Below are 227,454 nucleotides of genomic sequence, written 5' to 3' on the forward strand. Positions count from 1 at the left end.
GACAGGGTTGTCCGGAGTATCAGGAACGTCCGGACGATCCGGGGTATCAGCAACAATCGCCGCAGCGGGCGCGTTGCCGCCATTGTCCGGATCGCCGGCCAGACGCTCCAGGGGAATTTCGGGGATACCGTTGAAGCCTGCGGTGGGAAAACCGATGGTCGGATCGACCCGCCCGGCCACTTCCTCCAGCAGCACAAAATTATGACCGCCACCCAATGCGCCGCCGGGCGCACCCGGTGTGCCCGGACCTGCCGCAGTCGCTTCAGCGGTTTGGGTCGGGTCATCGCCGGCAGCGATGGCTTTTTGCAGTTGCTCAACATCGGTCAATTGCGCCTGACTCGGCGTGGTCGCCTCAGTGGTGTCCACATGCGGCGCGTGATCCGCGAGCAACTGAGGATTCATTTGCAGACTGCTGCCACGCCCGAGCGTCAGTTCCTGGCCATTTTGCAGATGCACCGCCACCGCGCCTTCGGCACCGGTGATCAGTTGATCGCCGGTATACAGGCGATCCCCCTCGATCAGTACACGCCGGGTGCCGTCGCTCCCCTGGGCGAATACCTGACCAATGACCTTACTGACGATACCGATGAGCGTAGCCATGTGCACTTCCTCCGCTGCCAACCGCTGTCGGCATCCTGTTGTTTGCGAAGAACGTGCTCATGGGTCAAGCGGATAGCCAGCGAACATCTACCGGGCAGCGGCGGGTCAACACCAAGCCGCTGTCCTGGCGACTCTCTCGCCAAGCGTGTCGCTCACGGGCGCGGTGTCCGGTTCGGGAAAAAAAACCCTCTGCAATCAAAGGCATCGGGCTCCTGTTCGGCAACACCTCGTCCAGTGAGTGATGCGTAACGGTTCTGAATCAATCAAGTGACAAAAAACCGTCACTAAAAAAACCGTTTCGCGTCCCTCCCCTCCAGCACTTCTACGCCCTATATCGATAAGTGGGTAGAACATTCCATTGACCCTTTTGAGCGCCCTAACGCTCACAAATCAAGGGCTTTCGACTTGAACAATGTGCTGGATTTTGCAGAGCGCATAAGTTTTTTTTGGCATAACCCTTATGAGAAATCCTTCTTAGGTTTCTCCCAGAATGTTCTTAGCTCTGTTGTTACAGGCATGAAACGGTTTTACCTATAAATGTCGTCAATAAATTGGCGACCAATAAGCACCATTAGGACTCAGGGAGATGTACCCATGCGCCGATTGAACCCTATCTGCAGCGCGATTTTATTGGCCATGGCCTGTAGTTCTCAGGCTCAGGCCATGTCACTGACCGAGGCGATCCAGAGCACTATTGCAACCCACCCGGAACTGGCGTCGCGGGTGGACAGCCGTCTGTCGGCGGATGAAGACGTGAAAGTCGCCAAGGGTGGCTTTTATCCATCCGTGGATCTGAATGCCTCGTACGGGCGCGGGTACAGCGATAACACCAACACCCGGGCCTTGGGCAATCACCACACGGAAATCCTCAACTACACCCAATCGGAACTGCGCCTGCGGCAGATGCTCTTCGACGGTTTCAACACGGCCAACGAAGTCGAGCGCACCAAAGGCGTGGTCAACTCCCGGGCCTATTACGCTCAGGGCACCGCTCAGGACCTGGCCCTGCGCACCATCGAGGTCTACCTCGACGTGCTCAAGCGCCGCGAATTGGTGACCCTGGCCAAGAACAACCTGCAAGCCCACCTGCGGGTCAACGACCAGATCGGCCTGCGTACCCAGCGCGGCATCGGCAGCAACGCCGACGCCGATCAATCCGTGGCACGTCGGGCACTTGCGGAGAACAACCTCGACACCGCCGAAGTCGATCTGGCCGATGCCGAAGCAAATTTCTACGCCGTCACCGGGCGCTTGCCCGATGAACTGGAAACCCTGCCGTCGATTCGCGGCGAACTGCCGGCCACGATCCAGGATGCCCAACAGAGCATGGTCGACAACAACCCGTACCTGAAATCGGCCCAGGCTGACGTGCAATCGGCCGAGAGCCAGTACGAAGTTGCCAAGTCACCGTTCTACCCGCGCTTCGACGCTGAAGCGGCGGTGGGCGCAAACAACAACATCGCCGGTGAAGAAGGCCACGACAACGAATGGCGCGTCGGCGTCGTGATGAACTACAACCTGTTCCGTGGCGGCAGCGACAAGGCACGGCTGGCGTCTGACGCGCACAAGATCAACCAGGCCATGGACATCCGCAACAACGCCCTGCGCCAGCTCAACGAGAACATTCACCTGGCCTGGAACGCCATGGTCAACGCGAAAAAACAAACCCCGACCGCCCGCGAATACGCTGAAACCACCACCCGCGTTCGGGCGGCATATCAGGACCAGTTCGGCCTTGGCCAACGGACCCTGCTCGACGTGCTCGACAGTGAAAATGAACTCTACAACGCCAACCGCCGCTACACCGAAGTGCGCTACACCGAGGAATACTCGATGTACCGCGTGCTGGCGAACATGGGCCAGTTACTGAGCAAACAACGGGTGGTGCTGCCCGCCGATGCAATCGCCCGGACCGAAGTGAAAAACGAAGCCCGTCTGCCTGAATTGAAGTAGTGCACTGGAGCGATCAATGTGACCAGCATGGAACCCGGCAACAATGGTGTCGATCCGCGGCTGAGCTTCGATGACCCGCTTCTGGACGGGCTGCTGATTCTCTGCAAACTTCATGGCGCGACGGTCAGTCGCGCCAGCCTGAGTGCCGGGCTGCCAATGGCACACCAACGCCTGAGCCTGGACCTGCTGCCGCGCGCAGCGGCCCGGGCCAGTTTGCAGGCGCGTTTGCTTCGCCGCGAACTGGACGACATTTCCGCGCTCAACCTGCCCGTGATGCTGATCCTCAACAACGGCCGCACCGCCATCCTGCGTCGCTTCGGCGATGACGGCCGCTTGCTGATTCTGCCGAGCGAAGCCGACGGCGGCGAGCAATGGGTCAGCCGTGAAGAGTTGGCCGAAAACTACAGCGGCCAAGCCTTGTTCGCCCGGCCACGGCATGAACTCGAAGACCTGCGCTCGCCGCTGGTGCCGCGTGTGGAGGCGTGGTTTCGCGACACTTTGAAGCTGTCGAAATGGCTGTACAGCGATGCGATCCTGGCGAGTTTCCTGATCAACCTGCTGGGGCTGATGGTGCCGCTGTTCGTCATGCAAACCTACGACCGGGTGGTGCCGAACCAGGCCACGTCGACCCTGTGGGTGTTGTCCATCGGTTTGCTGATCGGCACCGGTTTCGAGCTGGCATTGCGGGTAGTCCGCGCGCATTTGCTGGACACCGCCGGGAAGAAAACCGACGTGATCCTGTCCGCCACGCTGTTCGAACGCATCACCGGCATGTCGATGAAAGCGCGCCCGGCGACCATCGGTGGTTTCGCCCAAAGCATTCATGACTTCCAGGGCCTGCGCGAATTCCTCACCGCCGTAACCCTGACCAGCCTGATCGACCTGCCCTTCGCCGTGCTGATGCTGGTGGTGATCGGCCTGCTCGGTGGCTGGCTGGTGATCATTCCGTTGCTGGCGTTTCCGATCACCATCCTGTTCGCGATGGTGATTCAGGTGCGGCTGCGCGACACCGTGCAAAAAAGCCTGACCCTCGGTGCCGAACGCCAGGCCCTGCTGATCGAAACCCTCGGCGGCCTGGAAACCCTCAAGGCTTGCAGCGCCGAAAGTGAACGCCAGCACAAATGGGAAAGCACCCACGGCGCCCTCACCCGCCTCGACAGCCATGCGCGCAACCTGTCGGCGCTGGCCACCAACGGCACTTTATTCATCCAGCAGTTCTCCGGCATGGCGACCATCGTCGCCGGGGTCTACAGCATCATCGCCGGCAACCTCAGCGTCGGCGCACTGGTGGCGACCTACATGCTCGGCAGCCGCGTGCTCGCGCCGTTGGGGCAGATCGCCGGGCTGATCACGCGCTATCAGCAAGCGCAACTGACGATGAAAAGCACCGATGCGCTGATGGGCCTGCCGCAAGAGCGCGACGCCAAACAGCGACCGCTGGAACGCACGCAACTGCAAGGCGCCCTCGACGTCAGCGGCGTGACCTTTCACTACAACGGCCAGAATGCGCCCGCACTGGCCAACATCAGTTTCAGCCTGAAACCCGGTGAACGGGTCGGCATCATCGGGCGCAGCGGTTCGGGCAAAAGCACCCTGGGGCGACTGCTGATGGGTTTCTACGAACCGGAAGAAGGCCAGTTGTTGCTCGATGGCCTGGACCTGCGGCAACTGGACGTTGCCGACCTGCGCCAACAGATCGGTTACGTTGCCCATGACCTGCCGCTGCTGGCCGGCAGCCTGCGCGACAACCTGACCCTCGGCGCGCGTTACATCAGCGATTCGCGGATGCTGGAAGTGGCGGAACTGACCGGTGTGACCGAACTCGCACGTCAACATCCGCAAGGGTTTGACCGGCCGGTCGGCGAACGCGGGCAATTGCTGTCGGGCGGTCAACGTCAGGCGGTGTTGCTGGCCCGCGCCTTGTTGCTCGACCCGCCGATCATGCTGCTCGACGAACCCACCAGCGCCATGGACAACAGCAGCGAAGATGTCCTGCGGCAAAAACTCCACGGTTGGGTCCAGGGCAAAACCTTGCTGCTGGTGACTCACCGCACCTCGATGCTGAGCCTGGTGGATCGGCTGGTGGTGCTGGACAACGGGAGGATCGTCGCCGACGGTCCGAAAGAAGCGGTCATCGATGCACTGCGCAAGGGCCGCGTCGGCTCTGCGGCCGTCTAGGAGTCCGCCATGCCTAATTCCCTGCCTGTAACGTCGAAGACACGCGGGTACTTCGACAGCTTCACTAAAAGTGCCGAAAGCGAGTTCATGCCGGAAACGGCCGGCGCCTCATTGCAGGATTCCCCGCGCTGGTCTCGGATCACCGTGTGGCTCGCCGCTGCGTTGATCATCAGTGCGGTGGTCTGGGCCAAGTTCGCCGTGTTGCAGGAAGTCACCATGGGCGAAGGCAAGGCGATTCCGTCGAGCAAGGTGCAGGTGATCCAGAACCTCGAGGGCGGCATCGTCACCGAGATTTTCGTGCGCGAAGGGCAAATGGTGAACAAGGGCGACACCCTGCTGCGCCTGGATGACACGCGCTTTCTGTCGAACAAGGGAGAAAGCGAGGCCGATCGTTATGCGTTGACCGCGCAGGTCGAACGCCTGTCCGCCGAGGCCGAGGGACGGCCGTTCAAGTTGTCGCCGGAGGTGATCGCCAAGGCCCCGCAAGTCGCCGAAGACGAGCGCTCGCTGTACGAACAACGGCAACGTCGCCTGGCCAGCGAGCAACGCACGCTGACCGAACAACTGCGGCAGAAAACCCAGGAACTGGCGGAGTTCCGCTCGAAACAGGGGCAATACAGTTCCAGCCTGGCACTGCTGCAACAGGAGATGAACATGTCTGCGCCGCTGGTGGGCACCGGCGCGGTGTCGCCGGTGGAAATCCTGCGGCTCAAACGCAGCGCGGTGGAGATTCGCGGTTCGCTGAATGCCACGACGCTGGCGATTCCTCGCGCCGAATCGGCGATCAACGAGATCAAAAGCAAGATCGACGAATCGGAACAATCCTTCCGCTCGGACGCGGCGAAAGAGCTGAATGAAAAACGCACCGACCTGTCGAAAATCACCGCGTCGAGCATCGCCATCGACGACCGCGTGAGCCGCACGACGGTGGTCTCGCCGGTGCACGGGATTATCAAAGTGCTGAAGGTCAACACCATCGGCGGCGTGGTCCAGCCGGGCAGCGACATGGTGGAAATCGTGCCCATCGAAGACAACCTGCTGATCGAAGCCAAGGTGCGGCCGCAGGACGTGGCGTTCCTGCATCCGGGGCAGAAAGCGATGGTCAAGTTCAGTGCGTATGACTACACGATTTATGGTGGGTTGAGTGCCAAGCTTGAGCTGATCGGGGCAGACACGATTACCGATGACAAGGGCAACAGTTTTTATCTGATTCAGGTGCGGACCGATAAGAACCACTTGGGTGGGGATGTGAAACCGCTGCTGATCATTCCGGGGATGGTGGCCACGGTGGACATCATCACGGGTGAGAAAAGTGTGCTGGATTACTTGCTGAAGCCGGTGCTTAAAGCGCGGACGGAGGCGATGCGGGAAAGGTAGTCAACATTCGAAGTTGTCGGTGATTGTTCGGCCGTCTTCGCGGGCAAGCACGCTCCCACAGGTTTTTGGGGTGTTCACATAATTTGTGTACGACGAAAATCCCTGTGGGAGCGGGCTTGCCCGCGAAGGGGCCAGCACGAACAACAATTATTTTGGCCCATGATTACGCTGGAAAACCTCCTCCCCCATCGCCGCAATCTGCGCTTCGATCAACGCCTCGAACGGTTTCAACAACGGCTCGAAACTGACAGGTGCTTCCAACGCCTGTAACGCCTGCACAATCGCCTCCACCGTCGACAACGCACCCGGCCCCGGCGCCTTGCGCAAGCGATACCGCGACACACCGCCCTCCACCAAGGTCACGCGGGGCAACGCCGCCAGCAACGGATTGAGGTGCAGCATTTTGCGCGCCTTGCGCCAGGTGCCGTCCGGAACCACCAACAGCAGCGGTTGATCATTCGCGGTATAAGCCTGCAACGGCTGCGCCTCCTCCGCCGGAAACAACAACCGAGCTTGATAGCCTGGCTGATTCAACAGCGCCGGCAAATCCTCGAACACCTCACCCACAATCAACTCGGCATTGTTCAAGCCCAACGCCGCCAGCCGCGCCGTGTTCAGCGCGTGGTTCACTTCGCTCGGATGCTGCAACAGCAACACCCGAGTGCGGCTGTCGAGGCTCGGGATCAGTGGGCACAGGCAGTGGGTTTGCGGACGCAGGCAGCGCGGGCATTGGATTCTGGACATGTTCTCAAGCCTGATTGAGTTGTGCTTTGAGCAGATCGCGGAAGGTCTGGATCAACGGTTCGCGGCTGCGGCCCCGGCGCATGATCATCGAGAACGGCGCCTGGTAACCGAAGGTCGCCGGCAGCAACACGCGCAAATCACCCTTGTCGGCCCAGGCCTGGGCGTAATGCTCCGGCAGGTAACCGATGTAGGCGCCGGACAGCACCAGAATCAGTTGCGCCTCCATACTTTCCACGGTCGCGGCACTGTGCTTGAAGCCGTGGCGCGCCAGTTCGGCCTGGCTCCAATAGCCACGGCCGACCATGCGCTGCTGGGTGATGACTTGCTCGGGGATGCGCCGCTCGGTGAACAACGGATGGCGGCTGCTGCAATACAGCCAGTGCTGTTCGCGGTACAACGGCATGTAGACCAGCCCGCTCATGCGCGTGGAAAACGCGCCGATGGCGAGGTCGAGGCGATTGTCCTGTACGCCGAGTTGCAGCTCGTACGGGCTCATCACCGACAAGTGCAAATGCACGGCCGGGTGTTCCTGGCTGTAGGCGCCGATGGCTTCGGCGAACGGCAAGGCTTTGTCGCTGACGGTGGAGTCGATGACGCCAAGGTTCAGCGTACCGCGCAACTCGCCCTTCAGCGCCGCCGCGTATTGCTCGAAGCCTTCGAGTTCGCCGAGCAGGCGCAGGGTTTCCTGATGGAACAGCTCGCCTTTGCTGGTCAGGCTGAACCCGCCACGCCCGCGATGGCAGAGCACCAGGCCAAGGGCTGCCTCGAGCTGGCTCATGTAGGTGCTGATCGCCGAGGTTGAGAGGTTGAGCTCTTGCTGTGCGTTGGCGAACCCCTGATGGCGGACTACGCTGACGAAGATGCGCAACAGTTTCAGGTCGGGTAAAGCGTTGGCCATGGGGAGTTCCTGTCGCAAGGTTACGCGCGCTGTCTCGGTAAAAACATTGACCCTGTGGGAGCGGGCTTGCCCGCGAAGGCGGCGTGTCATTCGAATCAATGGTGCCTGATCCACCGCATTCGCGGGCAAGCCCGCTCCCACAGGGTCTGTGGTGATCTTGAAGTCTATCGCCAGCCAAGGCATTAGTTTAGAAAAATCTGAACTAAGTATTTGCCCGTAGCGATTCTTCCCGACCACTACATTTCGCAGAATCAACCCCTAACGGTGCCCGAACCTCCCCGGTGCGGTGCAACCGACATAAATAAAACAACGACGATGAGGCCCTACCCGTGGACAAGATTCTTCACCAACCACTGGGCGGCAACGAAATGCCGCGCTTCGGCGGCATCGCCACCATGCTACGACTGCCGCATGTACCCACCGCTGCCGGCCTGGACGCTGCCTTTATCGGCATCCCGCTGGACATCGGCACTTCCCTGCGCCCCGGCACCCGTTTCGGGCCACGTGAAATCCGCGCTGAATCGGTAATGATTCGCCCGTACAACATGGCCACCGGCGCTGCACCGTTTGACTCGCTGTCGGTTGCCGACATCGGCGACATCGCGATCAACACCTTCAACCTGCTCGACGCCGTGCGGATCATCGAAGAGTCTTACGACAATATCCTTGAACACGATGTGATCCCCCTGACCCTCGGCGGCGACCACACCATCACCCTGCCGATCCTGCGTGCCATCCACAAAAAACACGGCAAGGTCGGCCTGGTGCACATCGACGCGCACGCCGATGTGAATGATCACATGTTCGGCGAGAAAATCGCCCACGGCACCACCTTCCGTCGCGCCGTCGAAGAGGGTCTTCTGGATTGCGACCGCGTGGTGCAAATTGGCCTGCGCGCCCAGGGCTACACCGCCGACGACTTCAACTGGAGCCGCAACCAGGGCTTCCGTGTGGTTCAGGCCGAAGAATGCTGGCACAAATCCCTGGCTCCTTTGATGGCCGAAGTTCGCGAGAAAGTCGGCGGCGGTCCGGTGTACCTGAGCTTCGATATCGACGGTATCGACCCGGCCTGGGCACCTGGCACCGGCACCCCGGAAATCGGCGGCCTGACCACCATTCAGGCGATCGAGATCGTTCGTGGCTGCCAGGGTCTCGACCTGGTCGGTTGCGACCTGGTAGAAGTCTCGCCCGCGTACGACACCTCCGGCAATACCTCGCTGCTGGGCGCCAACCTGCTGTACGAAATGCTCTGCGTACTGCCTGGCGTGGTCCATCGCTGAGGATTGGTCATGAACGAACGTGATCAGGTTTTGCAGGCGGCCGCCGATCTGGTGGCAGCCTTTGCCCGCAATGATCGCGAAGCTTACTTCGGCGCCTTCAGCGCCGATGCCAGCTTCGTCTTCTACACCCTCGAACAGCCTCTGCTGTCGCGCGATGCCTATCAGGCGTTGTGGGACACCTGGCGTGCCGAGGATAGTTTCGAGGTGCTGTCGTGCACCTCGAGCAACGCTTTCGTCAGCCTGCAAGGTGACGTCGCGATTTTCATCCATGACGTCGCCACCGAGCTGCGCATGCAAGGGGAGCAACACTTCAGCCAGGAGCGCGAGACGATTGTTTTCAAGAAACAAGCGTCTGGCCAAAAACAACAAGGCCTATGGCTGGCCTGCCACGAACATTTGTCCGCAATGCCGGAAGGGCTGCCATCCCCTTAGCCAAACAGGTGACGCTCACACACGATGAGCGCGCCTTTATGATCGGAGCAGATCATGAATAACAACAACAACGACCAAAGCCTTACGCACATTGAAACCTACGGGGTCGAACAGATCCCGGACAACGAACGCACCGCAGGCCCGACGGACTTGTTCCGGATGATCTTCGGCGGTTCCAACACCTTTGCCACCGCCGTGCTCGGCAGTTTCCCGGTACTGTTCGGCTTGTCCTTTCAGGCGGGCGTCTGCGCGATTGTGCTGGGCGTGTTGCTGGGTTCGCTGATCCTCGCGCCCATGGGCCTGTTCGGCCCGATCAATGGCACCAACAACGCCGTGTCTTCCGGTGCGCACTTCGGCGTGCACGGGCGGATCGTCGGTTCGTTTCTGTCACTGTTGACCGCCATCGCTTTCTTCTCGCTCTCGGTGTGGAGTTCGGGTGATGCGCTGATCGGTGGGGCGAAACGCCTGATCGGCCTGCCGGAAACCGACCTGACCCTGGGCCTGGCCTACGGTCTGTTCGCGATCCTGGTGCTGACCGTGTGCATCTACGGTTTCCGTTTCCTGCTGTGGGTCAACAAGATCGCGGTGTGGAGCGCCAGCCTCCTGTTCCTGCTGGGCATCTTCGCCTTCGCCGGTCCTTTCGATGTGAACTACGCCGGCACCGTGAGCATGGGTCAACCCGGCTTCTGGGCAGCCTTTATCGGCGCCGCGCTGGTGGCGATGAGCAACCCGATTTCCTTCGGCGCGTTCCTCGGTGACTGGTCGCGTTACATCCCGCGTGAAACCTCCAAGCGCCGGATCATGGCCGCGGTGGTGATCTCGCAGATCGCAACGTTCATCCCGTTCCTGTTCGGCCTCGCCACCGCGACCATCGTCGCGATCAAGGCGCCGGACTACATCGCTGCGAACAACTACGTCGGCGGCCTGCTGGCCGTTTCGCCGAGCTGGTTCTTCCTGCCGGTGTGCCTGATTGCGGTGATCGGCGGCATGTCCACCGGCACCACCTCGCTTTATGGCACCGGGCTGGACATGTCCAGCGTGTTCCCGCGAGTGCTGTCGCGGGTCAAGGCCACCCTGTTGATCGGAGTGATGTCGATTGCCTTTATCTTCATCGGGCGCTTTGCGGCAAACCTGGTGCAGAGCGTGTCGACCTTCGCTGTGCTGATCATCACCTGCACCACCCCGTGGATGGTGATCATGATCATCGGCCTGCTGGTGCGCCGCGGTTTCTACTGCCCGGATGACCTGCAAGTGTTCACCCGCGGCGAGAAAGGCGGTCGTTACTGGTTCACCCACGGCTGGAACTGGCGTGGGCTGGGTGCCTGGATCCCGAGTGCATTGGTCGGTTTGTGCTTTGTGAACCTGCCAGGGCAATTCGTCGGCGTCCTGGGCAATTTGGCCGGTGGCATCGACATCAGCCTGCCGGTGACCCTCGGCCTGGCGTCGCTGGTGTACCTGGCGCTGCTGAGCCTGTTCCCGGAATCGGCAACTGTGTTCGGACCGAATGATCCACGCAGCAAGGGCACGGATTCGCTCGGTAAACCGGCGTTGCGACAAGCCGCCTGATTCAACGCACTCCCCCTGTGGGAGCGGGCTTGCTCGCGAAAGCGATCCGTCAGTCACATCATTATTGAATGTGCCGCCGTCTTCGCGAGCAAGCCCGCTCCCACAAGGGATTGATTTTCGCCTCACCATAAAAAAGACAATCGGAGACACGCCAGAATGGCTTTGGATTTATTCGTCGTACTCATCTACGCCGCCGCGATGCTGATACTCGGCTACTACGGCATGCGCAAGGCCAAGACAAACGAAGACTTTTTGGTCGCCGGTCGTAACCTCGGCCCGAGCCTGTACATGGGCACCATGGCCGCTACCGTTCTGGGCGGCGCATCTACCGTCGGCACCGTACGGCTGGGCTACGTCCATGGCATTTCCGGTTTCTGGCTCTGCGCGGCCCTCGGTTGCGGGATTGTTGCGCTGAACCTGTTCCTCGCCAAACCGCTGCTGAAACTGAAAATCTACACCGTTACCCAGGTGCTGGAAAAACGCTACAACCCGATGGCCCGCACCGCGAGCGCGGTGATCATGCTGGCGTATGCACTGATGATCGGCGTCGTTTCGATCCTGGCCATCGGCACCGTGCTGCAAGTGTTGTTCGACCTGCCGTTCTGGCTATCGATATTGGTCGGCGGTGGCGTGGTGGTGATTTATTCGGCGATCGGCGGCATGTGGTCCCTGACCCTGACTGACATCGTCCAGTTCGTCATCAAGACCGTAGGCCTGATGTTCATCCTGTTGCCAATTTGCCTGTACCGCGTCGGTGGTTGGGATGAGTTGGTGTTGAAACTGCCGGCATCCGCCTTCAGCTTCACCACGATTGGCTGGGACACCATCATCACCTACTTCATGATCTACTTCTTCGGGATCCTGATCGGCCAAGACATCTGGCAGCGTGTGTTCACCGTCAAGAGCGCCAAAGTGGCTCAGGTCGCCGGTACATTCGCAGGTTTCTACTGCATCCTTTATGGACTGGCCTGCGCCCTGATCGGCATGGCTGCTCATGTGCTGATCCCGGACCTGGACAACGTCAACAACGCCTTCGCCGCCATCGTCAAACTGTCCCTGCCGGACGGTATCCGTGGCCTGGTGATCGCTGCCGCACTGGCCGCCATGATGTCCACCGCCAGCGCCGGCCTGCTCGCCGCTGCCACCACCTTGACCGAAGACCTGTTGCCGAAACTGCGCGGCGGCAAACAGTCGAGCCTGGGCATCAACCGCCTGTTCACCTTGCTGACCGGTTTCGTGGTGCTGGGTATCGCACTGGTGGTCAACGACGTGATCAGCGCGCTGACCCTGGCTTACAACCTGTTGGTGGGCGGCATGCTGATCCCGCTGATCGGTGCAATTTTCTGGAAACGCGCAACCACCGCCGGCGCTATCGCCAGCATGGGCATGGGCTTCGCCACTGCGCTGTTGTTCATGATCAAGGACGGTATGGACGCCAACACCCCGATCTACTACAGCCTCGGCGTGGGCCTGGTGAGCTTTGTGCTGGTCAGCTTGCTGTCCCCTCGCCCGGCAGTGGTGGCCAGCGCCGCCTAAGCTGAACATAACGACTTGATGCTTTCTTCGACGGGTGTGACGTCGGTTGCCACACCCGTTTTTTTTCGTCTGGAGAAAACCTTTGATGAAGATTGTTTCTCGCGATCAGTGGTTCGAGGTCAAACAGCTCAGCGACGGCATCCGCCTGATTCACGAGCCGTACATCCGCCCCTTCTACCGCTGCAACCTCTGGCACATTCAGGGCCGTGACAAGGACCTGCTGCTGGACAGCGGCTCCGGGCTGGTGAGCCTGCGCGAGCAACTGCCGTGGATCACCGAGCGGCCGCTGGTGGCCGTGGCCAGTCATTGCCATTTCGACCACATTGCCGGTCATCACGAATTTGCCGAACGCCTGGTGCATCCCGCCGAGGCCGACATCCTTGCGGCACCTGACGGCGAAAACGACTTGAGCCGGGCGTTCGTCGGCGACGACATGTTCGAGGCTCACCCCGATTGCCCGCTGTGTTACGCCGAGTACCGTGTCAAAGCCGCACCGGCCACGGGGATGATTGAGGAAGGTGACGTGCTGGATCTGGGCAATCGCGTGTTGCAGGTGCTGCACACGCCGGGGCATTCACCGGGAGGCATCAGCCTGTACGAAGCCGCGACCGAAACCCTGTTCAGCGGCGACATCATCTATGACGGGCCGCTGATCGAAGACGCCTACCATTCCAACCTCGACGATTACGCGCGCAGTCTGCAACGCTTGCGCGCGTTGCCAATCCGCACGGTGCATGGCGGGCATTTCGGGAGTTTTTCCGGGGAGCATCTGCGCACGATGATTGATGAATGGCAGCGCATGCATGGCTGAGGCCTGCTGTACTCAACCTCAGGGACAACAACAATAACGCCCTCGAAGAACGACCATGAAAAGAGCCGCCGTGCGTGCTGCCGTTCATCAGTACATCAGCCGCTTGCTGGAACGTCAGGATGACTTCGACGATAACGCCAGCCTGGCGGAACTGGGCCTGGATAAAGCGGACATCGAAGACCTGATGTTCCATCTGGAAGATGAACTGGGGTTGACGGCGTTTACCGCTGAGGAAGACCGGATGCTCAGGAGCGCCAGGACGGCGAATGATCTGAGTCGGTTTTTGATGGAGATCGGGCGGCAGTGATTTCCGCCCGGTTTTTGAATTTACGCCTGCTACGCAGCCGAACGCAGCCTTTGGCAGCGGCTACAACACGGCTGCGGTCATCCAGACCTTGACGTTACCGCCGACGCTGCTGGCGTCGGCGCTGTTCGTCGTCAGTGCGAATAGGCACAGGTTGCAGAGGCGGTTCGATCAAACCGAGTGCGACACCCAGGTCATGCAGCCAGTTTTGAATTTTCTCTTTCATGGTGCCCCCTTCAGGGTAGTGCCGAGCGGCTGAAATTCTGTAGCCCCTTCGCACTGATAATAGTCCGAAGTCCTAAGCAATGCTCAGCAAAATCCGCAATGATCTGTTACTGAATTGATCCAAATACCTGACCATTAGTTCAAGCAATCGTCTTGGCCTGAATCGACATCATGGCTAAACCGCCTGCTGCGCCGTTCGACGCCTTGTTGCTCGGTCCGTTCACTGCTGGCCAAGGGCTTTGCGCAAACGGCGGCGCACCCACAGCTCAGCGCTGACAAACGTGATGCCAAGCAGCACCAACACGGCACCGATGACAAAGTTGAGACTCAGCGCCTCACCCAGCAACACCACGCCGAACGTGACGCCGAACAACGGCGTCATGAACGAAAACACCGCGAGATTCGCCGCCAGATACCGGCGCAACAGCCAGAACCACGTCAGGTAGCTGAAAAACGAGACCGCCAGGCCCTGGAACAGCACGCTGGCCACGGCCACGGTAGTCAGGCTGACATGGGTGATCTGGCCGCTGAGCAGCGCGATCAGCAGCAGGCCGACGAAACCGACAATCAATTGGTAGAACAACGTGAGCGTCACCGGTGCCTCCGACAGGCGCGAGGCCCGCACCACCACCGTGGTCGCCCCCCAAGAGGCGCCGGCCAGCACGCCCAGCGCATCACCCATCAACATGCGGTGATCGAGGTTGTCCCAGGACACCCCACCGGCAAACGCGATGGCAATCCCGACAAACGCCAGGAAAATCCCCAACCATTGCACCGGTCTCAAACGCTCGCTCGGCAACAGCCAGTGCACACCCAACGCGGTGAAGATCGGCGCGGTGTAGAGGAACACCGACATGTGTGCGGCCGTGGTCAGCTGCAAGCCTTCGGAAATGAAGAAAAACTCCAGCCCAAACAGCGCGCCGGCCAGTAGTCCACCACGCCACGTATGGCTGACCTGATCCCAGCCACCCTTCCAGCAGATCAGTAATCCTACAAGCAAAGAAGAAATGCCCGACCGAGCGGCCGCCTGCATGACCGGCGCGATATCCGGCGCCGCCCACTTGATCATCACTTGCTGCACGCCCCAGATCAGGCACAACCCGATCATCACTTGCAGGGCAAACCCATCGGCGCTACGCCGGGTGGCGCTCACCGGAACACCTCGACAACACAATCCATGACAGTGACTCACAGTAAAAAGCAAAGCCCCGACTCAGGGCCGGGGCAAAAAACAGTCTGTCGATTATTAACCAGGTGGCCTGAAAAAGTAGCCTGCGCAAGACCTTCAAATCCCCACGGACGTCATCTTGCGCGACGCCCAATAGCCGACCGTGCAAGCGACAGCGGTCGCCAGGGTGCCCCACGCCATGTCCATCAATGCCAACTGCGCCGACCACCCGTGCAGCGTCGCCCAGTTGCTGAGGTCATACGTGCCGTAAGCCACCAGCCCCAACAATGCACCCAGGCGTGCGGCACGCGGCCAGGTACTCGCCGGCAACACCACAAACACCACACAACCGACGGTATAGAGCAGATAGAACACCGCTGCCGGGGCCAGCAGCGGTTGGTCAAGCATCAACGTCCCAAGCAGCCCCCGATAGGTCGGGGCCATCAGCACGCCGAGCCAGAGCCCGTCGAGCACAAGAAACGCCAGCAAGGTGCCAACGTAGGCGAACAGCGCATTTTTCATAGCAGGCCAACCCCATGTCATCGACCTACATGGGGCCGGTGCGAAATCAGCTTAGTTCAATGCGATCGGCATGAATGACGATTTGGCCGTTCTTGTACAACGCACCGATGGCCTTCTTGAAGTTGCCCTTGCTGACACCGAACATGCTGGTAATCACCGTCGGGTCGCTCTTGTCGCTCACCGGCAGCGTGCCGTTGTTGTCGCGCAACTTGGCGAGGATCTTCGAGTTCAGGCTGGTGGCGGCTTCTTCGCCCACCGGTTGCAGGCTCAGGCTGATCTTGCCGTCGGCACGGACTTCTTTGATAAAGCCCTTCTCTTCCTTACCGGCACGCATGAACTTGAAGATTTCATTCTTGTGGATCAAGCCCCAGTGCTTGTTGTTGATGATTGCCTTGAAGCCCATATCGGTCGCTTCGGCAACCAGCAGATCAACTTCCTGGCCCGGGGTGTAGTTGGCCGCAGTCTTGTCCAGATAGCGGTCCAGACGCGCCGTCGCGGTGATGCGACGGGTGTGCTTGTCGAGGTAGACGTGCACCACGACGTACTCGCCAGCGGTCATCTGACGTTTTTCTTCGGAATACGGCAGCAACAGATCTTTCGGCAGGCCCCAATCCAGGAAGACACCGATGCTGTTGACTTCAACGACTTTCAAACTGGCGAATTCACCGACCTGAACTTTCGGCTTTTCGGTAGTTGCGATGAGTTTGTCATCGCTGTCCAGATAAATAAAAACGTTGAGCCAGTCTTCATCTTCGCTGGGAATATCTTTGGGAATGTAACGATTAGGCAGAAGGATTTCGCCGTCCGCGCCACCGTCCAGATATAAACCGAAGTTAGTGTGTTTAACCACTTGCAAACTGTTGTAACGCCCGACTAAAGCCATGTCCAATACCCTCATTGCGTGGGCGGCATTCTACCCGTTTTTGCCGGCCGCGTTCGGCGGCCGGCCCGGTGGCGCGAGAAAATCCTCTGAAGGCCTTAATTTTTCTGGGTTTTGTCGCGCACGGCTGGCCACTCGTCAGAACAGCCCAAGCACTTTCGCCCCCTCCAGCCAGGCAAAAGCCCATGTCCACCCACCCATGTTCTTAGTTAAAACAGCAGCTTAGGGGAATATTTCGAATAATAACTTGCGATTATTCCAGTTTCCGTGATGTGTATTTCAGGGGGATATTTGCCAAGCAATTGTCAAGTATTTCCTGTACGATGCGTGGCCAAGTTAATTTCTACAGGTTAATGGCCGCCATGCGTGTAAAAGCATCCAACAGCAAAGCAAAGCCAGCTCCAGCCGTTGAAACCAGCGAATCAATCAACAACCAGATTGCTGCGTTCCTCAAGTCTGGCGGCGAGATCCAGCAAATTGCCAAAGGCGTCAGCGGCCAGACGTTCGGCCCGTCCAAGCAGATCACGCTCGGCAAGAAGTAATATTCCACCGCGTTAACTGGTCCCTAAGCGCTTTGAGCTTCGAAGCGCTTGGACTGGAACCCTCCCGCAACACCCCGCCAAACACACCAATATTTCAAAAATCGACGAACGGCCCTCGATGCCGAGCATTCGCCGGTATGCTTGCACACGTCTAGATCAAGCGTTTCAGCAGTTTTTGTTTCTGCTCCTCGCGGTCATGGAGTGACGCATGCTCAAACTCTCTCTTTTCTTGCTGGGCAACCTGCTTTTCTGCTCGGTCGCCAACGCGCAAGTTTTCCAGCGTGAGCTGGGCGACTTCGACCTCAAGCTCGGCACCACCCCCAGCCGCAGCATGGCCCAGGGGCTGGTCAAACCTTCGACCACCGGCTCTTTCCACGGCGGGCTCGACCTGAGCCACGCCAGCGGCTTTTACTTCGGGCAGTGGTCTCCGAGCATGGGGTTGAGTCCGGGGAACAACCTTGAAGTGGATTCCTACATGGGTTTTAAACAGCCCTTCGATCAAACCCTCGGTTACGAAGTCGGCATGATCCATTACAGCTACCCGAAAGTGGACACGCTCAACACCCAGGAACTCTTCGGTGGCCTGACTCTGCTGGGCAGTCGTTTCGGCGCAGCGTTCAGCAACGATCCGGACAAACAGAACAGCACCGTGTTCGCCGACCTCCGTGGTAATCAGCCGTTCGGCATCGGGATCAGCATGAAATACACCACTCACCAGCTCAACACCCCGGTGTCGGTGGACGGCGGGTACGTAGGCAATTTCACCGACTGGTCGCTGACACTGTCCCGACCATTCATGGGTATCGACCTTGACCTGATCTACAGCGACTCGAGCCTCAGCGGCGGTGACTGCTCCGCCTATTCCGGACACAACAGCCAATGTGACGGCCTGGTCACCCTCAAGGCCGAACGCGCGTTCTATTGATCGGCTGAACTGGCAGGCTCATCCTGCGTTCACATGAGAACCTACGCTTTCGCAAGGACTCGCCCATGTCGCGCTGGTTGAAATGTCTTGCCGTCGTCATCACCCTCAGTCTCGCCCTCGGCGCCTGCAGCCGCGTGGGCCTGGCCTATCGCAACCTCGACGTGATCATTCCGTGGACGCTCAGCGATTACCTGGACATGAATGGCGAACAGAAAGGCTGGTTCCACGAACGCCTGAAGGAACACCTGAGCTGGCACTGCACCACGCAACTGCCGGGCTATCTTGACTGGCTGGACCGTTTGCAGGTGATGGTCGAAACCAACCAGGTTAGCGACGCCGCCCTGCAAACCCGCACCCAGGAAGCCAAACAAGCCATCGCCCAGACCGCCCGGGAAATCACCCCGTCGGCCATCGAATTGTTGCAGGGGCTGGACGACAAGCAAGTCGCTGAAATGAACGAAGCCTTTACCAAGGACCAGCGCAAACGCCAACAGGACTACGTAAAACCGTCGCTCGATCAGCAGATCAAGGAGCGTGGCGAGCGCATGGAAAAACGTCTGGATGACTGGATAGGACCGCTTAGCCCGACCCAAAGACAACGGGTCGTTGCCTGGTCAAATGCATTGGGCGACCAGAACACGCAATGGATTGCCAACCGAGCTCACTGGCAGAAACAGTTCAGCGCGGCAGTTGCGCAGCGCCAGAGTCCAGAATTCCCACAGCGTATAGAGACGCTTCTGGTGAATCGAGAGAGCCTATGGACGCCCGATTACCGCAAGGCTTACGCCAACACCGAAGTTCAGGCGCGCGGGTTATTTGTCGATTTGATGGCCGAGAGCACGCCGACCCAGCGTGAGCGGCTGTTAAAGAAAATCGAAGGAGTGCGCAAAGACTTCAATGATTTGAAGTGCCTGAAAGCAGCGAAGCAGGGATAGTCATCCCCCCTGCAGGAGCTGGCTTGCCAGCGATAAGGCCATAACATCCAACATCCATGTTGACTGAAAGACCGCAATCGCTGGCAAGCCAGCGCCTACAAGGGGTCGTGTGTACGTCAGGCTATCTGCGCTTTGGACGCCACTTCATCAAACGTCACCTCATCCAACGCATCGACCTGCTCATCCAGCACCTGCCGCGGATGGTCATTGCCCGGAATGCTGCTGTCGATCAGGCTCAACAGCCGCGAACCACGCATGGTCAGCATGTAGTTCGAGCCGGTGCCGCCTTGCTCTTCAGGTCGAGGCTCGATATAGCCCCGCGCCAACAGTAACTTTTCATACTCACCGGCCACCGCTTTCAGGTGATCCAGGTTTTCAGTCTGCTCGCCTTCCGCACCTTTTTCTGCCGCGTACTCTTCTGCATAGGGTCGCGGTGTGAAGCTGGGTGCTGCGTTTTGCACTTCGTGCAGCAGGCGTTCAATCAAATCCCAGTTATAAGTCGTCATCCTATCCAACCTCCAAAGCCCGTGAGTGTGATGGCCTTCATAGGTTGTGACCGGCTGCGTCGTCAGCCGTTCAGCCAGGCTGTTTGCCCGTACCGACCGGCGGTATGTCGATTGGAGCGTAGGCCGAACGACTAGGCTGTGTAAGGCCGCTCCCAGCCCCCCGCAGGAGAAAAACCGATGAACATTCAGAACCATCCGCTCGTGTCCCGAGAAGAATGGCTCAGCGCCCGCCGCCAACACCTGGTCCACGAAAAAGCCTTCACCCGGGAACGGGACAAACTCAGCGCCGAGCGGCGTGCACTACCCTGGGTGAAAATCGACAAGGACTATCACTTCCAGGGCCTCAACGGCGAACTGAAACTGGCCGACCTGTTCGGCACTCGTAGCCAACTGGTTGTCTACCACTTCATGTTCGCCCACGGTTGGGACGAAGGCTGCCCCGGTTGCTCTTTCCTGTCCGACCACATCGACGGCGCCAACCAGCACCTGGCGCACCATGACGTCGCCGTCGTGGCGGTTTCCCACGCACCGTTCGCCGAATTCCTGGGGTTCAAGCGACGCATGGGCTGGAAGTTCGACTGGGTCTCGTCAGAAGGCTGCGATTTCAACTACGACTTTGGCGTCACCGCCCGATCAGAGGATGTCGCTGCCGGCAAGGCGACCTACAACTACGAAAAATCTGACAGCGCCGAAGAAGAACTCCCCGGCCTGAGTGTGTTTTATCGCAATGACGCCGGCGAAATCTTTCACACCTATTCCACCTACGCCCGAGGCCTGGACATGCTGGTCGGCGCCTACAACTACCTCGACCTCACGCCCAAGGGGCGCAATGAAGAGGAGATCATGGAATGGGTGAAGCATCACGATAGGTATGAAGACAAGGAGTCTTCGAGCTGCTGCCATTGGGGGTAAATCGCAGCCTTCGCGAGCAAGCTTGCTCCTACAGCGGTCTGGACTGGATGCAGTTCCCGTGAACACCGCAAATCCTGTAGGAGCACCGCGCAGATTTCGCGAGTCGACCTTGGCCAGGTACAGCACCGGCACCAGCACGGTTTCGCCGTCGATGACCCGCTCTTCCATCCAGACGATGTCGTGGGTCAAGGCCGCCACTTGCTGCGAGGTCAGCGTGACGCCGACGCTCAGGTTCAGGGCGTTCTTGCTGCTGATGGCGTTGTCCATCAGGTACTGGAATTGCTCGTAGTCGCTGCTCAGGCCATCGGCGAGGAAGCGCTGGCCGGTCTGGGCGCGCACGGCGTCGGCAATCAGTCGGGTTTCGTAGCGGCCATCGCCCAATCGGCGTGCGGCCTGGTCGGGGTCGTAGCCGAGCTTGCCGATCAAGTAGTCCGAGCTCATGAACGTCGAGAGGTCGACGAGCGAGGGGTTGGTTTCGATCAGGTATTTGTTGGCCGGGTTTCGGCTCTGGGTGAACAGGCCGTAATCGCCTTGAGGCAGGCGGAAACTCGGGAGCGAGGTCGGGTCGATGCCGACGAAGGCTGCGCCGGTAAAATCGACCGGGACAAAGCTGACTTTTACGCTGCCGTCGACAGCGACGGTTTCAATGCGTTTGACGTCCTTCAACGGGCCCGGGCTGCCCACCGGGCTGGCGAGGATTATTTGCTGTCCACCGGCGCCAAAGGCCTGGCTGTCGAGGGTGGCGCCGATGAGTTGGGCGTTCCCCTGGTTGGTGAGGCTGCCGTTGACCAGCTCACCGCTGACGTTCAGTTTCAGCGTGCCACCGGCCTGCACGGTGCCGACATGGGTCGTGTTGTTGCCGGGCATGATGGTGTTGGTGATGTTCTCGATCGGGTATTTCGTCACCTCGATCGGAATCGGCGCCTGATTGGCGAGTGGCTGCCCGGCGTAGTTAGCGTTCCAGGCGTTGGTCGCGGCCTCGGTGACCCGGTAGGTACTCTTGCTGACGCCGCCGAGGAAGGGATAAAAAGAGATAGACCTCAACTTTATTAATAAAGATGTGGACTACTACCGATACATCCGCCTCAAAGAATGTGGTCTGTCCCCGTTATTGAAATTCTTTAATACCCGTACCACTGCCTTCAACTTTAAATATTTGAGCATTGCCTGATGAACTGGCTTTTGCAGGTACAGATGTAACCGTAGCGCCATCCATAATGAACGACTGCTTAATATCGTCTATCGATCCCCCAAAATACTAGAGGGCTGACCCACAAGATTACGCGGTATTCCCGCCTGTGTGGCTAAGTCTTCTCGCAGCCCATCTCGGGCGATAGCTGAAGTCGCAGGTATCTCATCAGCAACTCCTGCTACCCCTTTTGCACCTATTTATTTTTATGGGCTTATGAAAACGTGGTCTGCCCACTATTTTTATCGAAGGGACCAGTCATGTATTGATATAAACTTGATAACTTGTTCTGGCGCATCTTCCAAGGAAGCTCTGTAGTCTGTAACAAAACTAATCCCTGTCAATATGCTTCCACTTTTTCTTAGAAGAAAGTCATCATCCGCATCATTAAACAAAACATCAAACTCCCTTTCTAAGCTCCGGAGATCATCCCCCACGCTGACACTATTAAATCTTCCACGATACCCTTCACCTACGGCAATCCTATAAAGCCTTCCGCTATTTTCGAAGTACAGCGAGACCACCTCATTCATAAATCGATATGAAAATAAAAGCTCATTGCCAAAACCGATTTTTCTCTTAATTCCGACCCAAGAGTTATTCTGAAGGAGAATGTCACGAACAGGTACTTCCGGACCGTACCACTCAACCGCCCCAACTTTTTCGCTAACATTGGAAAACGATTCACCTAAAGAGAATCCTGCTGCTGACATACCTGGAACAAGGTCAGAGTACAAATCAGGGAATAAATTTCTCATAGATCACTTCCACCCCTTCCACTCACCGCCCTCATATTTCAGACGATTTCCTTGGGTATCAAAGTATTGTTGATAACGCGTAATAGTGCCCGGACTAAAATCAGGCAACGGATCAATTACCCGTATTTCTATATTTTTATTGCCAATCTTCTCAGTACTAACAAGCTTATAGTACGGACTATCACCGTGGGTTCCACCGCCCGGATGGAACTCTACCTCTTTTATTGTCGGGTGTCCTTCAATGTTAAAGACCTGTGCTTTACCTGAAGTGCCAGCCAATGGTGCTTTCGGCGTAACGCTCGCACCATCAAGCGTTAGCGACTGCTTGATATCATCAATCGATTTACCCCACATGCTCGACGGCGATTCAGCAATATTTCGAGGAATCCCTGCTTGGGCGGCCAGATCGTCTCTCAACCCAACACGCGCAATTGCAGAAGTAGCCGGCACTTCAGCTGCACCAGTTACTTTTGCACCAACCGTAGCAAGCCGCTTAGCCAGTAAAGCCCTTAATACAGCAGGAGCCCCTGTAAGCGCAAGTGCAACATCAAGATCCCAGGTTACGTCACTGATACCGCCACCCAGTACGGTTGAAACCCTTTGCACCAGATCATCGATTTCGCTTTGGCTGCTAGAAACTCCAGCGATTTCTCTCAGGTAAATGGCAGCATTTTTCTCACCAAACTGCTTCTTCCAGGACTCTGGAACGATGTCTTTATCGTCAGCCCAGTTGCTACCGCCACTCTGAGACCACTGCGAAGATGTATTGAACAATGCTGAATCAACAAACTGCGCCGTTGTCGACTGGAAGGCATGAACCTCCGCGCCATTGGCGACGATCGTGCGCCCGTCGCCCCAAGTAAGTGCGATATTCTGAGACGCCAGGCGATGGATGCTCGTTATTGCTTCTTGCAGGTCATTTGCGAAATGCTGTCCCTCCGGGCTACCCGGAGGAAAGCTCGCCAGAAGCGCCTGCAGTCGTGCGTTTTCTGTCGCATCCACTTGGGCATTAGCAGCAAGCAGCAGAACATCGCCCCAGGACATGTCGGACGTAGGCTTACCCAAACGTTTCTCAAGGGCATCTGCTTCTTCGGTTAGGGCTTTCTTCTCTGCAGAATGCAACAGCCGGTTATAGGACGTTGCACTCCCGGCGACCCAAGATCCTGTCTGCAGGGCACTCCCATCACCACCTTGCGCGGCGGCTGCCAGTACGCCGATCACTTGGGAGTTCATAACCAGAAGCTTGTTTCTCTGCTCCTTAGGCATCCCGCTGTACTGCGTGGCCAGAATATCAACCAGAAGCTCATTCACGCCGCCAGCCAGTGCACCGGTCTTGAAGTCCCCACCGGCAGCTTCCGCGGCCAAGCCGCCCATCACGGCATGCAGACCCGCCTTGGCCAATCCTCCCTCGGATAGCTTGTGACGATCACTGAAATCTCCAACCCAGTTGAAGCCTACTGCCGCAAAGGTATTTGCCAGGCTGCTGCGCAGAGCATCATCGAACTGACTATCCCCTCCCAATGCACGATCCAGGAGTGTCGAAGTACCGTTTTGCAGGAGTTGGTTAGCAGCAAAACGCCCTGCACCCTCCAGAGTGGACAGTCCACTGCTTGTAATAACCTTGCCGCCGTTTTGCAACACGCCGCCGGCGCCTGTTTGGGTGCTGGTCCATTGGTCATAAACACCGGCTGTCAGACCGGCCGTGACACCCGAAACCACATAACCACGCAGAGCGCCTGCGGAGGTGACATCCTTCAGAACCGCCCCTAGATCACCTCCGTTATTGATGAAGCTAACAGTCGCGTTGCTCGCCGCACCTGCTGCGATAGCGCTAAGCGCCAGATTGGCCCAGCCAGCCGCTACTGTTGAACCGACCGCAGCGCCGCCAGCTACGGCTGATGCTGTTGCTGTACCTGCTGCCGCCATGGCCGTGCCAGAACCAGCCATTGCCCCCCCGATAAAGCCACTGGCAGCACCTGCCGTGAAGTACGTCACGATGATCGCAATGATCAACTGCACAGCTCCGCCCATACTGGAATGGCTGTACTTATAGGCGTCGTGTATCTCCTTGACCTGACGCCAATCCACATCCCCACGCTTCTCAGCCTCTTTAAGCCACGCAAGTTGCGGATCGGCCTTGACCATCGCATCGATGGTCTGACTTACCAATTGTTGATCGACCTGTTTTATGTCGATTTTCAGGCCTTCGACCGCTTTGATCACTAGTTTGCCTTGGGCAACCATCTGGGTCTGACGCAAGGTTTCGTCGGTATTGCCTTTGCCCGACATCGAGTTCCAAATCAGGCTGCTTTTGCTCTTGTCGTGGCTTTCCTGATGCGAATCCTTCACCGCCTCAAACGTGATGCTCCCACCACTGTCGAGCGTCAGGTCCTTACCACTATTGAGCTTGGCCACCTGATACAACTGATCCCCGCCGCTCTCCAGCGCCAGGTTCCCTCCGCTGGTAATCTGACTGCCGATGTTTTTCACATCCGTCACTTCATCGCGGCGAGTTGCCTTGCTGCCCCAACTCCCCTTTTTCTTCATGTCATACAGCGTGTAATCCCTGTTTTCCGCGGCGAGCACGTTGAGGTTGTTGCCGGCGTAAACGTAGGCCTCGTTGCCTGCTGTCAGGTTACTCGCCAGCAGCGTTACATCCCCTGCGGCCTTGACGGACAGATTCCCACCCGCACTAAACTCGCTGGCCACCTGACGAGTCTGGTCATCGATCTCATGAACCTTTTTGTTGCCCTTCTTGTAGCGGCTCTCAAGGTTGTGTTCGTCCTCGGCCGAGATCAGGTTGATGTCGCCGTCGGCGCTGGCGTTCAGGTCCTTTCCGGCACTGGCCTTGCTGGCGACGGAGTTGAGGTCGCGGCCCGCGTGCAGGGTCAGGTTGCCCGCGGCGGTTACGCTGGAGCCCAACTGGGTGAGGGTTTCTTCGGTGCGCAGGCCGCGACGCAGGGCGTCGCGGGTGACGGTGCGGTCTTCAACCGCGAGCAGGTTGATGTCGTTGCCGGCGGTCAACGTGGCATCGCCGCCACTGCTGATCTGGCCTTTGCTGGTCAGGTTGTTCGCCGCGTTGATCGTCAGTTTTGAACCGGCGCTGATGCTGCTGCCGGCATCGACCTGGGTGTTGCTGCCGGCGCCGATGTTGAAGGTCGTGGCGGTGCGGTCGTTGGTGATGTCGCCCTTGAGGCTGGTGAGGTTGACCTTGTCGGCGCGGATTTCCCCGGCCATGGCGTTGCGGATGCTGTCTTGTGCCAGCAGGGTCAGGTTGGCGTTGGCCTGCGCCAGGCCGCCCTGCAAGATACTGCCGCCGCTCAATGCGCTCAGATTTTCACTGGCGCGCAATGTCCCGACGTTTTTCAGATCACCGCCGGTGATCATCTCCACGTTGCGCCCCTGAACCAGACTGCCGCCGCGCAGATTTCGCGAGTCGACTTTGGCCAGGTACAGCACCGGCACCAGCACGGTTTCGCCGTCGATGACCCGCTCTTCCATCCAGACGATGTCGTGGGTCAAGGCCGCCACTTGCTGCGAGGTCAGCGTGACGCCGACGCTCAGGTTCAGGGCGTTCTTGCTGCTGATGGCGTTGTCCATCAGGTACTGGAATTGCTCGTAGTCGCTGCTCAGGCCATCGGCGAGGAAGCGCTGGCCGGTCTGGGCGCGCACGGCGTCGGCAATCAGTCGGGTTTCGTAGCGGCCATCGCCCAATCGGCGTGCGGCCTGGTCGGGGTCGTAGCCGAGCTTGCCGATCAAGTAGTCCGAGCTCATGAACTTCGAGAGGTCGACGAGCGAGGGGTTGGTTTCGATCAGGTATTTGTTGGCCGGGTTTCGGCTCTGGGTGAACAGGCCGTAATCGCCTTGAGGCAGGCGGAAACTCGGGAGCAAGGTCGGGTCGATGCCGACGAACGCTGCGCCGGTAAAATCGACCGGGACAAAGCTGACTTTTACGCTGCCGTCGACAGCGACGGTTTCAATGCGTGTGACGTCCTTCAGCGGGCCCGGGCTGCCCACCGGACTGGCGAGGATTATTTGCTGGCCACCGGCGCCAAAGGCCTGGCTGTCGAGGGTGGCGCCGATGAGCTGGGCGTTCCCCTGATTAGTGAGGCTGCCGTTGACCAGCTCTCCGCTGACGTTCAGTTTCAGCGTGCCACCGGCCTGCACGGTGCCGACATGGGTCGTGTTGTTGCCGGGCATGATGGTGTTGGTGATGTTCTCGATCGGGTATTGCGTCACCTCGATCGGAATCGGCGCCTGATTGGCGAGAGGCTGCCCGGCGTAGTTGGCGTTCCAGGCGTTGGTCGCAGCTTCGGTGACCCGGTAGGCACTCTTGCTGACGCCGCTGAGGAAGTAGTTGATGTTCTCTTCGCGATTGTCGAGGGTGAACCCGCGGTTATAAAAGTTGCTGGCCGTGATGGTCGCGTGGCGGTTGGCGGCCAGCAGGCTTTGGCTGTTGATGACGATGACCGCGTCGAGCAACAGGTCCTGGTTAGCCAGCAGGCGCGACGCTGGGGAGTCCTTGAGAATGCGGCCTTCGTAAAGGGTGCGAACAATGTAATAGCCGGAGTGAGTGCCGCCGCTGCAATCGGTGCAGTTGATCACGATGCTGCGGCTGGCGATGGCTTGGGTGGCTTCGAAATCAGCCTTTTCGTTGGTCAGCTCGCGCACCTTGATGTCGATGTCACTGGCGCTTTCGATGCTGCCGGAGCGGTTGATCAACTGGCTGGCCTTGCCACCATCCAGGGCCGCGAAGCTGAGTTTTCCCTTGCTGTAGAAGTCGGCGTAGCGGTTGAGCAGACTGTCGGCGCGCAAGGTCATGTCGGCGCCGCTGAAGATCAGGCTGTCCGCCCGGTTATTGATGTCTCGGGCAGCGCTGAGGCTGAGTAGCTGCTGCGCGCCAAGCGTGCCACCGTTGTCGATGCGGTCGGCGACGACGCTCAGATTGGCGCTGGACGTCAGCCGGCCGAAGTTGTCGAGGGTGCCGCTGAGGGCCAGTGCGCCGTTGCCGGCACTGGCGATTCGGCCGCCGTTCTGGGTCACGTTGACGGCGTTGATTTTCAACGCCTGCTGGGTCGAAATCAGCCCTTGGTTGGTCAGATTCAGGAAACGCTAACCGATGAGCGTTATCGCCTGAAGCAGACGAATCCGGGAAGACGGCAGGAAACCTCTTCAACGCATGCCGGAAGAAACCAAGGGCAGCAGGACGATTCCCAAGCGCTGTTTCCACCGTGCGCAGCCAGCGGAACTTTAAGGCCTCGAGTGGCCTCAACCGTTTAACCGCCCGATATGGAACCGAGGCCCAACCGATGAAAACCCTACTGAAACTTACCCTCGCCGCCACCCTCGCCTGCGCCCTGCCCGTTTGGGCCTGTACGCCCGAGGAAGCCACCCTCAAACGCGAACAACTGGCCAAGGAAGTCGCCAAGCTCACCGAGCAGAATCCGAAGAAGGCCAAGGAGATCAACGATGAGTTGCAGAAAATGGATTTGGGTACGGCCAGCGCGGATCTACCGGACAAGTGCCAGTTGATCGATCAGCGCATGAAAGAGTTGGAGACGGCGGATAAAAAAGCCGAAAGCTGATCATTGGGAAAGCAGCCCGCCGCTCCTGCAAGTGATTGCTTTACGGGCATAAAAAAACCGGACATTAGTCCGGTTTTTTTGGCTTGCTACGGCGCTTTATTCAGCAGCCGGGGCTTCCGGCTTGCGGCGCTTGAGCGGCGCCATGCCGTCCTTGCTGACCAGCGACAGGGCGTCGGTCTTCGGGCGGTTGGCGATTTTGCGCTTGGTCGGTGCCTTGGCGCCGGTTTTCTTCTTCTCGCCCTTGGCGTCGACCTTTTTCTTCTTCACGCCAACCGCTTTACCCGAGGCCTTGACCTTTTTCGGTCCGCCGTAGGTGCCTTTGACTTCCTTGATGGTGCGGCGCTCGAAGCTCTGCTTGAGGTAGCGCTCGACGCTCGACATCAGGTTCCAGTCGCCGTGGCAGATCAGCGAGATGGCCAGGCCATCGTTGCCGGCGCGACCGGTACGACCGATGCGGTGAACGTACTCATCGCCGCTGCGTGGCATGTCGAAGTTGATCACCAGGTCCAGACCGTCGACGTCGAGGCCGCGCGCGGCGACGTCGGTGGCGACGAGGATTTTCACGCCGCCCTGCTTCAGACGGTCGATCGCCAGTTTGCGGTCTTTCTGGTCCTTGTCGCCGTGCAGCACGAACGCTTTGTAATCTTGGGCGACCAAGCGGCCGTAGATACGGTCGGCCATCGCCCTGGTGTTGGTGAACACGATGGCCTTCTGATAGGTCTCGTTGGCCAGCAGCCAGTTCACGATCTGCTCTTTGTGCTGGTTGTGGTCAGCGGTGATGATCTGCTGACGGGTGGTCGCGTTCAGGTCGCTGACGTTGTTCAGCTGCAGGTGTTCCGGATTGTTCAGAACCTTGGCCACCATCTCGCGCAGGCCCGAACCGCCAGTGGTGGCGGAGAACAGCATGGTCTGCTGGCGATTGGTGCACTCTTCCACCAGACGCTGCACGTCTTCGGCGAAGCCCATGTCGAGCATGCGGTCGGCTTCGTCGAGTACCAGCACTTCGACTTCTTTCAAATCAAGGTTGCCGGCGTTCAGTTGTTCGATCATCCGGCCCGGCGTACCGATCAGGATGTCCGGCACCTTGCGCAGCATGGCGGCCTGGACCTTGAAGTCTTCACCGCCGGTGATCAGGCCGGACTTGATGAAGGTGAACTGCGCGAAGCGCTCGACTTCCTTGATGGTCTGCTGGGCCAGCTCGCGGGTTGGCAGCAGGATCAGGGTCTTGATGCTGACGCGGATTTTCGCCGGGCCGATCAGACGGTTGAGGATCGGCAAAACGAAAGCAGCGGTTTTGCCGCTACCGGTTTGCGCTGTCACCCGCAGGTCACGCCCTTGGAGCGCCAGCGGAATAGCCGCTGCTTGCACAGGCGTTGGCTCGACAAATTTAAGCTCGGCCACGGCTTTGAGCAGGCGTTCGTGCAGGGCGAATTGGGAAAACACGGGTGCTACCTCGAAGAAATACAAAAAAACAGCTGCATAGGGTAACGGTTTCGAGCGCGAAGGCCGAGTTTCTTTATGCAATCGAGCGTAAACAGTGGCTTTTTTGTTGCGTTTTTTGTCCTCAAACGTCATGCAAAGCCTCTTAAATGCTCTAATCGCGCCGACGCGTCCTATAGAAGAAACGGTTTTACCCATGGATATCAAACAGCTCTGGCTCAACATCCAAGACCTCTGGGGTGCGCTCGATCAGCATCCGCTCCTGCATTCCGGCCTCGGGCTGCTTGTGTTGCTGGTGGTGGCGCTAGGCCTCGGACGAGTGGCGCGTTACCTGGTCCTCCACGCGACCAAAATGCTCGGCCGCCAACCGGCGCTGCACTGGGTCAACGACCTTCGGCATAACAAGGTGTTTCACCGATTGGCGCAGATGACGCCGTCGCTGGTGATCCAGTTCGGCCTGCACCTGGTGCCGGAACTGAGCAAAACCAGCCTGACTTTCCTCGGCAACGTCGCACTGGCCTTCACCATTCTGTTCCTGGTGCTGGCCATCAGCGCCCTGCTCAATACGTTGCTGGACATCTACGCCCGCACCGAACACGCCCGCACCCGCTCGATCAAAGGCTACGTGCAACTGGCGAAAATGGTGTTGTATGTGTTTGGCGCCATCATCATCGTCGCGACCTTGATCGACCGTTCGCCGCTGTTGCTGCTGTCGGGGCTTGGCGCCATGTCGGCGGTGATCCTGTTGGTCTACAAGGACACCCTGCTGTCGTTCGTCGCCAGCGTACAACTGACCAGCAACGACATGCTGCGGGTCGGCGACTGGATCGAGATGCCGCAAGTCGGCGCCGATGGCGATGTGGTGGACATCACGCTACACACGGTCAAAGTGCAGAACTTCGATAAAACCATCGTTTCGATTCCGACCTGGCGCCTGATGTCCGAGTCGTTCAAGAACTGGCGCGGCATGCAGCAGTCCGGTGGGCGACGGATCAAGCGCAGTCTGTTCATCGATGCCAGCGGCGTGCGGTTCGTGCGCGATGACGAAGAAGCAAAACTGGCGCAGGTGCATTTGCTGACGGACTACATCAGCCGCAAACAAGCCGAACTGAAAGCCTGGAACGAGGCGCAGGGCAACGTCGCGGCCATGTCGGCCAACCGTCGGCGGATGACCAACATCGGGACCTTCCGCGCCTATGCGCTGGCGTATTTGAAGAGCCACCCGGAGGTCCAACCCAACATGACCTGCATGGTGCGGCAGATGCAAACCACGGCGCAGGGGATTCCACTGGAAATCTACTGCTTCACCCGCACCACGGCGTGGGCGGATTACGAGCGGATTCAGGGGGATATTTTCGATTACTTGCTGGCGGTGCTGCCGGAGTTCGGGTTGAGCCTTTACCAGCAGCCGAGTGGCGGGGATCTGCGGGCCGGATTACTCCCGGCCATGCTGGGCGCTAGCCACATCCCCGAACCCGAAAAACACATCATGTAACCCCACAAAAACTTGTGGGAGCGGGCTTGCCCGCGATGGGGGCGTGTCAGTCAATGGATTCGTAGACTGACACTCCGCCATCGCGAGCAGGCCCGCTCCCACATGGACCGCATCGTTCAGATGATCACTGCTTACTTGACCTGACGCTGCGGTGCCTTGTGCACCATGGTGTAAGCGTAATCCACGCCCATGCCATACGCGCCGCTGTGTTCCAGCACCAGTTCCATCACGGCCTCGTAAGTATCTTTGTGTGCCCAGTCACGCTGGTATTCCAGCAACACTTGTTGCCAGGTGACCGGCACCGCGCCGGCTTGAATCATCCGCTGCACCGACATGTCGTGAGCTTCTTTGGTGGTGCCGCCAGACGCGTCGGTCACGATGTAGACCTCGTAGCCTTCAGCCAGGGCTTCCAGCGCCGGGAAGGTCAGGCAGACTTCGGTCCAGAGCGCGGCAATGATCAGCTTCTTGCGACCGGTGGCTTTCACCGCGTCAACCAGTGCCTTGTCTTCCCAGGAGTTCATCGAGGTGCGCTCGATCGGCTTTTGATCCGGGTGCACGGCCAGCAGCTCCGGCCAGATGAAACCGCTGAAGCTTTCGGTTTCCACCGAGGTGTAGATCGTCGGCACGTTGAAGATCTTGGCGGCCTTGGCCAGGCCAACCGTGTTGTTCTTCAGGGTCTGACGGTCAATCGATTGCACGCCGAATGCCATTTGCGGCTGGTGGTCGATCAGGATCAGAGCGGAGTTGGTTGGGTTGAGCAATTCACGAATAGACATGGCGCGTTCCTTTTGATGTCGATAATTCAAATCAGTAATGGGTTAGTCGACGCGGCTTTCAGAGGCTTTGTCGTCGGCTTGGATGTCACTTTAGGGGCTAGCAAGGAAAGGGACAATTACCTAAAATCGAGAATCATTGATTCTAAAATAGGGACAATCATGGATCGCATCGAATGCATGCGCGCGTTCGTCGTCACGGTCGGCGAGAACGGCTTCGCGGCCGCGGCACGGGCAATGGATGTGCCGCGATCAAAAGTCAGCAAACAGATTCAGGCGCTGGAGGAAGCCATCGGCGTGCAATTGCTGCAGCGCACCACGCGCAGCCTGCACCTGACCGAAGCTGGCGCGGAGTATTTCGACGCGGCGCGGGAAGTGCTGGCCTCGCTGGACGAGGCCGAACAGCGTGCTCGTAATGGCATCGGTGAGTTACGCGGGGTGCTGCGAGTCAATGCGCCGATGTCTTTCGGGTTGCGCCGACTGGGGCCGCTGATTCCGCTGTTTCATGAACAACACCCGAACATAGAGCTGCAACTGGTGCTCAGCGATCAGCAGGTTGACCCGGTGCGCGGTGGTTTCGACGTGACTATCCGCATCGCCAGCATGCCGGACTCGACGATGATTGCCCGGCAACTGGCGCCAGCCCCGCGCATCATGGTCGCCTCACCTGCGTACCTCGAACGCGCTGGCACGCCGCAGACGCCGCAGGATCTGCGGGCCCATCAATGTTTGAACTACGGATATTTGCAAAGCGGCGTGAGTTTGCAGCTGTGCAACGGCAAGGAAACCCAACGGGTCAACGTCACGGGTCCGTTGCACGCCAACAATGGCGACTTGCTCGCCCAGGCCGCCGAGGCCGGAATGGGCATCGCGCTGTTGCCCAACTTCATTGTCGAGGATGCGTTGGCGGCTGGCCGGTTGGTGCCGGTGATGTGTGAATGGCAGGCGCCGGCGATCACGATCAACGCGGTCTATCCCTCGGCACGCCGGGTGCCGCAAAAGACCCGGACCTTCATCGAGTTTCTGGTGGCGCAGCTGGCAGAGAAATAACGCAAAGCCTTGTAGGAGCCGGCTTGCTGCGGGCGGCGTTCCGACGAAGGCGGAGTGTCAGGCAGTATTGATAGCGCCTGACACGCCCTCATCGCGAGCAAGCTTGCTCCTACGCAGAGCGAATGGCGGTGCGCCTGATGCCCAGTCGACTGATCCAAACCGCCATCAAAATCACTGATCCGCCAAAGAACAACCGCCCCAGTTCTTCATGCTGATTCCAGATCAGCAGATTGATCAGCAATCCGACCGGCACATGCAGATTGTTCATCACTGCCAGCGTCCCGCCATTCACCAGGCATGCGCCCTTGTTCCACCAGTACAACCCCAACGCGGTCGAGACCAGACCGAGGAACACCAGCACGCCCCATTGCAGCGGTGCTTCGGGCAGGAAGTTCGGTTTGCCGAACAGCAGAAACGCCGGCAACGCCACCGCCAATGCCCCCAGGTAGAAGTAACCGAAGCGCCGGTAATGTGGCAGATCGCTCGGATGACGCGCCACCAGATGCTTATAAAGCACCTGCCCGGCGGCGTAGGTGAAGTTGGCCAGTTGCAGCAGCAGGAACCCCATGAAGAAATCCGGGTTGATCCGGTCGTAGCGAATCACCGCCGCGCCGAGCACCGCCACCAGCGCTGCGACCAGGGCCCACGGATTGAAGCGTCGGTTCAGCGCGTCTTCGATCAGCGTCACGTGCAGCGGCGTGAGAATGGTGAACAGCAACACTTCCGGCACCGTCAGCACCCGGAAGCTCAGGTACAGGCAGACGTAAGTCACACCGAACTGCAACGCACCGATCAGCAGCATGCCGCGCATGAACGCCGGCTCCACCGAGCGCCAGCGCGTCAACGGAATAAAGACCAATCCCGCCAGCAGCACCCGCACCAGCACCGCGAAGTAACTGTCGACATGACCGGCCAGGTATTCGCCGATCAGACTGAAGGAAAACGCCTGGATCAGCGTGACAAAAAGTAGATAGCCCATGCTCGCCTCGTTTTGAATGGCGGCGACGATAGCGGGTTTTGTCGGCGATCGCGAGAACACACAGATCCCTGTAGGAGCGGGCTTGCCCGCGATGACGGTATATCAGCCGACATACATGGTGAATATGGCGCCGCCATCGCGGGCAAGCCCGCTCCCACAGGTTTATGTGTACGCCAACCAAATCACAGGCAAAAAAAAGCCCGATCTCGCTAAAGCGTTCAATCGGGCTACAGCACTCAGGAGCAACAAGTGCAAAGGGAGGTCGATGCGCGTACAGGCTTGAAGGGTTGCGCCAGGTCACTAGACCATCCAGTGATTATCTGGCGATTAACGGGTCAGGCAACCTGGGAAAGCTTGGCGTTGGCCTGGTTAAGACCCTTCTCCTGGAAGTCGCCACCCAGGTTCATGCCTTCGGCGTGGATGAACGTCACGTCGTGAATGCCGATGAAGCCCATGACCTGGCGCAGGTACGGTTCCTGATGATCCGCGGTGCTACCGGCGTAGATCCCGCCGCGCGCCGTCAACACGTAAGCGCGTTTGCCGCTGAGCATGCCTTGCGGGCCGGTGTCGGTGTATTTGAAGGTCACGCCGGCACGCAGCACGTGGTCGAGCCAGGCTTTGAGCGTGCTCGGGATCGCGAAGTTGTACATCGGTGCAGCCATCACCAGTACGTCGGCGGCCAGCAACTCATCGGTCAACTGGTTGGAGCGTTCCAGAGAAGCCTGTTCGATGTCGTTGCGCTGCTCGGCGGGTTTCATCCAGCCGCCCAGCAGGTTGATGTCGAGGTGCGGCACCGGATTGACCGCCAAGTCACGCACGGTGATCTGGTCGTTGGGGTGGGCGCTTTTCCACTGGCTGATGAAGGTCTGGGTCAGTTGACGCGAAACCGAGTCTTGCTGACGGGCGCTGCTTTCGATGATCAGAACGCGGGACATGGGATGTAGCCTCCATCTGAGAATGCTGTAAGTCGATGGAGTGAAGGTTAAACAGAGCCATATCGATGAAAAAGCGCAAATAACTGCTATAACCCATCAATAAATTCGTTTATAAGCTGAGCATGCCTCGTGGGAGGGACCTTGTTCGCTCCCACAGGATGTTGATGTTATTTCGGGGTGCAGCTCAGGTTGATCCGCATCTTGATGATGGTTCGGCTGAACTTGGCGGTGGCATTTGTATGTTTACCGGCAGCCACTTCGATATTGCGGGTGCGCGGCGCTTCCGGACCGTTATTGAAAACCACCTTACAGACTGCATCGGTGCTGCCGTAGTTGTTGACCTGAATGGAGGCGATGTCGGTATCCGTGTCATAGGCGTTGTAGTCGATGCTCAAGCCATTCAGCTGTTTTTGCACGTCGATCGGATAGGCAAACGCAGTCAACGGCAGCATCGCCAGCAGCACATAACAGAATTTTTTCATTCGGCAGTCTCCAATAAGGACCGCCAGCTTAGGACAAGAGGAGCTCAAGATGAAAGCGCCCCGCGTGACCCTTGATCAATGGCGAACGTTACAGGCCGTGGTCGACCACGGCGGTTTCGCCCAGGCCGCCGAAGCGCTGCACCGCTCGCAATCGTCAGTCAGCTACACCGTGGCACGCATGCAGGATCAGCTCGGCGTGCCATTGCTGCGCATTGACGGGCGCAAAGCCGTATTGACCGAAGCCGGCGGCGTACTGCTGCGCCGTTCTCGGCAACTGGTGAAACAGGCCAGCCAACTGGAAGACCTTGCGCATCACATGGAGCAAGGCTGGGAAGCGGAAGTACGGCTGGTGGTCGACGCCGCGTACCCGAGCGCCCGCCTCGTCCGCGCCTTGACCGCGTTCATGCCGCAAAGCCGTGGCTGCCGTGTGCGGCTGCGCGAAGAAGTATTGTCGGGGGTTGAAGAAGTCTTGCTCGAAGGCGTGGCCGACCTGGCGATCACCGGTTTCAGTATTCCCGGCTATCTGGGCGCGGAATTGAGCGACGTCGAATTCGTCGCCGTCGCCCACCCCGAGCACGCCCTGCACCGTTTGAACCGCGAATTGAATTTCCAGGACCTGGAAAGCCAGATGCAAGTGGTGATTCGCGACTCCGGCCGTCAGCAACCACGGGATGTTGGCTGGCTCGGCGCCGAACAGCGCTGGACCGTCGGCAGCCTGGCCACCGCCGCGACGTTTGTCGGCAGCGGCCTGGGATTTGCCTGGTTGCCACGCCACATGATCGAACGCGAACTGAAGGAAGGCACGCTCAAGCTGCTACCGTTGGATCAGGGCGGCAGCCGCAACCCGAGCTTCTACCTGTATTCGAACAAGGACAAACCGCTGGGCCCGGCGACGCAAATCCTCATCGAACTGCTGCGCACCTTCGACACCGCGCCGCTGGATGCGCCCTTCGCCGCCCCTGAACAAGCCTGACACGGAGTGATCGCATGGCCTATTTCGAACACGAAGGTTGCAACCTGCACTATGAGGAATATGGCCACGGTACGCCGTTGCTGCTGGTTCACGGGCTCGGTTCCAGTACCCTGGACTGGGAAAAACAGATCCCGGCCTTGTCGGCCCGCTACCGGGTGATCGTCCCGGATGTGCGCGGCCACGGCCGCTCCGACAAACCCCGCGAGCGCTACAGCATCGCCGGATTCAGCGCCGACCTGGTCGCCCTGATCGAACATCTGAACCTCGGCCCGGTACATTATGTGGGCCTGTCGATGGGCGGCATGATCGGCTTCCAGCTGGCGGTGGATCAGCCGCAATTGCTCAAGAGCCTGTGCATCGTCAACAGCGCGCCCGAGGTCAAATTGCGCAGCCGCGACGATTACTGGCAGTGGTTCAAACGCTGGAGCCTGATGCGCGCGCTCAGCCTGGGCACCATCGGCAAAGCCCTTGGAGGCAAACTGTTCCCCAAGCCGGAACAGACCGAATTGCGCCAAAAGATGGCCGAGCGCTGGGCAAAAAACGACAAACATGCTTATCTCGCCAGCTTCGATGCGATCGTGGGCTGGGGTGTTCAGGAACGACTTTCCAGGGTGTCCTGTCCAACCCTCATCGTCAGCGCCGACCGTGACTACACACCGGTGTCGCTGAAGGAGACTTACGTAAAACTGCTGCCTGATGCGCGGCTGGTGGTGATCGCCGATTCGCGTCACGCCACCCCGCTGGATCAACCCGAACGCTTCAACCAAACCCTGCTCGAGTTTCTCACCGCAGTCGACACCACCACACTCAGGATCACTGACCCATGCTGAAAAAAATTGCCCTCGTCGCTGGCACCGTTCTGTTTGCCGCCAACCTGATGGCCGCCACGCCCGCCAAGGCGCCACACGTGCTGCTGGAAACCACCAACGGCCAGATCGAAATCGAACTGGACCCGGTCAAGGCGCCGATCAGTACCAAGAACTTCCTTGAGTACGTCGACAGCGGCTTCTACAACAACACGATTTTTCACCGCGTGATTCCGGGCTTCATGGTCCAGGGCGGTGGTTTCACCCAACAAATGCAGCAAAAAGAAACCAAGGCTCCGATCAAGAACGAGTCCAAAAACGGCCTGCATAACGTCCGTGGCACGCTGTCCATGGCACGCACCTCCGTGCCGGATTCGGCCACCAGCCAGTTCTTCATCAACGTGAAGGACAACGACTTCCTGGACCAGGGCGATGGCTATGCTGTCTTCGGTAAAGTCGTGAAAGGCATGGATGTCGTGGACGTCATCGTCAACTCGCAAACGACGACCCGTGGCGGCATGAAAGATGTGCCGGCCGATCCTGTGTTCATCAAGTCGGCCAAGCGCATCGACTGAGACCGAAACGCACAGGGAGTGTTGAGCGGCGCCGGCATCCGGCGCCGCTCATAGTGTTTAAAGGAGAGCCCGCACGCGGGCGGAGAACTGATGCTTTATCGCCGTTTTGAAAAACTGATCGACATCTTCCGTGAAGCCCCGACGGCGGCCCCGCCCGATCGTGTTCTGCCCTTCTATACCTATTACCTGAAGCAGGTCTGGCCGAGTTTCGCCGCCCTGCTGATCGTCGGCCTGTTTGGCGCGCTGATCGAAGTGGCGCTGTTCAGTTATCTGAGCCGTATCATCGACCTGGCCCAAGGCACACCCAACGTCAATTTCTTCCAGGAACACGGCATCGAACTGGCCTGGATGGCGGTGGTCGCGCTGATCCTGCGCCCCATATTCGTGGGCCTGCATGACTTGCTGGTGCACCAGACCCTGAGCCCGAGCATGACCAGCATGATCCGCTGGCAAAACCACAGTTACGTGCTCAAGCAGAGCCTGAATTTCTTCCAGAACGACTTCGCCGGACGCATCGCCCAACGCATCATGCAAACCGGCAACTCGCTGCGCGATTCCGCCGTACAGGCAGTGGACGCGCTGTGGCATGTGGGGATCTACGCAATCAGTTCGCTGGTGCTGTTTGCCGAAGCTGACTGGCGCCTGATGATTCCGCTGCTGACCTGGATCGCCGCGTACGTCGGCGCCCTCTGCTACTTCGTGCCACGGGTGAAAGAGCGCTCGGTGGTGTCCTCGGATGCGCGCTCCAAGCTCATGGGCCGGATCGTCGATGGCTACACCAACATCACCACCTTGAAGCTGTTCGCCCACACCAATTTCGAGCAGCAATACGCCAAGGAAGCCATCGAAGAACAGACGGTCAAAGCCCAACTGGCCGGTCGCGTGGTCACCAGCATGGACGTGGTCATCACCAGCATGAACGGCTTGCTGATCGTCAGCACCACGGGCCTGGCCCTGTGGCTGTGGACGCAGTCGCTGATTACGGTGGGCGCCATTGCGCTGGCCACCGGCCTGGTGATCCGCATCGTCAACATGTCCGGCTGGATCATGTGGGTGGTCACCGGCATTTTCGAAAACATCGGCATGGTTCAGGACGGTTTGCAGACCATCTCGCAACCGGTCAGCATCACCGATCGTGCGGAAGCCAAACCGCTGACCGTCGCTCGGGGCGAAGTACGTTTCGAGCACGTGGATTTCCACTACGGCAAGAAGAGCGGGATCATCGGCGACCTCAACCTGACGATCAAACCGGGTGAAAAAATCGGCTTGATCGGCCCGTCCGGTGCTGGCAAATCGACCTTGGTCAACCTGTTGCTGCGCCTCTATGACGTGCAGGGCGGGCGGATTCTGATCGACGGCCAGAACATCGCCGAAGTCGGCCAGGAAAGCCTGCGCGAGCGCATCGGCATGATCACTCAGGACACGTCGCTGCTGCACCGCTCGATCCGCGACAATTTGCTTTACGGCAAACCGGACGCCACCGATGCCGAACTCTGGGAAGCGGTGCACAAGGCCCGGGCCGACGAGTTCATCCCGTTGCTCTCGGACGCCGAAGGTCGTACCGGTTTCGATGCGCATGTCGGTGAGCGCGGGGTGAAACTCTCCGGCGGGCAGCGTCAGCGGATCGCCATCGCCCGCGTGCTGCTCAAGGACGCGCCGATCCTGATCATGGACGAAGCCACCTCGGCGCTGGATTCGGAAGTCGAAGCGGCAATTCAGGAAAGCCTGGAAACCCTGATGCAGGGTAAAACCGTGATTGCCATTGCCCACCGGCTGTCGACCATTGCGCGGATGGACCGCTTGGTGGTGCTGGAAAAAGGCCAGATTGCCGAGATGGGGACTCATGCTGAGCTGCTGGCGCATGGTGGGTTGTATGCACGGTTGTGGCAACACCAGACCGGGGGGTTTGTCGGGATCGATTGAGGCTTCTGGATTGGGTGAATATCCGTTTTTTGGTGATGGCTGATGTGGGTTCCGCCATTACCGCAAAAACGGATATGCCCCCAATGCCAATCCCAATCCAATAAAACCGCCCCAACCCGCCACCCACGGGCCCCGGCAGTTCCCATACCCACTGGAATTCCAGAAAAACCCTGCTGTACTCAGCCAAGGTTCTGGAGATGAGCCTGTCGTAAATCAGCAGGATGCATAACTCGATAAAGTCTCGATAGGAAGCCTATCAAGGACGCTCTCATGTCTCTGTTCAAACGTTCAGTCACTGAGTTGTTAGGTACGTTCTGGCTGGTGTTGGGGGGTTGCGGCAGTGCGGTTCTGGCCGCGTCTTCTCCGCTTGGGATCGGGGTACTCGGTGTCGCCATCGCCTTTGGTCTCACCGTGCTGACCATGGCGTTCGCCATCGGCCATATCTCCGGTTGCCATCTCAACCCCGCCGTATCGGTGGGTTTGTTCGTGGGGGGGCGGTTCCCGGCCAAAGAACTGCCCGCCTACATCATCGCCCAGGTCATCGGCGGGGTTATTGCCGCCGCGTTGATCTACTACATCGCCAGCGGCAAGGAAGGCTTCGACCTCTCCGCCGGCCTGGCCTCCAACGGCTACGGCGAACACTCCCCCGGTAAATACTCGATGGCTGCAGGCTTTGTCTGTGAGCTGGTGATGACGGCGATGTTTGTGCTGATCATCCTCGGCGCCACCGACAAACGTGCACCCGCCGGGCTCGCGCCGATCGCCATCGGCCTGGCCCTGACGCTGATCCACCTGATCTCGATTCCCGTCACCAACACCTCGGTCAACCCGGCCCGCAGTACCGGCCCGGCCCTGATCGTCGGCGGTTGGGCGATCGCGCAATTGTGGATGTTCTGGGTCGCGCCGCTGCTGGGTGCGGTGGTCGGCGGTGTGACCTATCGATGGCTGGGCAAGGAAGGCACTTGACCCTTCGGACGAGGATCAGCCTTGTCGATAAGGCAAGGCAGTCCTCGCTTCCTCGGCATAGGCCAGTACGCCGAGACGCTCCTGATGAAGGAAGTCTTTGACGGCGGCTTTCAGGCCGGGATGGCGCAAGTAGTGCCAGGAGTGGGTGATCACCGGTTCAAACCCACGAATCAGTTTGTGCTCACCCTGAGCACCGGCATCGAAACGCTGAAAGCCGTTGGCAATCGCGTAGTCCATCCCTTGATAGAAACACGTCTCGAAGTGCAGACGATCGAACTCCGCCAGACAGCCCCAGTAACGGCCATAAAAACTGTCGCCACCCACCAGGCTGAAGGCCATGGCCACCGGCCGTGAGCCCTGTTTGGCCAGGACCACGCGAATCGATTCCGGCATGCGTTCGGCCAACAGACTGAAAAACTCTCGCGTCAGATAAGGCCTTTGCCTGCGCACGGCGTAGGTATTGGCGTAACAGGCGTAAACGAAATCCCACTGCGCCTGATCCAGTTGCCGACCTTCCAGCCATTCGAAATCAAAGCCCTGCCCCGCCACTTGCTCGCGCTCTTTACGCATCTGCTTGCGTTTGCGCGAACTGAGGACGTCGAGGAAATCCTGAAAATCCCGATAGCCGCGATTTTGCCAGTGGTACTGACAGCCAATGCGCTGCAACCAGCCGGGTTGTTCGGACAGCGCTGCGTCGGTGAACGGATCGGTGAAATTGATGTGCGCGCTGGAGAGTTCTTCGATTTCGAGGTAGCCCGGCAAACTCTTCAGCAGTTCGAAACCGTCCTCGACCGAGGCCGCCAGCAAGCGCGGCCCGCTGACCGGGCTGAACGGCACGGCGGTTAACAGTTTGGGGTAATAGTCGATGCCGGCACGCTCGCAGGCATCGGCCCAGGCGTGATCGAACACGTACTCGCCATAGGAATGCCATTTACGGTAACTGGGCAGCGCGGCAATCAATCGGTCCCCATCCATGTGCAACAAATGCTCGGGCTGCCAACCGGAATGCGCGCCGACGCTGCCACTGTCTTCCAGTGCACTGAGAAAGGCATGGCGCAGAAACGGCTGGGTTTGCGGCACCAGGGCATCCCAGGTGTGCGGCGGTATTGCGGACAGGCGTTCCAGACGTTGCAGCGGCATCACTTCCCTCTCCACTTCTTGGCATAAAAGCCTCGCGAGTATCGCCTATCGAGGCGCAATCCACACTCACGATCCGCCGACAGGGCCCGGAATAGAAAGTTCCTTGGTCCTTTGTATCGTCATCTACCCGCCATCACTTTGCCACTGCTTTGTCATAAACCATCGCGATACTGGCGCCTGTTTTTAGAGCGCCGGGTTATAGCACTCGGCCACTGTTTTCCGTCCCTTTGCGGTCGGTTGTGCCCCGGATGGCTCAGTCATCCCATTCATCTTCGGAGATTGATATGCGTCTTGCTTCCACGAAAACTGCGGCGGCTCTGTGTGGTGGTCTGCTGCTGGCCATGAGTGTTCCGGCCAGCGCCGCAGTCGACGCCAAACTGCTCGACATGCTGAAGGCTAACGGTTCGATTAACAATGCGCAGTACAACGAACTGCAAGCCGAACTGGCACGGGATCAGAAAGAACAGCAAATCGCCCGTCAGGCTCAACAAGAGACCAACGAGCAGATCGCGGCCACCGCGAAGAAAACCGAAGCACTGAGCACCTTCGACCAGAAGCTGGCGTGGGCTGCCAAGACCCAGTTCAAGGGTGACGTGCGTTTCCGCCAGGAAACGGTCAAGAACGACGGTGTTTCAAACAACAAAGACCAGGATCGCCAGCGCGTTCGTGCCCGCCTGGGTGCCTATACCGAAATCAACCCGCAAGTCGACACCGGTATCCGCATCGCCACCGGCAACAACGACGACGCTCGTTCCACCAACCAGAGTCTGGACAACTACTTCGACAAGAAGTCGATATGGCTGGACCAGGGTTACGTCGACTACCACCCCGACTTCGCCAAGAACCTGCACATCGTTGGCGGCAAGATGCCGCAGCAATGGGTGAGCATGGGCGACATAATCTGGGATAGCGACATCAGCCCGGAAGGTCTGTCCCTGGCTTACAAATACCCACTGGGCTCCAGCGCGGAGCTATTCGGTAGCGCCGGCCACTACACCCTCAAGGACAACGTCGACGGCGACGGCGTGCAGTTCAAACACGACCTGCGTCTGTACGCTGGCCAGTTGGGCGCACGCTTCGCCATCACCGACAACCTGAAACTGACTTTGGGTGGCAGCGTCTACGGCTACGACAACGACGACGACATCACCGCCGGTGGCACCAGCATTCCATCGGTACTGGCCACCAACGGCAACACCCCGAACGAGCAGTTCAAGTTGTACGAAGGCTTTGGTCAGCTCGACATCGGCGGCCTGGCAGTGCCGCTGTCGTTGTACGGTCAGATCGTCAACAACAAAGACGCCAGCAACGATCAGGACACTGGCTGGTTGGCCGGTGTGAAAACCAAGTTCTACGGCTTCGGCGTGGACTACAACTACCGCGACGTACAACGTAACGCCGTGGTCGGCGCTTTCACCGACTCTGACTTCGCCAACGGTTTCACCGGTTCGCGCGGCAGCAAGTTGAAAGTTAACTACGAGCTGGACAAGAACTTCACCCTGGGCGCGACGTACTTCATGGCGAAATCCGACTATACCAACGCCACTCTGCGGGACTCGAAAATCAACACCCTGCAACTGGATGCCGAAGCCAAGTTCTGATCCCTGCTACACAGTTCGGGCAAGGAAGCCCAAGCTGATTTTACAAACTCGCGTTGCGGTATCGGTCCCCATCATCCGTCCGATACAGCAGCGCGAGTTTTTTTATGCAAAAAAAAGATCGCAGCCTTCGCAGGCTGCGATCTTTTCATTTACCGCGACAACTCAACGCTTGCGCAGAATCACGCTGCCAATCGAGTAACCGGCGCCGAACGAGCTCAGCACCGCCAGCGAACCCGCCGCCAGATCATCCTGATTCTTATGGAACGCAATCACCGAGCCCGCAGAGCTGGTGTTGGCGTAGGTGTCGAGAATCACCGGGGCTTCTACTTCAGTGGCTTCGCGGCCCAGCAGTTTCTTCACGATCAAGTGGTTCATGCTGAGGTTGGCCTGGTGCAGCCAGAAGCGCTTCACGTCGCCGACGTTGAGCTGGTTCTCTTCCAGGTGCGCGCCGATCAGCTCGGCAACCATCGGGCAGACTTCCTTGAACACCTTGCGGCCTTCCTGCACGAACAGTTTGTCCTTGGCGCCGATGCCCTCTGGCGCCGCGCGGTTGAGGAAGCCGAAGTTGTTGCGGATGTTGTTGGAGAACTTGGTCAGCAGCTTGGTGCTGACCACGTCGAACTGGTACTTGGACGTTGCCAGGTCGGCGCGTTCGATGATCACCGCGGTGGCCGCGTCGCCGAAGATGAAGTGGCTGTCACGGTCACGGAAGTTCAGGTGACCGGTGCAGACTTCCGGGTTGACCATCAGCACTGCCCGGGCCTGGCCCAGTTGCACGCTGTTGGCCGCCGCTTGAATGCCGAAGGTCGCCGAGGAGCAGGCGACGTTCATGTCGAAACCGAAACCCTGGATGCCCAGCGCTTCCTGAACTTCGATGGCGATGGCCGGGTAGGCGCGTTGCAGGTTGGAGCAAGCGACGATGACACCGTCGATGTCCGCCGCGGTTTTGCCGGCACGCTGCAAGGCTTGTTCGGCCGCACCGATGGCCATTTGGCAAAGCACCGACCACTCGTCGTTCGAGCGCTCCGGCAGGCGTGGCGCCATGCGTTGCGGGTCGAGAATGCCGTCCTTGTCCATGACGAAACGGCTTTTGATGCCGGACGCTTTTTCGATAAACGCGGCGCTCGATTCGGTCAATGCCTCGACTTCACCACGGGCGATGGCGTCGGCGTTGTCGGCGTTGAACAGCGCGACGTAAGCGTTGAAAGACTGCACCAGCTCTTCGTTGGAAATGCTGTTGGCCGGGGTGTACAGGCCGGTGCCGCTGATGACGACGTTATGCATGGTCGTTTCTCTAATCTGTTCAGGCAGAAAGTGTTGGTACCGACGTACCAACACACAAAGGGTCTATTCCCGTCAGAGGAATCAAACCTGGCATCGCTTTATTCCGTTCCGCCCGAACCTTAAGAGGCTCAAAACCGCGGGGCCGGCGTTTATAGGCGCGAAGTTTGCCATAAACATTGGGGTTTGGCCCTATTGGCGAGCTAAGGGACCTTACGATTCTGGAATTGACGGATGGGGTATGACGAACGCGCAGGAGCCAGCTTGCTGCGGGCGGCGCTCCGACGATGGCGTCTTTGAAATCGCCATCGCCGGCAAGCCGGCTCGTACAAGGTCATTGTCAAGGCTCGACCTGAGTCCACTGCTTGTTCAGGCGTTTGTCCGAGATCGGCACCTTCGTCCCCAGCTGTTGGGCAAACAGCGAAACCCGGTATTCCTCCAGCCACCAGCGATACAGCTCAAGCTGCGGATCTCGCTTGCCTTCCTGAGCGTGTTTGTTGGCGCGGGTCTGGTATTGAGTCCAGAGACCGGACAACTCACCACTCCAGACCCGATCCTTCTGCACCTGCGCAGCCAATTTCTCGAAGCGCTGCTCGATGGCTTTCAGGTATCGCGGCAGTTCCTTGAGCCACGGCATCGGCGTTTCGCGGACGAAACCCGGATACACCAGATGACTGAGCTGCTGTTTGATGTCATTCAGCGCCACAGCCTGCGCCAGATCGATCTTGCCCTTAAAGCGTTTCTGCAGGCCGTGCCAGAGCTTGAGAATCTCCAGGGTCAGCTTCGCCAGACGCTCGGCATGTTCGGTCCAGCCGCCACGTTTGCGCTCGGCCAGCGCCGCCAATCCGGCGCCATCACGCGGTAACGGGTCTTCGCCGTCGAGGATACAACTGTCGAGACTGGCCAGCAGAATGTCTTCCACCAGACTGTCGACGCGCCCCATGTCGCGGTACATCAAACCCAGCTCGGTCAGGCCCGGCAACTTGCCACGCAGGAACTTCGCCGGCTCCGCCAGTTGTTGCATCAGCAAGCGCTGCAACGCGCGGCGATGCTGGAACTCGGCTTCGGCCGGCGTCGAGAACCGTCCTTCCTTGACCGTGCCGGCCTCTTCGACCAGCGCCGGATACACCGTCATCGACAGCCCGGCAATCTTCTGTTGGGTCTTTTGCGCCACGGCGGCGAAGACTTTCGCCTCCACCGGTTGCTGACTTTTCGCCGTTTGCGGGACGGCCAATGCGGCCTGACTGGCCTCTGCGAATCGCGCGGTGAGTTCCGCCAGATCCCGCCCTTCGCCAAGGAACTTGCCCTGGCCATCGACGATTTCCAGGTTCATCCGCAGGTGATTGTCGACCTGCTGCGCCGCTTCCGCCCAGGCTTCATCGCTGACTCGCGCTCCGGTCATGCGCAGCAACTCGCGACCCAACGCTTGAGGCAACGAGCCCTCGGCAAAGGTCATGCGCTGCAACGCAGCCCTGACGAAATCCGGCACCGGCACGAAGTTTTTGCGCAGCGCCTTGGGCAGGTTGCGCACCAAGGCAATGCACTTGGCTTCGATTACACCGGGCACCAGCCACTCCAGGCGTTCCGGCGGCAGCATCGGCAACAGCGGCGCCGGCACCCGCAGCGTCACGCCGTCACGCGGGTGGTTCGGTTCGAAGTGGTAACTCAATGACAGCTCCAGATCACCGATGTGCAAGGTGTCCGGGTAATGCAACGCAGTGACTTCGCTGGCCTCGCGAGCCAGCACGTCTTCTTCGCGCATGATCAGCAGTTGCGGGTCTTTCTGGCTGTTGACCCGATACCAGCTGTCGAAGGTCGCAGTCTGGTGAATCTCCGCCGGCAGCCGCGCATCGTAGAAGGCGAACAGGGTTTCCTCGTCGGCCAGAATGTCGCGACGGCGGGCCTTGGCTTCCAGCTCGTCGAGCTGTTCCAGCAGTTGCTGGTTGGCCGTCAGGCACTTGGCTTTGGATTGAATCTCGCCGCGCACCAGGCCTTCACGAATGAAAAACTCACGGGACACCACCGGGTCGATCGGCCCGTAATGCACCGGCCGGCGACCGACCACGATCAGCCCGAACAACGTGATCTGCTCGAACGCCACGACCTGCCCGCGCTTCTTTTCCCAATGGGGTTCGAAGTGGTTTTTCTTGATCAGGTGCCCGGCGAGCGGCTCGATCCAGTCGGCGTCGATCTTGGCGACCATGCGCGCGTAGAGCTTGGTGGTTTCCACCAATTCTGCGGTCATCAGCCATTGCGGACGCTTTTTGCCCAGGCCCGATGACGGGTGAATCCAGAAGCGCCGCTGGCGGGCGCCGAGGTAATCGCCTTCATCGGCTTTCTGCCCGATCTGACTGAGCAGGCCCGAGAGCACGGCTTTGTGCAGTTTGGGGTAATCCGCCGGCTCTTTATTGAGGCTCAGCTGCATGTCGCGGCAGATCAGGCTCAACTGACGGTGCGAATCGCGCCACTCGCGCAACCGCAGGTAGTTGAGGAAATTCTTGCGGCACCAGTTACGCAGCGGACTGGCGGTCAACGCCTGGCGCTGTTCTTCGAAACCACGCCACAGATTGACCAGCCCGGCGAAATCCGAGTCCACGTCCTTCCATTGGGCGTGCGCCTGATCCGCCGCTTGCTGACGCTCCGGCGGACGCTCGCGCGGGTCTTGAATCGACATTGCACTGGCGACGATCAGCACTTCCTGCAAGCTGCCGAGTTTCGCCGCTTCCAGCAACATGCGGCCCATGCGCGGGTCCACCGGCAGGCGCGCCAATTGGCGGCCGAGCGGCGTCAGTTGGCTGTTGCGGTCCACTGCCGACAGCTCTTGCAGCAGGTTGAAACCGTCGCTGATGGCCTTGCCATCCGGCGGCTCGATAAACGGGAAATCGGTGATCTCGCCGAGGCGCAGGTGCAGCATCTGCAAAATCACCGCCGCGAGATTGGTTCGCAGGATTTCCGGGTCGGTAAATTCCGGACGCCCGATGAAATCTTCTTCGCCGTACAGGCGGATGCAAATACCCGGCTCGACCCGACCGCATCGACCTTTACGCTGGTTGGCGCTGGCCTGGGAAATCGCTTCGATGGGCAGGCGCTGAACCTTGGCGCGATAGCTGTAACGGCTGATGCGCGCGGTGCCGCTGTCGATCACGTAACGAATGCCCGGCACGGTCAGCGACGTTTCGGCGACGTTGGTCGCCAGCACCACGCGACGCCCCGGGTGCGACTGGAAAATCCGCTGCTGCTCGGCCGGCGACAAGCGTGCGTACAACGGCAGGATTTCGGTGTGCTTGAGTTGCGCCTTGCGCAGCATGTCGGCGGCGTCGCGAATCTCACGCTCGCCGGGCAGGAACACCAGCACGTCGCCGGGGCTCTTGCGCTCGCTGCGTTCGAACGCGGCGATTTCGTCGAGGGTCGCGAGGATCGCCTGATCCACGGTCAAATCATCCTCGACGCGGTTGCCCTCTTCATCCTGCTCCAGGGTCAGCGGTCGGTACCAGGTTTCCACCGGGAAGGTGCGGCCGGAGACTTCGACAATCGGCGCATCGTCGAAGTGCTTGGAGAAGCGCTCCAGGTCGATGGTCGCCGAGGTAATGATGACTTTCAGGTCCGGACGACGGGGCAGCAGGGTTTTCAGGTAACCGAGCAGGAAGTCGATGTTCAGGCTGCGTTCGTGGGCTTCGTCGACGATGATCGTGTCGTAGCGCTCGAGGTAGCGGTCGTTCTGGGTTTCCGCCAGCAGGATACCGTCGGTCATCAGTTTGATCAGGGTGTTGGAATCGCTTTGGTCCTCGAACCGCACCTGATAGCCGACCAACGCGCCCAATGGCGTCGCCAGTTCTTCGGCAACCCGGCTCGCCACGCTGCGCGCCGCAATTCGACGCGGCTGGGTGTGGCCGATCAGACCGTGCTGACCACGACCGATTTCCAGGCAGATCTTCGGTAACTGGGTGGTTTTGCCCGAACCGGTTTCACCGGCGATGATCAGCACCTGATGCTTGAGCAGCGCTTCCTTGATTTCATCGCGCTTGGCGGCGATTGGCAGGCTGTCGTCGTAACGAATCACCGGCAGGCTGGCGCGCCGCGCCAACACCTGATCACAGGACGCCTGCATGCGCGTCACCCACTGGGCGAGCTTGGCCTCGTCGGGTTTCTTGCGCAGCTCAAGCAACTGCCGCCGCAGCCGGTGGCGGTCGGCGAGCATGGCGTGATCGAGGTTTTTCAGCAGTTTGTCGAGTGAAGGCGATTCGTCAGTCATCAGGTACGCAATAAGTCGTCTAGTGGCGCAGGGGGCGGATTGTCGCAGATTTGGCGGCATAAATGAGCGCTGCGATATTTCGACGGACCACGGACCGGTAGGAGCCCGGCTTGCCGGCGATGGCGTCCGTGAGATCGCTATCGCCGGCAAGCCGGGCTCCTACCGGTCCGGGGTCGCCCACACAGCGTTATTCGTTATCGAGGCCCTTGCGCCGATACGGGAACACGTCGATCACTTTGCCGGCACGAATCGCCTCTTGCAGGCTTTTCCAGTAATCGGCGTTGTACAACTCGCCATGCAACTGATCGAACAAGCGCCGCTGCGCGGAATCGGCAAACAGAAACGGCGGGAATTCCTCGGGGAACACATCCAGCGGCCCGATCGAATACCACGGTTCGGACGCCATCTCATCTTCCGGCGTGCGCGGCTGCGGGATGTGGCGGAAGTTGGCTTCGGTCAGAAAGCAGATCTCGTCGTAGTCATAAAACACCACGCGACCGTGCCGGGTGACGCCGAAGTTTTTCAGCAGCATGTCGCCAGGGAAAATATTCGCCGCCGCCAGTTGCTTGATCGCCAACCCGTAATCCTCCAGCGCCTCGCGCACCTGATCGTCGTTGGCATTTTCCAGGTACAGGTTCAACGGCGTCATCCGCCGTTCGGTCCAACAGTGGCGGATCAACACGGTATCGCCCTCCACCGACACCGTGGACGCGGCGACATCCAGCAATTCGTCCAGACACGCCGGTTCGAACTTGCTCAACGGAAAGCGGAAATCGGCGAATTCCTGGGTATCGGCCATGCGCCCGACGCGGTCGACGCTTTTCACCAGCCGGTACTTCTCGATCACCGTCGCGCGGTCGACGTTCTTCGACGGTGAGAAACGGTCCTTGATGATTTTGAACACGGTGTTGAACCCCGGCAGGGTAAACACGCTCATGACCATGCCGCGCACGCCGGGGGCCATGATGAACTGGTCGTCGGTGTTGGCCAGGTGGTTGATCAGCGCCCGGTAAAATTCGGATTTGCCGTGTTTGTAGAAACCGATCGAGGTGTACAGCTCGGCGATGTGTTTGCCCGGCAGGATCCGCCGCAGGAAACCGATGAATTCCGCCGGCACCGGCACATCGACCATGAAGTAGGAACGGGTGAACGAGAAGATGATCGACACGTCCGCTTCATCGGTGATCAACGCATCGATCTGAATCCCACGGCCCTCAAGGTGCAGCAGCGGAATCGCCAGCGGCCATTGCTCGTCGGTGGTGTAGATGCGCCCGACCAGGTAAGCGCCCTTGTTGCGGTAGAGCACCGAGGAAAACAGCTCGACGCTCAGTTCCGGGTCCTTGCACACCCAATCCGGCAGGTTCTCGCGCAGCTGCGCTTCGAGGCGGTGCAGATCGCCCGCCAGGTCGGCGTAATCCTCGCTGAAACGGTAGTCGGCAAAAATGCTCGCCAGCATGTCGGACAGCTTGCCCTGGGGCTTGTAGGTGCGGGTTTGCGCGGCACGGGCCCGGCGCAGGCTTGGCCGGGTGGTGTGGATGAACATGCAGCCATCGCTGATCAGGTCGTGGCTGAACAGCCCACAGAAGATCGAGTTGTACCAGGTCTCGGACAACTCATCGTCGAAACGCAGGTCGATCAGGCTGATGTAGGCGCTTTTGACCAGCGGCCAGCAGCTGACATCCAGCGTGTCGGCGTCGAACGCGATGCGCAGCCGGTCGACCGTTTCGCTGACTTTCTCTTCGTAGAGGTTGATCCGCGCCGCGGAGGCGACTTGCGCCTCCTGCCACTTGGCCTGCTCGAAGCGCGCCCGGGCGCCGTCGGTGATCTGCCGGAAATGCTCGCGGTAATCGTCAAAGCCATCGAGGATCATTCGGGCGATGTCGGCGGCTGGCCATTGCTGCGGCATGGTGAGACCTCTGCGGGAATTCGGAAGGCCTGAGCTTAGCCAGTGAAGCGGGTAAAGGAGAAGTGGAATTTACTTTCGATGAGACACAGCGGCCAGACAAAACAGGAAAGCGGAGTACGTAATTTCGGAATAGCCCTACAGCCGACGATTGAACTCGCCGCTAGCGTGTGCTTTTTTTTAAATAAAGTACGGACGCTTTTATCATGTGTGATTGCCCCCAATGCCGCCGCGCCCGTAGACCGACCCAGGACGAAATACGCCGCCAAGAAGCGGACAGTTTGCGCTACGAACTAGCTCAGGCTCGCGATGAAGCCCGACGTAATGCAACACCCCAACCACCACTCGCCAAGCCGGGAATTCGAGGCTGTGTATTCGCCAAATCCTGCGGGTTGCCAGAAGGCGTAATCAATCACAGCAGCCCCAGCGGGTTCATTCCCATGGAGTTACTGACGCAATATGGCTCCTTCGCTGTACTCGGCAGCGGCTCGGCCAACGCAGCGCTGGCATGGATCGGTGGCTCCAGCAGCGCCACGGCCCTGACCGGACGCCTTGGCGGGACTTTGACAGCCGAGCCGGCGAATCTGGATATTCTCGCCCTTGTGCTCGTGTCAAACCTGACCTCAACCGACTGCGCGCTGTATACCCTCGATCAATACACAACGCTCACGACCGCCAAGACCCGCGTGCGACTCCATGTCGAGCGACTCGCGGATGATTCGGTTCGCGCTTATGGCTTCTATACCGGCAAAAACAAGGATTGGGAAAACGTGCCCGTCATTGCGGCGACCGCTGTGGGAGAACGCTTTGTCGTTGAATTAGGACAAGGCGTCAAGTTGACCTGGGCACCCGCCACCGCAGCGCCCATGCCGATGGTGAAAGATACGCAGCCGTTGCCGCCGGTTTGGGTGTACCCGCCGACGGAAACTGCCAAAAAAATCCTCGGTAAGCCGGTCTTTCCGCCGGATTACCAAGACATGGTGATTTGGTTTCCGAACACCGAAATCCCGCCGTTCTACATTTCCTTTTGCATTGCACAGTCCTGCCCTCATCCTGACATGATGGAAGATGTGGCGGGTTACATTGCTGGGGAGATGAATCGAAACATCCATGATCCCGCTGTTTTGGAGATGAGACAGCTGATTGACTACGATCACAACTCGGCGGCGAAAGAATTTGCGCAGCTACCATGGCCTGCTCGTATGAACGGCTCACCTGACTTCGCCGGCATTGCAAAAGCGAAGAAAGTTGCAGCCGCAGCGATCTGGACGCGAAAAGTTGGCCAGGATCAGGAATGGGATCACAAGCCAAAACTTCTAGCGATGTACGACGAAAACGTTTGGCACAAGCACGGTAAGTACGCGTACTACTACGATATTTGGTCGAACATTCATTATGGATATGTGGGCATGGCCGGTGGCCTTTCCGAAAGCGTTTTATTGGATGGTGCCGGGGCTGAGCAGATAATTTCAGATGCTAAAAGGAAGGTTTTAGAGGTAGCAAAAAAACCTAAGGAACAATGGGAACTGCCCGGCCCAAATCGGTCAGCAGATATGGATGGCCTAAGGGCCTGGGATGATGTTCCCGACCGAATATCAATCAGCATTGGCGTGAAGCTGTATCGCCAACATCCTGATGGAGGCGTGACCGCCAAAATAATCATGGACGAAGTGTTAGCAGTAACACCCGACGCGTGGGGAAAGGGAGTCAAAATACATGCATGTAAACAAACCTAACGTCCGATACGGGCGCTGGGTACTACTTATTCTCGTTATCCTTCCACCGGCATTTTTGTATCTAGCCTCTCCGGTCGTAGCGGTCAATTTTTCACCAAATGGTAAGGAAGAATTCCAATACGTTTGGAACACTAAGAACAGAATCCATAGAGGTGATATTAAGCATGGCGGTTCAGCGGTTGAGTTCGGCTACATATTCCCTGATGAAAATTTTTTTATGAGGTTCGATTGGTGGACTGACAAAGGTTTTCAGAGGTGCATCGATATCACGCCCAAATGGGGCATGACGATAGACGTCTATCTCGATCAAGCAGGTAGGATCGACATAGCTAAAACTGCCCCTGAGGTTATTGCTCGGCTAAAGCAATGCAAGGGTGAGACTGACCCTTTCAATCTTTAAGCTACGATCGCTACCAGACGAGAGTGAGATTTCGCGAAACATAATCAGCTTTCCAAACGGACGCTGACCAAAAATGCACCGAAATATCGACCTTGTGATTTCGATGCCCAGTTAGCGGTTGCGAACACCAGAGCTCTCGGCAACACTCTCGTCCCCATCAAGGAAGGAGTGCGCCGTGAGCCCCGTCGATACTGTTCGTTTACTGTCGCTGGCAGCCATCTGGGGTGCGAGTTTCCTGTTCATGCGCATCATTGCCCCGGTGATCGGCTCGATTCCCACGGCGTTTTTCCGCGTGTCGATTGCGGCGCTGGGGTTGCTGGTGATTCTCGGGCTGATGCGTATCAGCTGGGATTTCAAGGGCAAGCTGAAAACCGTGATGCTGCTCGGGGTGATCAACTCCGGGATTCCCGCGACCCTCTATTCCGTGGCGGCCCTAGTGTTGCCGGCCGGTTACTCGGCCATCTTCAACGCCACCACGCCATTGATGGGCGTGTTGATCGGCGGCCTGTTCTTCAGTGAACGACTCACCGCGGCCAAGCTGGGCGGGGTGTTCCTCGGCTTGTTCGGCGTTGGCATCCTGACCCGCGCCGGTCCGGTGGCGTTCGATTGGACGCTGTTGATGGGCGCCCTCGCCTGCTTGCTCGCCACCACCTGTTATGGCTTCGCCGGATTCCTCGCCCGCCGCTGGCTCGATCAGGCCGGGGGGCTCGACAGTCGTCTTTCGGCACTGGGCAGCATGCTCGGGGCGACCTTGTTCCTGTTGCCGCTGTTCGGCTACAGCGTGATCAGCCAGCCACCGGCGAGCTGGGGCGGCTGGAATGTGTGGCTGTCGTTGCTGGGGTTGGGGCTGGGCTGCACGGCGTTTGCGTACATCGTTTACTTCCGCTTGCTCAGCTCGATCGGGCCGTTGAAATCGATGACAACGACGTTCCTGATTCCGCCGTTCGGGGTATTGTGGGGCGCGTTGTTGCTGGATGAGCCGTTGTCGATGGCGCACATTTATGGCGGGGTGTTGATTGCGGCGGCGTTGTGGTTGGTGTTGAAGACTTCGGTGGTGAAGAAGATTGGACACAGCAATGCTGGCAACGCCTGACATTTATTTTCAGGATTGCCACAGTGTTTTTTCGCGAGCACGGCGATGCCCGAATTCCTGATGCCAATGTGATCCACAGTCGACTGCGTCTGCGCCAACTGCGGTTGATGCTGGCGTTGCAGGAATTCGGCTCATTGCGCCGCGCCGCCGATCACATCGGCATGACCCAACCGGCCGCGACCAAGATGCTGCACGAGGCCGAGGACTTGCTCGGCGTCGAGCTCTTCGAACGCTTGCCTCGGGGCATGCGCTCCACCCCGTTCGGCGAAACCGTCATTTACTACGCACGCATGGTGTTTGCTGAACTGAGCGGCATGCGTGAAGAGCTGGTCGCACTGGAATCCGGCAACCTTGGGCGCGTCGCAGTCGGCGCGATTCCGGCGTTGGCTTCAGGGCTGTTGACCCGCACCATCGCCACCTTGAAACAAAGCCATCCTCGGTTGTCGATGAGCATTCAGGTCGACACCAGCGACGTACTGGTACAGGCGCTGTTGCAGGATCAACTGGACATCGTTCTGGGACGGATTCCGGCCGGTGCACGGGCCGAAGAATTGCTGTTCGACAGCCTCGGCGAGGAGGCGTTATGCGTGATTGCCGGCGCGCAGAACCCGTTGGCGAAGGAGAAAAACCTGAGCTGGGCGGAGTTGCAGAACATGACCTGGGTGCTGCAACAGCAACCAAGTCCGATGCGCGCGATCATCAATCAGGTGTTCCACAATGCGCGGGTCGACATCCCCAGCAGCATCGTTGAAACCACGTCGATCATGACCTTGCTCTCGTTGATTCAGCAGACCGACATGCTCGGCGTCACGCCGGTATCGGTGGTCGAGGATTATCCGGGACGGGATTTGCTGGCGGTATTGCCGATCAAGTTTGAAGCACGGCTGCCGCCGTATGGGTTGATTACCCGGCGTCATCGCATTCAGTCGTCGGCGATGCAGGCGTTCATGAATTCGGTGCGGGCGGAGCATGCGCTGAGCAAATAGACATTAACGCAAACTCTGTAGGAGCCAGCTTGCTGGCGATGGGACCAATGAGCCTTGCATCGCACCTGATAACGCCATCGCTGGCAAGTCGGGTCGCCGCATCGCAGCTCCTACAGTAGAACGTGTACAACCAGGCGGGGCGCTTTACCCGGTTTTACGGAACACAAACACCAGTCCGACAATGATCAACAGCATGCCGAGCATGCTTAACGTCGCCAGTTTGTTGCCGAAAAACAGATAGTCCATCACCGCAGTCACCGCCGGCACCAGGTAAAACAGACTGGTGACGTTCACCAGGTTGCCCCGGGCGATCAGCCGATACAGCAACAACGTCGCCAGCACCGACACCACCAGCCCCATCCACAACACCGGCACGATAAAGCCGCTGCTGTGTTCGAAGTGAAACGGCTGGAACGGCACAAAGATTCCGCACAGCAACAACCCCGCGAGGTACTGCACCGGCAGCGTACCGAGGGGATTTTCCGTGATGCGTTTCTGCATGATCGAACCGAACGTCATGCTCGCCAACGCCAACAAACCGAAAAGCATCCCGGCCAATGACATGCCGGCCAAGCCGATGCCCTGGTAAACCACCATGACCAGACCGGCCAGGCCCAGGGTCAGACCGAACATTCGGCTGGCTGAGCGCTGTCGCTCCATGATCACCACCGTGAGAATCGGCTGCACGCCCATGATCGTGGCCATCACCCCCGGCGTAACTTTCAGGTCCAGGGCCAGCAGATAGAAAATCTGATACGCCCCCAACAACACCACACCCGTGGCCATTGCATACAGCATCGGTTTGCCACGTTTGGGCAATTTCAGCTTGAGCAATGGCACCAGCAGCACCAACCCACACAGAGCGATGGCAAAGCGAATCAGCAGAAAAGCGAAGGGCGACGCGTGGGCGAGCCCCCATTTGGAGAAGATCGCCCCGCTGCTCCACAGCAGAACGAACAGGCTCGTGGACGCCGCCGCGAGCGCGGATTTTTTCGAAAGGACAAACATCAAGACCACCTGTAGTCAGGCAAAAAGCCAACTCAGCCGAAGCTGAAATTCAGTAGTTTTTTCAGGCTGGCACGGGTCACAGCAAACAGAAGCTGATCAGCCCGAAACGCCAACGCCCGGCGGTGATACGACTGCGTACACCGGCGTGCTACAGACAGGTGGGGGGTAATGACTGATCTGCGCAGGCTGCTGATTCCCGCACGGCACGACGCCAGCGTGGACCGCTGAATCGACTACCGCGTTGATGAGGGAAGCTGGCATGGGCTGATCTTTTTTGGTGAGGTGGACGGTAGGTTGGAAATTACCGAGCGCCGACTATAACCAGCGGGCGACATAAATTGCAATAACTTGGACAACAACAGCCGCGACGGTCATTCAAGGCGAAAAACCTGACGCACTCACCGGGCACTTTGGATTTATTGGCAAAAAAAACCGCTCCAAAAAGAGCGGTTTTTTTCATCTGGAAAGCGAATCACCCAAACAACCAATACCCCAACAACGTCAACACCACCACTGCCAGCACCGGCCGCAACACGCGGTAGGCTTTAGGATGGCGGCGCTTCCACTGCTTGACCACGCCGCTGACCTTGTCGCTGGAGTTCTTGCTCCACGCATAGGCGCGGTTGATCCCGCCGACACGTTCATCATCGAGGTTCTGCGGCGCCGTGGCGCGACCGAGCAGGCCGCTGATCCAGCGGTTGAGGCGGGTCATGACGCGGTTGCTCAACGGACGCTCAATGTCGCAGAACAGAATGACCCGAGTCTTCTCGGTTTCGTTCTTGACCCAGTGCACGTAGGTTTCATCGAACATCACATCTTCACCATCACGCCAGGCGTAAACCTGACCGTCGACGAAGATGCGGCAATCATCGGAATTGGGCGTCGACAATCCCAAGTGATAGCGCAGGGAACCGGCGAACGGATCACGGTGCGGGTTGAGATGACTGCCACCCGGCAGCAAGGCGAACATGGCGCCTTTGACGTTGGGAATGCTGCTGACCAGGGCCACGGTTTTCGGACACAGCGCTTCGGCCGATGGCAGGGGTTTGTCGTACCACTTGAGGTAGAAACGCTTCCAGCCTTTCTTGAAGAACGAGCCGAAACCGGCGTCGTTGTTCTTTTCGGCAGCGCGAATGTAGCCCTCGTCAAACAGGTGCATGGCTTCGTCACGGATGACTTGCCAATTGTCCCTGAGCACATCAAGTTCCGGGAACTTGCTGCGATCCAGATAGGGTTTGGACGGCACGCTGGAGAACAGGTACATCAGGGCGTTGTACGGTGCGAAAAGAGCGGAATGGTTGACGAACTGACGCAAGACCGGCAAACGCGCCTTGCCGCGCAAGTGCACATAGAGAGTGCTGCCGAGGAACAGCAGCAACAGCGACGCCTTCGCGGCAAAGGAAAAGGTCATCTACAACTCCTTGAGGATTAACAACTCTGCACGACGCCATTTACCCGACGTGGCAGCCGGCCATGATAAACACTACCGGCCTCGGGAAAAACCCGCTTTTCTCAACATTCACTGTTAAGGGATGTGCAACAACGTACTTCTTAACATAGGGCACCTGAATGGGGGCTGACCTGGATCAGCCCCCCCAATCGGGATCACCATCGGAACATCACAGGTTTGATCGATTACTGCTGATTCTCCTGCTCGGTAAACAGATCACTGAAGAGCATGCTCGACAGGTAACGCTCACCGGAGTCCGGCAGAATCACCACGATGGTCTTGCCCTGCATTTCCGGTGTTTCGGCCAGGCGCACGGCCACGGCCATGGCAGCCCCGCAAGAGATGCCGCACAAAATCCCTTCCTCCTGCATCAAGCGCAACGCCATCGCCTTGGATTCGTCATCGGTGACCAGCTCAACCCGGTCCACCATCGACAGATCGAGGTTTTTCGGCACAAACCCGGCGCCAATGCCCTGGATCTTGTGAGGGCTCGGTTTGATCTCGTCACCGGCCAGCGCTTGCGTGATCACCGGCGACACCACCGGCTCCACCGCCACCGAGAGAATCGGTTTGCCTTGAGTATTCTTGATATACCGCGAAACGCCGGTAATGGTTCCGCCTGTTCCGACGCCGGCCACCAGCACATCGACAGCACCGTCGGTGTCGTTCCAGATTTCCGGGCCGGTGGTTTTTTCGTGGATGGCCGGGTTGGCCGGGTTTTCGAATTGTGCCGGCATGAAGTAGAGGGACGGGTCGCTGGCAACTATTTCAGCGGCCTTTTCGATTGCGCCTTTCATGCCCTTGGCCGGCTCGGTCAGCACCAGCTCGGCGCCCAACGCCTTGAGCACTTTGCGCCGTTCGATGCTCATGGACGCCGGCATGGTCAGCATCAACTTGTAACCCCGTGCGGCGGCGACAAACGCCAGGCCAATGCCGGTGTTGCCGGAGGTGGGTTCGACGATGGTCATGCCAGGCTTGAGTTTGCCGGTGCTTTCGGCGTCCCAGATCATGTTCGCGCCAATCCGGCACTTCACCGAGTAACCCGGGTTGCGCCCCTCGATCTTGGCCAGGATGGTCACACCGCGCGGCGCAATGCGGTTGATCTGCACCAGCGGCGTATTGCCGATGGAATGGGCGTTGTCAGCGAAAATACGGCTCATGGCTGGGTCCTTATGCAGCGTTGAATTAGCGCTCCACGGTATGCCTGTTGCCCGTGGTCGTCCAGTCAGGTCGAACGTCCAGTGACCGCCGCAGTCAATGGCTTTACATCGCAGGAGATTTACCATCATGAAACGTCGATACAGCTGGCCCTTGTGGATCCTCGTCGGTCTCGTTGTACTGCTGATGGCCGTGCATATTGCCCTGCCCTATCTGGTGCGTGACTACTTGAACGACAAGCTCGCCGACATGGGCGATTACCGTGGCCAGATCACCGACGTCGACCTGGCCCTGTGGCGCGGGGCCTACAAAATCAACGGGCTGAAAATCGTCAAGGTCGATGGCAAGGTGCCGGTGCCCTTCGTCAACGCGCCGCTGATCGATCTTTCTGTCAGTTGGCACTCGCTCTGGTACGACCATGCCGTCGTGGCCAAGGTGCAGTTCTTCAACCCTGAAGTGAACTTCGTCGACGGCGGCGCCAACAAGCAGAACTCGCAGACCGGTCAGGGCACCGACTGGCGGGCGCAACTGAGCAAACTGGCACCGGTCACCTTCGACGAAGTGCGCATCTTCGACGGCAAGATCAGCTTTCGAAACTTCAACTCCAAGCCCCCCGTCAACATGAACGCGACCCAGGTCAACGCCAGCATTTACAACCTGACCAACGTCGTCGACAAGGAAGGCAAGCGCGAAGCACGCTTCGATGGCAAAGCGCTGTTGCTGGGGCACGCGCCCCTGGAAACCACCGCAACCTTCGATCCACTGAGCAATTTCGAAGATTTCCAGTTCCGCCTGCGCGCCAGAGACATCGAACTCAAACGCATGAACGACTTCGCTTCCGCCTATGGCAAGTTCGACTTCAATGCCGGGCACGGGGATGTGGTGATTGAAGCGCAAGCGAAAAAGGCCCAATTGACCGGCTACATCAAACCGCTGCTGAAGGATGTTGACGTTTTCAACTGGCATCAGGACGTCGAGAACAAGGACAAAGGGCTGTTCCGGTCCATTTGGGAAGCCATTGTCGGCGGTTCCGAAACCGTGCTGAAAAACCAGGGCAAAAACCAGTTTGCGACCCGTGTGGAACTGAGCGGCAACGTTCATCGGCAAGATATCAGCGCGTTCCAGGCGTTTTTGCAGATTTTGCGTAATGGTTTTGTCCAGGCCTTCAATGCCCGGTATGAACGGCCGAAGCCGGAGGCCGGCTAAGGTTTGCGCGTAACGGTATAGCGGCCGGTTTCTTCAGCCGCACGTGCCGAATTGGATTGCTGTTGCAGAAAATCCCAACCCAGGCAGGCCAAGGCCAGTGATCGCGGCACAGCTTCACGACCACTGCTGTAGCGCGTGATGCTACGGGCGCTCACCCCCAAAGCCTCGGCCGCCTGATTGAGCGGCAATCCGGTACGCGCACGCCAGTCGATGAAGATCCGGGTGTTTTCATCCGCCGCGTTTTGCGCGAGCGCATCCAGATAAACGGTGTCTGCGCCGATCTGGATATCCTGCTCAGGCCACTCGACGCTCCAGCCATCATCGCCCAGGGTTGCACCTTCGAAAGCGCCGGCCTCCAGCAAGGGTTGCAACCCCGGATAGGTACGCAAGTCACGGCTCAGATCGAGCGTGAGCTGCTGATCGTCGATAAATGTCAGCGCCAATCGGTAATCCGGCAACGCATGTACGGCGGACAACCGTGGTCGTCTCATGGGTAACATCGTTTCCAGTCCTCCAGTAATTGCGCCTGATGGGCCCTGACCCATTCATGCGCTTCCTTGATAATCAGTGGCGATGCCTTGCCGACCATCACTTCAACGGTCTCAAGACAGAGCATCACATCCAGTCCGCCACCGGTCAGGTGGACATGGGGTGGCGGATGATCTTTCTCTCGCAGCTGAATCCGGTACGTATCGCGAAATCGATATTTAGTAGACATGCCCCGCAAGCTATCGCCAAAATGGCGATAGCTCAATACTGGCCAGCCGCCAAAACCGAGTCAAGATGTGACGCCCCATTCAGAGACTGAATAAGCCGTCTGCGTTCACAGTCGACCGGGCAGCGCGTTATAGTCGGGCACTACAACTATTGCGCCCCGCCCTGCCCAGCCAGGTCGGCGTTTACCGTTCGAGGATTAGCAGATGAAGTTCGAAGGCACCCAGGCCTACGTCGCCACCGATGACCTGAAGCTGGCGGTCAACGCCGCCATCACCCTGGAGCGTCCGCTGCTGGTCAAGGGCGAGCCGGGCACCGGCAAAACCATGCTGGCCGAGCAACTGGCCGAGTCCTTCGGCGCCAAGTTGATCACCTGGCACATCAAATCCACGACCAAGGCGCATCAGGGCCTCTACGAGTACGACGCGGTCAGCCGCCTGCGCGATTCGCAGTTGGGCACGGAAAAGGTCCACGACGTTCGCAACTACCTGAAAAAGGGCAAGCTTTGGGAGGCTTTCGAGTCCGAAGAGCGGGTGATCCTGCTGATCGATGAAATCGACAAGGCCGACATCGAGTTCCCCAACGACCTGCTGCAAGAACTCGACAAGATGGAGTTCTACGTTTACGAGATCGACGAGACCATCAAGGCCAAGAAGCGGCCGATCATCATCATTACCTCCAACAACGAAAAAGAACTGCCGGACGCGTTTCTGCGCCGTTGCTTCTTCCACTACATCGCGTTTCCGGATCGCGCCACGCTGCAGAAAATCGTCGACGTGCACTACCCGAACATCAAGAAGGATCTGGTCAGCGAAGCGCTGGACGTGTTCTTTGACGTGCGCAAGGTGCCGGGCCTGAAGAAGAAGCCATCGACCTCCGAACTGGTGGACTGGCTGAAGCTGCTGATGGCCGACAACATCGGCGAAGCCGTGCTGCGCGAACGCGATCCGACCAAAGCCATTCCGCCACTGGCCGGGGCCTTGGTGAAGAACGAACAGGACGTGCAACTGCTTGAGCGCCTGGCGTTCATGAGCCGTCGCGGCACCCGCTAAGAGGCTGATGCCATGCTGCTCAACCTGTTCAATGAAATGCGCGCAGCCAAGGTGCCGGTCTCGGTGCGCGAGTTGCTGGACCTGATCAACGCGCTGAAACAGCGCGTGACCTTCGCCGATATGGACGAGTTCTACTACCTGTCCCGGGCGATTCTGGTGAAGGACGAAAAGCATTTCGACAAGTTCGACCGGGCCTTCGGTGCTTACTTCAATGGCCTGGAAAAACTCGACGACCACCTTCAGGCCTTGATCCCTGAAGACTGGTTGCGCAAGGAATTCGAGCGTTCCCTCAGCGATGAAGAGCGGGCGCAGATCCAGTCCCTTGGTGGTCTGGACAAGCTGATCGAAGAATTCAAGAAACGCCTCGAAGAACAGAAAGAACGCCACGCCGGCGGCAACAAGTGGATCGGCACCGGCGGCACCAGCCCGTTCGGCTCCGGCGGCTTCAACCCGGAAGGCATCCGGGTCGGCGATGCCGGCAAGCGCCAGGGTAAAGCGGTCAAAGTCTGGGATCAGCGCGAGTACAAGAACCTCGACGATTCGGTGGAGCTGGGTACGCGCAACATCAAGGTCGCCTTGCGTCGGCTGCGCAAATTCGCCCGTCAGGGTGCTGCCGAAGAACTCGACATCGATGGCACCATCGACCATACCGCTAAAGATGCCGGCCTGCTGAACATCCAGATGCGACCGGAGCGACGCAACACCGTCAAGCTGTTGCTGCTGTTCGACATCGGCGGTTCGATGGATGCCCACGTGAAGATCTGCGAGGAGTTGTTCTCGGCCTGCAAGACCGAGTTCAAACACCTGGAGTACTTCTACTTCCACAACTTCGTTTATGAATCGGTGTGGAAGAACAACATGCGCCGCACTTCAGAGCGCACCTCGACCCAGGACCTGCTGCACAAGTATGGCGCCGACTACAAAGTGATCTTCATCGGTGACGCGGCGATGGCGCCCTATGAGATCACTCAGGCCGGTGGCAGCGTCGAGCACTGGAACGAAGAAGCCGGTTACGTGTGGATGCAGCGGTTCAAGGAGAAGTACAAGAAACTCATCTGGATCAACCCGTATCCGAAAGATACGTGGGGCTATACGTCTTCGACCAATATCGTGCGGGACTTGATTGATGATCAGATGTACCCGCTGACGTTGCGGGGGTTGGAAGAAGGGATGCGTTTTCTGTCCAAGTAATCCCGATTGTCTTGTCGGACGCCATCGTCGGAATGCCGCCCAGACCAAGCCCGCTCCCACAGGGTCTGAGGTGGTTCACACAGTCTGTGATCACCATCATTACCTGTGGGAGCCGGGCTTGCCCGCGATGCTTTTAGCGGTCCAAAAACCGGCGCAGATATTCGACCTGCTCCCGATGCGCCACATCCTGCACCACCGGCCGCAACCGCACCTGCGTCCCCGGCAAACACTGCGCCAGCCGCGCCAGCGCCAATGGTGTCAACGCCCCCAATCGCGGATAACCGCCGATGGTCTGCCGATCATTGAGCAACACAATCGGCTGCCCGTCCGGGGGCACCTGAACCGCGCCGAGCGGAATACCTTCGGAAATCATCGGTTTGCCCTGATACGCCAACGCGGTTCCCAGCAAGCGAATACCCATCCGATCGGCGCGACTGTCGAGGGTCCAGGCGCTGTTGAACGCATCGAACAGACTCTGGCCACTGAACTCGCCGATTTGCGCGCCGAGTACCAGGTCCAGTGGTGAATCGAGTTTGAAGTCCGGCACGTGCTCGCCAGGCAACTCGCGCATCAGCAGCGGCGCTTCAGCCGAGTAGCTCAGCGAGGCACCTTTGGCCAACGCTCGCCCCATGCCGTCCAGCCCACCCAGCTCCTCACGCACCACCGTCGCAGTGCTGCCCAACACCTTCGGCGCATCAAACCCGCCCGGCGCCGCCAGATAGGCTCGCGCGCCCAGCAGTGGCTGAGTGAACTGCAAACGCTGACCTTTGCGCAGCTTGAAACTACGCCACGGTTTCAGCGCCTGCCCCTCCAGTTGTGCACCAAGGTCCGCCCCGGCCAGCGCCAGCAAGCAATCGTCCTCGGCCACCACGGTGAATCCGCCGAGGGTGATTTCGATCACCGGTGCGTCCAGTGCATTGCCCAGCAGCCAGTTGGCCCAGGACATCGAGCGCCAATCCAGCCCGCCGCCCTGGGTCACGCCCAGATGCCGCACGCCGAAACGACCAGCGTCCTGCAACAGGCACAACGGCGTGCTCGCTTGAATCGATAGCCGGCTCATGCCTGCGCCTCCAGAAGCGTGTCGTCACCGCCCAGATTGATGAACTCGGCATGGCTGACTGCTTCAAAACGCACAGTGTCGCCCGGTTGCATCAGGCTGTAACCGTCGCGCTCGCGGTCGAACAGTTTGGCCGGGGTGCGGCCGATCAGGTTCCAGCCGCCGGGAGAGACCACCGGATAGGCCGCGGTTTGCCGTTCGGCAATCCCGACGCTGCCGGCCGCGACTTTTTTGCGCGGCGTATTCAAGCGCGGCGCGGCGAGGACTTCTTCCACCAACCCCATAAAGGCAAAACCCGGCGCGAAGCCCAAGGCGAACACCTGATACTCACGGTCACTGTGGCGGCGGATCACCTCCTCCACGGCCAGCCCGCTGCGCTGAGACAACAGGCGCAATTCCGGGCCGACGCTCACGTCATACCAGACCGGCAGCACATGACATTTGCCGCCGGTGCGGGTGTTGGGCGACAGATCGATCAGTGCTACGGCGATCAATTCCCGCGCCTGCGCCGGGCTCAATGCCGTCAGATCGTAATGCACCATCAACGTCGTATACGACGGCACCAGATCGATCAAATTCGGCCCAAACGCAGCACGCAGGTTTTCGCTGGCAGCGAGCATCCATGGCATGTTGGCTTCGGCGATCTCATCGAACATCCGCACCATCAGGCAATCCAGCGCCACCACTTCCACCCGCGGTTTCATGGTGCGCTCTGCTGATCGAGGGCCTGGCGAATTCGCCGCACGGCCGCCACCGAACTGGCGTTGTCGCCGTGAACGCACAGGGTGTTGGCCTGCAGGTGCAAGGCGCTGCCATCGCTGGCGGTCAGGTTGTCGCCACGGGCAATGGTCAGCGCCTGTTCGATGATTGTTTCCGGATCGTGATGCACCGCGCCCGGCAGTTGGCGCGAGACCAGCCTGCCGGCGCTGTCGTAGGCGCGATCGGCGAAGGCTTCGAACCACAGCGTTACGCCGTACTCGTCACCCAATTGCTGCGCGACGCTGTTGTCGCGGGTCGCCATCAGCATCAGCGGCAACGTCCGGTCATACGACGCCACGGCTTGCAGAACGGCGCGCAATTGCGCCGGGTTGGCCATCATGTCGTTGTACATCGCGCCGTGGGGTTTGACGTAGCTGACGCGCCCGCCCTGTGCCCGGCAGAGACCGTCGAGGGCGCCGATCTGGTAGTGCAGAATGTCCTGAAGTTCCTGGGCGGTGTACGCCATGGAACGACGGCCGAACCCGACCAGATCCTGATAGGCCGGATGGGCGCCAATCTGCACGCCGTTGCTCAGGGCCAGGCTGACGGTCTTGCGCATGATGCTCGGGTCCCCGGCGTGGAAGCCGCAGGCGATGTTGGCGCAATCGATGAAGGGCATGACCTCGGCGTCCAGACCCATGGTCCAGTTGCCGAAACTCTCGCCGATGTCGCAGTTCAATAGCAGGCGGCTCACGGTGAACACTCCTGTAGGTTTTATTCTTTTCAGATGTGGGCAGATTACTGCGCATCCAGTTGTTTGCCACGGGTTTCCGGCAGGCTCAACGCCGCAAGGATCACCACCCCGTAGGAAACCGCCGCAAACGCCCCGATGCCTACGCTCAAGGGCACCTTCTGGCTGAGCAAGCCGATCAACAGCGGAAACAACGCCGCCAGCGCCCGGCCGATGTTGTAGCAAAAGCCCTGGCCCGAACCGCGAATCCGCGTCGGAAACAACTCGGTCAGGAAGGCACCCATGCCGCTGAAGATCCCCGAAGCAAAGAAGCCCAGCGGAAAGCCCAGCCACAGCATCACGCCGTTACTGACCGGCAATTGGGTGTAGAGCAGCACGATGGTGAACGAGCCGACCGCGAACAGAATGAAATTCTTCTTACGGCCAAGGATGTCAGTCAAGTACGCGCTGATGACATAACCGACGTAAGAACCGACGATCACCATCGCCAGATAACCGCCCGTGCCGAGTACGCTCAAGCCGCGCTCGTTCTTTAGAAATGTCGGCAGCCAGGAGGTGATTGCGTAGTAACCGCCCAAAGCGCCGGTGGTCAGCACCGAAGCGCGAAGCGTGGTGAAGAGGATGCCGGGGGCGAAAATCTCGTAAAACTTCGCCGGGTTGCTCGGTTCTTGTTTGGCTTTGGCTTCGCGGTAGATTTCCGGGTCCTTGACCAGACGGCGGACAAAAATCACGAAAATCGCCGGGACGATGCCAAGAATGAACAGTGCCCGCCAAGCGTCTTCCGGTGGCATCACCGAGAACAGCAGCGCATACAGAATCGCCGTCAGCCCCCACCCCAGCGCCCAGCCTGATTGCACCATGCCCACCGCTTTGCCACGGTCCTTGGCGCGAATCACTTCGCCCATCAGCACCGCGCCGGCGGTCCACTCACCGCCGAAACCGAAGCCCATCAAGGTGCGGCTGATCAGCAGTTGTTCGTAGTTTTGCGCGAAGCCGCAGAGAAAGGTGAAGAAGGCGAACCACAGCACCGTCAGTTGCAAGGTGCGCACACGACCGATGCGGTCGGAGAGAATCCCCGCCACCCAACCGCCGATGGCCGAGGCAATCAGCGTGCTGGTATGAATCAACCCGGCCTCGCCGGTGGTGATGCCCCACATCGCGATGAGGGTCGGCACCACGAAGCTGAGCATCTGGGTGTCCATGCCGTCCAGACCGTAGCCGATCTTGCAGCTCCAGAATGTGCGGCGTTCCTGCTGATTGATATTGCGGTACCAGTCGAAAGGTCCCGGACGAGCCGTGGCTTTCGGGATGGCGGTAGTGTCGGGCGCACTCATGGCAACTCTCCGTGCAAATTTTATTGGTATTGTTCTGAGCCCCGACGACGCCTATCGTGGGAACCGGATGGCCTGATTTTTGGACGCGCGGCCCGGTTGCGTCCAACTAATAAAAACCCGCCTTAGGCATAAGAAAAACTTAACCCCATGAACCTGAAGTTTCTCGAAACCTTTGTCTGGGTCGCCCGCCTCAAGAGTTTTCGCCTGACCGCAGACAAGCTCTTCACCACCCAGGCGTCGATTTCCAGCCGCATCGCCGTGCTCGAAAGCGAACTCGGGGTGAAGCTGTTCCTGCGTGATTCACGCGGCGTGAGCCTGACGCCCGAAGGCTTGAAAGTGCTCGAACATGCCGAGCAGATGATGGACACCATGCAGGCGCTCAAGCAGTCGATCGAGACCCGCTCGAGCAAGGTCGGACGGGTGCGCATCGGTGTGATGGACACGGTGATTCACACCTGGCTGAGTCCATTGGTGGCGCAGATGACCGATCACTACCCGCTGGTGGAAATCGAGCTGGTGGCCGATACCTCGCTCAACCTCTGCGATCAGCTGCAAAAAGGCTTCCTCGACTTGACTCTGCAAACCGACCTGTTGCGTCAGGAAAGTGTGCGCAGCCTAGAACTGGCCAGTCACCCGATGGGCTGGATTGCGGCCAGCAACTCGATCTACAACCGCGAGTATTCCAGCGTGGCCGATCTGGCGCGGGAGCGGATCATTACGTACTCGAAGAACTCACACCCGCATCAAGAGGTGCTCGCGCTGATGCAGGCCAATGGCGTCATGACGCCGCGGCTGAACTGCGTGAATTCGGTGTCGGCGATCACCCGGTTGTTGCGCGACGGTTTCGGCATTGGCGCGCTGCCACCGGTGCTGGTGGCCGAGGAACTGGCGCGTGGGGAACTGACCTTGCTGGCCATCGATCAGCGCCCGCCGGATTTGCAGGTGGTGGTGTCGTGGCGGACCGGGGCGGAATGGGTCGAGGAGATTGTGGCGTTGTGTCAGCAGGTGCTGGCGGGGTATGCGCGCAAGGTCGGTGAGCGCTACATCGTTCTGAGTAAACCTTGAATTGAAGAGGAACAGGAACAGGAAGTTTCCCACGCGATAATAGGAATCGCCTTCATTACCATTTTTATCCATCTGATTATTCTTTGCGCGCCTTCAGCCAAACGACTATCGACAGGAGTCGAATTCGATGCGCGCTTACACGCAAAAACAGCAGCAGTTGCTCTCACACTGGAGCGAAGCCCTTGGCACCGAGGCCTTCCAGTCTCATCGCATCACCCTCGATCACTTAAGCAACGCACTTGAACCCGCCGCCCAACGCTGCTGCCAACGCCTGATCCAGGCACTGTTTCGCGAAAACCTGATCCCCATCGGCATTCGCACCTACGACAAAAGTGAGCGCTGCCGGTTGCCCGTCGCGGATGGTGCGCACCTTTGCTTCGATCATCTGTCTGGCGGAAGAATGGACAGTTGGGACGTGCGCGGCAACATCGTTCTCCACACCCCAGGCAAGACGCCGCACAAAATCCAGTTACCCAGCGAACTGCTCGCTCACCTCAGCACTCACTTCTCACCCTCCGCCTCTCCCGACGTGCTCGAACGCCTGGCTCAGGAGCTGGATGACAGCTTCCGCAATGACACCTTATGCCTGGCATTCCATCATGGCTGGACTGAGCGCCTGAGAGAGCAGATCGACACCGAGCACGATAACAATCTGCTCGCATGGCTTAAGGTCGGTACTGCCCCGTATAGCCCAACGTTGTTGCTTGAGCAATGGGGCACGCTTGGCCACCCCTGGCACCCGAACTACAAGACCAAACTGGGCTTGAGCGCCACCCAGGTCATCGCCTTCTCCCCAGAGTTCGAGGCAAGTTTCCCGATAGTCCTTTGCGCCTTGCATCGCCAATTCGCCCATGTCGAAACGCTTGCCAACAGCATCGACTATCTGGACTGGTGGCGAGCCCACTTCCCTCAGGCAGCAGAACAACTGCAGCAGTATCTGGAGCAACTCGGTCTGGATGCTGCGGACTACCTCCCAATTCCCTCCCACCCTTGGCAAGCCCGTGAGGAACTGCCGCAATCGTTCGCAGAGGAACTGGCTGACCGCCGATTGATCATCACGGACATCGTTGCATTCACTGCCCACCCGACCATGTCCTTCCGCACGGTAATACCGCAGGCGGGCCGAACAGCGCCCATGGTCAAACTGCCGGTGTCGTTACGACTGACCAGCGTGCAGCGCACCGTGTCACCGCGCTCGGCCAGGATGGGGCCGCGCATCAGCCAACTGCTTTTGAAAATTCTGGATCGAGAGCCTGGTATTCAGCAGCAGCTGAAGATCGTCCCCGAACGCATCGGCGTTCACTACGCACCTCAACCGAGCGACGACGAACGCTCCCGGCATGTCGCGGTGCTTTTTCGCGACAACCCGCTGACCCTGATTGAAACCGGTGAACTGGTCGTCCCGGTTGGCAGCCTGTTCGCCATCAACGAGTTTGGACAACCGTTGCTGCGTGACTGGGTACAGCTGGCTCAACACCGGGATGACAGCGCGGCCATGCTGGCGTTCTTCGAGGATTATCTGGCGATTACCGTACCGAGCCTGGTGGGTCTGTACTTGATGTACGGCGTGGCGTTCGAAGCTCACCAGCAGAACAGCTTCATGGTGATGAGTGCTGACAGGCAGTTGAAACACCTGCTGATTCGCGACTTTGGCGATATTCGGATCCACCGAAAAACGCTGCAGGGGAAGGACCTCGATCTCCGGTTGCACGACCCGGCAATGACACTCTACGACGACCCCGGTTTTGTCCGAGACAAACTGCTTCACACCACCTTCATGTGCCACTTGGGTGAGCTGGCATTGCTCTGCGCACGACACTGGGATGTGCCTGAAAGCATCCTTTGGCAGCGGATGGCGACCCAGACGGCGCAATGCTTCGATGCCTTGCGCGAGCGCGTCGAACCGGAACGTTGGGAAACCGAGCGTCGCGCCCTGCTGGAACAGGACTGGCCAGCCAAATCATTTATGCGCATGCGTTTGCTTGACTGTCACACCGACATCGTCGGACGCTTGAATAACCCGTTGCGATCGAGCACCTATGCGCACTGACGGGCGCGCGTTGCGCCTGTTGATCATCATCCAGTTCGTTTCCATGGGCGCCATGGAAATGAGCGGCCCGTTCTGGCCCTTGCAGATCCAGCACCTTCTCGGGCCTGAGGGCGCTGGCTACACCTCATTACTATCGGCGCTGGTCTACGCAGGGCCAATGCTTGCAGCCATGATCGTGACGCCGCTATGGGGTCGAATGGGCGATCGCACCGGACACAAACCGATGCTCGTCCGGGCGTTGCTGGCACTGGCGATGTGCCAAGGATTGGCGGGCATCATCCTCGACCCCTGGTTACTGGTTGGTATCCGGGTGATGCAAGGGGCGCTCGCCGGATTTCTCGCTGCGGCACAAGCCTACGCGCTGGCCTGCTGCGACAACGGCCGGCGCGGTCATACCCTGGCTCGCCTGCAATCAGCGACCGCCGTCGGCTCGTTGATCGGGCCGGTCCTCGGCGGTTGGTTGATGGACATCTCGGGATTTGCCCTCCTCTGTTATGGCGCGGCGCTGATCTGTCTGGTGTGTGTGCTTGGAAGCTTCTTCCTTCCGCCGGACAAAGAGCGGCGGTCGCATAAACAACCTGCTGCGCCGGTGGCCCTGCCCAAAGGCTGGCTAGGCGGAATGCTGATGGTCATCGTGCTGATACAAGCAGCAAAGATGATTCCGCAACCGTTTTACGCCTTGTACGTCGCCGACATTCTGCAGGCACCTCACTGGCTGATCGGTGCCACTTACGCAGCAAGTGCCGCGACCCTGGCCCTCTCCGCTCCGGTATGGGGACGCCTTTTCGACCATTGGGAAGCGCTTCACACCTTGCGTGTGATTGAAGGCGTGGCCTGGTTATGCGCTTTGACGCTTGCCGCGACAGCGCTGGCCAACGAATGGCTCGGGTTTCTCGTCAGTCGACTGGTCTGGGGCATCTGGCAAGGAGCGCTGCTTCCCGTCGCCTATGCACTGATCGCCAATACCGCTTCTTCAAATCAGCAGGGATATGCCTTGGGGCTCGGCAACAGCGCCGCAAAGGCTGGCGCTCTGCTCGGCGTCGTTGTCGGCGGTGCCGGCATGGGGCTGGTGGGCCTGGCCCACAGTTTCTGGCTGGTGGCGTTGACCTACGTGCTGGCCGCTTTCGGGATCCGCTGGATACGTCACCGCAACACCGGCCCTCTAGGTCTGATCCCCCCACACTTACCACAACAAAAAAAGATGCTGCCATGACCCCAATAAGACTTTCCTATCTGATTCCCCTGCTCGGCGCCTTCAGCACCGCTCTGTCGGCTGATGAAACTGAACAGCCCCCAGGCACCCTGGACATTCAAGCCACCGTCGTTTCCGCAACACGCAGTGAAGCAAGCATCGCCTCGATTCCGGGGTCGGTCCAGGTCATCGACGAACAACAAGTCCGCGAACAGAGTGGCGCAGGTCGTCGGGTCTCCGACATCCTCGGGCAGTTGGTCCCTGGTCTTGCGCCGTCCAGTGGAGGGATGAGCAACTTTGGCCAGACGCTGCGCGGGCGCAACATGTTAGTACTGATCGACGGCGTGTCGCAGAACGCCACGCGAGACAACTTCCGTCAGTTGAACAGCATTGCGCCGGCCAGTATCGAACGCATCGAAGTTGTTTCCGGCGCCAGCAGCGTCTACGGCGCCGGGGCGTCAGGCGGCATCATCAACATCATTACCAAGCGAAATCAGGGGCAGGACTTCGCGTACAGCACCCGACTGGGCCTGACCAGTGACAACAATTTCAACCGTAAAGGTTTCGCCTATGAAGTTTTCCAGAGTGCGACCGGACGCAACGACGCACTGGACTGGTACGTCTCCGCAGACCTGACCCAACGCAACGATCAATTTGACGGCAACGGCAAGCGCATCCCCCAGGACACCTCCCAAGGCAGCAACATGGACACCGAGACTTACGACCTGCAGGGTCGATTCGGTTACGAACTGGATGCCGACAAAAAGCTCAGCCTGTCGCTGCAGGACTACAAGGACCAACAAGATACCCACTACACCAAAGACCCGAAAAACCGCGAGCAAGCGGTAGCGGTCAAAGGGCTGAAACTCGGCGATCAGCCCTACACGCATAATCAGGCAATCAACCTTAACTACTCAGACAAGGACTTCTACCACCAGAGCCTGCAGCTGGAAAGTTACTGGCGCCGGGCCGATGCATTGTTTTTCCCGGACCTGGCGCGAGGCAAAGCCGGCATCGCTGACAACAACAGCGTGCAGGATGTCTACGGCCTACGCGCAGCCATTGATACGCCTTTGCCGGCCATCGGCAGTGCCACCGGCAATCTGGTCTGGGGCGCCGACTACAATCATGAGCGCTCCCGCCAACGCGGCGACCAATACACCCTCAACGGCCTGGCCTACTCAAAGACCGGCATCATCTACGAGATGGGCCCGGACATCGAAACCACTACCCGGGCGCTGTTCGGGCAAATGTCCTGGGACATTGGCGACTGGACCTTGCGTGGCGGCGTGCGACGCGAGTGGATAGAAAGCGAAGTTTCCGACAGTGTGGCTTACGGTCAGATCGTCCAGACTGGCGTGCGCGCCACTTTGCCAGGGGACACCCTCAAATACGACGCCACCCTCTACAACCTGGGAGCGGTTTATCACCTGAGCGCTAACCAGGACGTTTTCGTCAACTTCAGTCAGGGATTTTCGCTGCCGGATATTCAACGGTTCCTGCGAGATGTGAACAGCACCTACGACATCCAGAACCTGAACGCCCAGGCCATCAAGGTCGACAGCTACGAATTGGGCTGGCGTGGCAACTGGGACCAGTGGCAGACCGACCTGACCGCGTATGAAAACACCTCGGACGTAACGCAGTTCTACGATGCCAATAATCGCGTATTACGCCTGATCAATCAGAAAGAGCGAGTTCGCGGCGTTGAGAGCAGCCTGACATTTCATGCGACCGATCTATGGTCGTTCGGTGGCTCACACGCCTGGGCCAAAGGCGAAACCGAACAAAATGGCAAATGGACTGACCTGCCGGCGACGCGTATTTCACCCGCAAAAACCACGCTCGCCAAGGACGACTACACCCTGCGTCTGCAAGGCATGCGCCTGGCCAATTACGATGCCGCCGCCAAGGACAATAACGGGCGGGAGATCAATGGCTACACTTTGGTGGATTTACTCGGCTCGGTACAGTTACCAGTCGGACGTCTTGAAGGCGGAGTGTATAACCTGGCCAACCGCACGTATAAAAACCTGTTCGCCCAAGCCAACGCCCGGGCGCCTTACGCGAATGCCCAAGGCCGGACGTTCAGCATGAGTTACTCGTTGGACTGGTAAAAGAGGTTCCTTGCGTAATCCCGTGAAACACTGACAACGCAAAACCTGTACGAGCCGGCTTGCTGGCGATGGTCCAGTGCGCCGAGTTGATCCAGACAGCGCGCGCCATCGTTAACGACCATCGCCAGCATGCCGGCGCCTACAGAGGACCGTGCCCACGCTGAACCAGTGAAAGCCCAAAAAGAGCCGGCATGCCTACTCCTTTTGCTTAGAGCCCGCGCACATCCCGATCCACGATCGGCCGGCTCTGGCGCAGGCGTTTGCCGCCCAGCACCACCCAGTCGATCAGCCGGAACAGGCATTCAATCCCGAACGACAGCAGCAACGCGCCGCTCATGCCCCAGATCATCGCTTCCGGCGTCAGCAGGATCTGGTAGCTGTAGCCATTCCAGGTTTCCTTGCGGATATCCGGGTCGGCGGCCAGTACAACCTGCAGGAAACGGATGTACCACGGGCCTTGCATGGCCTGGAATTGTTTATCGAGGGCCAACTGACGGGTGAGCAGATTGCTCAGGCTGTCGGCGTCGCTGCGGAAAATCGGGTCTTCGCTGGCGCGGTAATGAGCGACCAGCGCCTGCATATCACCCTTGAAAAACTGATTGGCGGTGCCCTGAAAACCGCTCAAACCGGTCTGCGCCTCGATCAGGTGGGCTTCGACCCGCTTGGCGTAATCGTTGATGAACCCTGGCACCTGGACGCCGATCAACAGGCCCGCCGCGAACAACACCAGCCGTAGATAACTGAGCAACATGGGGGAGAATCCTTATTCGGTCTTGCCCTGGCTGACGCATTCACCGCGTCGCCAGAGGCTCCATTGGCCCGGTTCGTAGCGGGTCCAGGTTTCGTTTTCGGTCAGGGGCTCGGTGGCGATCACCGTGACCACGTCGTTGGGCGTGGTTTCGGCCTGGAAATCGACAATCACGTCGACATCCTTCAAGCGCGCCGGGCCGAACGGTGCGCGACGGGTAATTTGCGCCAGTTTGGTCGAGCAGTAACAGAACAGCCAGTCACCGTCGCTGAGCAGGCAGTTGAACACGCCTTTGCTACGGTATTCGGCGCAGGCAGCCACCAGATCCGGCAGCAACGCTTCGATCTCGACCGGTTCCGGAAACGCCGCGCGCACCCGATTGAGCAAATCGCAAAAGGCCGCTTCGCTGTCGGTATCGCCGACCGGGCGGTAAAAGCTTTTGATCGGTTGAAAGTCCGCGAGCTGGCCGTTGTGGGCGAAACACCAGTTGCGGCCCCACAGTTCGCGCACGAACGGATGGGTGTTGGACAGGCAGACCTTGCCGACGTTGGCCTGGCGGATATGGCCGATCACCACTTCGCTTTTGATCGGATAGCGTTGCACCAGATTGGCGACTTCGGACTCGCAGCTGGCCGCCGGGTCCTGGAACAGCCGCAGGCCACGGCCCTCATAAAAGGCGATGCCCCAACCGTCACGGTGCGGGCCCGTTCGGCCGCCGCGCTGCATCAGCCCGGTGAAGCTGAACACAATATCGGTCGGCACATTGGCGCTCATGCCCAATAACTCACACATGCTCGGACTCTCTGAAAGGCAGGGGCAAGGTTACAAACGCGGTTCGACCCGCATGCGCTGAGGGTTGCTCGGGATCGGCGGGCGACCGTAACGGTCATCACCGGCACCGCCGAAAGGATGATCGTCGTCAGGGTCGTCAGCCCGCGCCGCAGCCTTGGCGGCCGCCGTGCGTTCCTTGCGAGCCTTGGAAGCGCGTTCGATGGGGAAACGGATCGCCACGAATACCAGGTAAATGCCGAAGGCGATCATGCAGTACATGAATAGATCGGAGATCGCCCGCCAGGCGTTGTTGCCGACTTTGAACGCGAGGTCCAGGGCGGTGATGGCGATGGCCGGCGCGACCTTTTCCTTCACCGGATCAATGATCGTCGGGCTGAACAGCAACACGGCGACCAGCAGCCGCAAGGGCTCGCGCAACCAGCGCCACATCCAGCGGGTCATGCGCATCCACACCAACAGGCAGCCTAAAGCGGCAAAGGCGTAAAGGCCCCAAGCGATCAGATAGTCGTTCTCGGTCATGGTGTCCATGGCAAGGCAGGCAAAGAGGCGCTTATAGTAACGACTTTTCGCACATCAGGCTTGCCCCAACTGTAGGAGCGAGCTTGCTCACGATAGCGGACTGCCGGACTACATTGATGATGAATGTTCCGGCCTCATCGCGAGCAAGCTTGCTCCTACAGGGTCTGGAGAGGCTTCAAGATCTGCAAGTCGCCTGCGAAGCCCCTTATTCCGTACATTGTTCGAGAGCCCTTCATGCCCCAATCCGCCAACATCACCAGCGCCCCGATTGCCCACAAGGCTGAAGGTTCTGACCCGTATGCCTGGCTGCAGGAACGCGACACCGACGCGGTGCTCGATTACCTCAAGGCTGAAAACCGCTATCTAGAGGCGCAAACCGCCGATCAGGCCGGGCTGCGCGAAACCCTGTTCGAGGAGATCAAGGGCCGGATTCTCGAAACCGACCTGTCGCTGCCCTCCCCGTGGGGTCCGTATCTGTATTACACGCGCACCACGGCCGGTGACGAGTACGCCCGTCACTACCGCTGCCCGCGCCCGACGGATGACAGCCTGCAACTCGACGAAAGCCAGGAACAGTTGCTGCTGGACCCGAACGAACTGGCCAACGGCGGCTTCTTTTCCCTCGGTGCGTTCAGCATCAGTCCGGACCACCAGCGCCTGGCCTACAGCCTCGACACCACGGGCGATGAGATTTACACGCTGTTTGTGAAGGAATTATCCAGCGGCCGCGTCAGTGAACTGGAGTTCGCCGAATGCGACGGCAGCATGACGTGGGCCAACGACAGCCTGACGCTGTTCTTCGGCGAACTGGACGACACCCATCGCCCGCACAAGCTGTTCCGCTATCGACTGGACGGCACGGCGGCCGAAGAAGTGTTCCATGAGCCAGACGGCCGTTTCTTCATGCATTGCTATCGCTCGAGTTCGGAACAGCAATTGCTGCTGGCGCTGGGCAGCAAGACCACCAGCGAAGTGTGGGTGCTCGACGCATTCCAGCCGCAGCAGGCGTTTACCTGCGTGGCGCCGAGGGTTGAAGACCATGAGTACGACGTTGATCACGGCGCGCTCGACGGCCAATGGACCTGGTTCATTCGCACCAACCGCGACGGTATCAACTTTGCCTTGTACACCGCTGTCGATACCGGCATTGCGCCGACCGAAGCCGACTGGCAGAACCTGATTCCCCACAGCGACACCACGATGATCGACGGCATGAGCCTCAACGCCGGCGCCTTGACGCTGAGCCTGCGGGTCGGCGGCTTGCCGATCATCGAGGTTCACCCGCAAGACCTGCCGAGCTACCGCGTGCAATTGCCGGACGCGGCCTACAGCCTGCACGTGCAAAACAGCCTGGAATTCGTCAGCGACCGCATCCGCTTGCGTTACGAAGCGCTGAACCGCCCGGCGCAGATCCGCCAACTGGATTTGTGCAGCGGCGAACAGAAAGTGCTCAAGGAAACCCCGGTGCTCGGCCCGTTCGACGCCGACGCCTACGTCAGCCAACGCCTGTGGGCGACCGCGCCGGACGGTACGCAAGTGCCGATCAGCCTGGTGGTCAAACGCGAAGCCCTCGGTAAGCCAACGCCACTTTATCTGTACGGCTACGGCGCCTACGGCGAAAGCCTCGACCCATGGTTCTCCCACGCGCGCCTGAGCCTGCTGGATCGCGGCGTGGCGTTTGCCATTGCGCACGTGCGTGGCGGCGGCGAGTTGGGTGAGGCCTGGTATCGCGCCGGCAAACAGGAACACAAGCACAACACCTTCAGCGATTTCATCGCCTGTGCCGAGCACCTGATCGCCAACGGGGTCACCACCTCCGCGCAATTGGCGATCAGCGGTGGCAGTGCCGGTGGGTTGCTGATCGGCGCGGTGCTCAACATGCGGCCGGAGCTGTTCGGCGCGGCGATTGCCGAAGTGCCGTTCGTCGATGTGTTGAACACCATGCTCGACCCGGACTTGCCGCTGACCGTTACGGAATACGACGAGTGGGGCAATCCTGAAGAGCCGGACGTTTATGATCGGATCAAGGCCTACGCCCCGTACGAAAACGTCACCGCGCAGACGTATCCGGCGACGCTGGTGATCGCCGGCTACAACGACAGTCGCGTGCAGTACTGGGAAGCGGCGAAGTGGGTAGCGAAATTGCGCGCGACCAAAACCGACGACAATCCGCTGCTGCTCAAGACCGAGTTGGGCGCCGGACATGGCGGCATGAGTGGCCGTTATCAGGGATTGCGTGACGTAGCACTCGAATACGCATTTGTTTTCGGGGTTTTGGGGATTGCCTGAGGAACTTGGCTTGGCGTACGGGTCTTAAATCCATAACGCCGGGGCCCGGTACAACCCATCTCCCCTGAAGGAGCAAGCTTGCTTGCAATGGCGGTGTGACATTAGGCATTGATGCTGAATGTGATGGCCCCATCGCGAGCAAGCTTGCTCCTACAGGGAATGGGGGACTTACTGAAAATACCGGAACAGCAACAGACAACAAAAAGACCGTGACGACATGTCAGAACCGACCTTACTGAACAACGAAATCCGCGACTGGCTGATGGACTGTGGCCTGTTCGATCAACTGCTGCCCGCCGACTTCGCCGCCGCCTCGGGCTACTTCAGCATCAGCACGGTGGCCGAGGGCGAAGAGATCTTCCACGAAGGCGATGCCGGCAGCTTCATGTGCATCATCCACACCGGCCAGGTCGCGGTGCAAAAAACCAACAGCGACGGACAAAGGGTGACCATGGCCACGTTGCGCAGCGGTCGGGCGTTCGGCGAAATGGCCGTGCTCGATGGCGAACGTCGCTCCGCCAGTTGCGTGGCCGCGAGCAATTGTCAGTTGCTGAACCTGGGCAAGGACTCGCTGGAAAAGATGCTCAACGACGCGCCGAAAATCGCCGCCAAGATCATCCGCGCCCTCGCCGTCTCGCTGTCCAAACGCCTGCGCATGGCCGATGGGCAACTGCTGTCGCAGCAGGTTTAACCGCCGGGGGACTTGATCTTTGTGCTGTTTTGCTCAAGACCCGGCAAGGGTTGATCCTTGGACGGCGGGCTGGGCATCTGGATCGGCACCAACGGTGGCCCGCCACTACCCGCCCCGGCCTTGGGCACGCTGGTCGGGGAGATTTGCGGGTATGGCGTCGGTGTCGCGGTGCCGGGCGAACCGGACAGCGGCGACGGGCTGATCGGAATGGTTTGCAGCTCCTGGGCCTGCACTGCAGTTATCGAGAGCGCGGCCAAGGCAATGGCCGTTAGAATGGTGCGCTTCATCAATGGCTCCGTTGGCCTTGTTGTCTGTTTGCAGGCTACTCCCAACTGCGTTCGTTTGCCTTCCCCAATACCCAATCTTCTCAAGAGAGCTCCATGAAACGTTTCGTTCTGCTCGACACCGCCCCCATCCCTGAAAACGGCGGCGCCCTGTGCCTGTTCGAATACGGTGAGGATTTCGTCATCAAGATCCAGGGCGGTGACGGCGGACAGCTGATGAACACCCGCATGCATGGCTCCGAAGATGCGTTGGCCGAAATCCCTTGCCGCAAAGTCGCTGGACGGCCGAACTCACGGGTGTTGATCGGTGGACTGGGCATGGGCTTCACCCTCGCCTCGGCGCTCAAGCATTTGGGGAAAACCGCAGAAGTGGTTGTCGCCGAATTGGTGCCCGGCGTGGTCGAGTGGAATCGCGGGCCGCTGGGCGAGAAAGCCGGGAACCCGTTGCTGGATAAACGCACGGTCATTCGCATGGAAGACGTGGCCAAAGTGCTGCAGGCCGAACCGCAAGGTTTCGACGCGATCATGCTCGACGTCGACAACGGCCCCGAAGGCCTGACCCAGAGGGCCAACAGCTGGCTCTACTCCGCAGGCGGCTTGAGCGCTTGCGCCAAAGCCCTGCGGCCAAAAGGCGTGCTGGCGGTCTGGTCAGCCAGTGCCGACAAGCAGTTTTCCGACAAACTGAAGAAAGCCGGTTTCAAGGCCGAGGAAGTCCAGGTCTTCGCCCACGGCAACAAGGGCACCCGCCACACCATCTGGATTGCCGAGAAGCTCAAGGGCTGAGCTAAACTTCGTTCATAACCGTCATTAGTCTTTTACAAAGGTGAACCCATGAGTTCGTCAACACCGACCAACACCTCGAAGCTGGACCGCATCCTCGCTGACAACCAGCGCGACAAGGAAATGGGTTACCGCGACAAAGCCCTGAAGATGTACCCGCACGTGTGCGGCCGCTGCGCCCGTGAGTTTTCCGGCAAGCGCCTGAGCGAACTGACCGTGCACCACCGCGACCACAACCACGACAACAACCCGCAGGACGGCTCGAACTGGGAATTGTTGTGCCTGTATTGCCACGACAACGAGCACTCGCGGTACACCGATCAGCAGTATTTCGACGAGGGCTCGTTGAGCACGCCGAAAATTGCCAAGGCGACGCATAACCCGTTTGCGGCGTTGGCCGGTCTGATGAAGAAAGACGATTGAATATCTTCATTGCCTGATCCGGCCCCATCGCGGGCAAGCCCGCTCCCACAGGGTTCTGCGGCGTACACAACATTTGTGATCACCGCCAACACTGTGGGAGCGGGCTTGCTCACGAAAGCGGTAGCCCAGGCACCACCAATCTCAAACCAGACACCCCCTCCCCCAATCCCCGTATAATCGCCGTTTTTTCCCCGAAGGCACCCCGCTCGTGGCAGACAAACGGTACAGCTGCATTGGTTTGTTCAACCCCAAATCACCGGAAAACGTCGGCTCGGTCATGCGCGCCGCCGGCTGCTACAACGTGGCGTCCGTGTTCTACACCGGCAAGCGTTATGACCGCGCCGCCGACTTCGTCACCGACACCAAACGCGTCCACTACGACATTCCACTGATCGGCATCGACGACCTGAAAAAGATCCTGCCGCTAGGCTGCGTGCCGGTGGCCGTGGAGCTGGTCGAAGGCGCCCGTTCGCTGCCGGAATACACCCACCCGGATCGCGCGCTGTACATCTTCGGCCCGGAAGACGGCTCGCTGGATAAAGAAATTCGCGACTGGTGCGAAGACGTGGTCTACATCCCGACCACCGGTTGCATGAACCTCGCCGCCACGGTCAACGTTGTGCTCTATGACCGCATGGCCAAGGGCCTCAATACCCGCTCGGGGCCGAAATTCCGCTGAATCGATGCACATCCGATGGAACAAGCCGCCCGCCTCGGCAGTCAGCTTAATTATCTATTCTTGAAGCAGTCCTTCCAGCAGGAGACAGATCATGAGCGAGCTCAAACGCGTAGAGCGCATCGAATCCACCCCGTTCCAGACCCATTCAAACCATAACGTCCACGGTTGGGAACGTGCCGGCTCCCTCGCCGGTGGCTTGGTGATGGTGGGCAAAGGCCTGCGGCGCGGCGGGATTTTCGGTTTGATCCAGGTGGCGATCGGTGGCGTAGCGCTGGCCCGTGGCATTACGGGCCACAGTTCGGCCAAAAGCCTGCTGGAGAACAGTCGTCAGGACATGAATAACGTGCGGGCGAAGATCGAGCGTGCCGGTGAAGATCTGGCTCGGTTGAAAGCGAATGCCGAGGCGGCGACCAATACCGCCACCGTGACCGGGAATGATTCGTTGAAGTCGCCTAAAGCCGGGGTTTGATCCGCAATACTCGTCGAGGCTTATGGCCTCTTCGCGGGCAAGCCCGCTCCCACAGTTTTTGTGTTGGGCCGCGAATGTGTGCACCCCCTAATCCCTGTGGAAGCGGGCTTGCCCGCGAAGGCGGTATTACTGAAGCAACCCGGTATCCAGAACTTTCGAGGACTCGCCAATCACACTCTCGGCCAGTTGCACGAATTCCTTGGTATCCACACTCTCCAGATGCATCGCCCCGCGCAACACATCATCGAGCGAGCGCTTGTTGCGGGTTTTAATGCGAATTTCCTGATCCAGTTCACTCAGCAACAAGACCGCTTTGCCAATCTGTGCCGGGCTGATCTGCTCGCCCCGCAACGTCGTGACCTTCTGGCTGTCTTTGGCCAACTTCCTGCGCAAACTCTCATACCGCTCATCACTCATGCCACCGGCGCGACGCACCAACTCGACGGCGTAATACTCGGCAAAGCCTTCGCTGATCCAGTCGCTGCGCTGCTTGTCGTTGATCCGCCCGAACACTTGGGCCAACTCCCGCACCAGCACACTGCTGCCGCTTTCGCTGAACAGCGGCAGACGCGAATTCAGATAGATCGACTCGCGCGCCGCCAGGCTGCCGCGCCACATCGGGTCATTGGCGCCGACAATCAGTAGTTTGGCGGGATGGCGCGGGAACACGGCCTGCACTTGCGGCCAGACGAACGTCAGCAGCGTCAGCACGTCCATGCGGCGCATGCCCTGGCCCTGAGGCGAGGCGACGGTGACTTCGGTTTCCCCAAGCCGGGTGCGCCGGCTGCCGAGGTGACCGGCAAGCATCCAGCCGGTCGGCCGGTCGAACAGGCGGGAAACGTTATCGATGCGGAATTTGTTCTTGCCGATCCGCGGCCAGGCGGTTTCGACACTTTTCCAACCGGTGGGCAATTCGAATTCTAGGCGTGAGACCAGTTCGATGCCGTCCTGCTGATCGAGTGTGGCGGCGGGCACCAGATCATCGCCGCGCATCAACGCCCAGGTCGGGGTCATGCGCGTATCGAAGCTGCCGCTCTTGCGGCCGTGGCTGATGCGCACGCGGTAGGTCAGGCTCGCCTTGTCGGCCGCCGGGCGCCAGACACCCCGGGCCTGCTTGCCCGGCGTGAGTTGCCATTGGCCGTCAGCCTTGAAGTCGCTGTAATTGCTGCCATCGTCGAGGTCGAAATCCAGACTTCGCACTGCCGAACCCTGGGCCAGCGTCAGACGCACTTCAGCCTGATCGCTTTGCGGCAACAGGCGCACATGGTAATCCAGATCGACTTTCTTCGCCGACCACACCGACGAACTCAGGGCCAGCAGCCCAATAGCCAACGCCAGCCGCAATCCCACAGCCATACACACTCCTTTGTAAAACTAACCTGCCCGGAAAATCAGATGGTCTTCCCAATCGTCCTCGGCCACGCTGCCTTCGGCGAGCATGCGCCCGGACTGGGAAATGCGTTCGTGATGCACGGCGTCGCGATCACCGCACACCAGGTGGTGCCAGAGTGGCAAATCCTTGCCTTCGCTGACCAGACGATAACCGCAGGTCGGCGGCAACCATTTGAACTCATCGGCCTTGCCCGGGGTGAGCTGAATGCAGTCCGGCACGAATTCACGGCGGTTGGGGTAATCGCTGCACTGGCAGGTTTTCAGGTCCAGCAACTTGCACGCGATGCGCGTGTAGTAAACGCTGTTGTCCTCTTCATCCTCAAGCTTTTGCAAGCAGCACAGACCACAGCCGTCGCACAGCGATTCCCATTCCTGCTGATCGAGTTGATCGAGGGTTTTGCGTATCCAGAACGGTTCGACTTTGGCGGCCATGGCTCAAGCATCAACATCAGGTGGTGAAAAGGCCGCCAGTCTAGTGCCAAGGCCCTTGCGGGCCAAGCATTGGCGACTGCCGGTAGACCGGGACTTGTCAGATATTGCGCCGACCAGTAGCTTTGCCAGTCGCAAGGAGCCAGACCTGCGTGCCATTAACGCCCCACTGCGTTGCATTCAGATGAAATGCCAGGCTCACGAAAAACCTCATCGCCCAGCCTAACTGTGCCCGCCGGTTTTTAATCGACTTTCTTACTCAAACGTCGCAAGGAATCTCTGCATGAGTGCCAACCCACGCGTTGCCGAATATGCCATCCACCCACAATTCACCGACCGCTGGTCGCCACGGGCCTTTACCGGCGAAGCCATTCCGGAGGAAACCCTGCTGAGCTTCTTTGAAGCCGCACGCTGGGCGCCATCGGCCTACAACTCGCAGCCTTGGCGGTTTCTCTACGCACGTCGCGATACGCCAAACTGGGAGCGTTACCTGGGCCTGTTGAACGAGTTCAACCGCAGTTGGGCGCAACACGCCTCGGCGCTGGTGATCGTGATCTCGAAAACCACCTTCGCAGTGCCCGGCGCCACCGAAGAAACCCCGGCCCTGTGGCACACCTTCGACACCGGTTCGGCCTGGGGCCATCTGGCGTTGCAAGCGAGCATCAGCGGCTGGCACACCCACGGCATGGCCGGTTTCGATCAGGAACTGACCCGCAAGACGCTGAACATTCCTGAAGGTTACGCGCTGCACGCGGCGGTGGCGGTGGGCAAGCTGGGGGACAAGGCGACGCTGGCGGATTACCTGCAAGCGCGCGAAGAGCCGAGCCCGCGTCGTCCGTTGAGCGAGTTGGCGGCTGAAGGCGACTTCACCCTCTAAGCCACACCGCAAAACCAAAAATGTAGGAGCGAGCTTGCTCGCGATGGTGTGTCAGACAAGTTGATGTCGACTGACACGCCTTCGCGAGCAAGCTCGCTCCTACAGAGGATTTGCACAGTGTTCAATGGAGTGGCGGTTTCAATACCCGCGATTGAAATCGACTTCGCCGCGCAACGCCTCGCCCGCCTGATACGCCCGCAGATTGTCGACGAACAGCTTCACCATCATGGTCGGCGACGTCGGCGCCGAACTGTGGCCGGTCAGCAGCAAGCCCCAGGCCGTCCAGAACGGGTGACGTTGCGGCAGCGGCTCCTGACGGCAGACGTCGATCACAGCGCCCGCCAGATGCCCTTCCTTCAAGGCTTCCACCAGATCCGCATCGACGACCGCGACGCCACGCCCGACGTTGATGAACAACCCGGTCGGCTTGAACTGCTTGAACAGCGCGGCGTCGTACAGGTCGTGGGTGGTCGGGGTGTTCGGCAGCAGATTGATCACGTAATCCACTTCCCCGACGAGGCGCGGCAAGTCCGCCAGTGCCGCGACTTCGACAAACGGCACCTGCTCGCGAGCCTCGCTGGCGATGCCATACAACTCGACGCCAAACGGCAGCAGGAACTGCGCGACGGTCTGGCCGATATCACCGGTGCCGACGATCAGCGCCTTGCGCCCCGCCAGGCTTTGGCCCTGACGGCTGTCCCATTTGCGCTCGACCTGACTGACCAGCCGCGGCAGCACTTCGCGCTCGTGGCCAAGCATGTAGGTCAGCACGTATTCGGCCATGACCTGACCGAAAATCCCCACCGCGCGAGTCAGGCGATAGTGACGCGGCAAGCCGTCCGCCAGCAGCGGCGTGATGCCGGCCCAGGTCGACTGCAACCATTGAGGCTGGTGGCCCTGACGCAGCAAGGTCGCCAGGAGATCCGGCTGGCCCAGCCAGATCGGACAATCGGCAGCCTGACTGGCCAGTTCGGCGGAGTCGCCGCTGGTCAGCACTTCCAGATCAGGTGCTGCCTGACGCAGCAGTTGGGCGTACACAGGGTGGTCGTGTTCAGCAATCAGAACGCGCATGGTTCAAACCTTTCAAAAACAGTGCAGACGGCCGCGGAGGGAGTATCGCGCCCTCGTCGCGGCCATCGCCAAAATCATTCCAGTGTTTCACGCAGACTCTGAACAGAGCCTGTCTGCCGATCACATCGGATCGTTGCGTCGCAACAGCTCTTCCGGCAAGTGTTCGATGTATTCGTCTTCGGCCGGTGGCATTTGCAGGTGGTAACCCTGCTTCTCAAGGTTTTCCAGGACCACGGTGATGTCCTCGCGCGACAGCTTGCGCTCGGGGGTCAGCACCAGATCGAAGGCGTGGTGAGGTTTGCCGAACGCGGCCATCAGACTTTCCGGAACGCGCTCCAGTGCATCGCTTTTGAGCACATAGAGGTACATCTCGTTTTTCTTCAGGCTTCGGTAGATGGAGCAAATACGTTTCAAGGCTGTTCTCCGGCGGTGGCCAGGCTGTCGAGCAGCGCCTGACCCATCAATTCGCGGCGCCAGCCACGCAGCGAATCAGGCAATTGGTAAGGACCATTGGGGTAGCCGCTCTTGAGCAGCGCTTCCAGGGTTTTCTTGCGCAGCATCAGTTCCGGCGCAACATTCAGTCGCTCGGCTTCGGCCTGACCGAGTGCACGCAACTGTTTGATCAGCACCGCGGCGTCCACCGGCAACGGCTCCGGCACGGCAGGCGGCCATTGATCTGGCGACACACTGCCAGAGCGCTTGATCAGATCAAGCAGAAATTCGCCGTCCTGACGCACGGTACGCGGGTGCATGTCTTCGATTTTCGCCAACGCGCCGAGGTTATCCGGCTGCGTCCGCGCCAGCGGCCACAGGGAATGCTCACGGATGATACGATTGCGCGGCAGATCACGGGCACGGGCTTCACGTTCACGCCAGGCGCAGAGTTCCCGCAAAACGGCGAGTTGAGCGCGAGACAATTTCCACGCCAGTTTCGCTTCGCGATAAACCTCGTAAGGATCGACTTCACGACGCAGGTTGGCCACCAGCTCGGCGCCGTCCTCCAGGACCCAAGCGTACTTGTCATCAGACAGCTTCGGACGAAGCTGTACGAAAACTTCCGCCAGGTGCAAGGCGTCTTCGGCGGCGTAGCTGACCTGGGTGTCGGACAGCGGACGTTGCAACCAGTCGGAACGCGTCTCGCCCTTGGGCAGGTCGATGCCGAGCACTTCCTGCACCAGCCGCGAATAACCCATGGAGAAACCGAGGTTCAGGTAAGCGGCGGCCAGTTGCGTGTCGAACAGCGGCGCCGGCAGGCTGCCGGTCAGGCGCAGCAGGACTTCGAGGTCTTCGCTGCACGCATGGACGACTTTGACCACGGCCGGGTTTTCCAGCAACGCGGACAGCGGTTGCCAGTTGTTGATGGTCAACGGGTCAATCAGGTAAGCGCGTACGCCATCGCCGATCTGCAGCAAACCCGCGATCGGATAAAAGGTGTCGACCCGCATGAATTCGGTGTCGAGGGCAACGTAGGGCAGCTGCTGCCACTCGGCGCAAAACCGGCCGAGGCTATCGTTGTCGCGAATCCAGTGAATATCGATGGCCACACGGCTCTCCCTTGAAGAATGGCGCGCAGTATATATCGCCCCCGGCGATTTCCGCGCCTCCACTGAACAAGAGCTTTAGCGAAAACACCTGCTTGTTAGCAAGAATTGTCTGACGGAGGGAGGTTATATGGCCTTACGCAGCACGTAGACCCGCATCCGCGTGTACCCGGGGAGGAAGTCCTGGTGGCTGAGTAAATGGAACCCTGCCTGTTTGAACTCCGCTTCCAGTTCGGCCTTGCTGGCCGACTGCCGGGCTTGAGCGCCTTGTGCCGCGGGTTGCCGGCGCGTGAAGTGAGCATCGAGCCGTACCGCGACAATCACGGTGTCGCGGCTGACCCGGTGGAACTCGTCGAGCATGGCCGAACGATGTTCGGGGCTGGCGATGTGCGGAAACAGTTGCATGCAAAAAATGCAGTCCACCGCATTCGCCGACAAGCCGATGGTGAACGCCGAGCTCTGAAAGGTCTTGACCCGTTTCAGCAGGTGTTGCGGGTGATGGGTCGGGGCGTGATCAAGCATGTTCTGCGACGGATCGGACGCCAGGATCACCCGGTTCGCGTGCTCGGCCAGCACCGGCCAGTAACGTCCGGCCCCGCAAGCGACATCAAGAATCAACCCCGGCTCGCCGGCCACTTTGAGCGCGTTGCGCACCAACTGCTCGTCACGCCAGAACGCCAGGCGCCCGGCAAGACCTCGCGGGCGCGGCTGCTGACAGACGCGAGCGTGTTCCTGATCGTAGCGCCGGGCGAACTCAAGCTCGATTGCGGATGGCGGCTGAGGGGACATGTGTGGTTGCTCTGTATGAAAATCTAGCGGCCGCAGGTTAACGGTCGACACGTAAAAAAGGTCGCTGCCCTCACTCTTTGGCCAAAACACCGTCGATCACCGCGCCGCGGCAACCGGCAAACAGGTCCAGATCCTGGTTATAGACCTTACTGTTGACCTCCAGCAGACCGAGCATCGAATGGAACAGGTTGTCCTGGCTCAACGGCTTTTCACGGCTTAGTTGAAGGCAGTGAGTGTCCACCGAGAACGACTTTTGATAGCTGTCGGAGAACCAGGCCAGCATCGCCACATGCTTCTGTTGATCCGGCGCCAACATGTAAGGCGTGCCGTGTAGGAACAGGTTGTATTCGCCCAGAGATTCGCCGTGATCCGACAGGTAGAGCATCGCGGTATCGACTTTGTCCTGGTTGCTGCGCAACAGATCAATCAGGGTCGACAACACGTGGTCGGTGTAAACGAGGGTGTTGTCATACCCATTGACGATACTTTCGCGGCTGCAATTATTCAGCGCATTGCTTTCACACACCGGAGTAAAGCGTTCGTACTCTTTCGGGTAGCGCTTGAAGTACTCCGGACCATGACTGCCCATCTGGTGCAACACCAACACCGTGTCTTTATCCAGGGTGTCGATAAAGTGCTGCAAACCTTGCAGGAGAATTTCATCGCGGCATTCACTATTGGCGCAGAGCACCGGGTCGTTCAAGTTACTGACATCGTCGAGGGTGACGCGGTCGCACGTGCCTTTGCAGCCTGACTGGTTATCGCGCCATATCACCTCGAGACCCGCACGCTTGAGCACATCCAGCAGGCCTTCTTCATTTTTGGCCTTGCTCGCGTCGTAGTCCTTGCGACCCATGTTGGAAAACATGCACGGCACCGACACGGCCGTTTCAGTACCGCAGGAATGCACATCGGTAAAGGCAATCAGTCCGGCTTCCTTACCCAGTTTTGGCGTGGTGTCACGGTTGTAACCCAGCACACCGAAGTTCTCGGCCCGGGCACTTTCACCGACTACCAGCACAGTCAGCGATTTGCGGCCGTGCGCTTGCGAGGTCGGATTTCTTGCGGCGTCTTCACCGATTTTGACGAAAGGCTGATGGGCTGAAGCGACTTGCTCACGCAGGTAGCTAAACGAGGCGCCGATGTAGTTGCTCGGGACCACCATCAAACGTAACTCATGGTGATTGCGAAACAGCGAGGACAGGCCTTGATAGTTGACCAGTGCAACGCCACCGATTACCGCAGCGGACGCAACGCTCACCAATACTTTACTGAATAGGTCACGGTGCCAGCGGCGGTAATTAATCGGCGTCGCCCACAACAACCACGAAGGTAAAATCCCGAGCAGAACAATATAAACAAATAACTTTATAGACAGTAAGTCACGCACTTCCGTGGCATTGGTTTGCGCAAAGTTACGTAACATGCCGGTGTCAATCAGTGCGCCGTATTGCCCCATGAAATACGCCACCCCGGCGCTGATCATGAAGAGTAGGGTCAAGACCGGTTTCAACAGCGGGCGGAATGCCAGCAGGGTCAATACGATGTTGAAAGCAGCCAGAATCATCAAGCCGAAAGCCACGCGCATGCCAACGCCTTGACCGTCGAACGCGGTGATTTCAAACACATGTTGCCAGAGAACTAAATTAAAGCCTGTTAATAAAAAAACGCTGGCAATCAACATCACCCACTCGGGGCGAACGGCTTTGAATTTCCACATGATAATCGGCTGTTCCTGAAAAGAAGCGCCGTCGGCAAATGTGAAAATTTCATTTGCCGCGACAGCTGTAACTGTAGGCAGTCAACCATCAATTTTTTGTGAAAAAGAAGCCAACGATTAGTTGGCTTATGGTGTTTAACAAAAACTTTAGTTGTATTTGAGAATGGTTCAGGCCTGGTTCAGGTACCAGCGCCAATCCTGCTCACCGACTTCACCCATGAACTGCCGATATTCGGCACGCTTCACCGCGAGGTAAACACCCAGAAATTCACCGCCAAACGCCTCTCGCGCCCAGCTCGAACCTTCGAGCGCGCGCAACGTGGTCAGCCAGTCGGTCGGCAACAGTTCCGTGGCCTGGGCGTAGCCATTGCCTTCCACCGGCGCACCAGGGTCAAGTTGTTCGCGAATGCCACGATGAATGCCGGCCAGAATCGCGGCGGCCGCTAGATACGGGTTGGCGTCGGCACCACAGATTCGATGCTCGATGTGCCGCGAGAATGCCGGCCCGCCAGGCACACGCAAGCTCACGGTGCGATTGTCCACGCCCCAAGTGGCCGCCAGCGGCGCGTAGCTATTGGTCTGGAAGCGTCGGTAGGAGTTGGCGTTCGGACAGAACAGCAACAACGAATCGAGCAAAGTGCTAAGCATCCCGCCAACCGCCTGCTTGAGCAGCGGTGTACCGTCAGCGGCTTCGCTGGCGAACAGATTGTTGCCGTCCTCGTCCGCGAGGCTGACATGCATGTGCATGCCCGTGCCGGCAAGATCATCGAACGGTTTGGCCATAAAACACGCGGTCATCCCGTGTTTATGCGCCACGCCCTTGACCAGCCGCTTGTAGCGCACGGCTTCGTCCATGGCCTGCAAGGCGTCGGTGCGATGTTCGAGGGTGATTTCCACTTGCCCCGGCGCGTATTCCGAAATCGCCGTGCGCGCTGGAATGCCCTGGAGTTTGCAGGCGCTGTAGAGATCGGCCAGAAACGGCTCGATCTGTTCCAATTCACGCAAACCGTAGACCTGAGTCCCGCGCGGGCGCCCGCCGTCGACATCCCGCGCCGGTTGTGGCCGACCGTTGCTGTCGCGTTGTTGATCCAACAGATAGAACTCCACCTCCGCGGCCATCACCGGGTAATAACCGTCGGCCTGCAAACCTTCGATCACTTTCGCCAACAGGTGTCGCGGGTCGGCGATGGTTGCCGGCATGCCTTCCTTGGGGTGCATGCTGACCTGCACCGCCGCCGTCGGAATCAATCGCCATGGCATGCGGGTCAGGCTGCCGCTGATCGGGTAGGCCCGGCAATCGATATCACCCATGTCCCAGACCAGCCCGGAGTTTTCCACGTCATCGCCGTTGATGGTCAGGCCCAGAATGGTGCTCGGCAGGGGCCGACCGCTTTCGTAAACCGCCAGTAGCTCATCGCGATGCAACAACTTGCCCCGTGGCACCCCGTTGTTGTCGAGGATGAACAACTCGAACATCTCGATATCCGGATTCTGCTCCAGAAAAGTCAGCGCTTCTTGCTTCGTGGCGAAGGAGGTCGTGGCACAACTCATGGGAATTCTCTTGTTTGCGCGTCAGGCAAACGCACAGGCGCTGCCAGTTTGATCCCGGCGTACAGCGCAGGACCTGTAAGAACAATCAAAGGGAAAGGCAGGAGTCCGGCGGGCGCGCGTGACGACAATGCCACAACGCCCAGAAGGCGAGTTCGGAAGGAAGTGCGACTGGACAATCGTCCATAAAGAAGACCGCAGTAGACAGATAAGCAGCAGCGTCACATGGCTGGTTAAGTCGTTAAATTGGGATTTGAAGAACTTTGGTTGTGGGTTGGCTAAACATTGTACTGATTACCCGCAGCTCCACTACTGAAGGAGCGAGCCTGCTCGCGATGCGGTGTTTCAGACAACACCTGAGGTGCGCGAGAGAGGTATTTGATTTTTAAATACTGCGCCGGACTTTCTGATTTGCGGCTTCCAGGCCTCGCGCGCCTAATCGAGCCCTGTCACTCAAGGTCCAATAAATGGAAAACGTCCGCGCCACTTCCCGACCTGCCTTCTGGTTGATGGTCTGCATCATGCTCGTCGCCCTGAACCTGCGCCCCTCCATGGCCGCAATCGGACCTTTGTTGTCGGCGATTCGCGGCGACATCCCGCTGAGTTTCAGTCTGGCATCGCTATTGACCATGTTGCCGGTAATGGCCATGGGATTGGCCATGTTCTTCGGCCTCAGCGTCAGCCGATGGCTCGGCGAACAGCGCACGGTGGTGGCGTCTTTGCTGATCATCGGCCTGGCAACAGTGTCGCGCCTGTTCCTCGACTCCGCGGCCGAACTGATCCTCAGTGCCGTTCTGGCGGGCGTTGGTATCGCATTGATTCAGGCATTGATGCCCGCGCTGATCAAATCGCGTTTCAGTGACAACGTTTCCGTGTGCATGGGCCTTTACGTCACGTCGATCATGGGAGGCGCCGCCCTCGCCGCGTCCTTCGCGCCACTGGTGGTGACGCGCACCGGCAGTTGGCGGGCAGGCTTGGCGATCTGGTCGATGCTGACGTTGGTGGCGCTACTCTTCTGGCTCGGCCAACGTGCGGCGATGCCGGCACTGTCCGCTCAAACGCAACGAAACAGGTCGTTCTTCGCCAATTCCCGCGCCTGGTTACTCGCGATCTTCTTCGGTCTGGGCACGGCGTCCTACACCTGTGTGCTGGCCTGGCTGGCGCCGTACTACGTGGAAAAAGGCTGGAGCGAACAAAACGCCGGTTTGATGCTGGGTTTCCTCACGGCCATGGAGGTACTGTCCGGCCTGCTGACACCTGCGATCGCCAACCGTAGTCGTGATCGACGCCTGGTGCTGGTGGTGTTGCTGGCGCTGATCATGGCCGGTTTTTTTGGGCTGATTTTGTGCCCACGACACCTGAGTTTGTTGTGGCCGTGCCTGCTGGGGCTGGGCATCGGCGGACTGTTCCCGATGAGCCTGATCGTGTCGCTGGATCATCTGGACAACCCACAACGAGCGGGCGGGCTGACGGCCTTCGTCCAAGGCATCGGCTACCTGATCGCCGGCCTCTCGCCGCTGATTGCCGGGATGATCCGCGACCAACTTGGCAGTTTCGAATGGGCCTGGTGGTCACTCACTGGCGTCATGGCGCTGATGATGTTGATGGTCCTGCGCTTCAACCCGCGGCACTACGCCCGCCACATTCACTGACCCGGACGCCCCTCATGAAACACAACGGTTTCGCCGCCGCCCACGTCGGCATGCTGCTCTGGGCCCTGTTGATCGCAGCTTCGTTTTCCGCGGCGGCACAGGTCAGTCAGGCCATTGATCCGATCCTGCTGACCGGTTTGCGCCTGCTGTTTTGCGCCCTGGTGTTTTTGCCGTTGCTGCTGCTCAAGGGTGACACCGCCATGACCCGACGAGGCCTGTTCGGCCATGCGGTCCTCGGCCTGCTGCTGGCGGTGTATTTTGGCTCGCTATTCGAGGCGCTGCGCTACACCTCCGCGGTCAACACCGGCACGATGTTCACGCTGGTGCCATTGCTGACCCTGTTTTTCGAAGCCGTGTTGATGCCGGACAGCAGCCACAAACAACGCGTATTGCCGATGCTGATCGCGGCCGCCGGGGCCGTGTTGCTGGTATTGAAAGGCACGGGGTCGGGCGAGTTGCCCTCGCTCTATGCGGTGTCGGTGTACGGGCTCGGTTGCCTGGCGATGGCGCTTTACTCGCCCCTGAGTCAACGGCTTAAAGCCAGCAGCCTCAAAGGTCGTGGCCCGGTGGGCATGACCTTCTGGAACATGCTGTTCGGTGCGTTGTTCCTGCTGGTGTTCTGTGGGTTCAGTGGAGGCTGGCGATCAGCGTCGTTGCTGACCTTGAACGATTTTTTCTGGCTGGTTTACCTGGCGCTGTTCGCCACCCTGGCGACCTTCTGGTTGCTCCACCGGGCCATCGGCGTCATCGCACCCTCCTCGGTCATTTCCTACATTTACCTGAGCACGTTGTTCATCACGCTGTTTCATTGGTTCTGGTGGCGTCAATCGCCGCTGGCGCTGGAAATCGTTGGTGCACTGCTCGTAGGCATCGGCATGCTGGCGTTATTGATCTCCAGCCGTCGAACTGTGCATTTGGCACTGCCTCACAACTAAAAGGGAAACTTCCCACAAGGCATTCTCCTGGAACCATCGTTCCGTTAGGATCTTCCGCACGAGTTTGCGCTCAGTCAGCGCAAGGATCACAGCGAGATGGAATGGATGCTGAACAGTAACTTGCTTAGAAAACTCGACATGCAGGACCTCATGGTGTTTATCGCCGTGTATGAACAAAGCAGCGTCACCGGAGTGTCCGAAACGCTCTGCGTCAGTCAGTCCACCGTCAGTTACTGCCTGAAAAAGCTACGCTGCGCGTTTGAAGACGAATTGTTCATCAACTCCCGCGCGGGGATGCGCCCCACTTACAAAGCCAGCACCATGTACACCCACGTGCTGAAAATGCTCGAAAGCATCAACCTCTGTTACGCCGGGGCGCAGGCGTTCGACCCGACTCTGCAACCGGTCACGTTCAACATCTGCGCACCAGAGTACTTCGAGCAGTTAATCCTGCCGCGCCTGTTGAAAAGCTTTGATTTCGCCGATTTACCGGTGATGGTCAACATGCACAAGTTCGAGACCGACATCCCGGCCGAGGAACTGCGTGACGGCAGTCTCGATCTGGTGATTTGCTTCGGCCCGAATTTTCATCGTAATCACACCGACTTAAAATCCCGCCTGCTGCTGGAGGATGATCTGGTCTGCATCTTCGATAAACGCGCCACGCCACTGGAGCCACGTTTGAGTCTGCAAGCCTTCACCGAACGCCGCCACGTGTTTCCAACCCCCTGGACGTCGACCACCAACATGGTCGACGGCTGGCTGGCGCAGCAAGCGCAAAAACGGCAAATCGTCGCACGCTCAAACAGCTACAGCGCAGCGCTGAAAATGATCACCGGCACCGACTTCATCGTAACCCTGCCCCGACGCATCCAGCATTTGCTGGCCAGCGAGGCGGTCTTCAATCATTGCGAAGCGCCCACGGGCTTGCCGGGTTTCACTCTCGACATGCAATGGAGTCAAGGCGCCGATCAGGACAGCGCCAATATCTGGTTGCGTGAACAGGTGGTCAAGGCCTGCACTGAACAGGCAACGGCCTGAAACTCAGTGGTTGATGGCGACTTTGCTATAGGACTCTCGATCAATGTCGAGTATTTCCACGGCCAATTGCAGTTCAATCCCTGTCGGCCATACACACAGGTCCTGCACCACTGCCAGCAGGCTTTCAGATAACTGTTTTTTGATCTGCGGCGAACGCCCACTCAGCAACGCCAGTTTCACGTGCACGAAAGCCCGCTCAGCCAATGCCGTACCGACCTTGAAGGTTTCGATCTTCACTGCTCGGCTTTTGATGTCGTATTCGGCAGCAAACTGACCGGAAGCCACCAGCGCATTGTTGAGCCGGATCAACGCCACATCTGCGTTCAAATCAGGCAGGTTGGCGGTGTATTCCATGTGTAGGTGGGGCATGGCGTGGCTCCTTGAAGTTAGCGGAAAGGTCGTACATATAACACAGAGTTATCCTGCTCACTGAGACGGCGGCGACACCAAGCGCTCACTCATGAACGCCTCCAGTCGCGAGCGCAACCAGCGCTCGGCGGGGTCGGTGTCGACATGGCTGAGCCAGACCATGGACAGGTCGAGGGTCGGTGTCTTGAACGGAAAAGGCTCCGTGAACAGTTGCCCGGACGCCGCCATCGCCTCTGCGGTGTAATCCGGCAGGCTGGCGATCAGATCGGTCCCGGCGAGCAAGGCTGGCAACGAACTGTACTGAGGCACGGATAACACCACCTGGCGCGTACGACCGATCTCCGCCAGCCACTCGTCAGCGTAACCACTGACGTTGGCGGTATGAGACACCAGCACGTGCGGGCGCGAGCAATATTCATCGAGGGTCAGCGGCGTATCGGACGCATCGGCGCGCAAGATCCTGGGCTGGATGTGCCGCAGCAATTTGCGCTTGGCATTGGCCGGCAGACCACGGGTCTGGCTAATACCCACAGTGATGTCGCCGGATGCCAGCAAATCGGGAATTCGCCAGTAATCGACATGCTGCACCACAAACACCACCTTCGGCGCTTCCTGGCGCAAGGTTCGCAGCAACGGCGGCAACAGGCCGAACTCGACGTCGTCCGACAGTCCGATACGAAAGGTCATGGTGCTGACGGCGGGATCGAAATCATGGGTCAGGCTCAACGCCACCGACAATGAGTCCAGCGCAGGCGACAAATACTGAATCAGCTCCTCTGCCCTGGCAGTCGGCTCCATCCGATGGCCAACCCGGATGAACAGCGGGTCGTTGAACATCGTACGCAAGCGGTTGAGCGCCGAACTGATGGTCGGCTGCCCGAGAAACAACTTCTCCGCCACCCGGGTAACGTTGCGTTCGAGCATCAAGGTTTCGAACACCACCATCAGGTTGATATCCGCCTTGCGTAGTTCATTGCGATTCATCCACTGCCCCTGGTCTCGCTATTTGCCGACAGTTTAGGTAGCTGTCGCAAGCGGCGTCTATGCGACTCAAGCAGTTTGCGTTCAATCCGTATGCGAGGCTGCTTGAAACGAAGCTGCTCTGTTTGAGCAGCTTCACCGCTATTGGCTTAGATTTCTTTCACCGGAGTCTGATCCTGAGTGCCCTTGATCAGGCTGATGGCATGCACGCAATCCGCCCTGTTGATATAAGCCTCCCCGCTGGCAATCGTTTCATTGTTTCCTGCCCGTAAGCGCCACCGCCATTGACCTTTGCCAGTTTGCGGGGTGCCACGGGTTTGCCTGTAAATCTCAAAATACATTGATCGCTCCTTGCGATGGCTGATAACGGCAGATCAGTGACCTGCGAAACCAGAGTAGATGAGGATTTTTGGCGGAAAAGTTTTTCAGTGTCAGGGGATATTTCGAGGAAAAAAACTTTAGTCCCGGGAAGGCCATCAGTCACGAGGGAGCGTCATTCGAGCTACTTGCGTGAGTAACTTTTCCGGTGAACATGCTTATTTTTCTTACGCCAGAATGCTGATCGTTCCTACGAAAAAGCTTGCGAAAATACGACAGGTGGAACGCCGCCACCTGCGTGCCAAAGGGTTCGTATAGAAAAACGGAACACTCCCCCACACTGCTGGCATCGACACACCGCCCTTCCACCGCAATGAATGAGTACCCGTCCCCAAGGCTGCCAACAATTCTACAATTAATCGACACAGGGTCGCGCGAAAGGGGGAACGGTCGCTACAATAGCCACCATTTTTTAGACGCGACGTCAGTCAGATCAAGGGTGTGTAATGAATATTTATGGAATTGTCGGAGCTGGCGGATTTGGCCGGGAAGTAGCACCCCTCGCTACCGAGCTACTTGGCACGATCAGTAAAGAGCAATTCAAGGTGATCTTTGTCGATGACGCGCCTAAAGAGACCTCGATAAATGGATACGAGGTAGTAGATACTACTTCCTTCCTGAAACTGGGTGGAAACAAGTATTTCAATATTACAATTGCCGATAGCAAAGTAAGACAATCGGTCGCAGAAAAATTAATCGCAGCAGGAATAAAGCCATTTTCGATATCTGCGAGCAACTCTATAAAACTCAGCAACAATGATATCGGCCCGGGCTCCATTTTCTGCCCGTTCACAATGGTTACTTCCAATGCAAAAATTGGCAAGTTCTTCCACGCGAACATTTATTCATACGTCGCGCACGATTGCATCATTGGCGATTACGTAACGTTTGCGCCAAACGTGCACTGTAACGGCGGCGTAATCATTGAAGATCATGCCTACATCGGTACGGGCGCAATGATTAAACAGGGCACGCCAGAAAGGCCAATCATCATCGGCGAGGGTGCCATTGTAGGCATGGGTGCAGTTGTCACCAAAAGTGTTCCGCCCTTTACTACGGTTTTTGGAAATCCTGCAAAGGCATTGAGACCTGCACCGTCCAACACATAAAACCATCAACTAAATCATGTGGTGCCGAATTGAGTACTCTTAGCAAGCCAAACATTGTTGCTGTTATCGGAACAGGAACCATGGGCAGAGGTATAATTCAAATCCTCGCGCAATCTGAGCACGTATCAGCCGTCTACTGGAAGGGACGCGATGAACGTGGCTCTACTGAAGCCTACACGAGCTTAAAAACTCAATGGGACAGGCTCGTAGCAAAAAAGCGGCTTACCCAGGAAAGCGCAGAGGCTTACGCGAGTAAAATTATATGCTGCAGTGAATACTCAGAACTTTCTGCCTCTGACTGCATTATCGAGGCCGTTGCAGAAAACATGAGCGCGAAGCGAGAAATATTCCAGCACCTCGTTCGAGTTTCAAAGCCTGAAGCCATCCTCGCATCCAACACGTCCTCCTTGTCCATCACCGAGCTTTCGAGCATCGCGTCAAATCCAGGACAAGTAATAGGTCTACACTTTTTCAACCCGGCACCGGTCATGCGACTCGTTGAAGTAGTGGTCGGCATAGCCACCTCTCAACAGACTATTGATTGGGCGCTGGATTTTGCAAAAAAACTCGGAAAAGATCCGGTAGTGGTGAATGAAGCGCCAGGCTTCATTGTCAATCGGATGCTGATTCCGATGATCAATGAAGCTATCGGAATACTGGCGGAGGGCGTGGCCAGTGCCGAGGAGATCGACAAAGCAATGCGCTTCGGTGCAAACCACCCAATAGGCCCGTTGGCTCTGGCGGACCTGATTGGCAATGACGTCAATCTTTCAATTATGGAAACGCTCCATAATGAAACTGGCGACCCCAAATATCGAGCACACCCCCTCCTGAGAAAAATGGTTCGAGGGAACAGACTAGGAAGAAAAACCGGTTCCGGCTTTTTCGATTACTAGAGCGAATACCCGGGCGGCGCGTAGTTGCCGCCTCTTCCCACAAAAAATCCGAGCACATCACCCAGCCAACAATGGCTGACATGGCAAGATTTCCACACCGGCAACACTATTCGCGCTACTTGCCTGCACTGGGTGTGAGCGACCTCTAAAACAGCCTTGGTGGCACGCCTGACCGAGCACCCAACCCCTCCGCCATTCCGCCCAGCGTTGTCGTGCTGCAGCCATGGCAACAGCCACCATACCCCTTACCAACACAAACCCCCGCCACCGATCAGTTATCACACCGATTCAATCATACGAACACCTGTGCAACGCGATCACCCCGTGCCAAATGCAGCGCATGGCGAACGAGACAACGTCACTGAGTCAGAGAATGCGGACACCAAGAACATTAAGCATATCGCCGAGTGGACTAGAACGAGGTATGGAGCATGATTTATGCCCCAGGAACGCCCCGAACAACGGGACTGAAACGAAAAAGCCCCTGTAATCTTTAACGATTACAGGGGCTTAATCTTATTCAATAATGGCGGAGAGATAGGGATTCGAACCCTAGGTACCGGTGAAGGTACAACGGATTTCGAATCCGTCCCATTCGGCCACTCTGGCATCTCTCCAACGGCGCGCATCATAACAACACTTTTGCCGGAAGCGAACCCCCTAAGCGAAATTTTTCCGTGCTATCAGTTGCTTGCGTCGATTAAAGCGGTACGCCCAGACGATTGGCAACTTCTTCGTAGGCTTCGATGACGTCACCGAGGCCCTGACGGAAGCGGTCTTTGTCCATTTTCTTACCGGTGGCCTTGTCCCACAGGCGGCAGCCGTCCGGGCTGAACTCGTCACCCAGGACGATGGAGCCGTCGGAGAACACGCCGAATTCGAGTTTGAAGTCGACCAGCAGCAGGCCGGCGTCGTCGAACAGTTTGCTCAGGACTTCGTTGACCTTGAGCGACAGTTCTTTCATGCGAACCAGTTGCTCGGCGGTGCCCCAACCGAAGGCCACGACGTGGGATTCGTTGATGAACGGGTCACCCTTGGCGTCGTCCTTCAGGAACAGTTCGAAGGTGTAAGGGTTGAGCTTCATGCCTTCTTCGACGCCCAGACGCTTTACCAGGCTGCCGGCGGCATAGTTACGCACGACGCACTCGACCGGGATCATGTCGAGCTTTTTCACCAGGCATTCGTTGTCGCCCAGCAGTTTGTCGAATTGGGTCGGCACGCCGGCGGCTTCAAGTTTCTGCATGATGAAGGCGTTGAACTTGTTGTTCACCATGCCTTTGCGGTCGAGCTGCTCGATGCGCTTGCCGTCGAACGCCGAGGTGTCGTTGCGAAACAGCAGGATCAAGCGGTCAGCGTCGTCGGTCTTGAAAACCGATTTGGCTTTGCCGCGGTAGAGTTCTTCACGTTTTTCCATGATGGGCTCCGCTTGCTAAGTAGGTGGGCTAGGCGATGTGTCGCCAGTCGAGCCCTGAATCTTGATCGGCCAGTTGCAGCCAGTCCGGGTCGCACCCGAGGGTGTCGACAAAACATTGCCGGGCCAGCTGCGGCAGGTTGTTCTTGCTGCTCAGATGGGCCAGGACCAGGTGTTGCAGGCCTTGCCAGCCCAACTCAGACACCAGGAATGCCGCCTGGTGGTTGTTCAAATGTCCCAGTTCACCGCCCACCCGCTGCTTGAGAAAGTACGGGTAGTGACCGCGAGCCAGCATGTCACGGCAATGGTTGGCCTCGATCATCAACGCATCGAGGTCACGATAGCCGTCCAGCACTTTGTTGCAGTACGAGCCCAGGTCGGTCAACAGGCCGAAGCGCCGCTCACCGTCACTGAACACATATTGCGTCGGCTCCTGTGCATCGTGGGCCACGGCAATGACGCCGATGCTCAGTGCGCCGATCTGCAGTTGCTCGCCGCCGGCCAGAAGGCCAGCTGGTTCAATCGGTTTGCGCATCCCGCGCAGGGTGCCGCGACTGAGGTAGACAGGCAGATTGTAGCGCCGAGACAGTAAACCCACGCCATGCACGTGGTCGGCATGTTCGTGGGTCACGAGTATCGCGCTCAGTTGCGCCGGGTTCACACCCAGGCGCAGCAAGCGTTTTTCGGTTTCCCGCAAGGAGAAACCACAATCCACCAGCACATACGTATCAGCGCTGGCTATCAGCGTGCCGTTCCCTTGGCTACCGCTGCCGAGAACGGCAAAACGCATGTGATCAGCCCAGGTTGTCCTGAATCACACTCAACACTTTGCGCGCCACGTCAGCCGGCGCCACGGTGTTGATGTTTTTCTCGACGGTGACCTGAACGGTATCGCCGACCTTGCTCAGGCGAACCTGATAACGCTCGGCACGGGCTTCAACTTCTTCCTTGTCCGGCTTGCTACCGAACAAGCCGCTGAGGAAACCAGGCTTCTCGTCTTTCTTCTCGGCTTTTTCGGCCAGGTTGATGTAGTACAGGCCCAGGCTGCGGTTGATGTCTTCAACGCGCCATTCGCCTTGCTCCAGCGCACGACCGACGCTCGACCAGGCTCGATCCAGGTCGTTACCGACGTTCAGAACCGGGTTGCCGCTGCCGTCTTCGCTCAGGCTGACGCGACTTGGCGTATCGAAATCACGCGAAGCCAGCATGGAGACCGAACCGCCCTTCTCCGAGATGCGGCTCATGCTTGCCAGCATATCGTCGACCAGTGCCGCGTCCAGGCCAGTGTTGACCGAACGGTTGGTGAAGGCCACATCGGCGGTGCTGCCGGCAGGACGCTCGGCGCTGACCACATAGACTTCACTGGTGTTGCGCTGCACGCCTGGCTCGATTCGGACCCGCACGCGGGTTTCGCTGTCGGCGCCGACACCGGCCGCACTCAGGCGTTTGGCCATGGCTGCGGACAGTTCGTCGGAATGCTGCCAGGTGGTGGTGAATTCGCCGGTTTGCGGGCGCTGTTCATCCAGACGGAAACCGTTGTCCTGGAAGAACTGCACGGCCACTGGCCAGACTTCGGCCGGCGGGTTCTGAGCCACGATCCAGCGAGAGTCGCCAGTCTTCTGCAGCGAGTAGGCGCTGGCGTCGGCAGCGGCGGACAGAGGCTGCGGACGCGGCACGATGTACTCGCCCTTGACGGTGTCATCGGCCACGTTGCGCGGGATCGGCAGCAGCGGATCCAGACGTTTGGCAGTGCTGACGTCCGGTGGCAATTGCATAGGTGCAGTCTGTTGCGCTTCCAGGTAATCGCTACCACGGTCACGGAAATAACCTTCCGGGCCCCAGACCCATCCGCAGCCACTGGTGCTGGAGATAATCAAGGCAAGTGCGGAAAGTCCGGCCAATCGCTTCATGCGTAGTGCTTCCTCAATTAAACCAGTACGCCGGACTGGCGCATGGCCTGCCGCAGCGGTTCGTGACAAGCAGCGCTGAGCCAGGTGAGCGGCAGACGGATACCGTCCGGCATCAAGCCCATTTCATGCAGCGCCCATTTCACGGGGATAGGGTTGGATTCGATAAACAGGGTTTTATTGAGCGGCATCAGCTTTTCGTGAATCGCGCGGGCCGTGACGGCATCACCTTCCAGAGCAGCGTTGCACAGGTCGGCCATGTCGCGCGGGGCAACGTTGGCGGTCACCGAAATATTGCCTTTGCCACCGAGCAGGATCAGCTCGACTGCGGTGGCGTCGTCACCGGACAGCACCAGGAAGTCTTTGCTGACGCCATCGATGATGGCTTTGGCACGGGTCAGGTCGCCCGTGGCTTCCTTGATACCGATGATGTTTTTCACGGTCGACAGGCGGATCACGGTTTCGGTCAGCATGTCGCAGGCGGTACGGCCCGGCACGTTGTACAGGATCTGCGGAATGTCGACGGCTTCGGCGATGGCCTTGAAGTGCTGGTACAAACCTTCCTGAGTCGGCTTGTTGTAGTACGGCGTCACCAGCAGGCACGCATCGGCGCCGGCGGTCTTTGCATTGGTGGTCAGCTCGATGGCTTCGCGAGTCGAGTTGGCGCCGGTACCGGCGATCACCGGAATGCGCCCTGCAACCTGCTTGACCACGTAACGAATCACTTCGATGTGTTCGTTCACGTCTAGCGTAGCCGATTCACCTGTCGTGCCGACCGCCACGATGGCGTGGGTGCCGTTTTGCAGGTGAAAGTCCACCAGTTTGCTCAGGCTGTCCCAGTCGAGACGACCCTGTGCATCCATGGGTGTGACCAGTGCCACCATACTGCCCGCAATCATGCAACCGCTCCTGCCGGAAAAAGAGAGCCGTAATGGTACTGGCGCCAAGATGCTTGTACAAGCGAAGTACTGCGCTGCTGCCATTCCCCTTGGCGCTGCTTTTCGCTACCCTTCAGACTTTGATCGGTACTGATAAGCTCATAAGCCGGGTTCCAGCCTCCATTTTCGGCATCACAAGCCCCGATCCAGCGTTGCCGCCCCTCGCTCCCGCCACTCTGGAGCACGTTGCAACCTTCGGCCGGGTTTTCTGAATTCGCATCCGCAGGCTCGCCCCCGGTAAAAAAAGCCCGTAGAAGTATCGACCGCTCATCGCTTTAGGAATGCTGCATGTCCACCCCCACAGTTCGCGAACAATTCCTTGTCATCAGTGCCCTCGGCGCCAACCCCATGGAGCTGACTAACGTCCTGTGCCGTGCCAGCCATGAAAACCGCTGCGCCGTGGTCACCTCTCGCCTGACCCGTCATGGTGAGTGCAGTGCCCTGATCCTCGAGATCTCCGGCAGTTGGGACGCCCTGGCCCGCCTGGAAGGCAGCCTGCCAATCCTCGCCAAGAAGCACGCCTTCACGGTCAACGTAGTGCGTAGCGCGGCCCTGGAGAACCGTCCACAGGCCTTGCCTTACGTCGCCTATGTCAGCTCGGCCTACCGCTCGGACATCATCAACGAGTTGTGCCAGTTCTTTATGGACCACAACGTCGAGCTGGAAAACCTGACCTGCGACACGTATCAGGCACCGCAAACCGGCGGCACCATGCTCAACGCCACGTTTACCGTGACCTTGCCGGCCGGCGTGCAGATCAGTTGGTTGCGCGATCAGTTCCTCGATTTCGCCGACGCGCTGAACCTGGATGCCCTGATCGAACCGTGGCGCCCACAAAACCCAATGTAAGGAAGCTTTCATGGCCGTTGCTATCGACCAACCGGTTGCCGACTTCGAAGCGCCCGCCACCAGCGGGCAGACCGTCAGCCTCGCAGGCCTTAAAGGCAAGCAAGTGGTGATCTACTTCTATCCGAAGGACAGCACGCCGGGCTGCACGACCCAGGGCCAGGGCTTTCGCGATCAGCTTGAGGCTTTTAAAGCGGCTAACACCGAAGTCTTCGGTGTGTCCCGCGACAGCCTGAAATCCCACGAGAACTTCAAAGCCAAACAGGCGTTCACCTTCGAGCTGATCAGCGACAAGGAAGAGGCGCTGTGCCAGTTGTTTGATGTGATCAAGCTGAAAAAGCTGTATGGCAAGGAATACATGGGCGTTGATCGCAGCACGTTTTTGATCGACAAGGATGGTGTGCTGCGTCAGGAATGGCGCGGTGTGAAGGTGCCGGGCCATGTGGATGCTGTTTTGGCGGCGGCTCAGGCATTGAACAAGGCCTGAGTTTTTGGCGTCCTTTCGGACGCTTTCGCTGACAAGCCAGCGCCTACAGTTGATCGGGTTGTCCAGAAGGACGCGGTCTAGTGTAGGCGCTGGCTTGCCAGCGATGAGGCCCAAGGCCACACCGCAGATTTCGACCGTTAAAGCAGCGGCGCCACCACCGGTTCCTTGCGTGGCCAGGCATCCAGCACCGCTTTGAACAGCGTCGCCAGGGGAATCGCAAAGAACACGCCCCAGAATCCCCACAACCCGCCAAACAACAACACCGCGCAGATGATCGCCACCGGATGCAGGTTGACCGCTTCCGAGAACAGCAGCGGTACCAGCACATTGCCATCCAGCGTTTGAATAATCCCGTAGACCGCCATCAAATAGATGAACTGATCGCTCCAGCCCCACTGGAACAACGCAATCAGCAACACCGGCACGGTCACCACCACGGCCCCGACATAGGGCACCACCACCGACACGCCCACCAGCAACGCCAACAGTGCCGCGTAGTTGAGTCCCAACACGACAAATCCGATGTAGGTCACGCCACCGCAAATGAAAATTTCGATGACCTTGCCGCGAATATAATTGGCGATCTGCCGGTTCATCTCATGGGCAACACGAGTAATCAACGCGCGCTCACGGGGCAAGTAACCGCGAACCCACTGGCCAATCATTTCCCTGTCCTTGAGAAAGAAGAACACCAGAATCGGCACCAGCACCAGGTAAATCATGATGTTGACCAGCAACGGCAGACTCGACAGCGAGAACGTCAGTGCCCACTGACCGAACTTGCCGATCTCGCCCCGCGCCACTTCGATGGCTTGCAAAACCTGTTCATCGGACACCAGATGCGGGTAGCGCTCCGGCAGCAGCAATAACAGCGATTGCCACTTGGCGAGCATCCCCGGCAACTCATTGAACAGCGTGATCAACTGATGCCAGAGCAACGGCACCACGACAATAATGAACACCAGCAAAACGCCCATGAACAAGGCGAAGACCAGCCCCACAGCCACGCCACCGGGCACGCGAAGGCGTTCAAGTGTCACCACCAGACCTTGCATCAGATACGCCAGTACCATCCCGGCGAGCACCGGTGCGAGCATGCCACCGAGGGTGAGCACGGCGGTAAACGCCAGAAACAGCAGGACCGCCAGCACCACCGCTTCTTCATCGGAGAAATAACGCTGAATCCAGTCGCGTAACACTTTGAACATCAATAATCCTTAGCAACGAATGCAGCAGTTTTCAGGCTTTTTTCAGCCAGTAGCAGTAAACGCCCGCTTCATCTTCTTCACGAAGCAGCGTATGACCGGCCAAACGGGCAAAGGTGCGGAAGTCGCGCTGCGAACCCGCATCGGTGGCGATCACCTTGAGCACCGCGCCGCTGGCCATACGATTGAGTTCCAGCTTGGCCTTGAGCAGCGGCAACGGACAATTCAGGCCGCTGGCGTCCAGTTCGGCGTCATGGGCTACAGCGTCGGTCATTGCGTTACTCCGGGGTCGGGTGTTCGAGCGGCTTAGAATATCTGGTCCGAAGCGTACTGTCCGGCTACAGTAAGGTCTTTGTCGACTAAGGCTTTGTGCATGACTTTTTTGCGCCCTACCCTGCTGACGCTCGCTTGCCTGCTCGCCTCACCGGGCTTCGCCGACGATCTGCCGTCACTCGGCGACGCCAGTTCTGCCATCGTCTCGCCGCAACAGGAATACCAGTTGGGTCGCGCCTGGCTGGCGCTGTTGCGTAGCCAGGTTTCCCAACTCAATGATCCGCAGCTCAAGGACTACGTGGAATCCAGCGTTTATCGGCTGGTGGAGACCAGTCAGGTCAACGACCGTCGTCTGGAGTTCATCCTGATCAACAGCCCGCAGCTCAATGCCTTCGCGGCGCCGGGCGGAATTGTCGGGGTCAACGGTGGTTTGTTCCTTAATGCCCAGACCGAAGGCGAATATGCCTCGGTGCTCGCTCACGAACTGGCTCACTTGTCGCAGCGCCACTTTGCCCGCGGCGTCGAAGCGCAACAGCGCATGCAGGTGCCGATGATGGCGGCGCTGCTGGCCGGGATCGTGATTGCCGCTGCCGGTGCCGGCGATGCCGGGATCGCGGCCATTGCGGGCACGCAGGCGGCAGCGATTCAGGAACAACGACGTTTCTCGCGCCAGAACGAGCAGGAGGCCGACCGCATCGGCATCCTCAACCTGGAAAAAGCCGGTTACGACCCCCGCTCAATGCCGACCATGTTCGAGCGGTTGGCGCGCCAATATCGCTTCGACGCCAAGCCACCGGAATTCCTGCTGACTCACCCGGTGACCGAGTCGCGGATCGCCGATACCCGCAACCGCGCCGAGCAGGCCAAACCGGGTGGCATCGAAGACACCATGCGTTATCAGCTGATTCGTGCGCGAGTCCAGCTGACTTACGAAGAAACCCCAGGCCTGGGCGCCAAGCGCTTCCGCGCACAGCTGGATGAAAACCCGAAAAACGACGTTGCGCGTTATGGCTTGGCAATCGCTCAGATAAAGGGTGGCCAACTGAACGAAGCACGGGAAAATCTCAAGTTGCTGCTGGCCAAGTCGCCAAACGAGATCATCTACAACCTGGCGCAGATCGATCTGGACATCACCAACAATCGCCTGCCGGACGCCCAAACCCGGGTGGACCGGATGCTGACTCAGTATCCGGGCAACTATCCGCTGAATCAGGTGCGGGTCGATTTGCTGCTCAAACAAAACCGGGCGCCCGAAGCGGAAAAAGCGCTGGAGAACCTGCTCAAAAGCCGCCCCGATGATCCGGATGTCTGGTACATGGTCGCGGAAACCCGAGGTCTGTCAGGCAACATCATCGGTTTGCATCAGGCGCGCGCCGAGTACTTTGCGCTGGTCGGCGACTACCGTCAGGCTATTCAGCAACTGGACTTCGCCAAGCGCAAGGCAGGGACCAACTTCCCGCTGTCGTCGCGTATCGATGCCCGCCAACGAGAGCTGATGGAGCAAGAGCGCATGATCAAGGACATGATGGGCTGATACTTTTCAGTAGGCACAAAAAAACCGCCTCTTTCGAGGCGGTTTTTTATTCAGCCAATAACCGGTTTATTCAGCCAGTTTGAAGGTGATGAAGCTGGCGCGATTCTGACGTAGAACCCGCATCGACACCGAGCGGTTCTTCGGCAGCGCCTTGGCAATATCGGTGAACTCCTTGGTGGAGCCAATCGCCTGATTGTTCAGGTGAGTGATGACGTCGCCTGGCTGCAAGCCGATCAGAGAAGCAGGACCGTCCTGGACTTCCTTGATCACCACTCCCCCTTTGAGGTCGTAGGTTTTCTTCTGCTCGTCGGTCAGCTCGGCCACGGAAACACCCAGGCGATTGCTGCTGCGCTCAGTGGTCGATTTTGGCAGGACATCCAGTTCTTTGCCTTCTTCAGGAATAGCGCCGACCGTCAGCTCGACATTCTGGCGCTTACCTTCACGAATCACTTCAAGATTGGCCTTGGCGCCAGCCTTCAGCGCCCCAACAAGGTGCGGCAGATCGGCAGACATGACGATCGGTTGACCGTTCATGCTCAGGATCACGTCACCCACTTGCAGGCCACCCTTGGCAGCCGGACCATCATCCTGGATCTGCGCCACCAGCGCACCGGCCGGCTTTTCAAGACCGAACGACTCGGCAAGATCCTTGTTCACTTCCTGAATGACGACACCCAACCAGCCACGGCTGACTTTACCGCCGCTTTTCAGCTGGTTGGAAACGTCCATGGCCACGTCGATCGGGATAGCGAACGACACGCCCATGAAACCGCCGGAACGCGTGTAGATCTGAGAGTTGATCCCCACCACTTCGCCCGCCAGGTTAAACAGCGGACCACCGGAGTTACCCGGATTGATCGGCACGTCGGTCTGGATGAACGGCACATAGTTTTCGTTCGGCAGGCTGCGACCGATCGCGCTGACAATGCCTTGGGTCACGGTGTGGTCGAAACCGAATGGCGAGCCGATGGCCACGACCCACTGACCAGCCTTAAGGTCCTGGGATTTGCCCAGTTTCAGGACTGGCAAATCCTTGCCTTCGATTTTCAGCAGCGCCACGTCGGAGCGTGGATCGGTGCCGACCAGTTTGGCTTTCAGCTCACTGCGGTCAGAGAGACGAACCAGAATCTCGTCGGCATCAGCGATCACGTGGTTGTTGGTCAGGATGTAGCCGTCAGGCGAGATGATGAAGCCCGACCCCAGGGATTGGGCCTCACGCTGACGATCGCCGCGTGGTGTACGCGATTGTGGCGGCATGCCGCGCTCGAAAAACTCGCGCAACATCGGCGGCAAGCCTTCGAGGTCCGGCATCTGCTCGCTCACTTTGCGATCCGGCAGTTTCTGCGTGGTACTGATGTTCACCACCGCAGGCGAGGCCTGCTCGACCAGCTGTGTGAAGTCAGGCAACTCGACCGCTTGTACAGCGACCGTCTGACCGAGCACCAGCACGGTGGCAAATATGGAGAGATAAGACTTCAAGCGTGGTATCGACATACGGCTCCCGTTACGACGAGCATGATTAAGCAATATGGAGCAAGGAACACCGGGAACAATACGCCGGTATTTTTGTTCCGGGAACAACAAACAAGGCCAGAGCCGAGGGGCTCTGACCTATAAAAAATTTCGGGGATATTTGCAAATTGAAATGCTCACCAAACATTTCGATATCAGCTCACTACTGGGCTGCAGTGGCATCGGTGCGCATTGACAGCGCAATCCGTTCAGCGGTGCCAATCGGGATTTCACCGACCACGGTGACCATCATCTCCCCTTGAGGAGTCGTCAAGCGCCGGGACACAGCGGCAGTTGGGCCCAACTGAGTGCGAGTATCGGTGACGGTGGCACCATTCAACGGTTCCAGAAACACCGAGAAACGGGCCAGGCCATCGTCATACATGAGGCTGTTGACCTGGGTTTTGGTTTCGGGATCCTTGCGCGAGACGCTGCTTGTCAGCTCAAAGCCAGCAGGTAACCAGTCGGAATGCCAGGTTTGGGCAGCCTTGACCGCTGAAGCCTTGTCGCTGTCGAGGGTGACGGCTTTACAATCCGGGCCCGCCTGCAATTCGTCGTCGGAGGGCACATCGGAAGTATCCAGTTGCGTAAACTGGAACCGCTCCAGCAACTGCCCTTTCTCATTCAGGAGCAATGATTTCAGAGGCAAGCCGGTTTCTTTATCCAGATGCAGTTCAAAACCGTAGCGATGTTGATCGCGAGGCGTCAGGGAAACAATCACTGCCGCACGTCCGGCCACACGCGATTTGCCGATAACGGCAAGGTCGTACCAATTCTTGAGTTTTTGCGGATCAAGTGCACGAGCTGCGGAGTTGGGGGAATCCCCAAGCCCTGCAATCAGAGTGCCGCTGACGCATTGAGTATGTCCATCAATGCGCACGACTTCCTGAGCCGAGCCGTCGAGCTGGAGTAACCGCTCGCGGACCTTGCCATTCTGGACGCGGTGCCAGATGTTGTGGGTAGAGAAACTACCGTTACGCTCGTAGACGAAAGTACCGTGGAAGCTTTGCTGTTGCTCGGCCTGACCAAGACGGGTCAACCAGTCTTGTGCCTCATCGGCATGGGCTGGAACGATGAACCAGCCACCGAGCAGAAGCGATAGTAGAGGTATGGCGCGCATGATCCTCCTTAGCGGTTTTCCAGGCTTGCTGCACGAGCGTAAGGCAGAGCGCTCTCAGTACCTTTCAATGCAGCCTGTTGAGCATGTTGGCGCAAGTAGCTTGGCAGACGCTGATCGTGCCAGCCCGGCTGACCTTGCAAAACGCCGTTGGCCATAGGACCAGTGGCTTCCGAACTCTCATTGTAGCCTGCCAATACGGCTGGGCCCTTGACTTGAGGAACGGCCAGACCCGGTTGAGTGGATTGCTGAGCCAGCTCGACACCTGCGATCTCGTCCTGATTGTACAGACGAACACCTGCCAGCACGGCGACGGTGACCGAAGCAGCTACGGCCAGACGACCCAGGCTGCGCCATGGACCACGGGAGACTTTCGCCGGTACGGCTTCGTCAGCCAGCGCAGCAGAAACTGCCGCAGCAATGTCCAGACGTGGAAGCAGCAGATCCTTGTGCATCACTGCCCGAGCGATTTGATAACGAGCCCATGTTTCACGGGTTTCAACATCGTCAAAGGCATTCAATACCCGACGTAATTCCAGTTCGTCCGCTTCGTTATCCATCACTGCGGACAGCGATTCCTGCAGGGCTTCACGACTCATGGCGTTCCTCTCTTGGCTGTCGCCGCTGTCTCAGTTTTCCTGCAACAACGGCTGCAGGGCTTTATCGATGGCTTCCCGAGCGCGGAAAATCCGGGAGCGCACGGTACCCACCGGACACTGCATGACTGCCGCAATGTCCTCGTAACTCAGACCATCGAATTCACGTAAAGTTAAAGCCGTACGCAAATCTTCTGGCAGTTGCTGAATGGTTCGATGGACGGTGCCTTCGATCTCATCCCGCAGCAATGCACGTTCAGGCGACTCGAGATCCTTGAGGCCATGATCGCCATCGTAGAACTCTGCGTCTTCGGAACTGACATCGCTATCCGGCGGCCGACGGCCGCGTGAAACCAGATAGTTTTTCGCCGTGTTGATGGCGATGCGGTAAAGCCACGTGTAAAACGCGCTGTCTCCGCGAAAATTTCCAAGCGCACGGTACGCCTTGATAAAGGCTTCTTGTGCCACATCCTGGGCTTCATGGGTGTCGTGCACAAAACGCACGATCAACCCGAGAATTTTGTGCTGGTATTTCAGCACTAGCAGATCGAAAGCTCGCTTGTCCCCGCGCTGAACGCGCTCGACCAGCTGCTGATCCTCTTCCTGGGTTAGCATGAACTCTCCTCGATAAGCTCGGAGGAAGCTTGCATAACTAAACAACCAGACTTGCAAACATAGACTCGGGCTTTCCGCAAAAGTTCTCCCCCTCCAAGCAAGTTTCCTGCGGGCTCTGATTTGGCACGCACGAAAAGCGCAGCTCGGAATAACCCGGCTGCGCGAATAATCTTGTCATCGGATTCGCCGGCAAGGATCAAACCGCAATCCTGCATTGAAGCCGACACTGTCCCTTGAATCAGGCAACGGTCTATTGATCTTGGCCCTTTGGCAAAAGTTCCAAATATTTATAGCTGCGTGAGACCGACATTGTGCAACCGTAAATGGAAAAAGACTGTTAAATCGACGATACAGTCGCCGTGTCGCCGAATCGTTTGAAAAATCATCCGACGAAGCGTCAAATCTTTTCCGTCACAGTAGTTTCACAATGCCATGTGACCTCGGCTATTGTGCCGCTCCCCCCCTCTATATACTAGTGCGCTGTGTGGCCGCCTCGACTCGCCGTACCAGCAGTCTGGCGCCACCCCCAACCCGGGTCGCTTTGAGCGGAATCCTGAAATGAGCCAACAGTTTCAACACGATGTTCTGGTCATTGGCAGCGGTGCTGCCGGTTTGAGCCTTGCGCTGACCTTGCCCGGTCATTTGCGCATCGCCGTACTGAGCAAAGGCGACCTCGCCAATGGCTCGACTTTCTGGGCCCAGGGCGGTGTCGCTGCCGTGCTGGATGACACCGACACCGTTGAATCCCACGTCGATGACACCCTGAATGCCGGCGGTGGCCTGTGCCACGAAGACGCCGTGCGCTTCACCGTCGAGCACAGTAAAGAGGCGATTCAATGGCTGATCGATCAAGGCGTGCCGTTCACCCGCGATGAACAATCCGGCACCGAGGACGGCGGCTTCGAGTTTCACCTGACCCGCGAAGGCGGTCACAGCCATCGGCGCATCATTCACGCCGCCGATGCCACCGGAGCAGCGATTTTCAGAACCCTCCTCGACAAAGCCAGGCAACGGCCCAACATCGAGTTGCTGGAGCAACGGGTCGCCGTCGACCTGATCACCGAGAAACGTCTGGGCCTTGACGGCGACCGCTGCCTCGGTGCCTACGTGCTCAACCGCGGCACCGGGGAAGTCGATACCTACGGCGCACGCTTCGTGATCCTCGCGTCTGGCGGTGCCGCCAAGGTCTACCTCTATACCAGCAACCCCGATGGCGCCTGCGGTGATGGCATCGCCATGGCCTGGCGTTCGGGCTGCCGGGTGGCAAACCTGGAGTTCAACCAGTTTCACCCGACGTGCCTGTATCACCCGCAAGCCAAAAGTTTCCTGATCACCGAAGCCCTGCGCGGCGAAGGTGCGCACTTGAAGCTGCCCAATGGCGAACGCTTCATGCTGCGTTTCGACCCGCGCGCAGAACTGGCGCCACGGGACATCGTCGCCCGGGCCATCGACCATGAGATGAAGCGCCTGGGTGTCGATTGCGTTTATCTGGACATCAGTCACAAGCCGGAAGCGTTCATCAAGACGCACTTCCCGACGGTGTACGAGCGCTGCCTGGAGTTTTCCATCGACATCACCAAGCAACCGATTCCGGTGGTTCCCGCAGCGCACTACACCTGCGGCGGCGTGATGGTTGATCAGCAAGGCCGCACCGACGTGCCGGGGCTGTATGCCATCGGCGAAACCAGTTTCACCGGCCTGCACGGCGCCAATCGCATGGCCAGCAACTCGCTGCTCGAGTGTTTCGTTTACGCGCGCTCGGCGGCAGCGGATATTCTGGAGCAACTGCCGCAAGTTACGATTCCGATCGCCCTGCCCGTCTGGGATGCCAGCCAGGTCACCGACTCGGACGAAGACGTGATCATTGCGCACAACTGGGATGAACTGCGGCGGTTCATGTGGGATTACGTCGGCATCGTGCGCACCAACAAGCGCCTGCAACGGGCGCAGCATCGTGTGCGACTGTTGCTCGACGAAATCGACGAGTTCTACAGCAACTACAAGGTCAGCCGGGATTTGATCGAGCTGCGTAACCTGGCCCAAGTGGCGGAACTGATGATCCAGTCAGCCATGGAACGCAAGGAAAGTCGCGGCCTGCATTACACCCTCGACTACCCGAACCTGCTACCGGTTGCGCTGGACACTATTCTGGTGCCGCCCACCTACGCCGACTGAACGTGAGCCGAACCCGCAGGCGTCGGTGCACATCCGCCGCCTGCGAATCCCGGGGCACGCAGATCGCCCGGACCCGCCGCTCGCCCTGCAGGCGAAAACGCAGGACCACGACCAGCGGCAGCGCCAGGCTGTCCGGCCGTAGCTGAACCGCCTGCCAACCCGCCGCCTGATTCCACAACTGCCAGCCATCCGCGTCGCGACGCAAGCCGCGAAACGCCTGTGGGTGTGTCAGCAAAATCTGTCGCGGCAATGCCCAAACGCCATGAGCGACGCACAGCACAACGCCGAGCAGACTGGCCCAGACCGGCATAGAGAGAAGAAACAACGAACCCAGCGCAAACAGCTGGGCGAACAGATACGCCGCCAGCAACTGCCGTGAGGCATGCCAGCGGCATTCGAACGCATTACTTGGGCTGGACACGATCCAGGATCATGCGAACCATGCGCTGAAGCTCCGGATCTTCCGACTCGGCACGTTCCATGAACCAGCCGAACATGTCCTGATCCTCGCATTCGAGCAGCTTGCGGTAGCAATCGCGGTCGACATCATTGAGGTGCGGGTAGACTTCTTTTACGAATGGCACCAGCAACACGTCAAGTTCAAGCATGCCGCGGCGGCTGTGCCAGTAGAGGCGATTCAGTTCAACATCTTCGACCATGGAGCGCTCCTCAAATAGGCGGCAAGTATACAGCCCCGGACACCATCGACCAGTCGGCTTTGGTCGGGCACTGCCGAGCTTTTGTGAACTACCCATTTCATGGGCGCCCCCTTATGATGTCCCCCAGACTCTTTTACCCTGCGATGTCCCATGGCCGATTCTGCTTTTTTCTGCACCCTGTCTCACGAAGGCGTTCTGGCGGTCCGCGGCGCGGATGCCAGCAAATTTTTGCAAGGCCAGTTGACCTGCAACCTCAATTACCTGAGCGACACCCAGGCCAGCCTCGGCGCGCGCTGCACTCAGAAAGGCCGGATGCAATCGAGCTTCCGCATTCTGCTGCAAGGTGACGGCGTGCTCATGGCCATGGCCACCGAGCTGCTGGAGCCGCAACTGGCGGACCTGAAAAAGTACGCCGTGTTCTCCAAATCGAAATTGACCGATGAAAGCGCTGCCTGGGTCCGCTTCGGCGTTGACCACGGCGATGCCGCACTCGTCAGCCTGGGTCTGGCGTTGCCGGCAGACACCGACAGCGTTGCGCGCCATAACCAGCTGATCGCTATCCGCGTTTCGCCGGACCGTGCCGAACTCTGGGTCAGCGCGGATCAGGCCGACGTCATCAAGGGCCAGCTGTCTGCCCTGCTGGCCGAAGGCAACCTCAATCAATGGCTGCTGGGCCAGATCCGCGCAGGGATCGGCCAGGTCATGCCGGGCACACGCGAATTGTTCATTCCGCAGATGCTCAATCTGCAAGCGGTCGGCGGCGTGAGTTTCAAGAAAGGTTGCTACACCGGCCAGGAAATCGTTGCGCGGATGCAGTATCTGGGCAAACTCAAACGTCGCTTGTATCGTCTGAAGCTGGACGCCAGTGTGTTGCCTGAACCCGGTACACCACTGTTTTCCCCGACACACGGCAGTTCCATCGGCGAAGTGGTGATTGCCGCACGCGCCGAACAAAACATTGAACTCCTGGCAGTCCTGCAAGCCGAAGCTGCAGACGGTGGCGACATCCGTCTCGGCACGCTCGAAGGGCCAGCCCTGCACCTGCTTGACCTGCCTTATGAATTGGATCGCGATCGCGAAATCCAGCGTTAACAGCAGTACCTGTTGCAACACCCTAGAGAAAAGAAATGAGCGATTTGGCGGATAAGGTCCAACAGGATTTGGTTGAGGCCATCGATAACGATGACCTGGTTCTGCCAACGTTACCGGAAGTGGCTTTGCAGATTCGCAAGGCCGCTGAAGACCCGGAAATCAGTGTCAGCACCCTGAGTAAAGTGATAGGCCGTGATACGGCGCTGTCTGCGCGCCTGATCAAAGTGGTCAATAGCCCACTGCTGCGCGCGACCCAGGAAGTCACCGATTTGCACACGGCAATCACGCGCCTGGGCGTCAACTACAGCAGCAACCTGGCCATCGGCCTGGTCATGGAGCAGATTTTCCACGCGCGCTCTGACGTGGTAGAGAAAAAAATGCGTGATGTCTGGCGCAAAAGTCTGGAAATCGCCGGGGTCAGCTATGCGCTGTGTCGCAGTTACACGCAGCTCAAACCCGATCAGGCCGCGCTGGGCGGACTGGTGCATCAGATTGGGGTACTGCCGATCCTGACCTACGCCGAAGATCACTACGAGCTGCTGTCGGACTCGGTCAGCCTGAACCATGTGATCGACCAGATTCACCCCTTGCTGGGCGATAAATTGCTCAGGGTCTGGGAATTTCCGGAAATGCTGGTACAGGTGCCGGGGTTGTATCTGGACTTCAAGCGTCAGTCCGAGCGCGTCGACTATGTGGACCTGGTGCAAGTGGCCAGTTTGTATTGCCACAAGGACACCGACCATCCCATCGCCCGTATAGACCCGCTCAGCGTGCCGGCCTTCAAGAAACTGGGAATCGACCCGGAGAATGAAGCGATGTGCAGGGATCTGGAAGAATCGCGGTCGATGTTCTACTGATTGAAACTGCGACACCCCCATCGCCGGCAAACCGGCGATGGGGAGAATACAATACCCGCCAAACCTACCCCGCGATAAAACTCACCCGCACCTTCAACCCCGCCTGCTCGCCATCGTGCAGGCTGATCTGCGCCAGGTGCGCGCGGCAGATCTCGCCGACAATCGCCAGACCCAACCCCGACCCGGCCACCTGCTGATTGCGGCGATAGAAGCGTTCGAACACCCGGTCACGTTCTTCAAGCGGAATCCCCGGACCATCATCCTCGACCTCCAGCACCGCCGGCGCCGAGACCCGCAGGATCACATTGCCGCCGGGCGGTGTATGGGCCAGCGCGTTATCCACCAGATTGCTCAACAGTTCGTTCAGCAGCGTCGGCTCACCGCGCAGCCACACCGGCTCGTCGGCCTCCAGCGCCAGCGCCACGCCGCGGGCATGAGCCAGCGGCGCCATGGCCATGCCGAGCTCGCGGGCCAGCTGACTCAGATCGAGCAACTGCGCACCGCCCTCGGCGATTGCCCGGGCACCGTTCTCGACCCGCGCCAACGACAGCAATTGATTGGCCAGATGGGTCAAGCGGTCCGTACCTTGGGCCGCCGTTTCCAGCGTGTTGCGCCAGGTGTCGGGTTCGTCGGAACGCAGACCGAGTTCAAGCCGCGCCTTGAGCGCCGCCAGCGGTGTGCGCAGTTCATGGGCGGCATCGGCGATGAATTGCGCCTGCCGCTCAAACTGCCCGCGCAGGCGTTCGGTAAAGTGATTGAGGGCGCGCACCAGCGGCCACAACTCATGTTGCACCTCCACCAACGGCAGAGGCCGCAGATCGTCGGACTGCCGTTCCTCCACCGCCGTACGCAAGCGCTCCAATGGACGCAACGCTGCGCTGACCGCAAACCACACCATCAGCAACGCGCCGACCGCCAGCATGCCCAGTCGCAGCAACGTGTCCGCCGCCAGGCTACGAGCCATGCTGACCCGCGCTTCATCGGTTTCCGCCACGCGGATTTCCGCCATGCCGTTCATGTTCGGCTCGCTTACGGGTTTGAGCAGACTCACCACTCGCACGTTTTGCCCCCGGTACGTCGCGTTATAGAAACGCGCCAGCGCCGGATAGTCATCGGTGCGCGGCGTTCCAGGCGGTGGTGGTGGCAGGTTTTCGTAACCGGAGATCAACTTCTGATTGATGTCATTGACCAGATAGAAAATTCGCCCGGCGCTGTCGTAGGCAAAGGTATCGAGGGCCACATAAGGCACGTCGGCGCTCAGGCTGCCATCGCGTTGGGACACCCCGGCGGCAATGGTTCGTGCCGAGGCCAGCAAGGTCCGGTCGTACGCGGTGTCGGCGGCCTCGCGCCCGTTCCAGTACGCGCTCAAACCACTGGCCAACATCAACACCACCAGCAACAGCGCGAGGTTCCACAGCAACCGCCAGCGCAGACTGCTGGGCTTATGCATCGCGGCTTTCCAGCAAATAGCCGAGACCGCGGAAGGTCACGATGGCGACCGGTTGGCCGTCGAGCTTCTTGCGCAAGCGATGGACGTAGATTTCGATGGCGTCGGGGCTGGCTTCTTCGTCGAGACCGAACACCTGGGCAGCCAGTTGCTCCTTGCTCATCACCCGACCGGGACGCGCAATCAGGGCTTCGAGCACCGCTTGTTCGCGGGAGGTCAGGGTCAGCAATTCGTCGCCAAGAGTGAAACGCCGAGTGTCCAGGTCGTAAGCCAGCACGCCGCAGGTCTGCTGGCGTTCGCCGCCGAGCACACTGCGGCGTAGCAAGGCTTTGACCCGGGCTTCGAGTTCGGTCAGCTCGAAAGGCTTGGCCAGGTAATCGTCGGCGCCAAGATTCAAGCCATGGACCCGGTCCTTGACGTCGCTGCGCGCGGTCAGCATCAGCACGGGCAGGTTCTTGCCTCGGGCCCGCAAGCGCGCCAGCACTTCGAAACCATCCATGCGCGGCAGGCCGACGTCGAGGATCGCCATCGCGTATTCCTCGCTGCTCAACGCCAGGTCGGCGGCCACGCCGTCGTGCAGCACATCCACGGTCAGCCCGGTGCTCTTGAGCGCCTGAGCGACACTGTCGGCGAGTTGCAGATGGTCTTCGACGAGCAGAACACGCATGGATCTTTACCTCATTCAGGGATGTTCGACGCCATTCTTTGGCGCGGAGTTTACAGCCGCATCCGCCGCTGTGAAGCCCGAAAACCGTGAAAGCCCACTGAAAGGTTAGTGAAAGGTTCGACCGTTAGAGTCGGCCCACGGATGGTTTCGACTGAAAGCCATCGATCATGCTTTGAAATGTAGCTCCCGAAAAACGCCTTGATGCGTTTTCGCCAATAAGAACAATAACGAGGTACTTCGCCATGCTGTCCACACAGCGCCAGGTTTGCCCGCCTCATCTCTTTTTTCAATTCCCATCGTTTACGTTTGTCAGCGCCATCAACGGCTGTGCAACGCGAAACTTCCGCACCTGAAACATCCCCAAAAACAACAACTCCTGTGGAGACAACAATGAATCGATCACTGCGCCGTTTCGCCCTCGCCGCCAGTTGCATGCTGTTTGCCGGCCAACTGATGGCTGAGCCGAAACGCCCGGAATGCATCGCCCCGGCCTCGCCTGGCGGTGGTTTCGACCTGACCTGCAAACTGGCGCAGAGCGCGCTGGTGAATGAAAAACTGCTGACCAAACCGATGCGCGTGACCTACATGCCCGGCGGTGTCGGCGCAGTGGCCTACAACGCGGTAGTCGCCCAGCGCCCGGCGGATGCCGGCACGCTGGTGGCGTGGTCCAGCGGTTCGCTGCTGAACCTGGCCCAAGGCAAGTTCGGCCGTTTCGATGAGACCAACGTGCGTTGGCTGGCAGCGGTCGGCACCAGTTACGGCGCCATCGCGGTGAAAAGCGATTCGCCTTACAAGACCCTCGACGATCTCGTTCAGGCGCTGAAGAAAGACCCAAGCAAAGTGGTGATCGGTTCCGGCGGCACCGTCGGCAGCCAGGACTGGATGCAAACCGCGTTGATCGCCAAGGCCGCCGGGATCAACCCGCGCGATCTGCGCTACGTCGCCCTCGAAGGCGGCGGTGAAATCGCCACCGCGCTGCTCGGCGGCCACATTCAGGTCGGCAGCACCGACATCTCCGACTCCATGCCGCACATCCAGAGCGGCGACATGCGCCTGTTGGCGGTGTTCTCCGAGAAGCGCCTGGACGAGCCGGAAATGAAAGACATTCCGACGGCCAAAGAGCAAGGCTACGACATCGTCTGGCCGGTGGTTCGCGGCTTCTACCTCGGGCCAAAAGTCAGCGATGAAGACTACGCCTGGTGGAAAGACGCCTTCGACAAACTGCTGGCTTCACCCGAGTTCGCCAAGCTGCGCGATCAGCGTGAACTGTTCCCGTTCGCCATGACCGGCCCGGAGCTGGACACCTACGTGAAGAAGCAGGTCGCGGACTACAAAGTGCTGGCCAAAGAGTTCGGCCTGATTCAGTGATCGCCTCTGTCTAGCGGCTGCGGCCCCTGTTCTGCGGGGCTGCGGCACAGGAGTTTCCTATGCTCTTACAACGCATTTTTGCGTCGGTGCTGTTGCTGGCCTGTGTGGGTCTGGCACTGATGGCATGGCCGTACCAAGCGGCCTTTTCTTATGAACCGGTGGGTCCTCGTGCGTTTCCGCTGCTGATGCTCGGGCTGATGGGCATGGCCCTGTTGTACATGGTGTTCCGTCCCGCACCGATCAAGCACAACCCTGACGAACCGCCGATGGACCGCGAAACCTTGACCAAAATCGGCATCTGCGTGGTGCTGTTGCTGGTATTCGCGGGCACTTTCGAACCGCTCGGTTTCATTGTCGCGAGCATCTTGATCGGCGTCCCGATGGCGCGCCTGTACGGCGGCCGCTGGCTGCCCAGCGCGATCATCATCAGCCTGATAGCGATCGGTCTTTACCTGCTGTTCGACAAGTTGATGGACGTGCCACTGCCACTGGGCGTGCTCGACGTTCTGGAGAACTGATATGGATACTCTTGGCTATTTGGGTCAGGGTTTCGGCGTCGCGCTGAGCCCGTACAACCTGGTGACCGCCCTGTGCGGCACCTTGATCGGCACCGTTGTCGGCTTGTTGCCGGGCCTGGGTCCGATTAACGGCGTCGCGTTGCTGATCCCGATCGCGTTCGCCCTCGGGCTGCCACCGGAGTCAGCGTTGATTCTGCTGGCCGCGGTGTATCTGGGTTGCGAGTACGGCGGCCGGATCAGCTCGATCCTGCTGAACATTCCGGGCGAAGCCTCCACCGTCATGACCACCCTCGACGGTTACCCGATGGCCCGCAAAGGCCTGGCCGGTGTGGCGCTGTCGCTGTCGGCGTGGAGTTCGTTCATCGGTGCGTTCATCGCCACCTGCGGCATGGTGCTGTTCGCTCCGCTGCTGGCGAAATGGGCGATTGCCTTCGGCCCGGCGGAATATTTCGTGCTGATGGTGTTCGCGATTGTCTGCCTGGGCGGCATGGCCGGCGATCGACCGTTGAAAACGTTTATCGCGGCGTTGATCGGCCTGTTTTTGTCGACCGTCGGCATCGATGCCAACAGCGGTGTCTATCGCTTCACCGGGGACAACATTCACCTGACCGACGGCATTCAGTTCGTCGTGCTGGTATTGGGCCTGTTCTCCATCAGTGAAATTCTCCTGCTGCTGGAAAAAACCCACCACGGTCAGGAGGCAGTAAAAGCCACCGGCCGCATGATGTTCAACTTCAAGGAAGCCTCGGCGGTGTTCGTGGTGAACATTCGTTGCGGTCTGCTGGGCTTCATCATGGGCGTGTTGCCGGGTGCCGGCGCAACCCTTGCCAGCGCCGTGGCCTACATGACCGAGAAGCGCATCGCCGGTGCCAAAGGCACGTTCGGCCAAGGCGACATGCGCGGCCTCGCGGCACCGGAAACCGCCATTGGCGGTGCCGCGTGCGGTGCACTGGTGCCCATGCTGACCCTCGGCGTTCCAGGCTCGGGGACCACCGCGGTGATGATCGGCGCGCTGTCGTTGTACAACATCACCCCGGGCCCGCTGCTGTTCCAGCAGCAACCCGACATCGTCTGGGGCCTGATCGCCTCCCTGTTCGTCGCCAACATCATGCTGGTGATCCTCAACATCCCGATGATCCGCATCTTCACCCGCATCCTCGCCGTGCCGAACTGGGCGCTGGTGCCGGTGATCGCAATCATCACCGGGATCGGCGTCTACGCGGTGCACGCCACCACATTCGACCTGTTCCTGATGATCGGCATCGGTATCTTCGGTTACATCCTGCGCAAGCTGGACTTCCCGTTGTCGCCGGTCCTGCTGGGTTTCATCCTCGGAGGTTTGATGGAGCAGAACCTGCGTCGCGCCCTGTCGATTTCCAACGGTGCGCTGGAGATCCTCTGGTCGAGCCCGATCACGTTCGGTGTCTGGGTACTGACGGCGATCATGCTGTTGATGCCGATCGTCCGTATCTGGCGCAAGCGTTCGGTCGCTCGGCGCGCTATCGCGGATGTCTGATCGAACACCTTTCAATGCCTGGTGGGGTACGCCGCTGGTCGGCGCGCTGGGCGGCTACCTGGCCAGCCTCGTCGGCTGGCCGCTGCCGTGGATGGTCGGCTCGTTGCTGGCGATCATCCTGGTGCGCTGCCTGACGCCCTGGCAACTGGCGGAAATCCCTGGCGGCCGCAAGTGCGGCCAGTGGGTGGTCGGCATCGGCATCGGCCTGCACTTCACCCCGGTGGTGATGGAGCAGGTGCTGAGCCACTTTGGCCTGATTTTCTTCGGTGCGTTGGTCACCAGCCTCTCGGCGGTGGTCGGGGTCTGGTTGATGCGGCGCACCGGTGAGGATCGCGCCACCGCGTTCTTTTCCAGCATGCCCGGCGGCTCCGGGGAGATGGTCAACCTCGGCGCACGCAATGGCGCGGTACTCAGTCGCGTAGCGGCCGGGCAAAGTCTGCGGGTGCTGGTGGTGGTGCTGTGTGTGCCGGCGGCGTTCAAGTATTTGCTGGGTGACGGCGCGCCCGTCGTTCATCCGACGGCCGTCAACGGGTGGTGGCTGGCCCTTCTATTCCCGGCAGGCGCGTTGGCGGCCTGGCTTTGGGAACGTCTTCGTCAACCCAACCCATGGCTGTTCGGGCCGTTGCTGGTAAGCGCGGCGGTGAGCATTGGTTGGGATTTACATATTGGCTTGCCCCATGGCGGCAGTCAGATTGGCCAATGGCTGATCGGCAGCGGCCTGGGTTGTCACTTCAATCGGCAGTTTTTCCGGCGGGCGCCTTCGTTTATGGGGCGAACCTTGATCGGGACGGTGCTGACGATGTTGATCGCCACGGCGGCAGCGCTCGGGTTAAGTGCGCTGACACATCTGGATTTGCGTTCGCTGACCCTGGGCATGATGCCCGGCGGAATTGCAGAGATGAGCCTGACGGCGGAGACCCTGCAATTGTCGGTGCCATTGGTGACGGCGATGCAGGTGATGCGGCTGTTGTTCGTGTTGTTTCTGGCGGAGCCGTTGTTCAAGTATTGGAATCGCCACCCGGATTCCGTCTGATAGACCGAGGCGCCCACATCTTCGGAACGCCTCGGTCAGCGCATCAAACCGGCGGCAACCGCCACTCGATCGGCGTCTCGCCATTCTGCTCCAGAAACTTGTTGGTCCGGCTGAAGTGCCCGCACCCGAGAAAGCCGCGATAAGCGGACAGCGGTGATGGATGCACCGACGTCAGCACCAGATGCTTGGTCGCGTCGATCAGCTTCTGCTTACTCTGGGCATGGGCGCCCCACAGCATGAACACCAGGTGCGGTTGTTGTTGGCTGACCACTTCAATGATCCGGTCGGTAAAAAACTGCCAGCCCTTGTCCTTGTGCGCATTGGCATTGGCGCGCTCGACGGTCATGGTGGTATTGAGCATCAACACGCCCTGATCGGCCCAACTCTGCAGATAGCCATGATTGGGAATGTCGATGTTCAGGTCACGCTTCAGCTCTTTATAGATGTTCACCAACGACGGCGGCGCCGGCACGCCCGCCTGCACCGAAAAGCACAAGCCATGGGCCTGGCCCGGGCCGTGATACGGGTCTTGACCGAGAATGACGACCTTGACCTTGTCCAGCGGCGTCGAATTCAGCGCGTTGAAAATCATCGGGCCCGGTGGATAGATTTCCTTCCCCGCCGCGCGTTCCTGTTGCAGGAAATTGCGCAACTCTGCCATGTAGGGCTGGTCGAACTCGGCACGCAGTGCCTCCTTCCAGCCCGGTTCGAGTTTGATACGGTCGTCAGTAGTCATGGTTACATCCGGCAAAAACAATGGGGCGAACCCTAGGAAAGCCCATCACGCTTGTCAATTGATCTGACGCAGAACCGGCATTTTCCGGCATTGCGATCATACTGAACGCTCAAATTCCCGATCGAGGTCACGATGAATCTGCACTTCGAAGAACTCACCGGCACCGACGGCGCCCGCATCGGCGTTGCCAGCCTGGATGCCGAAAAGTCCCTGAACGCCCTGTCCTTACCAATGATCAACGCCCTGCGCGATCAACTGGACGCGTGGGCCAAAGATCCACAAATTGTCTGCGTCCTGTTGCGCGGCAAAGGTACCAAGGCCTTTTGCGCCGGCGGCGAAGTGCGCAGCTTGGTGGAAGCCTGTCGCGCGCATCCGGGTGAAGTCCCCCCGCTGGCCGCGCATTTCTTCGCGGCGGAGTACCGACTGGACTTCAGCCTGCACACCTACCCGAAACCGTTGATCTGCTGGGGCCATGGCTACGTACTCGGTGGCGGCATGGGCCTGCTGCAGGGCGCGAGCATCCGGATTGTCACGCCGAGCAGCCGTTTGGCAATGCCGGAAATCAGCATCGGCCTGTACCCGGATGTCGGTGCCAGTTGGTTTCTGTCACGCCTGCCCGGCAAGCTCGGTTTATTCCTCGGCCTGACCGGTGCGCACATGAACGGTCGCGATGCGATCGACCTGGACCTGGCCGACCGCTTTCTACTCGATGAACAGCAGGAAGAGCTGATCGAAGGCCTGCTGCAATTGAACTGGCAGGAACAGACGCCGATGCAGCTCAACAGTCTGCTCAAGGCCCTGCAGCAGGAAGCGCTCGCGCAAATGCCCGAAGCCCAGTGGCTGCCGCGTCGTCAGCAGATCGATGAATTGCTGGATGTCAGTGATGTGCGCTGCGCCTGGAAAGCCATCAGCCAACAGCGCGATAGTACGGACCTGGTGCTTAGCCGCGCCGCACGCACCCTCAGTGAAGGCTCGCCGCTGACCGCTCATCTGGTCTGGGAACAGATCGTCCGTGCGCGACATATGTCGCTGGCGCAGGTTTTCCAGATGGAATACACCTTGAGCCTCAACTGCTGCCGTCATCCGGAATTCAGCGAAGGCGTGCGGGCGCGGTTGATCGACAAGGATCAGAAACCGCACTGGCATTGGCCCGACATCAATAATGTGCCGGATGCGGTGGTGGAGGCGCATTTCCACAAGGTTTGGGAAGGGCGACATCCGCTGGCGGATCTTTCCGAGTACTAAAATCCTGGAGTTGTCCGCGATAGCTGTATCAAGAGGTCTATCGCGGGCAAATCATGGTCTCTCCTAAGAGAGGTTGCTAGTCACCGTCTGTTCATAATCGAAGTATTAATTAGACCTGAACCCCATAAAATTCAGATATCTCCTTCAAGGCCTCTATTACACCCTCGTCATCACGTAAAAATACATCTTCCATATCTCTTAGCGGTGGCAGAGGATGTAAAAGTTCAACAAGCTGGTCGGCAGAGTAGTCTTGAGGAGTCCTGTCGACGGTTTGTACTCTTACAAAACTTATCGCAGCATCGCCTCCCGAAAAATGATTAGCCACTCGCATCTTCGGAGACGCACCATAATTAACCACGACGACGAGATCATTATTGTCGCGGTGAAATTTCAGCTGATGAATGGATGCATCGAAATCCGTAAAATCGATTCCATCTACACCGCCAGATGCATTAACAATCAAATCCCTTCCCAAGCCGTCGTATTTGTAAATATCATTGCCCGCGCCGCCGGCCAGAGTGTCGTCACCCGCCCCTCCCCAAAGAACATCATCTCCCGGACCGCCCGAAATCGAGTCATTCCCCTGCATGCCTCGTATTTCGCCAGAGCCATTCAAAGTGTCATTACCTTGGCCACCAACGAGAGGAATCGTTTTACCGTCCCGAAGAGAGATCGCCTCAACTGCATTTTCGATTAGGACACCCTGATGGTAAGTATCGGGGGCAGGACCTAATTTACTACTGGCTATTAGAAGGTCCAAGCTGACGCTTGATCCGTCCGCAAATTTTACAACCTCAATACCGGACTCACTCGAATCAATGGCGTTCGGCAATACAATACGAACTTGTTGTCCCTTACCCCAAGAGATATCAAGGGTCGAGTAAAGCATCTGCCCGCGAGGTGGGTTGCGATAGGTGCCGCGCTGCGGTTTCGGCGCCAACTCAATATTGACCGCTTCAACTAATACGGCGCCCCAACTTAATTGCAACTGCTCAAGGGTTATCCCATCCGGAAGTCTGACGGTATCTATATCGTCCAACCCGAACTCAGCTTTCCACCCCGCAACCCCAACCTCAGGGCGTGAGAAAACAGGGCTAAGTATGTCCGCAACAATAGTAGTCGCTCCCGCATGCGGGCTTATTATATAAATATCTGGACCGTTCTCACCGTAAAGCCAATCATCCCCTGCACCACTGACCAAATAATCCGCACCTTCTGATCCGAGAAGCGTATCGTTTCCCGCCCCGCTTAAAAAAAACGCACCAGGAATCCTATCCTCAAATCCACCATAATTAACGCCGGGATTTTGATAAGCGATAATTAAGTCATCGCCCGCCCCACCATGAAAAATATTTCCAACTTCGACATTTACCCTGCCGCCTGCGTCACCACCAAAAACAACTTGGTGCTTGACGGTTTCAGTCGTAACCTCTAAACCAAACTGCTTATAACTTAACTCACTACCCTCGAAGCTTCCACCAAGATAAGCATGCCAACCTTGAACCACACCTACGGCACTTCTATTTTCGACAACAACTTCACCAGCACTTATATAGAACCGACTGTAGCTTGAACCTGATTTTTGACTGCATTTTTTTGATAACCTTGGGTTACGATCCCACTTCATCGTCATGATCTCCGAGTCAACATAACAACTCATCACCCAAGCGCAGAAAGCCAATACCAAACCGAAGACCAGTATCCGCTTACACCGCCAAGAAGAACCCCAACGAATTATCTTACGCACTTCAAACTCCATTTTAAAATGATAAAACCACCCGCTCACGACATCTAAAAATCTTTACCGCTGAAACGATTAGCAGTACCTCACCCTATCGCAATGGCTCTATTGCCTGGCCGACTCAACGTAGCCAATACCACATGCCGAAATTGACCAGGAAAGTTTTGATGGATAACAAGTAAATTCATGATTTAAATAGTCTTCTGCTCGTACACCCTCATTTCATTGAAGTTTTTTTCAACATCAATACGAATGCACAAACGCTAACAAACGCGCAGAAATAAAAATGTAGGAGGGTTCCGAGAACGCCCGAGGAGATGGAGCAAGGAGGGTGAATTTCGAATCGAGCAGGCGCTCTCGCAAGCGTGCGGTTCCTTGCGGGCATCACGTTCATCCCCAATCGTGACCTTCGCGCCCTATCCGTGACGCATAAAAAAAGCGGCGCTTGATGCGCCGCTTTTTTGTTGAGGTTTTGTAGGAGGCTACCGGTTCCTGCCACGCCCATCATGACCGTCCCGTCCACCACGGCCATCGCGTCCACCATGTCCGCCGCGATTATCGTTGTCCCAATTGCCGCGATTGCGTCCATCCCAACCGCCCCGGCCATTGTCGTCCCAACCACGACTCTGATGGGCCCGGTAATCGCCTCGTGGCGATGGCTGGTAATAACGCGGTGCCGGCTGATACACCCGTGGCTGGTAGTAAGACCGCGGTGTCGGCTGGTAATAGCGGGCCGGCGGTGAGTAATACCGGCGCGGCGATGTGTAGTAACCGCCACTGGAGTAGTAAGGCCCACCACCGGAGTAATACGGTGCAGGGGAGGTGTACACCTCGGAACTGTAGTAGCTGCCTCCTCCATCGGCATAGGGCACGCACGCACCGAGAGACAATCCCACTACAGCTATCAGAAGAATTCGACGGAGCATTTTTTGAAGGAGCATGGCGGCCTCCTGGACCGCGAGTGAGCCACACCAGCGACGCTGGCGGGCGACAGTCAATTATTCGGTGACTGTCGATAGATCAGACATCGATTTCGAAATCTGGTGCGGCCTTGCAACAAGTTGAAACATCTGGCCGATGAAAGGTTTTTCATCTATTCACGTGCTGATTAATGGTGCCCTCCGCGATATCCATCGCCGTAATGACGGGGCGCATGCCCGCCCCAATAGTAGTAGCGATAACCACCGTAATGGTGCAGGCCGTAATAGCAGGAGTACAGCGGCCAGCCACGCTGCATCTCAGTGCACGGACGCACCATCACAAAGCAACCAACGCCCCCTATACCCTGCCAGCTAATGGCAACCCCTCGACCCAGAGCGCTTCGGGCGACTTGGCACGGCTCTCGCTTTAACAAACCCGTGCAGGAGTCATCACAGGTTCGCGGCACCACAATTTGCAATGGCTGACTAGGGTTCCGGCTCGCTAAGGCGAGTGGCTGGTCCGAGAGTTGGCGACCTCCAGTTGAGGTTACACGGCGGGACAAAAGCCCGGGAGACAAGCCACCGTTCGCGGTGCCGCGTTGACTCCTGCCCGCCCTTGATCAACTGGAGAACCATCATGTCCCGACTTCGTTTACCCACCCTGCTCGCCGCTGCGTTCGCAGCCTTCGTGAGTGTCTCGTCCCAGGCCGCGCAAAAAGACCACTTCAGCGTCTGCTGGACCATCTACGCCGGTTGGATGCCCTGGGAATATGCGGGCAGCCAAGGCATCGTCGACAAATGGGCGAAGAAGTACGGCATCAAGATTGATGTGGTGCAGCTCAACGACTACGTCGAATCCATCAACCAATACACCGCCGGCCAGTTCGACGGCTGCACCATGACCAACATGGATGCACTGACCATTCCGGCGGCCGGCGGCGTCGACAGCACCGCACTGATCGTCAGCGACTTCTCCAATGGCAACGACGGCATCGTGCTCAAGGGCGACGGCAAGAAAGTCAGCGACCTCAAGGGCATGGACGTCAATCTGGTCGAGCTGTCGGTTTCCCACTACTTGCTGGCCCGGGCACTGGATTCGGTAGACCTCACCGAGAAAGACCTGAAAGTGGTCAACACCTCCGACGCCGACATCTCGGCGGCCTTCAACACGGATCAGGTGAATGCCGTCACTACCTGGAATCCGATGCTTTCGGACATCAAGGCCAAACCCGGCGTAACCGAAGTGTTCAACTCCAGCCAGATCCCCGGCGAGATCATGGACATGATGGTGGTCAACAGCGCCACCCTCAAAGACAACCCGGCCCTGGGCAAAGCGCTGACCGGCGCGTGGTTCGAAGTGGTCGAGTTGATGAACGCGAAAAACGCCGCCAGCAAAGCCGCCCTCGAACACATGGCCAAAGCCTCTGGCACTGACCTCGGGGGTTTCCAGGCGCAACTCGACACCACCAAATTGTTCGCCACGCCCAAAGAAGCCTTGGCGTTTTCCACCAGCAAGCAACTGCCGGAAACCATGCGCAAGGTCGCCGAGTTTTCCTTTCAGCACGGCTTGCTCGGTGAAGGCGCCAAGGACACCAGCGCCGTCGGCATGGCCTTCGCCAATGGCGTGACCAGCGGCGACAAGACCAACCTCAAGCTGCGCTTCGATCCGAGTTACGTGCAGATGGCCGCCGACGCCAAGCTGTAACAAGAGGACCTGGCCATGCGCCTGATCAATCGTCACCCGGATCGTCCGAGTCGCCTGCTGTTGGTGATCCTGCCGTTCGCCCTGGTGCTGCTGGCCTACTTCATGGGCTCGGCCGAGCGGCTGCTGGACAACCCCAACGACAAACTGTTGCCGAGCGCCGTGCAGATGACCGATGCGGTGAAGCGCCTGGCGTTCACCGCCGACAGCCGCACCGGCGAATACGTGCTGTGGCAAGACACCGCGTCCAGCCTGCGTCGCCTGGCCATCGGCCTCGGCATCAGCGCGCTGGCCGGGCTGTGCCTGGGCATCGCCGCCGGCACGTTGCCGCTGTTTGGCGCACCGTTGTCGCCGTTGCTGACGGTGCTGTCGATGGTGCCGCCACTGGCGATTCTGCCGATTCTGTTCATCGTGTTCGGCTTGGGGGAGTTGTCGAAAGTGATGCTGATCGTGATCGGCATCACCCCGTGCCTGGCGCGGGATCTGGAACAGCGCGCCCGGGAAATCCCGGTCGAGTTGCTGATCAAGGCCCAGACCCTCGGCGCTTCAACCTGGACGCTGATGCTGCGTGTGGTGCTACCGCAATTGCTGCCGCGCCTGCTGATCTCGCTGCGCCTGATGCTCGGTTCGGCGTGGTTGTTCCTGATCGCCGCCGAAGCCATCGCTTCCACCGACGGCCTCGGCTACCGGATTTTTCTGGTGCGCCGTTATCTGGCGATGGATGTGATCCTGCCGTACGTGGTCTGGATCACCTTACTCGCCTGGCTGATGGACTGGGGCCTGAAGCGCCTGACACAACGCGCGTTCCCTTGGTATGAAGGAGCCCGCGCATGAGCTTCATCACGGTGAAAAACGTCTGGCAACAGTACGCTGATCAGGTGGTGCTCGAAGGCTTGAACCTGCACGTCAACGAGGGTGAGTTTTGCACCCTGGTCGGCGCGTCGGGTTGCGGCAAATCGACCTTCCTGCGGCTGTTGCTCGGCCAGGAACGCGCCAGTCGCGGCGAGATTCTGCTGGACGGCCAGGCGCTGGCCAGTGAGCCGGATTCGAGCCGTGGCGTGGTGTTCCAGCGCTACTCGGTATTCCCGCACCTCACGGTGCTGGACAACGTCGCCCTCGGCCTCGAACTGCCGCGCTCGCCGCTGCTCGGACGGTTGTTCGGCAGCGCGAAAAAAGCGGCGCGCGAACAGGCCTCGGTGCTGCTGCACAAAGTCGGTCTCGGCCACTCGCTGGACAAGTACCCGGCGCAGCTCTCCGGTGGCATGCAACAACGGTTGGCCATCGCCCAGGCGCTGATCATGAAACCCCGCGTGTTGCTGCTCGACGAACCGTTCGGCGCCCTCGATCCGGGCATCCGCAAAGACATGCACGCCTTGCTGCTGGAGCTGTGGCGCGAGACGCAACTGACGGTGTTCATGGTCACCCACGACCTGTCCGAAGGTTTCAGCCTCGGCACCCGCTTGCTGGTGTTCGACAAGGTCCGCGTCGACCCGCACGCCCCCGGAGCCTATGGCGCGCGCATCACCTACGACATCCCTTTGAACAGCGACCGCCGCGCCCATCGCGCCGCCGTCGATGCCTTGCCGGCTGAGCTGGCAGGCACGCTTCGTATCGCTTAGAGGAATCTGAACATGACTGATTCAACCCAACTGTTTCCACCCTTCGCCGAAGAAATGCTCCCCGGCGGCGGCCATCGTTCGTTCGTCCTCAAGCGCGGCCAATTGCTGCGCCTGACCGACCTGCGTGGCGGTGCCAACGTCAGCCTGACGCTGCTCAACGCCAATGAAAAAACCGAGCGTCTGAACCTGCCCGACAGCCTCAAATGCCAACACACCGCCAAGCTCACCACGGGCCATTGCCTCTACTCGGACATGGACCGGGTGCTGGCGGCAATCACCGCCGACACCTGCGGCTGGAGCGACAGCCTCGGCGGCGTGCTCTGCGCTGAAGAAGTGGCAGAAAAATACGGCGCCGGCCGCTATCAGGAATTGCGCAACGGCTTCTTCCGCAACGGCACCGACAACCTGTTGGTGGAACTCGGCAAGTGGGGTCTGGGCCTCTCGGATCTGCTGATGACCCTCAACCTGTTCAGCCGCGTAAATGTCGATGAGGCTGGGCGCTTCCACTTCGTCGAAGGCAATTCCAAGGCCGGCGACTACATCGAGTTGTACGCGCCGATGGACACGCTGGTGGTGCTCACCGCCCTGCAACACCCGATGGACCCGTCGCCGGACTACGCGCCAAAACCGTTGAAGTTGAGCTGGATGAACGCCGACGCCAGCGTCGCCGAACACTGCCGCACTTCGCGCCCGGAAAACGAGCGCGGCTTCATCAACACCGACCGTCTGTTCGCCTGAGGATCGCTGCCATGTCACTTGCAATCGCTACCGCTCAAAAGCATCCAGAAACAGCGGTCTACCGCGCCACCATTCCCGCCGGCGAACCGTGGCTGATGGAAGTCAAGGCCGGCCAGACCCTGCGCATCCTCGATCTGGAAGGCAATCAGGCTGTCGATACCTTGTTCTACAGCGTCGCCAATCCGAAAGAACGCTACGACGTACAACGCACGTTACGCCGGCAGAACAGCGTCTACCTGAGCACCGGCAGCGTGCTGTATTCCAACCTCGGCAAACCCATGTTGACCATCGTCGCCGACACCTGCGGCCGCCACGACACCCTTGGCGGTGCCTGCGCGCAGGAGAGCAACACCGTGCGTTACGCCCTGGAAAAACGCTACATGCACAGCTGCCGCGACAACTACCTGCGCGCCTGCGTCCACGACGGACGACTGGGCAAGGGTGACATCGGGCCGAACATCAACTTCTTCATGAACGTGCCGGTCACGGCGGATGGCGGGCTGACCTTTGAAGACGGGATTTCGGCACCGGGCAAGTACGTGGACCTGCGGGCGGAGATGGATGTGATCGTGCTGATTTCCAACTGCCCGCAGTTGAATAACCCGTGCAATGCCTACAACCCTACGCCTGCGGAGCTGCTGGTATGGAACTGAAACTTTCGCGGTTGCGGCGGTGGTTGTTTGCCCTGTGCCAGGCCCGTTCCGGCCAGTGCCTGAAATCTCCAGACCACCACTAAACCTGTGGGAGCGGGCTTGCCCGCGATAGAAGTGTGTCAGTCGACATCAGTGTTGAAAGTGCCGGCCTCATCGCGGGCAAGCCCGCTCCCACAAGGTTTTGTGGTGTTTGGGAGTGAATTGATTCTGCCGTCGGGGACGACCCCGGCGCCCAACGAAAAACTGCGGGACGGCCCGCATCCCCTCCAGGGGTTTTGCCATGTTCGAAAAAGTCCTGATTGCCAACCGTGGCGCCATCGCCTGCCGCATCCTGCGCACCTTGGGTGAATTGCAGGTCAAGGGCGTCGCCGTTTACTCCGAAGCCGATGCCGCGAGCCTGCACCTCCTGCAAGCCGATGAAGCCCACAGCCTCGGTGAAGGCGCGGCGGCCGGCACCTATCTGGCGGTCGAGAAAATCCTCGCCATCGCCAAATCCTCCGGCGCCACGGCGATCCATCCCGGCTACGGTTTCCTCTCGGAAAACGCCGCGTTCGCCGAAGCCTGCGAAGCGGCCGACATCGCGTTCATCGGTCCGACACCTGAACAGCTGCGCGTATTCGGCCTTAAACACACGGCACGCGCATTGGCCAAGCAACACGGCGTGCCAATGCTCGAAGGCACCGAGTTGCTCGACAGCCTCGACGCGGCGTTGGTCGCGGGTGAACAGCTCGGTTACCCGGTAATGCTCAAAAGCACCGCTGGCGGCGGTGGCATCGGCATGCGCGTGTGCCGCAGTGCTGCCGAGTTGAGCGAATCCTTCGAAGCGGTCAAACGCCTCGGCCAGAACAATTTCAGCGACGCCGGGGTGTTCATCGAGAAGTACATCCAGCGCGCGCGGCATCTCGAAGTTCAAGTGTTCGGCGACGGTCGCGGTGAAGTACTTGCCCTCGGCGTGCGCGACTGCTCGGTGCAGCGCCGCAATCAGAAAGTCCTCGAAGAAACCCCGGCGCCGAACCTGCCCGAAGGCATGGCCGAAGCGTTGTGCGCAGCAGCGATCAAACTGGCCAAAGCGGTGAATTACCGCAGCGCCGGCACCGTGGAATTCGTCTTCGACAGCGCAGACCAGCGCTTCTATTTTCTGGAAGTGAACACCCGTTTGCAGGTCGAACACGGCGTCACCGAACAAGTGTGGGGAGTGGATTTGGTGCGCTGGATGGTCGAGCTCGCGGCCGGGGATTTACCGTCGTTAAACACCTTGAGCCAGGCTTTGAAAGCCAACGGCCATGCAATTCAGGCGCGGCTGTATGCGGAAGATCCGGGTCGTGATTTTCAGCCGAGCCCCGGCTTGCTGACCGCTGTGAATTTCCCCATCGCTGACGGTAAACAACTGCGCATTGACACCTGGGTCGAGGCCGGTTGCGAGATTCCACCGTACTTCGACCCGATGATCGCCAAAGTCATCAGTTGGGCGCCGACCCGCGAAGAAGCGCGGGCCGATCTGCATCAGGCCTTGGGTGACAGCCAACTCTATGGCGTGGAAACCAACCGCGATTACCTGCGGCAGATCTTGCTCGATGCGCCGTTCGCCAGCGGTCAGCCGTGGACCCGCTGCCTCGAACATCTGATCTATCAGGCCAACACCTTTGAAGTGCTCAGCGCCGGCACGCAGACCAGCGTGCAGGACTATCCCGGACGCCTCGGCTACTGGGCCGTGGGCGTACCGCCGTCAGGGCCGATGGACAGCCGCGCATTACGTCTGGGCAATCTGTTGCTGGGTAACGAAGAAGGCACCGCCGCGCTGGAAATCACCATGAGCGGGCCGTTACTGCGCTTCAATTGCGACGCAGTGGTGGCGGTCACCGGAGCAGTGATTGCGCTGACGCTGAACGGTGAAACCGTGGCGATGAACACGGCGCTGCTGATTCCGGCCGGTGCCACGCTGAGCCTCGGGACGATTGCCGGTGCGGGCGCTCGCAGCTATCTGTGCCTGCGTGGCGGCCTGCAAGTGCCGGATTATCTGGGCAGCAAAAGTACCTTCACGCTGGGGCAGTTTGGTGGGCATGGTGGTCGGGCGTTGCGCGCGGGTGACGTGTTGCATGTGCCCGCGTTAATCGACCACAGCGTCGGTCAACAACTGGACCACGTAACCGAGTTGCCTGCCGTGCGGCAGATTCGGGTGATCTACGGCCCGCACGGCGCACCGGAATATTTCACCGAAAACTACATCGGCACGTTCTTCGCGACTCAATGGGAAGTGCATTTCAACTCCAGCAGAACGGGCGTGCGCCTGATCGGGCCGAAGCCGGAATGGGTACGTGCGGACGGTGGTGAAGCGGGACTGCATCCGTCGAATATTCACGACAATCCGTACGCCATTGGCGCGGTGGATTTCACCGGGGACATGCCGGTAATCCTGGGACCGGACGGCCCGAGCCTGGGCGGGTTTGTGTGCCCGGTGACCGTGATCGAGGCGGATCTTTGGCAGCTTGGGCAACTCAAGGCCGGGGACAAGGTGCAGTTCCTCCCCGTCGATCTCCAGACCGCCCGCTATCTCGCCTGCAAATGGGATACCTGTGGGAGCTGGCTCGCCAGCGATGGGGCCCGACCAGACACCGCATCAACTTCATCGCTGGCAAGCCAGCTCCCACAGGGCCTTATGTCGCCTGTTGTCTTGGAGTTGGGTCAAGCGGATACGCAGTTGGTTGCAAGGTTGTCGGGGGATACGCATCTGCTCCTGGAAATCGGCGCGCCTGAACTGGATCTCGTTTTGCGCTTCCGCGCCCACGCCCTCATGCAAGCCCTGGAAAGCAAACACCTGCACGGTGTCATCGACCTCACACCGGGCATCCGCTCGCTGCAAGTGCACTACCAACCCGAACAACTGCCACTGACCGATTTGCTCGGTATCGTCGCCGGTGAATGGGATGCGGTGTGCGCCGCCAAGGACCTGCAAGTCCCCTCGCGCATCGTCCATCTGCCGCTGTCCTGGGACGACCCGGCCTGCCAATTGGCGATCGAAAAATACATGACCACCGTGCGCAAAGACGCTCCGTGGTGCCCGAGCAACCTGGAGTTCATCCGCCGCATCAACGACCTGCCGAACCTTGATGAAGTGCAGCGCACCGTATTCGACGCCAGTTATCTGGTGATGGGCCTGGGCGACGTTTACCTCGGTGCACCGGTCGCCACCCCACTCGATCCGCGCCATCGTCTGGTGACCACCAAATACAACCCGGCCCGCACCTGGACCGCGGAAAACTCGGTGGGTATCGGTGGCGCCTACATGTGCGTGTACGGCATGGAAGGCCCCGGCGGTTATCAGTTCGTCGGTCGCACGTTGCAGATGTGGAACCGCTACCGCGAAGTCGCCGCGTTCGACGGCAAACCTTGGCTGCTGCGTTTCTTCGATCAGATCCGTTTCTACCCGGTGAGCGCCGATGAACTGCTGCGCATCCGCCGGGATTTCCCCCTCGGGCGATTCGCGCTGAACATCGAGCACAGCCAGTTGAACCTCGCGGACTACCAGGCGTTCTTGACCAAAGAGTCCTCGAGCATTGGCGCTTTTCGGGATCAACAGAAAGGCGCATTCAACGCCGAACGCGAACGTTGGATCGCCAGTGGCCAAGCGCACTTCGACAGTGAAGAACTGGCCCCGGAAGCGACCGAAGACGCACCGCTGGCCAGCGGCGAACTGAGCGTCGACAGCCACATCGCCGGCAACCTCTGGCAGGTTCAGGTGGAGACCGGCAGCCGCGTCGCCGCCGGCGATGTGCTGGTGATTCTGGAGTCGATGAAGATGGAAATCCCGCTGCTCGCACCGATGGCCGGCGTGGTGCGCGAGATCCGCGTGCAACCGGGTTCGGCGGTGCGCGCCGGACAGCGCGTCGTGGTGCTGCAACTCGACTGAACCCATTTGGAAAAGGACTCACATCATGACCATCAATCTGCAACTCGACGTCCTGCGCAGTGCTTATCGCGTCGGCAACATCACGCCACGTCAATTGCTGCTGAGTCTGCGCGACAGAGCCGCCGCGCTGAACCCGGATTTTCACCTGTTCATCCATTTGCTCAGCGTTGAAGAACTGGAACCGTACCTCGCCGCGCTCGACGGTCGCGATATCGACAGCCTGCCGCTGTACGGCGTGCCGTTTGCGATCAAGGACAACATCGATCTGGCCGGCATTCCAACCACGGCGGCATGCCCGGCGTTTGCCTATGTGCCGTCGCAGTCGGCGACCATCGTCGAGCAGTTGCTGGCACTGGGCGCGATTCCGCTGGGCAAGACCAATCTCGACCAGTTCGCCACCGGCCTCAATGGCAGTCGCTCGCCGTATGGCGCCTGCCCGAACAGCGTGTTGCCGGAGTACCCGTCGGGCGGTTCCAGCGCCGGGTCTTCGTTGGCGGTGGCGCTGGGCGTGGCGAGTTTTTCGTTGGGCACGGACACGGCGGGTTCCGGGCGCGTGCCGGCGGGTTTGAACAATCTGGTGGGATTGAAAGCCACCAAAGGGTTGATCTCCACGGCGGGTGTGGTGCCGGCGTGTCGCACGCTCGATTGCGTCACGACGTTTACCGCGACGGCGCAGGAAGCCAGTCAGTTACTGGCACTCACCGCACACCTCGATCCACGGGATGAATACAGCCGCAGCAACCCGCTGTGGAATGACGGCTCGGCGTTTGGCACACCGCGGCCCTTCCGCTTCGGCGTGCCGCGTGCGCAGGACCTCGAGTTCTTCGGTTGCCCTGAAGGACCGCTGTTGTTCGGCGATGCTATCGATCGATTCAAGGCGTTGGGCGGTGAAGCGGTGGAACTGGATTTTTCACCCTTCCTTGAAGCGGCGCGGTTGCTCTATGAAGGCCCATGGGTGGCGGAGCGCTACAGCGTGGCTGGCGAGTTGATGGAGCAAAATCCGCAAGCGGTGTTGCCGGTGATTCGCGCCGTGTTGGCCAAGGCGCCAGCGGTGAGCGGCGTGCAAACGTTCCGCGCGCAGTATCGGCTGCAAGCCTTGAAAACCCTGTGCGACAAGGCGTTGGAAGGATTGGATTGCGTGCTCACGCCGACCATCGGCCGTCCGGTCACGTTGGCGGAACTTGAGGCTGAACCGGTGCTGCGCAATTCGGAACTGGGTTACTACACCAACTTCATGAACCTGCTCGATTACGCCGCTGTCGCGGTGCCGAGCGGGTTCATGGGCAATGGTTTGCCATGGGGCGTGACGGTGTTTGGTCGTGCGTTTACCGATCAGTATCTGTTGAGCGTGGCGGATGCGTTTCAACGTCGTGCGCAGTCACCTGCACCGTTGGCAGTCGCTCGCAATGACCGTGCGCGGCTGGTGGTGTGCGGCGCGCATCTGGATGGGCTGGCGCTGAACTGGCAGTTGAAGCGACGCGGCGCGACGTTGGTCGAGTCGACGTTCAGCTCGCCGGACTATCAGCTGTATGCGTTGGCCGGTGGCCCACCGTTTCGTCCGGGGATGGTGCGGGTGAAAGATGGCGGCGTGGCGATTGCGGTGGAGGTCTGGGAGTTGCCGAGCAGTGAGTTGGGGTCGTTTTTGACCGGTATTCCGGCGCCGCTGGGGGTGGGCAAGGTGCAACTGGCGGATGGGCGTTGGGAGAGTGGGTTTATCTGTGAGGCGTATGGGTTGGAGGGTGCGGTGGATATCAGTCACCTGGGCGGATGGCGTGCGTACCTGAAAGAGTTGAGTTGATCTCTCGATTCGCGAGCAAGCCCGCTCCCACAGGTTTTGCGCAGTCCTTGTGGGAGCGGGCTTGCCCGCGATGGCATCCGCACAGACGTCATCGAACCAGATCCCTGCCGATTCACCCTACAAATCCCGCAGTTATTTCCCCGCAGTGCCACTAGAATGCTCCCCAACGGGTCACTGCCAACGGAATCGCCATGCCGCTTCACTCGCCGCTGTATTCGCAACGTTCGCTGGTTCTCACGCTGATCGCGCTACTGGGCGCAGGCTTTCTCGCCACGTCATTGCTCAGCTACTACGCCTCGCGCGCCTCGATCCGCGACAACATCGTCAACACCGAACTGCCGCTGACGTCGGACACGGTCTACTCGGAAATCCAGAAAGACCTCGTCAGACCGATCCTGATTTCCTCGATGATGTCCCGCGACACCTTCATGCGCGACTGGGTGGTCAACGGCGAACACGACCCCGACCAGATGACCCGCTACCTCAACGAGGTCATGACTCACTACGGCGCCTACACCGCGTTTTTCGTCTCCAACGGCACGCTGACCTACTACCACGCCAAGGGCGTGCTCAAGCAAGTCAAAGTCACTGAACCGCGCGACGCCTGGTATTTTCGCGTACGCGACATGGCCAATCCCTACGAAATCAACGTCGACCCGGACCTTGCCAACAAAGACAACCTGACCTTTTTCATCAACTACAAGGTCTACGACTACAACAACCGTTTCATCGGTGCGGCGGGTGTCGGCCTGACGGTGGATGCGGTGATCAAGCTGATCGACAAATACCAACAGCGCTATCAACGCAGCGTGTACTTCGTCGACAGCTTCGGCCGATTGGTGCTCACCGGCGCCGAGGGTGGCCCGCAGGGTGCGCATATCGGCCAAAAACTCAGCAAACTCGAGAGCATGAAGGGCCTGGTCAGCCAGCTGCCCAAGCCCCACAGCGGCAGCTACGAATATTCCGTCCAGGGCCAGGGACATTTCCTCAACGTGCGGTTCATTCCGGAGCTGAACTGGTACCTGTTCGTCGACAAACGCGAAGACGGCGCCCTCAATGAAATCCGCCATTCGCTGTACCTCAACCTGCTGATTTGCCTGCTTGTGACCTTGATCGTGCTGGCCCTGCTCAACCGGGTGATCAAGCGTTATCAAGGCAAGATCCAGGCGCAGGCGACCCTCGACAGCCTCACTGAGCTGCCAAACCGTCGCGGCTTCGACCTGCTGGCGGCGCAAGCGATGCACGAGGCGCAGCGCGAACCGAAGCCGCTGACCGCGCTGCTGCTGGATCTGGACCACTTCAAGGTCTTGAATGACACCTACGGCCACCTGGCCGGCGATCAAGTGCTGATCGGCTTCGCCCGGGACCTGCAGAGTTGCCTGCGCCATTCCGACATCGTCTGCCGTTGGGGCGGTGAAGAGTTCATCGTGTTGCTCAAGGACACCGACGGTGAGACCGGTCTGAAGATTGCCGAGAAAATTCGTCAGCACGTTGAAGAACAGCGTTATGCCTACAACGATCAGGCCTTGCAGCTGACAGTCAGCATTGGCCTGACCACGCTGCAACCGGATGACACCTTGCACACCCTGCTCTCCCGGGCCGATCATGCGATGTATCGGGCCAAGCAATCCGGCCGTAACCGTACCTGCGCGGAAATGCCTCACACCAGTTATGCATAGTCCTACATGAACAAACCTGAATTCTGCCCGGCCTGCGGCGCTTCCAATGACTGCACCCTGGCCGACCCTCGAACCGCCGATCGGGCCTGCTGGTGCTACGGGGTCAGCATCGACCCGGCGGTCCTCGAAGCGCTGCCGCCCGAATTGCGTGACAAATCCTGCCTGTGCCCACGTTGCGCGCAGGTCGAGGCGCAGTTGTAAGCATCCTTATGGCCGATCACGTAAGATGCGCGACCCGTTTCCTGTCGATCTCATTTCATGCGCGTTGACCGTTTCCTCAGCAACCTGCCCCGCTACAACCGTAAGCAGGTCCGCCTGTTGCTGGTGGAAAAGCGCGTGCGGGTCGACGGAAAAGTCGTCAGTGATCCTCACGCCGAGGTGCTGGAGTTCAGCCGGGTCGAAGTCGATCAAGACGTGCTGCAAGCCGGCAAACCCGCGCGTTATTTCATGCTGCACAAGCCAGCCGGTTGCGTCAGCGCTACCCGCGACCCGGAGCACCCGACAGTCCTCGATCTGTTCGACGAGCCCGACAAGCAAGACCTGCACATCGCCGGTCGCCTGGACTTCAACACCACCGGTCTGATGCTGATCACCAACGACGGTAGCTGGTCGCGACGCCTGACCCAACCGCAGACCAAACTGCCCAAGGTCTATTACGTCGAGACCGAGCAAGAGATCGGCCCGGAATACGCGCTGACATTCACCGAAGGCCTGTACTTCGCTTTTGAAGACTTGACCACGTTGCCGGCCGAGTTGACCCTGCTCGGTGCAAAATCAGCCCGACTGAGCATCGTCGAAGGCCGTTATCACCAGGTGAAACGAATGTTCGGCCACTTCGACAACAAAGTGCTGCGTCTGCACCGTGAGCGCATGGGGCCGCTGGTGCTCGACAATGCGCTAAAACCGGGCGAGTACCGTGCGTTGCGCACCGAAGAGATCCAATTGATCTAAGCAGCCTACCGCTCAGCAGAAGTTGTCGAACAATTCACCAATGGCACTTGCGCGATCCCCACTCCCCTGCTTGAATCAGGACGTCAGCCGAAATGTGACTGACGAGTCACAACATACTTCTAAGAAACTTTTTTCCGGTTAGAGAACCCTCAGGTTCCGCCTCAGACCGGCAGACTGCCCGCCAATAATAAAACCCGTCGACCGGACTGCAATGGATCGACATGGGCCTCCAAATTCCAGGCGTATGCCTACCTGTCACAAAGCTCGTGCAATCTCATTTGCGCGCATACCCGCTTGCCAGGAGTCTTATGACATGAGGCCAGAAATCGCTGTGCTGGATATACAGGGTCAGTATCGGGTTTACACGGAGTTCTATCGCGCAGACGCCGCAGAGAAGACCATCATCTTGGTCAACGGCTCGATGGCCACGACTGCGTCGTTTGCACAAACCGTGAAAAACCTCCACCCGCAGTTCAACGTGGTCTGCTACGACCAGCCCTACGCGGGCAAGTCCAAAGCCCACAACCTGCATGAGAAATTGCTGACCAAGGAAGTCGAAGGGCAGATCCTCCTGGAGCTGATCGACCACTTCGCCGCCGAACACGTGCTGTCGTTTTCCTGGGGTGGCGCCGCGACCCTGGTCGCCCTCGCCCAACGGCCACGGCGCATCGAAAAAGCCGTGATCAGCTCGTTCTCCCCGGAGATCAACGCGCACATGCTCGACTACCTCGAGCGCGGTGTGGACTACCTCGGCAGCCGTGACGGCGACCGGGTCGGCAACCTGGTGAACAGCACCATCGGCAAACACTTGCCGACCCTGTTCAAGCGCTTCAACTACCGCCACGTCAGCAGCCTGGCCGATCATGAATACGGGCAGATGCACTTCCACATCAGCGACCTGCTGCACAGTGATCGCGAGTGCTTCCTCAAGGCCTCGGAAAAAATCAACGTACCAGTGCTGTTCATGAACGGCGAATGGGACGAATACACTGCCGCCGATGGCGCGCGATTGTTCGCCAATCGCGTGCAACACGCCACGTTCACGACACTGGATGCGACGGGGCACTTTCTCGACATGGAACACAAAGCCGCCTGCCGAGACAGTCGCAATGCGCTGCTGGGTTTCCTGAAACCTGAGCAACAGGCAAATCGACCGCGTTACCACTACGTCCAGGACCACCATGCATTCGCAATCTGAAACAGCGTCATCGCGAGCACGCTTCGCCCTATAGCGTCAAACGCATTCCTGTAGGCGCGAAGCTTGCCCGCGAACGACCGTCACCCGGTCCGATGTCTTGTGTCACCTGCGCTAAAGCCATCCAGCGCAAAGAAAAACTTCATTTCCACGCGCACATCTGGTACAAAGTCAGCCGCTCTGAGCGGGTGTCGTATAATGGCATTACTCCAGCTTCCCAAGCTGATAACGAGGGTTCGATTCCCTTCACCCGCTCCAATCGAATTTTGGTCTCACGTTGTTTTTTGACGGGGGATGCAGGAAATAAAAAAACCGGCCTTGATGGTCGGTTTTTTTGTGTCCGGGATTTGTGTCTCAAATAGAAAGTTAGCGTTTTACCGTGAAATCGCGGTTTTGTTAGCGTTTTGATCGTCCGGATAAAGGAGTCGCCGGTATCGCTTCTACAGGGTTTTAGCTGCCAGACACTCGTTTCCTTCATCCTGAACTGCCCATCAAGCGACTCGATGACTGGTACAGAAGCCTCCGAGAACTTCTCGGAGCGCTTTTGAACGCACTGGCCGCAGGTTTCCCGATGGCCCGGTTCGCCAACCCACGTACAGCTACCACCCTATTGTTTGGCGACGATTGAGTGGTAGGTCTTCCCTCAGACAGGGTGATCACTCATGTATAAATATATGGCGTTAACCAGCAAACCGGGGCGCCCTTTGCGTTTTGCCGCCCCACGTATATTTTCCGTATAGATCCCCGCCAGCCAGTAAAGATGCCGTAGCACACCCTCAAACCCGACAAAAAAACCCCTACCCTGCCAGCTCACCTTTCACGCAGAGATCAGCATGGACAATTCGGAGTTGGGGCTCATGATCATTTCAATGATTGGGTTATTCGGCTTTGCGTCATTTCTTTTTGACTACTTGAGCGCCAAACGAAGGGACAGATAACGTTCAGCGTTATCCGTCCCTTTCTGGCATCAGCGGGTCGCGACGATGAACAATCGCGGGAACGGCAGCAGCACCGAACCATCACTCAGCGCCGGATACGCCTGCTCGATCACGGCGTGATATTGCTTGAGGTACTGCGCCTTTTCCGCGTCATCCAGCGGCTCGAGAAACGGTCGCAAGCCGCTGCCCTTGAACCACTCGACCACGCCCGACGCGCCGCCCGCCAGCGGATGATGGTAAGTGGTGCGCCACACATCGACGCGCGCGCAGTGCGGTCGCAGCATCGAGTAGTAGTCGCTGGCGCTGGCCATTTCCGTGCGTTGCCCGGCGGCGTCTGCCAACTTGCTGGCCCATGGGCCATCGGCAGCGACTTCACGCATCAGGCGATGGGACGGTTCGTTGAGGTTGTCGGGCATCTGAATGGCCAGGCTGCCGCCCTGGGTCAGACGGGCGGCGAGCGAGGGCAGTAATGTTGCGTGATCGGGCAGCCACTGCAACACCGCGTTGGCGAAGATCACGTCGAACGGACCGCTGTCGTTCCAGGTGCCAATGTCCACGGTGTCGAACTGCACCTGCGGCAAGCGCTTACGGGCGGCTTCGATCATGTCGCTCGAACTGTCGACGCCACGCACCGTGGCGCTGGTGAAGCGCTCCACCAGCAATTCGGTCGAATTGCCGGGGCCGCAACCGATGTCGATGGCCGAGCGCGCGTCCACGGGCGGGATCGCCGCGAGCAGATCGCGTGCCGGGCGGGTGCGTTCATCTTCAAAAGCGACGTATTGCTGGGCGGACCAACTCATTGCGTTCTCCTGTCGAAGCGTTGTCCGGGCCTGGGCCGACAACCGGTTCGCTACGATACAGCGGCCCGTGAGTTGACCCAACCCGACTTGTGGATATTCGGCTTTCAAATCGCAAAGTTGTAGGAGCCGGCTTGCCGGCGATGGCGGTGTATCAGTCAACATTGACAAGCCTGACACACAGCGATCGCCGGCAAGCCGGCTCCTACAGAGATCGTGTTTTCATTGAGCGTAGAAATGTAAGCAGAATTTTCATCGCCCCCGCGCTGTCACAAATTCAGGCGCATCCCTATAAGGACAACGGCAATGAAATTCGCAAAAATCTCGCAGAAACTCGCCTTGTGGGCCGGCAGTCCCAAGACGTTTATGGGGGCGTTGATTCTCATCGGTCTGTGGGGGTTGAGTGGGCCGATTTTTGATTACAACGACACCTGGCAACTGATGATCAACACCTCGACCACGATCATCACGTTCCTGATGGTGTTCCTGATCCAGAACACGCAGAACCGCGACACTGACATTTTGCATTTGAAAATCGATGAGTTGCTGCGGGCGAACAAAGAGGCGAAAAACGCGATGCTCGGGCTCGAGGCGCTGGATCTCAAGCAACTGGAGGCCCTGCGTAAACACTACCGTGCCATGGGTGAACACGAGGTGCATGACCTGGCGGGGTTAGCGACCAAAGGCAAGCACAAACAGAATTTGAACGACTGCTGAGTGCGGGAGCGGCGTGTCTGATACACCACGGCGATTGGATCGTCGGAACGCCGCCCGCAGCAAGCCGGCTCCTCCAGTAGGAGCCGGTTACCAAAAATGTGCGTCAGCGACTGGCTTGCAGTGCCTTGGCCATTTGCAGATGGTTCTGCAGTTTGGGCAGGGTTTCTTCAGCGAAAGCTTTGATTTCCGGCACATCGGTGGTCTGCGCAGTCTGCTGAAGCTGCTCGATGGCTTCCTGCGTGGTCTTCACTTGACTGGCGGCATACGCCTGGTCAAAAGCGCCACCGTCCTGCACCTCCGGCATCAAGGCTTTGGCCTTGTCCACCACCTCTTCGCGTGGCGCCACCGGCAGATCCAGTTGCTTGGCGATTTTAGCCAGGTGCTGGTTAGCGGTGGTGCGGTCGTTGATGACGACGATGGTGTAATCCTTGACCTCTTTGGATTCGGATTTCTGATGCGCCAGGCGGCTGGCTTCGATGTCGGCCATGCCTTTGGCCGAGGCATCGTTGATGAATTCGGCGGGGGACTGGGCAAACGCACTGCTGGCACACAGGCCCAGTAACGTGGCAAAACTTGCGTTGCGTAATCGGGTGGCCATCCGGCTCATGGTCGCGCCCTCCTCAATTTAAAATTCAAACGGGAGCTTTCGCTCCCGCTTCTCAATCAAAACTACGTTCACCACTACTTGGATTTCTGACCACCTTTGCGGCCCATATCGGGTTTCGCAGGCTCTTTATCGACAGTCGTGGTGGTAGTTTTCCCACCTTTGCGACCAGCTTCAGACGCCTTCGTTCGATCGGTGGCAGTGTGTCCCGTGTTCGAGTTTCTTGAGTTAGGCATGATTTTCTACCTCGTGGTATTGATCGCGGCGAGCTGTAGCCCGCATAGAATCTGAATTTCGATCACCGCAAAGGTTTAGAAAAACTGGGGTCGATGCGACGAACGGCGAGCCATATTCAACTCTCAAGCCGCACATGGTTCTGCCGCTTGGCGCTGTACATGGCCTCGTCGGCATGGCGGAGCAATTGCTTTTCTTCCGTGCCATGCTCGGGAAAATGCGCGACGCCAATGCTCGGCTGAATGTTGACGCTATGACCGTCCAATCGCAGCGGCTGAGCCAGAATTTGACGGATTTTTCCCGCCACACTGTCAGCATCTTCCGAGGCCTGGATGCTGTGCAACAACACCACGAATTCATCGCCGCCGATGCGTGCCACGGTGTCGGTGTCGCGCACGCAGCCCTTGAGCCGATTGGCTACCGCTTGCAGCAGCATGTCGCCAACGGCATGGCCGTGGGTGTCGTTGACCTCCTTGAAGCGGTCAAGGTCGACGTACAGCAGGGCCATGCGCCCGGACTCCGACTTGGCCAGAGTCAGCGAAGCTTTCAGCCGGTCACGCAGCAACTCGCGGTTGGGCAGTTGGGTCAGTTGATCGTACTGGGCCATGCGCTGCAGCCGGGCATGCAACTGCTTGCGCTCGATGGCGGTGGCGACCTGGGCACACACGAACTGCAACAGTTCCTTGTCTTGCTCGGTGTAGCGCTCGCCGCCCGCCACGCTTTTAACGATCAGTGCACCGATGGTGCCGTTCTGCGAGTTCAACGGCACGCCCAGCCAGCAGGGCGAGTGCTCGCCGGCAACCAGCAACTCGAAGCCTTCCGGGGCATTGTCCTGATCCGGGGTCAGCAGGATCGGCTTGCCGCTGCGGATCACTTCAGCGCATAGCCGTCCGGTGACCGTTCCGGGCTGTTCGGGTTGCTGTTCATTGTCGTCGACGTGGTAAGGGAAATTGAGTTGCGCGCAGTGCTCGTCATACAGCGCCACGGAGAAATTCAGCGCCGGCAGCCATTCACCGATGATCATGTGGATGCGTTTGAACAACGCCAGCAAGTCCTCGGCCGCGTGGGCTGCTTCGGAGATCGCATACAGCGCCGCTTGCCGGGACTCGGCCTGCTTGCGCTCGGTGATGTCACGGGCCACGGCGATGCGCAGTTGATCGACTTCCGACCAGCGCGCGGACCACAGGATATGCACCACGCCGCCATCCTTGCGCAGGTAGCGGTTCTCGAAGTTGAGTTTGGGATCGCCGCCCATGATCTCCCGCGCAGCGTCGAGGGTGCGCTGGCGATCGGCGGGATGCACCATATCGATCATCGGCAGGCCGACCAGCTCATCAGGCGTGTAACCGAAAATGCGCTCGCAGGCCGCGCTGACAAAAACAAAGCGACCCTGTTTATCAACCGCGCAAACGGCGTCCAGCAGTAGATCGATGTAACTCGCCAGCGGCGCGGAATTTCTGGTTGCCATGGTGCCGAGTGCATGTCCGAACAATGCAGCAATAAAGAACCATCCCTGACCGGTAATAATGCCGCTGACGCGTCCCTGCGATCAGTTTCAAGCCTTGTTCGGCATCAGCCCCGGCAAGGCATGCGCCAGGGCGTTGATGGCGAAACCGATAAACATCACCCCGCACAACCGAGTGATCGCCAGTTCATGCCGTTGATACAGGCTGCGCACTTGCCGTGCACCGACGATGCCAATGAGGATAGCGTAGGCCAACAGACCACCAACGAAGCTCAAGACAATCAACCACGGCAGCATCGACCAATGCAGCAGTTCCGCACGGCTGGACAGCAACGCCGTAAAGGTCGCCACCGCGACCGGATAGGCTTTGGGATTGGTCAAACCAAACAGTATGCCGTGCCAGAACGGCTGCCGCGCCGGGCCTTGCGGCGCTTCGGCGCTGCTGCGTTTGGCCCGCACCGCGCGTAAACCAAGCCAGAACAGATAGAGGCCGCTGAGCACGCCCAACACGTCAAACGCCGTACTGCCGATTTCCCGCGCACCGACAATCGCGATCAACGCGGTACTGCACCAGACCACGTCACCGAGCAAATGCCCGCACAAAAAACCCGCCCCTGCCCGCCGCCCACGCGCCGCGCCGATGCCAAACACCGCCAATACGCCCGGCCCCGGGGTGATCCCGTAAATGAAGCCCGAGGCGAGAACGGCCATTAGCAGCGATGGGGTCATCGGGGAAATCCTTCTGAACTATGTGGTGAATGGGCGCAAGTCTATATCAGGTCCCTGGAAATCAACTGACTGATCGTCGAAGAACTTCATTCCCGCATAAGGCCGCTGCCGACAGGCCGCCAGCCGCGACGCCAGATCGCCGACATGGGCTTCGAGCTTGTGACCGTCGGGGTCGAGGAAGTAGAACGACGCGCCTTCGTTAAGGTTATCGCGCCATTCCCGGACGTTGGCGGCTCGAAGGCGTTCGACGAAGGGCGGGAAGTCGGGTGCGCTGATGTTGAAGGCGTAATGGGTGTAATCGGCGGCCGGTTCACAGTTGCGCAGCGGATCGAGGGAAAGGCACAGCCAAAGGCCGGGCAGCGAAAGGTAGGCGCCGTTGTCCCAGGTAGCGTCGAGCTGAAGTTGCAGGAGGTCGTGATAGAACTCAGCGCTGCGGGTCAGGTCGGTGACGGCGAGGGTCAGGTGGTTAAGGCCGCTCAGCATGATATTTATAGACCTTTGAAACCTTGTGGAAGGACGTAGCTTTTACCGTCGTATCGAAGCGTCGTCAGCACCGGTTTTTCGGTGATGGTCTTTGATTCACAAGCCTCCCCCTCGCCCTTCCCGATTTCGCGTGTGGACACTGTTTTGACGATCAGATCCGCGTAGCCATGTGAGCGGGTGTTGCCGATTTCGAGGGTTCGGCTGTGCTGATAAAGCTCTCCGGCGCAATTGCCATCCCATTCACCGCCGTACTCATAGGTGATGAGCTTGTCGAGGACCGGACGCAACTGGCTGCCCTCTTTCACATAGAGCGAGAGCAACTTTTCACTCACGGGATTGACCCGTGACGAACCATTGAACGTGACGCGCACACCAAACGCTCTCAGGTCCGGCGTGAGCTTGTAACGTGCAGTGTCAATTTGCAGGTCTTCATACGCGATGGCGTCCGACTCAAAAGCCGCGGCCTTTTGATACGTCGCCAACGGTTTCGAATCGACTGCCGATACAACGGCAAGCTGGAGGTCGTATTTCCCTTGAGGGCCATCATCGCTTGCCGAGTATCCCGACTCGAACTGCGATAACGCTGTGATCGTCAGCCCCGGATAAGCCGGCCAGTCTTTGCACACCGAATAGCCGAAATCGCCGGCCAGAAACGGTTTCTGGCAATCAGCGAAGGCCTGCGTTGTCATTACCAGTCCACACAGTGCTACACAACTTATCCATCCAGACTTCAAGGTCATTCCCTGTTCCTTATGTATTGCTGAACACCAGATCATTTCAGGCGCGCACTATCGCCTCCTCTATCCGCCCATTCAACCCGTTCAACGCACAGCTTGAGCGTCCCGATCCCGCAGGCGCTGGCTTGCCAGCGATTACTGTCTGAAATTGCAACGCAGATTTCGAGGGCCCCATCGCCAGCAAGCAGGCTCCTACAAGGTTGGGCGCACTTCAGAACGTGTCGAGTGTGCGCAGACCCCGATGACATACAGCGCCGGTGTGGTGCTGCCATTCAGGTCTAACAACACAAAACCGTGGACGATTCGTCCTCGGCCGGTCGCCTCGGTATAGTCTGCCGCAATCAAAACGCCTGACAAAAAAACAACCCAAGGCTTTCCATGAAGAGCAGCACCACCCTCCTCGTCACCTGCAGCACGGTTTTTCTCGCGCAGTTGGGCATGAGCATTTACCTGCCGGCGCTGCCGGAAATGGCTCGATACCTGTCGGCCGAGGCCTCGCAGGTTTCGTGGGGGCTAGCGGTGTATCTGATCGGCATGGCGCTACCAATGTTGTTTTGGGGCAGCCTGGCTCAGCGCGTCGGCCGAAAACCGGTGCTGCTTGCAGCGCTTGCTATTTATGGGTTGGGCAACCTTGCGCTGCCCTTGGGCCAGACGCTGGAATCCTTTCTGTTTTTCAGACTGGTTCAGGGCATTGGCGCCAGCGGAATTTCGGTCATGGCACGGGTGTTGATCCGCGACAGTTTTCGGGGAGACTTGCTGGCCAAAGCGCTGTCCTGGCTTTCAATTTCTTTCGTGGTGGCGCTGGGGATTGGCCAGTATCTGGGGTCGGTCATTCAGGTCGCGTTGGGCTGGCCGGCGATTTTCTACCTGCTGGGCAGTGTCAGTCTGTTGCTGGCGCTGATCGTGGCCCGGGTCACGTTCCCGGAGCGGGTGGAAGACACCGTTCAGTCGTCCGCGTGGTCGAGTTACTGGCGCATTCTGCGTGATCGGGCCTTCCTGTTGCCGGCGCTCTCCGGCGGGCTGGGTTATGGGGTGATCATCGCGTTCAACACTGCCGGCCCGCTGATTTTGCAAGGACTGTTCAACTGGTCGGCCGTGGAATACGGGCTGTTGGGCTGGCCGATCAGCGCGGGGTATTTTCTCGGGGCATTGGCGGTCAACGGTCTGGTGCTGCGCACCGGCCAACGTCGGTTGATGACGGCGGGAGTGGGGCTGGTACTGGCCGGCAGCGCGGTGATGTTGCTGGGGAGCATCGCCGGCACTTCGATTGCGCTGCTGTTCTGGTTGCCCTACTGCGTTGCGGTGTTCGGCCAGTCGTTGAATTACCCGATCAGCCTGGCGCTGGCCAACGACGGTTCGCCGGTCGGCGGTGCCTATGCGATGGCGTTGAGCGGGTTCATCCATCAACTGATGGCGGCCGTCATCGGTGGCATCGCCAGCCTGATTGCCAACCAGCAGGCATGGCCGTTATCACTGTTATGCACGTTGCTGGCCCTGGGCGCGACGCTCTGCGTGAGCATCGCGCCCGGCCGAAAAACCGCTTAGAACGCGCTGCGGAAAATCTCCTCGATCTGCCGCTGATCCGCTGCACGTGGGTTGGTCACGCCGCACGCGTCTTTCAAGGCGTTGGTGGCGAGGGTCGGAATGTCGTTGAGCCGGGCGCCGAGTTCACGCAGACCGGCGGGAATTTCCACGTCCCTGGCCAGGCTGCGGATGGCCGCAATGGCCGCCTGCGCGCCCTCTTCCGGGCTGAAGCCGCGGATATCGGCGCCCATTGCGTGGGCCACGTCGGTCAGGCGGTCGGCGCACACCAGCGCGTTGAAACTTTGCACATGCGGCAACAGCACGGCGTTACAGACGCCGTGGGGCAAGTCGTAGAAGCCACCCAACTGGTGGGCCATGGCATGCACGTAGCCAAGCGACGCATTGTTGAACGCCATGCCCGCGAGGAACTGTGCGTAAGCCATGTTTTCCCGCGCGGCGAGGTCGCTGCCATCGCGCACGGCCAGACGCAGGTTGTTGCTGATCAGCGTCATCGCCTTCAGCGCGCAGGCATCGGTGATCGGGTTGGCGGCGGTGGACACGTAGGCTTCGATGGCGTGGGTCAACGCGTCCATGCCGGTGGCGGCGGTCAGGCTTTTGGGCATGGCGACCATCAGTGCCGGGTCGTTGACTGACAGCAGCGGCGTGACGTTGCGGTCGACGATGGCCATTTTCACGTGACGGGATTCGTCGGTGATGATGCAGAAGCGCGTCATCTCGCTGGCCGTGCCGGCGGTGGTGTTGATGGCGATCAGCGGCAATTGCGGCTTCTCGGATTGATCGACGCCTTCGTAATCGCGAATCTGCCCGCCATTGGTCGCGCACAACGCAATGCCTTTGGCGCAGTCGTGGGGCGAACCGCCGCCCAGCGACACGACGAAATCACAGCGACTTTCCTTGAGCAGGCCCAGGCCACTTTCGACGTTGGCGATGCTCGGGTTGGGCTTGGCGCCGTCGAATATGACCGAGTCGATGTCCAGCATTGCCAGCCTCTCGGCAATCATCGCCGCCACACCGGCCTTGGCCAGTCCCATGTCGGTGACGATCAGCGCCTTGTGAAAGCCGTATTTGCCAATCGCGTCCATGGCTTCGTCGAGGCAACCAATACCCATGATGTTCACGGCGGGGATGAAAAACGTGCTGCTCATGGCGAATCTCCAGGTCTAGGGCCGTATCGGCTGTTCGATCCGGCGGATACCCACAGAATCGCCTCATTGGCCAAGCGCTAACTTGATCTGGCTCAAGTCCGTGTCGTGATAAAGTCGCCGCCCATCCGACCTTTTGCTTTTTGAGACGACGACCGCAATGACCGATTTCCAGGATGTCGATGCCCAACTTGAAGACTGGAACGCCTTGCGCGCCACCGCCTCGATCAGCGGCCTGCTGGTAGGCAACGGCGCCAGCCGCGCGGTGTGGGACGATTTCGGCTACGACTCGCTGTTCGAAAACGCCCGCACCGTCGAAGAAAAACCCCTGAGCCAGTCCGAGCTGAGCGTGTTCGATGCGATGCAGACGCGCAGTTTCGAGCAGGTGTTGAGCGCGCTGAAAACCACCAGCCGGGTGAACAAAGCCCTGGCCGTCAGCTCCGCCGCACCGCGTAATCGCTACTACGCGATCAAGGAAGCGCTGATCAACACCGTGCACGCGGTGCACATCCCGTGGCGGCTGGTAGTGCCTGCGACGCTGGCGACGATCAATCAGGAATTGGGCGGCTACCGGACGGTGTTCACCACCAATTACGACTTGCTCAGCTACTGGGCGATCCAGCACCAGCCTGATGCGATCACCGATCTGTTCCAGGGCGCCGAGCCGGGGTTTGATTTGAGCGCCACGGCGACCGATAAAACCCGTTTGCTGTACCTGCATGGCGGTTTGCATCTGGTGCGCAATCAGGACGGCACGGCGCGCAAACTGATGTCGACCGAGGGCACGCTGCTGGGCAGTTTCGCGATCAACAACACGATCAAGACGCTGGATGACGTGCCGCTGTTTGTGAACGAGGGGCCGAGCGCGGACAAACTCAAGACCATCCGCAGTTCGGATTATTTGTCGTTTTGCTACGACCAGTTATTGGGGCATGCCGAGGGCTTGTGCGTCTTTGGGCATGCCCTGGGTGAGCAGGACAGCCACATCATTCATGCGTTGCGCCAGGCGCAACCCAAGGTGGTGGCGATTTCGATTTATCCGCGCAGCAAGGCATTTATCCAGCATCAGAAGCGGCATTACGCGAAGGTGTTTGAGGGGACCGGATCAGAGCTGCGGTTTTTTGATTCGAAGACGCATGCGTTGGGGAGCCCGAAGCTGACCGTTCCCGTCGAGAAGTAACACCGATCCTGTAGGAGCCAGCTTGCTGGCGATGGCGGTGGGTCAGTCAACATCTGCATTGGCTGACCGTACGCCATCGCCAGCAAGCTGGCTCCTACAAGGGGATTGCGGTGTATTTAGAGCAGCGGGAGGGTCTTGTCCTTGATCACGGTCGTCGGGCCGTTGGTCTTCACACTGGCGATGCCTTTTGCCATCGCGGCATCAGAGGAATAGGTTTCGCTGCTGCCGATAATCTCGTGGTTGCCGGCTTTGAGGTTGAAGTAAGGATGGCCATCCTTGGTGGTCTTTTTCTCGTAGCGCTCATCCAGCGGACTGTTGCTTTGAATCGACGCGATGCCTTTATCGGCAGCGCCGCGAGTGGTGTACAGCTCGCTGGTCAGAATGGTTTCGGCATTGGCTGCTTTCAGCACAAACCTGAACTGACCATTGCTGCTTTTACTCACTTCGTACCATCCGGACATGCTCTTGCTCCTTTGGCAATTGAGAGGTTTCGCGCTTCAGATTAAAGACCACGCCGGGATTTCTGTCGCCTGTACCGCCGCCTGCTCGCGAAACGGTCGCCTTGGTTTGTGCTACTTCACCACCGTCCGAACCACCGACAATTCCGGAGCAGCGACCCGCCGTTGCGACAAATACCGCGTACAGCTCACCCGCAAAAACGAAGCAAAATTCACCACTTCCCCACGGTAATCCATCACCTCTTCATACAGTTTGGCGATCAACTGGTTGGTGGTCATGCCGTCGACCTCGGCGATTTCGCTGAGGATGTCCCAGAACTGATTCTCCAGCCGCAGGGTGGTGACCACCCCGCAGATGCGCAGCGAGCGGGAGCGCGATTCGTAGAGGATCGGATCGGCCTTGACGTAAAGCTCGCACATGGAAAAGTCCCTCGTTACAGCGTGATTTTGGTGCCCAGCAACCCGAGGAAACCGGCAAGCCAGCTCGGGTGGGCCGGCCACGCCGGAGCAGTGGCCAGATTGCCTTGAACGTGACCTTGCGTCACCGGGATATCGATGAACGTACCACCGGCCAAGCGTACTTCCGGGGCGCAGGCCGGGTAGGCGCTGCACTCGCGACCTTCAAGAACGCCTGCCGCTGCCAGCAATTGCGCACCATGACATACGGCGGCGATCGGTTTGCCGGCCTTGTCGAAGGCGCGCACCAGCTCCAGGACTTTTTCGTTCAGGCGCAGGTATTCCGGGGCACGACCACCGGGGATCAGCAGCGCGTCGTAGTCGGCTTCAGCGACCTTGGCAAAATCGAAGTTCAAGGCAAACAGGTGGCCGGGTTTTTCGCTGTAGGTCTGGTCGCCTTCGAAGTCATGGATCGCCGTGCGCACGGTCTGGCCTGCCGTTTTGTCCGGGCAGACGGCGTGCACCGTGTGACCGACCATCAGCAATGCCTGGAACGGCACCATCACTTCGTAGTCTTCGACGTAATCGCCGACCAGCATCAGAATTTTCTTGGCAGCCATGGGGAGGACTCCTCTGGGAAATACGTGGGCCTGCAGGAGTATTCAAGGTAGTCCTTATCTGCGGGGTCGGGTAATAACCAGCTACTACCTGATAGACCGCGATGACGGTTTCAAACTGTACGGATAACTCTGCGCCCAGCTGTAACACCGCAGCCTGCGCGGTTTATGGCTAGATGAAGACACTTCCCACTACCCTCGATTCTGGTTGCCCTCATGTCCTCGCGCGAAAACACCGGCATGGCTCTCGGCCTGCTCGGCGTTGTGATTTTCAGCCTCACCCTGCCCTTCACACGGATCGTCGTGCAGGAACTCCATCCGCTGCTCAACGGCTTGGGCCGTGCGTTGTTCGCGGCGATACCAGCAGCGCTGTTGTTACTGTGGCGTCGGGAAAAATGGCCGACCTGGAAACAGGTCAAAGGCCTGACGCTGGTGATCGCCGGCGTGATCCTTGGCTTCCCGGTTTTATCCGCTTGGGCGATGCAAACCTTGCCCGCGTCCCACGGCGCATTGGTCAACGGCCTGCAACCGCTGTGCGTGGCGCTATACGCCGCGTGGTTGTCCCACGAACGGCCGTCGAAAGCCTTCTGGGCCTGCGCCGCGCTGGGCAGTGCGTTGGTGCTGGGTTACGCACTGATCAGCGGCGCCGGCAGCATTCAGGCCGGGGATTTGCTGATGCTCGGCGCGATTGCCGTGGGCGGTTTGGGCTACGCCGAGGGCGGCCGCCTGGCCAAGGAGATGGGCGGCTGGCAAGTGATCTGCTGGGCACTGGTGTTGTCGACGCCGCTGTTGATCGGGCCGGTGGTGTACCTGGCGCTGCAACACCAGGGAGAAATTTCGGCCAAGACCTGGTGGGCGTTTGGTTATGTTTCACTGTTCTCGCAGTTCATCGGCTTCTTTGCCTGGTACGCCGGTTTGGCGATGGGCGGCATTGCCCGGGTCAGCCAGATCCAGCTGTTGCAGATTTTCTTCACCATCGCGTTTTCAGCGTTGTTCTTTGGTGAACACGTCGAGCCGATCACCTGGCTGTTTGCGGCCGGGGTGATTGTGACGGTGATGTTGGGACGCAAGACCGCGGTCAAACCGGCGCAACCAGAGCGCATTGCCAACGCATGACCCGATAGGAGCCAGCTTGCTGGCTCCTACAGGTAATTGTCGGCGCGCAACAGGGTTTCCAGGCAATGCTCGGTAATCTGATAGAAATCCTTCAACTCCTGAATCTTCACCAACAACTGGGCCGGGTCCACCGGCTCGGCGCGCTTGACCGCCAGGATCATCTTGTTCTTGTTGGTGTGGTCCAGTGAGATGAACTCGAAAACCTTGGTCTCGTAACCACAGGCTTCGAGGAACAACGCACGCAGACTGTCGGTGACCATTTCCGCTTGCTGCCCCAGGTGCAAACCGTATTGCAGCATCGGCTTGAGCAGCGCCGGACTCTGGATTTGCAGGCGGATCTGCTTGTGGCAGCACGGCGAGCACATGATGATCGAGGCGCCGGAACGAATACCGGTGTGGATCGCATAATCAGTGGCGATATCGCAGGCGTGCAGCGCGATCATCACGTCCAGCTCGCTCGGCGCCACGCTGCGCACGTCACCGCATTTAAACACCAGCCCCGGATGCTCTAGCTTCGCGACGGCGGCGTTGCACAAGTTGACCATTTCTTCACGCAGCTCGACCCCCGTCACCTCGCCTTCGGCGTTCAAGGTGTTGCGCAGGTAGTCGTGGATCGCGAACGTCAGGTAGCCCTTGCCCGAACCGAAATCGGCGACCCGCACCGGTTTGTCCAGCGCCAGCGGTGAGGTGGTCAGCGCATGGCTGAAGACTTCGATGAACTTGTTGATCTGCTTCCATTTGCGCGACATCGCCGGGATCAGCTCGTGCTTGCTGTTGGTCACACCGAGGTCGGCGAGGAACGGCCGGCTCAGGTCGAGGAAACGGTTTTTCTCGCGGTTGTGCTCGGCGGACGGCACCTCGCGCAATTGCTGAGGTTTGCTCTTGAACAGCGAAGACTTGCCCTTTTTGCTGTATTCGAGCTGGGCTTCGTCGGTCAGCGACAACAAATGCGCATTTTTGAACGACGCCGGCAACAACGCGGCGATGGTCGCCACGCCCTCGGCCAATGGTAGGTTCTTGGTGATGTCGCGGGTTTTGTAGCGGTAGACGAAGGACAGGCAAGGCTGATCCTTGACCGTCAGTTGCTTGATGATCAGCCGCTGCAGATCCGCTTCGGTGCCGACGTACTTGGCCAGCACCAGTTTGATGAAGGCGTTGGCGTCGAGGCTGGTTTGCAGCAGGTCGATGAACTGGACGTGGTGATCCGGCGCGAGGCTGGCGGGGGTGGCGGTGACAGACATGGACAAAACGGCCTCGGGCGGAGCGAATCGGGAATGGCGGGTATTTTAGGGGGGATGGCCGTTCAGGACACGCAGTTATTTACGAACGGCGCACATCCCCTGTGGGAGCGGCGTCAGCCCAACACCACCAACCGATTCGGCAACTCATTGCGCACATGCGTCACCGGCACATGCACCTTGAGCAGCTCGCCACACGCTTCCACGCACGTCACAAAGCCCTGCAACGTCTGCCCCTGTTTCACCTGCTGGGTGAACGCCGCCACAATGGCGTCCCAGTTTTTGTTATCCAGCCGCTTGGAAATCCCTTCATCCACCAGAATTTCCACGTAACGCTCGGCCTCGCAGACGAAAATCAGCATCCCGGTGCTGCCCACGGTGTGGTGCAGGTTCTGCTCGAGGAACTGCCGGCGCGCCAGGTTCGAGGCGCGCCAGTGCCGCACCGAGCGCGGGATCAGGTGCGTGGTGATTTTCGGAATACGGAACACCAGGCACAACACGATGAAGGTGAGCCATTGCACCAGCAGCAGGCTGTGCATGGTCAGCCAGCCGGTCAGATAATGCACGACACCCGGCACCACCAGCGCCAGCAGGCTGGCCCATAGCAGCGGGATGTACGCATAGTCGTCGGCGCGGGCCGCGAGCACGGTCACCAGTTCGGCGTCGGTGTCGCGCTCGACCCGGGCAATCGCCTCGGCGACTTTGCGTTGTTCGTGTTCAGTCAGTAATGCCATGTTTACGAATGCCCGTTCATTGTTGTCATCACCAGCCGCCCGACGAACCGCCGCCCCCGAAACTGCCCCCGCCGCCGCTGAAGCCCCCGCCTCCACCGCCGCCACCAAAACCACCGCCGCCGAAACCACCACCGGAACCGCCCGAGCCGCCTCGGCCGGCCGGCAGAATCCCGAACATCTGCAAGACGAATATCGTCAGGATGAACAGCAGCACCAGGAACACAAACACCCCGGGATGCCGCGACACGAAGTCGCTCTCCTGATTGCCGCCGGAGTCGTACACCGTCGACGGTTCATCCAGCGGGCTGCCGCCCAGCACCACCAGCATTGCCGCAACCCCGTCGCTGATGCCCTTGCTGAAGTTGCCGGCCTTGAACGCCGGGGTGATCACCTGAGTGATGATCACCGAACTCTGCGCGTCGGTCAGCCGATCTTCCAGACCATAACCGACTTCGATCCGCAACTTGCGCTCATCGCGGGCGACGATCAACAAGGCGCCGTTGTTCTTGTCCTTCTGCCCGATGCCCCAGTAACGCCCGAGCTGATAACCGAAGTCGGCAATCTCGGCCCCCTGCAAGTCCGGTAACGTCACCACCACCAACTGCTCACCGGTGGCCTTTTCATGGGCGTTGAGCTGTTGCGTCAACTGCTCGCGCACCGACGGCTCGATCAATTGGGCGTTGTCCACCACCCGCCCGGTCAGCTGCGGAAACTTCAGTTCGGCTTGCGCCGTGGCGACAAACACCCAAAGCAACAGCGCCAGGCCCACTTTCAACACACGCATTGGCAACCTCATCCGTGGTAATGCTTTCGGCCGGTCAGAACTTCACTTCAGGCGCTTTTTCGGCACCGGGGCTGGTGGCTTCGAAGGTTTCACGAATCGGTAGATCGCTGTACATCACGGTGTGCCACAGGCGCCCCGGGAAGGTACGGATTTCGGTGTTGTATTTCTGCACCGCAAGAATGAAGTCGCGACGCGCCACGGCGATGCGATTCTCGGTGCCTTCCAGTTGCGATTGCAACGCGAGGAAGTTCTGGTTGGCCTTGAGGTCCGGGTAACGCTCGGACACCACCATCAAACGGCTCAAGGCACCGGTCAACTGATCCTGGGCTTGCTGGAACTGTTTGAGTTTCTCGGGATTGTCGAGGGTGCTGGCATCCACCTGGATCGAAGTGGCCTTGGCCCGGGCTTCGATCACCGCGGTCAGGGTTTCTTCTTCATGCTTGGCGTAGCCCTTGACCGTTTCCACGAGGTTGGGGATCAGGTCGGCACGGCGTTGATACTGGTTCTGCACCTGGCCCCAGGCGGCCTTGGCCTGTTCGTCGAGGGTCGGAATGGTGTTGATGCCGCAACCGGCCAGCAAGGTGGTCAGCAACATCAAGGCTGCGATCTGCAGGCTCGACCGAGTGTGGTGTCGTACATTCATCTGGTTGACGCTCCCGTGCACATTCCGTTGAAAAAACATCCAGCGAACTCCTGACCGGACTCTTGGGGCATAATCTGCCGCCGCCACTGGATTGCATCGAGCCAATGGGCTAAAAGATGCCCCAGCGCAAAAACACTGCAGAAGTGTGCTGCATTTACCTGAACAACAATAGTCGCTCCCTAAATTTTGGCTGACCGGCGCGTATTCACTGCCGTTTAGGCTTTAGAGAAAACCATTCATGAAGAAGCTGTGTTTGCTGGGCCTGTTCGTCAGTCTGGCCAGTCATACCGTATTGGCCGCCACGACGCCCGCACCTCTGGAGAACAAGGACGCTTTCATCAGCAACCTGATGAAGCAGATGACCCTCGATGAAAAAATCGGCCAGTTGCGCCTGATCAGCATCGGCCCGGAAATGCCGCGGGAGCTGATCCGCAAGGAAATCGCCGCCGGCAACATAGGCGGTACGTTCAACTCGATCACCCGCCCGGAAAACCGTCCGATGCAGGACGCGGCCATGCGCAGCCGGTTGAAGATCCCGATGTTCTTCGCCTATGACGTGATCCACGGCCATCGCACCATTTTCCCGATCCCGCTGGCCCTGGCCTCGAGCTGGGACATGGATGCCATCGGCCTGTCCGGGCGCATTGCTGCCAAGGAAGCTGCATCGGACAGCGTCGACCTCACCTTCGCGCCGATGGTCGACATTTCCCGCGACCCGCGCTGGGGCCGTACTTCCGAAGGCTTCGGCGAAGATACCTATCTGGTGTCGCGTATCGCTGGCGTGATGGTCAAAGCTTTCCAGGGCAGCGGCGCGAACGCAGCCGACAGCATCATGGCCAGCGTCAAGCACTTTGCCTTGTACGGCGCGGTCGAGGGCGGTCGCGACTACAACGTCGTCGACATGAGCCCGGTCAAGATGTACCAGGACTACCTGCCACCGTACCGCGCGGCGATTGACGCCGGTGCGGGTGGCGTCATGGTCGCGTTGAACTCGATCAACGGCATCCCGGCCACCGCCAACACCTGGCTGATGAACGACCTGTTGCGCAAGGACTGGGGCTTCAAAGGCCTGGCGGTCAGCGACCATGGGGCGATTTTCGAGCTGATCAAGCATGGCGTTGCCGCTGACGGTCGCGAAGCCGCGAAGCTGGCGATCAAGGCCGGCATCCACATGAGCATGAACGACACGCTCTACGGCAAGGAGCTACCAGGGCTGCTCAAGGCCGGCGAGATCCAGCAGAGCGACATCGATAATGCCGTGCGAGCGGTGCTCGACGCCAAGTACGACATGGGCCTGTTCAAGGACCCGTACCTGCGCATCGGCAAGGCTGAAGATGATCCGGTCGACACAAACGCCGACAGCCGCCTGCACCGCGCCGAGGCGCGCGACGTTGCGCGCCGCAGCCTGGTGTTGCTGAAGAATCAGGGCGAAACCCTGCCGCTGAAGAAAACCGCGAAAATCGCCCTGGTCGGTCCGTTGGCCAAGGCACCGATCGACATGATGGGCAGTTGGGCCGCCAACGGTCGCCCCGCGCAATCGGTGACGCTGTTCGACGGTATGACCAACGCACTCGGTGCGCAATCGACGCTGATCTACGCCCGTGGCGCCAACATCACCAGCGACAAGAAGGCGCTGGATTACCTGAACTTCCTTAACTTCGATGCACCGGAAGTGGTCGATGACCCGCGCTCGGCGCAAGTGCTGATCGACGAAGCGGTGAAAGCCGCCAAGGATGCCGATGTGGTCGTCGCAGCAGTGGGCGAGTCCCGTGGCATGTCCCACGAATCGTCGAGCCGCACCGATCTGAATATTCCGGAAAACCAGCGTGAGCTGATTCGCGCCTTGAAGGCCACCGGCAAACCGCTGGTGCTGGTGTTGATGAACGGCCGTCCGCTGTCGATTCTCCAGGAGAAAGAACAGGCCGACGCGATTCTGGAAACCTGGTTCAGCGGCACCGAGGGCGGCAACGCCATCGCCGACGTGCTGTTCGGCGACTACAACCCGTCGGGCAAACTGCCGATCACCGTCCCGCGTTCGGTGGGCCAGATTCCGACCTACTACAACCACCTGAGCATTGGCCGGCCGTTCACGCCGGGCAAACCAGGCAACTACACTTCGCAGTATTTCGATGACACCACAGGTCCGCTGTTTCCGTTCGGCTTCGGTCTGAGCTACACCGATTTCAGCCTGACCGACATGGCCCTGTCATCGACCACGCTGAACAAGACCGGCAAGCTCGACGCCAGCGTCATGGTGAAAAACACCGGCAAGCGTGACGGCGAAACCGTGGTGCAGTTGTACATCCAGGACGTGACCGGTTCGATGATCCGGCCGCTGAAGGAACTGAAGAACTTCCAGAAAATCACGCTCAAGGCCGGCGAACAGAAAGTCGTGCACTTCACCATCACCGAGGATGACCTGAAGTTCTTCAACGCCCAGCTGAAATACGCGGCGGAGCCAGGCAAGTTCAACGTGCAGATCGGCCTGGATTCCCAGGACGTGACGCAGCAGAGCTTTGAATTGCTGTAACGCTTCCAACACGCTGTAAAAACCTGTGGGAGCGGGCTTGCCCGCGATGAGGCCATCACATTCAACATCATTGTTGACTGTCAGGCCGCCATCGCGGGCAAGCCCGCTCCCACAGTGGTTTTTGGGGTGACTACTATCCCCGTCGATCCAGCAGATTCACCACCAGCCGATCCACCCATCCCCAAACCCTCTGCTTCACCCGCCGCCATAACGGTCGGCGTTGCCATGCCTCCAGGCTGACTTCCTGGCTCAACGCAAAGTCCCGCTCGAAACTCGCCACCACTGCCCGCGTCAGCCCTGGGTCCAGTGCTTCAAGGTTGGCCTCCAGATTGAAGCGCAAATTCCAGTGATCGAAATTGCACGAACCAATGCTCACCCAATCATCGACCAGCACCATTTTCAGGTGCAGGAAACACGGCTGGTACTCGAAGATCTTCACCCCCGCCTTGAGCAATCGCGGGTAGTAGCGATGCCCGGCGTAACGCACCGACGGGTGATCGGTGCGCGGCCCGGTCAACAACAACCGCACATCGACGCCTCGACCAGCCGCCCGACGCAATGAGCGGCGGACTTTCCAGGTCGGCAGAAAGTACGGCGTGGCCAGCCAGACTCGCTTTTGTCCGCTGTTCAGCGCACGAACCAGCGATTGGAGAATGTCGCGGTGCTGACGGGCGTCGGCATACGCCACCCGGCCCATGCCCTCGCCCATCGGCGGCACACGCGGCAATCGCGGCAGGCCGAAATGCGCAGCAGGTTTCCACGCGCGGCGGTGGCGGTTGGCGATCCATTGGCGGTCGAACAGCAACTGCCAGTCGATGACCAGCGGACCGGTGATTTCCACCATCACTTCGTGCCATTCGCTGGTGTATTCGCCCGGCGTCCAGAACTCATCGGTGACACCGGTGCCGCCGACCACGGCCATGCTTTGATCGACCAGCAACAGCTTGCGATGATCGCGGTAGAAATTGCCGACCCAGCGTCGCCAGCTCAGCCGATTGTAGAAACGCAGCTCCACGCCGGCCGCCATCAGTCGCTGACGCAAGGTCAGGGTAAACGCGAGGCTGCCGTAATCATCGAACAGGCAGCGCACCCGCACACCGCGTTCGGCGGCCTGGACCAACGCCTGAACCATGGCCTCGGCACAGGCGCCCGCCTCCACCAGGTACAGCTCCAGTTCGACTTGTTCCTCGGCGCGCGCAATCGCGACCAGCATCCGTGGAAAGAACTGCGGACCGTCGATCAGCAATTCGAAACTGTTGCCTTCACGCCAGGGAAAAATCGCGCCGGCCATGTCAGCGTGCCGTGAAAATCAGTACCGCACCCACCGGCACCGACAAACTGATCGCCGACAACCCGGCGACTTTGCGCAAACTGTCCAGCCCCGGCGCCAGATCGAAATCCGCGGCGTTGATCACCAGCGGTTCGAGCGTCACCACCTGAAAGCGCCGGTCATCAAGACGAGTCGCCAGCAGTTCGGCGTTGTATTCACGGGCTTTGCCGTGGAGGTTAACGGTCACCGGCAAGCGCAATTCCAGTTGCGCGCCGGGGGCGAGGTCGTTGATTGGACGCAGATCGATTTGCGCAGTGATCAAGGCTTCGGGAAAGGTCTGGATCTCGAACAGCTCCTTGCGCATGCGTTCGTCGCGCAGGGGGATGCCGCTGTTCACCGAATCCAGTTCGACTTCCACCTCGGCCTGGCCTTCTGGGCTGACCTTGCCATGCAGCACGAGGAAGCGCTGCACTTCGGAAACATTGGCGTTTTTGGTGCTGACGAACGACAGCCGCGAGGATTCGCCGTCCAGGTACCAGTTGGCCTGAGCCGACAAGGTGGCGCCGGCCAGCAGCACAAAGGCGAGGGTTTTGGTGAGGGACCGCTTGAACATAAAGACTCGTGGGGCAGAGAAACCTGAGCGAACCTTAACCGTCCATGAGCGCATTGCAAACCGCGATGACTAAACACCGTGTCCGTAGGAGCCCGGCTTGCTGGCGATATTGCCAGCCAGCAGCAATCTGTCAGGGTTGCAGGCGGCAGCCCTGGTGTTCGCCGACCCATTGCGCGCTGTTGCTGCGGCCCATGCCGCTGACCGTCACGCGTTTGCCGGCGGCGTCATCGGTAAATCCGCTGAAGGGCAGCCATTGCTTCACATAGCCACGGCAATACTCAACTTCGTTATTCATCACATATCGGCACGAACAATATTCCTTGGCGGTGTAGGCGCTGATGATGTCCGGGAACGCCCACAACGCCACCCGCTCATGCCATACCCAGCCGAGCAAGGCGATCAACAGGATCAACAACAGTGAGCTGAACGGGCGGCGGCTCATGGCTGCACCTTCCCGGCGAATGCCTTGCGCGCGAGGTTGAGCAATGCGTTGTGGCTGTAGCTACCGTCACGGTCGTCGCCGTAGCGCACGATCACCAGGTTTTCGCTGGGAATCACGTACATCGCCTGCCCCCAATGGCCGAGTGCGGCGAAGGTGTCGGAGGGGGCATCGGGCCAGGGTTGTGCGGCGCCCTCCACCGCGCGATTGAGCCACCACTGGCCACCCGGGACCGCGTCGTCCTGATTCGCCTGATAGTGGGCAAAGGGCTCGCGATTGAAGGCGACCCAGTCTTTGGGCAGCAATTGCCGGTCGCCCCAGCGGCCGTCGCGCGCCATCAACAGACCGACTCGCGCCAGGTCGCGGGCGGTGAGGTAGGCATAGGACGAGGCGACGAAAGTGCCCGTGCCGTCGGTTTCCCACACCGCGTGGCGAATCCCCAGCGGCGCGAACAGCGCGGTCCATGGATAGTCGGGATAACGCGTCGGGCCGACGATGTTTTTCAGCGCCGCCGACAGCAGATTGCTGTCGCCGCTGGAGTAGCGAAACGCCTGACCAGGCTGGGCATACTCGGCGTGATCGGTGGTGAAGGCGGCCATGTCGTGATGGCCGCGGGTGTACAACATCGCCACAACCGAGGACTTCAACGGGGCGTATTCGTAATCTTCCTGCCAGTCCAGACCCGAGGCCCAGTGCAGCAGATCGGCCATGGTGATCGCCGGGTGTTTTTCCAGCGGTGGATAGAACTTCAGCGCCGGGTCCTGCAGTTTGAACAGGCCCTCGCCATGGGCGACGCCGAGCACCGTGGCCATGAGGCTTTTGCTGATCGACCAGGTCAGGTGCGGCGTATCGGCAGTGGTCGGGCCGGCGTAACGTTCGTAGACCAACTGACCGTCGCGGATCACCAGCAAGGCGTCGGTGCGGATGCCTTTGCGGCGAGTGTCATCGCGGGCTGGGAAGGCGTAGGTTTCCAGGGCTTGCAGCGCCGGGCCGCCCTGGGTCGGGCCAGTCGACCATTGCTCGGCGGGCCAGGTTTCGGCGTGGGTCGAGAGGCTGAGCAGCAGCATGAAAAACAGGGACAAGCCTTTGAACATGGCGGGGGCTCGGCGGATTTGATTGATGAGCCTAGTCGAGGTTGATGACAGTTTTGGAGTTTGTATCGTCAAGGAGGCGGCCATCGCTGGCAAGCCAGCTCCCACAGGGATCTCTGGCGTGCGCAAATTTGTGTACGACGCAGATCATGTGGGAGCTGGCTTGCCAGCGATGGGGCCAGTCAATTCACTGAAGATCCAGCCAATGCCTTGACCAATCGCTTGCCCCGCGCGCCCGCCGCCAGATCCATCACCGCCTGATCCCGCTGCCACATCGCCGCCCACTGCGGTAGGCCATCGGCCAATGCCTGATTCACCTCAACCTTCAACCCGTCAAACTGCGCAAACAAGCCGCCCAGCAACACATGCCCCGCGGGATTGTTCGGCGCCTGCCGACTGACTTCCGCACACCCGGCCAACAGCGCCAGCAAACGCAACTGCAAGGCCTGCGGCCAGTCACTGTCCTGGCCGACGCCATACAACCACGCCGTCATCGCGCTCAGCACATAAACGTCCTCCAGGGTTCGGAACGGTTTGACGTACGCATCCCAGCCATCCCCCGCCAGCAATTCACACAAGGCATTGTCGAGAAACAGCCGGCCATGACTGATGTCCGGCATCAGCGGAATTGCCGGGAGTTTTTCCACGCGCACGCCCGGCTCACCGGGATAAACCACCGCCAGGCTCAGGCGCGGCGACTCGCCAGGCGCTTCACTGCGAACGGCGATCAGCAGCCAGTCAGCCGCATCGCCGGCGGTGACGAAATCCTTTCGACCGCTCAGGCGCAGGTCGGTCAGGCGCGTCTGCATGTCTGCCACCCGCAGGCTGCGCTGTTCGGTCGCGCACAACGCGCCGAGACTCGGCGGCGCGCTCGGCCAGAGCATGCGCAACGCCGCCTGATAGCCCACCAGAAACGCCAGCCCCGGTGTCGTCATCAGGCGTCCACCGAGCACCGCCAACTCGAACGGCGTGACCGCGCCCAACTGCTGCAGCAAGGTCGCGAAGCCTTCACCGAGGTCCGGATTGGCAGGCAAGCGATCGTGACGTTTCAACAGGGTTTGCCAGGGCATAAGAGGCTCCTTGTGGGCTGTCATATAAGCATCACCAAAGCTTCATGGCGATGACACCGGGGCTACATAGCCTGACTTTGCACAACACGGCCGCATAAAGAAAGTCGATCGGCTCTAACCCAAGACGGGTGACCAGCCCGCACGGAGATTCGCAATGACTCAGATCGCCCGCATCAGCGACACCGGCAATGAACGCCGCCTGCAAGCCGAACGCCTGGTGGGCGCCGAGGCCTTGCAGGAAGCCCAGGCTTTGCGTTTCAACGTATTCAGCGGCGAGTTCAACGCCAAGCTGAAAGGTGCGGAACTGGGTCTGGACATGGATGACTATGATGTTCACTGCGCCCATATCGGCGTGCGTGACCTGAACACCGGACGCCTGGTGGCAACCACCCGCTTGCTCGACCATACTGCCGCCAGCAGCCTGGGCCGGTTTTACAGCGAAGAAGAATTCAGCCTGCACGGCCTGGTCCACCTCAAAGGCCCGATCCTCGAAATCGGCCGCACCTGTGTCGACCCGGCCTACCGCAACGGCGGCACCATCGCCGTACTCTGGGGTGAACTGGCCGAAGTGCTGAATCAGGGCGGCTACAGTTATCTGATGGGTTGCGCGAGCATCCCGATGCAGGACGGCGGCATTCAGGCCCACGCGATCATGCAACGTCTGCGCGAACGTTACCTGTGCACCGAACACCTGCGCGCCGAACCGAAAAAACCGTTGCCGGTGTTGGACCTGCCCTCCAACGTCATCGCCGAAATGCCGCCGCTGCTCAAGGCCTACATGCGTCTGGGGGCGAAGATCTGCGGCGAGCCGTGCTGGGACGAAGACTTCCAGGTCGCCGACGTGTTCATCCTGCTCAAGCGCGACGAACTCTGCCCGCGCTACGCCAAACACTTCAAGGCGGCCGTGTAATGAGCCGCCTGCGGGTGTACGCGCGAATTGCGCGAGTGTTGGTGGTGGTCGCACTGGGACTGAGCATGGCCAGTGTCTTCGGCTTATTCGAGCGCCTGGGCATCGCCCATTCGATGGTCCGCCGTCAACGCTGGTCGCGATTTTTCATGGCGCGCCTGGCGAATGCCCTGCCCTTTCGCGTGACCGTGCACGGTGAATTGCCGAAAGAGCCGATGCTCTGGGTCAGCAATCACGTGTCGTGGACGGATATTCCGCTGCTGGGCATGCTCGCGCCGATGTCGTTCCTGTCCAAGGCCGAAGTGCGCACCTGGCCGGTGGCGGGCTGGTTGGCGGCCAAGGCCGGCAGCCTGTTTATCCGCCGTGGTTCGGGTGACAGTCAGTTGATCCGCAAACAGATGACGCGCCACCTGGAGCAAGCGCATCCGCTGCTGATGTTCCCGGAAGGCACCACCACCGATGGCCGTTCGTTGCGCACCTTTCATGGTCGCTTGCTGTCGGCGGCGATTGATTCGCAAGCGAAGCTGCAACCGTTGGCGATTCGTTATCTGCGCGAGGGTGAGGTCGATTCGCTGGCGCCGTTCATTGGCGATGATGACTTGCTCTCGCACCTGATGCGCTTGTTTGCCAATGACCGGGGCGATGTGGAGATTCATCTGCTCAAGCCGATTGCCTGTGAAGGTCGTGAGCGCGCGGCGCTGGCGTTTGAAGCGCAGCAGGCGGTGCAGAAGGCGTTGTTTGGGGCGATTCCGGAGAAACAGCAGGTTCCGATGCGGCCTGCCATCGCGGCCTGACGCACTCTTTGATTCACAGAGAACCCTGTGGGAGCGGGCTTGCCCGCGATGGCGGTGGGTCAGTCAACATGGATGTTGGGTGATCCGGCCTCATCGCGGGCAAGCCCGCTCCCACAGGAATTTACGCCGTTTGATGGTTCTGCGAAAAATTCTGCAACAGCGGATAGAACAATCTGAAATCCTCGCTCAACGGTTCATACAACACCCGCAACTCCTGCATCGCCGCCGCCAATTCCTCAGGTTTGGTCAGCCGCCGCGAAATCCCCCGCAGCACTTGCTCCAGCACGTCGAACTCCCGGTAAGAACCCAACCAGTCATTCGCCATCATGTGCGGCGCAATCCTCGCCAGGCGTTCCGGCAGTTGCGGCTCGTTGGACAGCGCCCGATACACATCCGAGGTGAACAACTCCAGCGACCGGTCGGCATACAGCGTCCAGTCCCGCGCCAGGCAATGGTCAAAAAACACATCGAGCACGATCCCGGCGTAACGCCGGCGGGTCAGGGAAAACCGCGACAATGCCACGTCCACTAACGGATGGCGGTCGGTGAACACGTCGATGCTGCGATGCAACTGGATAGCCGCCTCGATCTCCGGGTCGAACTGCCCTTGCAGCCGTCCTTTGACGAAATCGCCATACAGACTGCCGAGCAATTGACCGGGACGCTGGCCACCGAGATGAAGATGCGCGAGATAGTTCATGCCGCGCAGCTTAGCACTGCAGCCTAAATATCGTTATAACCCGATATACCGATTTATGCGGTCATAAGACCAAAAACATATTGGTATATCGCGAAATACCGATTTAAAGTTCGCCCCATCGCGATATAGCGTTTTACTCATCACGAGCCCCAAGCCATGAACCTCGACCTCGACGAAATAATAAAAGCCCTGGCACACCCGGTACGCCGAGAAATCCTGCACTGGCTCAAAAACCCGGACGTCGAATTTCCCGACCAGACCCACAGCAACGAGCACGGCGTCTGCGCCGGTCAGATTGATCAACGCTGCGGCTTGTCGCAGTCCACGGTGTCCGCTCACCTGGCGACCCTGCAACGCGCCGGCCTGATCAGCAGCCGCAAAGTCGGCCAGTGGCACTTTTTCAAACGCAATGAGGAAACCATCCAGGCCTTCCTCAGCACCTTCAGCAAAGAGCTCTGACCCTGTGGGGGCGTTCTCAATTGGTTTGCACGCAGCGCCGGGAAAACCAATTGAGAACGCCCCCCACGTCAGTCAGCCGACAAGGAATCAACAATGCCCCTCTCGCTCCTCATTCTGGCCTTGAGCGCTTTCGCCATCGGCACCACCGAGTTCGTCATCATGGGCCTGCTGCCCGATGTGGCGGCCGACCTCGGTGTGTCGATCCCCGGCGCCGGCTGGCTGGTGACCGGTTACGCCCTGGGCGTGGCCATCGGCGCGCCATTCATGGCACTGGCCACCGCCAAACTGCCGCGCAAGGCTGCACTGGTCGCGTTGATGGGGATTTTCATCATCGGCAATCTGCTCTGCGCAGTCGCCAGTGACTACAACGTGCTGATGTTTGCCCGAGTCGTGACTGCCCTGTGCCACGGAGCGTTCTTCGGTATCGGTTCGGTGGTCGCGGCAGGCCTGGTCCCGGCCAACAAACGCGCTTCGGCCGTGGCCCTGATGTTCACCGGCCTGACCCTGGCCAACGTCCTCGGCGTGCCACTGGGCACCGCGCTCGGTCAACAAGCCGGCTGGCGCTCGACTTTCTGGGCGGTGACCGTCATCGGCGTGATCGCCTTGATCGGCCTGATCCGCTTCCTGCCGGCCAAGCGCGATGAAGAGAAACTCGACATGCGCGCCGAACTGCGTGCTCTCAAAGGCGCCGGCATCTGGCTCTCGTTGAGCATGACCGCGCTGTTCGCCGCCTCGGTGTTCACCCTGTTCACCTACGTCGCCCCGCTGCTGGGCGAGGTGACCGGCGTCTCGCCACGCGGCGTGACCTGGACGCTGATGCTCATCGGCCTGGGCCTGACGGTCGGCAACATCATCGGCGGCAAACTGGCGGACAAAGGCCTGGCGGCGACGCTGATCGGCGTGTTCATCAGCATGGCCGTGGTCTCCACCGTGCTGACCTGGACCAGCGTTGCACTGATCCCGACCGAAATCACCCTGTTCCTCTGGGCGACCGCGTGCTTTGCCGCCGTCCCTGCCCTGCAAGTGAACGTGGTGACCTACGGCAAGGCTGCACCGAACCTGGTCTCGACCCTGAACATCGGCGCGTTCAACGTCGGCAACGCACTGGGTGCCTGGGTCGGCGGCAGCGTCATCGCCCACGGCTTCGGCCTGACCAGCGTGCCACTCGCGGCCGCCGCACTGGCGGTACTCGCCCTGCTGGTGACCCTGATTACTTTCCGTCAGAGCGGTAATCCCGAACTGGCTCCTGCTACCAACTGACTCACTGATACCTCACGAGGGTGCATTTCATGACGACTATTTTCGATCCGATCAAACTGGGCGACCTCGAGTTGGCCAACCGCATCATCATGGCACCGCTGACCCGCTGCCGCGCCGACGAAGGCCGTGTGCCGAACGCGCTGATGGCCGAGTACTACGTTCAACGCGCCTCGGCCGGCCTGATCCTCAGCGAAGCCACCTCGGTCACGCCGATGGGCGTCGGCTACCCGGACACCCCGGGCATCTGGTCCAACGACCAGGTGCGCGGCTGGACCAACGTGACCAAAGCGGTCCACGGCGCGGGCGGCAAGATTGTCCTGCAACTGTGGCACGTCGGCCGGGTATCCCACCCGTCGTACCTGAACGGCGAAGCGCCGGTAGCACCGAGCGCCATCCAGCCTAAAGGTCACGTCAGCCTGGTTCGCCCACTGGCCGATTACCCAATGCCGCGGGCACTGGAAAGCGCTGAAATCGCCGACATCGTCGACGCTTACCGCGTAGGTGCCGAAAACGCCAAGGCCGCCGGTTTCGACGGCGTGGAAATCCACGGCGCCAACGGTTACCTGCTCGACCAGTTCCTGCAAAGCAGCACCAACCAGCGCACCGACAACTACGGCGGCTCTCTGGAAAACCGTGCACGCCTGTTGCTGGAAGTGACCGACGCGGCGATCGAAGTCTGGGGCGCCGGCCGCGTCGGTGTGCATTTGGCACCGCGCGCCGACTCCCATGACATGGGCGACGACAACCTGTCAGAGACGTTCACCTACGTCGCTCGCGAACTGGGCAAGCGTGGTATCGCGTTCATTTGCTCCCGCGAGAAAGAAGCCGGCGACAGCCTTGGTCCACAACTGAAAGAAGCCTTCGGCGGCCCGTACATCGCCAACGAACGCTTCACCAAAGACAGCGCCAACGCCTGGCTGGCCAGCGGCAAGGCTGACGCGGTCGCCTTCGGCGTGCCGTTCATTGCCAACCCGGACCTGCCGGCACGCTTGAAAGCCGATGCGCCATTGAACGAGGCACGCCCGGAATTGTTCTATGCCAAGGGGCCAGTGGGTTACATCGACTACCCGACGCTGTAATCGCGACCCGTTGAAACGCAAAAGCCCCGACTCGAAAGAGCCGGGGCTTTTTATTTGCTGTGAGTCTGACGCAGCTTCTAATTGATTGGCTGTCAGACCGCCTTTGCGGGCAAGCCTCGCACCGACAGGGAGCATTTCAGGTTCTATTCAACGTCTGGTGCTTACCCTTTCTCACAGATTCGACACAAAATTCCTACAAAATACTGAGCATGCAACCTGTCAACCAAGCGAACGGGCGTATATAAAAGCACCCCTCTGTTGTAGAACGCGTGAAGAACCGTTCATCTAAGCTTCAACGGTTGACACACGCGAAGCCGATTACGCATCTTGCTTCATTTGCGCAGGCTGGGACTAAAACGCAGCATCTCCAACCCTGTATCGACCCACCGCTCGGCGTCGGTGTGCAGTTGAAAACTGTCGGGGGCCAATAGCCATTGATACAGGATGCCGTCGATGTAGGCATGCAGGCTGATAGCTGCGCGGGCCGTGTCGAGGTTTTCCGGCAGCTGCCCCCGATTCACTGCATTAGTAAGGGCCAGGCCGATACGCACATTGCAATCGAGGCTGACCTCCCGGCGCTGCTGGCGCAGGTCGCACATTTCATCGGTGAATTCGCACTTATGAAACAAAATCTCATTAATGCGTCGGGTTTTCGGGTCCAGTGCAACTTGATGAAACAAATGAATCAGCAGCTTGCGCATGCAACCCAGCGGATCGAGTTCATCTTCGCTTTCACTGGCCTTGGCCATTTCATCCAGCGGCTCATGCAAGGTATCGAGCATGGCCTGCACCAGATCCGCCTTGTTACTGAAATGCCAATAGATGGCCCCGCGAGTCACGCCGGCCAGGGTAGCGATGTCCGCCAGCGTCGTGCGCGCCACGCCCCTTTCATAAAAGGCTTTCTCTGCCGCTTCAAGTATCTGGCTGCGGGTTTCTTGAGCTTCCTCTTTGGTACGACGGACCATGGCAGTACAACCTCAATCAGGATGCTTCAGCGATGCCTGAACAGCCGCTGAATAAAAATGGGGCGAACACTCTTGGGTGTCGTCCCCGGCCTACAATTCGAACCTTTGAACGGCTTTGTAACGGTATGGGTACGCAGCCAAGGTATTTACAAACAACCATGAACGTAAGTATATTCCTTAGCAAGCTACTTATCCACTCAGCGCACATTTTTTACCCTTCCACATTTCTTGTGCGCAATTTGCGCGCCTGACCCGAGGATTTTCATGCAATTCAAGCCAGCTGTTACCGCTCTGGTCACTGCCGTCGCCTTGGCATCGCTGCTCAGCGGATGCAAAAAGGAAGAAGCGGCACCGGCCGCGCCACCTCCTCAGGTCGGCGTTGTAACCCTGCAACCTCAAGCCTTTACCCTGACGTCCGAGCTGCCGGGTCGCACCAGCGCCTACCGCATTGCCGAAGTTCGCCCGCAGGTCAACGGCATCATTCTCAAGCGTCTGTTCAAGGAAGGCGGCGACGTCAAGGCCGGTCAGCAGCTGTATCAGATCGATCCGGCGGTTTATGAAGCCACGCTGAAAAGCGCCGAAGCCAACCTGCAACAGACCAAATCGATCTCCGATCGCTACAAGCAACTGGTCAATGAACAGGCCGTGAGTCGCCAGGAATACGACACGGCCCTGGCCAACCGCTTGCAATCGGAAGCCACGCTGCAAACCGCTCAGATCAATGTGCGCTATACCAAAGTGTACGCGCCACTGTCCGGTCGCATCGGTCGCTCCAACGTGACCGAAGGCGCTCTGGTCACCAGCGGTCAGGCGGACGCCATGGCGGTAATCCAGCAACTCGATCCGATCTACGTCGATGTCACCCAGTCCTCGGTTGAGCTGCTTGAACTGCGTCGTGAACTGGAAAGCGGTCGTCTGCAAAAGGCTGGCGACAACTCGGCCACCGTCAAGCTGACCCTCGAAGACGGCAGCCAGTACAAACTGGACGGCAAGCTCGAATTCTCCGAAGTCTCGGTTGACCAGACCACCGGTTCCGTGACATTGCGTGCGGTGTTCCCGAACCCTGATCACACCCTGTTGCCAGGCATGTTCGTGCACGCCCAGCTGCAGGCTGGCGTCAACGCCGCTGCAATCCTGGCGCCGCAACAAGGCGTGACCCGCGACCTCAAAGGCACCCCGACCGCGCTGGTCGTCGGTGCGGACAACAAGGTCGAACTGCGTCAGCTCAAGGCCAGCCGCACAGTCGGCAGCCAATGGCTGATCGAGGACGGCCTGAAAGCCGGTGATCGTCTGATCACCGAAGGGCTGCAATTCGTCAAACCTGGCATTGAAGTCAAGGCCAGTGAAGCGACTAACGTTGGCGCAAAGAACCCGGCCCCCGCACAGGCAGCTGACAAGGCTTCCAGCGGCAAAGGGGAGTAAACCATGTCGAAATTTTTTATCGACCGTCCGATTTTCGCCTGGGTAATAGCCTTGGTGATCATGCTGGTCGGGGCTCTATCGATCCTCAAATTGCCGATCAACCAGTACCCGAGTATTGCGCCTCCGGCGATCGCCATCTCTGTGACCTACCCAGGCGCGTCCGCACAAACCGTGCAGGACACCGTGGTGCAAGTGATCGAGCAACAGCTCAACGGTATCGATAACCTGCGTTATGTCTCCTCGGAAAGTAACTCCGACGGCAGCATGACCATTACCGCGACCTTCGAGCAGGGCACCAACTCCGATACCGCGCAGGTTCAGGTCCAGAACAAACTGAACCTGGCCACCCCGCTGCTGCCGCAAGAAGTGCAGCAACAGGGGATCCGCGTGACCAAGGCAGTGAAGAACTTCCTGTTGGTGATCGGCGTGGTGTCGCGCGACGGCAGCATGACCAAGGACGACCTGTCCAACTACATCGTGTCAAACATGCAGGACCCGATCTCGCGGACCGCCGGTGTCGGTGACTTCCAGGTCTTCGGTTCCCAGTACGCGATGCGTGTCTGGCTCGACCCGGCCAAGCTGAACAACTTCAACCTGACGCCAGTGGACGTCAAGGCCGCCATCGCGGCGCAGAACATCCAGGTGTCCTCCGGTCAACTGGGTGGCCTGCCTGCCGCGCCCGGCCAGCAGTTGAACGCCACGATCATCGGCAAGACCCGTCTGCAGACCGCCGAGCAGTTCAACAAGATCCTGCTCAAGGTCAACAAGGACGGCTCGCAAGTGCGCCTGTCCGATGTCGCCGATGTGGGTCTGGGCGGTGAAAACTACAGCATCAACGCTCAGTTCAACGGTGCACCGGCTTCCGGTCTGGCGGTGAAACTGGCCAACGGTGCCAACGCCCTCGACACCGCGAAAGCGCTGCGCAACACCATCAACACGCTTAAGCCATTCTTCCCGCAGGGGATGGAAGTGGTGTTCCCGTACGACACCACCCCGGTGGTGACCGAGTCGATCAAGGGCGTGGTTGAAACCCTGGTCGAAGCGATCGTGCTGGTGTTCCTGGTGATGTTCCTGTTCCTGCAAAACTTCCGCGCTACCGTCATCACCACGATGACCGTGCCGGTGGTATTGCTGGGTACCTTCGGCATCCTCGCGGCGTTCGGTTTCAGCATCAACACCCTGACCATGTTCGGCATGGTGCTGGCCATCGGCTTGCTGGTGGACGATGCCATCGTCGTGGTGGAAAACGTCGAACGGGTCATGAGCGAAGAAGGACTGTCACCCAAGGAGGCCACCAAGAAATCCATGGGGCAGATCCAGGGTGCATTGGTCGGTATCGCCCTGGTGCTGTCGGCGGTATTGCTGCCGATGGCGTTCTTCAGCGGTTCCACGGGCGTGATCTACAAGCAGTTCTCGATCACCATCGTGTCGGCCATGGCCCTGTCGGTACTGGTCGCCCTGATCTTCACCCCGGCCCTATGCGCCACCATGCTCAAGGCGATTCCGAAAGGCGAGCACGGCACACCGAAACGCGGCTTCTTCGGCTGGTTCAACCGCAGCTTTGACCGTGGTGTCAAAAGCTACGAGCGTGGCGTGGGCAACATGCTGACGCACAAGGCGCCGTACCTGCTGGCGTACGTGATCATTGTTGTCGGCATGATCTGGCTGTTCACCCGCATTCCAACGGCGTTTCTTCCGGAAGAAGACCAGGGCGTGCTGTTTGCCCAGGTGCAGACCCCAGCCGGCTCCAGCGCCGAGCGCACGCAGGTAGTGATCGACGAAATGCGCGAATTCCTGCTGCGTCCGACCAAGGACGGCGGTGAAGGCGATGCGGTGGCCTCGGTGTTTACCGTGAACGGCTTCAACTTCGCCGGTCGCGGCCAGAGTTCGGGCATGGCCTTTATCATGCTTAAACCCTGGGACCAGCGTAACGCCGATAACAGCGTATTCAACCTGGCCGCCCGGGCCCAAAAGCACTTCTTCTCGTTCCGCGATGCCATGGTGTTCGCCTTCGCGCCACCTGCGGTACTGGAGCTGGGCAACGCCACGGGCTTCGACGTATTCCTCCAGGACCGTGCCGGTATCGGTCACGAAAAACTGATGGCAGCGCGCAACCAGTTCCTCGGCATGGCAGCGCAGAGCAAAGTGCTGTCGCAGGTGCGTCCGAACGGCCTGAACGACGAGCCGCAATATCAGCTGGAAATCGACGACGAGAAGGCCAGCGCGCTGGGCATTACCCTCTCCGACATCAACAGCACCCTGTCGATTGCCTTGGGCAGTAGCTACGTCAACGACTTCATCGACCGTGGTCGGGTGAAGAAAGTTTACGTACAGGGTCAACCCGGGGCGCGGATGAGTCCGGAAGACATCAAGAAATGGTATGTGCGTAACAGCGCAGGCACCATGGTGCCCTTCTCCGCCTTCGCCAAGGGTCAGTGGATCTACGGTGCGCCGAAGCTTTCGCGTTACAACGGCGTAGAAGCGATGGAAATCCTCGGCGCCCCGGCTCCGGGCTACTCCACCGGTGAAGCCATGGCGGAAGTCGAAGCCCTGGCCAAGAAACTGCCGGCCGGTGTCGGTATTTCCTGGACCGGTCTGTCGTACGAGGAACGGCTGTCCGGCTCGCAAGCGCCAGCGCTGTACGCCTTGTCGCTGCTGATGGTGTTCCTGTGTCTGGCAGCGCTGTACGAAAGCTGGTCGATTCCAATCGCGGTGATGTTGGTGGTGCCGTTGGGGATCATCGGTGCACTGCTGGCCACCAGTCTGCGCGGCCTGTCGAACGACGTTTACTTCCAGGTGGGCCTGTTGACGACCATCGGTCTGGCGGCGAAAAACGCCATCCTGATCGTCGAATTCGCCAAGGAACTGCATGAGCAAGGGCGCAGCCTGCGCGACGCGGCGATTGAAGCCTGCCGCATGCGTTTGCGACCGATCATCATGACCTCCCTCGCTTTCGTCCTCGGCGTGGTGCCGCTGGCGATTTCCACGGGCGCCGGTTCAGGCAGCCAACACGCGATCGGTACCGGCGTTATTGGCGGTATGATCACGGCCACGGTCCTGGCGATCTTCTGGGTCCCACTGTTCTTTGTCACCGTGTCGTCGATTGGTCAGCGCAAAAAAGCCGATCAGGACGACGCTATCGAACCTTCTAAAGAGGCTGGCCAATGAGCAAGTCGCTACTCTCCATCGCCGTCGCGGCCTTCGTCCTGAGCGGCTGCTCGCTGATACCCGATTATCAGCAGCCTGAAGCCCCCGTGGCCGCCCAGTACCCGCAAGGCCCGGCGTATTCACCCGCCCAGGCGCCGAACCAGGCCGCCGCCGAACAGGGCTGGAAGCAGTTTTTCCATGATCCGGCGTTGCAACAGCTGATCCAGGTGTCCCTGGAAAACAACCGCGACCTGCGTGTCGCGGCGCTGAACATCGACGCATTCGCGGCGCAGTACCGCATCCAGCGTGCGGATCTGTTCCCGGCCGTCTCAGCCAATGGCACCGGCAGCCGTCAGCGCGTTCCGGCAGATGCATCGCAGACCGGTCAGGCGGGGATCACCAGTTCCTACTCCGCCACCGTCGGCATCAGCGCTTATGAACTCGACCTGTTCGGTCGGGTTCGCAGCCTGAGCGAAGAAGCGCTGCAGAAATACTTCGCCACTGAAGAAGGCCGTCGCAGCACGCAAATCAGCCTGGTGGCCAGCGTGGCGAATGCCTACCTGACCTGGCAGGCTGACAAAGAGCTGCGCAAGCTGACTCAGGACACCCTGGGTGCATTCGAGGAGAGCTACAAGCTCACCGCGCGCAGCAACGAAGTCGGCGTCGCTTCGGCGCTGGATCTGGCGCAGTCGCGGACCTCGGTGGAAAACGCCCGTGCGCAACTGGCCCGTTACACCCGCCAGGTTGCCCAGGATGAAAACAGCCTGGTGCTGCTGCTCGGCACCGGCATCCCGGCCAATCTGCGTGAAGCGAAGCCACTGGCTGACGACCTGCTGAGCGACGTACCGCCCGGCTTGCCGTCGGACTTGCTGCAACGTCGTCCGGACATCCTGCAGGCCGAATACAACCTGAAAGCGGCCAACGCCAACATCGGCGCGGCACGGGCAGCGTTCTTCCCGAGCATCAGCCTCACCGCCAATGCCGGCACGTTGAGCCCGGACCTGTCCGGTCTGTTCAAAGGTGGTTCCGGCACGTGGTTGTTCCAACCGCAAATCAACCTGCCGATCTTCAACGCCGGCAGCCTGCGCGCCAGCCTGGATTACTCGAAAATCCAGAAAGACATCGGCGTGGCGAACTACGAGAAGTCCATTCAAACGGCCTTTCAGGAAGTCGCCGATGGCCTGGCTGCCCGCCAGACCTACACCGAGCAATTGCAGGCCCAGCGTGATTTCGTCACCGCCAACCAGGACTACTACCGTCTGGCCGAGCGTCGTTATCGCATTGGCGTCGACAGCAACCTGACCTTCCTCGATGCCCAGCGTCAGCTGTTCAGTGCGCAACAGGCGCTGATCACCGATCGCCTGGCGCAGCTGGCCAGTGCCGTGAATCTGTACAAGGCACTGGGCGGTGGCTGGAATGAGCAGACCGCGAAAGTCGAGCCGCTGAAAGAAGAAGCGCCGAAGCTGAAATTGTTCTGATCGAACGGCTGTAAACACGAAGCCCACCGTTTGGTGGGCTTTTTGTTGGCTGCAGGGAAAGGTGCATTGACTGCTCTGGCCTCTTCGAGAGCAAGCCCGCTCCCACATTCGACCGCATTCTTTCTGAAGGAACTCAGTCAAATGTGGGAGCGGGCTTGCTCGCGAAGGGGCCAGCTCAAACGACACAAACCCTGGACCAATCTACGTTCGATAATCGCCCAAAACCCGCTTTTTCCAATTGAACCACCCAGTTAATTCCCCGCACCATTCGCCACACAAAACCAATAACAACAGGTTCGACACCATGCCCCCGCGCCCTGCCCTGTCCGGCTGATCTCACCCCGCTTCATTTGAATTCGAAACTTTTTGTCTGCAACCCGACGGTTGCGGCATCACCCCGTTTCATCTCCAAGAATCAGAGAGACCGAGCCCATGACGCCTTCCACTTACTTTGTTCCCAGCCTGATTGACCTCGCAATGGCCGGCGCCGCCCTGCCCGCGACGGCCGAAGAGTCGGGTTTTGTCGAGGGTGCCAAGGTCAACCTGAACCTGCGCAACTTCTACCTCAATCGCAACTTCACCAACCCGACCAAGGCGCAGGGCAAGGCTGAAGAGTGGACGCAAAGCTTCATCCTCGACGCTAAATCCGGGTTCACCCAAGGCACCGTCGGCTTCGGCATGGATGTGCTGGGGCTGTACTCGGTGAAACTCGACGGCGGTAAAGGCACCGGCGGTACGCAGCTGCTGCCGCTGGACCACGACGGCCGTCCGGCGGACAACTTCGGTCGCACCAACGTGGCGTTCAAGGCGAAGTTGTCACAGACCGAAGTGAAGGTCGGCGAATGGATGCCGGTGCTGCCGATCCTGCGTTCGGACGATGGGCGCTCACTGCCACAAACCTTCCGTGGCGGCCAGATCACCTCAAAGGAAATCAACGGCCTGACGCTCTACGGCGGCCAGTTCCGCCAGAACAGCCCGCGTGACGACAGCAGCATGAGCGACCTGTCGATGACTGGCAAAGCGGCCTTCACCTCGGACCGCTTCAACTTCCAGGGTGGCGAATATCTGTTCAACGAGAAGCGCACCCAGATCGGCCTGTGGAACGCCGAACTCAAGGACATCTACAGCCAGCAATACGTCAACCTGACCCACAGCCAGCCCATTGGCGACTGGACCCTGGGCGCCAACCTCGGATTTTTCTACGGCAAGGAAGACGGCAGCGCCCGCGCTGGCGATCTGGACAACAAGACCTGGTCGGGGATGTTCTCGGCCAAGTACGGCGGCAACACCTTCTACGTCGGCCTGCAAAAACTCACTGGCAACAACGCCTGGATGCGGGTCAACGGCACCAGTGGTGGCACGCTGGCCAACGACAGCTACAACTCCAGCTATGACAACGCGCAGGAAAAATCCTGGCAACTGCGCCACGACTACAACTTTGTTGCACTCGGCGTACCGGGCCTGACCCTGATGAACCGCTACATCAGCGGCGAAAACGTACACACCGGCACCGTCACCGACGGCAAGGAATGGGGCCGCGAAAGTGAACTGGGCTACACCGTGCAGAGCGGCGCGCTGAAGGACCTGAACGTCAAATGGCGCAACTCGACCATGCGCCGCGACTACAGCAACAACGAGTTCGACGAGAACCGGTTGATCGTCAGCTATCCGATCAGCCTTTTGTAAACCTCACCATCGCCATCGCGGGCAAGCCCGCTCCCACAGGTTTTGTAGGTGTGCTCCGACATCCGGGCATGACACAAAACCTTGTGAGAGCGGGCTTGCCCGCGATAGCGTCAGATCAAACACCGCCCATCGCAAGGAATCACTCCCTCGACTCAACCCCCAACTCATCCCAAACCGATTCGGCGAGGTGGAGCGTTGCATTCGCCGCCGGGATGCCGCAGTAGATCGCGCTTTGCATGATCACTTCCTTGATCTCGCCGCGGGTTACGCCGTTGTTGGCGGCGGCGCGCAGGTGCAATTTGAGTTCGCCCTCGCGGTTCATGCCGATCAGCATGGCGATGGTGATCAGGCTACGGGTATGGCGCGGCAGGCCCGGGCGGGTCCAGATGTCACCCCACGCGTGGCGGGTGATCATCTCCTGAAACTCCGAATTGAACTCGGTCAACGCGTTCAGGCTACGGTCGACATGGGCGTCGCCGAGGACTGCGCGACGGACGTTCAGGCCCTCGTCGTAACGTTGTTTCTCGTCCACGGAGTTCCCCTCAATGGCCCAGCAGAAAAGCAAGAACGCGATCGCTGAACGCATCGCCGGCCTGCACGTTGGACAAGTGCGCCGCGTAGAACTCGGCGTACTCGGCACCCTGCACCTGCTCCTGGATGAAGTGCCCACCGGACGGCGGCGTGACCGCGTCTTCGGTGCCGGCGATGACCAGCAACGGCACCTTGATCGAGGACAACTGATCGCGGAAATCGGCATCGCGCACAGCGGCGCAATTGGCCGCATAGCCTTGCGGCGACGTGGCCGCGAGCATGTCGGTAATCTGCTTCGCCGCAGCCGGATTGGCTTGGGCAAAATCAGCGGTAAACCAGCGTGCAATCGACGCATCACGCAGGGCAACCATGGCCGCCGCGCCGTCACGCAGCACGGTTTCGATGCGCGGATTCCAGATCGACGGGTCGCCAATTTTCGCCGCGGTGTTGCACACCACCAGTTTGTTCAATCGATCACCAGCATTGATGCCCAGCCACTGGCCAATCAAGCCACCCATCGACAAACCGCAGAAATGCGCGTTATCGATGTGCAACGCATCCAGCAACGCAAGCACGTCATGGCCCAGTTGCTCGATGCTGTACGGCCCCGGCGTGACCAGCGATTTGCCGTGCCCGCGCGTGTCAAAACGCAGCACCCGGAAATGCTTGGAGAACGCGGCAATTTGCGCGTCCCACATCTGCAGGTCGGTGCCCAGCGAGTTGGACAGCACCAGCACCGGCGCATTGGCCGGCCCATCGAGTTGGTAATGCAGTTCGCCCTCGGCGAGTTGTACGAAAGCCACAGCAATCTCCTTCAGGCAGTCAACGCAGAATGTTCAGCCACCGCTCGCTCGACCCACGTTTGGGCCTGACCGAGGTAGTGTGCGGGGTCCAGCAGATGATCGAGTTCAGCCGCCGAGAGTTCGGCAGTCACGTGCGGCTCGTCGCCCAGCACCGCGCGCAAATGCCGCTGCTCAGCGATAGCGCGCTTGCAGCACTGCTCCAGTAAATGATGCGCCGTGTCACGGCCGACCCGCTGGGCGAGGACGATGCTCACCGCTTCGGCCAGCACCAGGCCCTGGGTCAGATCAAGGTTGCGGGCCATGCGTTCGGCATCCACTTCCAGTCCGTCCGCCACCAGCAACGCTTGTTTGAGGCTGCCGGACACCAGGCAGCAAATCTCCGGCAAGGTTTCCCACTCGGCGTGCCACAGGCCCAGACTGCGCTCGTGCTCTTGCGGCATGGCGCTGAACAGCGTCGAGAGCAAACCGGGGACTCGCGTTGCAGCGCCAATCAGCACCGCGGCGCCCACCGGGTTGCGTTTGTGCGGCATGGTCGAGGAACCGCCCTTGCCCGGTGCCGAGGGTTCGAACACTTCGCCCGCTTCGGTCTGCATCAGCAGGCTGATGTCGCGACCGAGTTTGCCGAGGCTGCCGGCGATCAATCCCAGCACCGAAGCGAATTCCACCAGGCGATCACGCTGGGTGTGCCACGGTTGGTCGGGCAATGTCAGCTGCAACTGCGCGGCCAGCGCGTCGGCAATCGGCAGCGCCTGTGCACCGAGGGCCGCGAGGGTCCCGGAGGCGCCGCCGAATTGCAGCACCAGCAGACGCGGCTTGAGTTCTTGCAGACGTTGCCGGCTGCGGGTGATGGCGCCCAGCCAACCGGCAATCTTCATGCCCAAGGTGACCGGCGTTGCGTGCTGCAACCAGGTGCGACCGGCCAGCGGTGTGGCGGCATAACGCTTGGCTTGAGTTGAAAGGGTTGCGCCCAGTTGCGCCAGATCGGCTTCGATCAATTCCAGCGCCCGGCGCAGTTGCAGCACCAGACCGGTGTCCATCACGTCCTGGCTGGTGGCGCCCAGATGCACAAAGCGCTCGGCTTCGGCAGCGGTGGTCGCGATCTGTTTCCCCAACGCTTTCACCAGTGGAATCGCCGAGTTGCCGGCCGTGGCAATCGCCTCGCCCAGGGCGGCGAAATCGTAATGTTCGGCGCGGCAAGCTGCTTCGATCGGTGCCACCGCGGCCTGCGGAATCAACCCGACATGTGCCTCGGCGCGGGCCAGCGCCGCTTCGAAATCGAGCATGGCCTGAACCCGACCCTGATCGCAGAACACCTCACGCATGTCGCGGGCAGTGAAATAGGCATCGAACAATTGATTGCCCGGTCGCTGGTTCATAAACAGTCCTTGAAAGCGTGGGCCGGTGCGGCCCACACGGATGGATCAAAGGTCGTGGTGCAGGTATTTCGCCTGTTTCGGCAGGCGCAGGCTGAACAGGAATGCCACCGCCATCATCACCGTGACGTACCAGTAGAAGGAGTTTTCCATGCCCACGGCTTTGAGGCTCAGCGCGACGTATTCCGCCGATCCGCCGAAGATCGCATTCGCCACCGCATACGCCAGGCCAACGCCCAAGGCACGCACTTCCGGCGGGAACATTTCGGCTTTTACCAGGCCGCTGATCGAGGTGTAGAAACTGACAATCGCCAGCGCCACCGTGATCAGCACAAACGCCAGGAACGGACTGCTGACGCTTTTCAGGCTCAACAGAATCGGCACGGTGAACAGCGTACCCAAAGCACCGAACCACAGCATTGAGCTCCGTCGGCCAATCTTGTCGGCGAGCATGCCGAACAGCGGCTGCATGCACATATAAAGGAACAGCGCGCCGGTCATGATGTAACTGGCGGTCTTGGCGTGCATGCCGGCAGTGTTCACCAGGTATTTCTGCATGTACGTGGTGAAGGTGTAGAAAATCAGCGAGCCACCGGCGGTGTAACCGAGCACCGTAATGAAGGCGGCTTTATGGTCGCGGAACAACGCGCGGATGCTGCCGGCGTCCTTGTTATCGCGCATTTCCTTGCTGCTGGTTTCTTTCAGCGAGCGACGCAGGAACAACGAAATCAATGCGGCCACCGCGCCGACCACAAACGGGATCCGCCAGCCGTAGGCACGCAGGTCATCTTCGGTGAGGAACTGTTGCAGGATCACCACCAGCGACACCGCCAGCAGTTGCCCGCCAATCAGCGTCACGTACTGGAACGAGGCGAAGAAACCGCGCTGGCCCTTGAGGGCGACTTCGCTCATGTAGGTGGCGGTGGTGCCGTACTCGCCGCCCACCGACAAGCCCTGAAGCAAGCGCGCAAACAGCAACATGATCGGCGCCCAGACGCCGATGTCCTTGTAGGTCGGCAGGCACGCGATGAGCAATGAGCCGAAGCACATCATCAGAATCGAAATCAGCATCGAATTCTTGCGCCCGTGCTTGTCCGCGACACGGCCGAAAATCCAGCCGCCAATCGGTCGCATCAGGAACCCGGCGGCGAACACGCCCGCGGTGTTGACCAACTGCACCGTCGGGTTATCGGACGGAAAAAAGGCCGGGGCGAAATAGATCGCGCAAAAGGCGTAGACGTAGAAGTCGAACCATTCGACGAGGTTGCCGGACGAGGCGCCGACAATCGCGAAGATCCGTTTACTGCGCTCTTCACCGGTGTAGTGCTCTGTTGAAGCGGGGATCGTTGTCATTGTTTTTTCACTCGATGGGGACAGTGAGAGTCTAGACACACTTCGCAACAGTCCCGTTCCGCAGATGCCCAAGCAACGCAGATCCCTTGTAGGAGCTGGCTTGCCAGCGATGGACGCAAGAGCGACACGGTTAACCAATCAATACGCGTCATCGTTAACGACCATCGCCGGCAAGCCGGCTCCTACACAGGGTTACGGTGTTCTCAATAGTCGAAAAACACCGTCTCCGCATCGGTGCCCTGCAGGATCACGTTCCATTGATAAACGCCGGACGCATCCGGCTTGGCCAGCAGCGTCGTGCGCCGCTCGGCCGGCACGCATTCGAGCAATGGATCGTGGACGTTCGCCGGCTCGCCATCAAAGTAAATCCGCGTCAGCAAGTGCTTCACCAACCCGCGCGCAAACACCAGCACCACCAGGTGCGGTGCCTGGGTCGAACCTTTCAGGCCTTCCACCGTACCCGGCTTGATCGTGGTGAACCGGAAGCGTCCTTCGGCATCCACCGGCACCCGGCCAAAGCCTTCGAAGTTCGGGTCCAGGGGTTTGTCCTGATCGTCTTCAGGGTGGTCGTACTTGCCGGCGGCGTTGGCCTGCCAGACTTCCAGCATCGCGTCGTTGACGATGTCGCCGTTGCCATCGACGACTTGCCCGGTGATCGCTACACGCTCGCCGAGGGTTTGTTCGACGGTGAGGTTTTCGCGGTTCAGCCAGGTCAGGCCGATGTGGTAATACGGCCCGACGGTGTGGGACGTAGTCGCAGTCAGCGTCATCTTATTTCTCCATCGGCGTGGCATCGCGGCCGCGCAAGACGATGTCCCAGCGATAACCCAGGGCATAGGAAGGGATGGTTTTTTCCAGGTCGAAACTGGCGATCAAGCGTTCTTTGGCGCGGGTATCGGGCACGCAGTTGTAGATCGGGTCGTACGCCAGCAACGGGTCGCCGGGGAAATACATCTGCGTGACAAGGCGCGTCAGGATGCTCGGCCCAAACAGCGAAAAATGGATGTGCGCCGGACGCCAGGCGTTGTGGTGGTTGCCCCACGGGTACGCACCGGGCTTGATGGTCTGGAATTGATACCAGCCATCGGCATCAGTCACGGTGCGGCCGGTGCCGGTGAAGTTCGGGTCCAGCGGCGCGTCGTGCAAATCGCGGGCATGGTTGTAGCGCCCGGCGGCGTTGGCCTGCCAGATCTCCAGCAGAATCCCCGGCACCGGCCGACCGTTTTCATCCAGTACGCGGCCGTGAATGATGATGCGTTCGCCCAATGGCTCGCCCGTGTGCTGGGCGGTCAGGTCATTGTCCTTCTCGTTGATGCGCTCGGCACCGACCGTAGGGCCAGTAATTTCCGACAGCGAATGGGGCAGAAACACCAACGGCTTGGACGGCGAGCGCAGGTTGGTAGATTGATAAGTCGGGTGCAGGTAGTCCGGCTGGGTGCCTTCCTGTGGGCGACGGTAACCAGGCTTGTCAGTCATTTCGCATTCCTCTGTTCTTATTGTCACTGCTGCGCGTCAGACGCGTTCGATCGCCAAGGCCAGACCCTGACCGACGCCGACGCACATGGTCGCCAAACCTTTCTTGCCACCGGTTTTTTCCAGCTGATGCAACGCGGTCAACACCAGGCGTGCACCGCTCATGCCCAACGGATGGCCCAAGGCAATGGCACCACCGTTCGGGTTGACCTGCGCCGCGTCGTCCGCCAGGCCCAGTTCTCGCAACACCGCCAAGCCCTGGCTGGCGAAGGCTTCGTTGAGTTCGATCACGTCGAAATCGCTGACCGCCAATCCGAGGCGTTCGGTCAGTTTGCGCACCGCCGGGACCGGGCCAATGCCCATGACACGCGGTGCGACACCGGCGCTGGACATGCCCAGCACTTTGGCGCGAGCCGTCAAACCGTGTTTCTTCACCGCTTCGGCCGACGCCAGAATCAGAGCGGCCGCACCGTCGTTCACCCCCGACGCATTGCCGGCAGTGACGGTTTTGTCGGGACCGTTGACCGGTTTCAATTTGGCCAGGGTTTCCAGCGTGGTGTCGGCGCGAGGATGTTCGTCCTGGCTGACTACGGTTTCACCCTTCTTGTGGGCAATCCGCACTTCAACGATTTCTTCCGCGAAAAATCCTGCGGCTTGCGCAGCGGCAGTGCGCTGCTGGCTGCGCAGGGCGAACGCGTCCTGATCCTCGCGAGACACTTCGTAATCGTCGGCCACATTGTCGGCGGTCTGCGGCATCGCATCGACGCCGTACTGGGCCTTCATCAACGGGTTGATGAAACGCCAGCCGATGGTGGTGTCTTCGAGTTTCATGTTGCGCGAAAACGCAGCATCGGCCTTGCCCATCACGAACGGTGCGCGGGACATCGACTCGACGCCGCCAGCAATCGCCAGCTCCATTTCGCCACTGGCGATGGCGCGGAACGCGGTGCCGATGGCATCCATGCCGGAAGCGCAGAGGCGATTCAGCGTCACGCCCGGAATGGTTTCCGGCAACCCCGCCAGCAACAACGCCATGCGCGCCACGTTGCGGTTGTCTTCACCGGCCTGGTTGGCGCAGCCGAGGAACACCTCGTCCACAGCGTTCCAGTCCACCGACGGGTTGCGTTCCATCAATGCCTTGATCGGCACGGCGGCCAGGTCGTCGGCGCGAACCGCCGACAGGCCGCCGCCGAAACGGCCGATGGGGGTGCGAATCGCGTCGCAGATATAAACGTCACGCATCACGCTTCTCCGGGTGCTTGGCCGTGGGCGGCGGCGGTGCGGGCTTCCAGATCCCTGAGCGCTTTCAGTTCGACCTCGGTCGGCTCGGCGGTGTGTTCAACGGTGTCGGCGAAACGAATCGCCCAACCGGTGGCCGCAACCACTTGCTCGCGGGTCACGCCAGGGTGCAACGCCGTGACCACGAATTCATGGGTACCCGCTTCCGGTTCCATGATGCAAAGGTCGGTGATGATGCCGACCGGACCGGCGCCCGGCAGCCCCAGACGTTTGCGCGAATCACCGCCCTCGCCATGACCGACCGAGGTGATGAAGTCGAGTTTGTCGACGAAGGAACGTGCCGACTGTTTAAGAATGATCAAGACGCTTTTGGCCGAACCGGCAATCTCTGGCGCGCCACCGGCGCCCGGCAGACGGACTTTCGGTGCGTGATAATCGCCGACCACCGTGGTGTTGATGTTGCCGAAGCGGTCAACTTGCGCGGCGCCGAGAAAACCAACGTCGATGCGCCCGCCCTGCAACCAGTAGCGAAAAATCTCACCGGTCGGGACGACGGTGTCAGCGGTTTCCGCCAGCTCACCGTCACCGATCGACAGCGGCAGTACACTCGGCTTGGCACCGATCGGACCCGATTCGTAGATAAGTACTACATCCGGCGAAGAAGTCAGACGCGCCAGGTTGGCCGCTTTCGAAGGCAGGCCGATACCGACAAAGCACACCGAACCGTTCTTCAAGCGACGGGCGGCGGCGACGGTCATCATTTCATTGGTGGTGTAAGTCATTACTTCGCCTCCGATGCAGCGGCCAGCTTGGCCTGGAACTCGCTGAAGTCAGCGCAGCCATGGATGTATTCGTTGATCCACGCGGTGAAGGTGTCACGGTCGCGGGCAATCGGGTCCCAGGCTTGGTAGAAACGGTTATCGCGTTCGTTGTAACCGTGGGCGTAGGACGGATGCGCGCCGCCAGGGACGTGGCAAACCGCGCTCAAGGCCCAGGTCGGCAGCACGCAGGAGTTCATCGGTGCGTTGAGGTCGTCGACGATTTCTTCGACGGTGACAATGCAACGCTTGGCAGCCAGTGCGGCTTCTTTCTGCACGCCGAGAATGCCCCAGAGCAGCACGTTGCCTTTACGGTCGGCTTTCTGCGCGTGAATCACGGTGATGTCCGGACGCACCGAAGGCACCGCCGCGAGGACTTCGCCGGTGAACGGGCAAGTGACGGTTTTGATCAGCGGGTTGACCTTCGGCAGGTCGGACCCGGCGTAGGCACGCAGCACGGCGAACGGCAGGCCGGAGGCGCCAGCGACGTAGGCATTCGCCAGGTCGGCGTGGCTGTGTTCTTCGATTTCCAGCGCGTGCGGCCACTGCTTCTCGACCGCATCACGCAGACGGTGCAGAGAGCCGACGCCCGGGTTGCCGCCCCAGGAGAAAATCAGCTTGCGAGCACAACCGGCGCCGATCAACTGGTCGTAGATCAGGTCAGGTGTCATCCGTACCAGCGTCAGATCTTTCTTGCCCTGACGAATGATTTCGTGACCCGCCGCCGTAGGGATCAGGTGAGTGAAGCCTTCGAGCGCAACGGTATCGCCGTCGTTAACGAATTGCTTCACCGCGTCGTGCAGCGAAAGGATTTCAGCCATGGGGCAGGCTCCCGTTTTGTTATGAACCGACAGTGGTAGAAAAAGGCGCGATGCGCGCGCCGGATGACTAGAGAGTAAGCCCCATAAAAAACCCAAACAATCCGATAATCGACTAAGCGTTCGTTTATCGAACAGATTGTTGTCTCGCTACCTATCCCTAAAACTTCGTCGGAACACCGTCCGGAGCTCGCTCTCACATGGATCACGCGCAATCTGTGGGAGCGAGCCCGCTCGCGAAGAGGCCATCAAAACCGCTTGAGATTTCGGATCAGACTGTCAGGTCGCATCTGCATGACTGACCATGCCCTTGATCACCACTGCCGTGGTCGCCAATGCCGCCGGAATCACCAGCGCCGTCAGCACTTGCTCAAAGTTCCAGCCCAATCCCAGCAACGTCGCGCCCATCCACGCACCGAGGATCGCACCAAACCGACCAATCCCGAGCATCCACGACACGCCCGTCGCCCGCCCTTGAGTCGGATAAAACCGCGCCGCCAAAGAAGGCATCGCCGATTGCGCGCCGTTGACACACATCCCGGCCACCAGCACCAGGGTTGCCAATAGCGTGATGTTGCCCAGGCTCTGCCCTACCGCGTAGGCAAACACCCCGGCCAGCAAGTAGAAAATGCCGATGACTTTGTGCGGATTGAACCGGTCCATCGCCCAGCCCACACCTACTGCACTCAACACGCCACCGAACTGGAACAACGCGCCGATAAACGCCGCTTGCTCCATGCTCGCGCCACTGTCACGCATCAACGTCGGCAGCCAACTGGTCAGCAGGTAAACGATCACCAGGCCCATGAAGTAGGTCAGCCACAACAGCAAGGTGCCGGTGCTGTAAGTGCCGGAGAAGATCACCGCCAATACGTTGCGAGCCTTCACGGTTTTCTGTTCCGGCACGCTGAAGCTTGAAGCCTGGGCAACGACCGTCGGATCAATCGGCGCCAACGCCTTGCGCACCTTGTCGGTGCCACGATTGCGCACCACCAGGTAACGTGCCGATTCCGGCAGCCAGAGCAGCAAAACGACGGCGAGGATCAGCGGCAGAATTCCGCCGATCAGCAACAGGCTGTGCCAGCCGAACGCCGGGATAAGCTTGGCCGAAATAAACCCGCCGCCGGCCATGCCGAGATTGAAGCCGCAAAACATGCTGGTCACCAGCAGGGACTTCTTGCGCTCCGGGGTGTATTCCGACAGCAACGTCGTGGCGTTCGGCATGCCGGCGCCAAGGCCCAGGCCGGTGAGGAAGCGCAGTACCAGCAATTGATCGACATTGCTGCTGTAAGCCGACGCCAGGCTAAAGGCGCCGAACAACAGCACCGCGCCCACCAGTACGACTTTTCGCCCGAAACGGTCAGCCAACGGGCCGGAACCCAGCGCGCCGAAGACCATGCCGATCAACGCCGCACTCATCACCGGGCCAAGGCTGGCGCGATCGATGCCCCAGTCCTGGGACAGTGCCGGCGCGATAAAACCCATGGCCGCGGTGTCGAGGCCATCGAGGAAGACAATCAGGAAACACAGGATCACCACTCGCCACTGGTAGCGCGAAATGGGTTGAGCATTGATGAAGGACTGCACGTCGAGGCAGTTTCCTACAACAGACTGAGGCTGGTTCATTATTTTTATTCCACGCAAGAACGCAGTCGGACAGGTGCCAGCCTGGGCTGGCGCTGCCGCGACATTAGTGATCCTGGGGAAAGTGCGTCAATTCGTTAAACGCGAGTCTGGGCGATTATCGAACAGCTTAGGCAAACAACTGAGCGCTGAGGTTGCGACTGGCACCCAGCAGACCCGGCAGGAAACGCTGCTCCAGCTCGTTGCGGCTGACCCGCCCGGCGTGCGTGCTGACGTTGAGCGCCGCCACCACTTGCCCGGAAGCGTCGTACACCGGAACGGCAATCGAACGCAGGCCTTGTTCCAGTTCCTGATCGACGATGCACCAACCTTGTTGCCGCACTTCCTGCAGGCATTCGAGCAGCGCCTCGGGGGTATGCAAGGTGCGGCTGGTCTTGGCTTGCAGGTCTGCATGGTCGAGGTACTCACGCAGCGAAGTGTCGTCCAGTGCCGCGAGAAGAATTCGGCCCATCGAGGTGCAATAGGCTGGCAGGCGTCCACCTACCGACAGGTCCACCGAGATCAAACGCTGAGTGGTCGCCGAGCGGGCGATGTACAAAATGTCGTCGCCTTCCAGCGTGGCCATGTTGCAGGCCTCGTGGAGTTGCTCGCTCATGCGGTCCAGGTAAGGCTGGGCAGACACCGCCAGCGGGGTCGAGGACAAATAGGCATGGCCGAGGGTCAGCACTTTGGGCAGCAGCGAATAGGTGCGACCGTCGGTGGTGGCGTAGCCGAGTTTGATCAGGGTGTGCAGGCAACGTCGCACAGCAGCGCGGGGAATTTCCGTGCGGTGACTGATCTGAGCAATGGTCAAATGCCGTTTGCGCTCCTGGAACGCTTGCACCACAGCCAGGCCACGGGCCAGCGACGTCATGAAATCCGGATCGCCGGTCAGGGCCTGGATCCGCTTGGCGGGCGACGCAACGATCGGCGGCGCGACTGAAGCGAAGGAATTACGCATTTGCTCATTCATATCAGGTCCTTTTCCCACACCGATTGGCGACGGCTATTACAGGCGGCTCCGGGTTCGGCACACAAGCCACAGGCAGCCAAGAATGGGCGATTATCGAACAGGCGACCGATAATCGCAATCAGCCCTATAGACGCGTCACTCACTGTGCAGGTTTCGTCTCGTTTCCTATTACATGTTTACCTGCGCTTGAATCCGCCGTTAAAGTCCCCCATGTAATGCTTTAACTTGTTCGACTTAATGACGCCAGAAAGTCATCACTGCTAAGTGACCGCAAAACTTTCAAGTAACAAAACAATCACACATGGCCATTCATTTTTAACTCGTTGGCGATAGTGTTCTGCCAATCGACCGCTATAATGCAACTCAGTGACGACTTGGCTTTTACTTGCCGATTGCGTCACCCGGCAGCACGATGTTCCATCGAGGCTGCCCGCAACAAGTGCCTGTCGTTCATTTCATATGCTTCGCCAGCACGCTCACTGAAACAGGAATCTGATGCTACGTCAGCCGTTTTGCTCTGGTGCCGTGGCCGCCTGCAACATGGAAGTATTGATTGCACTGCCCTATGACGAGGCCTTTGCGGGCACTGTCCTTTCGGCGAGCGTGGTCAATGCATTTGATGCAGCGCGATTTACCAGAATTAATCTCAACCCATACAGGTAGCACTGTGACGAAAGACGAACTGCGCGCGGAACTTGAGCGCCAGGAACAACGTTACAAGGAAGTTTACGGCGGGGAAGTCACCACCTACGCCGCTCAGCCCGAACCGGAACGCAAACCCTGGCGTAAACGCGCCACCGTTCAGGACCAGGCGTTCACCCAGGAACTGCAGAAGATGGAAAAGGAACTCAAAGCCGAAGAGCCATGATCGCCTCGGCCTGACTCCTTTAAAGGGCCTGCGTCTGCCCCCGTTAAAAGCGGGAGCAATGATGTTGCCATTCGCGCCCGCTACGAGCGGGCAGCGGCCTCCTCATCCATCTGATGAGGCAAATGGCTCATGTCTGGCCCTCTTCTCAGATATTTCACACAAGCGTTCAAGCCTCTCACCTTCAGGAGAGAAATCCTTGTGTCTGCGGGCTTTTCAAATAAATTCAACGACTTGCAAAACCCGGGGAAAGCCTGATGCCTGGGCTATTGCCGCAAACTAATTCGTTGAAGAATGTTACCGATGAGCAGCTAGTGCATCGATTAGCAGTCTTTTCTGGCATAATCGCGCCCCCTTATGACCGGGTCAGAAAACCTTCATGATCGATTTATTCAGCGGACTGGATGCTTGGGTGCTTGTGAGCCTCTTGCTCGCCCTCGCCTTTGTCCTCGCCTTCGAGTTCATCAACGGCTTTCATGACACTGCAAACGCGGTGGCCACTGTTATCTACACCAAAGCCATGCCGCCTCATCTGGCGGTGTTCTTTTCCGGTGTGTTCAACTTTCTCGGCGTGCTGCTGGGCGGTGTTGGCGTGGCGTATGCCATCGTCCACCTGCTGCCGGTAGAACTGCTGATCAATGTGAACACCGGTCACGGACTGGCCATGGTGTTCTCGTTGCTTGCCGCGGCCATCACCTGGAACCTGGGCACCTGGTACTTCGGTATTCCGGCCTCCAGCTCCCACACGCTGATCGGTTCGATCCTCGGGGTCGGACTGGCAAATGCCCTGCTCAACGACATCCCGTTGGCCGATGGCGTGAACTGGCAGAAGGCGATCGATATCGGCGCCTCCCTGGTGTTCTCGCCAATGGCGGGCTTTCTGGTCGCCGCGCTGATTTTGATTGGCCTCAAGTGGTGGCGCCCACTGTCGAAGATGCACAAGACGCCGGAACAGCGCCGCAAGATCGACGACAAGAAGCATCCGCCGTTCTGGAACCGCCTGGTATTGGTGATTTCGGCCATGGCCGTGAGTTTCGTGCACGGTTCCAACGATGGTCAAAAAGGTATCGGCCTGATCATGCTGGTGCTGATCGGCATCGTCCCGGCGCAATTCGTGCTCGACCTGGGCAGCACGACGTACCAGATCGAACGCACTCGCGATGCCACCTTGCACCTGAGCCAGTTCTACAAACGCAATACCGATACGCTGGGTGAATTCCTCGCACTGGGTAAAAGCGTGGAAGGTGATCTGCCGGAGAAATTCCGTTGCAACCCGCAGCAGACCGAGCCGACCATTTCCGCCCTGCTCGACACCCTTAAAGGTGTGGCCGATTACCACTCGCTGTCGTCGGAAAGCCGCATCGAAGTGCGTCGCTACCTGCTCTGCCTGGACGACACGGCCAAGAAAGTCAGCAAACTGCCAGGCCTCGCGCCGCGTGAAAAGGCCGACCTGGACAAACTGCGCAAAGACCTGACCACCACCACCGAATACGCCCCGTTCTGGGTAATTCTGGCGGTTGCACTGGCCCTGGGCCTGGGCACCATGGTCGGCTGGAAACGCGTGGTACTGACCATTGGCGAGAAGATCGGCAAACAAGGCATGACTTACTCCCAGGGCATGTCGGCGCAGATCACTACGGCGAGCCTGATCGGCATGGCCAACATCTTCAGCCTGCCGGTGTCCACCACCCACGTTCTGTCCTCGGGCGTGGCCGGCACCATGGTCGCCAACAAAAGCGGCTTGCAGGGCGGCACCGTCAAAACCATCCTGCTGGCCTGGGTCCTGACCCTGCCAGCGACCGTGGCCCTGTCGGCCGGCCTGTTCTGGCTGGCGTCGAAGGCACTCGGCAGCTGATACATCGCTGCAACGAAAAAGGCGCGTTCCGTGAGGTTCGCGCCTTTTTTACGCCCTGCAAAAAACTCTGTATCACCCATAAATCGCAGGCAAAAAAAAGGGCAACCGAAGTTGCCCAAAATGCCTTGCGTGCTCATTGCATCCAGAAAGACCTACGGTTTTTTCCGTTTGTGCGAATCCTTCCAGATAAAAAATCCAAACCCTGCGAAAAACAGAACCATGAGGCCGACTGTCAGCACTCCGGCGATCACCACGTTGTCGAAAAACATGACTGGCCTCCTGCACTTGCCCTGTTGCGATAGGGCTAAGTTAACCAATCAGGCAGGAGAGAAAATTGACCGGGATCAATATCGCCCGAGACTGGGCGCAAAGGAGGGGGAAAACTGATCTGTATCAACGGATGTGCGGGGGTTAACGCTTTTTCGGTTTGCTCTTCGGTTTCTTCTTCGCTTTGCCTAACGGCATTGCCTGTTCAAACGCCTGGCGCACTTCATTCAGGCGCTTTTCGTTGAGGTCATGAACGCGTTTGGTGCGTTCGGTATTGAGGTCGATCAGTTTGTCGTCTTGGCTCATGGTCTTCGTGCATCGCGTGAAATGAAGTTCAACTGCCGCAGCGCTCGGCAGGATTGCGCCAATAATGCGGTCTGGCGATGGCGCTGACCAGTCACCGGCGTCACAGCGGCTTAACAAAATATGTGCTCGCGGCGTTTTTCAACGCACAATCGCGACTTTGCGATGGACCCAAAGGACCCGCGCCGTGGAACTGCACCAGGATCTGCCCCCCTTGATGGCCCTGCGCGCCTTCGAGGCCGTGGCGCGTCATTTGAGTTTCATCAAGGCCGCCGATGAACTGTCGGTGACCCAAAGTGCAATCAGCCATCAAGTGCAGAAACTGGAGCAATTCCTCAACCAGCGGCTGTTTATCCGCCGCACCCGGGCCATTGATCTGACTCCAGCTGGCGAAGCGTACTACCGGAAGATTCAGCCGGCCCTGGCATCCATTGCCCTGGCCACCCGTGAACTACGGGGCAATGAGCGCCAGGAAACCACCCTGCGCATCGGCCTCCTCGCCTCGTTCGCCACCCTGTGGCTGGCGCCGCGCCTGGCCAGTTTCAACGCGCACCACCCGCACATCCATGTCGAACTCCTTCCTTCGGTACAACTGGCCGACGTCGGCGGTGGCGAAGTCGACCTGGCAATCCGGTACGGCAAGGGTGGCTGGCCGAAAGTGCAGGCCCGACGCTTCATGCTGGAAACGCTGACACCGGTCTGCAGCCCGGCGTTCAAGGCCAAGGGCACCGACCAAGGTCCGTTGCTCATGGCCAAGTCGCATCAACCGTTCGAGTGGATCGACTGGAGCGCGCGCAACGCCATCGACCTCAGCCACTGCCCCAGCGTCATGCTCCACGACTACAACATCGTCGTCGAAGCCGCCGTGGCCGGCCAAGGCATCGCCATGGGGCGTCTTCACTTGATCGAACGCCGGCTCAAGGACGGCTCGTTGGTAGAAGCCTTCGCCACCCCACCGTTCATTAGCGATATAGGGTATTGGCTGGTCACGCCCGAACGGCCGTCGAGCCACGCCGCAGAGCGTTTCAGCGAATGGCTTAATGAGATGGTCGACGCATGAGTAATTTGAATACATCGAATTAGATCTATCCGTTTGTCGCGCTCATCGTCCACCCACATGCTGAAGCCTTCATTCAGGAGGATTCACCATGACCGACTCGCTCGCCCACCGCGTCCAGCAACTTGGCTTGAGCCTGCCGACACCGAGCCAGCCCATCGCCAATTACGTCAACCATGTGGTCAGCCAGAACCAGCTTTTCATTTCCGGTCAGATTCCGTTACTGGACGGCAAACCGGCGTTCATCGGCCGACTCGGCGAATCGATCTCCGATGAAGAAGGGGCCAACGCCGCCGAACTTGCTGCATTGGGGCTGCTCGCACAACTGAGCAATGCGCTCGGTGATGACCTGTCGAAACTGGTGCGTATCATCCGGCTCGGCGTGTTCATCGCCAGCGCCCCGGACTTCCCGCGGCAAGGTGCGGTCGCCAACGGCGCGTCCAACCTGCTGGTGAATGCCCTCGGCGAAAAAGGCCGGCATGTGCGCACGGCCGTCGGCGTGTCGAGCCTGCCTGGCGGCGTGGCCGTGGAAATTGACGCGACTTTCGAGCTACGCCCATGAACCTCGGCGAAGTTGAGCGTTTGCGAGCGGCAACACCCGGTTGCGCCAGCGTGATTCACTTCAACCACGCCGGCGCCTCGTTGCCCAGCAAGGCCACCCTCGACGCGATCATCGAGCAACTGCGACTTGAAGCCCGTTGCGGCCCCATGGAAGCCGCCAATCAGAGCGTGCAGGCCCGCGCTCGCAACGCGGCGGCCCTGCTGCTCAATGCAAACACTGAAGACATCGCGTTCGCCAGCAGCGGTTCGGCGGCCTGGGGCATGGCGTTCAATGCGTTGGGGCCGTGGCGGGACGGTGAGCGAATTCTGGTCGGACGCCATGAATGGGGTGGCAATCTGGCCTGCATCGCCCGGGCCGTCAGCGCCGGAGCACGACTGGAGGTGATTCCCTGCGATGAGTCGGGCGCGGTGTCCGTGTCCGCCCTCAAGCAGATGATCGACCCGGATGTGAAGCTGATCGCACTGACCTGGCTGCCAGCCAACAGCGGCCTGATCAACCCGGCCGAGGCCATTGGTGCCGTAGCGCGCCAGCACGGCATTGCCTACTTCATCGACGCCGGCCAGGCGCTGGGGCAATTGCCCTGCGACGTGCAGGCGTTGAACTGCGATGTGCTCAAGGGCGCCGGGCGTAAATTCCTCCGCGGCCCGCGGGGAACGGCGCTGATGTACATCAAACCGGGGTTTCTCGAACGGCTCGTGCCCGGCCATCTGGACGTACTTTCCGCCCCGTGGAACGGCGCAGGCTTCTGCGTGCGCGACGATGCGCGGCGGTTTGAAACCAGCGAAGTGTCGGTGGCTTTGCTGGCCGGGCTGGCCAATGCGCTTGAGGAGTGCAACCGCTTGGGTGCGATGCGTATTCGTCAGCGGATCGATGGGTTGTGTCATCACCTGCGCGAACGCCTCGGCACAATCAGCGGGCTGACGTTGCACAACCTGGGGCCCGCCGATCAGCAATCAGGTTTGATCGCCTTCACGCTCAAGGGTTGGGACAGTGTCGACCTGAAGCAGCAACTGGCCCAGCGAGGGATCAACATCGGCGCCAATGGAGTGGCCTATACGCCGCTGGACATGCAGGCCCGAGGGCTGGAAAGCATTGCGCGGATTGCCGTCAGTTACCTCAATACCGAACAGGAAATGGATGCACTGCTGAACGCCCTCAACGAGCTATCCCTCATTCAAGGCTAAATCTGAATGTCCACCCACAACCCCTGACGCGGCTCGTCTTCAATCAGCGGCGCTACCGGCACAGTGTTGTCGGCGTTGAGCTCGGTACCGGGAATCGCCAGGTGTTCTTCCGGGTTTTCATCGGCCTCGCGACGACGCCGTTGCTGTTCCTGCTTGCGGCGCTGTTCCTCGCGCAGCTGAAACGCCGCTTCTTCCGGGTCGCGTTGTTGCAGGTCGATCGTGCTTTCGTTGGAGCTTTCCTGCACCGGTACAACGGGCGGAATATCCGGGCGCTGGCGGATCGGGTCGTGCTGTGAAGTGATCGGCACGGCACTCAAGGGGAGCATCGGTGGCAGCATAATTATTTGTCTCCTGTCAGCAGGCTGTCGGCTGCGGGGATGGCGACTTGAGCCATCGGTCGCAAACTGTGACCTGATTGGCACGAACAAGTGCCCCGGCCAGCACACGCATCAAGCGGTGAACTAACGTAAGACTGTGAGTTTTTCTGAGAGTCCTTTGGCCCTGAAGCCCTCATTCCGTTAAGATAGCCCGCTTTTTCAAGGTGGGAGTCAGGCAGCATGGCGCAGCAGTATCAACCGGGGCAACGCTGGATCAGTGACAGCGAAGCCGAGCTGGGTTTAGGCACCGTTCTGGCACAGGACGGCCGCTTGTTGACCGTGCTCTATCCGGCCACTGGCGAGACTCGCCAGTACGCGCTACGGAATGCGCCCCTCACTCGCGTGCGGTTTTCGCCGGGTGACTCCATCACTCACTTCGAAGGCTGGAAACTGACCGTGCAGGAAGTCGACGACGTCGACGGCCTTCTGGTCTACCACGGTCTCAACGCGCAGAACGAAGTGGTCACACTGCCTGAAACCCAGTTGTCGAACTTCATTCAGTTCCGACTGGCCAGCGACCGTTTGTTCGCCGGGCAAATCGACCCATTGGCCTGGTTCTCCCTGCGCTACAACACCCTGGAACACACCAGCCGCCAATTGCAGTCAGCGCTGTGGGGCCTGGGTGGCGTGCGTGCGCAACCGATCGCGCACCAGTTGCACATCGCCCGTGAAGTCGCCGACCGCATTGCGCCGCGGGTATTGCTGGCAGACGAAGTGGGCCTGGGCAAAACCATCGAAGCCGGTCTGGTGATCCATCGTCAACTGCTCTCGGGTCGCGCCAACCGTGTGCTGATCCTGGTTCCGGAAAACCTGCAGCACCAGTGGCTGGTGGAGATGCGCCGCCGCTTCAACCTGCAAGTCGCGCTGTTCGACGAAGAACGCTTCATCGAAAGCGATGCCGCCAACCCGTTCGAAGACACCCAGCTCGCGCTGGTCGCTCTGGAATGGCTGGTGGAAGACGAAAAGGCCCAGGACGCGCTGTTCGCCGCCGGTTGGGACTTGATGGTGGTCGACGAAGCCCACCACCTGGTGTGGCACGAAGACAAGGCCAGCCCGGAATACTCGCTGGTGGAACAGTTGGCTGAAGTCATTCCCGGCGTATTGCTACTCACTGCGACCCCGGAACAACTGGGTCAGGACAGCCACTTCGCGCGTCTGCGCCTGCTCGACCCGAACCGTTTCCATGACCTGCACGCCTTCCGCGCCGAGAGCGAGAACTATCGCCCGGTGGCCGAAGCCGTTCAGGAGTTGCTGGACAAAGGGCGCCTGTCGCCTGAAGCGCACAAGACCATTCACGGTTTCCTCGGCAACGAAGGCGAAGCGCTGCTGACCGCCGTCAATGACGGCGACACCGAAGCCAGTGCCCGCCTGGTCCGCGAACTGCTAGACCGCCACGGCACTGGCCGCGTGCTGTTCCGCAACACCCGTGCTGCAGTGCAAGGCTTCCCGGAACGCAAACTGCACCCGTACCCGTTGCCCTGCCCCGCCGAATACCTCGAACTGCCGCTGGGCGATCACGCCGAGCTGTACCCGGAAGTCAGCTTCCAGGCCCAGCCGGATGCCAATGAAGAAGAACGTTGGTGGAAATTCGACCCGCGCGTCGAGTGGCTGATCGACCAGCTGAAAATGCTCAAGCGCACCAAAGTGCTGGTGATCTGCGCCCATGCCGAAACCGCCATGGACCTGGAAGACGCTCTGCGCGTGCGCTCCGGCATTCCGGCCACGGTGTTCCACGAAGGCATGAACATCCTTGAGCGTGACCGCGCCGCCGCTTACTTCGCCGATGAAGAATTTGGCGCGCAAGTGCTGATCTGCTCGGAAATCGGCAGTGAAGGTCGCAACTTCCAGTTCTCGCACCACCTGGTGCTGTTCGATCTGCCGGCGCACCCGGACCTGCTGGAACAGCGCATCGGTCGTCTCGACCGGATCGGCCAGAAGCACATCATCGAACTGCACGTGCCGTACCTGGAAACCAGCCCGCAAGAGCGGTTGTTCCAGTGGTACCACGAAGCGTTGAACGCATTCCTCAACACCTGCCCGACCGGTAACGCCTTGCAGCATCAGTTCGGCCCACGCCTGCTGCCGCTGCTGGAAAACGCCGACGATGGCGAGTGGCAAGCGCTGATCGACGAGGCCCGCAGCGAGCGTGAGCGTCTGGAAGCCGAACTGCACACCGGCCGTGACCGCTTGCTGGAACTCAACTCCGGTGGTTCGGGCGAAGGCGATGCGCTGGTCGAGGACATTCTTGAGCAAGACGATCAGTTCACGCTGCCGATCTACATGGAAACCCTGTTCGACGCCTTTGGTATCGACAGCGAAGACCACTCGGAAAACGCCCTGATCCTCAAGCCGAGCGAAAAAATGCTCGACGCCAGCTTCCCGCTGGGTGACGACGAAGGCGTGACCATCACTTACGACCGCAACCAGGCGCTGTCTCGCGAAGACATGCAATTCATCACCTGGGAACACCCGATGGTGCAGGGCGGCATGGACCTGGTGCTGTCCGGTTCGATGGGCAACACCGCCGTCGCGCTGATCAAGAACAAGGCACTGAAACCGGGCACCGTGTTGCTGGAACTGCTCTACGTCAGCGAAGTGGTCGCGCCGCGCTCGCTGCAATTGGGCCGGTACCTGCCACCCGCCGCGCTGCGCTGCCTGCTCGATGCCAATGGCAACGACCTGTCGGCCCGGGTGTCGTTCGAAACCCTGAACGATCAACTGGAAAGCGTGCCGCGTGCCAGCGCCAACAAGTTCATCCAGGCCCAGCGCGATCAGCTGACGCCACGGATCAACGCCGGCGAAGAGAAGATCTTCCCGCGTCACGCCGAGCGCGTGGCCGAGGCGCAACGTCGCCTCGCGGCTGATACCGATGAAGAACTGGCGCGCCTGACCGCGTTGCAAGCGGTCAACCCGACCGTACGCGACAGCGAACTGGTTGCCCTGCGCAAACAGCGTGAACAAGGCCTGGCGATGCTCGACAAGGCTGCGTTGCGACTGGAAGCGATTCGGGTGTTGGTGGCGGGTTAATCGCCCTGCCCCCCTCTCGTGCACTGAAAAAGGCCCGCAGCGATGCGGGCCTTTTTTTGCCTAGAAAAACCCCAACCTCCGCCCCCCCTGTAGGAGCCGGCTTGCCGGCGATAGCGCCCATTCAATCACCACCAAGTTCAAGGGCCTCATCGCCGGCAAGCCAGCTCCTGCAAGTCTTCGGTCGTAATCTCCTACGCGGTGACCGCCGGGATTTGCGGCTCGACCACCGCCACCAAACCCTCCTTCATCCGCTTGGCATCCCGCACAAAACACCGCGACGCCATGAACAAAAACACCATGGTGAAGAACAGCGCCACCGGAATCAGGTACATCGCGTCATGCAGGCCAACCGCCTTGAACGCTTCGGTCATTTGTTCGGCGCCCGCCGCCAGCATCGCCGTATGCGCGAAATGATCGGACAAACCGCCCACTACCACCGGCCCCAACCCGCCGCCCAGCAAATACAACCCAGCGAAGAACAACGCCATGGCCGTGGCCCGCAGCCGCGGCTCGACCACATCCTGAATGGCCGTGTAAACACAGGTGTAGAAGTTGTAGGCAAACAACCAGCCCAGACTGAACACCGCGACAAACACTCCGATCTCGATTCGCCCGGCATGCAACGCCCATGCGGTACACACCGTCGAGACGATCAGGCTGAACGCCGCAAACAGCAGCCGCCCATTGGCCACCCGCTGGTGAATCTTGTCCGCGACCCAGCCGCCCAACGTCAGGCCGAACAGCCCCGTCACACCGACGATCACCCCGGTCGCCACCGCCGCTTCATGCAACGGCATCAGGAAATAGCGTTGCAGCATCGGCACCAGGAAGGAGTTGCAGGCATAGGTCGCAAAGTTGAAACACAACCCCGCCATCACCAGCCACAGAAAGGTCGGCACCGCCAGCACCCGGCGGATCGGCCGGTCCACACGCTCTTGCGAGACTTGCACACTTTCCGCTGCGCCACGTTTCGGTTCTTTGATGAAGAACATGAAGACCGCCAGGATCAGCCCTGGCACCGCCGCGATGAAGAACGGCGCGCGCCAGCTATCGAACGCCTTGACCATCCAGCCGATGGTGAAGAACGCCAGCAGCAGGCCCAACGGCAGCCCCAGCATGAAGATACCCATCGCGCGCGCGCGGCGGTGGGCCGGGAACAGGTCGCCGATCAGCGAGTTGGCGGCCGGTGCGTAGCTGGCTTCACCGATGCCGATGCCCATGCGCACGATCAGGAAACTCCAGAAACTGCCCACCAGCCCGTTGACCGCCGTCAGCCCGCTCCAGGCCGCCAGCCCCCAGCCCATCAACTTGGCGCGCGAGCCCGTATCGGCCATCCGCCCTAAAGGCAGGCCAGCAATCGCGTAGACGAGGGTGAAGGCAGTCCCGATGATCCCCAGTTGAAAATCGCTGAGGTGCCATTCCATGCGGATCGGCTCGATGATGATGGCGGGAATGGTGCGGTCGAAGAAGTTGAACAGATTGGCGAGGAACAGCAGGAACAGAATGCGCCAGGCATTCGCCGCTTGGGTCGAGTTCTGCATGGGTCCGTCTCTTTTATTGTTATTGGGGCTTCACTGCCGACGCATCCGAGCCCGGAGCCTGCAATCTAGTCAGGCCCGCCAGAGCTGTCTGTAATTATTCGTAAAGCTGATACCGCCCCATGGAACCCGGCGCTGTGCGTGCAACAATTTATGTCTAAGTGATCCAAAATTCATTCCAAAAAGATCGAGGTCAATATGCCACCACGGCTTGCGACCTTTGCATGAGTTCTATACTCCAACGCATTCGCCAGCGTGCAAGACGCGGCCAGGACAAGACGAGGCGCGCTATGGAGTGGCTTGGTTTGCGTTTTATTACCGAGCTGACAGCACACGGGCAGGTTGTCCTCAATTGCACTCATGACCCCTTTCTGGTGCTACTGGCCTATCTGGTCGCCTGCGTAGGCGGCTTCGCCACGCTGGACATGGCCGAACGGGTCGGTCATTCGGAAAACCCTGCTTCTCAACGGCTCTGGCGCTGGGTGGGTGCCGCCTGCCTCGCGGGCGGGATCTGGGCCATGCACTTCATCGGCATGCTGGCATTTCAGGCGCCGGTCGAGATTCATTACGAACTGCCCATCACCCTTGCCTCCCTGTTCATTGCCCTGCTCGCCTCGTGGCTGGCGATGCACACCCTCAGTCATCCTCGCCTGAGTTTTTGGCAGTACGTCCAGGCGGCCATTTGCATCGGCCTGGGCATCGCAACCATGCATTACGTGGGCATGGCGGCGATGCGTTCGAATGCGATGACGTATTACCAACCAGTGCTGTTCGCCCTTTCCATCTTCATCGCCATTGGCGCCAGCCTCGCGGCGCTGTTGCTGTCGAGCCGCTTGCGTGAAGGCTCTGGCCTGTCCCATCAATGGGTCAAATTCAGCGCCAGCCTGGTGCTCGGGGCGGGCATTGTCAGTATGCATTTCACCGGCATGGCCGCCTTCACCCTGGTGCTACCGACCGCAAACCTGCTGAACGGCAGCCTGCAGACCTTGCCCGGTGACAACAATCACCTGCAACTGGGGCTGACGGTGGCGGTCATCACGCTGCTGATCATTGGCAGCAGCATCAGCGCGGCGCTCGCGGACAAGAAACTGCAACACAAGGAACGCGACCTGCAACGGGTCAACACGCTGCTCTGCCAGCTGGACCAGGCGCGCATGTCGCTGCAACAGGTGGCTAACTATGACGCTCTGACCAGCCTGATCAACCGGCGCGGCTTCAACCAGATCTTCGCCGAGAAGCTACTCCAGAAGACCAATGAAGGCGGCATGCTCGCGGTGATGTTTCTGGACATCGACCACTTCAAGCGGGTCAACGACAGCCTCGGCCATGACGCCGGCGACGAATTGCTCAAAGTCCTGGCCCAGCACATCAAGGGCTCGGTACGCAGTCACGACGATGTGGTGGCGCGCTTCGGCGGTGACGAGTTCTGTCTCCTCATCAGCCTGCATGATCGCGACGAAGCCCGGCACATGGCCCAGCGCATCATGCTGAAGATGAAGGAGCCCATCGAGTTATCCGGGCGGCGCATGGTCATGACCACCAGCATTGGCATCAGCCTGTTTCCGGACGATGGCACCACCTGCGAGGAACTGCTGAAACACGCTGACCTAGCGCTGTACCAATCCAAGGACGACGGGCGCAACGGCCTGAATTTCTTCAGCCCGAACCTGAAAACCCGCGCCACGCTGGAGCTGCAACTGGAAGAGGAACTGCGCCAGGCTTTGCGTGAGAACACCGGGCTGATCCTGCATTACCAACCGATTTACGATTTGCAAACCGCACAGGTCAGCAAGCTGGAAGCGCTGGTCCGCTGGCAACATCCGATTCACGGGCTGCTGGCACCGGACCGTTTCATTCCCATCGCCGAGGCTCACGGGCTGATTGCCGAGCTGGACAATTGGGTGCTGCGCAAAGCCTGCGAGGACCTGGGTGAGTTGTCACGTCAGGGCTGTGAGGCTCTGCACATCGCCGTCAATTGCTCACCGCTGAACCTGGCGCGCGAAGACCTGGCCGATGAAATCGAACACGCGTTACGCACCGCCGGCGTGGCGCCGCAACGACTGGAACTGGAAGTGACCGAGAACGCGCTGATGGGCAACATCGCCAATACGCTGGTGTTGCTGCGCCAGATTCGCGCCCTCGGCGTGTCGTTGTCGATCGACGATTTCGGCACCGGTTATTCCTCCCTCGCCTACCTCAAGCGCCTGCCGCTCAATACGCTGAAGATCGACCGCTCGTTCATCCTGGATATTCCCAAGGCGACTCAGGACATGGAAATCGTTCAGGCGATTATCGTCATGGCCCACACCCTGCATTTGCAGGTGGTCACCGAAGGCGTCGAAACCCTTGAGCAATACGAGTTTCTCCAGCGCAACGGCTGCGATTTCGTCCAGGGCTATCTGCTCAGTCGCCCGGTGCCGCTGGCGGAGCTGCGTCCGGTGCTGAGCGAAATCAACCAGCGCAAATACGAACACACGGTCAGTCTGCCAAGTCTGGCTCGCGGTACAGCTGCACCAGCGTCGACGGATCTTTTTCCAGGAATCCCTGGCTACCATGCAAGCGCATCAATTGTGCGGCCAATCCGCTGATGGGCGTTGCCGAACCTTGCTCACGGGAAAATTTCACCGCAGTGTCGAGGTCCTTGAGCAGCGTGCGCACGTGCCACTTGACCGGTTCGAAGCGGCTTTCGGCCATTTGCGGGGCGAGGATCTGCAACGGTTTTGAATCGGCAAAACCGCCGGCCAGCGCCTGCGCAATCAGGCTGGCCTGCACGCCGGAACGTTCGGCCAACGCGACCACTTCGGCGATAACCAGTGCGTTGCAGGCGACGATCATCTGATTGCACGCCTTGGTCACCTGCCCTGCCCCGACCGCGCCCATATGCGTGACACGTTGGCCGAGGCTGAGCAGAACCGGTCTGACGCGTTCCAGGTCCTCGGTCGCGCCACCCACCATAATTGCCAGGCTCCCGGCCTCGGCACCGATAACGCCACCGGACACCGGAGCGTCCAGCCAACGCATGCCGGTCTGACTGGCCAATTGCGCCGACATTTCCCGCGTCGCGGTGGGTTCCAGGCTGGAAAAATCCACCAGCAACTGGCCGCTTTTCCCACCCTCGGCCACCCCGGCCGGACCAAACACCACCTCGCGCACAACTGCTGTGTCGGCCAGGCACAACATCAGCACATCGGCGTGCTCGCACAGCTCGGCGGGCGTGGCAACTTGTCGCGCCCCCGCCTCGACCAGCGGCGCGCATTTGGCCGGGTTGCGATTCCACACCGTCAGCGCAAACCCTGCAGCCAGCAGACGCCGGCACATCGGCAAGCCCATCAGGCCGATCCCGGCAAAACCCAACGAAGGTAGTGTTGACATCATTTGGCCTTCTTTTTCATTAAAGATCGTCAAATATTGGCCGATTCATCATGACTAAGGAAAGGATTCCCCCGAGTGATGTTCAGGCCCAGTCCCTGACGCTTGGGCCCAATACGCGCTGAAAAAATGACGCGAGACCCCATCCGTGATGGTTTGACGACGCTTTGTCGTCCAGCCAACCAGCCCAGGTACATGGCGCACAATGACTTCTAAAAACAATCCGGCCACTGCGATATCCGATCTGACGCTGAGCCCAGCGGCAAACAGCCCCACGCCGTCGAAGCCATTGAGCCCCTCGCGCCCGTTGTCGACGCAGCAATACCTGTACTTCACCGAAACCAATACGGACCGCATCCTCGATAACCTCGACGGCCTGCGCGACATGGTGTTCCCACGCCCGCCGCACCTGGAAGGCGATAGCGAGCAGCACAGCGATCAGGAATTCCCGTCGGTGTGCCTGATCGGCCTCGGTCGCTGCGGCTCGAACATCGCACTGGACGTCGCAGAGCTGGTATACAACGCCCGCAAGTTCTACCTCAACGAATTCAACAACGAAGATCGCCTGTCGCCGGACAAGCGCTACGCCGAAAAGGGCTACAGCCCGGCCCAGTGGATTCGCAACAACCTGCGCCTGGGGCCGAACAAGGCCACCAAACCGGTGTTCCTGGTGGAGCCGCTGGTCATGCTCGGCGACCTCGACAAAGACATCGCCGGTCGCATCCGTTTCTCGCGCAAGGGCGAAAAAAGCGGCTTCCTGCGCGACTACAGCAAAATGAAAATCATGGACTTGTCGGAAGTCCACGCCGGTGGCGCCGGTAACGCGCCGATCCTCGGTCAGTACCTGGCGAAGATCATCCTGAACAAGGACACCCAGCGTTTCTCCAGCCCGGACTGGAAGATGATTCACTCGTACCTGATCGACAGCTGCGGCATCAAGGCCAACCAGTCGCGCCTGTATTTCTCGATCTTCAGTGCCGGCGGCGGTACCGGTTCGGGCATGGCCTCGGAATTCGGCCTGGCCCAGCAGCACTCGTACATGAACAAAACGTTCGACACCAAGCCGATGGACGAGCACGACGGCAAGAGCGGGCATTCTTTCGTCTTCGAACCGATCTTCACCAGCGGCATTTGCGTGCTGCCGAACATTTCCGACCACCGCAGCGAAATGTCCGAGGCGCTGCACATCAACGCCGGTCGCCTGCTGTGCAAATACCTGTCGGAAGAATGGGACTTCTCCTACAACTTCGCTAACGAAGACAGCAGCGAAGCCAGCGTCATGGGCCGTATCCGCCCATGGAACGCGATGATGCTGATCTCCAACGACATCATGCGGTATGCCGAAGAAAGCGATGACGGCAACATCCAGAACATCGATGTCAACGCGATGGAAAAGCACGCCAACCAGTACATCTCACAACAGATCTTCAACATTCTGACGGCGCAGGCGGTTACGACTGACTACGACCAGAACTATTTCCGTCGCGCCGGCATCGACATCGGCGAAACCATTCGCCTCGACGCCAACGACCTGTTCATGAGCCTGGCCGGCCCGGTGGCGATTGCCTACGCCGAGTCCGTGGTCCCGGAAACGCCACCGCCGAGCAGTGACAAGTTCAAGGTGTTCGAGAAAGAGCCGCAGCGCTTGAATATCGATGACCTGTTCTTCCGCTCCATCGACCTGCCGCACTTCAACAAAGTGACCCAGGCCATCGAAGGCATCAGCCTGCTGCCGATCGAGTCCAAGCGCTATCGTGCTTCGCTGGAGCAGTACAAGAATTCCGGTTACGACGCGGCCGCGTTGCACGACCTGCACTTCTTCAAGAACTGCTCGTCGGTGGTGTCGATCGTTTCGTTGCCGAAAGACTACAAGTTGTCGTACATGGACCTGAACCGGTTGAAGACCCACCTCAACAGCCTGTTCCCGAACACCACGCTCAAGCGCTATGCACTGGTGATCGGCGCGTCGGCCAACTTGTCGCTGACCACGCTGATCGCCAAGAGCCCGTGCCTGTCGGACGACTTCCTGACCCTGATCGTGGCCTTCATCAAGCGTTGCTTCGCGAAGAACCCGTACCGCTTCGACGACACGCTGGATAACTCGATCCTCGACTTCATCATCAACGAGGAATTCGACGAAGACCTGATCGACGACTTGCTGAACGAGTTCGAAAACCCGGCGAAGATCCTCGATACCAACTGGTATGCGATCAAACCGATGTACGAGAAGAAGTACCGCGAGCTGATCAACGACAAGGACAAGTTTGTCTCGATCAATGACATTCGCCTGTCGCGCGATTGCGTGAAGAAGGCGATCAAGTACCTGCGCGAGATCTACCGTCACCGGATTGGCAAGACCAAGGTTATTTCGCTGAATAACCACACCGGTAAAACATTCTCCGTCTGACTTGACACCGCGTCGCCCCCATCGCGGGCAAGCCCGCTCCCACAGTGTCCGTGTCGTGCATAAAAATCATGAACGCCACTGAACCTGTGGGAGCGGGCTTGCCCGCGATGGGGCCCTGCCTGGCCTCGCAAAACCCAAGACTTACAACATCCAGAAACAATTAAGCAGCCCATCGGCTGCTCAATAAACTGTTCCCGTTACGTTTACGTCACCCTCGCCAAGACCCTTCTGTGGCCTTTCTCTACGGCAACATGCCATCACGCTACTCGGCTACACACTTTTAAGCGGCAAACTCACGCACTCATTCGGTGCAAGACTTCACTTCGTCGCCCTTTCCTGGATCAGAATCCACGGCGAAACCACTACTGCCCACAGCTCCGGATCGCGTTCAAAAAGATCCAGCGCCCGCGTTTCAGAGAGCTTGGTGACCTTGTCGGCGGCCAGCCAGGCAGCCACTTTCTCGCCTTCGTCGGTGGCCACCGCCTCGGCCGCAGCGATCAAATCCAGACCGGGGTCGACCCACAATAGGGCACCCTTGGCGAAGAAGGGTTCCAGCTCTTTCCAGGTAATAGATGCGGTTTCACCAAGCAGCTTGGCATAGAGGGTGCTAGGTTCTTGAGTCATGGGTCCTGTCCGGAAAAGAAATCGATGTGGATGATAACGTCGGTGGTCTGGCAGAAAAACCCGGATGCAATTGAGTCATCGATTGAAAACTGCAGGAAAGCCAAGGATTGCTGAGAACTCAGCTACAACCCCCGCCGCAATTCTGTCTTTTTCTTTCAAAAAAGCGACACCCTCAGGTTTTGCCCCCCGGCGCTGCCTTCCCAGGCTGACAATCGGCGCTCTACACTGTACCGGTACAGTTGCCGGGGGCATTTTCCGGGGGATATTCGAAGATATCTGACCCGGTTCTGCTGCTACGGCGCCAGGACTATAAAAACTACAACAGTAAGAGTGGAGCACTATGACTAAGGCTACTAAGCAGATTTCCAAACTGTTTGCCGCTATGGTTCTGGCCGGGGTTGCCAGCCATTCGTTCGCAGCTGACACCATCAAGATCGGCATCGCCGGCCCTAAAACCGGTCCTGTAGCCCAATACGGCGACATGCAGTTCAGTGGCGCCAAAATGGCCATCGAACAGATCAACGCCAAGGGCGGCGTAGACGGCAAGAAACTCGAAGCCGTTGAATACGATGACGCCTGTGATCCAAAACAAGCTGTGGCAGTCGCGAACAAGGTCGTCAACGACGGCGTCAAGTTCGTGGTCGGTCACCTGTGCTCCAGCTCCACTCAACCGGCTTCGGACATCTACGAAGACGAAGGCGTGATCATGATCACCCCGGCTGCCACCAGCCCGGACATCACCAACCGTGGTTACAAAATGGTGTTCCGCACCATCGGTCTGGACAGCGCCCAGGGCCCTGCCGCCGGTAACTACATTGCCGATCACGTGAAACCGAAAATCGTTGCTGTCCTGCACGACAAACAGCAATACGGTGAAGGCATCGCCACCGCCGTTAAACAAACCCTCGAGAAGAAAGGCACCAAGGTTGCCGTGTTCGAAGGCATCAATGCCGGCGACAAGGACTTCTCGTCGATCATCGCCAAGCTCAAGCAAGCCAACGTCGACTTCGTCTACTACGGCGGCTACCACCCGGAGCTGGGTCTGATCCTGCGTCAAGCACAGGAAAAAGGCCTGAAAGCCAAGTTCATGGGTCCGGAAGGCGTGGGTAACGACTCCATTTCGCAGATCGCCAAGGACGCTTCCGAAGGCCTGCTGGTGACCCTGCCGAAATCCTTCGACCAGGACCCGGCCAACATCGCCCTGGCTGATGCGTTCAAAGCGAAGAAAGAAGACCCAAGCGGTCCGTTCGTATTCCCGGCCTACTCGGCTGTGGAAGTGATCGCCGAAGGTATCAAGGCTGCCAAGTCGGAAGACGCTGCCAAAGTGGCTGCTGCCATCCACGCTGGCACTTTCAAAACCCCGACTGGCGACCTGAGCTTCGACGCCAAGGGCGACCTGAAAGACTTCAAATTTGTGGTTTACGAGTGGCACTTCGGTAAACCTAAAACTGAAGCTTCGCCTCAGTAAGGCCTTGCCTGACTGACTGCCAATAAAGCCCACGGCGTGCCGTGGGCTTTGTTTTACGAACGTATTGGGCCGCGCTGGCGTGATCCGCCAGTCTCCCCACCTGAAAATCTCAAAACCGTCATCAGCGGTTCGCTGGCAAACCTCGCGTTCGAAGTGGATGCAGATCCACGGGGCTCGAGCGGGAAAATGACTCCACCAGTGAAATGCGTATCAGGTTTTTAGGAGCGCAGTAATGCCTGACCTCTATCACTTTTTCCAACAGCTGGTTAATGGTCTGACCATTGGCAGCACGTATGCCCTGATCGCCATCGGCTATACGATGGTTTACGGCATCATTGGAATGATCAACTTCGCCCACGGCGAGGTGTACATGATCGGTTCCTACGTGGCGTTCATCGCCATCGCCGGGCTGACCATGATGGGACTCGACAGTGTTCCGCTGTTGATGACCGCCGCTTTCCTGGCGACCATCGTCGTGACCAGTGCCTACGGCTACAGCATCGAACGGATCGCCTACCGCCCCTTGCGCGGCAGCAACCGTCTGATCCCGCTGATTTCCGCCATCGGCATGTCGATCTTCCTGCAGAACACGGTTCTGCTGGCGCAAGACTCCAAGGACAAATCCATCCCCAACCTGATTCCAGGCAACATTGCCTTCGGGCCAGGTGGCGCACATGAAGTGCTGATTTCCTACATGCAAATCGTGGTGTTCGTGGTGACCCTGGTCGCCATGCTCGGCCTGACGCTGTTCATCTCCCGCTCTCGCCTGGGTCGCGCCTGCCGTGCCTGCGCCGAAGACATCAAGATGGCCAACCTGCTGGGTATCAACACCAACAACATCATCGCCCTGACCTTCGTTATCGGTGCCGCACTGGCAGCCATCGCAGCCGTGCTGTTGAGCATGCAATACGGCGTGATCAACCCGAACGCCGGTTTCCTCGTCGGCCTCAAGGCCTTCACCGCAGCGGTACTGGGCGGTATTGGCAGCATTCCCGGCGCCATGCTCGGCGGGTTGGTGCTTGGGGTAGCGGAAGCCTTCGGTGCCGATATCTTCGGCGACCAGTACAAGGACGTTGTGGCGTTCGGTCTATTGGTTCTGGTGTTGTTGTTCCGGCCAACCGGCCTGCTGGGCCGCCCGGAGGTTGAGAAAGTATGACTAGGAATCTTAAACAGGCGCTGTTTAGCGCCCTGCTGGTGTGGGCAGTTGCCTACCCGGTACTCGGTCTGAAACTGACCATCGTCGGCATCAACCTCGAAGTCCACGGCACCAGCAATGCCACGCTGATCACCATCGCCGTGTGCTCGGTGCTGATGTTCCTGCGCGTGCTGTTCGATCAACAGATCAGCTCGGCCTGGCGCTCCTCGCCCAACATGCCGCTGGTTCCGGCCAAGGCCAGCAACTTCCTGACCCTGCCGAGCACCCAGCGCTGGTTCATCATCGCGTTGATCGCCGGCGCGCTGGTCTGGCCGTTCTTCGGTTCTCGCGGCGCGGTGGATATCGCCACCCTGGTGCTGATCTACGTGATGCTGGGCCTGGGCCTGAACATCGTGGTCGGCTTGGCCGGTCTGCTCGACCTCGGTTACGTCGGCTTCTACGCCGTCGGTGCCTACAGTTATGCGCTGCTGTCGCATTACTACGGTCTGAGCTTCTGGATCTGCCTGCCGATCGCCGGCCTGATGGCGGCCACGTTCGGCTTCCTGCTCGGCTTCCCGGTCCTGCGCCTGCGCGGTGACTATCTGGCGATCGTGACTCTGGGCTTCGGTGAAATCATCCGTCTGTTCCTGCGCAACCTGACCGGTCTCACCGGTGGCCCGAACGGCATCAGCAACATCGAGAAGCCAACGTTCTTCGGGTTGACCTTCGAACGCAAAGCGGCCGAAGGCATGCAGACCTTTCACGAGTACTTCGGTCTGGAATACAACTCGATCAACAAGGTGATTTTCCTGTACCTGGTTGCCCTGTTGCTGGCCCTCGGTGCGCTGTTCGTGATCAACCGTTTGCTGCGCATGCCGATCGGTCGCGCCTGGGAAGCGCTGCGTGAAGACGAAATCGCCTGCCGTGCGTTGGGTCTCAATCCTACCGTCATCAAGCTCTCGGCCTTCACCCTGGGCGCCAGCTTCGCCGGTTTCGCCGGCAGCTTCTTCGCCGCCCGTCAGGGTCTGGTGACACCGGAGTCTTTCACCTTCATCGAGTCGGCGATCATTCTTGCCATCGTCGTGCTGGGTGGCATGGGCTCGCAACTGGGCGTGATCCTCGCGGCCGTGGTGATGATCCTGTTGCCGGAAATGATGCGTGAGTTCAGTGAGTACCGCATGTTGATGTTCGGCGCCTTGATGGTGCTGATGATGATTTGGCGACCTCAAGGCCTGCTGCCCATGCAACGTCCACACATGGAGCTGCGCAAATGAGCCGCGAGATCCTTAAAGTCGAAAATCTGAGCATGCGCTTCGGCGGCTTGCTGGCGGTCAACGGCGTCGCCCTGACCGTGAAGGAAAAACAGGTGGTTGCGCTGATCGGCCCGAACGGCGCCGGCAAGACCACCGTGTTCAACTGCCTGACCGGTTTCTACAAACCGAGCGGCGGCAGCATCCTGCTGGACGGCGAGCCGATCCAGGGCCTGCCGGGCCACAAGATCGCCCTCAAAGGCGTGGTGCGGACCTTCCAGAACGTGCGCTTGTTCAAGGACATGACTGCGGTCGAGAACCTCTTGATCGCCCAGCACCGTCACCTGAACACCAACTTCCTGTCCGGCCTGTTCAAGACCCCGTCGTTCCGCAAAAGCGAGCGCGAGGCCATGGAGTTCGCCGAGTACTGGCTGGACAAGGTCAACCTCACTCAGTTCGCCAACCGTCCGGCCGGCACCCTGGCCTACGGTCAGCAACGTCGTCTGGAAATCGCTCGTTGCATGATGACCCGCCCGCGGATCCTCATGCTCGACGAACCGGCTGCCGGCCTGAACCCGAAGGAAACCGAGGATCTCAAGGCGCTGATCAGCATGTTGCGTGAAGAGCACAACGTCACCGTGCTGCTGATCGAACACGACATGAAACTGGTCATGAGCATTTCCGACCACATCGTCGTGATCAACCAGGGCACGCCCCTGGCCAACGGCACGCCGGAACAGATCCGCGACAATCCTGAAGTGATCAAAGCCTACCTGGGGGAAGCGTAAATGCTGCAATTCGAAAACGTTTCCACCTTCTACGGCAAGATCCAGGCGCTGCACAGCGTCAACGTTGAAGTCCGCCAGGGCGAGATCGTCACCCTGATCGGCGCCAACGGTGCCGGCAAGTCGACGCTGTTGATGACCCTCTGCGGTTCGCCGCAAGCCCACAGCGGCAGCATCCGCTACATGGGCGAAGAGCTCGTCGGCCAGGACTCGTCGCAGATCATGCGTAAAAGCATTGCGGTCGTACCGGAAGGTCGTCGGGTGTTTGCCCGTCTGACCGTGGAAGAGAATCTGTCCATGGGCGGATTCTTTACTAACAAGGGCGACTATCAGGAACAGATGGACAAGGTTCTCGGACTTTTCCCACGCCTGAAAGAACGCTTTGCCCAGCGCGGCGGCACCATGTCCGGCGGCGAACAGCAAATGCTCGCCATCGGCCGTGCGCTGATGAGCAAGCCCAAGCTGTTGCTGCTCGACGAGCCTTCGCTGGGTCTGGCGCCGATCATCATCCAGCAGATCTTCGACATCATCGAACAGCTGCGCAAGGATGGCGTGACGGTGTTCCTGGTCGAGCAGAACGCCAACCAGGCACTGAAAATCGCTGACCGCGCGTACGTTCTGGAGAACGGCCGCGTGGTGATGCAAGGCACTGGTGAAGCGCTGCTGACCGACCCGAAAGTGCGCGAAGCGTACCTCGGAGGTTAAGCCTTTGCGGTAAACAGAAAACGGCCTTCGGGCCGTTTTTTTGTGTCTGCCACAAGCTCACCAACAATGAAGATCCTTGTGGGAGCGGGCTTGCCCGCGAAAGCGCTAGTCCAGTCAACATCTCTGTTCGAATGTAAAACCGCTATCGCGGGCAAGCCCGCTCCCACAGGGTCTGTGTGAGGCAGACATTATCGTTAAAGCCGATCCAGCGCCTCCCCACTGCGCTTGAACCAGCCAATCAAATAATCCGCCAACACCTGCGTGCGCTTGGGCAACCCACCCTGGTACGGATGCACCAGGTACATCGGCATGCGCCGTGTCTGATAATCGCGCAAGAGCCAACGCAAACGACCATCAGCCAATTCCGCCTGCAACAGATAGGACGGCAGACGCGCAATGCCGGCGCCCGCCAGTGCCGCTTTTTTCAGCAGGCTGTAATGGTTGCTGGCGAAAGGTCCTGACACACGCACACGCAATAATTCGTGCTGCTGGTGATACAGCCATTCTTCGCGGCCGCTGTAGTGGCTATTGAGTAAACATTGGTGCTCAGCGAGGGCCTGCGGGGTCAGCGGTTCGCCGTGTTGCTCCAGATAGGTCGGGCTGGCGCAGGTCAGTTCGTGCCAGGCCAACAGGGGGCGGGCCACCAGGCGCTCGTCATTGCCGACATCGGAGCGAACCGCCAGATCAAAACCGTCGCGGGACAAATCACGGTAATTGTTGCTGAGGTCAAGTTCGATCTGCACCTGCGGGTACTTGTGGGAAAACTCCAGCAGCAAGCCGTCGAAGAAGGTTTCTCCCAGCGACACCGGAACCGTCATACGCACCGGCCCTGCCATATCGTCTTTCAACCGCGCCAATGCCTGACGCGCCCGTTCCACTTGCACCACCAGCGCCTGGGCTTGCGGCAACAGCGCCGCGCCTGCCGCCGTCAGGCTCAAGCGGCGAGTGGTGCGTTGCAGCAGCACCACCGAAAACCGCGTCTCCAACAGGCTGATGCGCTTGGACAACTGGCCTTTACTGCAGCCCAGTTGCTGAGCCGCCAGGGTGAAACTGCCCGCTTCGATCAATACCGCAAACGCCGCCAGGTCATCCATCTCACTCATGGATTGTTTCCATTTGAAAACCAAAGGTTGCCTATTAGCGCGCTTATCCGCAGAAAAAACCACTCTAGACTGAAGCCACTTTCAATACACATGAGGATAAACAGCATGAAAATTCTTTTGATTGGCGCAGGCGGCACCATCGGTTCGGCGATCGACAAGGAGTTGTCCGAGCGTCACGAGATCATCCGCATCGGTCGCAACAGCGGCGATTTGCAGGTGGATATCAGCGACAGCACCTCGATTCGCAAACTGTTCGAACAGACCGGCAAGTTCGACGCGCTGGTCTGCGCCGCGGGCAACGTGACCTTCGCACCGCTGGGCGAAATGACCGCAGACAGTTTCGCCCTGGGCCTGAAAGACAAGCTGATGGGCCAGGTCAACCTGCTGCTGATCGGCCGCGAATTCGCCAATGACGGTGCCTCTTTCACCTTCACCACCGGCGTGCTCAGCCACGACCCGATTCGCAGCGGTGCCTCGGCAGCACTGGTCAACGGTGCCATCGACAGCTTCGTGCGTGCCGCGGCAATCGAACTCCCACGCGGCCTGCGGGTGAACTCGGTGAGCCCGAATGTCCTGGTTGAAGCCATGGGCAAATACGCGCCGTACTTCCGCGGCTACAAACCGGTTCCGGCCGCCGATGTGGCACTGGCCTACGCAAAAAGCGTCGAAGGCCTGCAAACCGGTCAGACCTTTCACGTCGGCTGACACACAACAATCTGTAGGAGCCGGCTTGCTGGCGATGGCGCTCTTGAAATCGTCATCGCCAGCAAGCTGGCTCCTACGAGTTGATCGACGCAGCCAAATCAGGAGTCAGCGGGGTTGTGATGAACGGTCAGGCTGAGTAACGTGGCGGCACTTGTCTGGAGAGCCAAAGATGCGTGTTGCCCGTTCCTTATTCCTTGTTGCCGTGCTTCCACTGTTCGCTGCCTGTCAGTTGCTCGATGGCCCGCGTGAAAGTGCCTCTCACGCGGGCCAGACCCGAATGCAGGGTCAGTTGACCGCGGCCGACGGCAAGCTGTTGTTTCAGCCATGCAATACGCAGCGCAGCTACGTGGTCAACGACACCGGCGGCACCAGCGTCCTGCAAGAGGCCGCGAGCCTGGCCGATGCGCAAGGCAAGCTGTTCGCCGATGTGCGCGGGCGGATCGTCGACAGCCGCCTCGATCTGGAGCAGTTGTACCGTGTCGAACGCTCGGGCACCGCGTGCGACGATCCGAATTTCAAAGTGCTGATCCTGCGCGCCACCGGCCATGGGCCCGAGTGGAACGTCAAGGTCAGCGGCAAAGGCCTGGTCATCGACCGTGCGGGTCAACCACCCCTGGCCGTACCTTATGTTGAAGAGCAACTGGGCGATGGCCGCTTCAACCTCAGCACCGAAGCCAACAACCAGCACATCGAACTGTGGGTCGCGCCGCAACGTTGCGTAGACAGCAGCACCGGCAGTGTTCAACACATGAGCGCCGAATTGCGCATCAATGGCCAGGTTCAACGTGGCTGCGGGTATTTCGGCGGATCGCGCGACGACTGATCGTTTAAGCCTCACGGGACTCGGCTTTTGGGGCTTATAATCGCCGCCTTCAAACGCCTTGGCGCAGTTGTGCGCCCCGCGAACCGGATCCCGTCATGTTACGAATCACTGAACTCAAGCTGCCGATCGACCATCCCGAAGAAGACCTGCGCCCTGCCATCGTGCAGCGCCTGGGCATCGCCAGTGATGACCTGCTCGATTTCACCTTGTTCAAGCGCAGCTACGATGCGCGCAAAAAATCCTCCGAACTGTGCTTCATCTACACCATCGACCTCACGGCGAAGGATGAGGCGGCGTTGCTGCACACGTTCGCCGACGACCGAAACGTCAACGTGGCGCCGGATGTCAGCTACAAAGTGGTCGGCCAAGCGCCGGCTGATCTGCAGCAACGCCCGGTTGTCGTAGGCTTCGGGCCCTGCGGGATTTTCGCCGGGCTGCTGCTCGCGCAAATGGGCTTCAAGCCGATCATCCTCGAGCGCGGCACCGAAGTGCGCCAGCGCACCAAGGACACCTGGGGCCTGTGGCGCAAAAACGTGCTCAACCCCGAGTCCAACGTGCAATTTGGCGAAGGCGGCGCGGGGACATTCTCCGACGGCAAGCTCTACAGCCAGATCAAAGACCCGAAGTTCATCGGCCGCAAAGTCCTGCATGAGTTCGTCAAAGCCGGCGCGCCGGAAGAAATCCTCTACGTCAGCAAACCGCACATCGGTACGTTCCGCCTGACTGGCGTGGTGGAAAACATGCGTGAGCAGATTCGCGCGCTGGGCGGCGAAGTACGCTTCCAGCAGCGCGTTACCGATGTGTTGATCGAGGACGGCCAACTGGTCGGTGTCGAGCTCAACGGCGGCGAACAGATTCATTCGAAGCACGTGATTCTGGCCCTCGGCCACAGCGCCCGCGACACCTTCCGCATGCTCCACGGTCGCGGCGTGTTCATGGAGGCCAAGCCGTTCTCGGTGGGTTTCCGTATCGAACACCCACAGTCGCTGATCGACCGCGCGCGCCTGGGCAAATACGCCGGCCACCCGAAACTGGGTGCCGCCGACTACAAACTGGTGCACCACGCCAAGAACGGTCGCTCGGTCTACAGCTTCTGCATGTGCCCGGGCGGCACAGTGGTAGCGGCCACCTCAGAGCCGGGCCGCGTGGTCACCAACGGCATGAGCCAATACTCGCGTAACGAACGCAACGCCAACTCCGGAATCGTCGTCGGGATCACCCCGGAAGTCGATTACCCGGGCGGCCCACTGGCCGGTATCGAGTTGCAGGAACGCCTGGAATCCCACGCCTTTGTGCTGGGCGGCAGCAACTACGAAGCGCCGGCGCAACTGGTTGGCGATTTCATTGCTGGCAAACCGTCCACCGAGTTGGGCAGTGTTGAACCGTCCTACAAGCCTGGTGTTGCCCTGGGTGATCTGGCGCTGGCCTTGCCGGCGTTCGCCATCGAAGCGATTCGCGAAGCCCTGCCGGCGTTCGAGAAGCAGATTCGCGGTTACTCGCTGCACGACGCAGTGTTGACCGGGATCGAGACGCGTACATCGTCGCCGCTGCGGATCACCCGTAACGAGTCGATGCAGAGCCTGAACGTGAAGGGCTTGTTCCCGGCGGGTGAAGGCGCGGGTTATGCGGGCGGGATTCTGTCGGCAGGGGTGGACGGGATTCGCATCGCCGAAGCCGTGGCCCGCGACATCCTCGGCCTGGAAGCCTGACATAAATCCCCTGTAGGAGCTGGCTTGCCGGCGATGAATGCACCGCGGTCTGTCTGGAGGACCGCGTTATCGTTCATCGCCGGCAAGCCGGCTCCTACAGGTTCCGCGTTGGGCGTCAGATATTGGCGCGCAGCACGGTTGCCGGAAGCGGTTCACCGCGCTCGACACTCGCCGCCACGATCTCCATCAATCCACTCAACTCATACCCCTGAGCCTTGAGCCAAGCCTGATCGTAATAACTCGTCTCATAACGCTCGCCGCCATCGCACAGAATCGCCACGATCGACCCCGCTTCCCCCGCCACCACCATCTGTTGCGCGGCCATCAACGCGCCAATCAGATTGGTCCCGCTTGACCCGCCCACCCGCCGGCCCAAACGCTGCGCCAGGTAATGCATGGCCGCCAGTGACAGAGCGTCCGGCACCTTGACCATCGCATCGATCACCTTCGGCAGGAACGACGCCTCGACCCGTGGCCGCCCGATGCCTTCGATCCGCGAACCGTGATCCAGGCGCAGGCTGGCATCACCGGTCAGGTAGTAATCGAAAAACACCGAACGCTCGGCATCGGCGCACAGCACGCGGGTGCAATGCTGGCGATAGCGCACGTATCGGCCCAACGTCGCGGTGGTGCCGCCGGTGCCGGGGCTGGAAATCAGCCAGCTCGGTTCCGGGTGCTGTTCGAAACGCATCTGATGGAAAATCGATTCGGCGATGTTGTTGTTCGCCCGCCAGTCGGTGGCACGTTCGGCGTAGGTGAACTGGTCGATGAAATGCCCGTCGTGTTCACGCGCCAGGCGCTCGGACTCGGCGTAGATCTGCGTCGGATCGTCCACCAGATGGCTCTTGCCACCGTAGAACGCGATTTGCGCGATCTTCTCTTTGGAAGTGGTGGCCGGCATCACTGCAATAAACGGCAGGCCGAGCAAACGGGCGAAGTACGCCTCGGAAATCGCCGTCGAACCGCTGGAAGCCTCGATCACCGGCGCACCGGGTTTGAGCCAGCCGTTACACAGTGCATACAGGAACAACGAACGCGCCAGGCGATGTTTCAGGCTGCCGGTGGGGTGGCTCGACTCATCCTTGAAATACAACTCGATGCCCGGCAACCCTGGCAATGGCAAGGGGATCAGGTGGGTGTCGGCGCTGCGCTGGAAGTCCGCTTCGATGATCCGGATGGCTTCCCGGGCCCACTGTCGGTTGTCGCTCATGATGAGTTTTCTCGTTAAGTCGGCCTTGTCACAAGGCTCAGCCCACAAGCTTAGGAAAAATCCGACATCCCGCACAGATACAGCTGAGGTTCAATACGTCCGGCAACTGCTAGGCTCAGGTCCGTGCCTACCTTTCGCGCTGTAACGGCATATAACAAAAAAGAATATAACTTTTGTTTTAACAACTAACGGTACGGGTTAGGGTGTGCCACCTTTTTGATTATTCGATGGAGAGCGACCTTGCCTCTGCGTAGCACTTTCACGCGTTTCTTTCAGTTGGAAGCTGCCAGCGGTCTGTTACTGATCGCCGCAGCAGCCCTGGCTTTGATCATCAACAACTCGCCGCTGTCGTGGCTCTACAGCAGCTTTCTGGACACCCCGGTGGTGGCTCAGGTCGGCGCGCTGCAAATCGCCAAACCGGCACTGCTGTGGATCAACGACGGCCTGATGGCCCTATTCTTCCTGCTGATCGGCCTGGAAGTGAAGCGCGAAGTCCTCGACGGTCAGCTGTCGAAGCCTTCGCAGATCGTCCTGCCCGGCGCGGCAGCGATTGGCGGCATGGTGGTTCCAGCGCTGTTCTACTGGTTTCTCAATCGTGACAACCCGGCCGCCCTGAGTGGCTGGGCCATCCCGATGGCCACTGACATCGCCTTCGCCCTCGGCGTACTCGCCCTGCTGGGCAAGCGCGTACCGGTGTCGCTGAAACTGTTCCTGATGACCCTCGCGATCATCGATGACCTCGGCGCCATCATCGTCATTGCGATCTTCTACTCCGGCACGCTGTCGACGCTTTCCCTGGCATTGGCCGCGTCGTGCATCTTCGCCTTGATCGCGATGAACCGGCTCGGCGTGGTCAAGCTCGGGCCGTACATGATCATCGGTTTGATCCTGTGGGTGTGCGTGCTCAAGAGTGGTGTCCATGCCACGCTGGCCGGCGTAACCCTGGCCTTCTGCATCCCGCTGCGCACGAAAAATGCCGAACCGTCGCCGCTGCTGACGCTGGAACACGCTCTGCACCCGTGGGTGGCCTACGGCATCCTGCCGCTGTTCGCCTTCGCCAACGCGGGCCTGTCCCTGAGCGGCGTAACCGTCGAAAGCTTCACCCATCACGTACCGATGGGTATCGCGGTCGGCCTGCTGCTGGGCAAGACGCTTGGCGTGTTCGGCCTGACCTGGCTGGCAGTGAAAATCGGCATCGCCGCCCTGCCCCAAGGCGCCAACTGGGGCCAGGTGCTGGGCGTGGCAATCCTCTGCGGGATTGGCTTCACCATGAGCTTGTTTGTCGGTTCCCTGGCGTTCGTGCCGGGCGCCAGTGAGTACGCCGGGATGGACCGGATGGGGATTTTGACCGGTTCGATATTGGCGGCGTTGATTGGGTATGCGGTGACGGCGGCGGCGAGTCGCAAGAACGCCGCGCTGCAATCCTGATCGACAGAGACAACTCCTAGCGTCATTCGAGACGCGTCCTACAGCCACGATCAGCCACGTTCGTTTACGTCGCACAGCCCGCTTTTTGAGGGTTGTCGACGTACGAGCGCAAGGATGATCAGTGGCTGGCAACAAGGATACTCCCCGGATTCCAAACCCACCGTCAGGTGACGGGCACACGTCACCTATCGCTTCATGACCGCCACCGAACTGGCTGCGCGGGATACCAGACAAACTGCTTACGACGCCATGCTCGCGAGGCAACAGGCCCTTGAAGAAAGTCTTCAGGTCTTCGCGAAAACGGACAACGCCGTACGCGCCGGTTGCGTGTTCGCCAAATCCTGCAAGCTGCCTGATGCCATCATCGATTATTCCAACCCATCCGGTGTGGTCCCGACCGACAGCCAGAAAGACTAAGGCGAGCTAATCCTGCCGGGCGCTCGGGAAGCGGATGAATCACAAGCCTTTGTCGTCGAATTGCCGCAAGTTTGCGAAGAGGAAATCAAATCCATCATGGGTTGGAGTAGCGATCAGCAAGGCTGGGAAGGCTAAAACCTGACCCCGTTGCAACTATCAGCGATAGAAACGCTGATAGGAAAACCCATTCACGATCCAAACCATTACTTCCAACTCACGTGCAATGGGTAACAGCCACAAACAAAAAACCCCGACCAGTCACCTGATCGGGGTTTTCTTTCACTCGTTCCCGCTTAGTGCGAAACGCGGCTAGTCCCACCTACAGTAGCAATCCGCACCCGCTCGCCAACACGGAACACTTCATTCTCCTGAACCTGCTGCACGTAAGCACGCATGCTGCCGTCGTCTTCGCGAACGGTGATTTCCACGCCTTGGGTGCGAGTCAGGCCTTCTTCGGTGGCCGAACCCAACAGGCCACCGGCGACTGCGCCAATGACCGCCGCAACGATGCTGCCGCGACCGCCGCCGATGGCGCTGCCGCCAACGCCGCCCACCGCTGCACCCGCGAGACCGCCGATCGGGGTCTTGGTGCCTTCGATTTTCACCGGACGCAGGGATTCGATGGTGCCCATGCGAACGGTCTGCACACGACGCGCTTCGTCACGGGAGTAGGAGTCACCGGTCAAGCTCGATTGGCAGCCAGTGAGCAACATCGCCATCGTGGAAAAGGAAGCAACCAGCAGAACAGACTTACGCATAGCATCAACTCCAAAGGACAGGTAGCCATTAAACTCCGCAGCTTGACGCGTGTCACGACGTCGCCCGGATAAAATTGGTTTGATTCAGGCCCGGTACAGGGCCCTCCACGAACTCAGCACACAGTAGCGACAAATTACGAGATCTGCGCCACTGGCCCAAGGATTTTCATGGATTACTTCATCATTGTCGTCACCACTGTCGCCGGTCTGTACTTCCACGGGTGGTTGTACATACGGATCAAACGCTGGATGGATCGCGATCTGGCGTTAGCCCTGGCGGGAAGCGATGAGCACAAAAAAGCCTACATGCTCCAGCAATTGGCGAACGCTCAAGCGCAGAAGATCAAGCGTCGAGACCTGCCTCAGTGGCTGGAGGCCGCTGCGGCAGGCTATCCCGGTCGGTAGACTGCTTAGGGTGCCAGACGTTCAAGAATCCAGTCGGGGCCCTGCAAACGGTAGTTGAGGCGATCGTGCAGACGGCTCGAACGGCCCTGCCAGAATTCGATGCGCTCAGGTAGCAGACGATAACCGCCCCAGTGCTCGGGGCAATGAGGCTGTGTATCGCTGAAACGTTGCTCGGTGTTTTTGAGCAGCGCTTCCAGTTCGGCGCGATCGGCGATCACGCGGCTTTGCGGTGAAGCCCAGGCGCCGAGGCGACTGCCCAACGGCCGGACCTGAAAATAGGCATCGGACTCTTCAGGCGTGACCTTCACCACCCGACCTTCGATGCGCACCTGCCGTTCCAGAGCCGGCCAGAAAAAGGTCATGGCCGCGAACGGGTTCGCGGCCAGATGCTGGCCCTTGGCGCTGTCGTAGTTAGTGAAAAACGTGAAGCCCTGCGCGTCCAGGCCCTTTAACAGCAGAATGCGGCAATGCGGCCGACCGTCCTTGTCGACGGTGGCCAGGGTCATGGCGTTGGCTTCCACCGGCGCCTGCTCGGTTTTCACCGCATCGGCGAACCACTGATGGAACAGCGCGAACGGCTCGGCCGGGGCTTGTGCCTCGGTAAGGCCGTCTCGGGTGTAGTCGCGACGCATATCAGCCAGGCCCTGGGTCATGGCGCATTCCTTTTGGTTAACGAATCACTTTTTCACAGCATCGGCGGCAGCGACTTTCTTGTCAGCTGTTGCGGCTTTGGCCGGCGCGGCCTTCTTGGCCGGCGTCGCGGTTTTGGCTGGTGCCTTCTTGGCGGCCGCTTTCTTGGCCGGCGCCTTTTTCGCGGCAGGCACTGCGGCTTTCTTCGCGGCCGGTGCCGGGGTCACCGGCGTGGCCACTGGCTTGACGTCCTGGGCAGCGACCAGTCTCACCGGTGCCGGGGCTGGCATGTTGTACTTGCTCAACAGCGCAACCATAGTGTTTTGCGGAGTCACCAGCAATTCGACGCGACGGTTCAAGGCACGGCCTTCAACGCTGTCGTTGGCCGCACGCGGGGCTTCACCGCCCATGCCGCGCAGCATCAGGCGATCGCGTTGCAGACCGCTGAGGCGGAAAATCGCTGCCACCGCTTGTGCGCGTTCCTGGCTCAGCTTCACGTTAGCCGGTGCGGCGCCCGAGGTATCGCTGTGACCCAATACCAGCACGGCAGTCTTCGGATCGACCTCGAGGATTTTCGCCACGCGAGTGAACGGACCGAGGGTCACCGGCAGCAACATGGCCGGACGATCAGGGTTGAACGAACCTTCTACCGGCGCAGTGACCACCAGCACGTTTTCACGGCGCTCGAGTTGCAGGTTGCTGTCCTTGATCGCGGTGCGCAGGCGCGGTTCGTAATCGTCGAGCCAGGCCTGAGTGACTTTAGGGTCCGGCATCGGCACGACTTTGGCCGTGCTCTGCTCCTTGCCGCCGAACGGCCACCACCATTTGCCGCCAGCCTCGGCTTCAGCCTTGGCCACTTCGACCGGTTTGGCTTCAGGTTTTACCTCTGGCTTCTTGTCCAGAACCTCCTCGGAACCGAACGGCCAGTACCAAGGGTTGGAGCTTTCAGCCTTGGCGACCGGGGCCGCAGCGACCGGTTTCACAGGGGCCGGCGCCGGTGCCGGCTCTTTCGCCGCGACTTTGTCAGAGGAGCCAAACGGCCACCAGCTGCTGCCATCCGAATCATTTTGTGGAGTCTGCGCACAACCGGTAACTGCGACACACAGGGCCAAAGCGAGGGTGGTTTTATTGAATGACATTGGATATCCACAAAAATGAAGTCATAAAAAATCAGGCCGGCATGACCCGGATAAACAGACGCTTGGAAAACATAAAGGCCTTCGGGTTCCGGCCCTGGAACCCGTAAGCGCGTTTTACAGACAAGTGGCCAGTACCCGTGCGAGCTTTTGCGCGCGTGGGTCCATCAAGACGTAAGGCCCCAGTGTATTTGTCACAAAACCGAACGCAACATCGTGTTCCGGGTCAGCAAAACCGATGGAGCCGCCAGCGCCCGGATGGCCGAACGCACGTGGGCCGAGGCCGTAGGTCGCGTTAGGGACGTCCGGTTGATCGAGCATGCAACCCAGGCCGAAACGGGTCTGGGTCAATAAAGTCTTGTCTTCGCCGAAGCTATGTTCGCGGGTCAGCTCGTCGAGCAGCTCGCTTTCCAGCAGGCTGCCGTCGAGCAGTCCGGCGTAGAACCCGGCCAGGCTGCGGGCATTGCCGTGGCCATTGGCCGCCGGCTGCTGCATGCGCCGCCACTCGGGTTTATTGGTGCTGGTCAGGACCGACGGCGGGTTGGTGAAGGCCCGCGTGGTCATGGCCGTCGGTTCGCGCATGGTCACTTGCAGCAGGCGCTGGGCGGCAGCATCGCCGACGTTGCCCTTGCCACGGGCGATGTGCGCCACGCGATGGAATTCTTCATCCGCCAGACCGACGTGAAAGTCCAGGCCCAACGGTTTGGCGACCCGGGCCACGATGGACTCGCCCGGCCCACGTCCGTCGGCACGGCGCAGTAACTCGCCGACCAGCCAGCCATAGGTGATCGCGGCATAACCGTGAGCGGTGCCCGGCGTCCACCAAGGCGATTCGGCGGCCAGTGCATCGACCATGGTTTGCCAGTCGTAAAGCGCTTCCGGGGCCAGCAACTCACGCAACGCCGGCAGGCCGGCCTGATGGCAGAGCAGTTGACGCAGGGTGACGGATTCCTTGCCGGCGGCGGCGAATTCAGGCCAGTAGCGGGCCACCGGTGCATCCAGTTGCAGCTTGCCTTCGGCGACCAGTTGCAGGGCAGTGACGGCGGTGAAGGTCTTGGTGCAGGAAAACAGGTTGGCGATGGTGTCGCTGTGCCAGGCCTCAAGGCCGTCCTTGTCGGCGGTGCCGGACCAGAGATCAACGACGGTTTCGCCGCCGATCTGGATGCACAGCGCTGCGCCACGCTCCTGAGGATCGTCGAACAACGCCGCGAAGGCTTCGCGCACCGCTTCGAACCTGAGCTCGTAATGACCTTGAATCTGCACCCGCTACTCCCTTGGACAAACGTTCTACAAAGTGGCCGGCATTGTTCCAGCCATTGATGGTTTTGGGAACAGGGTTGGGCCGGGCGGTCGGTTTGCCCATGGATATGATCAGAATTTTCTGGTGTCTGTCAGGCCGCCATCGCTGGCAAGCCAGCTCCCACAGGTTCCGGTTGTCCGCCGATTTTTGCGGCAACTTCAATCCTTGTGGGAGCTGGCTTGCCAGCGATGATCGATAACGCGGTCTCAGGTCTTAATGGCCATTCCCGGAGTGCCCACCCGCCTGCCCGGTGCCCTTCCCCGGGCCTTTGCCGGCTTCAGCTTTTCTCCCACCCTCGGCATCGTGACTGGCTTTGTCTGCCGCAGCCTTGGCCTTCTCGGCCTCTTTACCTAACTGATCAACGGCCGCCAGGTTGCTCTTGCGCACACTGTCGACAAAGCCCTGGAACGGCAGATCGGTAATACCCACCAGACCAAAGTGGCCGTTTTCACCGTCCAGCAAACGCCCCGTCACCGGTTGGTCGATGTACTGGAACCAGTGCACGCCGACAATCGACGGTTCGCTCAGTGCCTGTTTCAGGAAGTTGGCGTAAGCCGGACCACGGTCTTCTTCCTTCGCCAATTGCGTCACGCCGCCCCAGAACGGGCCGCGATCCGCCGAGCCGAAGTTGAATTCGGTAATCAGCACCGGCTTGTCCAGACTGCGCAGTTTGGCGAAGTCGTAACCGTCCTGCGGTTGCAGGGTGTACATGTTGAAGCTCAGCACGTCGCAAAACTGCGCGCACGACTCGACCGCTTCCGGGGTGCTGATGGCAAAACGGCCGCCCAGCAACAGCTGATTCGGCGCGTGCCACTTGAGCGAGTCGGAAATGGTTTTGAAGTACGTGTCAGCGAAGACTTTCTGGAAGTATTTGAAGTCGGCTTCGATTTCCGGGTGCTCGGCGCTCGGCAGCGGCGGTACGAAGCCCGGGTCTTCCATCAATTCCCAGGCCGGCAAGTCGATGCCCCAGGCTTTGGACAGGCCAGCCTGATTGCGGTACTTGTCGCGCAGTTGCTTGAGGAACGCGCGTTTTGCCGGGACGTCGGTGGTCATTTTCAAGGTGCCGTAAGCCAGCGCGTAGCGGGCTTTCGGGTCGTCACCGGGACCGGCCCAGGCCAGTTCGTTGTCGGCGAAATAACCGATCAGCCACGGATCGTCACGATGATCGCGGGCGGCGATGGCCACGGCGCGTTCGGTGGCCATGGCGAAACGCGGGTCGAACGGGTCAGGCATACCGCCCCACCAGTCGGTGCCGGTGCTGATACTGGCGTAATCGCCGACGATCGACAGCGGCAAGGTGTAGGGCACGCGATCAGCGTTGGCCAGTGCCGGGGCGCTCCAGTTGCCGACGGTGTTGAAACCCCAGGCTTGCAGGCGATCCAGGGTGTGGCTGGCCCAGCGTTGCTCATCGACCACGGCGGTGCAGGGCTCAGCCGGTTTCTGCTCGACCGCTTTCGCGACCGTTGCTTGCTCTGCGCCGGCCTTGGCGGCTTCGGCAACCCCGGCGTCGGCCGTGGAAGGCACGACGGGTTGCTCGGCAGCCTTCTCGACCGTCGCTTCCACCGCGTCGGCCTTGGCCGCTTCGGCGACTCCAGCCTTGGTGTCGCTGCCGAGTGTGCAAGGGGCGCCATACAGCCGCTGCAGGTTCGCGCCATAGAAATCGTACCAGCGCCCGGCGTTGTAGCCACGGCCCTGATCGACGCCATTACCGCCACGGTTGTCACCTTCGCCGAAGTGACTGGCCAGCGGTTCTTCGGGTTTTGGCAACGATTCGAACATCCATTCGCGACCAGCAATATAGGTCTGGTTGACGTCAGGGGTGACGGTGTTGACCCCGAGCGAATAAAACGGATGCCCTTCCGGCGTCACCAGATACCAGCGACCGTCACGCTTCTCGGTGCGGAAAAAGCCGCTGGCCTTGAACGCCGGGCCTTTGTTCCAGCCACCGAACTTGTCCAGCGACGCCTTCTCGCGCTCGGCCAGCCAGGTTTTGGTTTGTTGCTGATCCTTGGCCGCCGCGCTTTTCAGTTGTTCGTCGCTGCTGACCTTCTCCGGCCATTTGGTCCGGGTCGATTGTCCGAAAGCGTCCACCAGCCCGCCGTAAACGGCTTGGGTCATGGCCTCGCTGTCTTGCACGCCAAAGCGTTCCAGCAGGATGCTTTGTGCGACTTTCGGCTGATCCATCGACAAGGTCACCGACACTACCTGGCTGCGATCCAGCTCACCGGCACTGCTGGCCAACAGGATGCGTTGACCGTCGACGGTCATCGGCATCGGCGGACCGGCCTTCATGCCCAGGCTCAGCGGCGAAGTGGCGACCAACGGCACCAGCAGCGTTTGCGCAGGACCGGCCGGCAGGTCGACGCGACTGACCAGCGTCTTGCCATCGTTGCTCTGGATCTTCACGTAGAGGGTCACGGCCCAGTTCATCGCACTTTGAATACGCAGGCTCATCACGCCGGACTGCGACCAGTCCCAGGCACCGGTTTGCGGAGTCAGGCGCAGGTTTGGCTGGGCCACCGGGTTGAACGTCACCCGACGCAGCACTTCGCCCTCGGCTGTTTGCTCGGCATTGGATTGCGGCAGGCTGGCGTCCTGAGTCGCCACCTGAACCACGTCGGCGGGGCGCACAAAGTTGAACAACGTCTGCTGGGCTGCGGGAGCAGCGAGCAAGGGCGTTGTGAACAACAAGGCAAAAACAGCAGCCAACGAACGGCGGATCATGAGAACGAAATTCTCCCTAACGACCTCAATGGGCCAATGGAAAAGCGATGGCAGAGAGATAGACAACACGGCGGGCAAATTTGCCCACCGATGTATCAGGAAATTTCTCGACGGAATGGCGGCAGCGCATTGAGGATGGCTTTGCCATAACGCTGGGTGACCAGGCGCCGGTCGAGCAAGGTAATGGTGCCGCGGTCTTCTTCGGTCCGCAGCAAGCGCCCACAGGCCTGGACCAGTTTCAGCGAAGCGTCCGGCACGGAGATTTCCATGAACGGATTGCCGCCCCGCGCCTCGATCCACTCGGCGAGTGCCGCTTCGACCGGATCATCCGGCACCGAGAACGGAATCTTCGCGATCACCACGTGCTCGCAGTACGCGCCAGGCAAGTCGACCCCTTCAGCAAAACTCGCCAGGCCGAACAGCACGCTGGAATCGCCGCCATCGACGCGCGCCTTGTGCTTGTTCAGGGTTTCCTGTTTTGACAGGTTGCCTTGAATGAACACTTGTTTGCGCCAGTCGCGGTCGAGGCCGTCGAACACGTCCTGCATCTGTTTGCGCGAGGAGAACAGCACTAGCGTACCGCGCGAACCTTCGACCAGTTGCGGCAGGTCCCGGATGATTGCGGCGGTGTGCGCCGGCGCATCACGCGGGTCGGCTTTCAGGTCCGGCACTCGCAGCACACCGGCGTCGGCGTGATGGAACGGGCTCGGGACCACGGCGGTCACGGCTTTTTTCGGCAGACCGGCACGCATGCGGAAGCGGTCGAAGGTGCCGAGTGCGGTCAGGGTCGCCGAGGTCACCAGCGCGCCATACGCGACGTTCCACAAGTTACGACGGAGCATTTCTGCCGCGAGGATCGGGCTGGCGTTGACCTCGATGTCGAACAGCGAGCCGCTTTCGGCCAGGGTCAGCCAGCGGGCCATGGGCGGGTTGTCTTCCGGGTCTTCGGCGGTGAAGGCAACCCACAATTCCCAGTTGCCCGAAGAGCGCGACAACAGGCTGCCAAACAGCGGATACCACTCTTCCGCCTGGTTGCTGGCGATGCCGATGTTGACCTCGCCGTCCATGCCGTCCTTGAGCAACTCGGTGAGCCGGGTGAACAGGTCGGTGAGGCGGGCAAAACCTTTCTTAAGTTCGACGCCCATTTCGCGCATGTGCTCGGGAATCACCCCGCCGACGAAACGGTGACGCGGCCGCTCACGACCTTCGACGTCTTCGCCGGGTTTGAAATCGGCGACCTGTTCGCAGGCAGTGAACATGAACTGTTGCTGGGTCTTGATCTCACGGGCCAGCTCCGGCACCTGCTCGATCAACTTGCCCAGATCGCCCGGCAGCGGGTGCTGGGCGAGCAATTTGGTGAGGTTCTTGGCAGTGGTTTCCAGCCAGTCGGCGGTGGAACGCAGGCGCGTGTAGTGGGCGAAGTGGCCGATGGCTTTATCCGGCAGGTGGTGACCTTCGTCGAACACGTAGATGGTGTCGCGCGGGTCCGGCAGAACCGCACCGCCGCCCAATGCCAGATCCGCGAGGACCATGTCGTGGTTGGTGACGATCACGTCGACCTTGCCCATGCCTTCGCGGGCCTTGTAGAAGGCGCACTGGCCGAAGTTGGGGCAATGGCGGTTGGTGCACTGGCTGTGATCGGTGGTCAGGCGCGCCCAGTCGGCGTCTTCCAGGGCAGTTGACCAACTGTCGCGGTCGCCGTCCCATTTATTGCCGGCGAGCTTCTCGATCATGCTGGTGAACAGCTTTTGACTGGCTTCATCGACCTCGATCTTGAAGCCTTCTTCTTCGAACAATTGCGCCGTGGCGGTTTGTGCGTGACCTTCCTGGAGCAACATGTCGAGCTTGGACAGGCACATGTAGCGCCCACGGCCCTTGGCCAGGGCGAAGCTGAAATTCAGCCCGCTGTTGCGCATCAGGTCGGGCAAATCCTTGAAGACGATCTGCTCTTGCAGGGCGATAGTAGCCGTGGCGATCACCAGGCGTTTGCCGGCGGCCTTCGCGGTCGGGATCGCCGCCAGGCTGTAGGCCACGGTCTTGCCGGTACCGGTGCCGGCTTCCACCGCGACAATCGCGGGGTCGCCACTGCGCCGGCCTTCGTCGTCGGTGTCAATATCACCGAGGACTTTGGCGATTTCG

205 protein-coding genes, 2 tRNA genes, 2 pseudogenes and 1 riboswitch (1 of these 210 only partly in view) are annotated in these 227,454 nt (G+C 59.5%); of the genes and pseudogenes, 101 read left to right on the top strand and 108 right to left on the bottom strand.

Annotation, left to right across the window (positions count from 1 at the left end; all coding sequences use genetic code 11):
- A partial coding sequence (locus ACI77H_RS11295; protein WP_407011986.1) for a retention module-containing protein occupies window positions 1-600 on the bottom strand: 600 nt, incomplete at its 3' end.
- Between the two features lie 594 nt (window positions 601-1,194).
- Here ACI77H_RS11295 and ACI77H_RS11300 point away from each other — a divergent pair.
- From ACI77H_RS11300 to ACI77H_RS11310, 3 genes are read left to right on the top strand one after another with little or no spacing between them, the layout of a single operon-like run.
- Window positions 1,195-2,553, top strand: a complete 1,359-nt coding sequence (locus tag ACI77H_RS11300) for a TolC family outer membrane protein (protein WP_407011987.1) — start codon at window positions 1,195-1,197, stop codon at window positions 2,551-2,553.
- Between the two features lie 18 nt (window positions 2,554-2,571).
- Entirely contained in the window at window positions 2,572-4,731 is a 2,160-nt protein-coding gene (locus ACI77H_RS11305) for a type I secretion system permease/ATPase (RefSeq protein WP_407011988.1), read from the top strand.
- 9 nt (window positions 4,732-4,740) lie between these two features.
- Window positions 4,741-6,108 carry an HlyD family type I secretion periplasmic adaptor subunit gene (locus ACI77H_RS11310; protein ID WP_407011989.1) on the top strand — a complete coding sequence of 456 codons (1,368 nt, stop codon included), beginning with the start codon at window positions 4,741-4,743 and terminating at the stop codon, window positions 6,106-6,108.
- 147 nt (window positions 6,109-6,255) lie between these two features.
- Here ACI77H_RS11310 and ACI77H_RS11315 read toward each other — a convergent pair whose 3' ends face one another.
- On the bottom strand, window positions 6,256-6,852 hold the full coding sequence (locus ACI77H_RS11315; protein ID WP_407011990.1) for a tRNA-uridine aminocarboxypropyltransferase: 597 nt from the start codon (window positions 6,850-6,852) through the stop codon (window positions 6,256-6,258).
- A 4-nt stretch (window positions 6,853-6,856) separates the two neighbouring features.
- Complete coding sequence (locus ACI77H_RS11320) at window positions 6,857-7,750, bottom strand: LysR family transcriptional regulator (RefSeq protein WP_008034255.1); 894 nt, start codon at window positions 7,748-7,750, stop codon at window positions 6,857-6,859.
- Between the two features lie 329 nt (window positions 7,751-8,079).
- Between ACI77H_RS11320 and speB the strand changes: the two genes are divergently transcribed.
- The 6 genes from speB (at window position 8,080) to ACI77H_RS11350 (ending at window position 13,682) form a co-directional block, all read left to right on the top strand.
- Window positions 8,080-9,030, top strand: coding sequence for an agmatinase (gene speB, locus ACI77H_RS11325; RefSeq protein ID WP_407011991.1), 951 nt, complete (start codon window positions 8,080-8,082; stop codon window positions 9,028-9,030).
- A gap of 9 nt (window positions 9,031-9,039) precedes the next feature.
- Entirely contained in the window at window positions 9,040-9,462 is a 423-nt protein-coding gene (locus ACI77H_RS11330; RefSeq protein ID WP_407011992.1) for a YybH family protein, read from the top strand.
- 54 nt (window positions 9,463-9,516) lie between these two features.
- Window positions 9,517-11,028 carry a purine-cytosine permease family protein gene (locus ACI77H_RS11335; RefSeq protein ID WP_407011993.1) on the top strand — a complete coding sequence of 504 codons (1,512 nt, stop codon included), beginning with the start codon at window positions 9,517-9,519 and terminating at the stop codon, window positions 11,026-11,028.
- Between the two features lie 156 nt (window positions 11,029-11,184).
- Complete coding sequence (locus ACI77H_RS11340; protein WP_407011994.1) at window positions 11,185-12,564, top strand: sodium:solute symporter; 1,380 nt, start codon at window positions 11,185-11,187, stop codon at window positions 12,562-12,564.
- A gap of 85 nt (window positions 12,565-12,649) precedes the next feature.
- The gene (locus ACI77H_RS11345; RefSeq protein ID WP_407011995.1) at window positions 12,650-13,375 is read left to right on the top strand and encodes an MBL fold metallo-hydrolase; all 726 of its coding nucleotides are present in this window, start codon (window positions 12,650-12,652) and stop codon (window positions 13,373-13,375) included.
- A gap of 55 nt (window positions 13,376-13,430) precedes the next feature.
- The gene (locus tag ACI77H_RS11350) at window positions 13,431-13,682 is read left to right on the top strand and encodes an acyl carrier protein (RefSeq protein WP_407011996.1); all 252 of its coding nucleotides are present in this window, start codon (window positions 13,431-13,433) and stop codon (window positions 13,680-13,682) included.
- Between the two features lie 94 nt (window positions 13,683-13,776).
- Here ACI77H_RS11350 and ACI77H_RS11355 read toward each other — a convergent pair whose 3' ends face one another.
- The 4 genes from ACI77H_RS11355 to ACI77H_RS11370 form a co-directional block, all read right to left on the bottom strand.
- On the bottom strand, window positions 13,777-13,905 hold the full coding sequence (locus tag ACI77H_RS11355; RefSeq protein ID WP_007914492.1) for a PA1414 family protein: 129 nt from the start codon (window positions 13,903-13,905) through the stop codon (window positions 13,777-13,779).
- A gap of 219 nt (window positions 13,906-14,124) precedes the next feature.
- Window positions 14,125-15,057: a DMT family transporter gene (locus tag ACI77H_RS11360; protein WP_407011997.1), complete on the bottom strand. Its 933-nt coding sequence runs from the start codon at window positions 15,055-15,057 to the stop codon at window positions 14,125-14,127.
- A gap of 132 nt (window positions 15,058-15,189) precedes the next feature.
- Window positions 15,190-15,594 carry a DUF2177 family protein gene (locus ACI77H_RS11365; RefSeq protein WP_407011998.1) on the bottom strand — a complete coding sequence of 135 codons (405 nt, stop codon included), beginning with the start codon at window positions 15,592-15,594 and terminating at the stop codon, window positions 15,190-15,192.
- A gap of 46 nt (window positions 15,595-15,640) precedes the next feature.
- Window positions 15,641-16,477 carry a S1 RNA-binding domain-containing protein gene (locus tag ACI77H_RS11370; protein WP_407011999.1) on the bottom strand — a complete coding sequence of 279 codons (837 nt, stop codon included), beginning with the start codon at window positions 16,475-16,477 and terminating at the stop codon, window positions 15,641-15,643.
- A gap of 350 nt (window positions 16,478-16,827) precedes the next feature.
- Between ACI77H_RS11370 and ACI77H_RS11375 the strand changes: the two genes are divergently transcribed.
- From ACI77H_RS11375 to ACI77H_RS11385, 3 genes are all read left to right on the top strand, one after another.
- Entirely contained in the window at window positions 16,828-17,016 is a 189-nt protein-coding gene (locus tag ACI77H_RS11375) for a hypothetical protein (RefSeq protein ID WP_017337097.1), read from the top strand.
- A 208-nt stretch (window positions 17,017-17,224) separates the two neighbouring features.
- Window positions 17,225-17,941: a TorF family putative porin gene (locus tag ACI77H_RS11380; protein ID WP_407012000.1), complete on the top strand. Its 717-nt coding sequence runs from the start codon at window positions 17,225-17,227 to the stop codon at window positions 17,939-17,941.
- A 65-nt stretch (window positions 17,942-18,006) separates the two neighbouring features.
- Window positions 18,007-18,876, top strand: a complete 870-nt coding sequence (locus ACI77H_RS11385; protein ID WP_407012001.1) for a DUF6279 family lipoprotein — start codon at window positions 18,007-18,009, stop codon at window positions 18,874-18,876.
- Between the two features lie 116 nt (window positions 18,877-18,992).
- On the opposite strand, the gene ACI77H_RS11390 is transcribed toward ACI77H_RS11385, so the two are convergent.
- Complete coding sequence (locus tag ACI77H_RS11390) at window positions 18,993-19,382, bottom strand: transcriptional regulator (RefSeq protein ID WP_407012002.1); 390 nt, start codon at window positions 19,380-19,382, stop codon at window positions 18,993-18,995.
- A gap of 177 nt (window positions 19,383-19,559) precedes the next feature.
- On the opposite strand from ACI77H_RS11390, the gene ACI77H_RS11395 reads away from it, so the two are divergent.
- The gene (locus ACI77H_RS11395) at window positions 19,560-20,294 is read left to right on the top strand and encodes a DUF899 domain-containing protein (RefSeq protein WP_407012003.1); all 735 of its coding nucleotides are present in this window, start codon (window positions 19,560-19,562) and stop codon (window positions 20,292-20,294) included.
- Window positions 20,295-21,725: 1,431 nt separating this feature from the next.
- Here ACI77H_RS11395 and ACI77H_RS11400 read toward each other — a convergent pair.
- Both ACI77H_RS11400 and ACI77H_RS11405 read right to left on the bottom strand, forming a co-directional pair.
- Window positions 21,726-22,241, bottom strand: a complete 516-nt coding sequence (locus tag ACI77H_RS11400) for a hypothetical protein (protein WP_407012004.1) — start codon at window positions 22,239-22,241, stop codon at window positions 21,726-21,728.
- A 3-nt stretch (window positions 22,242-22,244) separates the two neighbouring features.
- Window positions 22,245-27,305 carry a DUF637 domain-containing protein gene (locus tag ACI77H_RS11405; RefSeq protein WP_407012005.1) on the bottom strand — a complete coding sequence of 1,687 codons (5,061 nt, stop codon included), beginning with the start codon at window positions 27,303-27,305 and terminating at the stop codon, window positions 22,245-22,247.
- Between the two features lie 245 nt (window positions 27,306-27,550).
- On the opposite strand from ACI77H_RS11405, the gene ACI77H_RS11410 reads away from it, so the two are divergent.
- Window positions 27,551-27,826, top strand: coding sequence for a hypothetical protein (locus tag ACI77H_RS11410; protein ID WP_407012006.1), 276 nt, complete (start codon window positions 27,551-27,553; stop codon window positions 27,824-27,826).
- 96 nt (window positions 27,827-27,922) lie between these two features.
- Here the strand turns inward: ACI77H_RS11410 and ACI77H_RS11415 are convergent, their stop codons facing one another.
- A complete protein-coding gene (locus tag ACI77H_RS11415; RefSeq protein WP_407012007.1) occupies window positions 27,923-29,269 on the bottom strand; it encodes a DEAD/DEAH box helicase in 1,347 nt (448 codons plus the stop codon).
- A gap of 193 nt (window positions 29,270-29,462) precedes the next feature.
- Here ACI77H_RS11415 and ACI77H_RS11420 point away from each other — a divergent pair, with 193 nt between their 5' ends.
- Window positions 29,463-30,761: a mechanosensitive ion channel family protein gene (locus ACI77H_RS11420; protein WP_407012008.1), complete on the top strand. Its 1,299-nt coding sequence runs from the start codon at window positions 29,463-29,465 to the stop codon at window positions 30,759-30,761.
- Window positions 30,762-30,892: 131 nt separating this feature from the next.
- On the opposite strand, the gene ACI77H_RS11425 is transcribed toward ACI77H_RS11420, so the two are convergent.
- Window positions 30,893-31,537 carry a hydrolase gene (locus ACI77H_RS11425; protein ID WP_150634053.1) on the bottom strand — a complete coding sequence of 215 codons (645 nt, stop codon included), beginning with the start codon at window positions 31,535-31,537 and terminating at the stop codon, window positions 30,893-30,895.
- 159 nt (window positions 31,538-31,696) lie between these two features.
- Here ACI77H_RS11425 and ACI77H_RS11430 point away from each other — a divergent pair, with 159 nt between their 5' ends.
- Entirely contained in the window at window positions 31,697-32,584 is an 888-nt protein-coding gene (locus tag ACI77H_RS11430; RefSeq protein WP_008034284.1) for a LysR family transcriptional regulator, read from the top strand.
- A 109-nt stretch (window positions 32,585-32,693) separates the two neighbouring features.
- Here ACI77H_RS11430 and ACI77H_RS11435 read toward each other — a convergent pair whose 3' ends face one another.
- The 3 genes from ACI77H_RS11435 to ACI77H_RS11445 form a co-directional block, all read right to left on the bottom strand.
- Window positions 32,694-33,563 carry a carboxylate/amino acid/amine transporter gene (locus ACI77H_RS11435; RefSeq protein WP_407012009.1) on the bottom strand — a complete coding sequence of 290 codons (870 nt, stop codon included), beginning with the start codon at window positions 33,561-33,563 and terminating at the stop codon, window positions 32,694-32,696.
- Window positions 33,564-33,898: 335 nt separating this feature from the next.
- The gene (locus ACI77H_RS11440) at window positions 33,899-34,498 is read right to left on the bottom strand and encodes an FMN-dependent NADH-azoreductase (RefSeq protein ID WP_407012010.1); all 600 of its coding nucleotides are present in this window, start codon (window positions 34,496-34,498) and stop codon (window positions 33,899-33,901) included.
- Between the two features lie 167 nt (window positions 34,499-34,665).
- Window positions 34,666-34,980: a 3-phosphoglycerate kinase gene (locus ACI77H_RS11445; protein ID WP_407012011.1), complete on the bottom strand. Its 315-nt coding sequence runs from the start codon at window positions 34,978-34,980 to the stop codon at window positions 34,666-34,668.
- 49 nt (window positions 34,981-35,029) lie between these two features.
- On the opposite strand from ACI77H_RS11445, the gene ACI77H_RS11450 reads away from it, so the two are divergent.
- From ACI77H_RS11450 to aqpZ, 5 genes and pseudogenes are all read left to right on the top strand, one after another.
- Window positions 35,030-35,953, top strand: a complete 924-nt coding sequence (locus ACI77H_RS11450) for a LysR family transcriptional regulator (protein WP_017337034.1) — start codon at window positions 35,030-35,032, stop codon at window positions 35,951-35,953.
- Between the two features lie 14 nt (window positions 35,954-35,967).
- Window positions 35,968-36,773: pseudogene (locus tag ACI77H_RS11455) on the top strand (alpha/beta fold hydrolase).
- 3 nt (window positions 36,774-36,776) lie between these two features.
- Window positions 36,777-37,334: a peptidylprolyl isomerase gene (locus tag ACI77H_RS11460; protein ID WP_407012012.1), complete on the top strand. Its 558-nt coding sequence runs from the start codon at window positions 36,777-36,779 to the stop codon at window positions 37,332-37,334.
- A gap of 90 nt (window positions 37,335-37,424) precedes the next feature.
- On the top strand, window positions 37,425-39,257 hold the full coding sequence (locus ACI77H_RS11465) for an ABC transporter ATP-binding protein (RefSeq protein ID WP_407012013.1): 1,833 nt from the start codon (window positions 37,425-37,427) through the stop codon (window positions 39,255-39,257).
- A 270-nt stretch (window positions 39,258-39,527) separates the two neighbouring features.
- Window positions 39,528-40,223: an aquaporin Z gene (aqpZ, locus tag ACI77H_RS11470; protein WP_407012014.1), complete on the top strand. Its 696-nt coding sequence runs from the start codon at window positions 39,528-39,530 to the stop codon at window positions 40,221-40,223.
- A gap of 15 nt (window positions 40,224-40,238) precedes the next feature.
- Here aqpZ and ACI77H_RS11475 read toward each other — a convergent pair whose 3' ends face one another.
- Window positions 40,239-41,363, bottom strand: a complete 1,125-nt coding sequence (locus ACI77H_RS11475; protein ID WP_407012015.1) for a GNAT family N-acetyltransferase — start codon at window positions 41,361-41,363, stop codon at window positions 40,239-40,241.
- Window positions 41,364-41,647: 284 nt separating this feature from the next.
- Here ACI77H_RS11475 and ACI77H_RS11480 point away from each other — a divergent pair, with 284 nt between their 5' ends.
- A complete protein-coding gene (locus tag ACI77H_RS11480; protein WP_407012016.1) occupies window positions 41,648-42,964 on the top strand; it encodes a putative porin in 1,317 nt (438 codons plus the stop codon).
- Window positions 42,965-43,126: 162 nt separating this feature from the next.
- On the opposite strand, the gene ACI77H_RS11485 is transcribed toward ACI77H_RS11480, so the two are convergent.
- The 3 genes from ACI77H_RS11485 to aceK all read right to left on the bottom strand — a co-directional run bounded on the left by ACI77H_RS11485 (window position 43,127) and on the right by aceK (window position 50,403).
- Window positions 43,127-44,248, bottom strand: a complete 1,122-nt coding sequence (locus ACI77H_RS11485; RefSeq protein ID WP_407012017.1) for a beta-ketoacyl-ACP synthase III — start codon at window positions 44,246-44,248, stop codon at window positions 43,127-43,129.
- A 337-nt stretch (window positions 44,249-44,585) separates the two neighbouring features.
- On the bottom strand, window positions 44,586-48,497 hold the full coding sequence (hrpA, locus tag ACI77H_RS11490) for an ATP-dependent RNA helicase HrpA (RefSeq protein ID WP_407012018.1): 3,912 nt from the start codon (window positions 48,495-48,497) through the stop codon (window positions 44,586-44,588).
- Window positions 48,498-48,684: 187 nt separating this feature from the next.
- Window positions 48,685-50,403 carry a bifunctional isocitrate dehydrogenase kinase/phosphatase gene (gene aceK, locus ACI77H_RS11495; RefSeq protein WP_407012019.1) on the bottom strand — a complete coding sequence of 573 codons (1,719 nt, stop codon included), beginning with the start codon at window positions 50,401-50,403 and terminating at the stop codon, window positions 48,685-48,687.
- Between the two features lie 278 nt (window positions 50,404-50,681).
- Between aceK and ACI77H_RS11500 the strand changes: the two genes are divergently transcribed.
- From ACI77H_RS11500 to ACI77H_RS11515, 4 genes are all read left to right on the top strand, one after another.
- The gene (locus ACI77H_RS11500; protein WP_407012020.1) at window positions 50,682-52,136 is read left to right on the top strand and encodes a polymorphic toxin type 44 domain-containing protein; all 1,455 of its coding nucleotides are present in this window, start codon (window positions 50,682-50,684) and stop codon (window positions 52,134-52,136) included.
- A complete protein-coding gene (locus ACI77H_RS11505) occupies window positions 52,117-52,536 on the top strand; it encodes a hypothetical protein (RefSeq protein WP_407012021.1) in 420 nt (139 codons plus the stop codon). The genes ACI77H_RS11500 and ACI77H_RS11505 overlap by 20 nt, the downstream gene beginning before the upstream one ends.
- Window positions 52,537-52,711: 175 nt before the next feature.
- On the top strand, window positions 52,712-53,629 hold the full coding sequence (locus ACI77H_RS11510) for a DMT family transporter (RefSeq protein WP_407012022.1): 918 nt from the start codon (window positions 52,712-52,714) through the stop codon (window positions 53,627-53,629).
- Window positions 53,630-53,652: 23 nt separating this feature from the next.
- Complete coding sequence (locus ACI77H_RS11515; RefSeq protein ID WP_407012023.1) at window positions 53,653-54,615, top strand: LysR family transcriptional regulator; 963 nt, start codon at window positions 53,653-53,655, stop codon at window positions 54,613-54,615.
- A gap of 144 nt (window positions 54,616-54,759) precedes the next feature.
- Here the strand turns inward: ACI77H_RS11515 and ACI77H_RS11520 are convergent, their stop codons facing one another.
- From ACI77H_RS11520 to cysK, 3 genes are all read right to left on the bottom strand, one after another.
- Entirely contained in the window at window positions 54,760-55,623 is an 864-nt protein-coding gene (locus tag ACI77H_RS11520; protein WP_407012024.1) for a DMT family transporter, read from the bottom strand.
- Between the two features lie 472 nt (window positions 55,624-56,095).
- Window positions 56,096-57,034, bottom strand: coding sequence for an aspartyl/asparaginyl beta-hydroxylase domain-containing protein (locus ACI77H_RS11525; protein WP_407012025.1), 939 nt, complete (start codon window positions 57,032-57,034; stop codon window positions 56,096-56,098).
- 224 nt (window positions 57,035-57,258) lie between these two features.
- Window positions 57,259-58,233, bottom strand: coding sequence for a cysteine synthase A (gene cysK, locus ACI77H_RS11530; RefSeq protein ID WP_150634641.1), 975 nt, complete (start codon window positions 58,231-58,233; stop codon window positions 57,259-57,261).
- Between the two features lie 127 nt (window positions 58,234-58,360).
- On the opposite strand from cysK, the gene ACI77H_RS11535 reads away from it, so the two are divergent.
- The gene (locus ACI77H_RS11535) at window positions 58,361-59,437 is read left to right on the top strand and encodes a DUF748 domain-containing protein (RefSeq protein WP_407012026.1); all 1,077 of its coding nucleotides are present in this window, start codon (window positions 58,361-58,363) and stop codon (window positions 59,435-59,437) included.
- On the opposite strand, the gene ACI77H_RS11540 is transcribed toward ACI77H_RS11535, so the two are convergent.
- Together ACI77H_RS11540 and ACI77H_RS11545 are read right to left on the bottom strand one after the other, a co-directional pair.
- Complete coding sequence (locus tag ACI77H_RS11540; RefSeq protein WP_407012027.1) at window positions 59,434-59,937, bottom strand: DUF2442 domain-containing protein; 504 nt, start codon at window positions 59,935-59,937, stop codon at window positions 59,434-59,436. The two genes, ACI77H_RS11535 and ACI77H_RS11540, sit on opposite strands and share 4 nt — an antisense overlap.
- A complete protein-coding gene (locus ACI77H_RS11545; RefSeq protein WP_407012028.1) occupies window positions 59,925-60,155 on the bottom strand; it encodes a DUF4160 domain-containing protein in 231 nt (76 codons plus the stop codon). The genes ACI77H_RS11540 and ACI77H_RS11545 overlap by 13 nt, the downstream gene beginning before the upstream one ends.
- A gap of 202 nt (window positions 60,156-60,357) precedes the next feature.
- Between ACI77H_RS11545 and ACI77H_RS11550 the strand changes: the two genes are divergently transcribed.
- Together ACI77H_RS11550 and ACI77H_RS11555 are read left to right on the top strand one after the other, a co-directional pair.
- Window positions 60,358-61,203 (top strand): AAA family ATPase, encoded by an 846-nt coding sequence (locus ACI77H_RS11550; protein WP_407012029.1) that lies wholly within the window; start codon window positions 60,358-60,360, stop codon window positions 61,201-61,203.
- Window positions 61,204-61,215: 12 nt separating this feature from the next.
- On the top strand, window positions 61,216-62,394 hold the full coding sequence (locus ACI77H_RS11555; protein WP_407012030.1) for a vWA domain-containing protein: 1,179 nt from the start codon (window positions 61,216-61,218) through the stop codon (window positions 62,392-62,394).
- A 133-nt stretch (window positions 62,395-62,527) separates the two neighbouring features.
- Here the strand turns inward: ACI77H_RS11555 and ACI77H_RS11560 are convergent, their stop codons facing one another.
- From ACI77H_RS11560 to ACI77H_RS11575, 4 genes are read right to left on the bottom strand one after another with little or no spacing between them, the layout of a single operon-like run.
- Complete coding sequence (locus ACI77H_RS11560; RefSeq protein WP_407012031.1) at window positions 62,528-63,454, bottom strand: biotin-dependent carboxyltransferase family protein; 927 nt, start codon at window positions 63,452-63,454, stop codon at window positions 62,528-62,530.
- Window positions 63,451-64,155 carry a 5-oxoprolinase subunit PxpB gene (gene pxpB / locus ACI77H_RS11565; protein ID WP_407012032.1) on the bottom strand — a complete coding sequence of 235 codons (705 nt, stop codon included), beginning with the start codon at window positions 64,153-64,155 and terminating at the stop codon, window positions 63,451-63,453. The genes ACI77H_RS11560 and pxpB overlap by 4 nt, the downstream gene beginning before the upstream one ends.
- Window positions 64,152-64,904 carry a 5-oxoprolinase subunit PxpA gene (locus ACI77H_RS11570; protein WP_407012033.1) on the bottom strand — a complete coding sequence of 251 codons (753 nt, stop codon included), beginning with the start codon at window positions 64,902-64,904 and terminating at the stop codon, window positions 64,152-64,154. The genes pxpB and ACI77H_RS11570 overlap by 4 nt, the downstream gene beginning before the upstream one ends.
- Window positions 64,905-64,948: 44 nt before the next feature.
- Window positions 64,949-66,235 (bottom strand): MFS transporter, encoded by a 1,287-nt coding sequence (locus ACI77H_RS11575; RefSeq protein ID WP_407012034.1) that lies wholly within the window; start codon window positions 66,233-66,235, stop codon window positions 64,949-64,951.
- 147 nt (window positions 66,236-66,382) lie between these two features.
- Between ACI77H_RS11575 and ACI77H_RS11580 the strand changes: the two genes are divergently transcribed.
- The 4 genes from ACI77H_RS11580 to ACI77H_RS11595 all read left to right on the top strand — a co-directional run bounded on the left by ACI77H_RS11580 (window position 66,383) and on the right by ACI77H_RS11595 (window position 72,659).
- Window positions 66,383-67,300, top strand: a complete 918-nt coding sequence (locus ACI77H_RS11580) for a LysR family transcriptional regulator (protein ID WP_407012035.1) — start codon at window positions 66,383-66,385, stop codon at window positions 67,298-67,300.
- Between the two features lie 127 nt (window positions 67,301-67,427).
- A complete protein-coding gene (locus ACI77H_RS11585) occupies window positions 67,428-69,350 on the top strand; it encodes an IucA/IucC family protein (RefSeq protein ID WP_407012036.1) in 1,923 nt (640 codons plus the stop codon).
- The gene (locus tag ACI77H_RS11590; protein ID WP_407012037.1) at window positions 69,340-70,563 is read left to right on the top strand and encodes an MFS transporter; all 1,224 of its coding nucleotides are present in this window, start codon (window positions 69,340-69,342) and stop codon (window positions 70,561-70,563) included. Before ACI77H_RS11585 ends, ACI77H_RS11590 begins: the two co-directional genes overlap by 11 nt.
- A complete protein-coding gene (locus tag ACI77H_RS11595; protein WP_407012038.1) occupies window positions 70,560-72,659 on the top strand; it encodes a TonB-dependent receptor in 2,100 nt (699 codons plus the stop codon). The genes ACI77H_RS11590 and ACI77H_RS11595 overlap by 4 nt, the downstream gene beginning before the upstream one ends.
- Window positions 72,660-72,867: 208 nt before the next feature.
- On the opposite strand, the gene ACI77H_RS11600 is transcribed toward ACI77H_RS11595, so the two are convergent.
- The 3 genes from ACI77H_RS11600 to ACI77H_RS11610 are packed head-to-tail and all read right to left on the bottom strand — an operon-like array spanning window position 72,868 to window position 74,727.
- Window positions 72,868-73,410 (bottom strand): DUF2937 family protein, encoded by a 543-nt coding sequence (locus ACI77H_RS11600; protein WP_214381329.1) that lies wholly within the window; start codon window positions 73,408-73,410, stop codon window positions 72,868-72,870.
- 12 nt (window positions 73,411-73,422) lie between these two features.
- Entirely contained in the window at window positions 73,423-74,199 is a 777-nt protein-coding gene (locus tag ACI77H_RS11605) for a class II glutamine amidotransferase (RefSeq protein WP_109628454.1), read from the bottom strand.
- Between the two features lie 30 nt (window positions 74,200-74,229).
- A complete protein-coding gene (locus tag ACI77H_RS11610; RefSeq protein ID WP_407012039.1) occupies window positions 74,230-74,727 on the bottom strand; it encodes an MFS transporter in 498 nt (165 codons plus the stop codon).
- A 225-nt stretch (window positions 74,728-74,952) separates the two neighbouring features.
- Here ACI77H_RS11610 and ACI77H_RS11615 point away from each other — a divergent pair, with 225 nt between their 5' ends.
- Window positions 74,953-77,007, top strand: a complete 2,055-nt coding sequence (locus tag ACI77H_RS11615; RefSeq protein ID WP_407012040.1) for a S9 family peptidase — start codon at window positions 74,953-74,955, stop codon at window positions 77,005-77,007.
- A 217-nt stretch (window positions 77,008-77,224) separates the two neighbouring features.
- Window positions 77,225-77,698, top strand: coding sequence for a cyclic nucleotide-binding domain-containing protein (locus tag ACI77H_RS11620; RefSeq protein WP_084323263.1), 474 nt, complete (start codon window positions 77,225-77,227; stop codon window positions 77,696-77,698).
- Here the strand turns inward: ACI77H_RS11620 and ACI77H_RS11625 are convergent.
- On the bottom strand, window positions 77,695-77,985 hold the full coding sequence (locus ACI77H_RS11625) for a hypothetical protein (RefSeq protein WP_407012041.1): 291 nt from the start codon (window positions 77,983-77,985) through the stop codon (window positions 77,695-77,697). The two genes, ACI77H_RS11620 and ACI77H_RS11625, sit on opposite strands and share 4 nt — an antisense overlap.
- Window positions 77,986-78,078: 93 nt before the next feature.
- Between ACI77H_RS11625 and ACI77H_RS11630 the strand changes: the two genes are divergently transcribed.
- The 4 genes from ACI77H_RS11630 (at window position 78,079) to ACI77H_RS11645 (ending at window position 80,333) form a co-directional block, all read left to right on the top strand.
- A complete protein-coding gene (locus tag ACI77H_RS11630) occupies window positions 78,079-78,765 on the top strand; it encodes a spermidine synthase (protein ID WP_214381319.1) in 687 nt (228 codons plus the stop codon).
- Between the two features lie 48 nt (window positions 78,766-78,813).
- Window positions 78,814-79,185, top strand: a complete 372-nt coding sequence (locus tag ACI77H_RS11635) for a YajD family HNH nuclease (protein WP_017336997.1) — start codon at window positions 78,814-78,816, stop codon at window positions 79,183-79,185.
- A gap of 208 nt (window positions 79,186-79,393) precedes the next feature.
- Window positions 79,394-79,864, top strand: coding sequence for an RNA methyltransferase (locus tag ACI77H_RS11640; RefSeq protein ID WP_017336996.1), 471 nt, complete (start codon window positions 79,394-79,396; stop codon window positions 79,862-79,864).
- 91 nt (window positions 79,865-79,955) lie between these two features.
- Entirely contained in the window at window positions 79,956-80,333 is a 378-nt protein-coding gene (locus ACI77H_RS11645) for a DUF2892 domain-containing protein (protein WP_407012042.1), read from the top strand.
- A gap of 126 nt (window positions 80,334-80,459) precedes the next feature.
- On the opposite strand, the gene ACI77H_RS11650 is transcribed toward ACI77H_RS11645, so the two are convergent.
- Together ACI77H_RS11650 and ACI77H_RS11655 are read right to left on the bottom strand one after the other, a co-directional pair.
- Window positions 80,460-81,689, bottom strand: a complete 1,230-nt coding sequence (locus tag ACI77H_RS11650; RefSeq protein WP_407012043.1) for a hypothetical protein — start codon at window positions 81,687-81,689, stop codon at window positions 80,460-80,462.
- 18 nt (window positions 81,690-81,707) lie between these two features.
- Window positions 81,708-82,157, bottom strand: a complete 450-nt coding sequence (locus ACI77H_RS11655) for a YcgN family cysteine cluster protein (RefSeq protein ID WP_150630883.1) — start codon at window positions 82,155-82,157, stop codon at window positions 81,708-81,710.
- A gap of 280 nt (window positions 82,158-82,437) precedes the next feature.
- Here ACI77H_RS11655 and ACI77H_RS11660 point away from each other — a divergent pair, with 280 nt between their 5' ends.
- Entirely contained in the window at window positions 82,438-83,031 is a 594-nt protein-coding gene (locus ACI77H_RS11660; protein WP_407012044.1) for a nitroreductase family protein, read from the top strand.
- A gap of 138 nt (window positions 83,032-83,169) precedes the next feature.
- On the opposite strand, the gene ACI77H_RS11665 is transcribed toward ACI77H_RS11660, so the two are convergent.
- The 6 genes from ACI77H_RS11665 to ACI77H_RS11690 form a co-directional block, all read right to left on the bottom strand.
- The gene (locus tag ACI77H_RS11665) at window positions 83,170-84,102 is read right to left on the bottom strand and encodes a D-2-hydroxyacid dehydrogenase (protein ID WP_407012045.1); all 933 of its coding nucleotides are present in this window, start codon (window positions 84,100-84,102) and stop codon (window positions 83,170-83,172) included.
- 120 nt (window positions 84,103-84,222) lie between these two features.
- Window positions 84,223-84,516 carry a YcgL domain-containing protein gene (locus ACI77H_RS11670; protein WP_007898694.1) on the bottom strand — a complete coding sequence of 98 codons (294 nt, stop codon included), beginning with the start codon at window positions 84,514-84,516 and terminating at the stop codon, window positions 84,223-84,225.
- Window positions 84,513-85,646, bottom strand: a complete 1,134-nt coding sequence (rnd, locus tag ACI77H_RS11675; RefSeq protein ID WP_407012046.1) for a ribonuclease D — start codon at window positions 85,644-85,646, stop codon at window positions 84,513-84,515. Before rnd ends, ACI77H_RS11670 begins: the two co-directional genes overlap by 4 nt.
- A gap of 123 nt (window positions 85,647-85,769) precedes the next feature.
- Window positions 85,770-86,432 carry a class I SAM-dependent methyltransferase gene (locus ACI77H_RS11680; RefSeq protein ID WP_407012047.1) on the bottom strand — a complete coding sequence of 221 codons (663 nt, stop codon included), beginning with the start codon at window positions 86,430-86,432 and terminating at the stop codon, window positions 85,770-85,772.
- Window positions 86,433-86,502: 70 nt separating this feature from the next.
- Window positions 86,503-88,152 (bottom strand): phosphoethanolamine transferase, encoded by a 1,650-nt coding sequence (locus ACI77H_RS11685; protein ID WP_407012048.1) that lies wholly within the window; start codon window positions 88,150-88,152, stop codon window positions 86,503-86,505.
- A gap of 168 nt (window positions 88,153-88,320) precedes the next feature.
- Window positions 88,321-89,703, bottom strand: coding sequence for a glutamine synthetase family protein (locus tag ACI77H_RS11690; RefSeq protein WP_407012049.1), 1,383 nt, complete (start codon window positions 89,701-89,703; stop codon window positions 88,321-88,323).
- Window positions 89,704-90,167: 464 nt separating this feature from the next.
- Between ACI77H_RS11690 and ACI77H_RS11695 the strand changes: the two genes are divergently transcribed.
- From ACI77H_RS11695 to ACI77H_RS11705, 3 genes are all read left to right on the top strand, one after another.
- Window positions 90,168-91,352 carry a cyanate transporter gene (locus ACI77H_RS11695; protein WP_407012050.1) on the top strand — a complete coding sequence of 395 codons (1,185 nt, stop codon included), beginning with the start codon at window positions 90,168-90,170 and terminating at the stop codon, window positions 91,350-91,352.
- 14 nt (window positions 91,353-91,366) lie between these two features.
- Window positions 91,367-92,287, top strand: coding sequence for a DMT family transporter (locus ACI77H_RS11700; protein WP_407012051.1), 921 nt, complete (start codon window positions 91,367-91,369; stop codon window positions 92,285-92,287).
- A gap of 105 nt (window positions 92,288-92,392) precedes the next feature.
- Window positions 92,393-93,328 carry a LysR substrate-binding domain-containing protein gene (locus ACI77H_RS11705; protein ID WP_407012344.1) on the top strand — a complete coding sequence of 312 codons (936 nt, stop codon included), beginning with the start codon at window positions 92,393-92,395 and terminating at the stop codon, window positions 93,326-93,328.
- Window positions 93,329-93,331: 3 nt separating this feature from the next.
- Here ACI77H_RS11705 and ACI77H_RS11710 read toward each other — a convergent pair whose 3' ends face one another.
- The 3 genes from ACI77H_RS11710 to ACI77H_RS11720 form a co-directional block, all read right to left on the bottom strand.
- Window positions 93,332-93,697, bottom strand: coding sequence for a 5-carboxymethyl-2-hydroxymuconate Delta-isomerase (locus ACI77H_RS11710; RefSeq protein ID WP_407012052.1), 366 nt, complete (start codon window positions 93,695-93,697; stop codon window positions 93,332-93,334).
- 57 nt (window positions 93,698-93,754) lie between these two features.
- On the bottom strand, window positions 93,755-94,681 hold the full coding sequence (locus tag ACI77H_RS11715; RefSeq protein ID WP_407012053.1) for a LysR family transcriptional regulator: 927 nt from the start codon (window positions 94,679-94,681) through the stop codon (window positions 93,755-93,757).
- A 146-nt stretch (window positions 94,682-94,827) separates the two neighbouring features.
- Complete coding sequence (locus ACI77H_RS11720; protein WP_407012054.1) at window positions 94,828-95,019, bottom strand: YegP family protein; 192 nt, start codon at window positions 95,017-95,019, stop codon at window positions 94,828-94,830.
- A gap of 483 nt (window positions 95,020-95,502) precedes the next feature.
- Here ACI77H_RS11720 and ACI77H_RS11725 point away from each other — a divergent pair, with 483 nt between their 5' ends.
- Window positions 95,503-96,165: an acetyltransferase gene (locus tag ACI77H_RS11725; RefSeq protein ID WP_407012055.1), complete on the top strand. Its 663-nt coding sequence runs from the start codon at window positions 95,503-95,505 to the stop codon at window positions 96,163-96,165.
- 29 nt (window positions 96,166-96,194) lie between these two features.
- A complete protein-coding gene (locus ACI77H_RS11730; protein WP_407012056.1) occupies window positions 96,195-97,061 on the top strand; it encodes a 3-hydroxyacyl-CoA dehydrogenase family protein in 867 nt (288 codons plus the stop codon).
- Between the two features lie 527 nt (window positions 97,062-97,588).
- On the opposite strand, the gene ACI77H_RS11735 is transcribed toward ACI77H_RS11730, so the two are convergent.
- From ACI77H_RS11735 to dapA, 5 genes are all read right to left on the bottom strand, one after another.
- Window positions 97,589-97,678, bottom strand: a tRNA-Ser gene (locus ACI77H_RS11735).
- Between the two features lie 83 nt (window positions 97,679-97,761).
- Window positions 97,762-98,475 carry a phosphoribosylaminoimidazolesuccinocarboxamide synthase gene (gene purC / locus ACI77H_RS11740; RefSeq protein WP_008034929.1) on the bottom strand — a complete coding sequence of 238 codons (714 nt, stop codon included), beginning with the start codon at window positions 98,473-98,475 and terminating at the stop codon, window positions 97,762-97,764.
- A 28-nt stretch (window positions 98,476-98,503) separates the two neighbouring features.
- Entirely contained in the window at window positions 98,504-99,262 is a 759-nt protein-coding gene (locus tag ACI77H_RS11745) for an MBL fold metallo-hydrolase (RefSeq protein ID WP_008034928.1), read from the bottom strand.
- 4 nt (window positions 99,263-99,266) lie between these two features.
- On the bottom strand, window positions 99,267-100,382 hold the full coding sequence (gene bamC, locus ACI77H_RS11750; RefSeq protein WP_407012057.1) for an outer membrane protein assembly factor BamC: 1,116 nt from the start codon (window positions 100,380-100,382) through the stop codon (window positions 99,267-99,269).
- A 17-nt stretch (window positions 100,383-100,399) separates the two neighbouring features.
- Window positions 100,400-101,278: a 4-hydroxy-tetrahydrodipicolinate synthase gene (gene dapA, locus ACI77H_RS11755; protein WP_407012058.1), complete on the bottom strand. Its 879-nt coding sequence runs from the start codon at window positions 101,276-101,278 to the stop codon at window positions 100,400-100,402.
- A gap of 327 nt (window positions 101,279-101,605) precedes the next feature.
- Between dapA and ACI77H_RS11760 the strand changes: the two genes are divergently transcribed.
- Together ACI77H_RS11760 and ACI77H_RS11765 are read left to right on the top strand one after the other, a co-directional pair.
- Window positions 101,606-102,166 carry a glycine cleavage system protein R gene (locus ACI77H_RS11760; protein WP_054046705.1) on the top strand — a complete coding sequence of 187 codons (561 nt, stop codon included), beginning with the start codon at window positions 101,606-101,608 and terminating at the stop codon, window positions 102,164-102,166.
- A 10-nt stretch (window positions 102,167-102,176) separates the two neighbouring features.
- Window positions 102,177-102,650 carry a peroxiredoxin gene (locus ACI77H_RS11765; RefSeq protein WP_095060286.1) on the top strand — a complete coding sequence of 158 codons (474 nt, stop codon included), beginning with the start codon at window positions 102,177-102,179 and terminating at the stop codon, window positions 102,648-102,650.
- A 137-nt stretch (window positions 102,651-102,787) separates the two neighbouring features.
- Here ACI77H_RS11765 and ACI77H_RS11770 read toward each other — a convergent pair whose 3' ends face one another.
- Both ACI77H_RS11770 and ACI77H_RS11775 read right to left on the bottom strand, forming a co-directional pair.
- Window positions 102,788-103,858 (bottom strand): AI-2E family transporter, encoded by a 1,071-nt coding sequence (locus ACI77H_RS11770; protein WP_407012059.1) that lies wholly within the window; start codon window positions 103,856-103,858, stop codon window positions 102,788-102,790.
- Between the two features lie 31 nt (window positions 103,859-103,889).
- The gene (locus tag ACI77H_RS11775; RefSeq protein ID WP_407012060.1) at window positions 103,890-104,129 is read right to left on the bottom strand and encodes a sulfurtransferase TusA family protein; all 240 of its coding nucleotides are present in this window, start codon (window positions 104,127-104,129) and stop codon (window positions 103,890-103,892) included.
- Window positions 104,130-104,228: 99 nt separating this feature from the next.
- Between ACI77H_RS11775 and ACI77H_RS11780 the strand changes: the two genes are divergently transcribed.
- Window positions 104,229-105,662 carry a M48 family metalloprotease gene (locus ACI77H_RS11780; RefSeq protein WP_407012061.1) on the top strand — a complete coding sequence of 478 codons (1,434 nt, stop codon included), beginning with the start codon at window positions 104,229-104,231 and terminating at the stop codon, window positions 105,660-105,662.
- 66 nt (window positions 105,663-105,728) lie between these two features.
- Here the strand turns inward: ACI77H_RS11780 and ACI77H_RS11785 are convergent, their stop codons facing one another.
- The 4 genes from ACI77H_RS11785 to rpoE all read right to left on the bottom strand — a co-directional run bounded on the left by ACI77H_RS11785 (window position 105,729) and on the right by rpoE (window position 109,502).
- Window positions 105,729-107,156, bottom strand: a complete 1,428-nt coding sequence (locus tag ACI77H_RS11785; protein WP_407012062.1) for a DegQ family serine endoprotease — start codon at window positions 107,154-107,156, stop codon at window positions 105,729-105,731.
- A 181-nt stretch (window positions 107,157-107,337) separates the two neighbouring features.
- On the bottom strand, window positions 107,338-108,294 hold the full coding sequence (locus ACI77H_RS11790; protein WP_407012063.1) for a MucB/RseB C-terminal domain-containing protein: 957 nt from the start codon (window positions 108,292-108,294) through the stop codon (window positions 107,338-107,340).
- An 8-nt stretch (window positions 108,295-108,302) separates the two neighbouring features.
- Complete coding sequence (locus tag ACI77H_RS11795; RefSeq protein WP_407012064.1) at window positions 108,303-108,890, bottom strand: sigma-E factor negative regulatory protein; 588 nt, start codon at window positions 108,888-108,890, stop codon at window positions 108,303-108,305.
- Between the two features lie 30 nt (window positions 108,891-108,920).
- Complete coding sequence (gene rpoE, locus ACI77H_RS11800; protein WP_007944079.1) at window positions 108,921-109,502, bottom strand: RNA polymerase sigma factor RpoE; 582 nt, start codon at window positions 109,500-109,502, stop codon at window positions 108,921-108,923.
- Between the two features lie 558 nt (window positions 109,503-110,060).
- Between rpoE and nadB the strand changes: the two genes are divergently transcribed.
- A complete protein-coding gene (gene nadB, locus ACI77H_RS11805; RefSeq protein ID WP_407012065.1) occupies window positions 110,061-111,677 on the top strand; it encodes an L-aspartate oxidase in 1,617 nt (538 codons plus the stop codon).
- On the opposite strand, the gene ACI77H_RS11810 is transcribed toward nadB, so the two are convergent.
- Both ACI77H_RS11810 and ACI77H_RS11815 read right to left on the bottom strand, forming a co-directional pair.
- Window positions 111,646-112,098, bottom strand: coding sequence for a protein YgfX (locus ACI77H_RS11810; RefSeq protein ID WP_407012066.1), 453 nt, complete (start codon window positions 112,096-112,098; stop codon window positions 111,646-111,648). The two genes, nadB and ACI77H_RS11810, sit on opposite strands and share 32 nt — an antisense overlap.
- A complete protein-coding gene (locus ACI77H_RS11815) occupies window positions 112,082-112,336 on the bottom strand; it encodes a succinate dehydrogenase assembly factor 2 (protein WP_007944081.1) in 255 nt (84 codons plus the stop codon). The genes ACI77H_RS11810 and ACI77H_RS11815 overlap by 17 nt, the downstream gene beginning before the upstream one ends.
- A gap of 150 nt (window positions 112,337-112,486) precedes the next feature.
- On the opposite strand from ACI77H_RS11815, the gene ACI77H_RS11820 reads away from it, so the two are divergent.
- A complete protein-coding gene (locus ACI77H_RS11820) occupies window positions 112,487-113,428 on the top strand; it encodes a YgfZ/GcvT domain-containing protein (RefSeq protein ID WP_407012067.1) in 942 nt (313 codons plus the stop codon).
- Between the two features lie 35 nt (window positions 113,429-113,463).
- Window positions 113,464-114,285, top strand: a complete 822-nt coding sequence (locus ACI77H_RS11825) for an HDOD domain-containing protein (RefSeq protein ID WP_407012068.1) — start codon at window positions 113,464-113,466, stop codon at window positions 114,283-114,285.
- A 64-nt stretch (window positions 114,286-114,349) separates the two neighbouring features.
- Here ACI77H_RS11825 and ACI77H_RS11830 read toward each other — a convergent pair whose 3' ends face one another.
- Window positions 114,350-115,735 (bottom strand): sensor histidine kinase, encoded by a 1,386-nt coding sequence (locus ACI77H_RS11830; protein ID WP_407012069.1) that lies wholly within the window; start codon window positions 115,733-115,735, stop codon window positions 114,350-114,352.
- On the bottom strand, window positions 115,728-116,399 hold the full coding sequence (locus ACI77H_RS11835) for a response regulator (RefSeq protein WP_008034908.1): 672 nt from the start codon (window positions 116,397-116,399) through the stop codon (window positions 115,728-115,730). The genes ACI77H_RS11830 and ACI77H_RS11835 overlap by 8 nt, the downstream gene beginning before the upstream one ends.
- Before the next feature lie 390 nt (window positions 116,400-116,789).
- Between ACI77H_RS11835 and ACI77H_RS11840 the strand changes: the two genes are divergently transcribed.
- The 4 genes from ACI77H_RS11840 to ACI77H_RS11855 are packed head-to-tail and all read left to right on the top strand — an operon-like array spanning window position 116,790 to window position 120,834.
- A complete protein-coding gene (locus ACI77H_RS11840; protein WP_150630909.1) occupies window positions 116,790-117,767 on the top strand; it encodes a tripartite tricarboxylate transporter substrate binding protein in 978 nt (325 codons plus the stop codon).
- Window positions 117,768-117,826: 59 nt separating this feature from the next.
- A complete protein-coding gene (locus tag ACI77H_RS11845) occupies window positions 117,827-118,285 on the top strand; it encodes a tripartite tricarboxylate transporter TctB family protein (protein WP_407012070.1) in 459 nt (152 codons plus the stop codon).
- Window position 118,286: 1 nt separating this feature from the next.
- Window positions 118,287-119,801: a tripartite tricarboxylate transporter permease gene (locus ACI77H_RS11850; protein WP_407012071.1), complete on the top strand. Its 1,515-nt coding sequence runs from the start codon at window positions 118,287-118,289 to the stop codon at window positions 119,799-119,801.
- Window positions 119,794-120,834 (top strand): AbrB family transcriptional regulator, encoded by a 1,041-nt coding sequence (locus ACI77H_RS11855; RefSeq protein ID WP_407012072.1) that lies wholly within the window; start codon window positions 119,794-119,796, stop codon window positions 120,832-120,834. The genes ACI77H_RS11850 and ACI77H_RS11855 overlap by 8 nt, the downstream gene beginning before the upstream one ends.
- 43 nt (window positions 120,835-120,877) lie before the next feature.
- Here the strand turns inward: ACI77H_RS11855 and ung are convergent, their stop codons facing one another.
- A complete protein-coding gene (ung, locus tag ACI77H_RS11860) occupies window positions 120,878-121,570 on the bottom strand; it encodes a uracil-DNA glycosylase (protein WP_407012073.1) in 693 nt (230 codons plus the stop codon).
- Window positions 121,571-121,702: 132 nt separating this feature from the next.
- Here ung and ACI77H_RS11865 point away from each other — a divergent pair, with 132 nt between their 5' ends.
- Window positions 121,703-122,815, top strand: coding sequence for an enoyl-CoA hydratase/isomerase family protein (locus ACI77H_RS11865; RefSeq protein ID WP_407012074.1), 1,113 nt, complete (start codon window positions 121,703-121,705; stop codon window positions 122,813-122,815).
- A 109-nt stretch (window positions 122,816-122,924) separates the two neighbouring features.
- Here the strand turns inward: ACI77H_RS11865 and ACI77H_RS11870 are convergent, their stop codons facing one another.
- Window positions 122,925-124,562, bottom strand: coding sequence for a hypothetical protein (locus ACI77H_RS11870; RefSeq protein WP_407012075.1), 1,638 nt, complete (start codon window positions 124,560-124,562; stop codon window positions 122,925-122,927).
- A 476-nt stretch (window positions 124,563-125,038) separates the two neighbouring features.
- On the bottom strand, window positions 125,039-125,497 hold the full coding sequence (locus ACI77H_RS11875) for a hypothetical protein (protein ID WP_407012076.1): 459 nt from the start codon (window positions 125,495-125,497) through the stop codon (window positions 125,039-125,041).
- A 454-nt stretch (window positions 125,498-125,951) separates the two neighbouring features.
- Window positions 125,952-126,052, top strand: a riboswitch (guanidine-I (ykkC/yxkD leader).
- Window positions 126,053-126,113: 61 nt separating this feature from the next.
- On the opposite strand from ACI77H_RS11875, the gene ACI77H_RS11880 reads away from it, so the two are divergent.
- From ACI77H_RS11880 to ACI77H_RS11935, 12 genes are all read left to right on the top strand, one after another.
- Window positions 126,114-127,181 (top strand): putative urea ABC transporter substrate-binding protein, encoded by a 1,068-nt coding sequence (locus ACI77H_RS11880; RefSeq protein ID WP_407012077.1) that lies wholly within the window; start codon window positions 126,114-126,116, stop codon window positions 127,179-127,181.
- Window positions 127,182-127,196: 15 nt separating this feature from the next.
- On the top strand, window positions 127,197-128,012 hold the full coding sequence (locus ACI77H_RS11885) for an ABC transporter permease (protein WP_407012078.1): 816 nt from the start codon (window positions 127,197-127,199) through the stop codon (window positions 128,010-128,012).
- Complete coding sequence (locus ACI77H_RS11890; RefSeq protein ID WP_407012079.1) at window positions 128,009-128,797, top strand: ABC transporter ATP-binding protein; 789 nt, start codon at window positions 128,009-128,011, stop codon at window positions 128,795-128,797. The genes ACI77H_RS11885 and ACI77H_RS11890 overlap by 4 nt, the downstream gene beginning before the upstream one ends.
- Window positions 128,798-128,809: 12 nt before the next feature.
- Window positions 128,810-129,535 (top strand): urea amidolyase associated protein UAAP1, encoded by a 726-nt coding sequence (locus tag ACI77H_RS11895; RefSeq protein ID WP_407012080.1) that lies wholly within the window; start codon window positions 128,810-128,812, stop codon window positions 129,533-129,535.
- A gap of 11 nt (window positions 129,536-129,546) precedes the next feature.
- Window positions 129,547-130,188 (top strand): urea amidolyase associated protein UAAP2, encoded by a 642-nt coding sequence (locus tag ACI77H_RS11900; protein WP_017336948.1) that lies wholly within the window; start codon window positions 129,547-129,549, stop codon window positions 130,186-130,188.
- Window positions 130,189-130,468: 280 nt separating this feature from the next.
- Entirely contained in the window at window positions 130,469-134,095 is a 3,627-nt protein-coding gene (uca, locus tag ACI77H_RS11905; protein WP_407012081.1) for an urea carboxylase, read from the top strand.
- A gap of 25 nt (window positions 134,096-134,120) precedes the next feature.
- The gene (atzF, locus tag ACI77H_RS11910; RefSeq protein WP_407012082.1) at window positions 134,121-135,893 is read left to right on the top strand and encodes an allophanate hydrolase; all 1,773 of its coding nucleotides are present in this window, start codon (window positions 134,121-134,123) and stop codon (window positions 135,891-135,893) included.
- A 191-nt stretch (window positions 135,894-136,084) separates the two neighbouring features.
- Window positions 136,085-137,572 (top strand): diguanylate cyclase, encoded by a 1,488-nt coding sequence (locus ACI77H_RS11915; RefSeq protein ID WP_407012083.1) that lies wholly within the window; start codon window positions 136,085-136,087, stop codon window positions 137,570-137,572.
- Window positions 137,573-137,578: 6 nt separating this feature from the next.
- A complete protein-coding gene (locus ACI77H_RS11920) occupies window positions 137,579-137,773 on the top strand; it encodes a cysteine-rich CWC family protein (protein WP_008025763.1) in 195 nt (64 codons plus the stop codon).
- 57 nt (window positions 137,774-137,830) lie between these two features.
- On the top strand, window positions 137,831-138,523 hold the full coding sequence (locus ACI77H_RS11925; RefSeq protein WP_407012084.1) for a pseudouridine synthase: 693 nt from the start codon (window positions 137,831-137,833) through the stop codon (window positions 138,521-138,523).
- A 313-nt stretch (window positions 138,524-138,836) separates the two neighbouring features.
- A complete protein-coding gene (locus ACI77H_RS11930; RefSeq protein ID WP_407012085.1) occupies window positions 138,837-139,721 on the top strand; it encodes an alpha/beta fold hydrolase in 885 nt (294 codons plus the stop codon).
- Between the two features lie 181 nt (window positions 139,722-139,902).
- Window positions 139,903-139,976: transfer RNA gene (locus ACI77H_RS11935), tRNA-Gly, on the top strand.
- A 709-nt stretch (window positions 139,977-140,685) separates the two neighbouring features.
- On the opposite strand, the gene tam is transcribed toward ACI77H_RS11935, so the two are convergent.
- Complete coding sequence (tam, locus tag ACI77H_RS11940; protein ID WP_407012086.1) at window positions 140,686-141,456, bottom strand: trans-aconitate 2-methyltransferase; 771 nt, start codon at window positions 141,454-141,456, stop codon at window positions 140,686-140,688.
- 303 nt (window positions 141,457-141,759) lie between these two features.
- Here tam and ACI77H_RS11945 point away from each other — a divergent pair, with 303 nt between their 5' ends.
- A complete protein-coding gene (locus ACI77H_RS11945; protein WP_407012087.1) occupies window positions 141,760-142,170 on the top strand; it encodes a low affinity iron permease family protein in 411 nt (136 codons plus the stop codon).
- Window positions 142,171-142,273: 103 nt separating this feature from the next.
- Here the strand turns inward: ACI77H_RS11945 and ACI77H_RS11950 are convergent, their stop codons facing one another.
- From ACI77H_RS11950 to ACI77H_RS11975, 6 genes are all read right to left on the bottom strand, one after another.
- Window positions 142,274-142,777 (bottom strand): DUF4142 domain-containing protein, encoded by a 504-nt coding sequence (locus ACI77H_RS11950; RefSeq protein ID WP_407012088.1) that lies wholly within the window; start codon window positions 142,775-142,777, stop codon window positions 142,274-142,276.
- 74 nt (window positions 142,778-142,851) lie between these two features.
- Window positions 142,852-143,010: a stress protein gene (locus tag ACI77H_RS11955; RefSeq protein WP_407012089.1), complete on the bottom strand. Its 159-nt coding sequence runs from the start codon at window positions 143,008-143,010 to the stop codon at window positions 142,852-142,854.
- Window positions 143,011-143,126: 116 nt separating this feature from the next.
- Window positions 143,127-144,476, bottom strand: coding sequence for a diguanylate cyclase domain-containing protein (locus ACI77H_RS11960; protein WP_407012090.1), 1,350 nt, complete (start codon window positions 144,474-144,476; stop codon window positions 143,127-143,129).
- Between the two features lie 87 nt (window positions 144,477-144,563).
- Window positions 144,564-145,202 (bottom strand): LysE family translocator, encoded by a 639-nt coding sequence (locus tag ACI77H_RS11965; protein ID WP_407012091.1) that lies wholly within the window; start codon window positions 145,200-145,202, stop codon window positions 144,564-144,566.
- An 18-nt stretch (window positions 145,203-145,220) separates the two neighbouring features.
- Window positions 145,221-145,685: a fosfomycin resistance glutathione transferase gene (fos, locus tag ACI77H_RS11970; RefSeq protein WP_407012092.1), complete on the bottom strand. Its 465-nt coding sequence runs from the start codon at window positions 145,683-145,685 to the stop codon at window positions 145,221-145,223.
- 5 nt (window positions 145,686-145,690) lie between these two features.
- The gene (locus tag ACI77H_RS11975) at window positions 145,691-146,425 is read right to left on the bottom strand and encodes a hypothetical protein (RefSeq protein ID WP_407012093.1); all 735 of its coding nucleotides are present in this window, start codon (window positions 146,423-146,425) and stop codon (window positions 145,691-145,693) included.
- A gap of 375 nt (window positions 146,426-146,800) precedes the next feature.
- Here ACI77H_RS11975 and ACI77H_RS11980 point away from each other — a divergent pair, with 375 nt between their 5' ends.
- Window positions 146,801-147,967: an MFS transporter gene (locus tag ACI77H_RS11980; RefSeq protein ID WP_407012094.1), complete on the top strand. Its 1,167-nt coding sequence runs from the start codon at window positions 146,801-146,803 to the stop codon at window positions 147,965-147,967.
- On the opposite strand, the gene yiaY is transcribed toward ACI77H_RS11980, so the two are convergent.
- Window positions 147,964-149,112, bottom strand: coding sequence for an L-threonine dehydrogenase (gene yiaY, locus ACI77H_RS11985; protein WP_407012095.1), 1,149 nt, complete (start codon window positions 149,110-149,112; stop codon window positions 147,964-147,966). The two genes, ACI77H_RS11980 and yiaY, sit on opposite strands and share 4 nt — an antisense overlap.
- 157 nt (window positions 149,113-149,269) lie before the next feature.
- Here yiaY and ACI77H_RS11990 point away from each other — a divergent pair, with 157 nt between their 5' ends.
- Window positions 149,270-150,289: a DUF4917 family protein gene (locus tag ACI77H_RS11990; RefSeq protein WP_407012096.1), complete on the top strand. Its 1,020-nt coding sequence runs from the start codon at window positions 149,270-149,272 to the stop codon at window positions 150,287-150,289.
- A 116-nt stretch (window positions 150,290-150,405) separates the two neighbouring features.
- Here ACI77H_RS11990 and ACI77H_RS11995 read toward each other — a convergent pair whose 3' ends face one another.
- From ACI77H_RS11995 to ACI77H_RS12005, 3 genes are all read right to left on the bottom strand, one after another.
- Window positions 150,406-150,750: a YegP family protein gene (locus ACI77H_RS11995; protein WP_407012097.1), complete on the bottom strand. Its 345-nt coding sequence runs from the start codon at window positions 150,748-150,750 to the stop codon at window positions 150,406-150,408.
- Window positions 150,751-150,861: 111 nt separating this feature from the next.
- Complete coding sequence (locus ACI77H_RS12000) at window positions 150,862-151,167, bottom strand: ribbon-helix-helix domain-containing protein (protein WP_407012098.1); 306 nt, start codon at window positions 151,165-151,167, stop codon at window positions 150,862-150,864.
- Between the two features lie 14 nt (window positions 151,168-151,181).
- Window positions 151,182-151,763 (bottom strand): DJ-1/PfpI family protein, encoded by a 582-nt coding sequence (locus ACI77H_RS12005; RefSeq protein WP_407012099.1) that lies wholly within the window; start codon window positions 151,761-151,763, stop codon window positions 151,182-151,184.
- A gap of 213 nt (window positions 151,764-151,976) precedes the next feature.
- Here ACI77H_RS12005 and ACI77H_RS12010 point away from each other — a divergent pair, with 213 nt between their 5' ends.
- A complete protein-coding gene (locus ACI77H_RS12010; RefSeq protein WP_407012100.1) occupies window positions 151,977-152,876 on the top strand; it encodes a DMT family transporter in 900 nt (299 codons plus the stop codon).
- A 26-nt stretch (window positions 152,877-152,902) separates the two neighbouring features.
- Here the strand turns inward: ACI77H_RS12010 and ACI77H_RS12015 are convergent, their stop codons facing one another.
- The 4 genes from ACI77H_RS12015 to ACI77H_RS12030 form a co-directional block, all read right to left on the bottom strand.
- Window positions 152,903-154,117 (bottom strand): class I SAM-dependent methyltransferase, encoded by a 1,215-nt coding sequence (locus ACI77H_RS12015; protein WP_407012101.1) that lies wholly within the window; start codon window positions 154,115-154,117, stop codon window positions 152,903-152,905.
- Between the two features lie 113 nt (window positions 154,118-154,230).
- The gene (locus tag ACI77H_RS12020) at window positions 154,231-154,848 is read right to left on the bottom strand and encodes a TPM domain-containing protein (protein WP_407012102.1); all 618 of its coding nucleotides are present in this window, start codon (window positions 154,846-154,848) and stop codon (window positions 154,231-154,233) included.
- Between the two features lie 28 nt (window positions 154,849-154,876).
- Window positions 154,877-155,632: a TPM domain-containing protein gene (locus tag ACI77H_RS12025; protein WP_407012103.1), complete on the bottom strand. Its 756-nt coding sequence runs from the start codon at window positions 155,630-155,632 to the stop codon at window positions 154,877-154,879.
- A gap of 34 nt (window positions 155,633-155,666) precedes the next feature.
- Entirely contained in the window at window positions 155,667-156,275 is a 609-nt protein-coding gene (locus ACI77H_RS12030) for a LemA family protein (protein ID WP_407012104.1), read from the bottom strand.
- Between the two features lie 238 nt (window positions 156,276-156,513).
- Here ACI77H_RS12030 and bglX point away from each other — a divergent pair, with 238 nt between their 5' ends.
- Entirely contained in the window at window positions 156,514-158,805 is a 2,292-nt protein-coding gene (gene bglX, locus ACI77H_RS12035; protein WP_407012105.1) for a beta-glucosidase BglX, read from the top strand.
- A gap of 133 nt (window positions 158,806-158,938) precedes the next feature.
- On the opposite strand, the gene ACI77H_RS12040 is transcribed toward bglX, so the two are convergent.
- The 5 genes from ACI77H_RS12040 to ACI77H_RS12060 all read right to left on the bottom strand — a co-directional run bounded on the left by ACI77H_RS12040 (window position 158,939) and on the right by ACI77H_RS12060 (window position 163,288).
- Window positions 158,939-160,096, bottom strand: coding sequence for a phospholipase D-like domain-containing protein (locus tag ACI77H_RS12040; protein ID WP_407012106.1), 1,158 nt, complete (start codon window positions 160,094-160,096; stop codon window positions 158,939-158,941).
- Window position 160,097: 1 nt separating this feature from the next.
- Entirely contained in the window at window positions 160,098-160,688 is a 591-nt protein-coding gene (locus ACI77H_RS12045) for a YceI family protein (protein WP_407012107.1), read from the bottom strand.
- 130 nt (window positions 160,689-160,818) lie between these two features.
- Window positions 160,819-161,130 carry an amidase gene (locus ACI77H_RS12050; RefSeq protein ID WP_407012108.1) on the bottom strand — a complete coding sequence of 104 codons (312 nt, stop codon included), beginning with the start codon at window positions 161,128-161,130 and terminating at the stop codon, window positions 160,819-160,821.
- Window positions 161,127-162,221 (bottom strand): serine hydrolase domain-containing protein, encoded by a 1,095-nt coding sequence (locus ACI77H_RS12055; protein WP_407012109.1) that lies wholly within the window; start codon window positions 162,219-162,221, stop codon window positions 161,127-161,129. The genes ACI77H_RS12050 and ACI77H_RS12055 overlap by 4 nt, the downstream gene beginning before the upstream one ends.
- Window positions 162,222-162,400: 179 nt before the next feature.
- Window positions 162,401-163,288 (bottom strand): acyl-CoA dehydrogenase, encoded by an 888-nt coding sequence (locus ACI77H_RS12060; protein ID WP_407012110.1) that lies wholly within the window; start codon window positions 163,286-163,288, stop codon window positions 162,401-162,403.
- A gap of 154 nt (window positions 163,289-163,442) precedes the next feature.
- On the opposite strand from ACI77H_RS12060, the gene olsB reads away from it, so the two are divergent.
- Both olsB and ACI77H_RS12070 read left to right on the top strand, forming a co-directional pair.
- Window positions 163,443-164,198 (top strand): L-ornithine N(alpha)-acyltransferase, encoded by a 756-nt coding sequence (gene olsB, locus ACI77H_RS12065; protein WP_407012111.1) that lies wholly within the window; start codon window positions 163,443-163,445, stop codon window positions 164,196-164,198.
- Complete coding sequence (locus ACI77H_RS12070; protein ID WP_407012112.1) at window positions 164,198-164,989, top strand: lysophospholipid acyltransferase family protein; 792 nt, start codon at window positions 164,198-164,200, stop codon at window positions 164,987-164,989. Before olsB ends, ACI77H_RS12070 begins: the two co-directional genes overlap by 1 nt.
- A gap of 121 nt (window positions 164,990-165,110) precedes the next feature.
- Here ACI77H_RS12070 and ACI77H_RS12075 read toward each other — a convergent pair whose 3' ends face one another.
- Window positions 165,111-165,689 carry an ACP phosphodiesterase gene (locus tag ACI77H_RS12075; protein WP_407012113.1) on the bottom strand — a complete coding sequence of 193 codons (579 nt, stop codon included), beginning with the start codon at window positions 165,687-165,689 and terminating at the stop codon, window positions 165,111-165,113.
- A gap of 156 nt (window positions 165,690-165,845) precedes the next feature.
- Between ACI77H_RS12075 and ACI77H_RS12080 the strand changes: the two genes are divergently transcribed.
- From ACI77H_RS12080 to ACI77H_RS12090, 3 genes are all read left to right on the top strand, one after another.
- On the top strand, window positions 165,846-166,148 hold the full coding sequence (locus tag ACI77H_RS12080; RefSeq protein ID WP_150630958.1) for a helix-turn-helix transcriptional regulator: 303 nt from the start codon (window positions 165,846-165,848) through the stop codon (window positions 166,146-166,148).
- 93 nt (window positions 166,149-166,241) lie between these two features.
- Window positions 166,242-167,408, top strand: coding sequence for an MFS transporter (locus ACI77H_RS12085; RefSeq protein WP_407012114.1), 1,167 nt, complete (start codon window positions 166,242-166,244; stop codon window positions 167,406-167,408).
- Between the two features lie 29 nt (window positions 167,409-167,437).
- Window positions 167,438-168,487 carry an alkene reductase gene (locus ACI77H_RS12090; RefSeq protein ID WP_407012115.1) on the top strand — a complete coding sequence of 350 codons (1,050 nt, stop codon included), beginning with the start codon at window positions 167,438-167,440 and terminating at the stop codon, window positions 168,485-168,487.
- Between the two features lie 332 nt (window positions 168,488-168,819).
- Here the strand turns inward: ACI77H_RS12090 and emhR are convergent, their stop codons facing one another.
- On the bottom strand, window positions 168,820-169,452 hold the full coding sequence (gene emhR / locus ACI77H_RS12095) for an efflux system transcriptional repressor EmhR (protein ID WP_407012116.1): 633 nt from the start codon (window positions 169,450-169,452) through the stop codon (window positions 168,820-168,822).
- A gap of 264 nt (window positions 169,453-169,716) precedes the next feature.
- Between emhR and emhA the strand changes: the two genes are divergently transcribed.
- From emhA to ACI77H_RS12115, 4 genes are all read left to right on the top strand, one after another.
- On the top strand, window positions 169,717-170,874 hold the full coding sequence (gene emhA / locus ACI77H_RS12100) for an efflux RND transporter periplasmic adaptor subunit EmhA (RefSeq protein WP_407012117.1): 1,158 nt from the start codon (window positions 169,717-169,719) through the stop codon (window positions 170,872-170,874).
- A 3-nt stretch (window positions 170,875-170,877) separates the two neighbouring features.
- Window positions 170,878-174,042, top strand: coding sequence for an efflux RND transporter permease subunit EmhB (gene emhB, locus ACI77H_RS12105; RefSeq protein ID WP_407012118.1), 3,165 nt, complete (start codon window positions 170,878-170,880; stop codon window positions 174,040-174,042).
- Window positions 174,039-175,499 carry an efflux RND transporter outer membrane subunit EmhC gene (emhC, locus tag ACI77H_RS12110; RefSeq protein ID WP_407012119.1) on the top strand — a complete coding sequence of 487 codons (1,461 nt, stop codon included), beginning with the start codon at window positions 174,039-174,041 and terminating at the stop codon, window positions 175,497-175,499. Before emhB ends, emhC begins: the two co-directional genes overlap by 4 nt.
- A gap of 432 nt (window positions 175,500-175,931) precedes the next feature.
- Window positions 175,932-177,185 carry an OprD family porin gene (locus ACI77H_RS12115; protein ID WP_407012120.1) on the top strand — a complete coding sequence of 418 codons (1,254 nt, stop codon included), beginning with the start codon at window positions 175,932-175,934 and terminating at the stop codon, window positions 177,183-177,185.
- A gap of 139 nt (window positions 177,186-177,324) precedes the next feature.
- On the opposite strand, the gene pcaC is transcribed toward ACI77H_RS12115, so the two are convergent.
- The 11 genes from pcaC to pcaR all read right to left on the bottom strand — a co-directional run bounded on the left by pcaC (window position 177,325) and on the right by pcaR (window position 188,189).
- The gene (gene pcaC / locus ACI77H_RS12120; protein WP_407012121.1) at window positions 177,325-177,717 is read right to left on the bottom strand and encodes a 4-carboxymuconolactone decarboxylase; all 393 of its coding nucleotides are present in this window, start codon (window positions 177,715-177,717) and stop codon (window positions 177,325-177,327) included.
- A gap of 10 nt (window positions 177,718-177,727) precedes the next feature.
- A complete protein-coding gene (gene pcaD / locus ACI77H_RS12125) occupies window positions 177,728-178,519 on the bottom strand; it encodes a 3-oxoadipate enol-lactonase (protein ID WP_407012122.1) in 792 nt (263 codons plus the stop codon).
- A gap of 11 nt (window positions 178,520-178,530) precedes the next feature.
- On the bottom strand, window positions 178,531-179,895 hold the full coding sequence (locus tag ACI77H_RS12130; protein WP_407012123.1) for a 3-carboxy-cis,cis-muconate cycloisomerase: 1,365 nt from the start codon (window positions 179,893-179,895) through the stop codon (window positions 178,531-178,533).
- A 45-nt stretch (window positions 179,896-179,940) separates the two neighbouring features.
- Entirely contained in the window at window positions 179,941-181,245 is a 1,305-nt protein-coding gene (locus ACI77H_RS12135; RefSeq protein WP_407012124.1) for an MFS family transporter, read from the bottom strand.
- A gap of 203 nt (window positions 181,246-181,448) precedes the next feature.
- Window positions 181,449-182,015 carry a protocatechuate 3,4-dioxygenase subunit alpha gene (pcaG, locus tag ACI77H_RS12140; RefSeq protein ID WP_407012125.1) on the bottom strand — a complete coding sequence of 189 codons (567 nt, stop codon included), beginning with the start codon at window positions 182,013-182,015 and terminating at the stop codon, window positions 181,449-181,451.
- Between the two features lies 1 nt (window position 182,016).
- Window positions 182,017-182,721: a protocatechuate 3,4-dioxygenase subunit beta gene (pcaH, locus tag ACI77H_RS12145; RefSeq protein ID WP_407012126.1), complete on the bottom strand. Its 705-nt coding sequence runs from the start codon at window positions 182,719-182,721 to the stop codon at window positions 182,017-182,019.
- A 36-nt stretch (window positions 182,722-182,757) separates the two neighbouring features.
- Complete coding sequence (gene pcaF, locus ACI77H_RS12150; RefSeq protein ID WP_207286332.1) at window positions 182,758-183,963, bottom strand: 3-oxoadipyl-CoA thiolase; 1,206 nt, start codon at window positions 183,961-183,963, stop codon at window positions 182,758-182,760.
- Window positions 183,960-184,739 (bottom strand): CoA-transferase subunit beta, encoded by a 780-nt coding sequence (locus tag ACI77H_RS12155; protein WP_150630975.1) that lies wholly within the window; start codon window positions 184,737-184,739, stop codon window positions 183,960-183,962. The genes pcaF and ACI77H_RS12155 overlap by 4 nt, the downstream gene beginning before the upstream one ends.
- A complete protein-coding gene (locus ACI77H_RS12160) occupies window positions 184,739-185,596 on the bottom strand; it encodes a CoA transferase subunit A (protein WP_059407998.1) in 858 nt (285 codons plus the stop codon). Before ACI77H_RS12160 ends, ACI77H_RS12155 begins: the two co-directional genes overlap by 1 nt.
- A gap of 276 nt (window positions 185,597-185,872) precedes the next feature.
- Window positions 185,873-187,219 carry an MFS transporter gene (locus tag ACI77H_RS12165; RefSeq protein WP_407012127.1) on the bottom strand — a complete coding sequence of 449 codons (1,347 nt, stop codon included), beginning with the start codon at window positions 187,217-187,219 and terminating at the stop codon, window positions 185,873-185,875.
- Window positions 187,220-187,346: 127 nt separating this feature from the next.
- Window positions 187,347-188,189 carry a pca regulon transcriptional regulator PcaR gene (gene pcaR, locus ACI77H_RS12170; protein ID WP_407012128.1) on the bottom strand — a complete coding sequence of 281 codons (843 nt, stop codon included), beginning with the start codon at window positions 188,187-188,189 and terminating at the stop codon, window positions 187,347-187,349.
- Between the two features lie 667 nt (window positions 188,190-188,856).
- On the opposite strand from pcaR, the gene ACI77H_RS12175 reads away from it, so the two are divergent.
- Together ACI77H_RS12175 and ACI77H_RS12180 are read left to right on the top strand one after the other, a co-directional pair.
- A complete protein-coding gene (locus ACI77H_RS12175) occupies window positions 188,857-189,057 on the top strand; it encodes a hypothetical protein (RefSeq protein ID WP_007935837.1) in 201 nt (66 codons plus the stop codon).
- A gap of 376 nt (window positions 189,058-189,433) precedes the next feature.
- Entirely contained in the window at window positions 189,434-190,909 is a 1,476-nt protein-coding gene (locus ACI77H_RS12180; RefSeq protein WP_407012129.1) for an inorganic phosphate transporter, read from the top strand.
- Window positions 190,910-191,061: 152 nt separating this feature from the next.
- Here ACI77H_RS12180 and ccoM read toward each other — a convergent pair whose 3' ends face one another.
- A complete protein-coding gene (gene ccoM / locus ACI77H_RS12185) occupies window positions 191,062-191,178 on the bottom strand; it encodes a cytochrome c oxidase subunit CcoM (protein WP_007906619.1) in 117 nt (38 codons plus the stop codon).
- 142 nt (window positions 191,179-191,320) lie between these two features.
- Window positions 191,321-191,482 carry a hypothetical protein gene (locus tag ACI77H_RS12190; RefSeq protein WP_407012130.1) on the bottom strand — a complete coding sequence of 54 codons (162 nt, stop codon included), beginning with the start codon at window positions 191,480-191,482 and terminating at the stop codon, window positions 191,321-191,323.
- Between the two features lie 184 nt (window positions 191,483-191,666).
- Between ACI77H_RS12190 and ACI77H_RS12195 the strand changes: the two genes are divergently transcribed.
- The 3 genes from ACI77H_RS12195 (at window position 191,667) to ACI77H_RS12205 (ending at window position 194,282) form a co-directional block, all read left to right on the top strand.
- Complete coding sequence (locus ACI77H_RS12195) at window positions 191,667-192,539, top strand: LysR substrate-binding domain-containing protein (protein ID WP_407012131.1); 873 nt, start codon at window positions 191,667-191,669, stop codon at window positions 192,537-192,539.
- Window positions 192,540-192,627: 88 nt separating this feature from the next.
- Window positions 192,628-193,098 (top strand): RidA family protein, encoded by a 471-nt coding sequence (locus ACI77H_RS12200; RefSeq protein WP_407012132.1) that lies wholly within the window; start codon window positions 192,628-192,630, stop codon window positions 193,096-193,098.
- Entirely contained in the window at window positions 193,095-194,282 is a 1,188-nt protein-coding gene (locus tag ACI77H_RS12205; protein ID WP_407012133.1) for an aminotransferase class V-fold PLP-dependent enzyme, read from the top strand. The genes ACI77H_RS12200 and ACI77H_RS12205 overlap by 4 nt, the downstream gene beginning before the upstream one ends.
- Here the strand turns inward: ACI77H_RS12205 and ACI77H_RS12210 are convergent.
- Window positions 194,279-194,620 carry an aspartate-semialdehyde dehydrogenase gene (locus ACI77H_RS12210; protein ID WP_150630984.1) on the bottom strand — a complete coding sequence of 114 codons (342 nt, stop codon included), beginning with the start codon at window positions 194,618-194,620 and terminating at the stop codon, window positions 194,279-194,281. The genes ACI77H_RS12205 and ACI77H_RS12210 overlap by 4 nt on opposite strands.
- Before the next feature lie 219 nt (window positions 194,621-194,839).
- Here ACI77H_RS12210 and rapA point away from each other — a divergent pair, with 219 nt between their 5' ends.
- A complete protein-coding gene (gene rapA, locus ACI77H_RS12215) occupies window positions 194,840-197,686 on the top strand; it encodes an RNA polymerase-associated protein RapA (protein WP_407012134.1) in 2,847 nt (948 codons plus the stop codon).
- A 191-nt stretch (window positions 197,687-197,877) separates the two neighbouring features.
- Here the strand turns inward: rapA and ACI77H_RS12220 are convergent, their stop codons facing one another.
- Window positions 197,878-199,227 (bottom strand): spinster family MFS transporter, encoded by a 1,350-nt coding sequence (locus tag ACI77H_RS12220; RefSeq protein ID WP_407012135.1) that lies wholly within the window; start codon window positions 199,225-199,227, stop codon window positions 197,878-197,880.
- Between the two features lie 287 nt (window positions 199,228-199,514).
- Here ACI77H_RS12220 and ACI77H_RS12225 point away from each other — a divergent pair, with 287 nt between their 5' ends.
- Window positions 199,515-201,812 (top strand): putative bifunctional diguanylate cyclase/phosphodiesterase, encoded by a 2,298-nt coding sequence (locus ACI77H_RS12225; RefSeq protein WP_407012136.1) that lies wholly within the window; start codon window positions 199,515-199,517, stop codon window positions 201,810-201,812.
- On the opposite strand, the gene ACI77H_RS12230 is transcribed toward ACI77H_RS12225, so the two are convergent.
- Complete coding sequence (locus tag ACI77H_RS12230) at window positions 201,703-202,599, bottom strand: NAD(P)-dependent oxidoreductase (protein ID WP_407012137.1); 897 nt, start codon at window positions 202,597-202,599, stop codon at window positions 201,703-201,705. The two genes, ACI77H_RS12225 and ACI77H_RS12230, sit on opposite strands and share 110 nt — an antisense overlap.
- A gap of 199 nt (window positions 202,600-202,798) precedes the next feature.
- On the opposite strand from ACI77H_RS12230, the gene ACI77H_RS12235 reads away from it, so the two are divergent.
- The gene (locus ACI77H_RS12235; RefSeq protein ID WP_407012138.1) at window positions 202,799-205,000 is read left to right on the top strand and encodes a hypothetical protein; all 2,202 of its coding nucleotides are present in this window, start codon (window positions 202,799-202,801) and stop codon (window positions 204,998-205,000) included.
- A 318-nt stretch (window positions 205,001-205,318) separates the two neighbouring features.
- Here ACI77H_RS12235 and ACI77H_RS12240 read toward each other — a convergent pair whose 3' ends face one another.
- A complete protein-coding gene (locus tag ACI77H_RS12240; RefSeq protein ID WP_407012139.1) occupies window positions 205,319-205,624 on the bottom strand; it encodes a DUF2288 domain-containing protein in 306 nt (101 codons plus the stop codon).
- Between the two features lie 340 nt (window positions 205,625-205,964).
- On the opposite strand from ACI77H_RS12240, the gene ACI77H_RS12245 reads away from it, so the two are divergent.
- The 5 genes from ACI77H_RS12245 to ACI77H_RS12265 all read left to right on the top strand — a co-directional run bounded on the left by ACI77H_RS12245 (window position 205,965) and on the right by ACI77H_RS12265 (window position 210,967).
- Entirely contained in the window at window positions 205,965-207,092 is a 1,128-nt protein-coding gene (locus ACI77H_RS12245) for a branched-chain amino acid ABC transporter substrate-binding protein (protein ID WP_407012140.1), read from the top strand.
- Between the two features lie 232 nt (window positions 207,093-207,324).
- Window positions 207,325-208,248 (top strand): high-affinity branched-chain amino acid ABC transporter permease LivH, encoded by a 924-nt coding sequence (livH, locus tag ACI77H_RS12250; protein WP_150630991.1) that lies wholly within the window; start codon window positions 207,325-207,327, stop codon window positions 208,246-208,248.
- On the top strand, window positions 208,245-209,501 hold the full coding sequence (locus ACI77H_RS12255) for a high-affinity branched-chain amino acid ABC transporter permease LivM (protein WP_407012141.1): 1,257 nt from the start codon (window positions 208,245-208,247) through the stop codon (window positions 209,499-209,501). Before livH ends, ACI77H_RS12255 begins: the two co-directional genes overlap by 4 nt.
- Window positions 209,498-210,265: a high-affinity branched-chain amino acid ABC transporter ATP-binding protein LivG gene (gene livG / locus ACI77H_RS12260; protein ID WP_407012142.1), complete on the top strand. Its 768-nt coding sequence runs from the start codon at window positions 209,498-209,500 to the stop codon at window positions 210,263-210,265. The genes ACI77H_RS12255 and livG overlap by 4 nt, the downstream gene beginning before the upstream one ends.
- Window positions 210,266-210,967, top strand: a complete 702-nt coding sequence (locus tag ACI77H_RS12265; protein WP_253437472.1) for an ABC transporter ATP-binding protein — start codon at window positions 210,266-210,268, stop codon at window positions 210,965-210,967.
- 194 nt (window positions 210,968-211,161) lie between these two features.
- On the opposite strand, the gene ACI77H_RS12270 is transcribed toward ACI77H_RS12265, so the two are convergent.
- The gene (locus tag ACI77H_RS12270; RefSeq protein WP_407012143.1) at window positions 211,162-212,070 is read right to left on the bottom strand and encodes a LysR family transcriptional regulator; all 909 of its coding nucleotides are present in this window, start codon (window positions 212,068-212,070) and stop codon (window positions 211,162-211,164) included.
- Window positions 212,071-212,175: 105 nt separating this feature from the next.
- Here ACI77H_RS12270 and ACI77H_RS12275 point away from each other — a divergent pair, with 105 nt between their 5' ends.
- The 3 genes from ACI77H_RS12275 to ACI77H_RS12285 all read left to right on the top strand — a co-directional run bounded on the left by ACI77H_RS12275 (window position 212,176) and on the right by ACI77H_RS12285 (window position 215,307).
- On the top strand, window positions 212,176-212,775 hold the full coding sequence (locus ACI77H_RS12275; protein ID WP_407012144.1) for a short chain dehydrogenase: 600 nt from the start codon (window positions 212,176-212,178) through the stop codon (window positions 212,773-212,775).
- 169 nt (window positions 212,776-212,944) lie between these two features.
- Window positions 212,945-213,598 (top strand): COG3650 family protein, encoded by a 654-nt coding sequence (locus tag ACI77H_RS12280; RefSeq protein ID WP_407012145.1) that lies wholly within the window; start codon window positions 212,945-212,947, stop codon window positions 213,596-213,598.
- Window positions 213,599-213,693: 95 nt separating this feature from the next.
- Complete coding sequence (locus ACI77H_RS12285; protein ID WP_407012146.1) at window positions 213,694-215,307, top strand: NAD(P)/FAD-dependent oxidoreductase; 1,614 nt, start codon at window positions 213,694-213,696, stop codon at window positions 215,305-215,307.
- 115 nt (window positions 215,308-215,422) lie between these two features.
- On the opposite strand, the gene ACI77H_RS12290 is transcribed toward ACI77H_RS12285, so the two are convergent.
- On the bottom strand, window positions 215,423-216,520 hold the full coding sequence (locus tag ACI77H_RS12290) for a PLP-dependent cysteine synthase family protein (RefSeq protein WP_407012345.1): 1,098 nt from the start codon (window positions 216,518-216,520) through the stop codon (window positions 215,423-215,425).
- A 237-nt stretch (window positions 216,521-216,757) separates the two neighbouring features.
- Here ACI77H_RS12290 and nhaA point away from each other — a divergent pair, with 237 nt between their 5' ends.
- Window positions 216,758-217,945 carry a Na+/H+ antiporter NhaA gene (gene nhaA, locus ACI77H_RS12295; protein ID WP_407012147.1) on the top strand — a complete coding sequence of 396 codons (1,188 nt, stop codon included), beginning with the start codon at window positions 216,758-216,760 and terminating at the stop codon, window positions 217,943-217,945.
- Between the two features lie 121 nt (window positions 217,946-218,066).
- Window positions 218,067-218,359, top strand: a pseudogene (locus ACI77H_RS12300) (toxin); the annotation flags it as partial.
- A 296-nt stretch (window positions 218,360-218,655) separates the two neighbouring features.
- On the opposite strand, the gene ACI77H_RS12305 reads toward ACI77H_RS12300, so the two are convergent.
- Window positions 218,656-219,120 (bottom strand): glycine zipper 2TM domain-containing protein, encoded by a 465-nt coding sequence (locus ACI77H_RS12305; RefSeq protein WP_407012148.1) that lies wholly within the window; start codon window positions 219,118-219,120, stop codon window positions 218,656-218,658.
- Between the two features lie 168 nt (window positions 219,121-219,288).
- On the opposite strand from ACI77H_RS12305, the gene ACI77H_RS12310 reads away from it, so the two are divergent.
- A complete protein-coding gene (locus ACI77H_RS12310) occupies window positions 219,289-219,525 on the top strand; it encodes a hypothetical protein (RefSeq protein WP_407012149.1) in 237 nt (78 codons plus the stop codon).
- A gap of 5 nt (window positions 219,526-219,530) precedes the next feature.
- On the opposite strand, the gene pdxH is transcribed toward ACI77H_RS12310, so the two are convergent.
- The 5 genes from pdxH to dinG all read right to left on the bottom strand — a co-directional run.
- Window positions 219,531-220,178, bottom strand: coding sequence for a pyridoxamine 5'-phosphate oxidase (gene pdxH / locus ACI77H_RS12315; RefSeq protein ID WP_407012150.1), 648 nt, complete (start codon window positions 220,176-220,178; stop codon window positions 219,531-219,533).
- Between the two features lie 24 nt (window positions 220,179-220,202).
- Window positions 220,203-221,294, bottom strand: a complete 1,092-nt coding sequence (locus ACI77H_RS12320; protein ID WP_407012151.1) for an OmpA family protein — start codon at window positions 221,292-221,294, stop codon at window positions 220,203-220,205.
- Window positions 221,295-221,408: 114 nt separating this feature from the next.
- Window positions 221,409-222,554 carry a serine hydrolase domain-containing protein gene (locus tag ACI77H_RS12325; protein ID WP_407012152.1) on the bottom strand — a complete coding sequence of 382 codons (1,146 nt, stop codon included), beginning with the start codon at window positions 222,552-222,554 and terminating at the stop codon, window positions 221,409-221,411.
- A gap of 250 nt (window positions 222,555-222,804) precedes the next feature.
- Entirely contained in the window at window positions 222,805-225,315 is a 2,511-nt protein-coding gene (locus tag ACI77H_RS12330; RefSeq protein ID WP_407012153.1) for a beta-agarase, read from the bottom strand.
- Window positions 225,316-225,410: 95 nt separating this feature from the next.
- Window positions 225,411-227,454, bottom strand: the 3' portion of a protein-coding gene (gene dinG, locus ACI77H_RS12335; RefSeq protein WP_407012154.1) for an ATP-dependent DNA helicase DinG. It continues 101 nt past the right edge of the window; 2,044 of the gene's 2,145 nt are visible here — the last part of the coding sequence; the start codon falls outside the window, past its right edge — the gene reads right to left on this strand; the stop codon is at window positions 225,411-225,413.

The sequence above is a fragment of the Pseudomonas sp. O230 genome (genome assembly GCF_045447035.1).
In the GTDB taxonomy this organism is placed as follows: Bacteria; Pseudomonadota; Gammaproteobacteria; order Pseudomonadales; family Pseudomonadaceae; genus Aquipseudomonas.

What these genes read in the sequence shown, in the direction of transcription:
- ACI77H_RS12230 (WP_407012137.1), bottom strand. Translation starts at nt 202,599, where the DNA reads ATGATGTCAACACTACCTTCGTTGGGTTTTGCCGGGATCGGCCTGATG.
- ACI77H_RS11990 (WP_407012096.1), top strand. Translation starts at nt 149,270, where the DNA reads ATGACCGATTTCCAGGATGTCGATGCCCAACTTGAAGACTGGAACGCC.
- ACI77H_RS11580 (WP_407012035.1), top strand. Translation starts at nt 66,383, where the DNA reads ATGAACCTGAAGTTTCTCGAAACCTTTGTCTGGGTCGCCCGCCTCAAG.
- ACI77H_RS12080 (WP_150630958.1), top strand. Translation starts at nt 165,846, where the DNA reads ATGAACCTCGACCTCGACGAAATAATAAAAGCCCTGGCACACCCGGTA.
- ACI77H_RS11335 (WP_407011993.1), top strand. Translation starts at nt 9,517, where the DNA reads ATGAATAACAACAACAACGACCAAAGCCTTACGCACATTGAAACCTAC.
- ACI77H_RS12190 (WP_407012130.1), bottom strand. Translation starts at nt 191,482, where the DNA reads ATGAGCCAAGACGACAAACTGATCGACCTCAATACCGAACGCACCAAA.
- ACI77H_RS12005 (WP_407012099.1), bottom strand. Translation starts at nt 151,763, where the DNA reads ATGGCTGCCAAGAAAATTCTGATGCTGGTCGGCGATTACGTCGAAGAC.
- ACI77H_RS11485 (WP_407012017.1), bottom strand. Translation starts at nt 44,248, where the DNA reads ATGCATAACGTCGTCATCAGCGGCACCGGCCTGTACACCCCGGCCAAC.
- rapA (WP_407012134.1), top strand. Translation starts at nt 194,840, where the DNA reads ATGGCGCAGCAGTATCAACCGGGGCAACGCTGGATCAGTGACAGCGAA.
- ACI77H_RS11630 (WP_214381319.1), top strand. Translation starts at nt 78,079, where the DNA reads ATGAAACGTTTCGTTCTGCTCGACACCGCCCCCATCCCTGAAAACGGC.
- emhB (WP_407012118.1), top strand. Translation starts at nt 170,878, where the DNA reads ATGTCGAAATTTTTTATCGACCGTCCGATTTTCGCCTGGGTAATAGCC.
- purC (WP_008034929.1), bottom strand. Translation starts at nt 98,475, where the DNA reads ATGGAAAAACGTGAAGAACTCTACCGCGGCAAAGCCAAATCGGTTTTC.
- pxpB (WP_407012032.1), bottom strand. Translation starts at nt 64,155, where the DNA reads ATGAAACCGCGGGTGGAAGTGGTGGCGCTGGATTGCCTGATGGTGCGG.
- ACI77H_RS11425 (WP_150634053.1), bottom strand. Translation starts at nt 31,537, where the DNA reads ATGTCTATTCGTGAATTGCTCAACCCAACCAACTCCGCTCTGATCCTG.
- ACI77H_RS11815 (WP_007944081.1), bottom strand. Translation starts at nt 112,336, where the DNA reads ATGGTCGAAGATGTTGAACTGAATCGCCTCTACTGGCACAGCCGCCGC.
- ACI77H_RS11435 (WP_407012009.1), bottom strand. Translation starts at nt 33,563, where the DNA reads ATGGGCTATCTACTTTTTGTCACGCTGATCCAGGCGTTTTCCTTCAGT.
- ACI77H_RS12045 (WP_407012107.1), bottom strand. Translation starts at nt 160,688, where the DNA reads ATGTTCAAGCGGTCCCTCACCAAAACCCTCGCCTTTGTGCTGCTGGCC.
- ACI77H_RS11710 (WP_407012052.1), bottom strand. Translation starts at nt 93,697, where the DNA reads ATGCCCCACCTACACATGGAATACACCGCCAACCTGCCTGATTTGAAC.
- ACI77H_RS12265 (WP_253437472.1), top strand. Translation starts at nt 210,266, where the DNA reads ATGCTGCAATTCGAAAACGTTTCCACCTTCTACGGCAAGATCCAGGCG.
- ACI77H_RS11770 (WP_407012059.1), bottom strand. Translation starts at nt 103,858, where the DNA reads ATGTTCAAAGTGTTACGCGACTGGATTCAGCGTTATTTCTCCGATGAA.
- ACI77H_RS11875 (WP_407012076.1), bottom strand. Translation starts at nt 125,497, where the DNA reads ATGCTCCTTCAAAAAATGCTCCGTCGAATTCTTCTGATAGCTGTAGTG.
- ACI77H_RS11545 (WP_407012028.1), bottom strand. Translation starts at nt 60,155, where the DNA reads ATGTCTACTAAATATCGATTTCGCGATACGTACCGGATTCAGCTGCGA.
- ACI77H_RS11865 (WP_407012074.1), top strand. Translation starts at nt 121,703, where the DNA reads ATGAATCTGCACTTCGAAGAACTCACCGGCACCGACGGCGCCCGCATC.
- ACI77H_RS12130 (WP_407012123.1), bottom strand. Translation starts at nt 179,895, where the DNA reads ATGAACCAGCGACCGGGCAATCAATTGTTCGATGCCTATTTCACTGCC.
- ACI77H_RS11575 (WP_407012034.1), bottom strand. Translation starts at nt 66,235, where the DNA reads ATGAGTGCGCCCGACACTACCGCCATCCCGAAAGCCACGGCTCGTCCG.
- ACI77H_RS12255 (WP_407012141.1), top strand. Translation starts at nt 208,245, where the DNA reads ATGACTAGGAATCTTAAACAGGCGCTGTTTAGCGCCCTGCTGGTGTGG.
- ACI77H_RS11655 (WP_150630883.1), bottom strand. Translation starts at nt 82,157, where the DNA reads ATGGCCGCCAAAGTCGAACCGTTCTGGATACGCAAAACCCTCGATCAA.
- ACI77H_RS11765 (WP_095060286.1), top strand. Translation starts at nt 102,177, where the DNA reads ATGGCCGTTGCTATCGACCAACCGGTTGCCGACTTCGAAGCGCCCGCC.
- ACI77H_RS11410 (WP_407012006.1), top strand. Translation starts at nt 27,551, where the DNA reads ATGAAAACCCTACTGAAACTTACCCTCGCCGCCACCCTCGCCTGCGCC.
- atzF (WP_407012082.1), top strand. Translation starts at nt 134,121, where the DNA reads ATGACCATCAATCTGCAACTCGACGTCCTGCGCAGTGCTTATCGCGTC.
- ACI77H_RS11665 (WP_407012045.1), bottom strand. Translation starts at nt 84,102, where the DNA reads ATGCGCGTTCTGATTGCTGAACACGACCACCCTGTGTACGCCCAACTG.
- ACI77H_RS11825 (WP_407012068.1), top strand. Translation starts at nt 113,464, where the DNA reads ATGAGCGATTTGGCGGATAAGGTCCAACAGGATTTGGTTGAGGCCATC.
- ACI77H_RS11345 (WP_407011995.1), top strand. Translation starts at nt 12,650, where the DNA reads ATGAAGATTGTTTCTCGCGATCAGTGGTTCGAGGTCAAACAGCTCAGC.
- ACI77H_RS11420 (WP_407012008.1), top strand. Translation starts at nt 29,463, where the DNA reads ATGGATATCAAACAGCTCTGGCTCAACATCCAAGACCTCTGGGGTGCG.
- ACI77H_RS11915 (WP_407012083.1), top strand. Translation starts at nt 136,085, where the DNA reads ATGCCGCTTCACTCGCCGCTGTATTCGCAACGTTCGCTGGTTCTCACG.
- bglX (WP_407012105.1), top strand. Translation starts at nt 156,514, where the DNA reads ATGAAGAAGCTGTGTTTGCTGGGCCTGTTCGTCAGTCTGGCCAGTCAT.
- ACI77H_RS11780 (WP_407012061.1), top strand. Translation starts at nt 104,229, where the DNA reads ATGACTTTTTTGCGCCCTACCCTGCTGACGCTCGCTTGCCTGCTCGCC.
- ACI77H_RS12060 (WP_407012110.1), bottom strand. Translation starts at nt 163,288, where the DNA reads ATGCCCTGGCAAACCCTGTTGAAACGTCACGATCGCTTGCCTGCCAAT.
- ACI77H_RS11930 (WP_407012085.1), top strand. Translation starts at nt 138,837, where the DNA reads ATGAGGCCAGAAATCGCTGTGCTGGATATACAGGGTCAGTATCGGGTT.
- ACI77H_RS12115 (WP_407012120.1), top strand. Translation starts at nt 175,932, where the DNA reads ATGACGCCTTCCACTTACTTTGTTCCCAGCCTGATTGACCTCGCAATG.
- ACI77H_RS11650 (WP_407012043.1), bottom strand. Translation starts at nt 81,689, where the DNA reads ATGGCTGTGGGATTGCGGCTGGCGTTGGCTATTGGGCTGCTGGCCCTG.
- ACI77H_RS12135 (WP_407012124.1), bottom strand. Translation starts at nt 181,245, where the DNA reads ATGACAACGATCCCCGCTTCAACAGAGCACTACACCGGTGAAGAGCGC.
- ACI77H_RS12030 (WP_407012104.1), bottom strand. Translation starts at nt 156,275, where the DNA reads ATGAATGTACGACACCACACTCGGTCGAGCCTGCAGATCGCAGCCTTG.
- emhC (WP_407012119.1), top strand. Translation starts at nt 174,039, where the DNA reads ATGAGCAAGTCGCTACTCTCCATCGCCGTCGCGGCCTTCGTCCTGAGC.
- ACI77H_RS11690 (WP_407012049.1), bottom strand. Translation starts at nt 89,703, where the DNA reads ATGAGTTGTGCCACGACCTCCTTCGCCACGAAGCAAGAAGCGCTGACT.
- ACI77H_RS11635 (WP_017336997.1), top strand. Translation starts at nt 78,814, where the DNA reads ATGAGTTCGTCAACACCGACCAACACCTCGAAGCTGGACCGCATCCTC.
- ACI77H_RS11540 (WP_407012027.1), bottom strand. Translation starts at nt 59,937, where the DNA reads ATGTTACCCATGAGACGACCACGGTTGTCCGCCGTACATGCGTTGCCG.
- ACI77H_RS11790 (WP_407012063.1), bottom strand. Translation starts at nt 108,294, where the DNA reads ATGCGCGCCATACCTCTACTATCGCTTCTGCTCGGTGGCTGGTTCATC.
- ACI77H_RS12320 (WP_407012151.1), bottom strand. Translation starts at nt 221,294, where the DNA reads ATGTCATTCAATAAAACCACCCTCGCTTTGGCCCTGTGTGTCGCAGTT.
- ACI77H_RS11980 (WP_407012094.1), top strand. Translation starts at nt 146,801, where the DNA reads ATGAAGAGCAGCACCACCCTCCTCGTCACCTGCAGCACGGTTTTTCTC.
- ACI77H_RS11475 (WP_407012015.1), bottom strand. Translation starts at nt 41,363, where the DNA reads ATGCCGCTGCAACGTCTGGAACGCCTGTCCGCAATACCGCCGCACACC.
- ACI77H_RS12270 (WP_407012143.1), bottom strand. Translation starts at nt 212,070, where the DNA reads ATGAGTGAGATGGATGACCTGGCGGCGTTTGCGGTATTGATCGAAGCG.
- ACI77H_RS11460 (WP_407012012.1), top strand. Translation starts at nt 36,777, where the DNA reads ATGCTGAAAAAAATTGCCCTCGTCGCTGGCACCGTTCTGTTTGCCGCC.
- ACI77H_RS12305 (WP_407012148.1), bottom strand. Translation starts at nt 219,120, where the DNA reads ATGCGTAAGTCTGTTCTGCTGGTTGCTTCCTTTTCCACGATGGCGATG.
- ACI77H_RS11695 (WP_407012050.1), top strand. Translation starts at nt 90,168, where the DNA reads ATGGAAAACGTCCGCGCCACTTCCCGACCTGCCTTCTGGTTGATGGTC.
- ACI77H_RS11350 (WP_407011996.1), top strand. Translation starts at nt 13,431, where the DNA reads ATGAAAAGAGCCGCCGTGCGTGCTGCCGTTCATCAGTACATCAGCCGC.
- ACI77H_RS11685 (WP_407012048.1), bottom strand. Translation starts at nt 88,152, where the DNA reads ATGTGGAAATTCAAAGCCGTTCGCCCCGAGTGGGTGATGTTGATTGCC.
- ACI77H_RS11375 (WP_017337097.1), top strand. Translation starts at nt 16,828, where the DNA reads ATGGCCGCCATGCGTGTAAAAGCATCCAACAGCAAAGCAAAGCCAGCT.
- ACI77H_RS12330 (WP_407012153.1), bottom strand. Translation starts at nt 225,315, where the DNA reads ATGATCCGCCGTTCGTTGGCTGCTGTTTTTGCCTTGTTGTTCACAACG.
- ACI77H_RS11340 (WP_407011994.1), top strand. Translation starts at nt 11,185, where the DNA reads ATGGCTTTGGATTTATTCGTCGTACTCATCTACGCCGCCGCGATGCTG.
- ACI77H_RS11700 (WP_407012051.1), top strand. Translation starts at nt 91,367, where the DNA reads ATGAAACACAACGGTTTCGCCGCCGCCCACGTCGGCATGCTGCTCTGG.
- ACI77H_RS12200 (WP_407012132.1), top strand. Translation starts at nt 192,628, where the DNA reads ATGACCGACTCGCTCGCCCACCGCGTCCAGCAACTTGGCTTGAGCCTG.
- ACI77H_RS12275 (WP_407012144.1), top strand. Translation starts at nt 212,176, where the DNA reads ATGAAAATTCTTTTGATTGGCGCAGGCGGCACCATCGGTTCGGCGATC.
- ACI77H_RS11525 (WP_407012025.1), bottom strand. Translation starts at nt 57,034, where the DNA reads ATGACCTTTTCCTTTGCCGCGAAGGCGTCGCTGTTGCTGCTGTTCCTC.
- ACI77H_RS11715 (WP_407012053.1), bottom strand. Translation starts at nt 94,681, where the DNA reads ATGAATCGCAATGAACTACGCAAGGCGGATATCAACCTGATGGTGGTG.
- ACI77H_RS11775 (WP_407012060.1), bottom strand. Translation starts at nt 104,129, where the DNA reads ATGACCGACGCTGTAGCCCATGACGCCGAACTGGACGCCAGCGGCCTG.
- livG (WP_407012142.1), top strand. Translation starts at nt 209,498, where the DNA reads ATGAGCCGCGAGATCCTTAAAGTCGAAAATCTGAGCATGCGCTTCGGC.
- ACI77H_RS12160 (WP_059407998.1), bottom strand. Translation starts at nt 185,596, where the DNA reads ATGGCTGAAATCCTTTCGCTGCACGACGCGGTGAAGCAATTCGTTAAC.
- emhR (WP_407012116.1), bottom strand. Translation starts at nt 169,452, where the DNA reads ATGGTCCGTCGTACCAAAGAGGAAGCTCAAGAAACCCGCAGCCAGATA.
- ACI77H_RS12000 (WP_407012098.1), bottom strand. Translation starts at nt 151,167, where the DNA reads ATGTGCGAGCTTTACGTCAAGGCCGATCCGATCCTCTACGAATCGCGC.
- ACI77H_RS11830 (WP_407012069.1), bottom strand. Translation starts at nt 115,735, where the DNA reads ATGCATAAGCCCAGCAGTCTGCGCTGGCGGTTGCTGTGGAACCTCGCG.
- ACI77H_RS11465 (WP_407012013.1), top strand. Translation starts at nt 37,425, where the DNA reads ATGCTTTATCGCCGTTTTGAAAAACTGATCGACATCTTCCGTGAAGCC.
- ACI77H_RS11395 (WP_407012003.1), top strand. Translation starts at nt 19,560, where the DNA reads ATGAACATTCAGAACCATCCGCTCGTGTCCCGAGAAGAATGGCTCAGC.
- ACI77H_RS11590 (WP_407012037.1), top strand. Translation starts at nt 69,340, where the DNA reads ATGCGCACTGACGGGCGCGCGTTGCGCCTGTTGATCATCATCCAGTTC.
- ACI77H_RS11920 (WP_008025763.1), top strand. Translation starts at nt 137,579, where the DNA reads ATGAACAAACCTGAATTCTGCCCGGCCTGCGGCGCTTCCAATGACTGC.
- ACI77H_RS11645 (WP_407012042.1), top strand. Translation starts at nt 79,956, where the DNA reads ATGAGCGAGCTCAAACGCGTAGAGCGCATCGAATCCACCCCGTTCCAG.
- ACI77H_RS12205 (WP_407012133.1), top strand. Translation starts at nt 193,095, where the DNA reads ATGAACCTCGGCGAAGTTGAGCGTTTGCGAGCGGCAACACCCGGTTGC.
- ACI77H_RS12180 (WP_407012129.1), top strand. Translation starts at nt 189,434, where the DNA reads ATGATCGATTTATTCAGCGGACTGGATGCTTGGGTGCTTGTGAGCCTC.
- ACI77H_RS12085 (WP_407012114.1), top strand. Translation starts at nt 166,242, where the DNA reads ATGCCCCTCTCGCTCCTCATTCTGGCCTTGAGCGCTTTCGCCATCGGC.
- ACI77H_RS11890 (WP_407012079.1), top strand. Translation starts at nt 128,009, where the DNA reads ATGAGCTTCATCACGGTGAAAAACGTCTGGCAACAGTACGCTGATCAG.
- ACI77H_RS12040 (WP_407012106.1), bottom strand. Translation starts at nt 160,096, where the DNA reads ATGGCCGGCGCGATTTTTCCCTGGCGTGAAGGCAACAGTTTCGAATTG.
- ACI77H_RS11720 (WP_407012054.1), bottom strand. Translation starts at nt 95,019, where the DNA reads ATGTATTTTGAGATTTACAGGCAAACCCGTGGCACCCCGCAAACTGGC.
- ACI77H_RS11520 (WP_407012024.1), bottom strand. Translation starts at nt 55,623, where the DNA reads ATGTTTGTCCTTTCGAAAAAATCCGCGCTCGCGGCGGCGTCCACGAGC.
- ACI77H_RS11785 (WP_407012062.1), bottom strand. Translation starts at nt 107,156, where the DNA reads ATGTCGATACCACGCTTGAAGTCTTATCTCTCCATATTTGCCACCGTG.
- ACI77H_RS11390 (WP_407012002.1), bottom strand. Translation starts at nt 19,382, where the DNA reads ATGACGACTTATAACTGGGATTTGATTGAACGCCTGCTGCACGAAGTG.
- ACI77H_RS12020 (WP_407012102.1), bottom strand. Translation starts at nt 154,848, where the DNA reads ATGGCATTACTGACTGAACACGAACAACGCAAAGTCGCCGAGGCGATT.
- nadB (WP_407012065.1), top strand. Translation starts at nt 110,061, where the DNA reads ATGAGCCAACAGTTTCAACACGATGTTCTGGTCATTGGCAGCGGTGCT.
- ACI77H_RS11440 (WP_407012010.1), bottom strand. Translation starts at nt 34,498, where the DNA reads ATGTCCCGCGTTCTGATCATCGAAAGCAGCGCCCGTCAGCAAGACTCG.
- rpoE (WP_007944079.1), bottom strand. Translation starts at nt 109,502, where the DNA reads ATGCTAACCCAGGAAGAGGATCAGCAGCTGGTCGAGCGCGTTCAGCGC.
- ACI77H_RS11745 (WP_008034928.1), bottom strand. Translation starts at nt 99,262, where the DNA reads ATGCGTTTTGCCGTTCTCGGCAGCGGTAGCCAAGGGAACGGCACGCTG.
- ACI77H_RS11355 (WP_007914492.1), bottom strand. Translation starts at nt 13,905, where the DNA reads ATGAAAGAGAAAATTCAAAACTGGCTGCATGACCTGGGTGTCGCACTC.
- ACI77H_RS11965 (WP_407012091.1), bottom strand. Translation starts at nt 145,202, where the DNA reads ATGACCCCATCGCTGCTAATGGCCGTTCTCGCCTCGGGCTTCATTTAC.
- ACI77H_RS11880 (WP_407012077.1), top strand. Translation starts at nt 126,114, where the DNA reads ATGTCCCGACTTCGTTTACCCACCCTGCTCGCCGCTGCGTTCGCAGCC.
- ACI77H_RS11945 (WP_407012087.1), top strand. Translation starts at nt 141,760, where the DNA reads ATGAAATTCGCAAAAATCTCGCAGAAACTCGCCTTGTGGGCCGGCAGT.
- pcaG (WP_407012125.1), bottom strand. Translation starts at nt 182,015, where the DNA reads ATGACGCTGACTGCGACTACGTCCCACACCGTCGGGCCGTATTACCAC.
- ACI77H_RS11585 (WP_407012036.1), top strand. Translation starts at nt 67,428, where the DNA reads ATGCGCGCTTACACGCAAAAACAGCAGCAGTTGCTCTCACACTGGAGC.
- ACI77H_RS11900 (WP_017336948.1), top strand. Translation starts at nt 129,547, where the DNA reads ATGTCACTTGCAATCGCTACCGCTCAAAAGCATCCAGAAACAGCGGTC.
- ACI77H_RS11445 (WP_407012011.1), bottom strand. Translation starts at nt 34,980, where the DNA reads ATGAAAAAATTCTGTTATGTGCTGCTGGCGATGCTGCCGTTGACTGCG.
- ACI77H_RS11850 (WP_407012071.1), top strand. Translation starts at nt 118,287, where the DNA reads ATGGATACTCTTGGCTATTTGGGTCAGGGTTTCGGCGTCGCGCTGAGC.
- ACI77H_RS11480 (WP_407012016.1), top strand. Translation starts at nt 41,648, where the DNA reads ATGCGTCTTGCTTCCACGAAAACTGCGGCGGCTCTGTGTGGTGGTCTG.
- aqpZ (WP_407012014.1), top strand. Translation starts at nt 39,528, where the DNA reads ATGTCTCTGTTCAAACGTTCAGTCACTGAGTTGTTAGGTACGTTCTGG.
- ACI77H_RS11975 (WP_407012093.1), bottom strand. Translation starts at nt 146,425, where the DNA reads ATGACCTTGAAGTCTGGATGGATAAGTTGTGTAGCACTGTGTGGACTG.
- ACI77H_RS11600 (WP_214381329.1), bottom strand. Translation starts at nt 73,410, where the DNA reads ATGTTGCTCAGTTATCTACGGCTGGTGTTGTTCGCGGCGGGCCTGTTG.
- hrpA (WP_407012018.1), bottom strand. Translation starts at nt 48,497, where the DNA reads ATGACTGACGAATCGCCTTCACTCGACAAACTGCTGAAAAACCTCGAT.
- ACI77H_RS12010 (WP_407012100.1), top strand. Translation starts at nt 151,977, where the DNA reads ATGTCCTCGCGCGAAAACACCGGCATGGCTCTCGGCCTGCTCGGCGTT.
- ACI77H_RS11835 (WP_008034908.1), bottom strand. Translation starts at nt 116,399, where the DNA reads ATGCGTGTTCTGCTCGTCGAAGACCATCTGCAACTCGCCGACAGTGTC.
- ACI77H_RS11705 (WP_407012344.1), top strand. Translation starts at nt 92,393, where the DNA reads ATGCTGAACAGTAACTTGCTTAGAAAACTCGACATGCAGGACCTCATG.
- ACI77H_RS11430 (WP_008034284.1), top strand. Translation starts at nt 31,697, where the DNA reads ATGGATCGCATCGAATGCATGCGCGCGTTCGTCGTCACGGTCGGCGAG.
- ACI77H_RS11320 (WP_008034255.1), bottom strand. Translation starts at nt 7,750, where the DNA reads ATGGCCAACGCTTTACCCGACCTGAAACTGTTGCGCATCTTCGTCAGC.
- ACI77H_RS12235 (WP_407012138.1), top strand. Translation starts at nt 202,799, where the DNA reads ATGACTTCTAAAAACAATCCGGCCACTGCGATATCCGATCTGACGCTG.
- ACI77H_RS11620 (WP_084323263.1), top strand. Translation starts at nt 77,225, where the DNA reads ATGTCAGAACCGACCTTACTGAACAACGAAATCCGCGACTGGCTGATG.
- ACI77H_RS11370 (WP_407011999.1), bottom strand. Translation starts at nt 16,477, where the DNA reads ATGGCTTTAGTCGGGCGTTACAACAGTTTGCAAGTGGTTAAACACACT.
- ACI77H_RS12050 (WP_407012108.1), bottom strand. Translation starts at nt 161,130, where the DNA reads ATGAGCCGCCGCCCGTTCAGCTCACTGTTGTTGATCCTGTTGATCGCC.
- ACI77H_RS12075 (WP_407012113.1), bottom strand. Translation starts at nt 165,689, where the DNA reads ATGAACTATCTCGCGCATCTTCATCTCGGTGGCCAGCGTCCCGGTCAA.
- ACI77H_RS11925 (WP_407012084.1), top strand. Translation starts at nt 137,831, where the DNA reads ATGCGCGTTGACCGTTTCCTCAGCAACCTGCCCCGCTACAACCGTAAG.
- ACI77H_RS12245 (WP_407012140.1), top strand. Translation starts at nt 205,965, where the DNA reads ATGACTAAGGCTACTAAGCAGATTTCCAAACTGTTTGCCGCTATGGTT.
- ACI77H_RS11960 (WP_407012090.1), bottom strand. Translation starts at nt 144,476, where the DNA reads ATGGCAACCAGAAATTCCGCGCCGCTGGCGAGTTACATCGATCTACTG.
- ACI77H_RS11605 (WP_109628454.1), bottom strand. Translation starts at nt 74,199, where the DNA reads ATGTGTGAGTTATTGGGCATGAGCGCCAATGTGCCGACCGATATTGTG.
- ung (WP_407012073.1), bottom strand. Translation starts at nt 121,570, where the DNA reads ATGACTACTGACGACCGTATCAAACTCGAACCGGGCTGGAAGGAGGCA.
- ACI77H_RS11885 (WP_407012078.1), top strand. Translation starts at nt 127,197, where the DNA reads ATGCGCCTGATCAATCGTCACCCGGATCGTCCGAGTCGCCTGCTGTTG.
- ACI77H_RS11330 (WP_407011992.1), top strand. Translation starts at nt 9,040, where the DNA reads ATGAACGAACGTGATCAGGTTTTGCAGGCGGCCGCCGATCTGGTGGCA.
- dapA (WP_407012058.1), bottom strand. Translation starts at nt 101,278, where the DNA reads ATGATTGCGGGCAGTATGGTGGCACTGGTCACACCCATGGATGCACAG.
- ACI77H_RS11315 (WP_407011990.1), bottom strand. Translation starts at nt 6,852, where the DNA reads ATGTCCAGAATCCAATGCCCGCGCTGCCTGCGTCCGCAAACCCACTGC.
- ACI77H_RS11560 (WP_407012031.1), bottom strand. Translation starts at nt 63,454, where the DNA reads ATGAGCCGGCTATCGATTCAAGCGAGCACGCCGTTGTGCCTGTTGCAG.
- ACI77H_RS11845 (WP_407012070.1), top strand. Translation starts at nt 117,827, where the DNA reads ATGCTCTTACAACGCATTTTTGCGTCGGTGCTGTTGCTGGCCTGTGTG.
- ACI77H_RS12025 (WP_407012103.1), bottom strand. Translation starts at nt 155,632, where the DNA reads ATGCGTGTGTTGAAAGTGGGCCTGGCGCTGTTGCTTTGGGTGTTTGTC.
- ACI77H_RS11855 (WP_407012072.1), top strand. Translation starts at nt 119,794, where the DNA reads ATGTCTGATCGAACACCTTTCAATGCCTGGTGGGGTACGCCGCTGGTC.
- ACI77H_RS12240 (WP_407012139.1), bottom strand. Translation starts at nt 205,624, where the DNA reads ATGACTCAAGAACCTAGCACCCTCTATGCCAAGCTGCTTGGTGAAACC.
- ACI77H_RS11365 (WP_407011998.1), bottom strand. Translation starts at nt 15,594, where the DNA reads ATGAAAAATGCGCTGTTCGCCTACGTTGGCACCTTGCTGGCGTTTCTT.
- cysK (WP_150634641.1), bottom strand. Translation starts at nt 58,233, where the DNA reads ATGAGCCGTATTTTCGCTGACAACGCCCATTCCATCGGCAATACGCCG.
- ACI77H_RS12220 (WP_407012135.1), bottom strand. Translation starts at nt 199,227, where the DNA reads ATGCAGAACTCGACCCAAGCGGCGAATGCCTGGCGCATTCTGTTCCTG.
- ACI77H_RS11450 (WP_017337034.1), top strand. Translation starts at nt 35,030, where the DNA reads ATGAAAGCGCCCCGCGTGACCCTTGATCAATGGCGAACGTTACAGGCC.
- ACI77H_RS11595 (WP_407012038.1), top strand. Translation starts at nt 70,560, where the DNA reads ATGACCCCAATAAGACTTTCCTATCTGATTCCCCTGCTCGGCGCCTTC.
- ACI77H_RS11680 (WP_407012047.1), bottom strand. Translation starts at nt 86,432, where the DNA reads ATGTCCCCTCAGCCGCCATCCGCAATCGAGCTTGAGTTCGCCCGGCGC.
- bamC (WP_407012057.1), bottom strand. Translation starts at nt 100,382, where the DNA reads ATGAAGCGATTGGCCGGACTTTCCGCACTTGCCTTGATTATCTCCAGC.
- pdxH (WP_407012150.1), bottom strand. Translation starts at nt 220,178, where the DNA reads ATGACCCAGGGCCTGGCTGATATGCGTCGCGACTACACCCGAGACGGC.
- ACI77H_RS11550 (WP_407012029.1), top strand. Translation starts at nt 60,358, where the DNA reads ATGAAGTTCGAAGGCACCCAGGCCTACGTCGCCACCGATGACCTGAAG.
- tam (WP_407012086.1), bottom strand. Translation starts at nt 141,456, where the DNA reads ATGAGTTGGTCCGCCCAGCAATACGTCGCTTTTGAAGATGAACGCACC.
- ACI77H_RS12055 (WP_407012109.1), bottom strand. Translation starts at nt 162,221, where the DNA reads ATGTTCAAAGGCTTGTCCCTGTTTTTCATGCTGCTGCTCAGCCTCTCG.
- olsB (WP_407012111.1), top strand. Translation starts at nt 163,443, where the DNA reads ATGACTCAGATCGCCCGCATCAGCGACACCGGCAATGAACGCCGCCTG.
- ACI77H_RS11380 (WP_407012000.1), top strand. Translation starts at nt 17,225, where the DNA reads ATGCTCAAACTCTCTCTTTTCTTGCTGGGCAACCTGCTTTTCTGCTCG.
- ACI77H_RS11555 (WP_407012030.1), top strand. Translation starts at nt 61,216, where the DNA reads ATGCTGCTCAACCTGTTCAATGAAATGCGCGCAGCCAAGGTGCCGGTC.
- ACI77H_RS12210 (WP_150630984.1), bottom strand. Translation starts at nt 194,620, where the DNA reads ATGCTGCCACCGATGCTCCCCTTGAGTGCCGTGCCGATCACTTCACAG.
- fos (WP_407012092.1), bottom strand. Translation starts at nt 145,685, where the DNA reads ATGCTGAGCGGCCTTAACCACCTGACCCTCGCCGTCACCGACCTGACC.
- ACI77H_RS12070 (WP_407012112.1), top strand. Translation starts at nt 164,198, where the DNA reads ATGAGCCGCCTGCGGGTGTACGCGCGAATTGCGCGAGTGTTGGTGGTG.
- ACI77H_RS12090 (WP_407012115.1), top strand. Translation starts at nt 167,438, where the DNA reads ATGACGACTATTTTCGATCCGATCAAACTGGGCGACCTCGAGTTGGCC.
- pcaH (WP_407012126.1), bottom strand. Translation starts at nt 182,721, where the DNA reads ATGACTGACAAGCCTGGTTACCGTCGCCCACAGGAAGGCACCCAGCCG.
- ACI77H_RS11895 (WP_407012080.1), top strand. Translation starts at nt 128,810, where the DNA reads ATGACTGATTCAACCCAACTGTTTCCACCCTTCGCCGAAGAAATGCTC.
- livH (WP_150630991.1), top strand. Translation starts at nt 207,325, where the DNA reads ATGCCTGACCTCTATCACTTTTTCCAACAGCTGGTTAATGGTCTGACC.
- ACI77H_RS11610 (WP_407012039.1), bottom strand. Translation starts at nt 74,727, where the DNA reads ATGGACACCATGACCGAGAACGACTATCTGATCGCTTGGGGCCTTTAC.
- pcaR (WP_407012128.1), bottom strand. Translation starts at nt 188,189, where the DNA reads ATGAATGAGCAAATGCGTAATTCCTTCGCTTCAGTCGCGCCGCCGATC.
- ACI77H_RS11300 (WP_407011987.1), top strand. Translation starts at nt 1,195, where the DNA reads ATGCGCCGATTGAACCCTATCTGCAGCGCGATTTTATTGGCCATGGCC.
- ACI77H_RS11310 (WP_407011989.1), top strand. Translation starts at nt 4,741, where the DNA reads ATGCCTAATTCCCTGCCTGTAACGTCGAAGACACGCGGGTACTTCGAC.
- ACI77H_RS12015 (WP_407012101.1), bottom strand. Translation starts at nt 154,117, where the DNA reads ATGTCTGTCACCGCCACCCCCGCCAGCCTCGCGCCGGATCACCACGTC.
- ACI77H_RS12165 (WP_407012127.1), bottom strand. Translation starts at nt 187,219, where the DNA reads ATGAACCAGCCTCAGTCTGTTGTAGGAAACTGCCTCGACGTGCAGTCC.
- ACI77H_RS11400 (WP_407012004.1), bottom strand. Translation starts at nt 22,241, where the DNA reads ATGAGAAATTTATTCCCTGATTTGTACTCTGACCTTGTTCCAGGTATG.
- ACI77H_RS11995 (WP_407012097.1), bottom strand. Translation starts at nt 150,750, where the DNA reads ATGTCCGGATGGTACGAAGTGAGTAAAAGCAGCAATGGTCAGTTCAGG.
- ACI77H_RS11840 (WP_150630909.1), top strand. Translation starts at nt 116,790, where the DNA reads ATGAATCGATCACTGCGCCGTTTCGCCCTCGCCGCCAGTTGCATGCTG.
- yiaY (WP_407012095.1), bottom strand. Translation starts at nt 149,112, where the DNA reads ATGAGCAGCACGTTTTTCATCCCCGCCGTGAACATCATGGGTATTGGT.
- ACI77H_RS11625 (WP_407012041.1), bottom strand. Translation starts at nt 77,985, where the DNA reads ATGAAGCGCACCATTCTAACGGCCATTGCCTTGGCCGCGCTCTCGATA.
- ACI77H_RS11950 (WP_407012088.1), bottom strand. Translation starts at nt 142,777, where the DNA reads ATGAGCCGGATGGCCACCCGATTACGCAACGCAAGTTTTGCCACGTTA.
- ACI77H_RS11385 (WP_407012001.1), top strand. Translation starts at nt 18,007, where the DNA reads ATGTCGCGCTGGTTGAAATGTCTTGCCGTCGTCATCACCCTCAGTCTC.
- ccoM (WP_007906619.1), bottom strand. Translation starts at nt 191,178, where the DNA reads ATGTTTTTCGACAACGTGGTGATCGCCGGAGTGCTGACAGTCGGCCTC.
- ACI77H_RS11795 (WP_407012064.1), bottom strand. Translation starts at nt 108,890, where the DNA reads ATGAGTCGTGAAGCCCTGCAGGAATCGCTGTCCGCAGTGATGGATAAC.
- ACI77H_RS12155 (WP_150630975.1), bottom strand. Translation starts at nt 184,739, where the DNA reads ATGACTTACACCACCAATGAAATGATGACCGTCGCCGCCGCCCGTCGC.
- emhA (WP_407012117.1), top strand. Translation starts at nt 169,717, where the DNA reads ATGCAATTCAAGCCAGCTGTTACCGCTCTGGTCACTGCCGTCGCCTTG.
- ACI77H_RS11725 (WP_407012055.1), top strand. Translation starts at nt 95,503, where the DNA reads ATGAATATTTATGGAATTGTCGGAGCTGGCGGATTTGGCCGGGAAGTA.
- ACI77H_RS11660 (WP_407012044.1), top strand. Translation starts at nt 82,438, where the DNA reads ATGAGTGCCAACCCACGCGTTGCCGAATATGCCATCCACCCACAATTC.
- ACI77H_RS11760 (WP_054046705.1), top strand. Translation starts at nt 101,606, where the DNA reads ATGTCCACCCCCACAGTTCGCGAACAATTCCTTGTCATCAGTGCCCTC.
- ACI77H_RS12225 (WP_407012136.1), top strand. Translation starts at nt 199,515, where the DNA reads ATGGAGTGGCTTGGTTTGCGTTTTATTACCGAGCTGACAGCACACGGG.
- ACI77H_RS12280 (WP_407012145.1), top strand. Translation starts at nt 212,945, where the DNA reads ATGCGTGTTGCCCGTTCCTTATTCCTTGTTGCCGTGCTTCCACTGTTC.
- ACI77H_RS11505 (WP_407012021.1), top strand. Translation starts at nt 52,117, where the DNA reads ATGCATGTAAACAAACCTAACGTCCGATACGGGCGCTGGGTACTACTT.
- ACI77H_RS11615 (WP_407012040.1), top strand. Translation starts at nt 74,953, where the DNA reads ATGCCCCAATCCGCCAACATCACCAGCGCCCCGATTGCCCACAAGGCT.
- ACI77H_RS11535 (WP_407012026.1), top strand. Translation starts at nt 58,361, where the DNA reads ATGAAACGTCGATACAGCTGGCCCTTGTGGATCCTCGTCGGTCTCGTT.
- uca (WP_407012081.1), top strand. Translation starts at nt 130,469, where the DNA reads ATGTTCGAAAAAGTCCTGATTGCCAACCGTGGCGCCATCGCCTGCCGC.
- aceK (WP_407012019.1), bottom strand. Translation starts at nt 50,403, where the DNA reads ATGCCGCAGCAATGGCCAGCCGCCGACATCGCCCGAATGATCCTCGAT.
- ACI77H_RS11955 (WP_407012089.1), bottom strand. Translation starts at nt 143,010, where the DNA reads ATGCCTAACTCAAGAAACTCGAACACGGGACACACTGCCACCGATCGA.
- ACI77H_RS12310 (WP_407012149.1), top strand. Translation starts at nt 219,289, where the DNA reads ATGGATTACTTCATCATTGTCGTCACCACTGTCGCCGGTCTGTACTTC.
- ACI77H_RS12285 (WP_407012146.1), top strand. Translation starts at nt 213,694, where the DNA reads ATGTTACGAATCACTGAACTCAAGCTGCCGATCGACCATCCCGAAGAA.
- ACI77H_RS11820 (WP_407012067.1), top strand. Translation starts at nt 112,487, where the DNA reads ATGGCCGATTCTGCTTTTTTCTGCACCCTGTCTCACGAAGGCGTTCTG.